The sequence below is a fragment of the Chlorobaculum sp. MV4-Y genome, assembly GCF_025244685.1.
Taxonomy (GTDB): domain Bacteria; phylum Bacteroidota; class Chlorobiia; order Chlorobiales; family Chlorobiaceae; genus Chlorobaculum.
On record NZ_CP104202.1, the window covers coordinates 1,218,520 to 1,443,526 of the forward strand.

General features: G+C 56.2%; 218 protein-coding genes, 12 tRNA genes, 1 other RNA gene and 11 pseudogenes (2 of these 242 running past the window's edge). 115 read left to right on the forward strand and 127 right to left on the reverse strand.

What is annotated here, in order from left to right; all coding sequences use genetic code 11:
- Together NY406_RS05885 and proB are read left to right on the forward strand one after the other, a co-directional pair.
- Positions 1-240, forward strand: partial view of a DMT family transporter gene (locus NY406_RS05885; RefSeq protein WP_260533202.1) — the 3' portion only. 87 nt of this gene lie to the left of the window's left edge; 240 of the gene's 327 nt are visible here — the last part of the coding sequence; the start codon falls outside the window, past its left edge; its stop codon occupies positions 238-240.
- An 11-nt stretch (positions 241-251) separates the two neighbouring features.
- Positions 252-1,337: a glutamate 5-kinase gene (proB, locus tag NY406_RS05890; RefSeq protein ID WP_260533203.1), complete on the forward strand. Its 1,086-nt coding sequence runs from the start codon at positions 252-254 to the stop codon at positions 1,335-1,337.
- 21 nt (positions 1,338-1,358) lie between these two features.
- Here the strand turns inward: proB and NY406_RS05895 are convergent, their stop codons facing one another.
- The gene (locus NY406_RS05895) at positions 1,359-1,922 is read right to left on the reverse strand and encodes an NADPH-dependent FMN reductase (protein WP_260533204.1); all 564 of its coding nucleotides are present in this window, start codon (positions 1,920-1,922) and stop codon (positions 1,359-1,361) included.
- Between the two features lie 194 nt (positions 1,923-2,116).
- On the opposite strand from NY406_RS05895, the gene NY406_RS05900 reads away from it, so the two are divergent.
- The 7 genes from NY406_RS05900 (at position 2,117) to NY406_RS05930 (ending at position 8,524) form a co-directional block, all read left to right on the forward strand.
- A complete protein-coding gene (locus NY406_RS05900; RefSeq protein ID WP_260533205.1) occupies positions 2,117-3,682 on the forward strand; it encodes a DUF4403 family protein in 1,566 nt (521 codons plus the stop codon).
- A gap of 114 nt (positions 3,683-3,796) precedes the next feature.
- On the forward strand, positions 3,797-3,922 hold the full coding sequence (locus tag NY406_RS05905; RefSeq protein WP_260533206.1) for a hypothetical protein: 126 nt from the start codon (positions 3,797-3,799) through the stop codon (positions 3,920-3,922).
- 55 nt (positions 3,923-3,977) lie between these two features.
- Positions 3,978-4,490, forward strand: coding sequence for a uridine kinase (locus NY406_RS05910; protein WP_260533207.1), 513 nt, complete (start codon positions 3,978-3,980; stop codon positions 4,488-4,490).
- Between the two features lie 53 nt (positions 4,491-4,543).
- Positions 4,544-5,110 carry a nitroreductase family protein gene (locus tag NY406_RS05915; protein WP_260533208.1) on the forward strand — a complete coding sequence of 189 codons (567 nt, stop codon included), beginning with the start codon at positions 4,544-4,546 and terminating at the stop codon, positions 5,108-5,110.
- A gap of 175 nt (positions 5,111-5,285) precedes the next feature.
- Positions 5,286-6,221 carry a hypothetical protein gene (locus NY406_RS05920; RefSeq protein WP_260533209.1) on the forward strand — a complete coding sequence of 312 codons (936 nt, stop codon included), beginning with the start codon at positions 5,286-5,288 and terminating at the stop codon, positions 6,219-6,221.
- 103 nt (positions 6,222-6,324) lie between these two features.
- Positions 6,325-8,301 (forward strand): bifunctional metallophosphatase/5'-nucleotidase, encoded by a 1,977-nt coding sequence (locus tag NY406_RS05925; RefSeq protein ID WP_260533210.1) that lies wholly within the window; start codon positions 6,325-6,327, stop codon positions 8,299-8,301.
- A gap of 67 nt (positions 8,302-8,368) precedes the next feature.
- The gene (locus tag NY406_RS05930; protein ID WP_260633755.1) at positions 8,369-8,524 is read left to right on the forward strand and encodes a helix-turn-helix domain-containing protein; all 156 of its coding nucleotides are present in this window, start codon (positions 8,369-8,371) and stop codon (positions 8,522-8,524) included.
- 904 nt (positions 8,525-9,428) lie between these two features.
- Here NY406_RS05930 and NY406_RS05935 read toward each other — a convergent pair.
- The 5 genes from NY406_RS05935 to NY406_RS05955 form a co-directional block, all read right to left on the reverse strand.
- Positions 9,429-9,716, reverse strand: a complete 288-nt coding sequence (locus NY406_RS05935) for a type II toxin-antitoxin system RelE/ParE family toxin (protein WP_260533211.1) — start codon at positions 9,714-9,716, stop codon at positions 9,429-9,431.
- A complete protein-coding gene (locus NY406_RS05940) occupies positions 9,704-9,979 on the reverse strand; it encodes a CopG family ribbon-helix-helix protein (RefSeq protein WP_260533212.1) in 276 nt (91 codons plus the stop codon). The genes NY406_RS05935 and NY406_RS05940 overlap by 13 nt, the downstream gene beginning before the upstream one ends.
- Before the next feature lie 59 nt (positions 9,980-10,038).
- The gene (locus NY406_RS05945; protein ID WP_411267073.1) at positions 10,039-10,362 is read right to left on the reverse strand and encodes a hypothetical protein; all 324 of its coding nucleotides are present in this window, start codon (positions 10,360-10,362) and stop codon (positions 10,039-10,041) included.
- Positions 10,363-10,410: 48 nt separating this feature from the next.
- A complete protein-coding gene (locus NY406_RS05950) occupies positions 10,411-10,686 on the reverse strand; it encodes a hypothetical protein (RefSeq protein ID WP_260533213.1) in 276 nt (91 codons plus the stop codon).
- A 311-nt stretch (positions 10,687-10,997) separates the two neighbouring features.
- Complete coding sequence (locus NY406_RS05955; protein WP_260533214.1) at positions 10,998-11,417, reverse strand: OsmC family protein; 420 nt, start codon at positions 11,415-11,417, stop codon at positions 10,998-11,000.
- Positions 11,418-11,768: 351 nt separating this feature from the next.
- Here NY406_RS05955 and NY406_RS05960 point away from each other — a divergent pair, with 351 nt between their 5' ends.
- Positions 11,769-12,824, forward strand: a complete 1,056-nt coding sequence (locus tag NY406_RS05960) for a rod shape-determining protein (protein ID WP_260533215.1) — start codon at positions 11,769-11,771, stop codon at positions 12,822-12,824.
- A 102-nt stretch (positions 12,825-12,926) separates the two neighbouring features.
- Here NY406_RS05960 and NY406_RS05965 read toward each other — a convergent pair whose 3' ends face one another.
- Both NY406_RS05965 and NY406_RS05970 read right to left on the reverse strand, forming a co-directional pair.
- Complete coding sequence (locus NY406_RS05965; RefSeq protein WP_260533216.1) at positions 12,927-14,660, reverse strand: caspase family protein; 1,734 nt, start codon at positions 14,658-14,660, stop codon at positions 12,927-12,929.
- A gap of 400 nt (positions 14,661-15,060) precedes the next feature.
- The gene (locus tag NY406_RS05970; protein WP_260533217.1) at positions 15,061-15,867 is read right to left on the reverse strand and encodes an MIP/aquaporin family protein; all 807 of its coding nucleotides are present in this window, start codon (positions 15,865-15,867) and stop codon (positions 15,061-15,063) included.
- A 232-nt stretch (positions 15,868-16,099) separates the two neighbouring features.
- Here NY406_RS05970 and NY406_RS05975 point away from each other — a divergent pair, with 232 nt between their 5' ends.
- The 3 genes from NY406_RS05975 to NY406_RS05985 all read left to right on the forward strand — a co-directional run bounded on the left by NY406_RS05975 (position 16,100) and on the right by NY406_RS05985 (position 19,491).
- The gene (locus NY406_RS05975; RefSeq protein WP_260533218.1) at positions 16,100-17,362 is read left to right on the forward strand and encodes a glutamate-5-semialdehyde dehydrogenase; all 1,263 of its coding nucleotides are present in this window, start codon (positions 16,100-16,102) and stop codon (positions 17,360-17,362) included.
- The gene (locus tag NY406_RS05980) at positions 17,362-18,057 is read left to right on the forward strand and encodes an ABC transporter ATP-binding protein (protein WP_260633757.1); all 696 of its coding nucleotides are present in this window, start codon (positions 17,362-17,364) and stop codon (positions 18,055-18,057) included. The genes NY406_RS05975 and NY406_RS05980 overlap by 1 nt, the downstream gene beginning before the upstream one ends.
- A 114-nt stretch (positions 18,058-18,171) precedes the next feature.
- The gene (locus NY406_RS05985) at positions 18,172-19,491 is read left to right on the forward strand and encodes an MFS transporter (protein ID WP_260533219.1); all 1,320 of its coding nucleotides are present in this window, start codon (positions 18,172-18,174) and stop codon (positions 19,489-19,491) included.
- Between the two features lie 99 nt (positions 19,492-19,590).
- Here NY406_RS05985 and NY406_RS05990 read toward each other — a convergent pair whose 3' ends face one another.
- Positions 19,591-20,706, reverse strand: a complete 1,116-nt coding sequence (locus tag NY406_RS05990) for a DegT/DnrJ/EryC1/StrS family aminotransferase (protein ID WP_260533220.1) — start codon at positions 20,704-20,706, stop codon at positions 19,591-19,593.
- 211 nt (positions 20,707-20,917) lie between these two features.
- On the opposite strand from NY406_RS05990, the gene mpl reads away from it, so the two are divergent.
- The 4 genes from mpl to NY406_RS06010 all read left to right on the forward strand — a co-directional run bounded on the left by mpl (position 20,918) and on the right by NY406_RS06010 (position 24,842).
- Positions 20,918-22,342 carry a UDP-N-acetylmuramate:L-alanyl-gamma-D-glutamyl-meso-diaminopimelate ligase gene (gene mpl / locus NY406_RS05995; RefSeq protein WP_260533221.1) on the forward strand — a complete coding sequence of 475 codons (1,425 nt, stop codon included), beginning with the start codon at positions 20,918-20,920 and terminating at the stop codon, positions 22,340-22,342.
- A gap of 141 nt (positions 22,343-22,483) precedes the next feature.
- The gene (gene gap, locus NY406_RS06000; RefSeq protein ID WP_260533222.1) at positions 22,484-23,488 is read left to right on the forward strand and encodes a type I glyceraldehyde-3-phosphate dehydrogenase; all 1,005 of its coding nucleotides are present in this window, start codon (positions 22,484-22,486) and stop codon (positions 23,486-23,488) included.
- A 199-nt stretch (positions 23,489-23,687) separates the two neighbouring features.
- On the forward strand, positions 23,688-24,161 hold the full coding sequence (locus NY406_RS06005; protein WP_260533223.1) for a flavodoxin domain-containing protein: 474 nt from the start codon (positions 23,688-23,690) through the stop codon (positions 24,159-24,161).
- An 18-nt stretch (positions 24,162-24,179) separates the two neighbouring features.
- On the forward strand, positions 24,180-24,842 hold the full coding sequence (locus NY406_RS06010) for a flavodoxin domain-containing protein (RefSeq protein ID WP_260533224.1): 663 nt from the start codon (positions 24,180-24,182) through the stop codon (positions 24,840-24,842).
- 87 nt (positions 24,843-24,929) lie between these two features.
- Here the strand turns inward: NY406_RS06010 and dnaJ are convergent, their stop codons facing one another.
- The 5 genes from dnaJ to NY406_RS06035 form a co-directional block, all read right to left on the reverse strand.
- Entirely contained in the window at positions 24,930-26,141 is a 1,212-nt protein-coding gene (gene dnaJ / locus NY406_RS06015) for a molecular chaperone DnaJ (RefSeq protein ID WP_260533225.1), read from the reverse strand.
- Positions 26,142-26,175: 34 nt separating this feature from the next.
- Positions 26,176-26,754, reverse strand: a complete 579-nt coding sequence (locus NY406_RS06020) for a nucleotide exchange factor GrpE (protein ID WP_260533226.1) — start codon at positions 26,752-26,754, stop codon at positions 26,176-26,178.
- A 23-nt stretch (positions 26,755-26,777) separates the two neighbouring features.
- Positions 26,778-27,848, reverse strand: a complete 1,071-nt coding sequence (gene hrcA / locus NY406_RS06025; RefSeq protein ID WP_260533227.1) for a heat-inducible transcriptional repressor HrcA — start codon at positions 27,846-27,848, stop codon at positions 26,778-26,780.
- A 168-nt stretch (positions 27,849-28,016) separates the two neighbouring features.
- Positions 28,017-28,901, reverse strand: a complete 885-nt coding sequence (gene prmC / locus NY406_RS06030; RefSeq protein WP_260533228.1) for a peptide chain release factor N(5)-glutamine methyltransferase — start codon at positions 28,899-28,901, stop codon at positions 28,017-28,019.
- A 99-nt stretch (positions 28,902-29,000) separates the two neighbouring features.
- Entirely contained in the window at positions 29,001-29,207 is a 207-nt protein-coding gene (locus tag NY406_RS06035; protein WP_260533229.1) for a hypothetical protein, read from the reverse strand.
- A gap of 215 nt (positions 29,208-29,422) precedes the next feature.
- Between NY406_RS06035 and NY406_RS06040 the strand changes: the two genes are divergently transcribed.
- The gene (locus NY406_RS06040; protein ID WP_260533230.1) at positions 29,423-30,163 is read left to right on the forward strand and encodes a DUF4412 domain-containing protein; all 741 of its coding nucleotides are present in this window, start codon (positions 29,423-29,425) and stop codon (positions 30,161-30,163) included.
- Between the two features lie 115 nt (positions 30,164-30,278).
- Positions 30,279-31,724: a proline--tRNA ligase gene (gene proS, locus NY406_RS06045; protein ID WP_260533231.1), complete on the forward strand. Its 1,446-nt coding sequence runs from the start codon at positions 30,279-30,281 to the stop codon at positions 31,722-31,724.
- Between the two features lie 155 nt (positions 31,725-31,879).
- Here proS and NY406_RS06050 read toward each other — a convergent pair whose 3' ends face one another.
- On the reverse strand, positions 31,880-32,467 hold the full coding sequence (locus tag NY406_RS06050; RefSeq protein ID WP_260533232.1) for a peroxiredoxin: 588 nt from the start codon (positions 32,465-32,467) through the stop codon (positions 31,880-31,882).
- Positions 32,468-32,676: 209 nt separating this feature from the next.
- Between NY406_RS06050 and NY406_RS06055 the strand changes: the two genes are divergently transcribed.
- Both NY406_RS06055 and NY406_RS06060 read left to right on the forward strand, forming a co-directional pair.
- Positions 32,677-33,978, forward strand: coding sequence for an NCS2 family permease (locus NY406_RS06055; RefSeq protein WP_260533233.1), 1,302 nt, complete (start codon positions 32,677-32,679; stop codon positions 33,976-33,978).
- Positions 33,979-33,986: 8 nt separating this feature from the next.
- Positions 33,987-34,847: a nitrilase-related carbon-nitrogen hydrolase gene (locus tag NY406_RS06060; protein ID WP_260533234.1), complete on the forward strand. Its 861-nt coding sequence runs from the start codon at positions 33,987-33,989 to the stop codon at positions 34,845-34,847.
- Between the two features lie 229 nt (positions 34,848-35,076).
- Here the strand turns inward: NY406_RS06060 and ispE are convergent, their stop codons facing one another.
- Positions 35,077-35,937: a 4-(cytidine 5'-diphospho)-2-C-methyl-D-erythritol kinase gene (gene ispE / locus NY406_RS06065; protein ID WP_260533235.1), complete on the reverse strand. Its 861-nt coding sequence runs from the start codon at positions 35,935-35,937 to the stop codon at positions 35,077-35,079.
- A 228-nt stretch (positions 35,938-36,165) separates the two neighbouring features.
- On the opposite strand from ispE, the gene NY406_RS06070 reads away from it, so the two are divergent.
- Together NY406_RS06070 and NY406_RS06075 are read left to right on the forward strand one after the other, a co-directional pair.
- The gene (locus NY406_RS06070) at positions 36,166-36,798 is read left to right on the forward strand and encodes an SPOR domain-containing protein (RefSeq protein WP_260533236.1); all 633 of its coding nucleotides are present in this window, start codon (positions 36,166-36,168) and stop codon (positions 36,796-36,798) included.
- Positions 36,799-36,820: 22 nt separating this feature from the next.
- Positions 36,821-37,951: a sigma-54 interaction domain-containing protein gene (locus tag NY406_RS06075; RefSeq protein WP_260533237.1), complete on the forward strand. Its 1,131-nt coding sequence runs from the start codon at positions 36,821-36,823 to the stop codon at positions 37,949-37,951.
- A 41-nt stretch (positions 37,952-37,992) separates the two neighbouring features.
- On the opposite strand, the gene lnt is transcribed toward NY406_RS06075, so the two are convergent.
- On the reverse strand, positions 37,993-39,597 hold the full coding sequence (lnt, locus tag NY406_RS06080) for an apolipoprotein N-acyltransferase (RefSeq protein ID WP_260533238.1): 1,605 nt from the start codon (positions 39,595-39,597) through the stop codon (positions 37,993-37,995).
- A 233-nt stretch (positions 39,598-39,830) separates the two neighbouring features.
- On the opposite strand from lnt, the gene NY406_RS06085 reads away from it, so the two are divergent.
- A complete protein-coding gene (locus tag NY406_RS06085) occupies positions 39,831-40,931 on the forward strand; it encodes a bacteriochlorophyll a protein (protein WP_260533239.1) in 1,101 nt (366 codons plus the stop codon).
- A 167-nt stretch (positions 40,932-41,098) separates the two neighbouring features.
- Here NY406_RS06085 and NY406_RS06090 read toward each other — a convergent pair whose 3' ends face one another.
- Positions 41,099-41,503, reverse strand: coding sequence for a MerR family transcriptional regulator (locus NY406_RS06090; RefSeq protein WP_260533240.1), 405 nt, complete (start codon positions 41,501-41,503; stop codon positions 41,099-41,101).
- A 67-nt stretch (positions 41,504-41,570) separates the two neighbouring features.
- Here NY406_RS06090 and NY406_RS06095 point away from each other — a divergent pair, with 67 nt between their 5' ends.
- The gene (locus NY406_RS06095) at positions 41,571-43,325 is read left to right on the forward strand and encodes an ABC transporter ATP-binding protein (RefSeq protein ID WP_260533241.1); all 1,755 of its coding nucleotides are present in this window, start codon (positions 41,571-41,573) and stop codon (positions 43,323-43,325) included.
- Here the strand turns inward: NY406_RS06095 and NY406_RS06100 are convergent.
- Both NY406_RS06100 and mutS read right to left on the reverse strand, forming a co-directional pair.
- A pseudogene (locus NY406_RS06100) lies at positions 43,309-44,738 on the reverse strand (B12-binding domain-containing radical SAM protein). The gene NY406_RS06095 and the pseudogene NY406_RS06100 sit on opposite strands and share 17 nt — an antisense overlap.
- Positions 44,739-44,743: 5 nt before the next feature.
- Positions 44,744-47,377: a DNA mismatch repair protein MutS gene (gene mutS / locus NY406_RS06105; protein ID WP_260533242.1), complete on the reverse strand. Its 2,634-nt coding sequence runs from the start codon at positions 47,375-47,377 to the stop codon at positions 44,744-44,746.
- A 155-nt stretch (positions 47,378-47,532) separates the two neighbouring features.
- On the opposite strand from mutS, the gene NY406_RS06110 reads away from it, so the two are divergent.
- The 4 genes from NY406_RS06110 (at position 47,533) to mdh (ending at position 50,035) form a co-directional block, all read left to right on the forward strand.
- Positions 47,533-47,970 carry a hypothetical protein gene (locus NY406_RS06110; protein WP_260533243.1) on the forward strand — a complete coding sequence of 146 codons (438 nt, stop codon included), beginning with the start codon at positions 47,533-47,535 and terminating at the stop codon, positions 47,968-47,970.
- A gap of 88 nt (positions 47,971-48,058) precedes the next feature.
- Positions 48,059-48,346, forward strand: coding sequence for a 50S ribosomal protein L21 (gene rplU, locus NY406_RS06115; RefSeq protein WP_260633758.1), 288 nt, complete (start codon positions 48,059-48,061; stop codon positions 48,344-48,346).
- A 36-nt stretch (positions 48,347-48,382) separates the two neighbouring features.
- Entirely contained in the window at positions 48,383-48,637 is a 255-nt protein-coding gene (gene rpmA / locus NY406_RS06120; protein ID WP_260533244.1) for a 50S ribosomal protein L27, read from the forward strand.
- 465 nt (positions 48,638-49,102) lie between these two features.
- A complete protein-coding gene (gene mdh, locus NY406_RS06125; RefSeq protein WP_260533245.1) occupies positions 49,103-50,035 on the forward strand; it encodes a malate dehydrogenase in 933 nt (310 codons plus the stop codon).
- A gap of 153 nt (positions 50,036-50,188) precedes the next feature.
- Here the strand turns inward: mdh and NY406_RS06130 are convergent, their stop codons facing one another.
- From NY406_RS06130 to NY406_RS06160, 7 genes are all read right to left on the reverse strand, one after another.
- Positions 50,189-50,386, reverse strand: a complete 198-nt coding sequence (locus NY406_RS06130) for a CCE_0567 family metalloprotein (RefSeq protein ID WP_260533246.1) — start codon at positions 50,384-50,386, stop codon at positions 50,189-50,191.
- A gap of 351 nt (positions 50,387-50,737) precedes the next feature.
- Positions 50,738-51,781 carry an agmatine/peptidylarginine deiminase gene (locus NY406_RS06135; RefSeq protein ID WP_260533247.1) on the reverse strand — a complete coding sequence of 348 codons (1,044 nt, stop codon included), beginning with the start codon at positions 51,779-51,781 and terminating at the stop codon, positions 50,738-50,740.
- A gap of 36 nt (positions 51,782-51,817) precedes the next feature.
- Complete coding sequence (locus NY406_RS06140; protein WP_260633759.1) at positions 51,818-53,059, reverse strand: M48 family metallopeptidase; 1,242 nt, start codon at positions 53,057-53,059, stop codon at positions 51,818-51,820.
- Between the two features lie 12 nt (positions 53,060-53,071).
- Complete coding sequence (locus NY406_RS06145; protein ID WP_260533248.1) at positions 53,072-53,947, reverse strand: carbon-nitrogen hydrolase; 876 nt, start codon at positions 53,945-53,947, stop codon at positions 53,072-53,074.
- On the reverse strand, positions 53,944-54,867 hold the full coding sequence (locus NY406_RS06150; RefSeq protein WP_260533249.1) for a 1,4-dihydroxy-2-naphthoate polyprenyltransferase: 924 nt from the start codon (positions 54,865-54,867) through the stop codon (positions 53,944-53,946). Before NY406_RS06150 ends, NY406_RS06145 begins: the two co-directional genes overlap by 4 nt.
- Before the next feature lie 6 nt (positions 54,868-54,873).
- Positions 54,874-55,977: an NAD(P)/FAD-dependent oxidoreductase gene (locus NY406_RS06155; protein ID WP_260533250.1), complete on the reverse strand. Its 1,104-nt coding sequence runs from the start codon at positions 55,975-55,977 to the stop codon at positions 54,874-54,876.
- Positions 55,978-56,010: 33 nt separating this feature from the next.
- Positions 56,011-56,331 carry a hypothetical protein gene (locus NY406_RS06160; RefSeq protein ID WP_260533251.1) on the reverse strand — a complete coding sequence of 107 codons (321 nt, stop codon included), beginning with the start codon at positions 56,329-56,331 and terminating at the stop codon, positions 56,011-56,013.
- A 129-nt stretch (positions 56,332-56,460) separates the two neighbouring features.
- On the opposite strand from NY406_RS06160, the gene hisF reads away from it, so the two are divergent.
- Positions 56,461-57,216: an imidazole glycerol phosphate synthase subunit HisF gene (gene hisF, locus NY406_RS06165; RefSeq protein ID WP_260533252.1), complete on the forward strand. Its 756-nt coding sequence runs from the start codon at positions 56,461-56,463 to the stop codon at positions 57,214-57,216.
- A gap of 172 nt (positions 57,217-57,388) precedes the next feature.
- Here the strand turns inward: hisF and tatA are convergent, their stop codons facing one another.
- Complete coding sequence (gene tatA, locus NY406_RS06170) at positions 57,389-57,580, reverse strand: twin-arginine translocase TatA/TatE family subunit (protein ID WP_260533253.1); 192 nt, start codon at positions 57,578-57,580, stop codon at positions 57,389-57,391.
- 288 nt (positions 57,581-57,868) lie between these two features.
- On the opposite strand from tatA, the gene NY406_RS06175 reads away from it, so the two are divergent.
- From NY406_RS06175 to NY406_RS06185, 3 genes are all read left to right on the forward strand, one after another.
- Positions 57,869-58,450 (forward strand): DUF4136 domain-containing protein, encoded by a 582-nt coding sequence (locus NY406_RS06175; protein WP_260533254.1) that lies wholly within the window; start codon positions 57,869-57,871, stop codon positions 58,448-58,450.
- Positions 58,451-58,649: 199 nt separating this feature from the next.
- Positions 58,650-58,808 carry an addiction module protein gene (locus NY406_RS06180; protein WP_260533255.1) on the forward strand — a complete coding sequence of 53 codons (159 nt, stop codon included), beginning with the start codon at positions 58,650-58,652 and terminating at the stop codon, positions 58,806-58,808.
- A complete protein-coding gene (locus NY406_RS06185) occupies positions 58,805-59,116 on the forward strand; it encodes a type II toxin-antitoxin system RelE/ParE family toxin (protein WP_260533256.1) in 312 nt (103 codons plus the stop codon). The genes NY406_RS06180 and NY406_RS06185 overlap by 4 nt, the downstream gene beginning before the upstream one ends.
- Before the next feature lie 60 nt (positions 59,117-59,176).
- On the opposite strand, the gene NY406_RS06190 is transcribed toward NY406_RS06185, so the two are convergent.
- Both NY406_RS06190 and NY406_RS06195 read right to left on the reverse strand, forming a co-directional pair.
- Positions 59,177-61,549 (reverse strand): phosphoketolase, encoded by a 2,373-nt coding sequence (locus NY406_RS06190; RefSeq protein WP_260533257.1) that lies wholly within the window; start codon positions 61,547-61,549, stop codon positions 59,177-59,179.
- A 178-nt stretch (positions 61,550-61,727) separates the two neighbouring features.
- Positions 61,728-62,921 carry an acetate/propionate family kinase gene (locus tag NY406_RS06195; protein WP_260533258.1) on the reverse strand — a complete coding sequence of 398 codons (1,194 nt, stop codon included), beginning with the start codon at positions 62,919-62,921 and terminating at the stop codon, positions 61,728-61,730.
- Positions 62,922-63,225: 304 nt separating this feature from the next.
- Between NY406_RS06195 and hpt the strand changes: the two genes are divergently transcribed.
- The 9 genes from hpt (at position 63,226) to NY406_RS06240 (ending at position 71,097) form a co-directional block, all read left to right on the forward strand.
- Complete coding sequence (hpt, locus tag NY406_RS06200; protein WP_260533259.1) at positions 63,226-63,753, forward strand: hypoxanthine phosphoribosyltransferase; 528 nt, start codon at positions 63,226-63,228, stop codon at positions 63,751-63,753.
- A 230-nt stretch (positions 63,754-63,983) separates the two neighbouring features.
- Positions 63,984-65,144 (forward strand): homocitrate synthase, encoded by a 1,161-nt coding sequence (nifV, locus tag NY406_RS06205; protein WP_260533260.1) that lies wholly within the window; start codon positions 63,984-63,986, stop codon positions 65,142-65,144.
- Between the two features lie 14 nt (positions 65,145-65,158).
- Complete coding sequence (locus NY406_RS06210) at positions 65,159-66,781, forward strand: sigma 54-interacting transcriptional regulator (RefSeq protein ID WP_260533261.1); 1,623 nt, start codon at positions 65,159-65,161, stop codon at positions 66,779-66,781.
- Between the two features lie 394 nt (positions 66,782-67,175).
- Positions 67,176-67,568 carry an AAA family ATPase gene (locus NY406_RS06215; RefSeq protein WP_260533262.1) on the forward strand — a complete coding sequence of 131 codons (393 nt, stop codon included), beginning with the start codon at positions 67,176-67,178 and terminating at the stop codon, positions 67,566-67,568.
- A 60-nt stretch (positions 67,569-67,628) separates the two neighbouring features.
- Positions 67,629-67,919: a transposase gene (locus NY406_RS06220; protein ID WP_260533189.1), complete on the forward strand. Its 291-nt coding sequence runs from the start codon at positions 67,629-67,631 to the stop codon at positions 67,917-67,919.
- 23 nt (positions 67,920-67,942) lie between these two features.
- Positions 67,943-68,782, forward strand: a complete 840-nt coding sequence (locus tag NY406_RS06225) for an IS3 family transposase (RefSeq protein ID WP_260533150.1) — start codon at positions 67,943-67,945, stop codon at positions 68,780-68,782.
- A gap of 64 nt (positions 68,783-68,846) precedes the next feature.
- Positions 68,847-69,914 (forward strand): AAA family ATPase, encoded by a 1,068-nt coding sequence (locus NY406_RS06230; protein WP_317618677.1) that lies wholly within the window; start codon positions 68,847-68,849, stop codon positions 69,912-69,914.
- A 29-nt stretch (positions 69,915-69,943) separates the two neighbouring features.
- The gene (locus tag NY406_RS06235) at positions 69,944-70,234 is read left to right on the forward strand and encodes a transposase (protein WP_260533189.1); all 291 of its coding nucleotides are present in this window, start codon (positions 69,944-69,946) and stop codon (positions 70,232-70,234) included.
- A gap of 23 nt (positions 70,235-70,257) precedes the next feature.
- Positions 70,258-71,097, forward strand: a complete 840-nt coding sequence (locus NY406_RS06240) for an IS3 family transposase (RefSeq protein WP_260533150.1) — start codon at positions 70,258-70,260, stop codon at positions 71,095-71,097.
- Positions 71,098-71,319: 222 nt separating this feature from the next.
- On the opposite strand, the gene NY406_RS06245 is transcribed toward NY406_RS06240, so the two are convergent.
- Entirely contained in the window at positions 71,320-71,673 is a 354-nt protein-coding gene (locus tag NY406_RS06245) for a hypothetical protein (RefSeq protein WP_260533264.1), read from the reverse strand.
- 586 nt (positions 71,674-72,259) lie between these two features.
- Here NY406_RS06245 and nifH point away from each other — a divergent pair.
- The 13 genes and pseudogenes from nifH (at position 72,260) to NY406_RS06310 (ending at position 85,506) form a co-directional block, all read left to right on the forward strand.
- Entirely contained in the window at positions 72,260-73,084 is an 825-nt protein-coding gene (nifH, locus tag NY406_RS06250) for a nitrogenase iron protein (RefSeq protein WP_260533265.1), read from the forward strand.
- 73 nt (positions 73,085-73,157) lie between these two features.
- A complete protein-coding gene (locus tag NY406_RS06255; RefSeq protein ID WP_260533266.1) occupies positions 73,158-73,508 on the forward strand; it encodes a P-II family nitrogen regulator in 351 nt (116 codons plus the stop codon).
- Positions 73,508-73,886: pseudogene (locus tag NY406_RS06260) on the forward strand (P-II family nitrogen regulator). The gene NY406_RS06255 and the pseudogene NY406_RS06260 overlap by 1 nt, the downstream one beginning before the upstream one ends.
- Positions 73,887-73,933: 47 nt before the next feature.
- Positions 73,934-75,565: a nitrogenase molybdenum-iron protein alpha chain gene (gene nifD, locus NY406_RS06265; RefSeq protein ID WP_260533268.1), complete on the forward strand. Its 1,632-nt coding sequence runs from the start codon at positions 73,934-73,936 to the stop codon at positions 75,563-75,565.
- Positions 75,566-75,595: 30 nt separating this feature from the next.
- The gene (gene nifK, locus NY406_RS06270; protein ID WP_260533269.1) at positions 75,596-76,975 is read left to right on the forward strand and encodes a nitrogenase molybdenum-iron protein subunit beta; all 1,380 of its coding nucleotides are present in this window, start codon (positions 75,596-75,598) and stop codon (positions 76,973-76,975) included.
- A gap of 177 nt (positions 76,976-77,152) precedes the next feature.
- A complete protein-coding gene (nifE, locus tag NY406_RS06275; RefSeq protein WP_260533270.1) occupies positions 77,153-78,520 on the forward strand; it encodes a nitrogenase iron-molybdenum cofactor biosynthesis protein NifE in 1,368 nt (455 codons plus the stop codon).
- Positions 78,517-79,887: a nitrogenase component 1 gene (locus NY406_RS06280; protein ID WP_260533271.1), complete on the forward strand. Its 1,371-nt coding sequence runs from the start codon at positions 78,517-78,519 to the stop codon at positions 79,885-79,887. The genes nifE and NY406_RS06280 overlap by 4 nt, the downstream gene beginning before the upstream one ends.
- Positions 79,888-79,920: 33 nt before the next feature.
- Positions 79,921-81,195: a nitrogenase cofactor biosynthesis protein NifB gene (gene nifB, locus NY406_RS06285; protein WP_260533272.1), complete on the forward strand. Its 1,275-nt coding sequence runs from the start codon at positions 79,921-79,923 to the stop codon at positions 81,193-81,195.
- Between the two features lie 122 nt (positions 81,196-81,317).
- On the forward strand, positions 81,318-81,626 hold the full coding sequence (locus NY406_RS06290; protein ID WP_260533273.1) for a (2Fe-2S) ferredoxin domain-containing protein: 309 nt from the start codon (positions 81,318-81,320) through the stop codon (positions 81,624-81,626).
- 205 nt (positions 81,627-81,831) lie between these two features.
- Positions 81,832-84,030, forward strand: a complete 2,199-nt coding sequence (locus NY406_RS06295) for a TonB-dependent receptor (RefSeq protein ID WP_260533274.1) — start codon at positions 81,832-81,834, stop codon at positions 84,028-84,030.
- Between the two features lie 133 nt (positions 84,031-84,163).
- The gene (locus NY406_RS06300; RefSeq protein ID WP_260533275.1) at positions 84,164-84,973 is read left to right on the forward strand and encodes a TOBE domain-containing protein; all 810 of its coding nucleotides are present in this window, start codon (positions 84,164-84,166) and stop codon (positions 84,971-84,973) included.
- 89 nt (positions 84,974-85,062) lie between these two features.
- Positions 85,063-85,221, forward strand: a complete 159-nt coding sequence (locus tag NY406_RS06305) for a hypothetical protein (protein ID WP_260533276.1) — start codon at positions 85,063-85,065, stop codon at positions 85,219-85,221.
- A 33-nt stretch (positions 85,222-85,254) separates the two neighbouring features.
- The gene (locus NY406_RS06310; protein ID WP_260533277.1) at positions 85,255-85,506 is read left to right on the forward strand and encodes a substrate-binding domain-containing protein; all 252 of its coding nucleotides are present in this window, start codon (positions 85,255-85,257) and stop codon (positions 85,504-85,506) included.
- A gap of 116 nt (positions 85,507-85,622) precedes the next feature.
- On the opposite strand, the gene NY406_RS06315 is transcribed toward NY406_RS06310, so the two are convergent.
- Positions 85,623-87,821: a RelA/SpoT family protein gene (locus NY406_RS06315; RefSeq protein WP_260533278.1), complete on the reverse strand. Its 2,199-nt coding sequence runs from the start codon at positions 87,819-87,821 to the stop codon at positions 85,623-85,625.
- Positions 87,822-87,910: 89 nt separating this feature from the next.
- A pseudogene (uvrB, locus tag NY406_RS06320) lies at positions 87,911-89,941 on the reverse strand (excinuclease ABC subunit UvrB); the annotation flags it as partial.
- A 261-nt stretch (positions 89,942-90,202) separates the two neighbouring features.
- Between uvrB and NY406_RS06325 the strand changes: the two are divergent.
- Genes NY406_RS06325 through NY406_RS06335 form a run of 3 tightly spaced genes read left to right on the forward strand, consistent with a single transcriptional unit; the run spans position 90,203 to position 95,129 of the window.
- Positions 90,203-93,157, forward strand: coding sequence for a M16 family metallopeptidase (locus NY406_RS06325; RefSeq protein WP_411267074.1), 2,955 nt, complete (start codon positions 90,203-90,205; stop codon positions 93,155-93,157).
- Positions 93,158-93,172: 15 nt separating this feature from the next.
- Positions 93,173-94,327, forward strand: coding sequence for an LptF/LptG family permease (locus NY406_RS06330; protein WP_260533280.1), 1,155 nt, complete (start codon positions 93,173-93,175; stop codon positions 94,325-94,327).
- Between the two features lie 4 nt (positions 94,328-94,331).
- Positions 94,332-95,129, forward strand: a complete 798-nt coding sequence (locus tag NY406_RS06335; protein WP_260533281.1) for an S-adenosyl-l-methionine hydroxide adenosyltransferase family protein — start codon at positions 94,332-94,334, stop codon at positions 95,127-95,129.
- 140 nt (positions 95,130-95,269) lie between these two features.
- Here NY406_RS06335 and NY406_RS06340 read toward each other — a convergent pair whose 3' ends face one another.
- The 3 genes from NY406_RS06340 to clpP form a co-directional block, all read right to left on the reverse strand.
- The gene (locus NY406_RS06340; protein WP_260533282.1) at positions 95,270-96,169 is read right to left on the reverse strand and encodes an RNA polymerase sigma factor RpoD/SigA; all 900 of its coding nucleotides are present in this window, start codon (positions 96,167-96,169) and stop codon (positions 95,270-95,272) included.
- Positions 96,170-96,344: 175 nt separating this feature from the next.
- Positions 96,345-99,050: a valine--tRNA ligase gene (locus tag NY406_RS06345; protein ID WP_260533283.1), complete on the reverse strand. Its 2,706-nt coding sequence runs from the start codon at positions 99,048-99,050 to the stop codon at positions 96,345-96,347.
- Between the two features lie 91 nt (positions 99,051-99,141).
- Positions 99,142-99,819, reverse strand: coding sequence for an ATP-dependent Clp endopeptidase proteolytic subunit ClpP (gene clpP, locus NY406_RS06350; protein WP_260533284.1), 678 nt, complete (start codon positions 99,817-99,819; stop codon positions 99,142-99,144).
- Between the two features lie 209 nt (positions 99,820-100,028).
- On the opposite strand from clpP, the gene thyX reads away from it, so the two are divergent.
- Entirely contained in the window at positions 100,029-100,685 is a 657-nt protein-coding gene (gene thyX, locus NY406_RS06355) for an FAD-dependent thymidylate synthase (protein WP_260533285.1), read from the forward strand.
- A 73-nt stretch (positions 100,686-100,758) separates the two neighbouring features.
- On the opposite strand, the gene accD is transcribed toward thyX, so the two are convergent.
- On the reverse strand, positions 100,759-101,595 hold the full coding sequence (gene accD / locus NY406_RS06360) for an acetyl-CoA carboxylase, carboxyltransferase subunit beta (RefSeq protein WP_260533286.1): 837 nt from the start codon (positions 101,593-101,595) through the stop codon (positions 100,759-100,761).
- Positions 101,596-101,686: 91 nt separating this feature from the next.
- On the opposite strand from accD, the gene NY406_RS11195 reads away from it, so the two are divergent.
- Genes NY406_RS11195 through bshC form a run of 4 tightly spaced genes read left to right on the forward strand, consistent with a single transcriptional unit; the run spans position 101,687 to position 107,005 of the window.
- The gene (locus NY406_RS11195; protein ID WP_317618638.1) at positions 101,687-103,627 is read left to right on the forward strand and encodes a patatin-like phospholipase family protein; all 1,941 of its coding nucleotides are present in this window, start codon (positions 101,687-101,689) and stop codon (positions 103,625-103,627) included.
- The gene (locus NY406_RS11200) at positions 103,600-104,481 is read left to right on the forward strand and encodes an outer membrane protein assembly factor (RefSeq protein WP_317618639.1); all 882 of its coding nucleotides are present in this window, start codon (positions 103,600-103,602) and stop codon (positions 104,479-104,481) included. The genes NY406_RS11195 and NY406_RS11200 overlap by 28 nt, the downstream gene beginning before the upstream one ends.
- 30 nt (positions 104,482-104,511) lie before the next feature.
- Positions 104,512-105,309, forward strand: a complete 798-nt coding sequence (gene surE / locus NY406_RS06370) for a 5'/3'-nucleotidase SurE (RefSeq protein WP_260533287.1) — start codon at positions 104,512-104,514, stop codon at positions 105,307-105,309.
- 4 nt (positions 105,310-105,313) lie between these two features.
- Positions 105,314-107,005 carry a bacillithiol biosynthesis cysteine-adding enzyme BshC gene (bshC, locus tag NY406_RS06375; RefSeq protein WP_260533288.1) on the forward strand — a complete coding sequence of 564 codons (1,692 nt, stop codon included), beginning with the start codon at positions 105,314-105,316 and terminating at the stop codon, positions 107,003-107,005.
- Between the two features lie 71 nt (positions 107,006-107,076).
- Here bshC and NY406_RS06380 read toward each other — a convergent pair whose 3' ends face one another.
- Genes NY406_RS06380 through NY406_RS06390 form a run of 3 tightly spaced genes read right to left on the reverse strand, consistent with a single transcriptional unit; the run spans position 107,077 to position 109,456 of the window.
- Complete coding sequence (locus NY406_RS06380; RefSeq protein WP_260533289.1) at positions 107,077-107,874, reverse strand: cytochrome c biogenesis protein; 798 nt, start codon at positions 107,872-107,874, stop codon at positions 107,077-107,079.
- Positions 107,871-109,115, reverse strand: a complete 1,245-nt coding sequence (locus tag NY406_RS06385; protein ID WP_260533290.1) for a cytochrome c biogenesis protein ResB — start codon at positions 109,113-109,115, stop codon at positions 107,871-107,873. The genes NY406_RS06380 and NY406_RS06385 overlap by 4 nt, the downstream gene beginning before the upstream one ends.
- Positions 109,116-109,120: 5 nt before the next feature.
- Positions 109,121-109,456 (reverse strand): transcriptional regulator, encoded by a 336-nt coding sequence (locus tag NY406_RS06390; RefSeq protein ID WP_260533291.1) that lies wholly within the window; start codon positions 109,454-109,456, stop codon positions 109,121-109,123.
- A gap of 165 nt (positions 109,457-109,621) precedes the next feature.
- Between NY406_RS06390 and NY406_RS06395 the strand changes: the two genes are divergently transcribed.
- Positions 109,622-110,056, forward strand: a complete 435-nt coding sequence (locus NY406_RS06395) for a heme-binding domain-containing protein (protein ID WP_260533292.1) — start codon at positions 109,622-109,624, stop codon at positions 110,054-110,056.
- A 128-nt stretch (positions 110,057-110,184) separates the two neighbouring features.
- Here NY406_RS06395 and NY406_RS06400 read toward each other — a convergent pair whose 3' ends face one another.
- The 5 genes from NY406_RS06400 to NY406_RS06420 form a co-directional block, all read right to left on the reverse strand.
- The gene (locus tag NY406_RS06400) at positions 110,185-110,925 is read right to left on the reverse strand and encodes a TIGR00730 family Rossman fold protein (protein WP_260533293.1); all 741 of its coding nucleotides are present in this window, start codon (positions 110,923-110,925) and stop codon (positions 110,185-110,187) included.
- A 7-nt stretch (positions 110,926-110,932) separates the two neighbouring features.
- Entirely contained in the window at positions 110,933-111,496 is a 564-nt protein-coding gene (locus tag NY406_RS06405) for an aminodeoxychorismate/anthranilate synthase component II (RefSeq protein ID WP_260533294.1), read from the reverse strand.
- Positions 111,497-111,785: 289 nt separating this feature from the next.
- Positions 111,786-112,073, reverse strand: a complete 288-nt coding sequence (locus tag NY406_RS06410) for a hypothetical protein (RefSeq protein ID WP_260533295.1) — start codon at positions 112,071-112,073, stop codon at positions 111,786-111,788.
- Between the two features lie 205 nt (positions 112,074-112,278).
- Positions 112,279-112,554: a helix-turn-helix domain-containing protein gene (locus tag NY406_RS06415; RefSeq protein WP_260533296.1), complete on the reverse strand. Its 276-nt coding sequence runs from the start codon at positions 112,552-112,554 to the stop codon at positions 112,279-112,281.
- A gap of 53 nt (positions 112,555-112,607) precedes the next feature.
- A complete protein-coding gene (locus NY406_RS06420) occupies positions 112,608-112,925 on the reverse strand; it encodes a type II toxin-antitoxin system RelE/ParE family toxin (RefSeq protein WP_260533297.1) in 318 nt (105 codons plus the stop codon).
- Here NY406_RS06420 and NY406_RS06425 point away from each other — a divergent pair.
- Positions 112,846-113,136 carry a transposase gene (locus NY406_RS06425; RefSeq protein ID WP_260533189.1) on the forward strand — a complete coding sequence of 97 codons (291 nt, stop codon included), beginning with the start codon at positions 112,846-112,848 and terminating at the stop codon, positions 113,134-113,136. The two genes, NY406_RS06420 and NY406_RS06425, sit on opposite strands and share 80 nt — an antisense overlap.
- A 23-nt stretch (positions 113,137-113,159) precedes the next feature.
- Positions 113,160-113,999: an IS3 family transposase gene (locus NY406_RS06430; RefSeq protein WP_260533150.1), complete on the forward strand. Its 840-nt coding sequence runs from the start codon at positions 113,160-113,162 to the stop codon at positions 113,997-113,999.
- 97 nt (positions 114,000-114,096) lie between these two features.
- Here NY406_RS06430 and NY406_RS06435 read toward each other — a convergent pair whose 3' ends face one another.
- Positions 114,097-114,387 carry a transposase gene (locus NY406_RS06435; protein WP_260533189.1) on the reverse strand — a complete coding sequence of 97 codons (291 nt, stop codon included), beginning with the start codon at positions 114,385-114,387 and terminating at the stop codon, positions 114,097-114,099.
- Here NY406_RS06435 and NY406_RS06440 point away from each other — a divergent pair.
- Entirely contained in the window at positions 114,308-115,237 is a 930-nt protein-coding gene (locus NY406_RS06440; RefSeq protein WP_260533298.1) for a type ISP restriction/modification enzyme, read from the forward strand. The two genes, NY406_RS06435 and NY406_RS06440, sit on opposite strands and share 80 nt — an antisense overlap.
- Before the next feature lie 105 nt (positions 115,238-115,342).
- Here the strand turns inward: NY406_RS06440 and NY406_RS06445 are convergent.
- From NY406_RS06445 to NY406_RS06470, 6 genes are all read right to left on the reverse strand, one after another.
- A tRNA-Pro gene (locus NY406_RS06445) sits at positions 115,343-115,415 on the reverse strand.
- Between the two features lie 21 nt (positions 115,416-115,436).
- Positions 115,437-115,509: transfer RNA gene (locus NY406_RS06450), tRNA-Arg, on the reverse strand.
- A gap of 107 nt (positions 115,510-115,616) precedes the next feature.
- Positions 115,617-117,005 (reverse strand): FAD-dependent oxidoreductase, encoded by a 1,389-nt coding sequence (locus NY406_RS06455; RefSeq protein ID WP_260533299.1) that lies wholly within the window; start codon positions 117,003-117,005, stop codon positions 115,617-115,619.
- 45 nt (positions 117,006-117,050) lie between these two features.
- Positions 117,051-117,665 carry a recombination mediator RecR gene (gene recR, locus NY406_RS06460; RefSeq protein WP_260533300.1) on the reverse strand — a complete coding sequence of 205 codons (615 nt, stop codon included), beginning with the start codon at positions 117,663-117,665 and terminating at the stop codon, positions 117,051-117,053.
- Positions 117,666-117,677: 12 nt separating this feature from the next.
- Positions 117,678-118,013, reverse strand: a complete 336-nt coding sequence (locus tag NY406_RS06465; RefSeq protein WP_260533301.1) for a YbaB/EbfC family nucleoid-associated protein — start codon at positions 118,011-118,013, stop codon at positions 117,678-117,680.
- An 82-nt stretch (positions 118,014-118,095) separates the two neighbouring features.
- Positions 118,096-119,079 carry a transketolase family protein gene (locus NY406_RS06470; RefSeq protein WP_260533302.1) on the reverse strand — a complete coding sequence of 328 codons (984 nt, stop codon included), beginning with the start codon at positions 119,077-119,079 and terminating at the stop codon, positions 118,096-118,098.
- 103 nt (positions 119,080-119,182) lie between these two features.
- Between NY406_RS06470 and rsmA the strand changes: the two are divergent.
- From rsmA to meaB, 7 genes and pseudogenes are all read left to right on the forward strand, one after another.
- Positions 119,183-119,994, forward strand: a pseudogene (gene rsmA / locus NY406_RS06475) (16S rRNA (adenine(1518)-N(6)/adenine(1519)-N(6))-dimethyltransferase RsmA).
- 194 nt (positions 119,995-120,188) lie between these two features.
- Positions 120,189-122,093, forward strand: a complete 1,905-nt coding sequence (locus tag NY406_RS06480; RefSeq protein ID WP_260533303.1) for a propionyl-CoA synthetase — start codon at positions 120,189-120,191, stop codon at positions 122,091-122,093.
- A 16-nt stretch (positions 122,094-122,109) separates the two neighbouring features.
- A complete protein-coding gene (gene mce, locus NY406_RS06485; protein ID WP_260533304.1) occupies positions 122,110-122,523 on the forward strand; it encodes a methylmalonyl-CoA epimerase in 414 nt (137 codons plus the stop codon).
- A 162-nt stretch (positions 122,524-122,685) separates the two neighbouring features.
- Positions 122,686-124,470 carry a carboxyl transferase domain-containing protein gene (locus tag NY406_RS06490; protein ID WP_260533305.1) on the forward strand — a complete coding sequence of 595 codons (1,785 nt, stop codon included), beginning with the start codon at positions 122,686-122,688 and terminating at the stop codon, positions 124,468-124,470.
- A gap of 12 nt (positions 124,471-124,482) precedes the next feature.
- Complete coding sequence (locus NY406_RS06495) at positions 124,483-126,231, forward strand: methylmalonyl-CoA mutase family protein (protein ID WP_260533306.1); 1,749 nt, start codon at positions 124,483-124,485, stop codon at positions 126,229-126,231.
- Positions 126,228-128,351, forward strand: coding sequence for a methylmalonyl-CoA mutase (gene scpA, locus NY406_RS06500; RefSeq protein ID WP_260533307.1), 2,124 nt, complete (start codon positions 126,228-126,230; stop codon positions 128,349-128,351). The genes NY406_RS06495 and scpA overlap by 4 nt, the downstream gene beginning before the upstream one ends.
- A gap of 17 nt (positions 128,352-128,368) precedes the next feature.
- Positions 128,369-129,388, forward strand: a complete 1,020-nt coding sequence (gene meaB, locus NY406_RS06505; protein WP_260533308.1) for a methylmalonyl Co-A mutase-associated GTPase MeaB — start codon at positions 128,369-128,371, stop codon at positions 129,386-129,388.
- A 21-nt stretch (positions 129,389-129,409) separates the two neighbouring features.
- On the opposite strand, the gene NY406_RS06510 is transcribed toward meaB, so the two are convergent.
- The 9 genes from NY406_RS06510 to NY406_RS06550 all read right to left on the reverse strand — a co-directional run bounded on the left by NY406_RS06510 (position 129,410) and on the right by NY406_RS06550 (position 136,700).
- Complete coding sequence (locus tag NY406_RS06510) at positions 129,410-129,868, reverse strand: universal stress protein (protein ID WP_260633761.1); 459 nt, start codon at positions 129,866-129,868, stop codon at positions 129,410-129,412.
- A 32-nt stretch (positions 129,869-129,900) separates the two neighbouring features.
- Positions 129,901-130,650 carry a slipin family protein gene (locus NY406_RS06515; protein ID WP_260533309.1) on the reverse strand — a complete coding sequence of 250 codons (750 nt, stop codon included), beginning with the start codon at positions 130,648-130,650 and terminating at the stop codon, positions 129,901-129,903.
- 1 nt (position 130,651) lies between these two features.
- On the reverse strand, positions 130,652-131,968 hold the full coding sequence (locus NY406_RS06520) for an NfeD family protein (RefSeq protein WP_260533310.1): 1,317 nt from the start codon (positions 131,966-131,968) through the stop codon (positions 130,652-130,654).
- 232 nt (positions 131,969-132,200) lie between these two features.
- Positions 132,201-132,770 (reverse strand): transposase, encoded by a 570-nt coding sequence (locus tag NY406_RS06525; protein WP_260533311.1) that lies wholly within the window; start codon positions 132,768-132,770, stop codon positions 132,201-132,203.
- 113 nt (positions 132,771-132,883) lie between these two features.
- Positions 132,884-133,699 (reverse strand): hypothetical protein, encoded by an 816-nt coding sequence (locus NY406_RS06530; RefSeq protein WP_260533312.1) that lies wholly within the window; start codon positions 133,697-133,699, stop codon positions 132,884-132,886.
- The gene (locus tag NY406_RS06535) at positions 133,692-134,876 is read right to left on the reverse strand and encodes a radical SAM/SPASM domain-containing protein (RefSeq protein ID WP_260533313.1); all 1,185 of its coding nucleotides are present in this window, start codon (positions 134,874-134,876) and stop codon (positions 133,692-133,694) included. Before NY406_RS06535 ends, NY406_RS06530 begins: the two co-directional genes overlap by 8 nt.
- A gap of 12 nt (positions 134,877-134,888) precedes the next feature.
- Positions 134,889-135,284, reverse strand: a complete 396-nt coding sequence (locus tag NY406_RS06540) for a hypothetical protein (protein WP_260533314.1) — start codon at positions 135,282-135,284, stop codon at positions 134,889-134,891.
- 36 nt (positions 135,285-135,320) lie between these two features.
- Entirely contained in the window at positions 135,321-135,698 is a 378-nt protein-coding gene (locus NY406_RS06545) for a hypothetical protein (RefSeq protein ID WP_260533315.1), read from the reverse strand.
- Positions 135,699-135,710: 12 nt separating this feature from the next.
- On the reverse strand, positions 135,711-136,700 hold the full coding sequence (locus tag NY406_RS06550) for a hypothetical protein (RefSeq protein WP_260533316.1): 990 nt from the start codon (positions 136,698-136,700) through the stop codon (positions 135,711-135,713).
- Positions 136,701-136,990: 290 nt separating this feature from the next.
- On the opposite strand from NY406_RS06550, the gene NY406_RS06555 reads away from it, so the two are divergent.
- The 3 genes from NY406_RS06555 to NY406_RS06565 all read left to right on the forward strand — a co-directional run bounded on the left by NY406_RS06555 (position 136,991) and on the right by NY406_RS06565 (position 138,486).
- Entirely contained in the window at positions 136,991-137,287 is a 297-nt protein-coding gene (locus NY406_RS06555) for a hypothetical protein (protein ID WP_260533317.1), read from the forward strand.
- A 208-nt stretch (positions 137,288-137,495) separates the two neighbouring features.
- Positions 137,496-137,568, forward strand: a tRNA-Met gene (locus tag NY406_RS06560).
- A 222-nt stretch (positions 137,569-137,790) separates the two neighbouring features.
- Complete coding sequence (locus NY406_RS06565; protein WP_260533318.1) at positions 137,791-138,486, forward strand: zinc metallopeptidase; 696 nt, start codon at positions 137,791-137,793, stop codon at positions 138,484-138,486.
- 101 nt (positions 138,487-138,587) lie between these two features.
- On the opposite strand, the gene trxA is transcribed toward NY406_RS06565, so the two are convergent.
- Positions 138,588-138,893, reverse strand: coding sequence for a thioredoxin (gene trxA / locus NY406_RS06570; RefSeq protein WP_260533319.1), 306 nt, complete (start codon positions 138,891-138,893; stop codon positions 138,588-138,590).
- 319 nt (positions 138,894-139,212) lie between these two features.
- Here trxA and NY406_RS06575 point away from each other — a divergent pair, with 319 nt between their 5' ends.
- Both NY406_RS06575 and folE read left to right on the forward strand, forming a co-directional pair.
- On the forward strand, positions 139,213-139,662 hold the full coding sequence (locus NY406_RS06575) for a 6-carboxytetrahydropterin synthase (RefSeq protein WP_260633762.1): 450 nt from the start codon (positions 139,213-139,215) through the stop codon (positions 139,660-139,662).
- On the forward strand, positions 139,622-140,299 hold the full coding sequence (gene folE / locus NY406_RS06580; protein ID WP_260533320.1) for a GTP cyclohydrolase I FolE: 678 nt from the start codon (positions 139,622-139,624) through the stop codon (positions 140,297-140,299). Before NY406_RS06575 ends, folE begins: the two co-directional genes overlap by 41 nt.
- 80 nt (positions 140,300-140,379) lie before the next feature.
- Here the strand turns inward: folE and NY406_RS06585 are convergent, their stop codons facing one another.
- The 19 genes and pseudogenes from NY406_RS06585 to NY406_RS06675 all read right to left on the reverse strand — a co-directional run bounded on the left by NY406_RS06585 (position 140,380) and on the right by NY406_RS06675 (position 158,640).
- Complete coding sequence (locus tag NY406_RS06585) at positions 140,380-140,787, reverse strand: hydrogenase maturation protease (RefSeq protein WP_317618640.1); 408 nt, start codon at positions 140,785-140,787, stop codon at positions 140,380-140,382.
- Between the two features lie 197 nt (positions 140,788-140,984).
- Complete coding sequence (gene cybH, locus NY406_RS06590) at positions 140,985-141,671, reverse strand: Ni/Fe-hydrogenase, b-type cytochrome subunit (protein WP_260533322.1); 687 nt, start codon at positions 141,669-141,671, stop codon at positions 140,985-140,987.
- A 12-nt stretch (positions 141,672-141,683) separates the two neighbouring features.
- Positions 141,684-143,401, reverse strand: a pseudogene (locus NY406_RS06595) (nickel-dependent hydrogenase large subunit).
- Positions 143,402-143,419: 18 nt separating this feature from the next.
- Positions 143,420-144,491 (reverse strand): annotated as a pseudogene (locus NY406_RS06600) (hydrogenase small subunit).
- Positions 144,492-144,744: 253 nt separating this feature from the next.
- Entirely contained in the window at positions 144,745-146,280 is a 1,536-nt protein-coding gene (locus NY406_RS06605; protein ID WP_260533323.1) for an NADH-quinone oxidoreductase subunit N, read from the reverse strand.
- 38 nt (positions 146,281-146,318) lie between these two features.
- Positions 146,319-147,956, reverse strand: coding sequence for a NuoM family protein (locus NY406_RS06610; RefSeq protein WP_260533324.1), 1,638 nt, complete (start codon positions 147,954-147,956; stop codon positions 146,319-146,321).
- A gap of 43 nt (positions 147,957-147,999) precedes the next feature.
- On the reverse strand, positions 148,000-150,273 hold the full coding sequence (gene nuoL / locus NY406_RS06615; protein WP_260633763.1) for an NADH-quinone oxidoreductase subunit L: 2,274 nt from the start codon (positions 150,271-150,273) through the stop codon (positions 148,000-148,002).
- A 52-nt stretch (positions 150,274-150,325) separates the two neighbouring features.
- Positions 150,326-150,649 (reverse strand): NADH-quinone oxidoreductase subunit NuoK, encoded by a 324-nt coding sequence (nuoK, locus tag NY406_RS06620; RefSeq protein ID WP_260533325.1) that lies wholly within the window; start codon positions 150,647-150,649, stop codon positions 150,326-150,328.
- Positions 150,650-150,658: 9 nt separating this feature from the next.
- Entirely contained in the window at positions 150,659-151,180 is a 522-nt protein-coding gene (locus NY406_RS06625; RefSeq protein WP_260533326.1) for an NADH-quinone oxidoreductase subunit J, read from the reverse strand.
- A 40-nt stretch (positions 151,181-151,220) separates the two neighbouring features.
- Positions 151,221-151,871 carry a 4Fe-4S binding protein gene (locus tag NY406_RS06630; protein WP_260533327.1) on the reverse strand — a complete coding sequence of 217 codons (651 nt, stop codon included), beginning with the start codon at positions 151,869-151,871 and terminating at the stop codon, positions 151,221-151,223.
- Positions 151,872-151,925: 54 nt separating this feature from the next.
- On the reverse strand, positions 151,926-153,005 hold the full coding sequence (nuoH, locus tag NY406_RS06635; protein WP_260533328.1) for an NADH-quinone oxidoreductase subunit NuoH: 1,080 nt from the start codon (positions 153,003-153,005) through the stop codon (positions 151,926-151,928).
- Positions 153,006-153,052: 47 nt separating this feature from the next.
- Entirely contained in the window at positions 153,053-154,255 is a 1,203-nt protein-coding gene (locus NY406_RS06640) for an NADH-quinone oxidoreductase subunit D (protein WP_260533329.1), read from the reverse strand.
- A 33-nt stretch (positions 154,256-154,288) separates the two neighbouring features.
- Positions 154,289-154,810, reverse strand: coding sequence for an NADH-quinone oxidoreductase subunit C (locus NY406_RS06645; RefSeq protein ID WP_260533330.1), 522 nt, complete (start codon positions 154,808-154,810; stop codon positions 154,289-154,291).
- Positions 154,811-154,838: 28 nt separating this feature from the next.
- The gene (locus tag NY406_RS06650; protein WP_260533331.1) at positions 154,839-155,408 is read right to left on the reverse strand and encodes an NADH-quinone oxidoreductase subunit B; all 570 of its coding nucleotides are present in this window, start codon (positions 155,406-155,408) and stop codon (positions 154,839-154,841) included.
- Between the two features lie 27 nt (positions 155,409-155,435).
- Positions 155,436-155,867: an NADH-quinone oxidoreductase subunit A gene (locus NY406_RS06655; RefSeq protein WP_260533332.1), complete on the reverse strand. Its 432-nt coding sequence runs from the start codon at positions 155,865-155,867 to the stop codon at positions 155,436-155,438.
- A gap of 218 nt (positions 155,868-156,085) precedes the next feature.
- Positions 156,086-156,298, reverse strand: a complete 213-nt coding sequence (locus tag NY406_RS06660) for a hypothetical protein (RefSeq protein ID WP_260533333.1) — start codon at positions 156,296-156,298, stop codon at positions 156,086-156,088.
- Between the two features lie 93 nt (positions 156,299-156,391).
- Complete coding sequence (locus tag NY406_RS06665) at positions 156,392-156,979, reverse strand: tetratricopeptide repeat protein (protein WP_260533334.1); 588 nt, start codon at positions 156,977-156,979, stop codon at positions 156,392-156,394.
- Between the two features lie 18 nt (positions 156,980-156,997).
- Complete coding sequence (locus tag NY406_RS06670; RefSeq protein WP_260533335.1) at positions 156,998-158,065, reverse strand: ferrochelatase; 1,068 nt, start codon at positions 158,063-158,065, stop codon at positions 156,998-157,000.
- On the reverse strand, positions 158,047-158,640 hold the full coding sequence (locus NY406_RS06675; protein ID WP_260533336.1) for a phosphatase PAP2 family protein: 594 nt from the start codon (positions 158,638-158,640) through the stop codon (positions 158,047-158,049). Before NY406_RS06675 ends, NY406_RS06670 begins: the two co-directional genes overlap by 19 nt.
- Before the next feature lie 319 nt (positions 158,641-158,959).
- On the opposite strand from NY406_RS06675, the gene NY406_RS06680 reads away from it, so the two are divergent.
- The 4 genes from NY406_RS06680 (at position 158,960) to NY406_RS06695 (ending at position 160,762) form a co-directional block, all read left to right on the forward strand.
- A tRNA-Leu gene (locus NY406_RS06680) sits at positions 158,960-159,041 on the forward strand.
- A 26-nt stretch (positions 159,042-159,067) separates the two neighbouring features.
- Positions 159,068-159,151 (forward strand) — tRNA-Leu (locus NY406_RS06685).
- A 141-nt stretch (positions 159,152-159,292) separates the two neighbouring features.
- A complete protein-coding gene (locus NY406_RS06690) occupies positions 159,293-159,817 on the forward strand; it encodes an HIT family protein (RefSeq protein ID WP_260533337.1) in 525 nt (174 codons plus the stop codon).
- 9 nt (positions 159,818-159,826) lie between these two features.
- Complete coding sequence (locus NY406_RS06695) at positions 159,827-160,762, forward strand: class I SAM-dependent methyltransferase (RefSeq protein WP_260533338.1); 936 nt, start codon at positions 159,827-159,829, stop codon at positions 160,760-160,762.
- Between the two features lie 91 nt (positions 160,763-160,853).
- Here NY406_RS06695 and NY406_RS06700 read toward each other — a convergent pair whose 3' ends face one another.
- The 6 genes from NY406_RS06700 to NY406_RS06725 form a co-directional block, all read right to left on the reverse strand.
- On the reverse strand, positions 160,854-162,236 hold the full coding sequence (locus NY406_RS06700) for a TolC family protein (protein WP_260533339.1): 1,383 nt from the start codon (positions 162,234-162,236) through the stop codon (positions 160,854-160,856).
- Between the two features lie 61 nt (positions 162,237-162,297).
- Positions 162,298-163,650 carry a replication-associated recombination protein A gene (locus NY406_RS06705; protein WP_260533340.1) on the reverse strand — a complete coding sequence of 451 codons (1,353 nt, stop codon included), beginning with the start codon at positions 163,648-163,650 and terminating at the stop codon, positions 162,298-162,300.
- On the reverse strand, positions 163,647-164,303 hold the full coding sequence (locus tag NY406_RS06710; RefSeq protein WP_260533341.1) for a riboflavin synthase: 657 nt from the start codon (positions 164,301-164,303) through the stop codon (positions 163,647-163,649). Before NY406_RS06710 ends, NY406_RS06705 begins: the two co-directional genes overlap by 4 nt.
- A 201-nt stretch (positions 164,304-164,504) precedes the next feature.
- Entirely contained in the window at positions 164,505-166,463 is a 1,959-nt protein-coding gene (locus NY406_RS06715) for an alpha-amylase family glycosyl hydrolase (protein WP_260533342.1), read from the reverse strand.
- A 199-nt stretch (positions 166,464-166,662) separates the two neighbouring features.
- A complete protein-coding gene (gene tpx, locus NY406_RS06720; RefSeq protein WP_260533343.1) occupies positions 166,663-167,163 on the reverse strand; it encodes a thiol peroxidase in 501 nt (166 codons plus the stop codon).
- A 144-nt stretch (positions 167,164-167,307) separates the two neighbouring features.
- Entirely contained in the window at positions 167,308-168,141 is an 834-nt protein-coding gene (locus tag NY406_RS06725) for an ABC transporter ATP-binding protein (RefSeq protein ID WP_411267075.1), read from the reverse strand.
- Positions 168,142-168,380: 239 nt separating this feature from the next.
- Between NY406_RS06725 and NY406_RS06730 the strand changes: the two genes are divergently transcribed.
- Together NY406_RS06730 and NY406_RS06735 are read left to right on the forward strand one after the other, a co-directional pair.
- Positions 168,381-169,313, forward strand: a complete 933-nt coding sequence (locus tag NY406_RS06730; protein ID WP_260533345.1) for an endonuclease NucS domain-containing protein — start codon at positions 168,381-168,383, stop codon at positions 169,311-169,313.
- A 470-nt stretch (positions 169,314-169,783) separates the two neighbouring features.
- On the forward strand, positions 169,784-169,972 hold the full coding sequence (locus NY406_RS06735) for a hypothetical protein (RefSeq protein ID WP_260533346.1): 189 nt from the start codon (positions 169,784-169,786) through the stop codon (positions 169,970-169,972).
- 171 nt (positions 169,973-170,143) lie between these two features.
- On the opposite strand, the gene NY406_RS06740 is transcribed toward NY406_RS06735, so the two are convergent.
- From NY406_RS06740 to NY406_RS06750, 3 genes are all read right to left on the reverse strand, one after another.
- Positions 170,144-170,545 (reverse strand): DoxX family protein, encoded by a 402-nt coding sequence (locus NY406_RS06740; protein WP_260533347.1) that lies wholly within the window; start codon positions 170,543-170,545, stop codon positions 170,144-170,146.
- Between the two features lie 92 nt (positions 170,546-170,637).
- Complete coding sequence (gene ribD / locus NY406_RS06745; protein WP_260633764.1) at positions 170,638-171,759, reverse strand: bifunctional diaminohydroxyphosphoribosylaminopyrimidine deaminase/5-amino-6-(5-phosphoribosylamino)uracil reductase RibD; 1,122 nt, start codon at positions 171,757-171,759, stop codon at positions 170,638-170,640.
- A gap of 14 nt (positions 171,760-171,773) precedes the next feature.
- Positions 171,774-172,298, reverse strand: coding sequence for a deoxycytidylate deaminase (locus NY406_RS06750; RefSeq protein WP_260533348.1), 525 nt, complete (start codon positions 172,296-172,298; stop codon positions 171,774-171,776).
- Between the two features lie 69 nt (positions 172,299-172,367).
- Here NY406_RS06750 and NY406_RS06755 point away from each other — a divergent pair, with 69 nt between their 5' ends.
- Complete coding sequence (locus NY406_RS06755; RefSeq protein WP_260533349.1) at positions 172,368-173,996, forward strand: NFACT RNA binding domain-containing protein; 1,629 nt, start codon at positions 172,368-172,370, stop codon at positions 173,994-173,996.
- Between the two features lie 88 nt (positions 173,997-174,084).
- On the forward strand, positions 174,085-174,441 hold the full coding sequence (locus tag NY406_RS06760; protein WP_260533350.1) for an acyl-CoA thioesterase: 357 nt from the start codon (positions 174,085-174,087) through the stop codon (positions 174,439-174,441).
- A gap of 53 nt (positions 174,442-174,494) precedes the next feature.
- Here NY406_RS06760 and NY406_RS06765 read toward each other — a convergent pair whose 3' ends face one another.
- The 3 genes and pseudogenes from NY406_RS06765 to NY406_RS06780 all read right to left on the reverse strand — a co-directional run bounded on the left by NY406_RS06765 (position 174,495) and on the right by NY406_RS06780 (position 177,401).
- Positions 174,495-174,887 carry a DUF1634 domain-containing protein gene (locus NY406_RS06765; RefSeq protein ID WP_260533351.1) on the reverse strand — a complete coding sequence of 131 codons (393 nt, stop codon included), beginning with the start codon at positions 174,885-174,887 and terminating at the stop codon, positions 174,495-174,497.
- A gap of 2 nt (positions 174,888-174,889) precedes the next feature.
- Positions 174,890-175,725 (reverse strand): annotated as a pseudogene (locus NY406_RS06770) (sulfite exporter TauE/SafE family protein).
- Positions 175,726-176,072: 347 nt separating this feature from the next.
- Entirely contained in the window at positions 176,073-177,401 is a 1,329-nt protein-coding gene (locus tag NY406_RS06780; protein ID WP_260533353.1) for an LptF/LptG family permease, read from the reverse strand.
- Positions 177,402-177,705: 304 nt separating this feature from the next.
- On the opposite strand from NY406_RS06780, the gene NY406_RS06785 reads away from it, so the two are divergent.
- Positions 177,706-178,362, forward strand: coding sequence for a hypothetical protein (locus NY406_RS06785; protein ID WP_260533354.1), 657 nt, complete (start codon positions 177,706-177,708; stop codon positions 178,360-178,362).
- A gap of 223 nt (positions 178,363-178,585) precedes the next feature.
- Here the strand turns inward: NY406_RS06785 and NY406_RS06790 are convergent.
- Both NY406_RS06790 and secG read right to left on the reverse strand, forming a co-directional pair.
- A tRNA-Lys gene (locus NY406_RS06790) sits at positions 178,586-178,661 on the reverse strand.
- A 5-nt stretch (positions 178,662-178,666) separates the two neighbouring features.
- Positions 178,667-179,047: a preprotein translocase subunit SecG gene (secG, locus tag NY406_RS06795; RefSeq protein WP_260533355.1), complete on the reverse strand. Its 381-nt coding sequence runs from the start codon at positions 179,045-179,047 to the stop codon at positions 178,667-178,669.
- Between the two features lie 79 nt (positions 179,048-179,126).
- Between secG and NY406_RS06800 the strand changes: the two genes are divergently transcribed.
- Positions 179,127-179,378 carry a DUF2905 domain-containing protein gene (locus tag NY406_RS06800; protein ID WP_260533356.1) on the forward strand — a complete coding sequence of 84 codons (252 nt, stop codon included), beginning with the start codon at positions 179,127-179,129 and terminating at the stop codon, positions 179,376-179,378.
- Positions 179,379-179,404: 26 nt separating this feature from the next.
- Complete coding sequence (gene hisB / locus NY406_RS06805; protein WP_260633765.1) at positions 179,405-179,989, forward strand: imidazoleglycerol-phosphate dehydratase HisB; 585 nt, start codon at positions 179,405-179,407, stop codon at positions 179,987-179,989.
- A gap of 101 nt (positions 179,990-180,090) precedes the next feature.
- On the opposite strand, the gene rny is transcribed toward hisB, so the two are convergent.
- On the reverse strand, positions 180,091-181,665 hold the full coding sequence (gene rny, locus NY406_RS06810) for a ribonuclease Y (protein WP_260533357.1): 1,575 nt from the start codon (positions 181,663-181,665) through the stop codon (positions 180,091-180,093).
- Here rny and NY406_RS06815 point away from each other — a divergent pair.
- On the forward strand, positions 181,652-181,969 hold the full coding sequence (locus NY406_RS06815; protein ID WP_260533358.1) for a hypothetical protein: 318 nt from the start codon (positions 181,652-181,654) through the stop codon (positions 181,967-181,969). The genes rny and NY406_RS06815 overlap by 14 nt on opposite strands.
- A gap of 4 nt (positions 181,970-181,973) precedes the next feature.
- Here NY406_RS06815 and NY406_RS06820 read toward each other — a convergent pair whose 3' ends face one another.
- From NY406_RS06820 to NY406_RS06855, 8 genes are all read right to left on the reverse strand, one after another.
- Positions 181,974-182,237 carry a cell division protein ZapA gene (locus tag NY406_RS06820; protein WP_165439255.1) on the reverse strand — a complete coding sequence of 88 codons (264 nt, stop codon included), beginning with the start codon at positions 182,235-182,237 and terminating at the stop codon, positions 181,974-181,976.
- 5 nt (positions 182,238-182,242) lie between these two features.
- A complete protein-coding gene (locus tag NY406_RS06825; RefSeq protein WP_260533359.1) occupies positions 182,243-182,548 on the reverse strand; it encodes a hypothetical protein in 306 nt (101 codons plus the stop codon).
- Positions 182,549-182,562: 14 nt separating this feature from the next.
- A complete protein-coding gene (gene pheT / locus NY406_RS06830; RefSeq protein ID WP_260533360.1) occupies positions 182,563-184,995 on the reverse strand; it encodes a phenylalanine--tRNA ligase subunit beta in 2,433 nt (810 codons plus the stop codon).
- Between the two features lie 218 nt (positions 184,996-185,213).
- A tRNA-Glu gene (locus NY406_RS06835) sits at positions 185,214-185,285 on the reverse strand.
- 52 nt (positions 185,286-185,337) lie between these two features.
- Positions 185,338-185,413: transfer RNA gene (locus tag NY406_RS06840), tRNA-His, on the reverse strand.
- A gap of 26 nt (positions 185,414-185,439) precedes the next feature.
- Positions 185,440-185,512: transfer RNA gene (locus NY406_RS06845), tRNA-Arg, on the reverse strand.
- Between the two features lie 22 nt (positions 185,513-185,534).
- A tRNA-Pro gene (locus tag NY406_RS06850) sits at positions 185,535-185,610 on the reverse strand.
- Positions 185,611-185,719: 109 nt separating this feature from the next.
- A complete protein-coding gene (locus NY406_RS06855) occupies positions 185,720-186,130 on the reverse strand; it encodes an NUDIX hydrolase (RefSeq protein WP_260533361.1) in 411 nt (136 codons plus the stop codon).
- A gap of 293 nt (positions 186,131-186,423) precedes the next feature.
- On the opposite strand from NY406_RS06855, the gene NY406_RS06860 reads away from it, so the two are divergent.
- The gene (locus NY406_RS06860) at positions 186,424-187,401 is read left to right on the forward strand and encodes a sugar phosphate nucleotidyltransferase (protein WP_260533362.1); all 978 of its coding nucleotides are present in this window, start codon (positions 186,424-186,426) and stop codon (positions 187,399-187,401) included.
- A 35-nt stretch (positions 187,402-187,436) separates the two neighbouring features.
- On the opposite strand, the gene NY406_RS06865 is transcribed toward NY406_RS06860, so the two are convergent.
- Together NY406_RS06865 and NY406_RS06870 are read right to left on the reverse strand one after the other, a co-directional pair.
- Positions 187,437-187,949: an HNH endonuclease gene (locus NY406_RS06865; RefSeq protein ID WP_260533363.1), complete on the reverse strand. Its 513-nt coding sequence runs from the start codon at positions 187,947-187,949 to the stop codon at positions 187,437-187,439.
- A gap of 87 nt (positions 187,950-188,036) precedes the next feature.
- Positions 188,037-189,746: a metallophosphoesterase family protein gene (locus tag NY406_RS06870; RefSeq protein WP_260533364.1), complete on the reverse strand. Its 1,710-nt coding sequence runs from the start codon at positions 189,744-189,746 to the stop codon at positions 188,037-188,039.
- A 415-nt stretch (positions 189,747-190,161) separates the two neighbouring features.
- Between NY406_RS06870 and metK the strand changes: the two genes are divergently transcribed.
- Both metK and ahcY read left to right on the forward strand, forming a co-directional pair.
- Positions 190,162-191,376, forward strand: a complete 1,215-nt coding sequence (metK, locus tag NY406_RS06875) for a methionine adenosyltransferase (RefSeq protein WP_260533365.1) — start codon at positions 190,162-190,164, stop codon at positions 191,374-191,376.
- Positions 191,377-191,459: 83 nt separating this feature from the next.
- Positions 191,460-192,875, forward strand: coding sequence for an adenosylhomocysteinase (gene ahcY, locus NY406_RS06880; protein ID WP_260533366.1), 1,416 nt, complete (start codon positions 191,460-191,462; stop codon positions 192,873-192,875).
- Between the two features lie 102 nt (positions 192,876-192,977).
- Here ahcY and NY406_RS06885 read toward each other — a convergent pair whose 3' ends face one another.
- From NY406_RS06885 to NY406_RS06895, 3 genes are all read right to left on the reverse strand, one after another.
- Positions 192,978-193,601: a cyclodeaminase/cyclohydrolase family protein gene (locus NY406_RS06885; RefSeq protein WP_260533367.1), complete on the reverse strand. Its 624-nt coding sequence runs from the start codon at positions 193,599-193,601 to the stop codon at positions 192,978-192,980.
- On the reverse strand, positions 193,591-194,481 hold the full coding sequence (locus NY406_RS06890; protein WP_260533368.1) for a bifunctional methylenetetrahydrofolate dehydrogenase/methenyltetrahydrofolate cyclohydrolase: 891 nt from the start codon (positions 194,479-194,481) through the stop codon (positions 193,591-193,593). The genes NY406_RS06885 and NY406_RS06890 overlap by 11 nt, the downstream gene beginning before the upstream one ends.
- A 126-nt stretch (positions 194,482-194,607) precedes the next feature.
- Positions 194,608-194,679: transfer RNA gene (locus NY406_RS06895), tRNA-Gln, on the reverse strand.
- Positions 194,680-194,835: 156 nt separating this feature from the next.
- Here NY406_RS06895 and NY406_RS06900 point away from each other — a divergent pair.
- Entirely contained in the window at positions 194,836-195,501 is a 666-nt protein-coding gene (locus tag NY406_RS06900) for a phosphoribosylanthranilate isomerase (RefSeq protein ID WP_260533369.1), read from the forward strand.
- Here NY406_RS06900 and NY406_RS06905 read toward each other — a convergent pair.
- Positions 195,485-196,441 (reverse strand): alpha/beta fold hydrolase, encoded by a 957-nt coding sequence (locus NY406_RS06905; protein ID WP_260533370.1) that lies wholly within the window; start codon positions 196,439-196,441, stop codon positions 195,485-195,487. The genes NY406_RS06900 and NY406_RS06905 overlap by 17 nt on opposite strands.
- 83 nt (positions 196,442-196,524) lie before the next feature.
- The gene (locus tag NY406_RS06910) at positions 196,525-198,336 is read right to left on the reverse strand and encodes a cation:proton antiporter (protein WP_260533371.1); all 1,812 of its coding nucleotides are present in this window, start codon (positions 198,334-198,336) and stop codon (positions 196,525-196,527) included.
- A 386-nt stretch (positions 198,337-198,722) separates the two neighbouring features.
- Here NY406_RS06910 and NY406_RS06915 point away from each other — a divergent pair, with 386 nt between their 5' ends.
- Positions 198,723-200,453 carry a SulP family inorganic anion transporter gene (locus tag NY406_RS06915; protein WP_260533372.1) on the forward strand — a complete coding sequence of 577 codons (1,731 nt, stop codon included), beginning with the start codon at positions 198,723-198,725 and terminating at the stop codon, positions 200,451-200,453.
- Positions 200,454-200,522: 69 nt separating this feature from the next.
- Here NY406_RS06915 and NY406_RS06920 read toward each other — a convergent pair whose 3' ends face one another.
- Positions 200,523-200,777 carry a hypothetical protein gene (locus NY406_RS06920; RefSeq protein ID WP_260533373.1) on the reverse strand — a complete coding sequence of 85 codons (255 nt, stop codon included), beginning with the start codon at positions 200,775-200,777 and terminating at the stop codon, positions 200,523-200,525.
- A 149-nt stretch (positions 200,778-200,926) separates the two neighbouring features.
- Here NY406_RS06920 and NY406_RS06925 point away from each other — a divergent pair, with 149 nt between their 5' ends.
- The 3 genes from NY406_RS06925 (at position 200,927) to NY406_RS06935 (ending at position 202,242) form a co-directional block, all read left to right on the forward strand.
- Positions 200,927-201,238 carry a hypothetical protein gene (locus tag NY406_RS06925; RefSeq protein WP_260533374.1) on the forward strand — a complete coding sequence of 104 codons (312 nt, stop codon included), beginning with the start codon at positions 200,927-200,929 and terminating at the stop codon, positions 201,236-201,238.
- 68 nt (positions 201,239-201,306) lie between these two features.
- Positions 201,307-201,693, forward strand: a complete 387-nt coding sequence (locus tag NY406_RS06930) for a TspO/MBR family protein (protein WP_260533375.1) — start codon at positions 201,307-201,309, stop codon at positions 201,691-201,693.
- A gap of 105 nt (positions 201,694-201,798) precedes the next feature.
- Entirely contained in the window at positions 201,799-202,242 is a 444-nt protein-coding gene (locus tag NY406_RS06935) for a PPC domain-containing DNA-binding protein (protein ID WP_260533376.1), read from the forward strand.
- 42 nt (positions 202,243-202,284) lie between these two features.
- On the opposite strand, the gene ald is transcribed toward NY406_RS06935, so the two are convergent.
- Entirely contained in the window at positions 202,285-203,388 is a 1,104-nt protein-coding gene (gene ald / locus NY406_RS06940; protein WP_260533377.1) for an alanine dehydrogenase, read from the reverse strand.
- 115 nt (positions 203,389-203,503) lie between these two features.
- Between ald and NY406_RS06945 the strand changes: the two genes are divergently transcribed.
- Positions 203,504-203,785: a hypothetical protein gene (locus NY406_RS06945; protein WP_260533379.1), complete on the forward strand. Its 282-nt coding sequence runs from the start codon at positions 203,504-203,506 to the stop codon at positions 203,783-203,785.
- Positions 203,786-203,800: 15 nt separating this feature from the next.
- Here NY406_RS06945 and NY406_RS06950 read toward each other — a convergent pair whose 3' ends face one another.
- Together NY406_RS06950 and NY406_RS06955 are read right to left on the reverse strand one after the other, a co-directional pair.
- Positions 203,801-204,547: a M48 family metallopeptidase gene (locus NY406_RS06950; protein WP_260533381.1), complete on the reverse strand. Its 747-nt coding sequence runs from the start codon at positions 204,545-204,547 to the stop codon at positions 203,801-203,803.
- Between the two features lie 177 nt (positions 204,548-204,724).
- Complete coding sequence (locus NY406_RS06955; protein WP_260533383.1) at positions 204,725-205,861, reverse strand: trans-sulfuration enzyme family protein; 1,137 nt, start codon at positions 205,859-205,861, stop codon at positions 204,725-204,727.
- Positions 205,862-206,032: 171 nt separating this feature from the next.
- Here NY406_RS06955 and NY406_RS06960 point away from each other — a divergent pair, with 171 nt between their 5' ends.
- From NY406_RS06960 to NY406_RS06985, 6 genes and pseudogenes are all read left to right on the forward strand, one after another.
- Positions 206,033-206,491: a DUF4395 domain-containing protein gene (locus NY406_RS06960; protein WP_260533385.1), complete on the forward strand. Its 459-nt coding sequence runs from the start codon at positions 206,033-206,035 to the stop codon at positions 206,489-206,491.
- A gap of 135 nt (positions 206,492-206,626) precedes the next feature.
- On the forward strand, positions 206,627-207,313 hold the full coding sequence (locus NY406_RS06965) for a response regulator transcription factor (protein WP_260533387.1): 687 nt from the start codon (positions 206,627-206,629) through the stop codon (positions 207,311-207,313).
- 108 nt (positions 207,314-207,421) lie between these two features.
- On the forward strand, positions 207,422-208,375 hold the full coding sequence (gene cysK, locus NY406_RS06970; RefSeq protein WP_260533389.1) for a cysteine synthase A: 954 nt from the start codon (positions 207,422-207,424) through the stop codon (positions 208,373-208,375).
- A 34-nt stretch (positions 208,376-208,409) separates the two neighbouring features.
- Positions 208,410-209,702: an O-acetylhomoserine aminocarboxypropyltransferase/cysteine synthase family protein gene (locus tag NY406_RS06975; protein WP_260533391.1), complete on the forward strand. Its 1,293-nt coding sequence runs from the start codon at positions 208,410-208,412 to the stop codon at positions 209,700-209,702.
- A 63-nt stretch (positions 209,703-209,765) separates the two neighbouring features.
- Positions 209,766-209,849, forward strand: a pseudogene (locus NY406_RS11315) (hypothetical protein); the annotation flags it as partial.
- A gap of 24 nt (positions 209,850-209,873) precedes the next feature.
- Positions 209,874-210,083, forward strand: a complete 210-nt coding sequence (locus NY406_RS06985; RefSeq protein ID WP_260633809.1) for a hypothetical protein — start codon at positions 209,874-209,876, stop codon at positions 210,081-210,083.
- A 13-nt stretch (positions 210,084-210,096) separates the two neighbouring features.
- Here NY406_RS06985 and NY406_RS06990 read toward each other — a convergent pair.
- Positions 210,097-211,221 (reverse strand): annotated as a pseudogene (locus NY406_RS06990) (IS630 family transposase).
- 76 nt (positions 211,222-211,297) lie between these two features.
- Between NY406_RS06990 and NY406_RS06995 the strand changes: the two are divergent.
- Positions 211,298-211,557, forward strand: a pseudogene (locus tag NY406_RS06995) (L-aspartate oxidase); the annotation flags it as partial.
- Between the two features lie 200 nt (positions 211,558-211,757).
- On the opposite strand, the gene NY406_RS07000 reads toward NY406_RS06995, so the two are convergent.
- Both NY406_RS07000 and NY406_RS07005 read right to left on the reverse strand, forming a co-directional pair.
- Positions 211,758-212,597, reverse strand: coding sequence for an IS3 family transposase (locus tag NY406_RS07000; protein ID WP_260533150.1), 840 nt, complete (start codon positions 212,595-212,597; stop codon positions 211,758-211,760).
- A gap of 23 nt (positions 212,598-212,620) precedes the next feature.
- Positions 212,621-212,911, reverse strand: a complete 291-nt coding sequence (locus tag NY406_RS07005; RefSeq protein WP_260533154.1) for a transposase — start codon at positions 212,909-212,911, stop codon at positions 212,621-212,623.
- Between the two features lie 163 nt (positions 212,912-213,074).
- Between NY406_RS07005 and NY406_RS07010 the strand changes: the two genes are divergently transcribed.
- Entirely contained in the window at positions 213,075-213,305 is a 231-nt protein-coding gene (locus NY406_RS07010; protein WP_260533393.1) for a hypothetical protein, read from the forward strand.
- Positions 213,306-213,489: 184 nt separating this feature from the next.
- The gene (locus tag NY406_RS07015) at positions 213,490-213,900 is read left to right on the forward strand and encodes a hypothetical protein (protein WP_260533395.1); all 411 of its coding nucleotides are present in this window, start codon (positions 213,490-213,492) and stop codon (positions 213,898-213,900) included.
- 136 nt (positions 213,901-214,036) lie between these two features.
- Here NY406_RS07015 and NY406_RS07020 read toward each other — a convergent pair.
- Positions 214,037-214,112: transfer RNA gene (locus NY406_RS07020), tRNA-Cys, on the reverse strand.
- 165 nt (positions 214,113-214,277) lie between these two features.
- On the opposite strand from NY406_RS07020, the gene NY406_RS07025 reads away from it, so the two are divergent.
- The 6 genes from NY406_RS07025 to NY406_RS07050 all read left to right on the forward strand — a co-directional run bounded on the left by NY406_RS07025 (position 214,278) and on the right by NY406_RS07050 (position 219,344).
- Complete coding sequence (locus tag NY406_RS07025) at positions 214,278-215,420, forward strand: trans-sulfuration enzyme family protein (protein ID WP_260533396.1); 1,143 nt, start codon at positions 214,278-214,280, stop codon at positions 215,418-215,420.
- Positions 215,421-215,432: 12 nt separating this feature from the next.
- Positions 215,433-216,365 (forward strand): cysteine synthase A, encoded by a 933-nt coding sequence (gene cysK / locus NY406_RS07030; protein ID WP_260533397.1) that lies wholly within the window; start codon positions 215,433-215,435, stop codon positions 216,363-216,365.
- Between the two features lie 159 nt (positions 216,366-216,524).
- A complete protein-coding gene (thiS, locus tag NY406_RS07035; RefSeq protein WP_260533398.1) occupies positions 216,525-216,734 on the forward strand; it encodes a sulfur carrier protein ThiS in 210 nt (69 codons plus the stop codon).
- A 32-nt stretch (positions 216,735-216,766) separates the two neighbouring features.
- Positions 216,767-217,546 carry a thiazole synthase gene (locus NY406_RS07040; protein WP_260533399.1) on the forward strand — a complete coding sequence of 260 codons (780 nt, stop codon included), beginning with the start codon at positions 216,767-216,769 and terminating at the stop codon, positions 217,544-217,546.
- Positions 217,543-218,610, forward strand: a complete 1,068-nt coding sequence (thiH, locus tag NY406_RS07045) for a 2-iminoacetate synthase ThiH (protein WP_260533400.1) — start codon at positions 217,543-217,545, stop codon at positions 218,608-218,610. The genes NY406_RS07040 and thiH overlap by 4 nt, the downstream gene beginning before the upstream one ends.
- Positions 218,607-219,344, forward strand: a complete 738-nt coding sequence (locus NY406_RS07050; RefSeq protein ID WP_260533401.1) for a HesA/MoeB/ThiF family protein — start codon at positions 218,607-218,609, stop codon at positions 219,342-219,344. Before thiH ends, NY406_RS07050 begins: the two co-directional genes overlap by 4 nt.
- Before the next feature lie 264 nt (positions 219,345-219,608).
- On the opposite strand, the gene NY406_RS11320 is transcribed toward NY406_RS07050, so the two are convergent.
- From NY406_RS11320 to ssrA, 8 genes and pseudogenes are all read right to left on the reverse strand, one after another.
- Positions 219,609-220,061, reverse strand: a complete 453-nt coding sequence (locus tag NY406_RS11320; protein ID WP_411267076.1) for a DUF4238 domain-containing protein — start codon at positions 220,059-220,061, stop codon at positions 219,609-219,611.
- On the reverse strand, positions 220,007-220,519 hold the full coding sequence (locus NY406_RS07055) for a DUF4238 domain-containing protein (protein WP_260533402.1): 513 nt from the start codon (positions 220,517-220,519) through the stop codon (positions 220,007-220,009). Before NY406_RS07055 ends, NY406_RS11320 begins: the two co-directional genes overlap by 55 nt.
- 110 nt (positions 220,520-220,629) lie before the next feature.
- Positions 220,630-220,913, reverse strand: a pseudogene (locus NY406_RS11325) (Fis family transcriptional regulator).
- 179 nt (positions 220,914-221,092) lie between these two features.
- Entirely contained in the window at positions 221,093-222,922 is a 1,830-nt protein-coding gene (gene recQ, locus NY406_RS07065; protein ID WP_260533404.1) for a DNA helicase RecQ, read from the reverse strand.
- Between the two features lie 300 nt (positions 222,923-223,222).
- Complete coding sequence (locus tag NY406_RS07070; RefSeq protein WP_260533405.1) at positions 223,223-223,639, reverse strand: (deoxy)nucleoside triphosphate pyrophosphohydrolase; 417 nt, start codon at positions 223,637-223,639, stop codon at positions 223,223-223,225.
- Between the two features lie 93 nt (positions 223,640-223,732).
- Positions 223,733-223,996, reverse strand: coding sequence for a hypothetical protein (locus tag NY406_RS07075; protein ID WP_260533406.1), 264 nt, complete (start codon positions 223,994-223,996; stop codon positions 223,733-223,735).
- Positions 223,997-224,009: 13 nt separating this feature from the next.
- Entirely contained in the window at positions 224,010-224,576 is a 567-nt protein-coding gene (locus NY406_RS07080) for a hypothetical protein (RefSeq protein WP_260533407.1), read from the reverse strand.
- A gap of 147 nt (positions 224,577-224,723) precedes the next feature.
- Positions 224,724-225,007: a transfer-messenger RNA gene (ssrA, locus tag NY406_RS07085) on the reverse strand; it runs 120 nt beyond the window's last position.

Consider the following 225,007-nt stretch of genomic DNA (forward strand, 5'->3'; position numbering starts at 1 on the left):
GTACCATCGGTTTTGATTTTCGTTTTTTACGGCCTGAGTCTTACTTTCCTCACACTGGCGCTCAGGACTTTGCCTGTCGGTATGTCCTACGCCGTCTGGTCGGCGCTCGGCACGGCGCTCATCACGGCAATCGGCGTGCTCTGGTTCGGAGAAGGAATAAACGCGCTCAAGGTGATCTCCCTGATCCTGATCATCGCGGGCATCGCCGGATTGCATTTCAGTCAGGAACACATGAAGTAAGGCGAACAGGCATGAGTCACCAACATCCGGTTTACAAACGAATCGTCGTCAAGGTTGGCACCAACGTCATCACGGGGCGCGATGGCAAGCTCGATCCGGCGATTCTCGACAGCCTGACCTCGCAGATCGCCTCGCTCATGCAGGGCGGCGTCGAAGTCATTCTCGTCACCTCCGGCGCGGTCGGCGCGGGGCGCGGCATCGTGTCGCTCAGCGGCAATCTGACGCCGGTCGAAACGCGGCAGGTGCTGGCCGCCACCGGGCAGATCCGGCTCATCAACGCCTACAACGACCGTTTCGAAAAACACGGCATGACCGGCGCACAGTTGCTCGTTACGAAGGGCGATTTCCGCGACCGCCAGCACTACCTCAACATGCGCACCTGCTTCGAAGCACTGCTTCAGCAGAAGATCGTGCCGATCGTCAACGAGAACGACGCCGTAGCGGTCACCGAGCTGATGTTCACCGACAACGACGAACTTTCCGGCCTCATCGCCTCGATGTTGCGGGTTGATGCGCACATCATCCTCTCCAACGTGGACGGCCTGTTCGATACGCAAACTGAGGGCAACCCGGTGATCGAAGAGATCGATCCCGACTCGAAGAACTTCAGCCAGTACATCCGCCCCGGAAAATCGGAGTTCGGGCGCGGCGGAATGCTCACCAAGTGCACCATTGCGCACAAACTCTCGCGCCTCGGCATCACCGTACACATCGCCAACGGCACCACCCCGGGCATCTTGCAGAAGATCGCGAAGGGCGAAAAAACCGGCACGAAGTTCATCGCCCAGAAGCCCAAGCAGAGCCGCAAGCGCTGGATCGCGCTCAGCGAAGGACTCGAAAAGGGAGCAGTCATCATCAACCAGGGCGCCATCGACGCCCTCACCTCCGGCGAAAGGGCCACGAGCCTCCTGCCCATCGGCATCACCGACGTCGAAGGAAGCTTTCTGCGCGGCGATGTCATCCGCATCTGCTCCGGAGATGGCAAGGTCATCGGCTACGGCATGGCCTCCTGCACCGCCGAAAAAGCCCGCTCAGCGATGGGACAGAAAGGCCACAAGCCGGTCATCCACTACGATCATCTGTATCTGGTGCCGTAACGCCCACTGTCTTTTCGCCAGTCATTCAGAAACTCGCCGGGCGTGCAGCCTTACCCACGCGGCAAAGCGGTTCATCCAGTTTTGCAGGAAGTCGCGGCTTTTCAGGCCGATGCATCCCGCTTCGTCGAACAATCCATCATAATAGCCGATGAAGGCTTCTGGCTGGGCCATTGTGGGAACATCGAGCACGGCGAGAATATTGCGCAGATGCTGCTGGGCCATCGCCGTGCCGCAAGCGCTTGGCGACACGCCGATCATGCCGGCCGGTTTGCCCTCCCAGGCGTTGTGGCCGCTGGGGCGCGAGCCGTGGTCAATGGCGTTCTTGAGGAGACCGGGAATCGAGCGGTTGTATTCGGGTGTGACGATCATAAGGCCGTCAGCCTCGGCGATCTCACGCCGCAGGCGCTGCATCGCTTCGGTCGGATGCTCCTCATCATCCTGATTGTAGAGTGGAAGGTCATCGATCTTCAGGTGGTAAAACGTAAAGTCGGCGGGCGCGAGCCGGATGAGCGCGTCGGCAAGCCTGCGGTTCAGTGATTCACGCCTGATGCTGCCGACAAACACGGCGATACGGTAAGTGTTCATGGCGGAAATGGAGTAGAGTTCATCGAAATCATCTGCCCGAACATCTTGCCACCATATTTGGTTTCCCGCGTCCTGTTGCACGCATACCGGCTCCCCGACCATTTTGAAGCTGCAGTGAGAATGCGTATTATATTTTCAATATTACTCAAAGAGTTCTCCAGCTTTTGCCGACCTCCATCCGGAAAACAGGCAAGATGAAAAAAGCCCTCCTCGTCACCGGCCTCGTGGCCAGCCTGCTGGCTGCACTCGGCTTCTGGCTGCACCAAAGCTATACGATCCTCAAAACCAAACCCCCCGTGCCTCTGAAGAGCGACGTCGAACTCGAACGCCCGTCATCGTTTTGCAACCTGCCCATCAGCATCGAACACGCCGTACTGGCCAACTACCTGAACGGCAAGATTCGCGGCAACTTTCTGAACGCCGACCTGTGGCTGCAAGAAAAGCACAAGGAGCGCATCAGCCTCGCCCTGACCCGGGAGGAGAACATCACCATTAGCTCGAATGGTCGCCAGCTCTTCTGCACCTTTCCGGTTTCGGCGGAAGCGCGGCTCACCGACAGCCGCCTCGGGAAGTCCCTGGCCAAGCTGCTGGTGAGGCCGGTTCGCGCCAAAGCGATCTTCACCTTTTCGACGCCGATCTCGCTCGACCGGAACTGGCGTCTCCGGACGCGATTCCGCATCGTGGATGTTCGGTGGGAAGAGGAGCCGGTGGTCAAGATCGGGCCGTTCTGCAAAAACATCCGGGCTGACGTCGACTCCCTGCTCACCGGTAACAGCCGCGGCCTGACCGCCCTTCTCGACTCCGAAATCCACAAAGCGGCAAGTCTCTCCCCCACCATTGGCGAGGTCTGGCATGATCTGCAAAAACCGATTGTGCTAACGCGAAAGCCGCTGCCCGTCTGGCTTCGTTTCCGCTGCAACAGCATCACCGGTAACATCGCCCTGAACAGGAGGGCCATAGTCTGCAACACCCGCATCAGAACCAGCATGAGGATGCTGACCGACACCACGGCGATGCTTCCGCCAACGCCGCTGCCCCGGTTCCGGCAAACGCCAAGAGACAGCATCTCGACCATCTCCGATGTCAACTTCTACTCCCTGGCCCCCTTCGCCAGCATCAACAGGCACCTCAATGATTTCTTCATGAACCGGAGCTTCAGCCGCTCGGGATACGACATCGTCGTACGCAGCGTCGAAGCATACGGTTCGTCAAGCGGGCTTTCGGTAGCCATCATGACAGACCGCGACCTGAAAGGCCACGTCATCATGAGCGGACGGCCACGCTACGACATACCGACCGACACCATCAGCATCGACAATTTCAACTACTCCCTCGATACCGGCCAGCCGGTTGTCCGCACCGGCGAACTCCTGCTGCACGACGCCATTCGCGACAGCATCGCCACGCGGCTCGACGTGCAGATCGGCTCATTCGTCAACCGCTTGCCGCAAATCATCACCAGCGCGGTCTCCAGAGCCAAAGCAAGCAGAACCATCGATCTGACCATCGACAGCCTCACCATCCGCAAATGCGATATCCGCGTCGGAAGAAACAACATCTATCTTCTGGTCAACGCCACCGCGAAAAACGCCCTGCGCATCAAGCGGATCAAATCCGGCAAGCGCATCAGAATCCGCAAACAAGCAGAAGCAAAGGATCAAAACCCCACCGGTCAGCTCCCCCGGCCTCCGGACACAGACAACAAATCCCGATTCTCACCAGTCACGGCACACCCGTTGCAGCTCACCAATCACTTCTGAACCGCCACGTCATACTTTCCATTGAAAAATTCTCGAAGAAAAGAATTAACTTTTCTCTCAGAAAGCGCCCTAAATATGCAGCCGCGCCACCAAGAAGTAACGGAGTAACGCTCTATGCTGGAAGATGTTCTGCTGATCAACGATCAGCACAAATCAGCGGCCAAAGCCATTTTTGACCACGTGCCCGATGACCTCGAACTGCTGGAAAGGCAGAGGGACAGGGCAGAAAGTTCGTCGTAGCCATATCGGGTGAATCGGGGCAGGAAAACCGGAAATCTCTCACTCGCTCGCCCTGTTGCTCAAAGCTCAAAGCATCCGTGTCAAGATTCTCCATACCGACAACTACCACCGCATCTATCCCCTCGACCGCCGGGAACACCGGATCAGCAACAACTACGAACTGGTCGGCGTGGAAGAGTATGACTGGGACTTGTTGCATCGCAACATCGACGATTTCCGCCAGAACCGCAAGGGTTCCGTGCCCTGCATCAACATCATCACCGAAGAGGTCGATGAACTGGTTACCGATTTCAACAATATCCGGGTGCTCGTCATCGACGGCCTCTACGCCATCCGCACCGAGAGAGTTGACCTGCGGGTTTTCATCGACCTCACCTACCACGAAACCAAGCTCAGCCAGCTCCTGCGCGGCAAGGAACCAGCGGACGGCTACCGCTGGAGTGCGCCCGAACGCGAGCACTGTCACGTCCGGTCGCTGATGCGCCTGGCCGATCTGCATGCGAACCGGAACTATCAAGTGCTCGATCCCGCTTCAAGACAGAGTATCCACGTCAAGCGATCGCCATGAAACGATTCACGTTGGCACATTTTTTCGTTGTAAATCAAGATTCAGAGAGCGCCATGAACGAAACCATTTCCACGATCCTCAAGCGCCGCAGCGTGCGTGCCTACCGTCCCGATCCAGTCGAAAAGGCCGATATCGACCTGATGCTCCAGGCTGCCCGTCACGCTCCCAGCGCCATGAACCAGCAGCCGTGGCACTTCACGGTCATCCGCAACCCCGAGCTGCTCCGAAAGCTCGAAGAGCACTGCAAGAGCGCGTTCCTCGAATCAACAAACGAAGCGCTGCGGGAAATCGCCAAACAGGAGGGGTTCAGCGTCTTCTACCATGCTCCGCTGATGGTTATCATCTCCGGCGATCCGGGAGCGCTTGCCGCGCAGTACGACTGCACGCTCGCCATGGAGAACATGCTGCTCGCCGCCACCTCGCTCGGCCTCGGAAGCTGCTGGACGAATGCCATCATGATGTACCATGCCACCGAAAAAGGCAAGGCGAAGTTCAGGGAACTCGGCATCACCTTCCCGGAAGGCTACCAGCCCTACGCCGCGGCAGCCGTCGGCTACCCGGCAACTCCCTGGCCCGACGCCCCGCCCAAAAAGCCGGATTGCGTCACGTTCATGGATTGAGCATCGAAAACGCTTCACACAATATGAGAGGCTGTCTCAACGGCATAACTGAAGCAGCCTCTCAACTCCACCCGAAATGCACCCCTGTTATTTTTTATTGAGCAGAAGAATCTCTAACTTTCTGGTGCATTACCGATTTTCTGATTCTCTCTATAAACCACTAACAGGAGAATACATGAAAAGAACCTTCCTGTCCGCCGCGCTGGCGATCATGTTCCTGCTCTCTTATTCGATCAGCTTTGCGGCCCTGAACCAGTTTACCGGTAACTGGAAAAACACCGATCCGAACACCGGGGGCATCACGACCCTGGTCATCACCGGGAACGCCAACGACCTGAGAATGCACGCTTGGGGCAAATGCCACCCGCAGGATTGCGACTGGGGCGAAGTCAACGCCTACCCTTACGCGCCGAACGTTTCCAGCCCGATCGAAACGCGTGCGCAGGCCGTCTCCGCCGTTTACACCACAGGATTCAGCCAGACGCTGGTCGTCGTGAAACCGGCGGGCAACAACATGATTCGCGCCGAAGTTTTTACCCGCTTCACCGACAACAGCAACCGCAGCAACTACACGGATGTCTACACGTTCAGACGTCAGTTCCGTCCTATGCCGATGCGGCCAATGCCCGGCCCGATCCCCATGCCGGCGCCAGCCGTCCAGGAGGATTGCGTGTCGTTCAACCCGGTAACCACGACCGTCAGAAACATCGATGGACGCTGGAAGATCGTCGATGGCAACCACTGGCTCTTCGATTTTGGCGATAAAAGAGCGGAAGCCCTGCAAGCGCTGAGAGTCATCAAATACTATCGCATGGACAGCTCCTGCTTTGTGGGCCGTCCCGATCCAAGCTTCCACTATCTGCTGGTGAGCGGTAACGCGCCCCAGGGAAGCATGCCCGGCGAGGATTGCGTGAGCTTCAATCCCAACACCATCGAGGTCAGAAACATCGGCGGAAACTGGAAAATCGTCGATGGCAGCCACTGGCTCTTCGATTTCGGCGGCAAAGAAAGCGAAGCGAGAACAGCCTTTGCAATCATCAAAAAGTACGGCTTCACCCGCTCCTGCTTCGTGGGCCGTCCCGACCCGAGCTTCCAGTACCTGAGAAAGTAACAGCCCAGAAATTGCCCGATCAAAACCCCCGGCTTCAGCAAATCGAGGCCGGGGGTTTGCTGTTCACCGCAAACGAGCCCGCCAGCAACATCAGTATCCACGCATGATCGACCACCACACCTTGCCCCGCTTCTTTCATCCGGATTCCGGAAACCGGCCAGTGAAACCGCGCCGGTTCGAGCTGCTGATGGTTATCGTTTCACTCGTCGCCGCGTTGCACCTGCTCCCGGCAACGATTGTTTTTGCAGAGCCGGAAAGGCTGACCGTGCTCTTCACCAACGACATGCACTCGCACCTCTCGCCACATCACGAAATTGCACGCAATGGAACCGTACGGGATGTCGGCGGCTACGCCCGGCTGGCCGGAGCGATCGAACAGGAGCGCAAACGGACGGACGGGAACACGCTTCTTGTCGATGCAGGCGACTTCACCCAGGGGACGCTCTACCATACCGTCCTGCCGGAGCAAGCACTTGAACTTCGCCTGATGGGCGCGATGGGTTACGACGTCGCCAACTTCGGCAACCACGATTTCGACTTCCGCCCATCCGGTGCTGCCGGAATGCTCCGCGCCGCGCGCGCCAAAGCGCAGGTGCTGCCTCAACTGGTCATCTCGAACCTCCGCTTCAGCGACAGCGACCCGGGCGACGACACGCTGAAACAGGTTTTTCGCGACTACCCGGTGCGCGATTATACGGTCATCGAGCGCAACGGGCTGCACATCGGCATTTTCGGTCTGCTCGGCAAGGATGCAGCCGAAGACGCGAGCTTCGCCAGACCAGTCACCTTCTCCGATCCAGTCGAAGCAGCAAGAAAAACCGTGAAGATTCTGAAGGAGCGCGAAAAGGTTGACCTCGTCATCTGCCTGTCGCACAGCGGCACCAGTCCGGACAAAGCACACTCCGAAGATGAAAAACTCGCCACTGCCGCACCCGGCATCGACGTCATCGTCAGCGGCCACACCCACACGATTCTGCAGTTGCCGATCAAGGCGGGAAAAACGCTCATCGTCTCCGCCGGATCGTACGGCACATGGCTCGGCGTGCTTGATCTGAAGGTCGGTAAGAACCGCAAGATTGAGGTGACGGGATACCACCTGCGGAAAATCGATGCGAGCGTGCCGGAAGACCGGAATATCGCCCGCACCATCGACGGCTTCCGGAGTCTCGTCGAAGAGCGCTACCTCTCGCACTTCGGCTACCGCTTCGACCAGGTGCTCGCCTTTCAGCCGTTCAACGGCCAGACCATCGAAGAGACCTATGCCAAACCCGGCGAAACCGGTCTCGGCAACCTCGTCACCGATGCCTACCGCTGCGCCGTCGAAGAGGCAGAGGGCCACCGCCGCCATATCGACACCGCTGTCGATGTGCTCGGCTGCATCCGTTCGTCGCTCTTCAAAGGCGACATCCGCGTGTCGGACGTTTTCCAGACCGCCTCGCTCGGCCCGGTGCAATACGGCTATTGCGGCAACACCATCGTGGTCATTTATCTCACTGGCAGTGACCTGAAAAACCTGCTCGAAGTCCACACCAGCATCGCCCCGTCGAAAAAGGATGCCCTCCTGAGCCTCTCCGGCATCAGGTTCAGCTACAACCCCAACCGCGTGCTGTTCGACCGCGTGACCTCAATCGAAATCGAAGGGGCCGACAACCGCTATCGACTGATTGAAAAAGAGCGCCTCTACAGCGTGGCCATCAACTCCTATCTGGCCAGCCTCATCGACCTGATCGACACAAAATCTTTCGGGCTCCTGACGATCACGCCGAGAGACAAAGCTGGCAATCCGGTGGGCAAAAAAGATGAAAACAAGCTTACGGTAACACGGAATGGAGAGCCGCTGCGCGAATGGGTCGCCCTCGCCGAATACCTCTCGTCGTTCCCGAAAAAGAACGGCATTGCAACGATACCCGAACGCTACGCCAAACCCGAAGGCCGCATCACCACCGAAGCCTCATGGAACCCCATCGCCCTCCTCGCAGGAGGCAACTGGATCACAGCAACAGCCGCCATGCTGATCGTTGCTGCGGTGATACTTGTGGTTTTACTGATGCGCCAGGTTGTACTGAAAAGCAGGCGGTAGTAGACATGAGCTGACTTTGCTGGAAACGAAAACACGGTACTTGACCCAAGCAGAAATTGCCTCTCGAATGGGTGTGTCGCAACCGATTGTAGGAAGAATCGAATCCAGCCTTGGCAGCCAGGCCCACTCCCCATCGCTGAACACCCTCCGCAGATACGCTCAGGCTTGTGGAATGAAACTGGTGATTCAGATGGTGAGAAAGAATGATGAAGGATGGAAATGAAGCTAAATAATCTGAAGGATTACCAAAAATAAATTCCCATTTGACTACATCAGTACAAAAAAAGCCGCTCAAAAGATTAACCTACGGAGAAACTGAAGCTTTATTAATAACCTCAAATACATATGAGCTGAGCACAGATCCAACAACACCTAAAACGATTGAAGTTATTCCAGAAATAGCAAGTGCCCCGGATGGATTTTTTTAATAAAGTCTGCAATTCTATAAAACATCGACTTCCTTATTCGCTTAATTTCATTTTGACATAGAGCAATCATTTCGTCAGAGACTCGTTCCCTCCTTAACCGCTCCACACAATCTGAGCAGATTATGGGATTGTGACACAAATATACAACATCACATTTAATCCCATTCATATCAAACAAACAACACCTCGCCTCATCATGAGTATAACTTGAAATTTCCACTGTTTCTAGAATACGATTCTCATTACGCTTATAAGCCAAGGTATATGCATAAAGAAGACGATATACGATATTTTCCAGAGGGATATTGAAAAATCTAAGGATTTCCTTTATCTCGTGAAAAGAAATGACGGCCCTATTAGCCGATAAACGCCTTGAATACCAATTATGCTCTATTGGGATATTTACAATGGCGATCAGAAACTCACCATTAAATCTATTCGGTAAAACTTTTTCAAGGGCGTTATCGGTAAATTCCCAGCCGTCACCATCTGAATTCCAGGATATTGTATAGCTTTCGATTTCATCAACTATTTCAAAAACAGAAGACCTTCAATCTTTAATCTTTTTTCTGTTAAAGTCTGGCGGCATATACCAAACTGTGGCTATGCTTATTCTGGTTTTAATCATTGCTATTTTCGAATAGTCATAATTACCCCCCTGTTCTAACTGACAAATCCCAATAAATAAAAACACTATTCTCACCTGTTTTCCCTGCTGTGCCATACGCGAATAATAACCACTGTATCGTTTTTGTCCCATATGTAGCGGAGAACGAACGCTCCAGCTCCGAACGATATGACAAGTTCACGTCTGCCCGTTTCGTCGTTCATCGGACGCCCGATTTCCGGTATCGATTGCAACAAACCAGCGCCATCAAGAATGACCCTTGCTGCTCGTGATGCTGCATCAGGGCTTTTTTCATGCAAGAATGCATGAAGTCGTTCAACATCTACCAATGCTTCCGGAAGCCATTTTATCTCGGGCACGCGGTCACCTTCCCTTCTGCCAGATTTTCAAGCCATTCAGCGGCTTTTTCATGAGTTACAGCAATCCCGGTCAATTGATAACGCTCCCAGCGATCCATATCCTCACGCTTTTCCTCCTCGTACTTTTCCTCGCGATCCAGATAGGTTTCGATAGCTCGGCACATAAGCCAGTGGGGGGACCTGTCACGGATTCGAGCCAATTCCTCAAGCCGTTTATGGGTGGTGTCGTCTAATTTGACGCCCTTAGTCTTTGTTTTTGACATATCTAAACCTCCTTTTGCAAAAAGGTAATACTTATAACAACCTTTAGCAACCCAATCCATCAATTCTCCGAATCCCTCAACGCCGCCTCGCCAAGCGTTCCAACCTCCTTGTACGAAGTCTTGTTCGTCGAAAGCGGCGAACGGAGGACGCGAATCGGACGGGCGTCGGCCTCTTTCGCAGCGGTAATGTCGGTGTCGGAGTCGCCGTAGTAAACCTTCACCTGTTTAGCCGTAATCGAAGGCGTTTTGGATTGGTTGCAGGTGAAAATCACCTCGGCCTTCTTCAAGTCGAAACATGGCTCGAGGATTTTCGGCACAATGTTGACCTTCGAGCTGTCACGGGCGGTGATGAAGAAAATCGTGTCTCCCCTCTGCTTGTGCATCTGGATCAGCGCATTGCCGGAAGCTTTCGGGATGCTTAATTTGTTGAACTAACGATTCATATCGTTCCAGAACACCGAGGAATGCCACAAGCTGCCGCCTGTGAGGTATTTGTTTCTGCCATTGGGGCCGTCGTGATTGTTCACGCCATAGTAAAAGCTGGAGCTGGAGAAGAGAACGGTGTCGTCGATATCGAATCCGGCGACAATCGGTGCAGGAGGAAGCGTTTCCCTGATCTTGTCAGCCGTGACGTAATGAACCTGCGAACACGCCGCCGCCGCAACCAGATACAGCAACGCAAAAACCGCTCTGAACTTCCGGCTCATGAGTTCCCTCCTCGTCGTTTTGATAGAACGACAGGCAATCTCAGGAACAAAGTATCAACAGGTATCGGATCGCGCAGAGCAACAAAGAGACGTACTGACTACAGGTCGAATCGAAGGCCGCTTAACATGGCAGGAAATCGGGAAATAACGGCCCGGCATGAACTCATTGATAGGCAAAGAAAATACATCAAATTCACAAGCGCCACCGGGAAAGAGACGCTTCTGTTGAAGCTATAACCTGCAAAAGGCTGAGGCCCAACAAACGATAATCCAGGGATCGGGAGAAAAGAGTGGGAAAATATTCCGGGCACTCACTCGGCAACGACTTTCGTGTCCCAGGTAAGCTTGCATCCCGACGCCTTGAGCATGGCAGCCACGCTGCAGTATTTTTCCATCGAAAGCCCGACGGCTTTGTCGATATCCGCCTTGGTGCAATCAGGACTGCACATCCTGAAGCTGACATGAATCGAGGTAAAAACTTTCGGATGGTTTTCAGCACGAGCAGCTTTGAGCGAGGCATCGAGGGTGACCAGCTCCTTTCTCATTTTTCCGATAATGGCGATGATGTCCATCATGGAACAGGCCGCAAGCGACTGGAGCATAATCTCCATGGGAGAGGCATAAATGGCAGGAATCGAAGGGTCAAGCTTTCCATCGAAAAACGTGTGCTGCCCTTTTTCGTTGACACCGATAAGTGGCAGATTCCTGTCGAAAGAGACTGTTGCGCGCATGGCTTTTCCGGATAATAACGTTGAAAAGAAATGAATCGGACGGGACAAGACTGGCTCATTCAAGATACTGGTTCGCGATCAAAAAAGTTCGCTCAGCGGCTTATCAGCCTCAACATTACCGACCGCCTCACATTTACGGCAAGTGAACAAATTCTGCCACTCTGGCATTTATTATAACTGTAGTCCGAAGAAGGTCTCACAGAGAAGCCCATTCCATACCGACTGACATATGAGATATTTGATAGTAATCAGACCACATATCGGCAATGTAAACACAGCCTTTCATCTTTACCAGAGTCAACAGGACAACATCGGAATCAGTAGCTCTTCAACTGCAAACAAACCTGAGGGATGATCTTAGGAAACGTCTTGAACATAGAAACCTTTGTTGACCTTGGTCTTGACCCCGGATCGGCAAACACCCTGATGTGCATAAAGGATCAGGGCATCGTGGTCAATGAGCCGACGATTGTCGCTGTTGAAAGCGAATCGGGCCAGTTGATTGCCTTTGGACACGAGGCCCTCAACATGCACCAGAAAATGCATCCGGGCATGCAGACCATCATGCCTGTAACCAACGGAATTATCGGTGATTACGAGAATGCCAAGAAACTGTTCAGGGAGCTGCTGCACCATGTAAAGCCCAGGATTCTCTTCGGCATTCACAGGCTTGTGGTTAGCATACCTCTTGGCATCACGGAAGTGGGAAAACGCGCTTTCTTCGATATGGCGGAACACCTGGGCGCCAAAGAGGCTTGGCTGGTACTGGAACCGATAGCTGCGGCAATAGGCGCCGGCTTGAACCCGTTCGAGCCTGTCGCCAACCTGATCGTCAATCTGGGAGCCGGCACCACGCAAATCGCGATCATCTCTCTTGGCGGTATTGTTTCAGGTGAATCGCTCGCCGTTTCAGGCAACCAGATCAACAATGCGATCATCGAAAGCTTGAGGGAACAGAACAATCTGGCCATCAGCGAATATGCCGCCGAACATATCAAGCTGAACATCGCTGCCAACGACAGGTCTGACCGGGAAAGCCGGATGACGGTCAAAGGGTTCAACCTGTTGACCGGCTTTCCAGATACGCAGGAGATCAGCACTGCGGCCCTCAGGGAAATCATCACGACGCCGCTGCAGGAGATCGTGACCGCAATCAAAAAGTGCATCGAGGTACTTGCCGACAAGCCCGATGTTGCGGTCGATATTCTCGAACGGGGCATTTATCTGGCGGGAGGCGGTGCGTTATTGGGCGGCATCGACAAGAAAATCCAGTCCGAGACCGGACTCGCTGTCACCATCTGCGAAGAGCCGCAAACAACGGTCAGCAAAGGTTTGTGTACGATTCTGAAAAATTTCGAGCACTACCGCCCGGTTCTTCTTGACAATAACAAGAAGCATAAACAGTAACATAGCGGCAGTGACCAGCCGGACAGCTGAATAGCAAGAAGCCCGAATAAACCTGGCAGAGGTTATTCGGGCTTTTTGCTTTACAAGGCTGTTTCCTGGCGCTCAGAAAGTTTTCTGTTCACAGGAGCATCCGTTGCTGCCCTGCACCTTGCTGATCGAGTCCTCGACGACCGACAGCAGAAAGCTGATGCGGCCTTCGGCATAGGACAATGTGGGCGAAATGGCCTTGAACTTGCCGATCAGCTCTTCGAGCTTCTGCTTTTTCATGGCATTGATGAGGTTGTACGAAATGCCGACCTTCTCGACCGGCACAACGGTTTTGAAGCCCGGCTCGTACTTCTGCATGCTCAGGTCGATTATCTGTTTGGCATCGGACTTGCCGCCAGCGGCAACGGCAGGCTGATTGAGCTGATTGAGGTTACGAAGAGGCATAAGCCGCATCACCGGCCGGCCCGCTGGCGCGGCTGACGGATTCATCATGAGGTTACGCCGGTCGATTTTCAGATTCCTGTCGATCAGCTCGAACCTGTTGAGCAGAAAGCGCTCGAAGTTGTTGAACTTCTTGAGCTGCTCTGCGGATTCCGGCGGCCAGGCTTTCTGAACCGGAGTCAGTTTGATGATTTTGGCTACGTTGACGGGGCCGTACAGATCCTTGGCCGCAGCATCGATCTGACGGAGCAGATCTTCCTGCTCGGCATAGCCGGTCTTGAGCACGGTCATCAGAAAGTCGATCTCACCGGCCATCTTCATGAAGCCCGCTGTACCGACATAGGCATCCGGTGTCACGCCTTTCATCTGCGAGGCGTACTTTCCGGGCTCGCCGCTGACATTCCAGGCCGGGTCGTTGGCCAGGGTTTTCCAGACGTTGGTGTAACTGGCGGCATAGATCGAAGCGGCGGAGTTGAGAAGCATAGAATTGTTCAGATAGCTGTCGAGCCTGCTGAAGAAGGTTTGCGCCGGATCGGAATAGCCATGCATCGAGGAAAGGTAGGTATCGACGCTGTTGGTGAATTTGGCCTTTTCCGCAGCATCAAGCGCGGCGTAATCATCAGGATAGATCAGGCGGTAGAGGTAGCAATACTGATAATGCAGGTTCCACCCGCCCAGGTCGAGACCGGTCAGAAGACCGATCGAAGGCCGCAGAAAGAGCGACAGATTGGTGATGTCGGTATTGTCGTTCCTGAACAGGCGCTGGTTGATGCGCTCCGGCAGGGCAAGCACGATCTGCCCATTCAGCCAGCTTGCGGTTTTATGAGTGTCCCACCACATGCCGAATGCCGCCGGTGCTGAATCTTTATCGATGGCATTGGAAGGAACGGGGAAGCCGGTCAGACTCGGAGAGTAAACACCGGTGGTAGCCATGATGCAATAATTCTTTCCCATGCCGTAGAGCACCGACTCACCGCCATTGCAACTGCCGTCGATCACTGTCAGGCTCGCCCCGTTGTTGGCGATTTTTTCAAACAGTGGCGCAAGCTGGCTGACGGAGAGTGTGCCAGAATTGAACTCAATGAAATGCGACGCAGCGGTGCCCTTTGAGGTGTCACTGCGGTTCCAGCGCGGATTCCATCCGTGGCCTGCCAGATAGACAACAAGCTGGTCTCCTGAGGCAAGAAGAGTGGAAAATGTGGTCAGCGCGTTCAGGCCCGAGGTACCGCTATCGGTCATGGTGACCATGTAACCGCGGCTCTGAAGTTCGGTTTTCAGCTCGGTCGGGGTGTTGCCCCAATCATTGTGATAGATGATGAGCGCCTTTTTAAGCCCTGCGGCATCGAGCTGGACAGCCAGCAGAGTAAAAAAGCCCGCAAGCATCACCGCAAGTATGCTCCGTTTCATGAGTAGCCCTCCTTTTAAAAAGATGATTGAGGAAAGTGCAACGAAAAAACACTTGAAACGTCATCCCGCAGGGCGCGGGTCATGTACATTTATTTCGATCGAAACGGATGGTTGCCGGTTGATTTAGCCCTATCGACAAGGTTTGGCACACTGAATACAACGGAATCAAAACAAGAAATGGAGCTAAGCCGGACAAAAAGCCGTTCACGGCATACCGTCGAAGATTTATAAATCTTCTACACAAAAGATAAGAAACCCAATGCCCCGTAACTCAATAAATCGTAACAACAGCAATCACGGGTTCGCTTCGTTCACTCCTGACTGTCGGTGTTTTTCTGCTGTGCACCATCAACGACAGAAACAACGGAAAATCGAGCTGTGGAACATGACCGGCAGGCGACTACTCTTCCTTGTCGTCGATGTCGAGCGTGCCCTGCGCAGCGATGGTTCCTGCGGTGGTGGGTGGCCCTTTCAGAATCCATTCAAAGACTACGCCGATCAACGCACCGGCGATCGGCCCGGCAACATAAACCCAGGCAAGCCCGGTATTACCGCAAACGAGTGCGGGAGCCAGCGAACGCACCGGGTTCATCGAGGCTCCGCTGACCGGCGCGGCCCACATGCCTGCCAGCGCGATGTAGCCGCCAACGGCAATCGCCCCGTTGGTGCCGATGTTCCGGGCACCCGACGAGGTACCGAGAATGGTGTTGACCAGCGCGGCAGTCAGCACAACCTCAATGATGAGTGCTTTCAGCGGCGTAACCTCTTGGCCGGGCAGGGTCAAGCCCGCTGCAACAGCTCCGTCGCCAAACATAAAGCCGAGAAAGAGCGCGGCCAGCCATCCCCCGGCGACCTGGGCAAGGATGTAGCCCGGCACGCGAACCCAGGGGAAATTGCGGCGAATGGCAAACGCCAGAGTAACGGCAGGATTGAGATGCGCGCCGCTCACCGTACCCATGAAGTAGATGATCGCCATCACCATGAGGCCGGGCGCAACCGGCAGGAGCGCATCACCGGTATGGTTGCCGGAACTCGTCGCCGCCACAGGGCCGCCCGCTGCCACGAGCACCAGCAGAAAAGTGCCCCACAGCTCGGCAAAAATCCGCTGCCATTCGTGTTTCGGATCAAGAAAATTGGGCGCGATCTGCGTCAGAAGCATCCGGGCGCGTTGCGCCGCATGGTGGTTATCCTCATTCATCGCAGCCATACAACCTCCCTCAAATAATCGTTTACCGATCAACGGACAAAAGCGCCACCAAAAAGCCAAATGCTCTTTGCGCTGGCGTTGTACAACTATAAATGTAAAAAATGGTAACCAGGTTGTGCTTCTTCAATTCAAAAATCATTCCGCGGCAGGCGCCATTGCGCCAGTTACCAGATATTGACTATCTTTTGCGTCAACGATCATTCAACAATCCTTTTTTCAAGGAGCAGCGTCCATGACCGAACACGAAGTCATCGTCAAACAACTCCAGGCCGTACAAAACGCAAGCCGCAAAATCGTCACACTCAATGAAGAGACCATCAACGGCCTGCTCGTCGAACTTGCCGACCGCATTCCCGCAGCCTCCGATGCGATCCTCGAAGCCAACCGCATGGACCTCGAACGCATGGACCCCGCCGATCCGCGCTACGACCGTCTGCTCCTGAACGAAGCTCGCCTGAACGCGATTGCTTCCGACCTGCGCAACGTAGCTGCCCTGCCTTCGCCGCTCAACCGCGTGCTTGAAGAGCGCACGCTGCCCAACGGTCTCGAACTGCAAAAGGTCTCGGTGCCCCTCGGCGTAGTCGGCATCATCTATGAATCGCGCCCGAACGTGACGTTTGACGTCTTCGCGCTCTGCCTGAAATCGGGCAACGCCACAGTGCTCAAAGGCGGCAGCGACGCGGCGTTTTCGAACATCGCCATCGTGAATCTGATCCAGACGGTCATCCGCGACCGGGAGCTCGATCCCGACATGATCTACCTCCTGCCCGCCGAACGCGAGGCAGCGCACGTCCTGCTCAACGCGGTGGGCTACATCGACGTCATCATTCCGCGCGGAAGCCAGGCGCTGATTGACTTCGCCCGCAAGCACTCCACGGTGCCGGTGATCGAAACCGGCGCGGGCATCGTGCACACCTACTTCGACCAGAGCGGCGATCTCACGATGGGTCGCGACATCATCTTCAACGCCAAAACCCGCCGCCCGAGCGTCTGCAACGCGCTCGACACGCTGATTGTGCACGAGAGCCGCATCGACGACCTGCCAGTGCTGGTGGAGTTGCTCGAAGAGAAACTGGTGCAGCTTTACGCCGACGAACCGGCCTATTACAAGCTGCTTGGCCGCTACCCCGACGAGCTGCTCGAAATGGCCAGTCCGGAGCACTTCGGCACGGAGTTCCTCTCGCTGAAAATGTCGATCAAAACCGTCGCCAATCTCGAAGAGGCGCTCGACCACATCGCCCGCCACAGCTCGAAGCACAGCGAAGCGATCATCGCGTCGGATCAGGCGGCCATCGACGCCTTCATGAAGCGCGTGGACGCGGCGGCGGTGTACGCCAACACCTCAACCGCATTCACCGACGGCGCACAGTTTGGCCTCGGCGCGGAGATCGGCATCAGCACACAGAAGCTGCACGCGCGTGGCCCGATGGCGCTCAAGGAGCTGTGCAGCTACAAATGGCTGATCACCGGCCAGGGACAGGTGAGGCCCGCCTGATGCTTGAAGCGCGCAAGCTCGTCAAATCGTACGCCCTGCCCGGCCAGCCGCCGATGCGCATTCTCGACGGCATCGATCTCTCGGTCGCGCCGGGCGAAATGGTGACTGTCATCGGCGCGTCGGGCAGCGGCAAAACCACGCTGCTCAACCTGCTCGGCACGCTCGACACGCCGGACGAAGGCGAACTGCGCTTCGACGGAGCGCCAATCTTTCAGGGAAGCCGCTGCCTGCTCTCAAAAAAGGAACTGGCCGCTTTCCGCAACCGCAAGATCGGCTTCGTTTTCCAGTTCCACCACCTGCTCTCGGACTTCACAGCGCTCGAAAATGTGGCGATGGCGGAGTTCATCGGCACCGGCAAGCTCAAGCCCGCCAAGGAGCGGGCCACCGTATTGCTCGAAAAGCTCGGCCTCAAAGCACGCCTCGACCACCTCCCCTCGGAGTTGTCGGGCGGCGAGCAGCAGCGCGTCGCTATCGCGCGGGCGCTCATGAACAACCCGAAGCTGGTGCTCGCCGACGAACCCAGCGGCAACCTCGACAGCCGCAACAGCCGAATGCTCTACGAACTGATGGCCACGCTCAGCAAAGAGCGCCAGACCGCGTTCGTCATCGTCACCCACAACGAAGAGTTCGCCGCCACCGCCGACCGCTGCCTCCACATGCAGGACGGCCAATTGCAGGCGTGCGGGGAAAAGTGATGATGGATTTGGTAAAGAACGAACACGCAAGTTTGCCCTGAAAACGACGAATCACCGAAAATCGATTTATCTGAAAACGGCATCGTCAACCACACCCACCGCACCTCCAGCCCAATGACCGACTCCACCTCTCACGCAAAAATAGGCCCTATCGAACTGGCAGCGTCCGTAATGCCCCGCCATGCATGGGCGTTCCTGTTCGCGTCGTTCTTTTCGATCGGCATGGTCACCTTCGTCTCCATCGGACAGGCCTACATTCTCAACGAGCATCTCGGCATTCCGGTCTCGGAGCAGGGCACCATCAGCGGCGATCTGGTCTTCTGGACGGAGATCGTGACGCTCTTGCTCTTCGGGCCGACCGGGGCAATCATGGATCGCATCGGCAGAAAGCCGGTCTATGCCGTGGGCTTCATCATTCTGGCCATCGCCTACCTCTACTACCCGTTCGTGACCAACGTGTTCCAGCTCACCGTCGCCCGCATGATCTATGCCGTCGGCGTGGTAGCCGTGACGAGCGGACTGGCCACCGTGCTGGTCGATTACCCGAAAGAGCGCTCGCGCGGCAAGCTCATCGCGATTGTCGGATTCCTGAACGGACTCGGCATCGTCATCCTGAACCAGTTCTTCGGTGGCCTGCCCAAGACGCTCGTGGCTGACGGCATGAGCGGCACCGAGGCTGGACTCTGGGCGCACGCGGCGGTTGCGGGCACGGCGGCACTGACGGCCATCGTGCTTTTTTGGGGCCTCAAGGGCGGCACCCCGGTGCGCCACGAGGAGCGCCTGCCGGTCAAAGAGCTGCTTACCAGCGGATTCCGCCACGCCCGCAATCCGAGGATTCTGCTCTCCTACGCGGCAGCGTTCGTGGCGCGCGGCGACCAGTCGATCATCGGCACCTTCGTGCCGCTTTGGGGCATGACCACCGGCATCGCCATGGGCATGGAACCCGCCGAAGCGGTCAAAAAAGGCACCTTCATCTTCATCGTTTCGCAGGCAGCCGCGCTGCTTTGGGCGCCGGTCATCGGCATCTTCATCGACCGCTGGAACCGCGTCACGGCGCTCACCCTCTGCATGGGCCTCGCCGCCGTGGGCTACCTTTCTCTGGCGCTGATCGGCAACCCGCTCGAAACGTACTCGCTCATCTTCTTCGTGCTGCTCGGCATCGGCCAGATCAGCGCCTTCCTCGGCTCGCAATCGCTCATCGGCCAGGAGGCCCCGAAGGAGGCTCGCGGCTCGGTCATCGGCGCCTTCAACATCAGCGGAGCCATCGGCATCCTCTTCATCACCACCACCGGAGGCCGCCTCTTCGACGGCATGAGTCCCAAAGCCCCCTTCATCATCGTCGGCGCGGTGAACCTGCTGGTGATGCTCGGCGGCATGTGGCTGCGGGCAAGGGAGGCGAAGGATGGGGGGAAAATGGCAACATCCCAATCATAGGGGAAAAAAAAGCGATGAAGCCAGAAAACAATCGATCCCAACTTCATCGCTTTTTTGCACGTTAGACCAAAGCTTTGATTCATCAGCTCAGGACTTCTCTCACGCCCCTGTAATCACCCTGCAAATCTGCTCGATCTCCTCTTCCTTCAGATACGGATGCATCGGCAGGGAGAAGACCCTTGCGCTGAACTCTTCCGAAACCGGGAAGTCGCCCGGTTTGTAGCCGAGATTTTCGTAGGCTTTTTGAAGGTGTAGTGGAATCGGGTAGTAGATCGCCGAGGGGATGCCCGCGTCCTTCAGCGCCGCCATGAGCTTTGTACGGTCGTCCGTCGAGTTGGCGAGTATGGAGTATTGCGCCCAGCAGGAGGTGTAGCCTTCGGGCACTTCGGGAACGACGACGCGGCCCTTGAGACGGGCGCTGTAGGCGGCGGCGACCTTGTTGCGCAGATCGAGTTCGTCGTCGAAGATGGTGAGCTTTTCGTTGATGACTGCGGCCTGAATCGCGTCGAAGCGGCCGTTGAGGCCGATGCGCTCGTTGTTGTATTTGTCCGAACCGCCCCCGTGCACGCGGACGGAGATCAGCAGCTCAAGCAGCTCGTCGTCGTCAGTGAATATCGCACCGCCGTCGCCGTAGCAGCCAAGCGGCTTGGCCGGGAAGAACGAGGTCGCGCCAACGAGGCCAAAGCTGCCCGCCTTTCTGCCGCCAACCGTGCCACCGAAGCCCTGCGCGGCGTCTTCCAAAATCCAAAGTCCCTGCTCGGCGGCCACCTTTTCGAGGCGGTCGTACTCGGCGGGCAGGCCGAACAGATCGACCGGAATCAGCGCCTTCGGATTCAGCCCTTTTTTGCGAGCCTCTTCGACCGCCGGAGCGACGCCGTCGGGGTCGATATTAAAGGTGCCGGGCAGCACATCGACGAACACTGGCGTCGCGCCCGCGAGGCTGATGACCTCGGCGGTGGCCACGAAGGTGAACGGCGTGGTGAGCACCGCATCGCCGGGGCCGATGCCTTTGGCCATGAGCGGAATGAGCAGCGCGTCGGTGCCGGATGCGCACGAAACGCAGTGCTTCGTGCCGACGTACTCGGCAAGCTTTTTCTCGGCTTCGAGCACTTCCGGCCCCATGACGAACTGGGCGCTGTCGATGATCCGCTCGATGCGCTTCATGAGGTTCTCGCGGATGCGGTTTTTCTGGGTGATGAGGTCGATGAACTGCATAATTTTATTGGGCTAAGATGATGTTCCTGAAAAAATTCGATTTGATATTATACGGATTCATCGACTCAATCCCGAAACTTCGGACAGACAGCGCTCTGTTTTGCTCAAGTGTCGATTTTACTTACTATTATTCATCGAAATCGATACCGGTTTTGAGCAAGAAAAAAGCCGGCGAGAGTTCACAGATTTCCAACTAATCGCAAAACCATCCATGAGTTCCATCTACTTCATCGGCATCGGCGGCTCGGCAATGGCTTCGGTCGCCGTGGCGCTTTCGCACATGGGCCATGCTGTCACCGGCTCGGACACGCAGCTCTATCCTCCGATGAGCACCTATCTCGAAAACCATAACATCCGCTATTTCAACAGCTTCTCGGCGGAGAACCTCAAGAGCGCCACACCCGACCTGGTGGTAGTCGGCAACGCGATCAGCCGAGGCAATCCTGACCTTGAATATGCACTCGATCAGCACATGGAGCTGATTTCAATGCCGCAGCTGGTACGGCGCGAACTGATCGGTCGCCACACCTCGATCGTGGTGGCGGGCACGCACGGCAAGACCACGACCACTTCGCTGGCCGCGTGGCTGCTCGAAACGGGTGGCCTTCTTCCAGGCTTCCTCATCGGCGGTATTCCCGAGAACTTCGGTGACGGCTGCCGTCCGTCGGGCCTCTCCGAGCCGGGCTTTTTCGTGACCGAAGGCGATGAGTACGACTCGGCCTTTTTCGACAAGCGCAGCAAGTTTCTGCACTACCGCCCCGATATTGCGATTATCAACAACGTCGAGTTCGACCACGCGGACATCTTCGACTCACTCGAAGACATCAAGAAGAGCTTCCGCCTGCTGGTGAACCTCGTGCCGTCCAGTGGCCTGCTCGTCGTCAATGCAGACGATCCCGTTGCAATGGAGGTTTCCGCAAAAGCGTTCTGCCGCGTCGAGACCTTCGGCCTGAACGGTAACGCGGAGTGGACGGCGACGGACATAGCGACAGATACTGATGGCACTTCGTTCACAGTCGTGCGCAATGGCGACGCGATCGGACGAGTCAGGGTGCCGCTCTTCGGCAACTACAACGTGATGAACGCGCTTGCGGCAACGGCGGCGGCAATCCGCGCCGGAGTGAGCTTCGAGTCGATCACACGGGGCCTCGGCAGCTTCAAGCGCCCGAAACGCCGCATGGAGCTGGTTGGCGAATATGCGGACGGCGTAACACTCATCGAGGATTTCGCGCACCATCCGACGGCTATCCGCCTGACGCTCGGCGCGATTGCGGAGCGCTACCCCGGTCGGCGTATCGTGGCCTGTTTTGAACCGCGCTCCAACACCACCAGCCGCAACATCTTCCAGCACGAACTGTCGGAATGCTTCGGAGATGCCGCAATCGTGGTGCTCGGCAAGGTGAACCGCCCGGAGCGCTACGCCCCCGAAGAAAGGCTTGATGCGGCGCTCTTGTGCCGAGAGCTGGAGGCGAACGGCAAACGCGTTTTTGCCGCAGGAGGCGAGGATTATCCGGAAGATATTGTCCGTTTCATCGAGGCCGAACAACAGCCGGACGACGTGGTCGTGCTCCTGAGCAACGGCAGTTTCAGCGGATTGAAGGAGATGCTGGCCGAAAGTTTTCAAAAAAATTCATAAAGATTTCACCGGCGAAGTTCTATCTTTTTATCTTGTGATTTTTGTTCAGTCCCGGAGAACGAGTGACGCCGTCGAGGCAACAATCCGGAACTGGGCCGCGATCATTATCGTTTTTGTTAAACCCATATATAAAGACCTGTTATGGCGAAAGTAAAAGTTGGTATCAATGGTTTTGGCCGCATTGGCCGTCTGGTTTTCAGACAGGCCATGGAGAATCCTGAAATCGAGATCGTCGGAATCAACGATCTGACCGATGTTAAAACCCTTGCCCACCTCCTCAAATACGACAGCTCCCACAAGAAATTCAACGGTGAAGTCAAGATCGAAGGCGACAATCTGGTCGTCAACGGCAGAACCATCGCCATCTGCGCGCAGAAAGATCCCGCTCAGCTTCCCTGGGCCTCGCTCGGCGCGAACCTTGTGGTTGAATCGACAGGCATCTTCACCAGCCGCGAAGCCGCCTCGAAGCACATCGCCGCGGGAGCGAAGAAGGTGATCATCTCCGCTCCCGCGAAGGACAAGGTTGACGCCACCATCGTCATGGGTGTCAACGACAAGAGCATCACCGGCGCTGAGGAGATCGTCTCCAACGCGAGCTGCACCACCAACTGCCTCGCTCCGATGGCCAAGGTTCTCCACGAGAATTTCGGTATCGTCAAGGGCTTCATGACCACCGTGCACGCCTACACCAACGACCAGAACATCCTCGATCTTCCGCACAAGGATCTGCGCCGTGCGCGTGCCGCTGCCTGCTCGATCATTCCGACCTCGACCGGCGCAGCCAAGGCGATCGGCGAAGTGCTGCCCGAACTGGCAGGCAAGCTCGACGGTTTCGCCATGAGGGTTCCGGTGCCGGACGGCTCGGTCACCGACCTGTCGGTCATCGTTGAAAAAGAGGCCACCAAGGAGGCGATCAACGCCGCCATGAAAGCTGCCGCCGAAGGCCCGATGAAGGGTATCCTCGACTACAACGTCGATCCGATCGTCTCCTGCGACATCGTCGGCAACGCCCACTCCTGCATTTTCGACTCGCCGCTGACCATGAGCTCCGGCAACATGGTGAAAATCGTCGGGTGGTACGACAACGAACTCGGCTACGCCACCCGCGTGGTTGACCTGCTCGGCATCTACTCGAAGTTCGTGTAAGCTCCGATACCTCGGAAGTTTTTAATCAGAAGGGCTGCCTGAAAAGGTGGCCCTTTTGCGTTGTAAACAGCATTTTTCTTATGGGACTTATGAGAGGAATGGTTGATCAGCTTGGCCCCTCCCGATTTTGCCGTGAAAGAGTAATGTCTTATTATTGAACTACATTTCGGAGTCAGGCTCAACCTAAACGCCAACGCCCATGACCAGCACCATCGACACGCCAAAAAAGGCCATTATCCTTTATGACAGCATGTCCGTCGGCGGTTCTGCAGACAGGCTGATTGATGCTATCGGCAGAAATCTTGCCCAGGCCGGAGCGTATGTGGAAAAAGCCCGCTGCAAGACCAACGCCGATTACAGCTTCGTTGAAGAGTTCGATCTTGTGATTCTCGGCGCGCCGATTTACTATCTGCTCGTCGCCTCGAAACTCAGTGGTTCGCTCTCGCAGAGCAACCTGAGAGCCGTCCTCAAAGGCAAGAAAGTGGCGCTCTTCGTCATCTGCGGCAGTCCAGAGCCGATGGCGCAGTTCCTCTACCTGCCACAACTCAAAATGCATCTCGACAACCCGGTGATCCTTGCCGAAAAAGCATTCGCTCCCGCAGAGACCAGCGATCAGAACGCGATCGCGGAGTTCACGAAGAACATTCTGGATGCTTACGACAAGGCACGCTGATTCAACAAAACTTACTCTATGACTCCCGACAACGAACGCCAGATGAGAGCCATTATCCTCTATGACAGCCGCTCCACTGGCGGTTCAACCGACAAACTGATCGACTCGATTGGCCAGCAGCTCGCTGAAACCGGAGCCTATGTCGAGAAAGCCCGCTGCAAGGCGACGGCCGACTACAGCTTCGTCAGTGAATTCGATGTCGTGATCCTCGGCGCTCCCGTATACTACCTGGTAGTCTCTTCGCAACTGCTTGGCGCACTGGTGCAAAGCAACCTGAAACGCTATCTGCGAAACAAGAGTGTCGCGCTCTTCGTAACCTGCGGAAGCCCCGAACCAATGGCCCAGACACTTTATCTGCCGCAGCTCAAGATTCATCTGATTCGTAACAGAATTCTCGCCGAAAAGGTGATCGCTCCGCATCAGGTAGCCGACGAAGAGATCATCGCCGACTTCGTGGACGAGATCGACGAGGAGTACCGCCGGTCGAGCAGACCCCGTTCTGGCTTCCGCGCCGAAAAGCTTCAGTGGAGCGATGAGGCCCGAGAGCTGGTCAACAACCTGCCACCATTTTTCGTCGACAAGATCAAGGCCGCCCTGTACACTTATGCCAAACAGAACGGGATAACCTACATTACGCCAGAGGTGCTCGATGCGGCCCGCTCCAGCTCCATGGGTATGTGAAGCAGAAAACTCGATACAAACAGAAAAGCCGTCACCTCGCGATGACGGCTTTTTATTTTTTCTGGCATCAGTAAAGCTGACAACGCCTCAGCTGAAAATATCCTTCGCCTTTTCGAAAATGCTCTTTTCATGGTTTTCATCGCCATGGTTCGGGCAGATGGCAGTCGATTTCTTCAGCTCCTTCAACAGGTCGCGATCCTTGCCGCTGACATCTTTCGGCACAAAAACATTCACCCTGACGTACAGGTCGCCGCTGCCGCCGCCTCGCAGGTGGCCGATGCCCTTGCCACCAATGCGGAGCATCGTGTTCGGCTGGGTGCCCGCCGGAATGGTCAGTTTAACGTGACCATCGAGCGTCGGCACGTCGATCTTTGTGCCCATAACCAGATCGGGGAAGCCGACCGAAAGATCGTAGATGATATCGTCGCCGTTGCGCTTGAACTGCTTGTGCGGCTTCTCCTCGATCACCACGATCAGGTCGCCAGGCGCTCCGCCCCTCGGTCCCGCATTGCCCTGCCCCTGAAGCGTCAGGTAGTTGCCGTCCTGCACCCCCGCAGGAACGGTGATCTTGACGGTCGTTTCGCCCTGCTTGATGCCTTCGCCATAGCAGGAGGTGCAGCGATCCTTGACCACCTGCCCCTCGCCGCCGCAGGTCGGGCAGGCCGAGATGTTCATGAACTGCCCGAACATCGTCTTGGTAGCCTGGCGAACCTCGCCACTTCCGTGGCAGGTCGGACAGATCTCGGTTTTGCCGCTCTTCGAACCGGTACCGTTGCACTCCTGGCAGATGACCTGCTTCTTGATTTTGAGCGTCTTCTCAACCCCCTTTGCGATCTCTTCGAGCGTCAGCTTAAGGCGAATCTTCAGGTCAGTACCGTGAATGCCAGCCGAGCGTTTGCGTCCGCCGCCACCGCCGGAAAAGCCGCCGCCAAAGACATCTTCGAAACCGCTGAATGGCGATCCGCCGCTTCGCGCCCGACCACTGCCGCCACCGAACATATCATTGAAAGCGCTGAAAATATCGTTGATATCACCATATCCCGCGCCACCAGGACCGCCTCCCGAGGCAGCTGACGAACCGACGCCCGCATGGCCGAACTGGTCGTAGCGGCGGCGCTTGTCATCGTTGCTCAGAACTTCGTACGCCTCGTTGACCTCTTTGAACTTCTCCTCGGCCTCTTTGTTGTCGGGATTCTTGTCCGGGTGATATTTCAGGGCCAGCTTGCGGTAAGCCTTCTTTATTTCATCCTTGTCCGCCGATCGGCTGACGCCAAGAACTTCATAGTAATCTCTCTTCATCGTTTATACTCTCACTATTTATATCTGAACCTGGTTATTTGGCGACGATTACCTTGGCGTGACGGATCACCCTGTCGCCAAGCGTGTAGCCGGTCTGGTACTCCTCGACGATGGTGTCGGGTTCGGCACCCGGCGCATCGATCTGCGTGATCGCTTCGTGGAAGTTCACGTCGAGCACCTTGCCTTTGGCCTCAATCTCCTTGACTCCCTTGCGCTCGAGCAGCGACATGAAGTTTTTGCGGATCAGCTCCACCCCCTCAATGAAGGGTTTTGCCGCGGCCATCTCCTGCATTTCGGTAGGAATGTGGCTCATGAGGCGCTTCAAATCATCGATCAGCGGCAACAGGTCGCGCACCGTGTTCTCCAGCATTCGCGTACCGGACAGCGCGGCTTCGCGCTCCTTCTGCTTCCGGAAGTTCTCGAACTCTGCGGCGCGGCGCATCACCTCTTCGCGAAGCTTCTGGATTTCGGCGTCCCTCGCCGCAATTTCGGCCTCCATGTCCGCCTCGGTCGCCGCAGGAATCGCCGCCGTCTCTTCGGCAGCCGTCTCAGCCGCCTCAGTGTTGATAGTCTCCTGTATCTCTTCCTGTTCCTTGTGGTGCTTTTTAGTCATAATTGCAGCTAAAGTATTGATAATTAATTATTTCCGGAGAGCGCCTCGGAGAGGCAGCCCGCCATGTAGTTCACCACGCGCACGGCGTGCTCGTAATCCATCCGCTTCGGCCCCATGACGCCAACCCTGCCGATCATCTTGCCCGCGAAGTAGGGCGACGAAACAATGGTCAGGTCGGCGGCGTTGCCTGTGCGGTTCTCGGTGCCGATGCTGATGGCCACCTCGCACTCGCGAATCTGGCGAAGTGCTGAGGGAACCGCGTTATCGACAAGCCTGGCCATGCCGAACTTGTCCTCGATCATGGTGATGATGTCGCGCACCTTCTCGGGATGCTTGAACTCGGGCTGATCGACGATGTTCTCGGTGCCCGAAACATAGAGCCGTTCGAGAATGGAGGATTCATCGAAAAGCGTATCAGCTGAGCTGACGATACTGTTCATCAGCCCCTCGCTGCCCTTGAAGTCCGAAAGGCGCTTGCCGATGGTGCTACGAATCTCTTCGAGCGTCAGCCCCGAGAGGCGTTCGTTGAGCACATCGACCACGGCATCAATCTTCTGCCGCGATATTTCCGCGTTCAACTCCATGACGATGGTCTTGACAAAGAGCGACTGGATGGCAATGACCACCATGATCCGCGACGAGGCGAGCTGCACGATGTCAAGGCGTTCGAAAACCGCGTTGGAGAGCCTCGGCGGCAGCACTACGGCGAGCTGCCGCGAGATGCTGCCCAGAACCCGTGCCGCCGCGCCCAGCACCTCGGCAGATGTGCCTTTCAGCTCCGAATTGCGACTGCTGAAACGATCATCGATCATCCGCTTTTCCTCTTCATCGATCCGGCTGACGTTCATGATCAGATCAACGTAATAGCGATACCCCTTGTCGGTCGGCACCCGACCGGCGGAGGTGTGCGGCTGGCTGATGAAACCGTCCGCTTCCAGGTCGGCCATGACGTTGCGAATGGTGGCGTCCGACAGGCCGAGGTTATAGTTTCGCGCGATGGTGCGCGAACCGACCGGCATCGCCGACACGACGTATGACTGTATGATAATACCGAGAACCTGACGTTCACGCAGGGTCAAATCACGATAATTCATCTGGTAACTGCCTGTACTTGAATACTGATTGCGCATGTAGCCGTGCGGCAAAACCGCTTGTGACCGGTATTCATCAACAACGTAAAAGCCCCGATAGTTGCTTAGAGACCCGTGTCACACAACGGCAAATAATATACAGAAAATTAACTTTGAATGAACCGCAAGGGCTTACTCCGCAATGCAGGAGAGCACTCGGTCGAGCTTGTTGTAATCCTGCATGACCTCGATGTCACCGAAGCCGGTGCCAAGCAGATTTTTGACGCCCTCCGCACCGTCGGCATGAAGCTCAAAGCAGAGCACGCCCCCCTTGCGAAGCAGCACGGGAGCGGCGGCGGCGATGCTCTCGTAATACTCGAAACCCTTCGGCGCAACCAGCGCAAGGCGCGGCTCGTACTGCTTCACCTCCGTTTGCAGTGTCGTCCACTCCGCTTCCGGAATGTAGGGTGGATTGGAGATGAGCAGATCGAACGGACCGCCAACAGCATCGGCAAACGAAGCGCTGAGCACGTCAGCCTCGACGAAGGTGATGCGCTCGCTTACTCCGTGCGCCTCGGCATTGCGGCGGGCCGCCTCCAGCGCATCGGCAGAAACGTCGGCTGCGGTGACGCGAGCGCCCGGCAGCCGCAGTGCGAGCGTGATGGCGATGCAACCACTGCCGGTGCCGACGTCGAGAATCGACGGAGTATCTGCTGACGCGAGGCCACTTGTGGCAAGCCGCTCCATCGCATGTTCAAGCACCAGCTCGGTCTCCGGACGAGGAATCAGTACACGCTCATCAACGAAAAACCGGTAGCCGTAAAAAAACGCTTCACCCGCAATGTACTGCACCGGCCTCCCCTGCATCCGCTCCCGACAAGCCGCCCGGAACGCCTCAAGCTCTTTGAGCGTCAACGGCCGCTCGTGATCGAGATAAAGCTGAAGCCGTTGCAACCCAAGCACATGCCCCAAAAGCAACTCCGCCGAAAGACGAGGCTCGTCGATCTTCTTCTCGGCAAAAAACGCGATGGTCGTCCTGAGCAGCTCGACAAGGCTCCACACTTTCTCTTCGGGCATGACTGGCGGTTTGGGTTATGGAATTGGGAGGTATTTACGAATTTTGGAGGGGCGAGGCAATGGGAGAAAACCGATAGAAATGACTACGGCTCAATACTTTTAAAAAGAGAAATAAAACCACCCGGCGGCAAGCGCTATTGCCGACAAAACCAGCACGACGATATTTCTGAGAAGCTTCTTCGAAGGCACAACCGGCAGGTTCACTATCCGTTGCGGGATTTTGATCTCGACCGGGGCGTCAGAACTTTTCTCGGGCTGCGCCGCAGGCCTGTTCGGGCTGGCATGGGTGATGGATTTGGTGCTCATGGAGCTCTTCTGACGGATTGGTTTTTATCGCACGATGCTCGTTGAAGATACGCTTTTTCAGATGAGCGAAGGGTAGAGCCCAACAGGGGGAATACGCAGGTCTGCCCCTACAAAAAGAAACGCCTCGAAATAACGTCGAAAAATAGACAAGCTGTTCTTTCCGCCTCCGTTTTTTTTGCGATATTTTGCCAAACACCAGCAACCGATTCTGACCGATGAAACGACTACCAGGCCTTTTCGCAACCCTGCTTCTCCTCATTCTCGCCCTCCCGGCGAGCGCCCACGCGGCGTTCACTGGCGAAATGAATATGAAGCTCACCATGCCGAACGGCACGGCCAGTATCACCTACCTGTTCGGCACGCGCGATCAGAAGATGGACATGACCATGCAGCTCGACCGGATTCCCGAGCCGCTCAAAACGACCATTATCACCCGCAGCGCCCGACCCGACGAGGCGACCATCGTGAATCACAAATCGAAAAGCTGGAGCGTCATGAACCTGCGGAGCGCCGCCGAGAGCGCTACCTTGCTCGATTTCGACAGCAACTACCGCTTCATGCGCGTCGGCCCGGAAACAGTCAAGGGCTACCCGTGCGAGCACGTGCGGCTCACGAGCAGCACCGACACGCTCGATCTCTGGATTTCAAAGGGGCTGGCCGACTTCTCGACCTTCCGGCTTCTGCAATCACAGAATCCACGCCTGTCGAACACCTCGCTTTCGCGCGTGCTCAAGCAAAACGGCGTCGATGGCTTTCCGGTCAAAATCGTCCAGAAGAACGAGAACGGCCTCTATATCATGGAGCTGAAAAAGGTTACCCCGAAACTGGTTGCCACATCAAGCTTTCGCGTTCCGGCGGGCTACCGGCAAACCGAACCCGGCCAGACCAACATCGACAAGCAGCAGAAAGAGCATCTGCGCCAGCTCATGGAGAAGATGAAAAAGTTCGAACAGTGAACGGTTCCGGCTGAACGATGTTATCTGCTTTCATTTCATTACTTTTATAAAACCGTATTCGCGCGGAGGCACCCAGCCTTTGCACTTCCTCATAATTCAAATCGCAAGCATTACCGTGGCTGATAAAATCACTTCGAGGCAGCAGGACTACTCTCAATGGTATATCGACCTTGTCCGGTCGGCAAAACTGGCCGACTATTCGGACGTTCGCGGCTGCATGGTCATCCGCCCGAACGGCTACGCCATCTGGGAAAAGATGCAGGCGGCGCTGGACGGCATGTTCAAGGCAACCGGCCATGTGAACGCCTACTTCCCGATGTTTATCCCCGAAAGCTTCATCGCCAAAGAGGCCGAACACATCGAGGGTTTCGCGCCGGAGTGCGCCGTGGTGACGCATGGCGGCGGCGAGGAGCTGGCTGAAAAACTTTACGTTCGCCCCACCTCGGAGACCATCATCTGGTCGTCGTACAAGAAATGGATCCAGTCGTACCGCGACCTGCCGATTCTCATCAACCAGTGGGCCAACGTCGTGCGCTGGGAGATGCGCACCCGCCTGTTCCTGCGCACCACCGAGTTCCTCTGGCAGGAGGGCCACACCGCCCACGCCACGCCGGGAGAGGCGCAGGAGGAGGTGATCCGCATGATTAACGTCTATCGCACCTTCGCCGAGGAGTACATGGCGATGCCGGTGATCGTCGGCAAGAAGAGCGAGAGCGAGAAGTTCGCGGGCGCGGACGCCACCTACTGCATCGAGGCGATGATGCAGGACGGCAAGGCGCTGCAGGCGGGCACCTCGCACAACCTCGGCCAGAACTTCGCCAAAGCGTTCGACTGCCAGTTCCAGACGAAAGAGGGCGTGCTCGACTATGTGTGGGCAACGAGCTGGGGCGTTTCAACACGGCTCATTGGCGCGCTCATCATGGCGCACTCCGACGACAAGGGCCTCGTACTGCCGCCAAAACTCGCTTCACGGCAGGTGGTGATTATCCCGATCCTCAAGGGCAACAAAGACGAAGTTCGTGCTCATGCGCGTTTCATCGCCAGGGCGCTGAACCATCACGGAATCCCGACCTTCGTCGATGACAGCGAGAACAACTCACCCGGCTGGAAGTTCGCTGAGTACGAATTGCAGGGCATTCCTGTGAGGATCGAGCTTGGCCCGCGCGACATCGAGCAGGGCAAGTGCATCGCCGCGCGCCGCGACACGCTCGAAAAGACCGAGTTGCTGCTCGATGAAGCGCTTCCGGCCAATATCGAGGAGATACTGAACAACATCCAGCAAAACCTCTATGACCGCGCTCTCCAGTTCAGGCAGAACAACACGGTCGAAGCCGCAACATGGGAAGAGTTCAAGGCAAACGTAGAAAAAGGATTTGTCATCGCCCACTGGGACGGCACGGCTGAAACCGAAGCGCTCATCAAGGAGGAGACCAAAGCCACAATTCGGGTGATACCCACTGACGCGGAATACCGCCAGCAGTACAACATGGACGAACCGGGAACCTGCATCCGCAGCAGCAACCCGGCATCGCAGAAGGTGGTGTTCGCCAAGGCGTACTGAGAAATTGCAGAACGGGGCGGGCACCATACCCATCCCTACAGTTTTCATCCTCCTCGCCGCCCACTTTTTGCCATAAAAAAAGCTTCCCCGCGATACTGCATTGCAGGGAAGCTTTTAAATCGAGGGCAGCCCATACCTGTCGAAGCTGCCCTAACTTATTCTGCGAAATACTCTTTAAGGCCCTCGTCGGTCGGCTTCATGGCCTTGTCGCCCTTGTTCCAGTTGGCCGGGCAGACCTCGCCGAACTCCTCGGTGAACTGAAGCGCATCGACGATACGGAGCACCTCGTCGATGTTCCTGCCGAGGCCGAGATCGTTGACCACCTGATGCTTCACCACACCTTCGCGATCGATCAGGAAAAGGCCCCTGAGCGCCACGCTGCCGTCAGGGGTGAGGACGTCGTAATCCTTGGCGATGGTCTTGTTGATATCGGAAATAAGCGGATAGGTGACGCCCTGAATACCGCCTTTGCTACGAGGAGTGTTAAGCCAGGCGAAGTGCGAGAATTTGGAGTCTACCGAGCAGCCGAGCACCTCGACATTGCGCTTTTTGAACTCATCGATCTTCTCCTGAAAAGCGTGCAACTCCGTCGGGCAAACGAAAGTGAAGTCGAGAGGATAGAAAAACAGCACGACATATTTGCCCCGATACGCTGAAAGCTGACAGGAATCGACGAAGGTCGAGCCGTTGACGACTGCAGCTGCATTGAAATCCGGGGCTGGACGGCCTACGAGTACACTCATGATTGTATCCTTTTTGATGATTGTTTTTTTGATCCTTAAATAAGACTTATTTAGTCCAAAATAAAAAACCGCAAGAAAGTGTCAAACAGAAAACTGAACTATTTTCAATCACTCCCCAGTCATGTCTATTGTGAATCGCTCCCGGATACGGATTCTGTCGCATTATTCGTATTTTTCACCATTATCGGAACTTATCAGTTATCACACCCATGCGGAACTTCTTTGAATTCGACAGGCACGGAACGAGTTACCGGCAGGAGTTTCTGGCGGGCCTGACCACCTTTTTTACGCTCTCCTACATCATCGTGGTCAACCCGGCTATCCTCGAAGCCGCCGGAATGCCGCGCGGCGCTTCGATGACCGCCACCATCCTGACAGCGGTGTTCGGCACGGTGCTGATGGGCCTGTATGCAAAGCGCCCCTTCGCCGTCGCGCCGTACATGGGCGAAAACGCCTTTATCGCCTATACGGTGGTCAAGACGCTCGGTTATTCGTGGCAAACAGCGCTCGGCGCGATTCTGGCCAGTGGTGTGCTCTTCACGCTCATCACGCTCACCGGCGCTCGCAAGTGGCTGGCCGAAGCGATTCCACCAACGCTCAAGCACAGCTTTGCGGTGGGCATAGGCCTTTTCCTCGCCTTCCTCGGCCTTTCCAACATGGGCGTGGTGGCACTCGGCGTCCCCGGCGCTCCGGTCAAGCTCGGCGATCTGACAACAATTCCGGTACTCTGCAGCCTTGGTGGTCTGGCTCTCACTGGCGCGCTGCTCGTGCGCAGAGTCACCGGAGCACTGGTGATCGGCATGGCTGCAACGACAACGCTGATGCTCTCGCTCGGCTTGCTGCAACTTCCACAAACCCCCTTCAGCCTGCCGCCTTCGGTCGCGCCACTATGGCTACAGGTCGATATTACCGGCACCCTCACCTGGGGCTTCGTCGGAGTAATCCTGAGCGTGCTGGTGATGGATTTCGTCGATACGATGGGCACGCTGATCGGCCTCTCCGCCCGCGCCCGGCTGCTCGACGAGAACGGCAACCTGCCGGAGATCGAAAAGCCAATGCTTGTCGATGCACTCTCGACCACCGCTGCCGCGCTCTTTGGCACCACCACCGCAGGGGTGTTCATCGAATCGGCCTCGGGCATCGAACAGGGCGGCAAGACAGGCTTCACGGCACTCGTGGTGGCGGGGTTGTTCCTGCTCGCCCTCTTCTTCGCGCCGATCCTGACCATTGTGCCGCCACAAGCGTACGGGCCAGTGCTCGTACTGGTGGGCATGTTCATGATCGAATCTGCGGGTTACTTCGATTTCAACGACTACACCGAGCTGCTCCCCGCCTTTCTGACCATCGTCATGATGCTCTTCACCTTCAACATCGGCGTCGGCATCACGATGGGCTTCATCAGTTGGGTGGTCATCAAGGCGCTGGCGGGAAGATTCCGCGAGATCAACGCCGGCATGACCGCGCTGGCGATCATCTCCGCAACTTTCTATATTTTCTATCCTTACCATTGAGAGAACCGATGCTCAAGTCAAAGCTCAGAATCGTCCAGTCGGACTGTACGCTCGCCAATTTCGAGGAAAATCTCGAACGGCACATCACAGCCATCGAAACTGCGATCCGGAACGGCGCGGACGCTATCGCCTTTCCGGAGCTGTCGCTGACCGGCTACAACGTGCAGGACGCCGCGCAAGACATGGCGATGCACATCGACGACCGGCGGCTCGATCCACTTCGCGAGCTGAGCCGCGACATCTGTATCTTCTGCGGGGGAATCGAACTGAGCGACGACTACGGCGTCTACAACTCGGCTTTCATGTTCGAGGATGGCGCGGGCCGGAGCGTGCACCGAAAGATCTATCTGCCGACCTACGGCATGTTCGAGGAGCTGCGCTATTTCTCGGCGGGACGGCAGATAGAGACCGTGACCTCGCGACGCATCGGCAAGGTCGGTGTCGCTATCTGCGAGGATTTCTGGCATATGTCGGTGCCCTACCTGCTGGCCCACCAGGGGGCGAAGCTTTTGCTTGTGCTCATGTCGAGCCCGCTGCGCCTCTCACCCGGTCAGGGCGTTCCGGCCATCGTGACGCAGTGGCAAACCATCGCTTCGACCAGCGCGTTTCTGCTCAGTTGTTACGTCGCCTGCGTCAACCGCGTGGGCAACGAGGACAGCTTCACCTACTGGGGCAATTCGGCAGTCACCGCACCCGACGGATCAATCGCGGCATCCGCGCCGATGTTCAGCGAGCACAGCTTCGACGCGACTATCGACTACTCAGTGGTCAAGCGGGCAAGGCTCCAGTCATCTCACTTCCTCGACGAGGACACCAAGCTCTTCGCCTCGCAGCTCGAAACCATGCTGAGCGCAAACCGCCGGGGATGATGGGATAGATTATTGTTCAGGCGATGAAAGCTCTTGAACAATTGCCCCGGACTTCAGTCCGGGGTTTATGGATAAAACAAAATAAATCTGGGCTTTAGCCCAATTTCTTTTTATGGAAAACCTCCACCCCGGCTTGAAAGCCGGGGCAATGCTCGTTGCAAGATTTTTAATGTCCAGCGCGGGCTGAAGCCCGCCTGAATGTAAAAAGGATTCCCCCGCCCCTCCCCTCTCACTTCATCCGGAAACCTGCCGGAGTCATGTTGACACGGAAGCGGGCGCTCATCGCTTCGGCGGCCTTGACCGCGTCGGAGCGCTCTTTGTAAAGGGCATAAACCGCAGAGCCGCTGCCGGAGAGCGAGACGAACTGGGCGCCAGAGGCCGCGAGCGCGTCGCGAACCTCGCGCGCCACCGGATAGTGCTCGAACACCACCGAGGCGAAATCGTTCTCAAAAACGCCGAGTACCGACGTGTCCCTCTCGTTGCAGAGACGGCGAACAAGGGTTTTCAGGTCGGGCACCGGGCGTTCGAACTGACGATGGAAGTTTTTGTAGGCCCATGCGGTCGGCACCTGCACCTCCGGGAAGACCGTCACCACGTGCCAGGGCAGGGCAAGATTGAGGTCTTCGAGCTCCTCGCCGATGCCCGTTGCGTAGGCAAGTCCTTTCATTTCGAGGAAATAGGGCACGTCTGCGCCGAGTTTGACGGCAAGTTTGTGCAGCTCTGCCGAGGGCACGTCGATCTGCCAGAGCTTGCACAGAGCGTTGAGCGTCGCCGCCGCATCGCTGCTCCCCCCGCCGAGACCCGCGCCAAACGGCACCCGTTTTACCAGCTTGATAGCCGCCCCGCGCTTCACCCCAGTATGCTCCTGCAGCGCTTTGGCAGCGCGGATGCAGAGGTTCGAGTCATCAACCGGCAGATCGAGATTGGTGCACTCCATTGAGATGGCGTCAGACTCGGTGAATTCAAGGGTATCGAACCAGTCGATTGGCGCGAAAATCGTTTCAAGAGTGTGATAGCCATCAGCCCGGCGGCTGGTGATGAGCAGACCGAGGTTGATTTTGGCGCAGGCTTTGACCGAAAAGTGCTTCATGGAGCGATTGATTTTATCGTAAAATATTTCCCATATTCACTCTAAGACCCTGCCGCAGGGATACTCCGGCGGGCTGAAACTGTGCAACGAATCTCTCACCGACCCATGTTCACGATGCGTAATCCTCTATTCATTTTTCTATGCGTCATGGCTGGTATGAGCTTGCCATGCCAGCAACCCGCGGCAATGGCGGCCAAAACCTCATATGCTTCCGAAATCGTGAAAGATGTGAGAGAAGATAAGGTTTATTTACTGGAAAAAATCCGCAAGCAACTCACAAAGCCCTCGGAAAAGATTCTCGTCGAGGCGCTCCTGACCGAAGATGGCCCGAAAGCGGCAAAACTGTACCGGAAACAGCTTGAGGAGCATCCCGATCCTCAACTCGATCCGATAAGCAGCTCGCGGCTGGCTGCTTATGAGTTTGCAGTATCGACTACCCCCGGCCTGCCGGTCATGCAGGCGAGGGCTTCGTCGGATTCGCGCCCTCCAGTGATGGCCATCGCCCAGCCGCTTCAGCCAAACCAGTCTGCCAGCAAGCCCGATTCGTCACTCAAACGCACGCCTCCGCCAGTTGCCCCTGCCCGTGCCACAAGCAAAGGTGACACCGTCAGCACCAAGATGGCACCACCCCCTGCGCAGACTACGGGGGGAAATTTCACGCTTCAGTTCGGCAGCTTTGACAGCATCACCAATGCCGAGCAGCTGGTCGCGCAGCTACAATACACAGCCCCGGCCCGGGTGCAGCAAATCAACGGAGTCTACAAAGTGCGCCTGAGACGCACATTCACGACCCAGCAGGAGGCCGTAGCTTTCGCGCGCACGCTTCCGATCGAATCAATCGTCGTGCCACCGCAACCATGACCATGATACAGATCAAGCGAGCATGAGCCGCAGCATCGAATTCATCGGGCGGTCGGCGGGCATCGTCCAGCTCAGGGAGCTGGCCATGCAGGTCGCCGATACTGACGTCACGGTGCTCATCACTGGAGAAACCGGTTCTGGCAAGGAGGTGCTGGCCCTCTTCATCCATGACCACAGCCGCCGGGCGGGCAGAAGCATGATCCCGGTCAACTGCGGTGCGATCCCGTCGGGCATTCTCGAATCTGAGTTGTTCGGCCATGAAAAGGGTGCCTTCACCGGTGCGGTACAGGCAAGAAAAGGGTACTTCGAGAGTGCTGACAAAGGCACGATCTTTCTGGATGAAATCGGTGAAATGCCGCTCGAAACGCAGGTCAAGCTTCTGCGCGTCATCGAAACCGGCCAGTTTCAGCGGGTCGGTGCATCGGAAACGATCTCTACGGACACGAGGATCATCGCGGCCACCAACCGCAACCTCAACCAGGCGGTTGCTGAAAAGCACTTCAGAGAGGATCTTTACTACCGCCTCAGAAGCGTGGAGTTGCTCATTCCACCGCTGCGGGAGCGCGGCAGTGACATTCTGATGCTGGCCGAACACTTTGTGCACGAGTTCGAGCGGAAGCACGCCATCGCCTTCGAGGGATTCAGTCAGGAGTCAGGCGAGCTGATGCTGCGCTACCCGTGGCCGGGCAACGTGCGGGAACTGCGCAATCTGATCGAATCGCTGCTCATCCTCGAACGGGGTAAGAAGATCACTCCCGATATTCTCGAAAAACATCTGGTGCAGCGCAGCCGCCACAAGGGGCTGGTGCATGAACCCGGCAAATCGGAGAAAAACGAATTGAACCTGATCTACAGCAGCCTCATCCAGCTCCGCCAGGAGATCGGCGAAATCCGGCAGATGCTTCAACAGGCGCTCCTCTACCGCCAGCCAACGTCGCCGCTGCTGCTGCCGGCTTTCCCTGCACAGCCACTCGCACAGACTTCACCAGCGCCTGCGGCCCAAGATGAGGCTCCGGTAAGGCTCGAAGAGCTGGAAAAACGCGCCATCGGGGAGGCCTTGGCAAAATTCGACGGAAACAAGCGCAAGACCGCACAGGCCCTTGGTATCAACGAGCGGACGCTCTACCGCAAAATCAAGGAGTACGGGCTGTAGAGAGAATTAAATATTCTTGCCCACAACCTCCACGTTTTCGCCTACCGTCGCTTCCTCACCACCGCCGCCAGCGCCAGCACACCAGCAATCCCCAAACATGCCTGGGGCACCAAATCCGGATGGATCGTGTAAAAAGTGATACCGCTTTCAAGTGGCACATCGGCAGTCAGCACCGACTGTTGCCACCAGGGCGTTTCAGCGTAACTGCGCCCACAGGTATCGTAGAAGAGCGTCACACCGGTATTGGCACAGCGGGCCATAGCCCGGCGGTTTTCGATGCAGCGGAGCCTGCCGATGGCCGCATGTTGCCATGGACCGTATGAAGTGCCATACCAGCCATCGTTAGTGACAAGAGTCAAGAACTGCGCACCTCGTCTGACAAACTTCGATACCTGACCGGGGAAAATCGATTCATAGCAGATAATGTTGGCCATCCTGACCAACTGCCCTTCACGACTTGTAAAGCGCATAACGGTAGTCTCCCGTCCTTTCGCCCAGCTCGATATCCCCGACATCGAAAAGCTGAGCTTCTCCAGCCACGGAAAATATTCCGAATAGGGAACCCGCTCTCCGAAAGGCACAAGGCGCATCTTCCGGTAAATCTGCACCGGGCCACCTGCCGGACGCAGAAGCATAGAGGCGTTGTAAGCGGCATACTCCACCCCGGAAGCAGCCACAGCCTCGCCCCTCGCAGAGTTCGGGAAGACCGGCACCTCATCAGGGAATCCGGTCAGCAGGGGTGCATCCCAGCGCATGACCATGCGCATGACCGAGTCCATGTACGGCTTGTTTTCCGGCAAGCGGATATAAAACGGTATGGCGGTTTCCGGCCAGATAATCAGCTCCGGACGCTCCCCGCGCACCGCTTGCCCGGTCAGGCTGTAGAGCCGTGACAGGGTCTCTTCCGGGCCGAGGCCATCCCATTTTTCATGAGGATCGATATCCGGCTGCACCAGCGCAACGCGTACTTTAGAATAAGTATTATCCAACGCCGTATTCCGGAAAACCTGCCGCGCGTAGAAGAGCGGAGTAGCAATCATCACAAGCATGACCATCACGATACCCGCCTTCACCTGAAACGTCTCCTTTCCCCTGAAAAGCAACAGCGCAAGCACATTGAAAGTCAACAGCCAGAAACTGATTCCCCAAACGCCTGTCAAATCGGCATACTGTACCATCCAGAGCAGATTGGCCTGCGAATTGCCGAAGGTCAGCCACCCGAGCGAAAAATCCTGCTGCATGTAAGCCCACTCCCACCCCGTCCATATAAAAGGCAAAGCAAGCAAGGCTGATCGAAAACCGGCTCTCTTCTTGAAATAGTAAAACACCACCAACGGCACGCTTGAAAAGAGTGACTGCACAAACACGGTGAGAATGCCGCCAACCATGGTGGCGAGGCATACCCACCAGAGCGTGATGAGACAAAACAAAAGCATCGCCATCCAGCTCTTTCTGAAAAAAGGGCCGAAACGTTCTTCGTGTTCAAGAGAAAGCAATAACGGAACCAGGGCTATCCATGCAAGAGGTTCGAGATGAACGGTGGGCCAGGTCGGAAAGGAGATACCGAGTAGCAGGCCGCTTAGGAGTGGCAGAAAAAAAGTTCTCGAGAGTAAACGAGGCCAGGCGCCTTTATCAGCATCACTCATGACGACGCCCCTTTACAGAACAGGATAATGGACAGAAACAGCTCGCCTGAGTCATTGCAAACACCATTGAAAGGAAACTGAGAGATGGGCGCCGGAAGCCGGGAAGAGACATATTTTACTTTACTTATTAATATTTATTCTTTAAATTTGTTTCAAGCTGTTATAACAGGAAGCAACCCAGTGTTTTTCCTGAAAATACCATTTTAAACGCCACCAGAAAAAGGAGAATCATTATGGCTCTTTTCGGCTCAAACGACGTGACGACCGCTCACTCCGATTATGAAATCGTACTTGAAGGCGGTTCCAGCTCCTGGGGAAAGGTGAAGGCCCGGGCTAAGGTCAACGTACCTCCGGCCAGCCCTCTGCTTCCTGCAGACTGCAATGTCAAGCTGAATGTAAAACCGCTCGATCCGGCAAAAGGTTTCGTTCGCATCTCCGCCGTTTTCGAGTCGATTGTCGACAGCACCAAGAACAAGCTCACCATCGAGGCCGACATCGCCAACGAAACCAAGGAGAGAAGGATCTCCGTCGGTGAAGGCATGGTCTCGGTTGGCGACTTCAGCCACACCTTCTCTTTTGAAGGCTCCGTAGTGAACATGTACTACTACCGCTCCGACGCGGTCCGCCGCAACGTGCCCAACCCGATCTACATGCAGGGCCGTCAGTTCCATGACATCCTCATGAAAGTTCCGCTCGACAACAACGACCTCATTGATACCTGGGAAGGTACCGTGAGAGCCATTGGCAGCACCGGCGCGTTCAACGACTGGATCCGTGACTTCTGGTTTATCGGCCCCGCCTTTACTGCTCTGAACGAAGGCGGCCAGAGAATTTCGAGGATCGAGGTCAACGGCCTGAACACTGAGAGTGGCCCTAAAGGTCCGGTCGGCGTTTCCCGCTGGCGCTTCTCGCACGGCGGTTCCGGTATGGTCGATTCTATCTCCCGCTGGGCGGAGCTCTTCCCGTCAGACAAGCTTAACAGGCCCGCACAGGTTGAAGCTGGTTTCCGCTCCGACTCGCAGGGTATCGAAGTCAAGGTTGACGGCGAATTCCCCGGCGTATCGGTCGATGCAGGCGGCGGCCTCCGCAGAATCCTTAACCACCCGCTCATTCCGCTGGTTCACCACGGCATGGTTGGCAAGTTCAACAACTTCAATGTTGATGCCCAGCTCAAGGTTGTCCTGCCAAAAGGCTACAAGATTCGTTATGCGGCGCCTCAGTACCGTTCGCAGAACCTCGAAGAGTACCGCTGGAGCGGTGGCGCTTATGCCCGCTGGGTCGAGCACGTCTGCAAAGGCGGCGTCGGACAGTTTGAAGTTTTGTACGCTCAGTAAGCAAGCGACAATAGTTTCGAATGCAAAAAAAGACCGGCCCTCGTGCCGGTCTTTTTTTTATTGAATCAAAACCGAGTCAGACCCCGATTTTGATAACAATTTGAGTTAAGACATCTACCGCAGAATCAATATGAGCAAGAGGGTCTCATCTTCGCCTCTTTTATCACTCACCCCAGAAGCTCCAGAATATCCTCGATCTCATCCTTGATTTCGAGAAGCAGCATCCTTCGGCGCTCGCCGGTGATCTCGAACTCTTTCTGCTCCTTTGAAAGCTGCTTCTGCAGTTTCAGTATCTCGTTGGTTTTGTGATCAGCACCAGCATTATCAACCTTGCCGCCCTTGACCATCTGGCTCGCCTTGTTCAGCTTGTACCCTTTTTCGTACACCAGATCCTTGATATTGAGCACCATGGCAATATCCCGGTTGGTGTAGCGCCGGTTCCCTCGAGTGTCCCTTGCAGGAGCGAGCTCGCTGAAATAGTCCTCCCAGTAGCGGAGCAGGTAAGCGGGAATGCCGGAAATCCGGCTTACCTCACCTATCGAATAGTAACTTTTGCTTGATTCAAAGGCCATCGTAGAAGTCCGTTTTGATTTCGCTTCACTTATTATACATTAAGTGCGTCACATCAAAAAAGAACGGATGAAAAATCTGCTGGCCCTGCGCCCATATCTTTTTCGCTACCGGAAATCGCTTGCCGCTGGCATCGTGTGCGTTGTCGCCACCAACTTTTTCGCCATCGCCGCACCACGTTATCTCGGCGAGGCAATTGACCTCATGGGCAAGCCGTTCGAGATGCACGAAATCCTGCACAAGACCGGCCTCTATATTCTCTTCGCCGCCCTTAGCGGCATTACGCTCTATCTCGTTCGCCAGCTCATCATCGTCACATCCCGGCATATCGAGTTCGACCTGAAGAACGACTACTACTCGCACCTGCAAACCCTCTCCGCCTCGTTTTACGACACCACCGGATCAGGTGAGCTGATTTCACGCGGCACCAACGACCTGAACGCCATCCGCGACTTTCTCGGGCCGGGCATCATGTACTCGATCAACACGCTCTTCCGGCTGTTCTTCGCCATCGGCGCGATGCTTGCCATCTCTCCGCTCCTCACGCTTTTCGCGCTGCTTCCTGCGCCATTTCTGAGCTGGTCGGTTTACAAAACCGGCGTCTCGCTTCAGTTTCAGTCAAAAAAAATCCAGGAGAACTACGCCTCCATCACCAACCTCGTGCAGGAGAATATCTCCGGCATCCGGGTGGTCAGAAACTACAATCGCGAGGAGTGGGAGACCAACCGGTTCGAGGCACTGAACCGTGACTATTACGACAAGAACCTGCGGCTCGGCAGAATCCAGGCGGGATTCATGGCTGTGCTGACCGCGATGACAGCGCTATCGCTAATACCGGTCATCTGGGCGGGCGGCCTCGGTGTGATAAACGGTACGATGAGCATCGGCGACATCGCCCAGTTCGTGGTTTACGTAACGATGCTGAGCTGGCCGATCATCTCGATCGGCTGGGTGACCAACATCATCCAGAAGGCGGCAGCAGCGCAGGGCAGGCTGGATGAGATATTTAACGCGAAGCCAGAGATCGTCGAACCGACCTCCAGACAGGCGAGCGAAACAAAGAAGCCGCTCAAGGGTGAGCTGGCGTTCGAGCATGTCGGCTTTGCCTATCCCTCGCAGCCCGACCGCCAGGTGCTGCACGACATTTCGTTCACCGTCGAGCCGGGCACGAAGGTGGCCATCGTCGGGGCAACCGGCTCCGGCAAATCGACGCTTGTCAACCTGATTCCGCGCCTGTACGACCCGACGAACGGGCGCATCACCATCGCCGGGCAGGATATAAAATCCCTGTCGCTCGGCGCGATCCGGCGCACCATCGGCTTCGTGCCGCAGTCGAACTTCCTCTTTTCGGACACGATCCGCAACAATATCGATTTCGGCAGCAACGGCGGCGGTATTGACGTGATCGAAGCGAGCCGGATCGCCATGCTGCACGATGATGTGACCGATTTTCCGGATGGCTTCGACACGATGCTCGGCGAAAAAGGCATCAACCTGTCGGGCGGCCAAAAGCAGCGTGCCTGCATCGCACGGGCGCTCCGGTGGCATCCATCGATTCTCGTGCTCGACGACGCGCTCTCGGCGGTCGATACCGCCACCGAGGCCAGCATCTTCGACGGCCTGCTCAAGAAGCTGCCCGAAACCACCATCGTGCTTATCAGCCACAGAATCTCGACTGTGAGGAACTGCGACCGCATTATCGTGCTGCACGACGGCGCCATCGCCGAAAGCGGCACCCACGAAGAGCTGCTCCAGAACGGCCGCTACTACGCCGACCTCTACATGCAGCAGATGCTCGAAGAAGAGATCAGCGCACTAAGCTGAGTTCCGCAAGCTGCCGCCGCAAATCCTTTCTCGACAACCCGTACATGTGCACGTAGAGCATGTTGAACATCAGCACTGCCGAGCGGAGCGTGGGAGCGCGCATCGCCCGTTCGATGGCTCGGCGGGGGTGAAAACTTTCGAAGTGAGCTCGGTGTAGCTCGGGATGAACTCTTCGAGGCTCATCTGCTTTGGATAGTAAAGCATCTCCTGCCCCCATGAAAAGCGGAAGGCGTCGTGGTTGTAGCTCGGGTGCAGCAACCGTCCCTCGGCGGCAAGGCGATCGAACACGCCGGTGCCCGGAATCGGGCGCAACAGGTTGATGCCGGGTACGTCAACACCCGCCTCGTCGATGAAGGCGTCGATCCGCTCCGGCATGGCGAGCGTGTCGCCATCGAGGCCGTAGATGAAGCTGCCATAGACGCAGATGCCCGCCTTGCGAATCTCCTGGATGCAACGCACCTGCCGCTCGGCGGGGTTGTGGAATTTGTGGTGCGCCCGGTTGCTTTCGTCGGCGAGGCTCTCGATGCCCACCAGGAGCGCCCCGCAGCCGGAGCGGGCGAAGATGTCGAGCAGCTTCGGATTTTCGCCGAGCAGCGTGGTGGCCTGGCCAACCCACTTGATGTTGAATGGAATGAGCTTCGAGAACAGCTCGGCGGCATAGGCCGCGTCGGCGTTAACCGTGTCGTCGAGGAAGAAGAAGATGCGGCGATCCTGCTTGAGAAATTGCTCCACCTCGCGCACCACCTCGCCGACCGGACGGTGGCGCAGCTTGTGGCCGTTCATGACGTGCACATTGCAGAAGTCGCAACTGTAGGGACATCCGCGCGTGGTCTGCACGACATTGGTCGTGAAGTAGCGGTTGATCTGGAGCGCGGATTTATCGACCGGGCGCGGTGCGGAGAGATCGGGAAAAGCCCCCTGCCGGTACTCGGCTTTGAGTGCGTCGCGCCGCAGATCTTCGAGCACCTCGCGCCACAGCTCGTCGGCCTCGCCGATCACCAGCGTATCGCCGTGCTCGCGGCAGCGCTCCGGAAAGATCGAGACGTACGGCCCACCAAGTACCACCGGCACGCCGCGCTCGCGGAAGAGCGAGGCGACCTCGATGGCCGGTTTGACCGCACCGGTCTGGACGCTGATGCCAACCAGATCCCACGACCTGTCGAGCGGCAGCTTGTCGAAACGAAGGTCGCAGATCTCCTGCCGGACACCGGGAACATCGACCGAGCTGAGAATCATGAGCGAGAGCGGCGGAATGGCGAACTGCGCCCGCTTGATGACGGCACTCATGGCGCGATCTTTCAGCAGGGCGAGTCCGGATTTGGGTGTGCCTTCAAGCGACGCCGCGCCATCGACGCCACTTGAGGCCTGCACGAAAATAAGGAGAACCGAACGGGTTCGAGTCGCGTCGCTCATGTGAATCACGCTCCTTTGCCGAGCGCGATCTCCTGCAAGCGCTTCAGCTCCATCAGCGCGTCGAGCGGCGTAAGGCGGTTGATGTCGATGCCGGACAGCGCCTTGCGCAGGCGGCTCTCCTCCTCCTCGAAGAGCGAAATCTGGCGGGCCATGAGTTGCGATGAAGCCTGCCGCTGCACCGGCACCTCGACCTCGCGCCTCTCCATTCCGGCCAGAATCTCCCGCGCCCGCTCGATCACCTCCGGCGGCATTCCGGCCATTTTGGCCACCTCGATGCCGTAGCTGTTGTCCGACGCGCCACGCACGATCTTGCGCAGAAAGATCACCGTATCGGCGGTCTCGACCACCGTGGCGTTGAAGTTGACGATCCGCTCGAAGCGCGATTCCAGCTCGGCCAACTCGTGGTAGTGCGTGGCAAAGAGTGTGCGTGCGCGGAGCTGGTCGTGGATGTACTCGCACATCGACCAGGCGATGGACATGCCGTCGAAAGTACTGGTTCCGCGCCCGATCTCGTCGAGCAGGAGCAGGCTGCGCTCGGTGGCGTTGTTGAGGATGCTCGCCGCCTCGTTCATCTCCACGAGGAAGGTGCTCTCGCCGGAGGTGAGGTTATCCGACGCGCCGACGCGGGTGAAAATCCTGTCAACCAGACCGATTTCGGCAGACTCGGCGGGCACGAAACTGCCCACCTGCGCGAGCAGCACGACGAGGCCCGCCTGTCGCAGATAGGAGCTTTTACCGGCCATGTTCGGACCGGTGATGATGAGCAGCTGCTGGCTCGCGCCGACATGGCAGTCGTTTGAGATGTACGGCTCGTCCGCGCCGAGAATGCGTTCGAGCACCGGATGGCGTCCCGCCGTGATCGACAACTCCATGCCCTCGTTCATCGCCGGACGGCAGTAGCCGAACTCGTCGGCGCAACTCGCGAAGCAGGCGAGGCAGTCCAGCTCGGCCAGCGCAGCAGCGGTCGTCTGGATCGAGGCCGCCTGTTCGGCAACCGCGGCGCACAGCTCCTGAAACAGCCGGTGTTCGAGCAACTGGCTCTTCTCCTCGGCGGTCAGAATCTTCTCCTCGTACTCCTTCAGCGCCGGAATCATGTAGCGCTCGGCGTTGACAAGCGTCTGCTTCTTTTCGTAATACTCCGGCACCTTGTCGCTGTTGGCGCGACTCACCTCGATGTAGTAGCCGAACACCTTGTTGTACTGCACCTTGAGCGTCGAAATCGAGGTGCGCTGCCGCTCCTGCTGCTGGATTTCAAGCAGCCGGTCACGCGCCCCCGACGAGATCGCACGCAGCTCGTCGAGCTCCGCGTGATACCCGGCGCGGATGTAGCCGCCGTCGCGCAAAGTTCCCGACGCTTCGGGATCGAGCGCACGCTCGATAGTGTCGGCCAGCTCCGGCAGCGGATCGAGCCGCAGAGCCAGTTCACGCAACCGGAGCGACTGGCAGCCCTCAAGCAGGGATTTGAGCTGCGGAACCAGCGCGAGCGACGAACCGAGCTGGCGCACCTCTCGGGGCATGGCCCGCGAGGTGGCGATGCGGGCCAGCGCCCGCTCCAGATCGATGATGCCGCCGAGCGCCTGCCGCGCCGCTTCGCGCAGCTCCGGCGCATCGAGCAGCTCCCCGACCGCGTCGTGCCGATGCACCACCGGCTCCAGCTTTTTGAGCGGATGCAACAGCCAGCGCCGGAGCAGCCGCGCGCCCATCGGGTTTTTCGTCCGGTCGAGCACTTCGAGCAGGCTGCCGTTCAGCGTGCCGTCCTGCATCGAGGAGATGATTTCGAGATTGCGCCGCGTCTGGATGTCGAGCGTCATGGTTTCGCCACTCTCGACGAGTCCGATCCGCACGAGGTACTTCAGGCTTCCCTGCTTCGCCTCTTCGAGATATTGCAGGATGGCTCCCGCCGCAATCCGCCCTGCCTCGTACCCTTCGATGCCAAAGCCCTTGAGCGAATGGGTCTTAAAGTGGTTTTCCAGCACTCGCGCCGCCTGCTCATCGGTGAACATCCACTCGTCGAGCGTTGTGAAGAGCGCACCGCTGAAGAGGCTTTTGGCGAGGGATTCGTGAAGCTCCCTGTCGCGCGACGAGATCAGAATTTCGGAGGGGCGGAGCGACTGAAGAAAATCCTTCAGCTCGCCGAGCGGCAGTTCGGTCATGCGAAACTCGGCGGTGGTCACGTCCACAAACGCCACGCCCGCCATGTGCTCGCGCCCGCGCTTCACCGGCACAACGGCACAGAGGTAGTTGTTGTGCCGGTCGTCAAGAATCTTGTTGCTGTAGGTGATGCCCGGCGTCACGATGTCGGTGATCTCGCGCTTGACGATCCCCTTGGCCAGCGCCGGCTCTTCCACCTGGTCGCACACCGCCACCTTGAACCCTTTCGTTACCAGCTTGGCGATGTACCCTTCGCTGGCGTGATGCGGAAACCCGGCCAGCGGTATCTCGCCGGCACTGCCATTCGAGCGCTTTGTCAGCACGATATTCAGCGCCGCCGAAACCGTGACCGCATCGTCAAGAAAAGTTTCGTAGAAATCGCCCACGCGGAAGAGCAACAGATAGCCCGGATAACGCTCCTTGACATCGAGATACTGGCGCATCATCGGTGTCGGTTCTTTTGTGCGGCCCTGAGCGCTTTTTGCCATGATGAGATCGCGGGATGAGATTGTCGTGTACCGAAAGGAGAGTTAAACTAAAGCAGCGGCCATAAATATACAAGTCTGCAAGACAGCTTGAAAAGCTCTGGGCAACTCCATATTTTGGATCACCATTTTATCCGGCAATCAACCATCGTTCTCTCATGGACTTTCACGCTCTTCTGCGCGTCATACACATCACGGGCTTCGCCGCCTGGTTCGGCACGATCTTCGCAACCCTCTTTCTGTTGAAAACGCTCGAACCCGGCCTGACCGGCGAAAAGAAGCAGGCCGAAGAGTACTCGCTGCTCCTGCGCCGCTTCATCAAACTCGAAACGAAGGTGGCTGACGTAGCTGTCATCTCGGTACTGCTTTCCGGCCTGCTCCTCGCGCACTTCTACGAAGGATGGCATCCGTGGGTCTTCGCCAAGATAGGCCTGATAATCCTCCAGATTGCACTCACGATGGGCTACATCGTCAAGGCGATCCAGCCCATCACCTACCCCTGCGACGCGGTGAAATATCGTGCCTGGTACCGGCTTTTCACCATCTCGTTCAGCATGTTCGGCATTGTGCTGCTCGTAACATTTTTTCTGCGCTGAACATCTCTGTGAAAGATCAGGGTAACGATTTGAAAAACAGTTTCTTTCTTGTATATTCTTGCTCTTTATCACCAAACTATTACTAATGATGCAGGCGCTGATCGAGATTTCCGACAAACAGTATCTGGTAAAAGCAGGCGACAAGATTTTTGTCCCCAAGCAGAAGGCCGCCGCTGGCGACGTTATCGAAGTGAAGACTCTCATGCAGGTCAATCAGGCGGATTCAGCCATGAAAGCAGGCACCGCAACGGTCAAGGTTCTTGACCACGTCCGGGACGAGACCATCGTCGTCTTCCGCAAAAAACGCCGCAAACGTTTCCAGAAACGCAATGGACACCGCCAGCACATGACCCAGGTCGAAGTGCTGTCACTCTGAACGAACAGGAATTGATAACACAAATTTTTTTGTCTCATGGCACATAAAAAAGGTGGCGGGTCGACCAAAAACGGCCGCGACAGCAATCCGAAATACCTCGGCGTAAAAGCCGCTGGGGGCTCTGTGGTCAACGCAGGCACCATCATTCTCCGCCAGCGTGGCACGGCTATCAAGCCGGGCGACAACGCTGGTCTCGGCAGGGATCACACCATTTTCGCCCTCGTCGATGGCACCGTTCACTTCAGAAACGGCCGCAACAACAAAAAACAGGTCGATATCATCCCCTCCTGATTTGGGTGGAGATGCATTACACTTATATTGAAAGCAAGCCGGACAAGCGTTAACGGCTTGCTTTTTTTACGCTCTATGAGCATCCCGATACATCGCCGATTGAAACGCTACTGACCCTTCGGGCGCAGGTGCCTGGCGCTTTTTCTGCCCAATCACTGACTTGTGCGTTTCACCTGCTGCTTCCGCTACTAACCGGAAGCACCGGGCTTCTTGGTATATATTCCCGGCAAGGCAGCTCTTGCCGAACGTATTGAATTCAAGTTTTTTGAGCACACAATGCGGATTCCCACGGAAATCCGTTTCAATGAGGTTTAACAAATCACTCCCGACGACGTTTTGTCCCGACTGACTGGCGAGTGGCTGCGACTCCCGGATTTTCAGCGGCGTCGCTGATTCTAAATATGTCCCCTGCGGCTACCAGGCAAGGGCATCATTCCAACAGAAACCAAAACCCGTAAGTGCATTATGAAAATCACCGTTATTGGCGCAGGCAACGTTGGGGCAACCACGGCTTTCCGTCTTGCAGAAAAACAGCTTGCAAGAGAGCTTGTGTTGCTCGATGTCGTCGAAGGCATACCTCAGGGAAAAGCACTTGACATGTATGAAAGCGGCCCGATCGGCCTGTTCGACACGAAGGTGAGCGGTTCGAACGACTACGCCGATTCGGCAAACTCCGACATCGTGGTCATAACCGCCGGCTTGCCGAGAAAGCCCGGAATGAGCCGCGAGGATCTGCTCACGATGAACGCTGGTATCGTCCGCGAAGTGACCGGAAAGATCATGGAGCACTCGAAAAATCCGATCATCGTGGTGGTCTCCAACCCGCTCGATATCATGACGCACGTGGCCTGGCAGAAAAGCGGACTGCCGAAGGAGCGGGTCATCGGCATGGCCGGTGTGCTCGACTCGGCGCGTTTCCGCTCCTTCATCGCCATGGAGCTTGGCGTTTCAATGCAGGATGTGACCGCCTGCGTGCTCGGCGGCCACGGCGACTCGATGGTGCCGGTGGTCAAATACACCACGGTGGCGGGAATTCCAGTGTCTGACCTCATTTCCGCTGAAAGGATCGCGGAGCTTGTCGAGCGCACCCGCAACGGTGGCGCGGAGATCGTCAACTTCCTCAAACAGGGTTCGGCCTTCTACGCTCCGGCAGCGTCGGTGGTCGAGATGGTCGAGGCAATCGTACTGGATCGCAAGCGCGTGCTGACCTGCGCCGTGAGCCTCGACGGACAGTACGGCATCGACGGCACATTCGTCGGTGTCCCTATCAAGCTCGGCAAGAACGGCGTCGAGCACATCTACGAAATCAAGCTCGACCAGAGTGACCTCGACCTGTTGCAGAAATCGGCAAAGATCGTGGATGAAAACTGCAAAATGCTCGATTCAGCCAACACCTGACAAACAGCAGAACTCGCACACTGCCGACAAATACACGAAATGAAAAGAGGCTGTTCCGGAAGCGAAACCGTGACAGCCTCTTGGCGTTTATAATGATTTTGAAAGGTCCCAAGGGCATCAGCGCCCCCTCGCCTCACTCACAGCATAGAGATTTCATGAGAGACCATTGTCGGCTTTGAACTTGTTGGCCTCCTGCACAGCGGCCACAAGTTTTTTGGAAAGGCCGGGCATCTTCTCGTAGTCTACCCAGAGCGAATCTTCGACGATATCATGGATTTGCGATGCTATGTCGATTGCCATCCGTTTACGCCTGGCAAGTTCTTTTTGCAGGTCTTTGGCCTCTTCTGACATGGTTTTACTCCCTGGATTTACTATGGATAAAAAATAAGCCGGCTTGTGGAATCCGATACTACCTACCTTATCGTCTCGCGACAAAATTAAGGAAAAACAAGCACTATTTCTTAATTAATTATAAGCACAATAAACTCTTCCGAATATCAAGCAAGAAAAACCCATTATCAACAAAAATAGTTTACCAAGCAAAAAGAAAAGAGCGGCACAGGCTCAGGATATCGGGAAATAAAAAAGCGACCAGAGATGGGTCGCTTTTTTATTCCTTCCTACTTATGGAAAAAACATCGTCAAAAACATCGTCGTCGTAATCACCCCTGCAGAATGACACAAACAGTAAACCTGTTAACCTTAAATCGCCGGCTCTTCATGCGTGACGCAGTGAATCGCACCGAGGCCCCAGATGAGATCACTGCAATCGATACCCACAACCTCCCTGCCGGGGAAGCATTGTTGCAGGATGTCGATGGCTTGCTGGTCTCGGGGGCAGCGGTAGGTTGGGACGAGAACTACTGTGTTGGCGATGTAGAAGTTGGCGTAGCTAGCGGGGAGGCGTTCGCCGTCATAATACACCGGCTCGGGCATGGGGAGCTTGACGACGTTCAGGGGCTTGCCATCGAGGCCGGTCATGGTTTTGAGAAGCTCGTAGTTCTCCTGGAGAATCTGGTAGTTTTCGTCCTCCGGATCGTCCTCGACCGTGATGACGATAGTGTTTTCGTTGACGAAGCGAGCCATATCATCGACGTGGCCGTCGGTATCGTCGCCTGCGATGCCATCGCCGAGCCAGAGCACCTTTTCGATGCCGAGATAGCGCCTGAGCTGCGCTTCGATCTCCTCCTTGCTCAGCGATGGGTTGCGGTTGGGGTTGAGCAGACAGGCGGTGGTAGTGAGCAGCAATCCCGCGCCATTCACGTCGATCGCGCCGCCTTCGAGCACCATGCCGGTCGAAATCATCGGCAAGCCCTGAATCTTCGCCACACGCTCCGGCACGGCGTTGTCGTCGTTGTATGGTTCGTACTTGCCGCCCCAGGCGTTGTACTCCCAGTTCATGATGACTTTATCACGCTTGCCGTCCTGCGTGCGGATGACATAGTTCGGGCCGTGGTCGCGGCACCAGGCGTCGTTGGTCGGAATGCGGTGGAAGACGATACGCCCGGCGTAGCGCCCTTCGGGATCGCGCTCCTTCAGCAGTTCGCGTGCCTGGGCCTCCATCGCGTCATCGAGCACGTTGATGTTGACCGTTTCGGAGCGGCTGAGCTGATAGGCCAGCTCGGCGAAGACTGCCGGAACCGGCTCGAACTTGCCGGGCCACGATTCGAGTTTGTGCGGCCACGAAAGCCAGGTTGAGGCGTGCGGCGCCCACTCGGGCGGCATGAAATAGGTCGGTTCGCTCATCGGTACGTTGGACTTGGAAAAGTAGGGTAAAAAGATTCAGTGCCGGGCAGCCGCTTCGATCCGCTGAACGCGCTGCAACACCGGCGGATGGGAGTAGTTCAGGAACACGTTGAACGGGTGCGGCGTCAGGTTCGAGAGGTTCTGCCGCGAAAGCTTCTTGAGCGCGTCAGCCAAAAGTGCGCCATTTCGATACGTCGTGACAGCATAGTGGTCGGCCTCGAATTCGTTGCGCCGGGAGAGCATCTGCATCAGAATCGAAATGATGAACTCGACCGGATTGTAGAGCAGCATGAAAAAGAGCAGACTCGCATACACCGAGGTCTCCTGCATGTCAAAAGCCTCGAAGAGCATCCGGTTGTTCATAAAGAGCGAAAGGAGATAGAAAACCACGCCGAGGTTGAGCATACTCAGCACCATCGACATGAGGATGTGTTTCTTCTTGAAGTGACCAATTTCGTGCGCCAGAACGGCTACCAGCTCGCCTGTCGAGTGGTTCTTGATGAGCGTGTCAAACAAGGCAATGCGCTTGTTCTTGCCAAATCCGGTGAAAAAGGCGTTGCCCTTCGCCGAGCGTTTGGAGCCGTCCATGACGTAAATTCCGGTGAGCGGAAAGCGCACCTCGGCAGCGTAATCCATGATCGACTTGCGCAGCTCGCCATCTTCGAGCGGCTCGAACTTGTTGAACATCGGCATGATCCAGGTCGGCGCAACATATTGCAGAAGCAGACTGAACGCTGTCACGCCGCCCCAAGCCCAAAGCCAGCCGAGCGGCCCAGCGCTCTGGAAAAACCAGAGGATCACAGCCAGCACCGGTGTGCCGATCAGCACGGCAAGCAGAAGCGTCTTGATGAGATCGGTCACGAACACCTTCGGCGTGGTCTTGTTGAAGCCAAACTTCTCTTCGAGCACAAAAGTATGGTAGATGCTGAACGGCAGGTCGGCAACGCTCTGAAACAGCAGCAGCGCGCCGATGTAGAGCACGCCGTTGATAACCGGATCGAAGCCCCAGGCGCGAATAAGCTGGTCGAGCGCGTTGAAGCCGCCCGCGAACCAGAAAACGAGCAGCAGGGCGAGATCGAAGGTCGAGCTGATGAGTGAGAATTTGGTGTTGGCCCGGAGGTACTCCTGCGAGCGGCGATAGTCCGCCGGATCATACACGTCGCGAAACGCCTCGGGAAGCGTCGGCGACGCAGCACGGAGGTTTAAAAGATCGGCGGCAAGTTTGATGAGCCAAGTGCCGATAAGTGTAAAAAGAATGATTTGGCCAAACAGGTTCATCATCATAACGGTTTATTCGTCGATCCAGCGCCGCGTGATGTCGCCGTAGGAGTCGATGCGGCGGTCGCGCATGAATGGCCAGTGCGAGCGGTAAAAGGAGATTTTCGACAGGTCGCAGTCGGCATAGAGAATCTCCTCGTTGTTGTGCGCGGCCTCCGAGATCACCTGGCCGAATGGATCGGAGACGAAGCTGTTGCCCCAGAACTCCAGATCGCCCTCGGTGCCCGCGCGATTGGCGGCGGCTACGAACACACCGTTTGCCACGGCGTGACCGAGATGCGAGGTCTTCCATGCCTGCCGCTGGCTTGCGCGAACCGTGTCCGAAGTCTCGGAGGTCGCCCAGCCGATGGCCGTGGGATAAAAGAGAATGTCAGCTCCGCGCAACGCCGTCAGTCGCGCGGCTTCGGGGTACCACTGATCCCAGCAGATCAGGACGCCAATCGCGCCAAATTTCGTATCGAACACCTTGTAGCCGAGGTCGCCGGGGACGAAGTAGAACTTCTCGTAGAAGCCGGGGTCGTCGGGAATGTGCATCTTGCGGTACTTGCCGAGGTAGCTGCCGTCGGCGTCGATCACCGCTGCCGTATTGTGGTGCACGCCACGCGCTCGAATTTCGAACAGCGACGCCACGATCACCACCCCGAGTTCGGCGGCCAGCTCCTGCAATGCTGCGGTCGAGGGGCCGGGAATCGGCTCGGCGTACCCGAACGGCTCGTACTCCTCGGTCTGGCAGAAGTAGAGCGTCGTAAACAATTCTTGCAGGCAGACGATGTTCGCCCCGCCCGCGGCAGCCTGGCGGATGCGCTCCTGCGCTTTCTGGAGGTTTTCCTGCGGATTCTCAACGCAGCTCATCTGGACGAGCGCTATGCGAACCTGATCGGTATTCATGGACGAAAAATCGAAATGATATTGGGAATAACAAGCCCGACGGAAAAGAGTACGCCGTGCACGGCGAGCACCTTACCGGTACCGGCAAGCACCGCATTCAGTGCCCGGCCCTCAGAAGCGTAGAGCATGCGCACCATGCCGATGGCGAGCGGAATGCTCAGAAGACTCAACAGGCACCAAGCCGAATAACCGGCGTTAAGCATATAAAACGGAACGAGATAGGCGAGCACGGTCAGCGCGACGTAGAGCGCTCGCGCGGCGGGCGCACCGATGCGGGCCGGAAGCGTCATCTTGCCGACTTTCCGGTCGGTATCGATGTCGCGGATGTTGTTGACTAAAAGGATGCAGACCGAAAACGCGCCAGGCGCGGCAGCGGCCACAAGCACCGGAAACGGCAGCGAAAGCGCCTGCACGAAGTAGGTGCCGCCGACCGCCACGAGACCGAAAAAGATGAAGACGAACACGTCGCCAAGCCCTGAGTAGGCGATAGGAAACGGCCCACCGGTGTAAGCCCAGGCAAATAAAAGTGACAGCACGCCGATGAGCAGGATCGGCCAACCGCCGATGGCGACAAGGTACATGCCGAGCGCGAAGACCGAAACGCCGAGCGTGATGGAGACGCGCGTCATCGTCTGTTCGGTGATGATTCCGGCCGCCACGGTGCGCGTCGGGCCAAGCCGCTCGGCGGTGTCAGCGCCCTTGCGGAAGTCGTAAATCTCGTTGATGAAGTTCGTGGCGATCTGGATGCCGAGCGCGCAAACCAGCGCCACGAGCGCCGGAAGCGGGCGAAACGCGCCGTTAGCGAAGGCGAGCGCCGAGCCGATCACCACCGGCATCGCGCCTGCCGGAAGGGTTTTCGGACGGATGGCGAGCATCCACGCCTGGAAGGCCGAAGGTCGGGACGAAGTGGAAACGGACATGACTCTTTACTTTGCCTTGTTCTCTGGCGCTTTGCTCGCCCCCTCCGCCGCCTTGTTCGCCTCGGCGGCCTTCTTCTCCTTGGCCATCTTGACGCTGCTGAAAACGTTACGAATCTTCTCGCCCGGCTTGATGTAGGAGAGGCTGTGGCGCACGGCCATCGTCGCCTCGCTCAGGCCGGTCTGGATGATCTTGAGCTTGCCGGGGTAGTACGCGATGTCGCCCGCTGCGTAGAGGCCATCGACCGAAGTCTTCATGTGGGTATCAACCACGAGAGCGTTCTCGTACAGCTCCAAATCCCATCCGGCCAGCGGACCGAGGTTCGATTTGAAGCCGATGAGAATGAGCAAGCGGTCAGCCTCGACCATCCACTCCGAGCCGTCGCTTGAGCGCAAGTGCATGTGCGTCAACGCGCCATTTGACTCCTCGATGCTCACCACTTCAGTTTCGAGATGCACGTCGATCGTGCCGTTCGCCCTGGCCTGCTCCACCTCGTGCGCGGTCTTGCCGTGACCCTGGAACTCGTGGCCGCGGTGCACCAGCGTCACCGAAGCGGCGTTCTTCATCAGTCCCACCGTCCAGTCGAGCGCCGAATCGCCGCCGCCGACAATCACCACGCGCTTGCCCTTGAAATCTTCGACCGACTTGACCGCGTAATAAACCGAGCTGCCGGTGAGGTGATCGATGTTGCCGAGCTGCGGCAATTTGCGCGGCTCGAACGCACCAAGCCCCGCCGCGATGAGGACGGCGCGCGAGCGATAAACGTTGCCCGTGTGGGTTCGGGTTTCGAAAGTGCCGTCGTCGAGTTTGGTGTATTTCGTAACCGCCTCGTTCAGCACAACGTCGGGATTGTACCGTTCGGCCTGCGCCCAGAGACTCTCGACCAGATCGATGGCCGGAACTTCCGGAAAGCCAGCCACATCGTAGATATGTTTTTCCGGATAGAGCGCCGCGAGCTGCCCTCCGAGCTGTGACATGCTCTCAATGATACGGCAGGAGATGTTGTTCATGCCGCACTGGAAAGCCGCGAATATGCCTGTCGGGCCACCGCCGATGATGGTCAGATCCCTCATGTCGTGGTGGTCGGTCGCTGGATTGTGAATATCTAACATTATAAATGCCTTGATGGGGTTTGCCCTGACGCTTTAGCTATCAGACTTTTTCAGGTAGATCATGCCTTCCGGATCGACCATGCCATAGAGAATGGCGACAAGCAGATTCTGGTCGTCGAATTCGTGGATTTCAACATGCACGGCCTCCTGCTTGGCAACCCTGTCGCCCGCATCGTTCTTGAAGTAGAAGACCGCCCTGACTCCGCCATGAGGAGTTTCGCCGCTGAACAGATAGGTGCCGTCACTCTGTTCGTCGAGAGCGCAGCCGGGCTGGCTGGACTCGATGGGACAGCTTGCGCACTGGGAATAGAATCCCTCTTCGGATTCTGCAAAATCGCAAACAGGAAATTTCATGACAGTTTCTCTTTTTCTGTTGGCTGCTTTGAATGCGGCTCAATATAAGAAGACTTTGATATATTGCGGCAGATTCAAAGTCATCCGATGTACCGGGCCGGTGTCCGGCCAACAAACAGTATCGCGCACATGTTAGCCAAACGCATCATACCCTGCCTTGACGTCCGCGACGGACGGGTGGTCAAAGGCATCAACTTCGAAGGTCTCAGAGATGCCGGTTCGATTCTCGAACAGGCCCGCTTTTATAACAATGAAATGGCCGACGAACTTGTCTTTCTCGACATCTCCGCATCGCTGGAGTCGAGAAGGACAACCCTCGAAGAGGTGCTGAAAGTTTCAGGCGAGGTGTTCATTCCGCTCACGGTCGGCGGGGGCATCAGTTCGGTCGAGCGGGCGCGCGACGCCTTCATGCACGGCGCAGACAAGGTGTCGGTCAACACCGCCGCCGTCAGCGAGCCGGAGCTGATCTCGCGCATTGCCGAAAAGTTCGGTTCGCAGGCGGTGGTGGTGGCCATTGACGTGAAAAAGGTGGATGGCCGCTACATCGTGCACACCCACTCCGGCAAAAAGCCGACCGAATACGAGGCAGTCGAGTGGGCGCACAAGGTGCAGGAGCTTGGCGCGGGGGAAATTCTTTTGACCAGCATGGATCGCGACGGCACGCAGGAGGGCTACGACAACGAAATCCTCAAAATGATCTCGACCACCGTGCACATTCCGGTGATCGCCTCCGGCGGCGCGGGCAACCTCGAACATCTCTACCGGGGATTCACCGATGGCTGCGCCGACGCAGCGCTTGCCGCATCGATCTTCCACTTCCGCACCTACTCGATCCGGCAGGCCAAGGAGTACCTGCGCGAACGGGGAATCCCGGTCAGGCTCTGATCGACCAGACACGCCGCGATCTTCCCGGATTGCGGCACTCGCGTCAACCCTCGAAATGGCGGACAGCTGCTCGTGTCAGATTCACTGGAATCATGGATAACGCAATACCCGCAGAGTTGGCAAGAACGTCTCTTTGCGCAACAAGAGTCTTCCGGATGGAAGTGTCCGAACTTCAGACCTGCTTGCCCGTATTTGAAACGTCATCGACCGCTTTGTGGAACTCCGACTCGATATCAGCCTGCGCTTTTTTGAACTCTTTGATGCCTTTGCCAAGCCCTCTGGCCAGTTCTGGAATCTTCTGTCCACCAAACAAAATCAGTATAACCACTAGAATAAGTAACAGCTCAGGTCCACCAACATCCATTGAACTCACTCCGTTTTGATGAAAAAAATACACATCACTCCCCTGCTCCTAATCACAACGTCTGACAGCTCGATCCCGTCATGATTGAGGACAGCCTTGAGGCAACAGGTTTGCCCATAAGAGAGTACGCTCCATGCAGGGTGATTCTTTCTTTTGAGACCGTACTTTTTTCCTCGTGCGGAGTTTTTCCGGTCAAACACGCGTTACAGGTTTTTTGAACCGTTGACGTCGAAAGTATTGTAACGAGACGACAAAACTCAGCTCAATCATGACAAGGAGAGGTGGACCATGCAAACACGTTTCTGGATTTTTCCGATTATTGCCCTGCTGACGCTGGCCGGGTGCTCTTCTTACCAGGTCGTCAGCGACTACGACCGCGCCATTCCCTTTGAGCACTACAAAACCTACCGATGGAGCGATAAAGGCAGTTCTGGCATCAGCGACGACATTCTTGCCAGCAATCCGCTGATCTACAAAAACATCAAATCAGTGGTTGACCGTGAACTGGCCACCAAAGGCTTTGTAATGAAAGCGTCCGGGCCGGTCGATTTCACCGTCTTTCCTCACGCACAGGTCCGCGAGCGAGTGGTTATCGAGCCGGTCGGATTCGGGTACGGCGGCTACTACCCCGGCTGGGGATGGCGCAACTACCCGCCCTACTGGTACGATCCCTACCCTTACCCGGCGTTCAGCCACTATGAAGAGGGCACGCTCATCATTGACATCATTGATTCCAGAAGCGGCGAAGTCGCATGGGCAGGCATCGCGCGAGGCATCCTGAAGGACTACGATTCCTCCATCCAGATGCACCGCGACCTCGATGAAATGCTCACAAAAATCATGGCCAAATTCCCGCCGGTGGTGAAGTAATCGGCGAGGGTTCTTCTCCCTTATGGAGGGGCAGGCCCCACTTGCCAGGACTGCCCTTCCGTTTTCCCCGATTTGTAGCTTGACAGTTCGTTGGATATTTTTCATAGCATTGAACGAAAAACAGGAACACGAAATGACAGCGACCGCCGAAAAAATAATGAACGATGCCCTCGGGCTAACGCCCGTTGAAAGGGCAGAAATGATCGAACGCCTCTTTCAAAGTTTCGACAATCCTCGCAAAGCCGAGATCAATGCTGCATGGGCAACTGAATTCGAGTCGAGACTCGATGCCTACAAGGAGGGCAAAATAACGGCGTCTTCGGTTGAAGAGGTCATGGCGAGGATCAACAGGAGATGATGCTTCTGGTATTGTCTTGCGCTGAAGCTGAGTTTGCTGAAGCTGTGGATTACTACAACTCTCAGTCTCCCGGACTCGGGTACGAGTTTGCCGCAGAGGTTCAGAGGACATTTGAGCGTATCAGGCGTTTCCCAGAGGCATGGCCAGTTTTTAGCATGCGTGGCCGACGCTGCTTTACTGACCAATTTCCTTTCGGGACTCTCTATGAAGTGGAAGAAAATACCATTCTGGTTGCTGCCGTCATGGATTTGAGATGCGATCCAAAACGTTGGCAACAACGTGTTGATGATGTTTTTGGAGAATTCTAAACATTCTCTCTAACAGAAAAGCGTCCCGACAAGTCGGGACGCTTTTCTGTTCATGTCAAATCAATCCTCCCATTTCCAATCCCTCACTTCCGGCATATCTTCGCCGTACTTCGTGATATACTCCTTGTGCTCGATCAGGCTGTCGCGGACGTATTGTTTGATGTACGCTGCCTGCGGCCTCAGGCTTTCTACGCGGTTGGCCACGTCGGCGACCAGATGGAAGCGGTCGAGGTCGTTCATCACCACCATGTCGAACGGCGTCGTTGTCGTGCCCTCCTCCTTGTAGCCGCGCACGTGCAGGTTCGGATGGTTGGTGCGGCGGTACGTCAGGCGGTGGATCAGCCACGGATAGCCGTGGTAGGCGAAGATGATCGGCTTGTCGGTGGTAAAGAGATCGTCGAAGTCGCGATCCGAAAGACCGTGCGGGTGCTCCTCCTTCGGTTGCAGGGTCATGAGATCGACCACGTTGATCAGCCTGATCTTCAGCTCCGGCGCGAGCTTGCGCAGAATTTTCACGGCGGCCAGCGTTTCGAGCGTCGGCACGTCGCCCGCGCAGGCCATCACCACGTCAGGCTCGCCGCCCGCATCGTTCGAGGCCCACTCCCAGATGCCGATGCCGCTGGTGCAGTGCCGCACGGCGGCCTCCATGTCGAGCCACTGCCACGCGGGCTGCTTGCCCGCCACGATGACGTTGATGTAGTTGCGCGAGCGCAGGCAGTGGTCGGTCACCGAAAGCAGCGTGTTGGCATCCGGCGGCAGATAGACGCGGATCACCTCGGCTTTCTTGTTCACCACATGGTCAATGAAGCCGGGATCCTGATGCGAAAAGCCGTTGTGATCCTGCCGCCACACGTGTGAAGTCAGGAAGTAGTTCAGCGAGGCGATTGGCCGGCGCCAGGGAATCTCGCTGTCGGTCACTTTGAGCCACTTGGCGTGCTGGTTGAACATCGAGTCGATGATGTGAATGAACGCCTCGTAGCAGGAGAAAAAGCCGTGGCGACCCGTGAGAAGATAGCCTTCGAGCCACCCTTGACAGGTGTGTTCTGAAAGTATTTCCATCACGCGACCATCGGGCGAGAGATGATCGTCACTCGGCAGCGTTTCGGCAACCCAGGTTCGGTCGGTCTCCTCGAAGAGGTCGCCGAGGCGGTTCGAGGCAGTCTCGTCCGGACCGAAGACGCGGAAGTTGGCCGCCTTTTCGTTCATCTTCATGATGTCGCGCAGGAATCGAGCCATCGGCTTCGGCGACTCGGCCTCCACTACACCGGGCCTCGGCACATCGAGCGCATAGTCGCGGAAATCGGGCATCAGCAGCTCCTTGAGCAACAGGCCGCCGTTGGCGTGCGGAATGTCGCCCATGCGCTTCTTGCCGCGCGGAGCCAGCTTCTGCAACTCCGGCAAGAGCACGCCGTCGGGCGTGAACAGCTCTTCGGCGCGGTAGCTTTTCAGCCACGATTCGAGTAGCGCCATGTGCTCCGGGTTGTCGCGCACCGTGCTAAACGGAACCTGGTGCGAGCGCCAGTTCCCCTCGGCGGGCTTGCCGTCCACCACCTTCGGCCCCGTCCACCCTTTCGGGGAGCGGAACACGATCATCGGCCACATCGGTCGCTCGGTCACGCCATCGACCCGCGCCCGGCGCTGGATTTCGGCGATCTCATCGAAGCAGCGATCCATCGTCGCAGCCATCATCTGGTGCATCGTCGCCGGGTCATCCCCCTCAACGAAGTATGGTTTGTAACCGTAGCCGATCATCAGTTTCTCCAGCTCCTCGTGCGAAATACGCGCCAGCACGGTCGGATTGGCGATCTTGTAGCCATTCAGGTGCAGAATCGGCAGCACCGCCCCGTCGCGCTTCGGATTCAGGAACTTGTTGCTGTGCCACGCTGTGGCGAGCGGGCCAGTCTCCGACTCGCCGTCGCCGATCACGCAGGCCGTAACGAGATCGGGGTTGTCAAATACGGCACCGTACGCGTGCGCGATCGAGTAACCAAGTTCGCCCCCCTCGTGGATCGATCCCGGCGTCTCCGGCGCCACATGGCTCGGAATGCCGCCCGGAAACGAGAACTGCCGAAACAGGCGCTTCATCCCCGCCTCGTCGAACGACACGTCGGGATAGTACTCGCTGTACGTCCCCTCCAGCCAGACATTCGCCACCAGCGCAGGCCCGCCATGCCCCGGCCCGGCGATATAGACAATGTCCAGATCGCGGTTGCAGATGATGCGGTTCAGGTGCACGTAGAGGAAATTGAGGCCGGGAGTGGTGCCCCAGTGGCCGAGCAGACGGGGCTTGATATGCTCTTTGGAAAGCGGCTCCTTCAGGAGCGGATTGTCCATCAGGTAGATCTGGCCAACGGAAAGATAGTTCGCCGCCCGCCAGTACGCGTTCATCAGATCGAGTTCGCGAGGGGAGAGCGGAGTCGTCGTTTCATTCATCAGTATTGTTGATTTGATAGTTGTTTTATGCTGAGTCCGGAGTTCATCCGGAGCTCTATTTTTCAGATTTACAATCAATTGCTTCACGTTAAACGAGCAGGGCGGCACCAGTGAACCGGTGCCGCCCCTCTTTCGTTATTCAATGCCAAACCGGTAACCACACCATATCGGCATCACATCAACCACCTTCGAGCACACGTCTTGTCTCTCTGACAATCGTCACCTCTTCGTTGGTCTCAATAACTTTGACGACAACCGGGCTGGCATCTGTCGAAATAATTTTGGAATGATTCAGATTCTTTTCATGATCGACCTGGACACCAAGAAATTCGAGTCCCGCCGAGACGCGCTCGCGAATCTCGGGCGAATGAAAACCGATGCCGCCGGTGAAGACAATCATGTCCAGCCCGCCGAGCGCCGCCGTAAGCGCACCGATGTGCTTGCGCGCCGAGTAGCAGAACAGCTCCACAGCCAGCCGCGCCTGTTCGTTCTTTGATTCGGCATCGAGCAGGTCGCGCATGTCGTCGCTCAGGCCGGAGAGGCCGAAGAGGCCCGACTTTTTGTTCACCATATCCCTGAGACCAGCGGAATCGAGATGCCCTTGCTGCAAGAGAAACAGCACCACGCCCGGATCGAGGTCACCCGTGCGGGTGCTCATCACGAGGCCACCCGCAGGCGAAAAGCCCATTGTCGTCTCGACGCTCCGCCCGTCGAGCACCGCCGCCATGCTCGCCCCGTGACCGAGATGCGCAAGGATGACGCGCCCCTTCCGGGCGAGCAGATCGCCCTCGGCTTGCAGTTGACTGAGAATGTACTGGTAGGAAAGGCCGTGAAATCCGTACCGCTGCACCCCCTGATTCCGGTACTCCTCCGGAATGGGGCAGAGCTTTGCCAGCGGCGGCATCGTGCTGTGGAATGCGGTATCGAAGCAGGCCACCTGGAACACACCCGGCAGCTCGGATGCAGCGTAGCGGATGGCGTTCAGCGCCTGTGGCAGATGTTCGGGAGCATAGGGGACAAGTTCAGCGATGGAGTCAAGCAGTTCGGGCGTCACCTTTTCGGGAGTGATGTGACGAGGCCCGCCATGCACCACCCGATGGCCCACAGCGTCCGGTATTCCGGGGCCGTGTTGCGTGATCCAGGAAAACACGTAGCGACAAGCCGCGGCATGATCGGGAACATCGACCCGCTCGCAATCGATGAATCGCCCATCGGGGTCGGTCACGGAGAAACGTCCGTCCGGCAAACCGATCCGGGTCAGTGATCCGGAAAAGAGCAGTTCCTCGTGCGTCCCGCTCTCATACAGCGAAAACTTGATGCTCGAAGAGCCGGTATTGAGAGCAAGAATGGTACACACAGGCCTCGGCATCATGGCAAAAAATCCTCCTAAAAATTACAGGCACAAACGGCAACCATCACCATCAGCTCCAAAAACTCAGACCAAGATACACGATAGACAACATTAACCAAGCCGGCAAGTCGTTACGTTCCTGAAAACTCGGAAACACATACACGGTATGGACGAGATGGACATGACTACAACGCCAGACCAGGCGAAAGGCACAAAAACAGAACGAGGCTAAAAAATCGATTTCGAAAGAAACGCACCCGAGTTGATCTGGCGTAGAAAAGTGTATATTCATCACAGCGAGTTTGAAAACAAGACCCATGAAACGATGAATACAGAAAGACTTACAGAGCTGATCGCGGCGGAAAAGATACAGGAACGGGTCGCCAAGCTGGGCGCGGAAATTTCACGCGAGCTGGCCGACATCGACGAACTGACTGTGGTTTGCGTGCTAAAAGGCGGATTCATTTTCACCGCCGATCTGGTGCGCCATCTCACCATTCCCTGCCGCATCGAGTTCATCCGCGCTTCAAGTTACGGCACGCACCGCGCTTCCAGCGGCAAGGTGATGCTCGATCATCACCACGATCCGCATGTCGAGGGCAAGAATGTGCTGCTCGTCGAAGACATCCTCGACACCGGGCTGACCGTCACCAGCATTCTCGAAGAGCTGCGCGGCCACAATCCTGCATCCCTGCATGTCTGCACCCTGCTCGACAAGCCTTCGGCGCGCACCACGCCCGTCAAGGCAGACTTCACCGGCTTCACCATTCCGGATGTTTATGTCGTGGGTTACGGACTCGATGCCGCCGGAAAGCATCGTGAACTGCCGTATGTCGCATCACTGAACGCCTGAAGCTTCCATCACTGCTCTCCCCCGGCACGGCGGCACATCTCCAGGCGGGCCGCCGTGTCCTTCGACACTCGCGCCGCGCCTTCTCTTCACCGGCACATACCGTCGCCACACTACTATAATGTCTGCTTTTTTCTCTTAAAATCGTTTTATACCCTAATATTTTTAGGATTAGTTTTATATTCACCTAAATCAAAAGGATTAAAAAAGTCAATACGCCAGAAAAAACACCAGTGTCAACCCGAACTGAAACCAGCCCCGGAGTGATCTGCAAACCGTGGATCATCGATACGACCCTCCGGGACGGAGAGCAGGCGCCTGGCGTGGTGTTCAACCCGCACGAGAAAAAGCGCATCGCCGCACTGCTGGCCGAGACCGGCGTCGATGAGATCGAGGTGGGCTACCCGGCGATCAGCGCGGCGGAACGGGAGGTGATTCGCGAGATCGTCGCCATGAAACTGCCGGTGCGCCTCACATCGTGGGCCCGGGCCAACATGGCGGATATCGAGCTGGCTGCGGCGTGCGGCACCGATGCGGTGCACATCAGTTTTCCGGCCTCCCGGCTTTACCTGGAACTGATGCACAAAGAGGATGACTGGATTCGGGAGCAGCTTCATTCGCTGGTTTCCAAAGCTCGCAAACTGTTCGATTTCGTCAGCGTTGGCGGGCAGGACGCCACGAGAAGCGACATCGACTTTCTGCAACGTTTTCTGACCGATGCAAAAGAGACCGGAGCCGAACGTTTCAGGATTGCCGATACGGTGGGCATCGCCACGCCGGTGTCGGTGATGGCTCTCGGCGACGCATTGCGCAAAAGCTCATCGCTGCCACTGGAGTTCCACGCGCACAACGATCTCGGCATGGCGACCGCCAACGCCTTTACGGCGCTCAACGCGGGATTCGAAGCGGTCAGCGTGTCGGTAACCGGCCTCGGCGAACGCGCAGGCAACGCAGCCCTCGAAGAGCTGGCAATGGCGCTCGCGTTGAATGGAGAGTTCGGCACGCATCTCGACACCTCGATGCTCTCCCGGCTTTGCGACGTCGTGGCGGCAGCTTCCGGACGAGCCATTCAGGAGCAGAAACCGGTGGTCGGACGTTCGGCCTTTCAGCACGAATCGGGCATTCATTGCGCAGCGCTGTTGCAGGATCCGCTCTCCTACCAGCCATTTCTGCCGTCACAGGTTGGCCGCAACGATTTTGAAATGGTCATCGGAAAACACTCCGGCACAGCGGCAGTCATCGCCCATTTCAAAAGGAGAGGCGTCGAGGTCTCGAAAGAGGAGGCTCGCGAACTGCTCGATCTGATCAGAAGTCAGTCTGACCGGCTCAAACGGGCGCTCCGGACGGACGAGATCGACGCGCTCCGTGAACAAAACTCTGTCAAACACGCTTAACTCGAACCGTTTTCATGCTCATAGCCCAGGAACAGGAACAGAGCAGCATCAGTCTTCTCGCCGAGGTCAGCAGGACTGTCAACAACGAGGAGGACATCAGCAAGGTACTCCGGCTGGTGCTTTTCATCTTGTCGGAACATATGAACATGCTCAGAGGCATGGTCACCATTCTGAACCGCACCACCGGCGAGATGGTCATCAACGAATCGTTCGGCCTGACCGACGAGCAGCGTCAGCTTGCCCGGTACAAGGTTGGCGAAGGCATCATCGGCCAGGTGGTCAAAACAGGGCGTCCCTCCGTTGTGCCCCGCATCAATGAAGAGCCGCTTTTTCTCGATCGCACCCAGTCCAGAGCTGAAGAGAACAAGGAGGAGTTGTGCTTCATTTGCGTGCCCATCAAGGTAGGATGCGAGGTTATCGGCACGCTGAGCGCTGACCGGCGAATTTCCGTTCCCGCTGAAAATGGCGACAAGAAGCTCCGGCGCAAAAGTGACCGGATCGATGTTCTGCAATACTATGTCGATCTGCTCTCCATCATCGCGGCCATGATCGCCCAGGCGGTTCGCATCAAGCAACTCGACGATGAAAAAAGCATCGATGGCGCGCACGAGCGAGCCGGAACACCTGCCCGGGGATTCCAGATCATCGATGGAGAAGTCGACGAAGAGCTGCCCGAAGCGGAACGGCCAGCCAACATCATCGGCAACGCCAAACCGATGATGTCACTCTTCAGGATGATCGACAAGATAGCCAAGACCAACGCTACCGCCCTGATTCTCGGAGAAAGCGGCGTCGGTAAAGAGCTGGTGGCCAACGCCATCCACTTCAAGAGCATGAGGAATGGCAAGCCGTTCATCAAGTTCAACTGCGCGGCCTTGCCGGAAAGCATTGTCGAAAGCGAGCTGTTCGGCCATGAAAAAGGAGCCTTCACCGGCGCCTCGGCACAGCGGCGCGGACGTTTCGAGCTGGCCGACGGCGGCACGCTCTTCCTCGACGAGGTTGGCGAACTTACCTTGCCCACACAGGCCAAGCTGCTCAGGATCATCCAGGAGAAGGAGTTCGAGCGAGTCGGCGGATCGAAAACCATCAAGACCGACGTGCGCATCATCGCCGCCACCAACCGGAACCTCGAAGAGCAGATCCTGCAGGGCAACTTTCGCGAGGATCTCTACTACCGGCTCAACATCTTCCCGATCACCGTGCCGCCGCTTCGCGAGCGCAAGACCGACATCCTGCTGCTGGCGGACTATTTCGTGGAGCAGTTCAACAAGGCCAACCACAAGGGTGTACGGCGGATTTCGACCACGGCCATCGACATGCTGATGCGCTACCACTGGCCCGGCAACGTGCGCGAGTTGCAGAACTGCATCGAGCGCGCGGTGATTCTGAGCGAGGACAATGTCATCCACGGCTACCACCTGCCGCCGTCGCTCCAGACCGCCGAGTCGAGCGGCACACCCTACACCGGCGACTTGCAGCAGAAGCTCGACGCGATCGAGAAAGAGATGATCATCGAGGCACTGAAACGCACCAAAGGCAACATGACCAAAGCCGCTTCGCAGCTCGGCCTGTCAGACCGGATCATGGGGTTGAGGATGAAAAAATTCAACATCGACTACCGCAAGTTCCGGGCGTGAAGGGGACGTGTCGATAAATCGTGACGCCATTCACTTGATTTACTCCGCACTCATTCGGGGAATCAGGTGAATGGCGTTTCCTGTTGAGATTTGGATTTTGAGCTTGTAAAAAAACTTGTATTCTTTGTAGATATAAATCGTAAGCTTCGCCGTCGAGCTTATGCAGTGCCCCTCCCGAGACGGCCTTCCGAATGAGCAGTACAGACCCGATGCAACACGACCGACGGAATTGGCGATAGGTGATTTGATTCTACATTTACTACTGAACTGGTGTTAAGCGTTCTTTGAGTTAAGCGGCGTGTATTGCCGGGCTATACAGAAAAAAGCTTTCTGCCTTTTTCTGAATTAGGTAGATCAGTCTAAACATTGGTGGACATCATAATCAGAGGCTGTCATGAGCGACGGGATAAAGAAAATTGATTTGATCAAAAACATGGCTGTCTTTCTGGACTTTCGATGGTCGTCATCTGTGAGGGATGGCGGCAATAACATCGCTGAGTTTAAAAAGATCAATATTCTTTATGGCCGAAACTATTCGGGAAAAACAACCTTATCACGGATTTTCAGGGCTCTCGAAACCGGTTCAATCTCAAACAAATATAGTTCACCTGAGTTTCAGCTGTCTTTTGAAGGTGGCAGCAATGCCACGCAAAACTCATTAAGCACACATGGTCAAGTCGTTCGGGTTTTCAATGAAGACTTTGTCCGGGACAACCTGCGCTTCATTGTTGATGACGAGCAGACCATCAATTCATTCGCAATCTTAGGGGAAGACAATACAAAATGAGATACTCCCCAAAAATAGGACGGCTGGTTAAATTGGATCAACGAAAACCCAGCAGTCACTATGAAACAAACACGCCGCAAGTTTACGCCTGAATTCAAAACAAAGGTCGTCCTGGAAGCCCTCAGTGAACGGCTTCCCATGGCAGAACTCGCCCAGAAGCATGAGCTTCATCCGAACCAGATCACTCAATGGAAACGGGAGTTCCTCGACAAGGCCTCCGATGTCTTTTCGAAAGGTGAAAAGGCTAGGAAAACCGAGCAGGATTATCAGCAGGAGAGCGAAGAACTCTACAAAACCATCGGCCAATTGAAGGTTGAGGTCGACTGGCTCAAAAAAAAATTGCAGTCGTAAAATCGCTCTCGGAACGACGCTCCATGGTTGAGAAAGAACATAGCGGTATCAGCATGCAACGCCAGTGCGACCTGCTTTCGATCCACCGATCAGGCCTGTATTATCAGCCGATAAAGACCTCGAAGCTGAATCGTGAGCTCATGCGGCTGATTGATGAGCAGTACCTGCTGAGGCCATACTACGGCGTTTACCGTATGTGGCAATGGCTGAGTATGGACAAAGGCTACAAGATCAACCTCAAACGGGTACGGCGGCTCTATCGCCTTATGGGTCTGGAAGCCATCGGCCCCAAGCCGAACACCTCGAAACCGGCGCCGGGCCATAAGGTCTATCCGTATCTGCTCCGGGGACTTGCGATCAAGCACAGCGACCATGTTTGGGCAACTGATATCACCTATGTGCCGATGGCCCATGGATTCATGTACCTGATGGCCATCATCGACCTGAAAAGCCGCTATGTGCTGAACTGGTCGGTGTCGAATACCATGGATGCCAAATGGTGTGCCGAGGTCTTGCTTGAAGCCGTGCGGTTGCACGGGGCACCCAAGATTCTCAACACCGATCAGGGCAGCCAGTTCACCAGCGAGGTCTTTGCCGAAGCCGTCATCACAGAGTCCAAGTCTGCACTCTCCATGGATGGCAAAGGCCGAGCAATTGACAACGTCTTCATCGAACGGTTATGGCGGAGCGTCAAGTATGAGTACATTTACCTGAACCCACCAGCCGATGGTCTCGAACTCTACAAAGGCCTGAAGCATTGGTTCAACGACTACAACACGGTTCGTCGCCACAAAGCGCTTGATGGTCAGGTTCCGGCAAAAGTCTATTCTGCCAATAAACGACTGATTCCGAAAGCCGCATGAACAAACTTATTTTCTCTCGATAGCTGTCCTATAACTGGGGAGTACCTCAAAACTTGAGGAAGAGATCGAAAAGTATGAAGCCGAACTTGGGAACGAAGAGGACAAGTCTGGATTGTTGGGAGAACTCCTCCGGGCTGAAGAAAAATTTAAAAAAGCTCGAAAAGCTCATGATGATAAATTGTTAGAATTGGAGGGAAAGTTACGTAACAAAGCCAATAAGGCCGACTCTGGAATTAAGCACAATAAATCGTTTGGAGATGCCAACTACAATGTTCAAAAAATAAAAACAGACATCTCTACTGTTATTCAAGATACTTATTCACCGATCACTGATGATCAGGTGGGTAAGTTTCATGACCTCCTCAGAGAAGAACCTAAATCGGAGATTTCTGAATCATCCTCATTCAACCTTCAATATTCTGCGATTGCTTCAAAGGCTAAAGAGCTAATCGAAAAAAAGATTCAGGCATCTGATCCAATTCAAGAATTGCTAAACGATGCAGCTCTGGCAACGTGGGTAAGGACTGGTCGTGGGCACCATCAAGAGAAAAGAGATAAGTGTGCATTTTGTGGCAGCGACCTACCTAAGGATTTGTGGGAGAAGCTGGACAAGCATTTTAATCAGGAGTCCGAAGTGCTTCGTCAAGCATTGGAAAATCTACTTGAATCGATTGAACATGAGCGATCCCGAGTTACCAATCTACTGAAAATCAAGAACTCGGATTTCTACTCCAAATTTGCTGCTGGATTAGATGCATTGGCAGAACAGTTATCAACCCTATCAACATCTTACTGTGATAGCCTAGACGCCATAAAAGAACAGGCTGAGAAACGAAAAGAAGACATTTTTACACCTCTCGAATTTGATGCACCTGAGTCGGGTGAAGAAGATTTGAATGCGGTTAGGGATTCGTTTGAACAACTCAGAAACGAGTCAAATCGGTTTACAGCTTCGCTTAGCGCCGACCAATCGAAAGCTTGTGCGGCTCTCCGGCTTCATGAAGTCTATACATTCATAAACGACATCAAATATGACGATGAGTGTAAAGCCATTGATGCGCTGAATGAAGCCATGAGAAAAGCGGAAAAATCTAAGAATGAGATACTCCCCAAAAATAGGACGGCTGGTTAAATTGGATCAACAAAAACCCAGCAGTCACTATGAAACAAACACGCCGCAAGTTTACGCCTGAATTCAAAACAAAGGTCGTCCTGGAAGCCCTCAGTGAACGGCTTCCCATGGCAGAACTCGCCCAGAAGCATGAGCTTCATCCGAACCAGATCACTCAATGGAAACGGGAGTTCCTCGACAAGGCCTCCGATGTCTTTTCGAAAGGTGAAAAGGCTAGGAAAACCGAGCAGGATTATCAGCAGGAGAGCGAAGAACTCTACAAAACCATCGGCCAATTGAAGGTTGAGGTCGACTGGCTCAAAAAAAAATTGCAGTCGTAAAATCGCTCTCGGAACGACGCTCCATGGTTGAGAAAGAACATAGCGGTATCAGCATGCAACGCCAGTGCGACCTGCTTTCGATCCACCGATCAGGCCTGTATTATCAGCCGATAAAGACCTCGAAGCTGAATCGTGAGCTCATGCGGCTGATTGATGAGCAGTACCTGCTGAGGCCATACTACGGCGTTTACCGTATGTGGCAATGGCTGAGTATGGACAAAGGCTACAAGATCAACCTCAAACGGGTACGGCGGCTCTATCGCCTTATGGGTCTGGAAGCCATCGGCCCCAAGCCGAACACCTCGAAACCGGCGCCGGGCCATAAGGTCTATCCGTATCTGCTCCGGGGACTTGCGATCAAGCACAGCGACCATGTTTGGGCAACTGATATCACCTATGTGCCGATGGCCCATGGATTCATGTACCTGATGGCCATCATCGACCTGAAAAGCCGCTATGTGCTGAACTGGTCGGTGTCGAATACCATGGATGCCAAATGGTGTGCCGAGGTCTTGCTTGAAGCCGTGCGGTTGCACGGGGCACCCAAGATTCTCAACACCGATCAGGGCAGCCAGTTCACCAGCGAGGTCTTTGCCGAAGCCGTCATCACAGAGTCCAAGTCTGCACTCTCCATGGATGGCAAAGGCCGAGCAATTGACAACGTCTTCATCGAACGGTTATGGCGGAGCGTCAAGTATGAGTACATTTACCTGAACCCACCAGCCGATGGTCTCGAACTCTACAAAGGCCTGAAGCATTGGTTCAACGACTACAACACGGTTCGTCGCCACAAAGCGCTTGATGGTCAGGTTCCGGCAAAAGTCTATTCTGCCAATAAACGACTGATTCCGAAAGCCGCATGAACAAACTTATTTTCTCTCGATAGCTGTCCTATAACTGGGGAGTACCTCAGTTCCAGAAATGAGAACAGTTGCAAAATTTATCCTACAAAAAATTCAGGAGAAAGATCAAGATCAATATGCTGCCTTGCTCCAAAGTATTGGCGAACAAGACGTCTAACCAAGCGTTTCACAGGACAACTTATAAGCTGCACTTTGCAAATTTCTGATACACGAAGAATTAGATTACTTGCTGTCCGTCTCTTTCGATTCCACCCCGCTTCCCGCTCTCTCCGTCACCTCCAGCTTGCCGACTCGCAACGTGCCGATGTCGAGCGTTTCGATCTTCGCTTTTTTTACGAAGAGGCGGCCAATGACGAGGCGGCCAATGACGAGGCGGGCGATAGCCAGCGCGCCAATCGCGAGTGCGCCAATGCTGAGCGCTCCGATGGCAAGTGCACCGATGGCCGTCGCGCCGGACGAGATTGCCGGAAACGCTCGCGGCTTGCCGATTGGAGACACAGCATTGTCGGCTTCGCTGTGTGATGACTGATAATGCTCGCGGCCGATCATAGGTCGGCGATGAAGAAAGGTTTTCATGGCTGGGGGGATTTCTGAAGTCGTTAGATGTTCATATCCGGTGCTATCGGCCACTCGCCAAGCAGACAACAGGCCAACCACCATCTTTTCAGCTCCAACACCGACACATCTGCAACGGTTCCTCATCGAAAAAGCACAAAACCGCAATTTCCTACGTTTTCGTTGCTTCCTTGAATAATTCTCGCCGAAACGCCCGGCTCTCCTGATAACCGGTTACAGAAATCCCTGAAATGTGACTCGAAGAGGCGTCCTGACCCAAATGATAGCGGGTACGACGCTAATCACAATTCCTACCATTTTGTAACCGACACCTCCTTTCTACACAATTGTAGGTAACTCGCCTATCTGTTTTCCACCTGGCACAAAAACAAGAGTCTGGCCACGGCATCGATCCCGCAAACCCTCGAATCGTTAACTCGATTTCCTGCAACAGGTTACCGCTTCAACTCAAAATATCTCAAATAAAATCAGCCGATTTCCTCACTTTGGCACAGCAATTGCTCATTAATCTTTAATTATTCAGGTGCAGAAAAACAGTGGCCTGAATATTTTAGACAAGAGGAACAAACCACAAAAAAGTACAACCATGAGAAAAGTCGCAATTTATGGTAAAGGCGGTATCGGCAAATCCACAACCACACAGAACACGGTTGCCGGTCTCGCGGAAGCAGGCAAAAAAGTGATGGTCGTCGGTTGCGACCCGAAGGCTGACTCCACCCGCCTCCTGCTCGGCGGTCTTCAGCAGAAAACCGTGCTCGACACGCTTCGCGAGGAGGGTGAAGAGGTTGAACTCGAAGACATCATCAAAGAGGGATACAAAAACACCCGCTGCACTGAGTCCGGCGGTCCTGAGCCTGGCGTCGGTTGCGCTGGCCGCGGCATCATCACCTCGGTCAACCTGCTCGAACAGCTCGGTGCTTACGATGATGAATGGGATCTCGACTACGTGTTCTACGATGTGCTTGGTGACGTTGTGTGCGGTGGCTTCGCCATGCCGATCCGCGACGGTAAAGCCGAAGAGATCTACATCGTCTGCTCTGGCGAAATGATGGCCATGTACGCAGCCAACAACATCTGCAAAGGTATCCTCAAATACGCCGATGCAGGCGGTGTGCGCCTCGGCGGCCTGATCTGCAACAGCCGCAAGGTTGACAACGAGCGCGAGATGATCGAGGAGCTGGCTCGCAGGATCGGCACCCAGATGATCCACTTCGTGCCTCGCGACAACATGGTTCAGCGCGCAGAGATCAACAGGAAAACTGTGATCGATTTCGATCCGACCCATCCACAGGCCGACGAGTACCGCACCCTGGCCCGGAAGATCGACGAAAACAAGATGTTCGTCATTCCGAAGCCACTCTCGATCGACGAGCTGGAATCGCTCTTGATCGAATATGGCATTGCCAACTAACCGGCCGACGATCAGTCGCAAAAAACCGTAATCTCTTAAAATTATAGCATTTAACAAAGAGGAGAACACACACATGTTAATGATCAGAACCATCGTCAGGCCGGAAAAAGTACAGGATGTCATGCAGGGCCTGCTTGACGCCGGTTACCCGGCAGTCACCAAAATCTCGGTCGTTGGCCGGGGCAAGCAACGCGGTCTGCGCGTCGGCGATGTGGTCTATGACGAACTGCCGAAAGAGATGCTGTTCCTCGTCGTGCCGGACGCCGACAAGGACTTCGTCATCCGCGCCATCATGGACAACGCCAAGACCGGCGACGGCAAGTTCGGTGACGGTAAAATCTTCGTGTCGGCTGTCGAAGAGGTCTATACGATCAGCTCTGGAATGAAGGAAAGCGAGACGCTGCTCGAAGCAAAGGAGGCCTGATGAAAGAGATCATTTCAGTCATACGCATCAACAAGGTGAACGAAACCAAGGAAAGCGCTCATCGACGCTGGCATCCCGGCCTTTACGGCCACCGGCAGGGTGATGGGACGCGGCAAGGGCCAGGTTCACTTCGATATTCTTCAGGGCGCCGAAGCCGGTCATCCGGAAGCGATTGCCCAGCTCGGTAACGCTCCGAGGCTTGTTGCCAAGAGAATCCTGACCGTGGTGGTTCCCGATGATCTCTGCCAGACGGCTATCGACACGATCATCAAAACCAACCAGACCGGCAAGCCGGGAGACGGCAAGATTTTCGTGACGCCGATTCTCGACACCGTCAGGGTCAGAACCGGAGAGGAAGGCGACTTAGCGCTTAACTGAGGCAGAACAAAGACAATACTTTAAAGGTGTAAACGGAGAACATTAGCATGGAGGCGAAAGTACTCATACCAGATCCTTCCAAAATCAAGGAGGAACTGATCAATAAATACCCGGCCAAGGTCGCCAAAAAGCGCAGCAAGTCGATCGTGATCAACGACCCGGAGACGGTTCCCGAGGTGCAGGCCAACGTTCGTACGGTGCCGGGTATCATCACGCAGCGCGGCTGCGCCTACGCAGGCTGCAAGGGCGTGGTGCTCGGCCCGACGCGCGATATCGTGAACATCGTTCACGGCCCGATCGGCTGCAGCTTTTACGCATGGCTGACCCGCCGTAACCAGACCAGACCGGAAACCCCGGAGCATGAAAACTACATCACCTACTGCTTCTCGACCGACATGCAGGAAGAGCACGTGGTGTTCGGTGGTGAAAAGAAGCTGAAGGTGGCGATCCAGGAGGCCTATGACCTCTTCCACCCGAAAGCCATCGCGATCTTCTCGACCTGCCCGGTCGGCCTCATCGGTGACGACGTACAAGCCGTGTCGCGAGAGATGAAGGAGAAGCTCGGCGACTGCAACGTCTTCGGCTTCAGCTGCGAAGGCTACCGCGGCGTCAGTCAGTCGGCTGGTCACCACATCGCCAACAACGGTGTGTTCAAGCACATGGTCGGCAACAACAACGAAGTCAAACCCGGCAAGTTCAAGCTGAACCTGCTCGGCGAGTACAACATCGGCGGCGACGCTTTCGAAATCGAGCGTCTGCTCGAGAAGTGCGGCATCACGCTCGTTGCCTCCTTCAGCGGCAACTCGACGGTTGGAGCCATCGAGAACGCGCACACGGCTGACCTCAACGTCATCATGTGCCACCGCTCGATCAACTACATGGGCGACATGATGGAGACCAAGTACGGCATTCCATGGATGAAGGTCAACTTCGTCGGCGCTGAATCGACCGCAAAGTCGCTGCACAAGATCGCCGAGTATTTCGGTGACGAGGAGCTGAAAGCCCGCGTCGAAGAGGTGATTGCCGAAGAGGTTCCCGCAGTCAAGGCGATCATCGACGAGATCCGCCCGCGCACCGAAGGCAAAACCGCCATGCTGTTCGTCGGCGGCTCGCGCGCGCACCACTACCAGGATCTGTTCTCGGAGCTTGGCATGACAACGCTCGCCGCTGGTTACGAGTTCGCTCACCGCGATGACTACGAAGGCCGCGAAGTGCTGCCCAAAATCAAGATCGATGCCGACAGCAAGAACATTGAGGAGCTGAAGGTCACCGCCGATCCCGAGCTGTACAACCCGAGAAAAACCGAAGCCGAACTCGAAGAGTTGAAAGCCAAGGGCCTTGAGATCAACGGCTACGAAGGCATGATGAAACAGATGATGAAAAAGACCCTCGTGGTCGATGACGTCAGCCACTACGAGTCCGAAAAGCTCATCGAGCTGTACAAGCCCGACATCTTCTGCGCCGGTATCAAGGAGAAGTATGTCGTCCAGAAGATGGGAGTGCCGCTCAAGCAGCTTCACAGCTACGATTACGGCGGTCCCTACACCGGCTTCAAGGGTGCGGTGAACTTCTACAAGGACATCGACCGCATGGTCAACAACCCGGTCTGGAAGATGATTAAAGCGCCCTGGGAGAAAGCTGAATCGGATTCGCTGGAAGCCAGCTACGTCGCATCATAAGATGTAAAATATTATAAAGGAGAATAATCGATGTTATTACGTCATACCACAAAAGAGGTCAAAGAGCGCGAGGGGCTGACGATCAATCCGGCGAAGACCTGCCAGCCGATCGGCGCCATGTATGCCGCCCTCGGCATTCACGGCTGTCTGCCCCACAGCCACGGCTCGCAGGGCTGCTGCTCCTACCACCGCAGCACCCTGACCCGCCACTACAAAGAGCCGGTGATGGCCGCCACCAGCTCGTTCACCGAAGGCGCTTCGGTGTTCGGCGGACAGGCCAACCTGCTTTCGGCAATCGAGACCATCTTTTCGGTTTATGAGCCGGATGTGATTGCGGTGCACTCCACCTGCCTGTCCGAAACCATCGGCGACGACTTGCAGCAGATCACCAAGAAGGCCAAAGACGACGGCAAGATTCCTGAAGGCAAGTACGTCATCTACGCCAGCACCCCGAGCTTCGTGGGTTCGCACATCACCGGTTACGCCAACATGGTGACCGGCATGGCCGAGCAGTTCGCGGTCTCGACCGGCGAAAAGAAAGATCAGGTCAACGTCATCGCGGGCTGGATGGAGCCGTCCGACATGCGCGAAATCAAGTCACTCGCCTCGCGGCTCGGCGTCAAAATCGTGCTCTTCCCCGACACCTCCGACGTGCTCGACGCGCCGCAGACCGGCAAGCACGAGTTCTATCCGAAAGGCGGCACCACCATCGCCGAGCTGATGAGCGCCGGTGACAGCAAGTGCTCGCTCGCCCTCGGCTGCGTCAGCGCCGAACCGGCAGCAATCGCGCTCGACAAGAAGTGCAAGGTGCCGTTCGAGACGGTTGACATGCCCATTGGCCTGTCGGCAACCGACCGCTTCATCATGGCCCTCAGCAAGGCTGGCAGCGTGAAGGTGCCGGACGAAATCACCGCCGAGCGCGGCCGGCTGGTGGACGTCATGGCCGACATGGAGCAGTACTTCTACGGCAAGAAGGTGGCGCTGTTCGGCGACCCCGACCAGCTCATCCCGCTCACCGAGTTCCTCCTCGACCTGGGCATGATTCCGGCGCACATCGTCAGCGGCACACCGGGCATGAGGTTCGAAAAGCGCATGAAGGAGATTCTCGAAAGGGCTCCGGGCGCGAACTTCCGCAACGGCCCGCAGGCTGACATGTTTCTGATGCACCAGTGGATCAAGAACGAGCCTGTTGATCTGCTTATCGGCAACACCTACGGCAAGTACATCGCACGTGACGAAGATATCCCGTTCGTGCGCTTCGGCTTCCCGATTCTCGACCGCATCGGCCACAGCTATTTCCCGAACGTAGGGTACAGCGGTTCGCTCAGGCTGGTCGAGAAAATCCTCGGCGTGCTCATGGATCGTCAGGATCGCACGTCGCCGGAGGAGAGGTTCGAGCTGATTATGTGACGCGCTGCCGGAGCCGGTTCGCGATCCAGAGGCTCGCCCGGACGGCGGATTCCAGAACCCCGTCCGGCTTGTCCGCGAACCCCTCACGACGACAACGTATCAGACATGTTGACTGAAAGATTGACAACCGTCCGCCTTCGATAACGGGAGGCGGACGACAATGAAGGGAAAGAAGTAATGGATACGCAGAACATCAGCCTGCTCGAGGGCAGGGAAAAACAGGTCTATGAAAAGAGTGCGGGTAGCGCGGAAGTTGACATCGCCTGTGAGAAGACCAGCCTCTCCGGCTCGGTCAGCCAACGGGCCTGCGTCTTCTGCGGTTCACGTGTCGTGCTCTATCCGGTAGCCGACGCCATTCACATCGTCCACGGCCCGATCGGTTGCGCCGCCTACACCTGGGACATCCGGGGAGCGGTGTCGTCGGGACCCGAACTGCACAGACTCAGCTTTTCGACCGACCTGCAGGAGATGGACGTCATCTACGGCGGCGAAAAGAAGCTCTACAAATCGCTGATCGAACTGATCGACCAGTACCAGCCCAACGCGGCATTTATCTATTCGACCTGCATCATCGGCCTCATCGGCGACGACATCGATGCGGTCTGCAAAAAAGTTGCAAAAGAGAAAGGAATCCCGGTCTTGCCGGTGCATTCCGAAGGATTCAAGGGCACCAAGAAGGATGGCTACAAAGCCGCCTGCCACGCTCTTATGAAGCTGATCGGCCAGGGTTCGACCGAAGGCATCAGCAAATACAGCATCAACATTCTCGGCGAATTCAACCTCGCCGGAGAAGCCTGGATCATCCGGGAATATTATGAAAAAATGGGCATCCAGGTGGTCGCCACCATGACCGGCGACGGCCGCATCGGCGACATCCGCCGCTCGCACGGCGCGTCGCTCAACGTGGTGCAGTGCTCCGGCTCGATGACCACCCTCGCCAAGGAGATGGAGGAGAAGTACGGCATTCCGTACATCCGCGTGTCGTACTTCGGCTTCGAGGATATGAGCAAATCGCTCTACGACGTGGCGCAGCACTTCCCCGACAGGCCGGAACTGATGGAGAAGGCCAAGGAGATCGTGCGCGACGAGATCAGGAAATACTACCCCGAGATGCAGAAGTTCAAGGCCGCGTTGACCGGCAAGAAGGCTGCGATCTACGTCGGCGGCGCGTTCAAGACCTTCTCGCTCATCAAGGCCCTGCGCACCATCGGCATGTCGGTCGTGCTCGCCGGATCGCAGACCGGCAACAAGCAGGACTACAAGAACCTGAAGGAGATGTGCGACGAAGGCACGGTGATCGTTGACGACTCCAACCCGGTCGAGCTCTCCAAGTTCGTGCTCGAAAAGGAGGCCGACCTGCTCATCGGCGGCGTCAAGGAGCGCCCCATCGCCTTCAAGCTCGGCGTCGGCTTCTGCGACCACAACCACGAGCGCAAGATTCCGCTCGCCGGATTCATCGGCATGTACTATTTCGCCAAGGAGGTTTACGAATCGGTGATGAGCCCCGTGTGGCAGTTCGCCCCGAGAAAAGGAGGTGTCAAATGACCACGAATGCATCGACCATGACGGCCAAAACGGCCACGCAGAACGCCTGCAAGCTCTGCACTCCGCTCGGCGCATGCCTGGCCTTCCGGGGCATCGAATCGTGCGTACCGTTCCTGCACGGCTCGCAGGGTTGCGCCACCTACATCCGGCGCTACCTCATCAGCCACTACAAGGAGCCGATTGACATCGCCTCCTCGAACTTCAACGAAGAGACGGCGGTCTTCGGCGGCAGCCACAACCTGCAGCTGGGCCTCAAAAACGTGACGCAGCAGTACAAGCCACAGGTGATCGGCATCGCCACCACCTGCCTGTCGGAGACCATCGGCGACGACGTACCGATGATTCTCAAGGAGTACGAAGCGATCATGGGCGGCGCGGGCAACATTCCGGCGATGATCTTCGCCTCCACGCCGAGCTACAGCGGCAGCCACATCGACGGCTTCCACGCCGCCGTGCGCTCCGCCGTCCAGACCTTCGCCACCGGCGGCACGAAAAAGAACATGCTCAACCTCTTTTCGGGAATGATTTCACCGGCAGACATCCGCTACATGAAGGAGATTCTGACCGACTTCGGGATGCCCTTCATGCTGCTGCCGGACTATTCGCAGACGCTCGACGGCGGCCCGTGGGGCGAGTACCACCGCATTCCGCCCGGCGGCACGCCGACCAGCGTCATTGCCGACAGCGGCAGCGCCTCGGCCAGCATCGAGTTCAGCTCGACGCTCGAAGCCAAAAAGTCGGCGGCGGGCTACCTCGAAGAGAGCTTCGGCGTGGCGCGCCACAGCCTGCCCCTGCCGATCGGCATCAAGGCGACCGACCGCTTCTTCGCACTGCTCGAAGAGCTGACCGAACAACCGATGCCTGAAAAATACGAAGACGAGCGCCACCGCCTCGTGGACGCCTACGCGGACGGCCACAAGTACATCTTCGGCAGAAAGGCGATTCTCTACGGCGAGGAAGATCTGGTCATCTCGATGGCCGCTTTCCTCTGCGAAATCGGCGTCGTGCCGGTGCTCTGCGCCTCGGGCGGCAAGAGCGGCCAAATGAAAAAACGCCTGCTGGAGCTTGTGCCAGATATGGAGGAACAGGGCATCGAAGCGCGCGAGGGCGTTGACTTCGTGGACATCGAACACGAAGCGGAGCGGCTCAAGCCCGATATGCTCATCGGCAACAGCAAGGGCTTCACGATGTCAAAAAAGCACGAGCTGCCACTCATCAGAATCGGCTTCCCGATTCACGACCGCTTTGGCGGCCAGCGCCTGCACCACCTCGGCTATCGCGGTACGCAGGAGCTGTTCGACCGCATCGTCAATACCGTCATCGAAGAGCGCCAGAAATCGTCACCGATCGGCTACACCTATATGTAATGAAGAATCAATCATGACCTGAAGGGAGGCATCATGACACTCAATATCAAGAACCATCCGTGCTTCAACGACTCGTCGAGGCACACCTTCGGAAGAATACACCTGCCGGTCGCGCCGAAATGCAACATCCAGTGCAACTACTGCAACCGGAAGTTCGACTGCATGAACGAAAACCGGCCCGGCATCACCAGCAAGGTGCTCTCGCCAAAACAGGCGCTCTACTACCTCGACAACGCCCTGAAGCTCTCGCCGAACATCTCGGTGGTGGGCATCGCAGGCCCCGGCGATCCGTTCGCCAACCCGAACGAAACGATGGAAACGTTGCGGCTCGTGCGCGAGAAATACCCGGAGATGCTGCTCTGCGTGGCCACCAACGGCCTCGACGTGCTGCCCTACATCGAGGAGCTGGCGGAGTTGCAGGTCAGCCACGTGACGCTCACGATCAACGCCATCGATCCGGAGATCGCTCAGGAAATCTACGCCTGGGTACGCTACCAGAAGAAGATGTACCGCGACCGCCAGGCCGCCGAGCTCTTGCTCGAAAACCAACTCGCCGCCCTGCAAAAGCTCAAAAGGTTCGGCGTCACGGCCAAGGTCAACTCGATCATCATACCCGGCGTCAACGACAAGCACGTGATCGAAGTGGCCCGTCAGGTCGCCTCGATGGGTGCGGACATTCTGAACGCGCTGCCTTACTACAACACGACTGAAACCGTGTTCGAGAACATTCCCGAACCCGATCCGATGATGGTCAGGGAAATTCAGGAGGAGGCCGGAAAGCTCCTGCCGCAGATGAAGCACTGTGCCCGCTGCCGAGCCGACGCGGTCGGCATCATCGGCGAAATCAACAACGACGAAATGATGGCGAAGCTCGCCGAAGCGGCGCTGATGCCAAAGAATCCGGACGAACATCGCCCGTACATCGCCGTGGCGAGCCTCGAAGGCGTGCTCATCAACCAGCACCTCGGCGAAGCCGACCGGTTCCTCGTTTACGCGCTCGACGAGAAGAAGAAGAGCTGCACGCTGGTCGATTCGCGCCCCGCCCCGCCCCCCGGCGGCGGCAAGAACCGCTGGGAAGCGCTCGCCGCGAAGCTCTCCGACTGCCGCGCCGTCTTGGTCAACAGCGCTGGCAACTCGCCGCAATCGGTGCTCAAAGCCAGTGGCATCGACGTCATGTCGATCGAAGGGGTGATCGAAGAGGCGGTTTACGGCGTCTTTACCGGCCAGAACCTGAAACATCTGATGAAAAGCAGCCAGATCCACGCCTGCAAAACAAGCTGCAGCGGCGACGGCAACGGCTGCGACTAAGATCCGATCCCCGGTTTAAAAACCGGGGCAACTGAAAAAAATGTAAGTGCAAATATCCGCAGGGTTAAAACCCTGCTGAATATGGGACTACCCAACCATAACAATCATAAAAAACAACCATCATGGACAAACCGAAACATCACATTTTTGTCTGCGCGAGCTTCAGGGCACAGGGTGCGCCACAGGGCATGTGCCACAAAAAAGAGTCGCTCAACCTGATTCCCTACCTCGAAAGCGAGCTTGCCGACCGCGGCATGAGCGACGTTGCCGTTTCGGCCACGGCCTGCCTGAACCTGTGTGAAAAAGGGCCGGTGCTGGTCGTCTATCCTGAGAACTTCTGGTACGGCGAAATCGACAGCGAAGACAAGGTCGATGAAATTCTCGATGCGCTCGAAGAGGGCGATGTCTGCGAGGATCACATAATTAATTAAGAACTTCCTTTCCCTTCAGGAAGCCGGGGGCTCTGCCATGTGTTAACTGGAAACACACAGCATCCCTCATTATTTTTGTCATTCGTTATTACTTTTATTACATATCGAATACAACGTAACCAAAAGAGAGAAAACGGCTTGTTTTTTTGCACTTCGTTATAACCCTATATACCAAACGATTTATTTGTAAACCGGAATACTGGTCATGAAAAAAACATCACTTATCGTCCTGTTAACCATGTTCTCCGCTACGGCGAAGGCAGAGGAAGACCCGGAATTGCTCGCACTCCACACCTGGACAGCACCTGAAATCACGGTCTCCGGCAAAAAGGGCGACCTCCTGCAAAACGTCACCGGCAAGGAGTCCGCCGTACTCAACCCGTCGCAAATGTCGGTTTATAAAGTCATCAACATGATGCCCTCGATCAGCCAGCAGAGCGTCGATCCCTACGGGCTGGCCGACATCGTCAACTACCACGAGTCGTTCCGGTTCCGGGGCGTCGAGGCGACCGCTGGCGGCGTCCCCGGCACAACGGCCAACGTCGAAGGGCTGCCGGTCACCGGACGTCCGGGGGGTGGGGTGACGATTTACGACCTTGAAAACTTCGAGAACATCGCGGTCTATAGCGGTGTCATGCCAGCAAACATCGGCCTCGGCATCGCCGACGTAGGCGGCAAGATCGACATGGAGATCAAGCGCCCCGAAGACAAATTTGGCGTCACCTTCAAGCAGAGCCGGGGAAGCGACAACTTCAGCCGCACCTACCTGCGCATCGACACCGGTGATCTCGGCGGCGGCCTGAAAGCGTTCGCCTCCGGCTCGACGAGTTATGCCGATAAGTGGAAGGGTTACGGTGCAAGCAACCGCAACAACCTGATGTTCGGCATGACCGAACAGTTCAGCGACAAGGTGAAACTCGAAGCGTTCGCCACGTACAGCAAAGGCAACATCCACCCGTACAAAGCGCTCAGCTACGCCGAAATCCAGAATCTCGACAGCGCTTACGAAACCGATTACAGCAACGATCCGGCGAGATACGACTATTACGGCTACAACAAGAACGAGTTCGAGGACTGGGTGGTGATGGCCAACCTCGAAGTGAAAACCGGCAACAACTCGAAGCTCAACATCAAGCCTTACTACTGGAGCGACAAGGGCTACTACATGGAATCGATAACCGGCAGCAAAGTCCGCCGCTGGGACATCGACCACGACCTCAAGGGTATCCTCGCCGAATACAATACGAAGCTCGGCAAGGTCGATCTCGACTTCGGCTACCTCTACCATACGCAGGAGCGCCCCGGCCCGCCGACCTCGTGGAAAAACTACACCGTCAGCGGAAATTCACTCCTGTTCGGCGGCTGGGCGATTCTCTCCAACAGTTCGAACCACGAGCTGCACGAGCCGTTTATCGAGGCAAAATACCGCACCGGCGGCTGGCTGCTCGAAGGCGGCGTAAAGTACGTCAACTACACCCTGCCATCGATTCTCACGTATGCCACAACTGGCATCGGCGACGTCAGTTATGACGATGCACTCGCCGCTGATCCAGCCATCGTCGCGGCCAAAAGCGCTGAATCGACGAAAACTTTCAGCCGTCTCTTTCCCGACGTGACGATCACCCGAAGCATTGGAGACAATTCGTCGGTGCACCTGGCCTACGGCGAAAACTACGTCACCCATGTGGATATTTATCCCTACTTCATCTCGCAGTATGTCACATTTTCAGCTCACAACATCACCTTCCAGCAGCTCTGGGACGAACGGAAGATGGAGATTTCCCGCAACCTTGAGCTAGGGCTGAAGATGAACGGCAGCGACTGGAGCATCGCGCCGACCATCTATTACGCCATGCACAACAACAAGCAGGCCATCTTTCTCGACCCCGATCTCGGTATCTCCTACCCGATGAACAACGCCGACGCCACCGGCTACGGCTTCGAACTGGAAGGCGAGTACAAACCATCGAGCGCGCTGAAATGCTACGGTTCGTTCTCGTGGAACCGCTTCTGCTTCGATGAAAATATCCGGTCCGAAACCGGCGCACTAATCGATGTCAAAGGCAACCAGGTGCCTGACGCCCCGGAGTTCATGGCCAAAGGGATCATCAGCTACACCGTCGGCGAGTTCACGATTTCGCCGGTCGTCCGCTACTCCTCGGCGCGTTACGGTGACGTGCAGCACACCCAGAAAGTCGATGGCGCAACGCTTTTCGACCTCGACCTCACCTGGAGCAAGGCAATGCTCGGGTTCCGGAACGTTGATTGCTCGCTTTCGTTCATCAATCTGTTCGACAAAAAATATGTGAGCCTGATCAGCACGTCAGACTACAAAACCCTGAACAGCTCCTACCAGCCCGGAGCGCCCTTCACGGTGATCGCCTCGGTCGCGGTGCACTACTGAGCCGCGTTTCCCTCCCGAATATGTTCTCCTGTTCTTTCTCCGTTACACCCTCCCGGCGGCTGGTTCCCGCCGGGATTTATTCATCCGGTGTTCTATATTACCGTATGACTAACAATGCAACAGGAAAATTCGCGTGAGCAAAACAAAAGACCCCATCGGCATCGAAGGTTCGATCTGGTTCCAGAAATCGCAGAGCCGCTTCCTCGGCGGAGACCGGATCGCCCTGCTTGAAAAGATCGACGAACTCGGTTCGATCAACAGCGCGGCAAAAGCGGTCGGCATCAGCTACAAAACCGCCTGGCATCTGGTGAACATGATGAACAACCTCTCCGAAAAACCGCTGGTTGACCGCATGACCGGCGGCAAGGGCGGCGGCGGCACCGTGCTCACCCGCGAGGGGCGGCAGGTGATCGAAAAGTACCGCATCGTGCAGGAGGAGCACCGCAAGTTCCTCGAAAACCTCGAAGAGCGGCTCGGCGACACCGGCAACCTCTACCAGTTTCTGCGCCGGATATCGATGCGCATCAGCGCCCGAAACAGCTTCTCCGGCGTCATCACCGAACTCACCCGGGGCGCGGTCAACGCCGAGATCGTCATCACACTCAACGGCGGTCAACAGATCGTCTCGACCATCACCAATGGCGCGGTCGATAACCTCAGTCTGAAAAAGGGAATGAGCGCTTACGCCATCGTCAAGTCGAGTTCGGTCATGGTGGGCTGCGACCTGCATGGCAAAAAGCTGAGCGCGCGGAACATCATCAGCGGCATCGTACAGCGCGTGATCGAGGATTCGGTCAACAGCGAAATCGACCTCGAAATCGGCGGCGGCAACAGCATTTCCGCCATCATCACCAAAACCAGCACCAGCAGGCTCGACCTCAAAGAGGGCCAGCAAGCCTGCGCAATTTTCAAAGCCTCGGACGTGATTATCGGCGTGAACTGATAAACAAAGAACAGACTGCACGCCCACTTCAATCAGAATCACGCCCAGCGCTATGACCAAAAAATAAATAACGCAATCCTCCTACAACCATGCTCAAACACCTCAGAACCCTGCTTTTCACCTTTCTGCTTGCCAATCCGGTGCTCAAGGTCTCGTCGATGAACGATCTGGCGCGACTCGGCAGAATCGCGATGGGCAATCCGAACAGCGCGACCGCAGGAGAAATGGCAATGGAGGCAACCAAATAACCGCTGGCCGGAAAGCTGGTCATGACGCGCGACATGCCACAGACCATGATGTACGCTGAATCCGGCACAGTCGATGCCGCCTTCGTTCACCTGACCGAAGCGCTGACGGCCAAAAAAGCAAAAATCCTCTTCACCGTACCGCACGCACTCTACACAAGAACCCCCTTCACCATGGCACTCACTTCAATCGGAGCTGCCAACAGCGAAGCGAAGTTGTTTTTCAACTATTTGAGAAGTACCGAAGCAAAGAGAATTCTGGAAAGGTACGGGTATCTGATGGAGTAATGCGAACAATGTGGGCTTTCGCGAAGTGAGGCGATGAGTTGATGTTCGTCAGAAAAAAATGCGATGGGCTGCCACAAAGAGCTGCCCATACCTGTCTCCCATTATTTCCCTCACTGTCAGTTCGACAACCGCTCTACGGTAAACACTCCCTGTACTTTCTTCAGCTTGTCCATCAGCGTCATCAGTTTGTCGGTGTTTTTGACAAAGATCATCAGGTTGCAGGTAAAAATGCCATCTTTGGCGTTCAGGACAATAGTTCGGATGTTCGTATCAAACTTGGAAATGACACCAGTGATCTGGTTGGTCATGCCGATCTTGTCTTCGCCGACGATACGGATGCCGGCGAGGAACTCCGTGTCAACCTTTCGGTTCCACGCAACCGAGACGATGCGCTCGCTCTTGATGGAATTCTCGTTGGTGACGTTGACGCAGTTCTTGCGGTGGATCTTGACCGTGCCTTCGGTAGTTACGAAGCCGATGATGTCATCGCCCGGCACCGGATTGCAGCATTTGGCGTAGGAGTAGGAAATATTGTTCAGTCCGGCGATGGTCACCTCGTCCTTCTGGTGGCCAAGACGCTCCTGCACCTCGCGGGCGATCTCGGCGAAATCCTTGTGCGGCCCCCTCTGCTGAACGTTGCTCTCCTGCATTTCGCCGCTCTTGTTGTGCGGGTGAGTAATGCGCTCCAGCACCTCTTCGCTGCTGATCTGCTGTTTGGCGAGCGCGTTGAACAGATCGGCGGGCGTCTTGATGCCATGCTGGCGGATGGCGCGAATAGCGTCGTTTTCGGTGAAAAGCTTCTTGCTGCCGGAGAGCATCTTCTCCCAGATGCTCCGCCCCTTTTCGATCTCCCGGCGGCGCTCTTCGTTGATGGCCGCCCTGATCTTAAGCTTGGCGCGGTGCGTCACCACAATCTTCAGCCAGTCCGCCTTCGGTTTCTGGCTCTTCGAGGTGATCACCTCGACACGGTCGCCCGATCTCAGTTCGGCGTTCAACCGCACGATTTTGCCGTTGACCTTCGCGCCGATGCAGCCATTGCCGATTTCGGAGTGGATGGCGTAGGCAAAGTCGATGGGCGTGGCCCCGGCGGGTAGAATCTTCATGTCGCCCTTCGGCGTGAAAACGTAAATCTCGTCGTGGTAGAGGTTGAGCTTGAACCCCTCCATGAAGGCCGAAGCTGAATCGGCATCCTTGATCAGCTCCCTCGCCCACTTGAGGAATGAATCGACCGCCGCGTCATCCTTGGAAATCTTCTCCTTGTAGCGCCAGTGCGCCGCGACGCCAAGTTCGGCGAATTCGTGCATCCGGCGCGTCCGGATCTGCAACTCGATGACGTATCCTTTCGGCCCGATGATCGCCGAGTGGAGCGACTGGTAGCCGTTATGCTTCGGAATGGAGATGTAATCCTTGAAGTGTTGCGGTATCGGCGGATACTGCTGGGTGATGTAGCCGTAAACAGCAAAGCAGTCCGAAATCTTCTCCGTATCGATGATGACGCGGATGCCGTAAAGATCGTGGATGTCGTCGAACTCCTTGTTCTTCATCCGCATCTTGTTGTAGATCGAATAGAGATGCTTGGCCCTGCCCTGCAATTCGACGGTAAATCCCTGTTTTTCAAGATCATCCTTGATCGGAGCGATCATCTTGTTGAGGTAGGCCACGCGTTCGTTCCTGCTCAGGCGGACTTTCTTGAGCAGAAAGTCATACATCTCGGGATCGATGTACTTCAGGGCAAGGTTCTCCAGATCGACCTTCATTTTACCGAGACCGAACCGGTGGGCGAGCGGCGCGTAGATGTCGCGCGTTTCGAGCGCCATGCGCAGGCGGCGGTGCTCCGGCAGCGAGTCGAGGGTGCGCATGTTGTGCAGGCGGTCGCAGAATTTGATCAGGATGACGCGAATATCCTTGACCATCGAGAGCAGCATCTTGCGGAACCCTTCGGCCTCGGTGGTTTCGCGATTGACCATGATTTCGGAAATCTTGGTCAGCCCCTCCACGATGTCGGCCACTTCAGCGCCAAGCTCGGCAGAGATATCATCGTAAGTGTAGCCACTGTCCTCGATAACATCGTGCAAGAGCGCAGCCGCAACGGAAACGCCATCGAGCGGCAGTTCGGTCACAAGAAGCTTGGCAACCTCGACCGGATGGTAAAAAAACGGCTCCCCGGATGCGCGTTTTTCACCCTCATGAGCCCGGTAGCACATGAAAAATGCACGCTGGATGAGCGACTCGTCGTAGTTCTTGAGGTTCGCCCGGCAAAGCCGCAGTATTTCGTGCAGTTTGGCGTAATGTTCCTGTTCTATCTGGGCCAGCATGGAGGTAAGCCTCTCCGTAATAAAGATTTGTTATCGCCTGATTTTCTAAACTATTATGATATAAAATCGACGCTTCAGGTCAATGGGTTTTACTCTGCCATTTGCTCGATGCGCTCCTGAAGCATCAGAATTTCGTCACGCAAATAGGCTGCTTTTTCGTAATCGGTCTGTTCGGCAGCCTTCTGCATCTCGGCGTTCATCTCGGCCACCATCAGCACCACATCGCTGCGGCTCATGCTGTCGAGCACACCGCGCAGTTCGAGCTCCGGACGCTTCTGCAATCCGAGACGCTTGCGGCGATAACGCTCCTCGGCATCGGCCACGCTGGTAGTGTTGAGCACCTGATCAACCGACTTGATGATGGAGCGCGGCTCGATGCCGTGCTTTTCGTTGTACTCCCGCTGGATGCGACGGCGGCGGTCGGTTTCGTCGAGCACCTCGCGCATCGAATCGGTGATCTTGTCAGCGTAGAAGAGCACCAGCCCCTCGACGTTGCGCGCCGCGCGTCCGGCAATCTGCATGAGCGATTTTGCGTCGCGCAGGAAACCTTCCTTGTCGGCGTCGAGAATCGCTACCAGCGCAACCTCCGGAAGGTCGAGCCCCTCACGCAGCAGGTTGACGCCAACCAGCACCTCGATGTCTCCCGCACGCAGTTCGCGCAGTATCTGCATCCGTTCGAGGCTCTTGACCTCGGAATGCAGATACTGCGAGCGCAAACCCAGCTTGCGGAAGTAGGCGTGCAGATCCTCGGACATGCGCTTGGTCAGCGTCAGCACCAGCGACTTCTGCCCTTTGGCGATGCGCCCCCGGACTCGCGCCAGCAGGTGATCGATCTGCCCGGCAACGGGGTGCACCTCTATCTGCGGATCAAGCAGGCCTGTGGGGCGGATAAGTTGCTCGACCACCACGCCGCCGGAGCGCATCAGCTCGTGTGCGGAGGGGGTTGCCGAAACGCAGATCACCTGCGGCACCATCTCCTCGAACTCCTCAAAGCGCAGCGGGCGGTTGTCGAGCGCCGACGGGAGCCTGAAGCCATGCTCCACAAGCACCGTCTTGCGCGACCGGTCACCGCCGTACATGCCCCGAATCTGCGGCAGGGTAACGTGCGACTCGTCAGCCACAACGAGGAAATCCTTCGGAAAGTAGTCGAGCAGGCACCATGGGCGCTCGCCCGGCTTGCGCCCGGCGATGTGGCGGGCGTAGTTCTCGATGCCGGAGCAGTAGCCAAGCTCTTTCATCATTTCGAGGTCGTAGCGCGTGCGCTCTTCAAGGCGCTGCGCCTCGACCAGCTTCTCCTCGGCACGAAGGGTGTTCAAACGCCCCGCCAGCTCGTCTTCGATGGCTCGCATCGCCACCTCCAGTTTTTCGCTGTCGGCAACAAACTGCCGGGCGGGATAGATGAAGGCGTACTTCTCGCTGCCGATGATCTCGCCGGTTTTCGGGTCGAAGGTCTGGATCGAGTCGATCTCGCTGCCGAAAAACTCGATGCGCAGCGCCAGCTCTTCGTGACCCGGCACCAGGTCGATCACGTCGCCGCGCACACGGAAGCGCCCTGGCGAGAGATCGACGTCGTCACGGAAATAGTGCAGCGACACCAGCTTTTGCAGGAACTCGTCGCGATCCATCTCCATGCCCTGCCGCAGCTCCACGACCTGCGCCATCCAGTCCTCCGGCGAACCGAGACCATAGATGCAGCTCACCGAGCTGACCACGATCACGTCGTTCCTTCCACTCAAGAGCGCGCTGGTCGCGCGCAAACGGAGCCGCTCGATTTCGTCGTTGATCTTAAGGTCCTTTGCGATGTATTTATCCATCGACGGGATATACGCCTCGGGCTGGTAAAAGTCGTAGTAACTGATGAAGTATTCGACCGCGTTGTGCGGAAAGAACTGTTTCAGCTCGCCGTAAAGCTGGGCGGCGAGGGTCTTGTTGTGACTCAGCACGAGCGTCGGACGGTTGATCTGAGCGATGACGTTCGAGATCGTGAAGGTCTTGCCCGAGCCGGTCACTCCAAGCAGCGTCTGCCACCTGTCTCCCCGCAACACCCCCTCGGTCAGCGCCTTGATGGCCGCAGGCTGATCGCCCGTCGGACTGTATGGGCTTACAAGCCTGAACTCTCCCCCCTGTTTCCTTGCCCCAAAATCATAGGCTCAAACTCTCCTGCAATGCTCGATACCGTTTATTAATAACCACTACAAGAACTCATTGCTCCTGCTGATAGTTCTTGCAGCCAACCCTCATAACATGAGGCACCTGCCGTGATTGCCTGTTTTTTGCAGTCACTTTGCCGGAATTTTCGTAATGTAGGTTTTTGTTTGAACCAGAACGAGCGGCTGAAACCATGATCGGGCTGATTCTTTCTATGACCACCATGAAGAACTATGTCCAACGGCTCATTACTGAAATCAACGGGCAGAATCCTCACCTTCGGGTTGGCGCTGCTCCATCTCATATCCTGTACATCCATGATACCTGAAACCAAGACGAACCAGAACGAAAGCTATCCATACACCACCGTCCCCGGCGACTCGCTACACACGCGGATTTACAAGTTGAAAAACGGCCTCACGGTCTATATGAGTCCCTACCACGACGAGCCGCGAATCTACACCTCCATTGCCGTGCGGGCGGGCAGCAAGAACGACCCCGCAGAGACGACGGGACTGGCGCACTACCTCGAACACATGCTCTTCAAAGGCACCGACTCCATCGGCTCGCTCGACTACGCCAAAGAGCACACCGAGCTGGAAAAAATCATCGAGCTGTACGAAAAGTACCGCGCCACCAGCGATCCGGAGCATCGCGCGGCGATCTACCGCGACATCGACAGCATCTCGAACGTCGCGGCGCAGTTCACCGTGCCGAACGAGTACGACAAGCTGCTCAACTCCATCGGCGCGAAGGGCACCAACGCCTACACCTGGGTGGAACAGACGGTTTACATCAACGACATTCCCTCCAACGAACTCGACCGCTGGCTCACCATCGAGGCCGAGCGCTTCCGCAATCCGGTGATGCGCCTCTTCCACACGGAGCTTGAAACGGTGTATGAAGAAAAGAACATGACGATGGACAGCGACAGCCGCAAGCTCTGGGAGGAGCTGTTCGAAGGTCTGTTCACGAAGCATACCTACGGAACGCAGACCACCATCGGCAAGGCGGAGCACCTGAAAAAACCATCGATCAAGAACGTCATCGACTACTACCGCTCCTGGTACGTGCCGAACAACATGGCGATCTGCATCGCGGGCGACTTCGATCCCGACGCAACGATCCGCCTGATCGACCAGAAGTTCTCGAAACTCGAACCGAAGCCAGTGCCGGAGTTCCATCCGCCGGTTGAACCGCCCATCACCAAACCGGTCGTCAAGACCGTCACCGGCCCGGAGGCCGAGGAGTTGGTGCTCGGATTCCGCTTCGGCGGCGCGGATTCAGATGACGCCGACATGCTGGCGCTGATCGACAAGATTCTCTTCAACCAGACTGCCGGCCTGATCGACCTGAACCTCAACCAGCAGCAGAAGGTACTCGAAGGCGGCTCGATGCTGGTGCTGATGAAGGACTATTCGGCGCACATCCTCAGCGCCAAGCCGCGCGATGGCCAGAGCCTCGACGAGGTGAAGGCACTCTTGCTCGAACAGCTCGACCTCGTCAAGAAAGGCGAGTTCCCCGACTGGCTGGTGACGGCGGTCATCAACGACCTCAAGCTCGAAGAGCTGAAAGCGTACGAGTCGAACCGTGGCCGCTCGGAGGCGTTCGTTGACACCTTCGTCTGGGACATGGACTGGGCACGGCAGGTCAACCGCTTCGAGCGACTCGAAAAGATCACGAAGGCCGAGATCGTCGAGTTCGCCAAGCAGCACTACGGCCAGAACTACGTCGCCGTCTACAAAAAACACGGCCAGTGCAAAAGCGAGGCCAAAATCCAGAAGCCGCCGATCACGCCGATCAAGGTCAATCGCGACCGCTCGTCGGTGTTCGCCGAAAACCTGCTCGCGAAAAAGAGCACCGAGGTGCAGCCCGTGTTCGTCGATTTCAAAAAAGATATCGGCTACTACAAGCTCACGCCTGAGATCAGCCTCAATTACGTACCGAACAAAGAGAACGAGCTGTACAGCCTCTACCTCATGTTCGACGCCGGCTCGAACCTGAACCGCAAGATCGACACGGCGCTCGACTACCTGTCGTACCTCGGCACCTCGCGCCTCTCGCCCGCCGAGTTCAGCCAGGAGCTGTACAAGCTTGGCGCGGAGTTCACGGTACTGACTTCGGATGATTACGTTTACCTGAAACTCTCAGGCCTTAAGGAGAACTTCCCGCAGGCCATCGCTCTGCTCGACGAGCTGCTCCGTGACGCGCAGCCCGACGCTCCGGCGCTCGAAAAGCTCAAGGAGGGGATCCGCAAGGAGCGGGCTGACGAGAAGCTCTCGAAACGTAAAATCCTCTTTGAGGCGATGGTCAATTACGGCAAGTACGGCCCGAAGTCGCCCTTCACCAACGTCCTGAGCGACGAGGAGATCGACAAGCTCACGCCTGAAGAGCTGCTCGGGGAGATCAAAAACTTCATGAACTATCGCCACCGCGTACTCTACTACGGCCCAGACTCACCGGAAACGCTGATGACCGAACTGCGCTCCATGCGCCACTTCGGCCAAACGTTCCAGCCAGTGCCGAAAAGCGATCCGTTCGTGGAGTTGGAGACGACGAAAAATCACGTCTATGTGGTCGATTACGACATGACGCAGGCCGAAATCATCATGCTGTCGAGAAGCGAGAGTTACGACGCCTCGAAGGTGCCGCTCGTCACGCTCTTCAACGAATACTACGGCGGTGGCATGTCGTCGGTGGTGTTCCAGGAGATGCGCGAGGCGAAAGCACTTGCTTACTCGGTCTTTTCGGTCTATCGCCTGCCGAAGGAGAAGGATCGCCACAGCTACGTGTTCAGCTACATCGGCACTCAGTCCGACAAGCTGCCCGAGGCGCTCGAAGGATTCGGCGAGCTGATGCAGAAGCTGCCCGAATCGCCAGAGCTGTTCGCTTCGGCCAAGGCGGGCATCGACCAGAAGATCCGTACCGAGCGTCTCACCAAGGCCGATGTGCTCTTCACCCTCGAAGAGGCGCGACGCCTCGGCCTCGACCGCGACATCCGGCAAGACGTGTTCCGCGAAGTGCCCGGCATGAGTTTCAGCGACATCGAGCAGTTCCACGAAACCCGCTTCCGCAACAAGCCGCAGATCATGCTGGTGCTCGGTAAAAAGGAGCAGCTCGACCTCGAAACGCTCCGCAAGTACGGCGAGATCAGCTTCCTGACACTCAGGGAGATTTTCGGCTACTGAGGGGAATTTCACCTGATGAAAGACGCCAAAGCGACACTGGACGAAGCGGGCAACCGGGAGAATCCACTCTTGAAGCTGCCCGGCTTCGGCAATTTCACGATCATCGATCGCTACATCGCCCGGCAGTTCCTGACGATCTTCCTCTTCGCGCTCGCGAGTTTCGCCGCACTGTTCATTCTGATCAATCTGGTCGAAAATCTCGACCGGTTTCTGGACCGGCATATCCCATTCGGCAGGATCATCATCTACTACCTTAGCGGCCTGCCGGACACCTTTCTGCTCACCTCGCCGCTCAGCGTACTGCTCGCCTCGCTTTTCGTGACCGGCAAGCTCTCAATGCAGAGCGAACTGCCCGCACTCAAATCGGCGGGCATGAGCCTGTCGCGCCTGATGAAGCCGTTTCTTGTCGTAACGCTCGTGATCACGGCGTTCAACACAGTCAACTCCTGCTTCATCGCCCCGGCGATGTACGACTGGTCGAAAGGATTCGAAAAACGCTACCTGAAAAAACAACAGGATAACGGCAAAGAGCCGCTACACATCCGTGAGTCGAAAAACCGCATCCTGACCGTCGCCGAGATCGGCCCCGACCGTAAAAGCGCGGCAACTGTCTCCCTCGAAACGTTCAACGGAAGCCAGATCGTTGAGCGCATCGATGCTGATTCGCTCCGGATCATCACCCGCAAGAAATACTGGATTTTGTATAACACGAAAAAGCGCACCTTCTCGAATGGCATCGAAACGCTCGCCACCAAGCCGGGCGCGGACACCCTGAAGCTCTCGCTGGCACCCAATACGTTCAAGATGATCGACACCGACCCGGACGAAATGAACATCGTGCAGCACGTCGATTTCATCTGGCAAAAAGCGCGTTCGGGGCTATCAGGACTTGAACGGGCGACGGTCAAGCTGCACACCAAGCTCGCCCTGCCGCTGGCCAGCATGATCATCGTGCTGATCGGCGTACCGCTCTCCTCGAAGAAAAAGCGCAGCGGTCTGGCGGTGGAGATTTCCATCAGCCTGCTCATCGGGCTTCTCTATCTCGGCATGCTCAAAACCATCGGCAGCCTCGGTTACGACGGTCTGCTCGATCCCGTGCTCGCCGCCTGGCTGCCCGATATGCTCTTCATCACAGCCGGTGCGTTCTTGTACCGGTCAGCCGACCACTGACGCCATGCTCCAGCCACCGCTCATCGTACTCATGACCGATTTCGGCCTCGAAGATGCCTTCGTCGGCGTGATGAAAGGGGTCATCGCCACCATCTGCCGCGAGGCCCGCGTGATCGACCTCACCCACTCCATCAGCGCCCAGAACGTCCGCCAGGCCGCCTTCCACCTCGATCGCTCCGTCGGCTATTTTCCGGACGGGACGATCTTCGTCAGCGTGGTCGATCCCGGCGTCGGCACCGCCCGTCGGGCCATCGGCGTCGAGGCCGGACCATACTTTTTCATTGCACCGGACAACGGTCTCCTCACGCCAGTCTTCGAGCGCTGGGCGAACGCAAAATGCCACGAGCTGACGAAACCGACCTACCAGCTCGCAAACCCGAGCGCCACCTTCCACGGCCGCGACCTCTTCAGCCCCGCCGCTGCCCACCTCGCCACTGGTGTGCCTTTGGACGCCTTCGGCGCAGCGATTGACGTCGCGAACTGCACAAGAATCGAGCTATGGAAAAACCGCCCATTGGAGGAAGGGAACGGCTGGCAAGGTGAAGTGATTGCGACCGACCACTTCGGTAACCTCATCACCTCGTTTGAAGCCTCGATGATCGCGGGCGGCGAAGACTGGAAAGTCACAGTCGGCAACTCCGCACCACTGCCCATAGTCCGAACCTACGGCGAAGTGAAGCCCGGCCAGCCGCTCGCCTACATCGGCAGCAGCGGAATGATCGAAATCGCAATCCACAACGGAAACGCGAGTGCTGAGCTGGAAGTTGGGGAGGGAGAGTTAGTGCATCTTTGTAAAAGCTGACCTCCTCGTTGCATTCGTCCTGTCTCTCCCATCCGTCCTATCAGACTTATCAGACCTATTCTTTCTTCGGCCCCCATAAAACATCAAAGCCGGCGATACTGCTGCCGGCTTTGATGAATTCTTTATGTCCTCGCTGAATCTCAGCTTCCGATGTACTCCTTGAGCACCTTGTTGTAGGCGGACTGGCGGAGGCGGCGGATCGCTTTTTCCTTGATCTGGCGGACGCGCTCACGGGTAAGCTTGAACTTTTCACCGATCTCCTCAAGGGTGAGCGGGTTGTCCATGCCGATACCGAAGTAGGAGCGGATAACGTCAGCCTCTCTCGGTGCAAGCACGGAGAGCGAACGTTCGACTTCGAGGGTGAGCGAATCGCGGTTCAGCGTGTGGTCGGGCATGTGGCCGTCGTTCTGCAACACGTCAAGCAGGCGGTTGTCGTCACCCTGCGCGAAGGGCGCATCGACCGAAACGTGACGTCCGGCAATCTTGAGGGTGTCGGCGACGTCCTGCGAATCCATGTCGAGCAGGTTGGCCAGCTCCTTGGTGTTCGGATCACGCTCGTACTCCTGTTCGAGCTGGCTGTACGCCTTGCTGATTTTGTTGAGCGTACCAACACGATTGAGCGGCAAGCGCACGATTCGGGACTGCTCAGCCAGCGCCTGGAGAATCGACTGGCGGATCCACCACACCGCGTAGGAGATGAACTTGAAGCCTCGGGTTTCGTCGAAGCGCTTAGCCGCCTTGATGAGGCCGAGGTTGCCTTCATTGATAAGGTCGCCAAGAGTCAGCCCCTGGTTCTGGTACTGCTTGGCCACCGAAACCACAAAGCGCAGGTTACCCTTGATCAGCTTGTCGAGCGCCCGCTTGGCACGTTTGTACTCGACGGTATCAACCGGCATATCGTAACCTTCCTTGATGGCCATGGTAAGCTTCACCTCGTCTTCGGCCGTCAACAGATCGTACTTGCCAATTTCCTGAAGGTAACGATCAAGGGAGAGACTCTCCCTGTTAGTAATCTGTTTACTGATTTTCAATTGCCTCATGAATTAATCCTTGTTCGAACTTCATGGCACTACCACGGATCATGTACTCCTGTTGCACACTGCAAACCGAAGCATGTCAGCAAAAGCACAGGATTCCGAACAGATGAAATCAAACATGGAATATCTGAAAAAATTCGGACTTTTCTGTTTTACGCTTAAAAATAATACTAAGCAATCACGAGAGAACTTCGAGGTTCTCTTGCAGCTTCAACACCATTGAGCGCGACTCTTCGAGTTTTTCTTTCTCCTTCGCCACCACATCGGCTGGAGCGTTTGAAACAAACTTTTCGTTTGAAAGTTTTTTCTCCAACGATCCAATGTAGGCAGTGACCTTCGTGATCTCTTTCTGCAGACGCTCTTTTTCCTTTTCGAACGATATTAACCCTTCCAGCCTGATAAAAAGTTCATTGCCATCAACCACCGAAGCTGCCGAGTGGGCGGGTCTTTCGACGCTTTCGCCGAGTTCGACTTCGCACCGTGTCAGGGCAGGAAAAATATTGCGGCCGGCTTCAAGAGCAGCGAGCGTTCCGGGTGAAGATACCCGGATGACCGCGCTGGCTCGCAAATCGTGCGGCACGTTGAAGGCCGAGCGGAGGCTGCGGATTTCCGACACCATGTTGCGCACCAGATCGAAAGCGGCGGCGTCTTCCGCCGTCCACGACGCATCAGGCTGCGGCATCACCTCTTTGGCGATGGTCTCTTCGTTGCCGCGTGGCGCGATGGCATGCCAGATCTCATCGGTAATAAATGGCATGACCGGATGCAGCGCCTTGAGCACTCCTTCGAGCACCGAGACCGCCAGACACACCGCGTGGTGTCCCCGCTCCTCAGAGGTCTCGCCCGCCAGCTCGCTCTTGAGCGCCTCGACGTACCAGTCGCAGTAGTCGCCCCAGAAAAACTCGTGCACGATCTTCACCATGTCGTTCACCTTGAAGCTGGCCATCGCCTGATGGTAGCGTTCGAGCATCGCGTTGTAGCGCGACATGAGCCAGAGTCCGGCGGTGGAGAGCAATGCGCGGTCGGGCGTGAAGCCCGCGAAAGCTTCGACGAACTCCTCGCGGGTGGAGAAGAGCTTTTCGCGCTGCATGAAGACAAAGCGAGAGGCGTTCCAGATTTTGGTGGCAAAGTTGCGGCCAAGCTCGCACTTCTCCTCGCCAAAGAGCACATCCTGCCCGAGCGGCGCGATGTAGACGATGGTAAAGCGCAGGGCGTCGGTGCCATAGGTGTCGATCACCTTGAGCGGGTCGGGCGAGTTGCCGAGCGACTTGGAGAGCTTTCGCCCCTTCATGTCGCGGATGATGCTGGTGAAGTAAACGTCGCGGAAAGGTACGTCGCCCTTGAAGTGCAGCCCGGCCATGATCATGCGGGCTACCCAGAAGAAAATGATGTCCGGGCCGGTCACCAGCGTGTCGGTCGGGTAGAAGGCACGCAGGTCGTCGTTGTCGCTGTGCAGGCCCGTCCAGCCGAGGGTGGTCAGCGGCCAGAGCCACGACGAGAACCAGGTGTCGAGCACATCCTCGTCCTGCGAAAGCTTGTCGGTGCCCGCCAGGTGGCACGCCTCTTCGTACGACGGCGCAACCCAGACATTGCCCTTGTCGTCGTACCAGGCCGGAATGCGGTGACCCCACCAGAGCTGGCGGGAGATGCACCAGTCCTGGATGTTCTCCATCCAGTGGCGATAGGTGTTGATCCAGTGCTCGGGGTGGAAGCGGATTTCGCCGTCGTTGACCGCCTTGAGCGCCGGTTCGGCGAGCGGCTGCATCTTGACAAACCACTGCTCGGAGAGGTACGGCTCGACCACCACGTCAGCGCGTTCGGAGTAGCCCACGTTGTGCTCGTACTCCTCGACCTTGACAAGATGACCCAGCTCTTCGAGATCGGCAACGATCTTGTCGCGGGCCTCGAAGCGATCCATCCCCGCATAGCCGCACTCGTCGGTCATGCGGGCATCCTTGCCAATCACCGAAAAGACCGGCAGGTTGTGGCGTTTGGCCACTTCGTAGTCGTTTGGGTCATGCGCCGGGGTGATCTTCAACGCGCCGGTGCCGAACTCGATATCGACGTAGTCGTCGGCGATGACCGGTACGTGACGTCCGGCAATCGGCACCACCACCAGCTCGCCGATCAGGTCTGCATAGCGCTCGTCATTCGGATTGACTGCGATGGCCACGTCGGCCAGAATCGTCTCGGGACGAACGGTCGCAATCGTAATTGAGCGCGACGGATCCTTGGCGAGCGGATAGCTCACATAGACCAGCTTGTCGCGCCGCGACTTCATGATGACCTCTTCGTCCGAAAGCGCCGTCTGTGACACCGGGCACCAGTTGATGATGCGGCGGCCACGGTAGATCAGCCCCTCGCGATAGAGCGCCACGAAGGTGTTGATGACCGCTTCGGAAGCGCGTTCGTCCATCGTAAAAAGGTTGCGCCGCCAGTCACACGAAATGCCGAGCTTACGGAGCTGGCGCAGAATCAGGCCACCGTACTCCTCGCGCCACTCCCACACCTTGTCGAGAAAATCGTGCCGTCCGAGATCGTGGCGCGTGACCCCCTCCTTGCGCAGCTTCTTCTCCACCACCGTCTGCGTGGCGATGCCCGCGTGGTCGGTGCCGGGCAGCCACAACGCCTCCTTGCCGCTCATGCGGGCGTAGCGGATGAAGATGTCCTGAAGCGTGTGGTTCAGCACGTGGCCGAGCGTCAGGCTGCCGGTCACGTTCGGCGGCGGCATCAGCACCGTGTAGGGCGTCGCGCCGCCTTCGAGCACGCGCGAGCTTTCGGCGTGAAACGCGCCGAGCGCCTCCCAGTGCGCGCTTCGCCAGCGCTCCTCTACTTCGTGGTGGTTATAGGTTTTATCGAGATTCTGCGCGGAATGGTCACTCATGAGTCTGGTTCAAAGCAAGGTTGAAAATTACAGACGCCACCCGGCAAGGAGGCGTCTGAAAATCGTTATGTCCCGATCTGTCCGGCTTATCTCAATCCTCTTTAGCCGGAGCCGGACGTTTCTCGAAAATCTGGTCGATCAGGCCGTACTCCTTGGCCTCGGTGGCGCTCATCCAGCGGTCGCGCTCGGAGTCCTCGCGGATTTTCACCACATCCTGACCGGTATGTTTGGCGAGCAGGTCTTCAAGCAGGTGGCGGATTTTTTCGATCTCGCGGGCCTGAATGAGAATGTCGGTCTCCTGGCCCTGCGCGCCGCCCGAAGGCTGGTGGATCATGATGCGCGAGTGCGGCAGCGAGGCCCGCTTGCCGGTCGTGCCACTGGCGAGCAGGAACGCACCCATGCTGGCCGCCATGCCGACGCACACCGTCGAGATGTCCGGGCGGATGTACTGCATCGTGTCGTAGATACCGAGCCCTGCCGAAACGCTGCCGCCAGGCGAGTTGATGTAGATGGAGATGTCGCGCTCCGGGTCTTCCGATTCGAGGAAGATGAGCTGCGCCATGATGAGACCGGCCACATGCTCGTCGATAGGAGAGCCAAGAAAAATGATGCGCTCCCTGAGCAGACGGGAGAAGATATCGAATGCGCGTTCGCCACGACCCGAGGTCTCGATGACCATCGGCACAAGCTGACTGTTGATGCTGTTTTCAATCGCTCCAGAGTAGAGCTTTTTGGCGTGATGGTCGAAACCGAAATTGATATTTGCCATGTGCGTGAACTTTTTTTGTTGTTGCCCGGCGAAATATACGTTCAAATTCCGCAGAGTGGTTCAATGAACACCTAAAATACAGAGACGGAACAAGATTTCAAGAAATCCGGTTCCGCTTTCCTTAAATTATTACGACAGCACCTCCATCGCCTCTTCGACTTTTGGTATATTGAACGCTTCATACCACCATTCAAGACCGTCAGATAACCATGCAGGTACGCCTCATCTCCGTCACCAACCCGCTCATCGAAATCGACCACCGCCAGCTCACGCCGGAAGGACTCATGGCCTACTGCGCTCGCGTATCGAGCCCGCACCAGGAGACACCGGATTACGAAAAGCTGCTCGCCTACTGCATCCAGAACAAGCACTGGAGCGTCTTCGAGATGGTTGACATGACCGTGGAAATCACCACCTCCCGTGCCATTTCTCCGCAGATTCTGCGCCATCGCAGCTTCTGTTTCCAGGAATTTTCACAGCGATACGCCAAAGCGCAGACCACTGAAAAGTACGAGCCGAGGCGTCAGGATGTGAAAAACAGGCAGAACTCGCTGGATGATCTCGACGAGGCGACCATAAAGTGGTTTGACGAAGCGCAGGACAAAATCGCGCAGCTCGCGTTCGAGAGTTATGAAGAGGCGCTGGAGAAAGGCATCGCCAAAGAGTGCGCCCGCGTACTGCTGCCGCTCGCCACGCAGACCCGGCTCTACATGAAAGGCTCCGTGCGAAGCTGGATCCACTACCTCGAAGTCCGCACCGACCCCGCCACTCAGAAAGAGCACCGCGATATCGCTGAAGCCGTACAGGCGATTTTCACCGAGCAGTTCCCGGTGACAAGCCGGGCGCTTGGGTGGAAAAACGGATGATGAATGAAAAAAGGGAAAAGAATTTCTTTTCCCTTTTCCCTCCCATTCGACCTATCAGTATCTCTTCTCCCCCTCACTTCATGTGCCCGAGCAGCTTGATGAGCTGCGCACGCAAATCCTTGCGGTGGACGATGGTGTCAACGAAGCCGTGCTCCTGCAGAAACTCGGCACGCTGGAAGCCTTCGGGAAGATCGCGTTTGATGGTGTCGCGAATGACGCGCGGCCCGGCAAAACCGATGAGCGCTTTCGGCTCGCTGATGTTCAGGTCGCCGAGCATGGCGAACGAAGCGCTGATGCCGCCCATCGTCGGGTCGGTCATGAGCGAGATGAACGGGATGCCGCGCTCGCCGAGACGCGTCAACCGCGCCGAGGTCTTGGCCATCTGCATGAGGCTGAACGCCCCCTCCATCATGCGCGCGCCGCCGGACTGCGAAATGACAATGAGCGGCGCGTTCAATTCCACACTCCTGTCGGCAGCGCGGGCGATCTTCTCGCCGACCACCGAACCCATCGAACCGCCGATGAAGCTGAAATCCATACCCGAAATGACCGTATCAGAGCCGCCAAGCTTGCCGGTTGCATTCCGGCACGCCTCGCTTTTGCCCGATTTCTGCATCGTGGAGCGAACGCGCTCAGGGTAGTCCTTGGTATCGACGAACTTGAGCGGATCGGCAGCCCTGAGCTGTGCGTCGAACTCATCCCACTTCCCGTCGTCAAACAGGAAGGAAAAATAGAGATCTGGCGAAATGCGGAAATGAAAACCGCAATGCGGACAGGTATAGAGGTGATCTTCAAGCTGTTTTTTGTGCAGAGCAGCGCCGCACGCATCGCATTTCGACCACAACCCTTCCGGGGTATCTCGCTTGTCCTTTGTTCGTATCGAAGGAATCGCCCGTTTGAACCAGACCATTTTTATTATTACCTCTAAAGAGTTTACATTGAAATTTAAGATATAAACTCGACACGATTTCCCAAAAAACAGGCTGTGCCCGGAGTCCCTTGTGAACCGCAAACGACAGCAGCTTTTGCATCTCTCATTTTTACGACCGTTTGTAAAGCTGGCTCTCCTGCTCCCGATTGCCGTTGTCGCCATGCTGCCGCTGCGCGAAGCACGAGCTGCCGCGATCATCGTCTGGCCCGACACGCTCGCGACACCAAATCACCGTTACGAAATTCTTCCGGCCATGCGCCCGCTGCGCAAAACCGTCGGGCTGGCCCTGTCGGGAGGCGGGGCGAACAGCATCGCCCAGATCGGCGTGCTCAAGGCGCTGGAGGAGGAGAACGTGCCCATCGACTTCATCGCCGGAACCAGCATGGGCGCTCTGGTCGGCGGGCTGTACAGTTCGGGCTACACCGCCGCGGAACTTGAATCGCTGGCACACGCTCTCCCCTGGCAGAAGCTTGTTTCGCTCGATAACGAAGCGCCCAGAACCAACACCTATCTTGAACAGAAAAGCATCCGGGACCGCGCCTCCATCGCCATCCGTTTCGAGAAATTCAAGCTGGTCGTGCCCAAATCGCTGAGCGCGGCACAAACGCTCACCCGAACCATCGACCTGCTTATACTGAACGCCCCCTATCACACCGGTCACTCGTTTTCCGACCTGCCTGTCGGGTTCCGGGCGATCTCTACCGACCTGCTGTCGGGTCGCCGTGTGACGCTCACCTCGGGGCCGCTCTCGGAGGCGATGCGCGCCAGCAGCACCATTCCGATTCTCAATCTGCCAACCGAACGGAACGGCCAGAAGCTGGCCGACGGAGGGCTGGTGGCCAACCTCCCCGTCGATGAGCTGGATCATTTTGATGCAGGCTACAAGGTGGCCGTGGACACGCATGGCAGGATGTACACCGACAGCGGTGAAATCGACGTACCGTGGAAAGCCGCCGACCAGGCGATGACCATCCTGACGCAGATTCAGTACCCGCAACAGCTCGAAAAGGCCGATATGGTCATCACCCCCGACATCAGCAACCACAAGGCGACCGACTTTTCAGACATTGGCGAAATGATTGCCGCCGGTTACGCCAAGGGCCGCCTGCTCGCCCCGGTCATCAAACGGAACATCCAGATCAGTCCGCAAAACGATATCGATATTGCCGGATTCAGTAAAAGCATCGAGGGCTTCCCGAATGCAGCGGAGTACATCGAACAGGCGAGAACGGCGAGGGCCATCGTACGCAGCGAAACCCGTGTCAAAAAAATCCTGAACGAACTGCTTCAAACCGGCCTTTTCACACGGGTTCACGCCCGGCTCGACCGCCGCGCGAAAAGCGTAGCGTTCGTGCTCGAACCGCTGCCGAGGATCGAAAAGATCGAGGTCACAGGCGGCCCGGCCAGTGCGGTTCCGGAAAAAGCGATCGATAACGCATTCCTGCCGCTAAACGGAAAACTCTACACCAGCGAGGTCGCAACCCGGTCACTTGAAAAGCTGATCCGGCTTTACCGCGACAAGGGGTACAGCCTCGTGGGCATCGAACACGCCGCTGTCGCAGGCAAGACGCTCACCGTTCAGCTCACTTCGGGCAAAATTGACAAGGTGGAGATCGAGCAGGACAGAAAGCTCACCAAGCCGTTGACCGTCCGGCGGGAAATGGCTGTCGATTCCACAAAGGCATTCCGTTATGCGGATGCTGAAAAAACGTTCGACAACCTCTACGGAACCGGCGTTTTCAACCGGGTCTCGCTGAGCACGGAAAGCCCCAGCCAGCAGGAACAGGGCAGCAACGGCACGCTCCACGTCCAGCTCGACGAGAAACTGCCCTCGGTTCTGCGCATCGGCGTGCGCTATGATGACACCTCGAATGCCCAACTCCTGCTCGACTTCAGGAATGAAAACCTCTATGGCACCGGAAACTCTGCCGGAGGATGGGCTAAAATTGGACAAAAAACAATCGCTTTAATCTTGAATTCAGCATGCCCCGGATCGGAAGCACACCGCTGACCATGTTCACAAGGGCGTTTTTCGATCAGCGTGACTTCGAAACACGCCAGCTGGCACTCATCGGGCAATCAGGCTTGCAGTACACCGGAGAGGCCCGCTCGCTCGGCATCCAGCGTTACGGCATTACGACTTCGTTCGGCACCCGAATCAGCAAGAATGGCCGTCTGGCGGCGGACTTCACTTTACAGAATGCCCAGTCGTATATCAGGGACAACATCGATGAGCCATTCGCCACCGGAAACGTCAACCTCGCATCTGTTGGCGGGCAGTTCACCTTCGACAATCGTGACAGTTCATTCCTGCCTTCGGGCGGACGATATACGAATATCCGGTACACATCGACCTCCGCTCTTCTCAACAATGCGGAGAGCTTCTGGCAATTCTCGGCGTTGCATGAGGAGAACTTCTCCATCACTTCAGCCACCACGCTCCAACTGACAGCCCTTGCCGGAACCAGCAGCAAGGCGGTTCCGCTTTCGGAGAAATTCTTCCTTGGCGGAACGGGCAATTCGTACAGCTACCGTTTTATCGGACTGAAAGACAGCGACCTGATCGGCAACAACATCGCCGTTGCCGGAGCCATGCTTCGCTACAAAGTCCCGATGCAACTCGTGTTCCCGATCTCGCTCACGCTGTCGTACAACATCGGCAATGTCTGGGAGCGGCGAGCGCAGATGTCGATCGGCAAGCTGATTCAGGGCGCAGGCGCTGGAATGGTTTGGGATACGCCGATCGGTCCGGCGCAGTTCACCGTCGCAAAGCCGTTCGCCTTTGAGAACGAGGAAGTCAAGGATAACGCCAAAATAGATTTCTCCGAAACAGTGTTCTATTTCAGCCTGGGCCATGACTTCTGACATCATCTGAAACCATAACATCGACACCTTTTGACGACAAGCACCAAACCGCAGAAACCGCATATTCTTGTCTGTAATGACGACGGCATCGAAGGCCCCGGTCTGCACGCGCTAGCTGCCTCGATGAAAAAGCTCGGCTCCGTGACGGTGGTCGCGCCCGCCGAACCTCAAAGCGGCAAAAGCCACGGCATGACTCTTGGCGAACCGCTACGCATCCGGAAGTACCAGAAAAACAACCGTTTTTTCGGCTATACTGTCTCCGGCACGCCCGTAGACTGCATCAAGGTGGCGCTGAGCCACATCCTTGACTCGAAACCCGACCTCATCGTTTCAGGCATCAACTATGGCAGCAACACCGCCATGAACAGCCTCTATTCCGGAACGGTAGCCGCCGCCCGCGAGGGAGCGATCCAGAATGTGCCGTCACTCGCCTTTTCGCTGACCACCTACGAAAACGCCGACTTCACCTACGCAGCCAAATTCGCCCGGCAGCTGGCGCGCGAGGCGCTTCAGCGGGGAATGCCGCCCGACACCATTCTGTCGGCCAATATCCCCAACGTACCCGAAAAAGAGATTCGCGGCATCCTGTTCACACGCCAAGGCCGCTCGCGATGGGAAGAGGCGACCATTGAGCGGCACGACATGTACGGCAATCCCTACTACTGGCTTGCCGGCTCTCTCCAGCTACACGACAATGATCTCGCGGAGGACGAATACGCTGTGCGGCACAACTATGTGGCCGTCACGCCCATCGCCTGTGACATGACCGATCATCGCTTCAGAAGCGAACTCGAAACCTGGAGACTCCAGAACACCATCAAGAAGTAAGCGCGTGAACACTTTTCTTATCAACTACCAGCGCATCCAGACGCCAAAAAAGGGTTTTTCGAAGCTTTTCTGCGACTATACCTCCGAAAGCGAGGCGCGAACAAAGCTGCTCGCGAACTGCTTCCATCTCGACTACCGCAAGGACGCCGACTACTACCGTCACCTCGGCCTTCTTGCATCCCGCAACTTCAGGCGTGAGGCTCTGGTGGAGTTGCTGACGAGACAGAACACCCTGTTCGGCGGCTCGGAACGCCAGCAGCGCGAAATCGAAAAGCTGCGCTCGCCGCGCTGCATGGCCATCGTCACCGGCCAGCAGACTGGCCTCTTTACCGGCCCGCTTTACACCATCTATAAAGCGCTGACTGCCGTAATTCTTGCCCGCAAGCAAAAGGAACTGTTCCCCGAGTATGACTTCGTGCCGCTCTTCTGGATCGAAAGCGAAGACCACGATTTCGACGAAGCCTCATCGACCGTGCTCTTCTCCGGCAGCGGCCTCGAACAGATCACGGCGGAAGGCGCGCACCGCCTCCCCGACCAGATGGCCGGCTCGACACTGCTCGGCGCGAGTATCGGCGAGACGGTTTGCCAGTTCCTCGACCTCTTGCCGGACACGGAATTCAAGCCGGAGATCGCTGAACTGCTCCGAGCCTGCTACGACCCCGGCATCACCTTCGAGATCGCCTTCGCACGCACGATGAACCGGCTCTTCAGCGACCACCCGCTGATCCTCATTTCGGCAAACGACCCGCGCTTCAAGCAGCTGGCCGGCGAAGTGTTTTGCAGGGAGATCGAAACCGCGCCCGCCTCTTCATACGATGTGGTGGCACAAAGCTCGATTCTCGAATCGATGGGCTACCCGGCGCAGACCAAGCCGCGCGCGGTCAACCTCTTCTACCTCAACCAGCTCGGCCAACGGCTGAAGATCGAACAGCCATCGCCCGACAACTTCCTCGTCCTGCCAGACCGCCAGCGCTACACGCGCCACCAGCTGATTGAAATCTGCCAGGATCAGCCCGAAAAATTCAGCCCGAACGTCATCCTCCGCCCGATCGTGCAGGACACCGTGCTGCCCACCTTCGCCTACATCGGCGGCCCCGGCGAAATCAGTTACCTGGCGCAGTTCCGCAAGGCCTACGAACACTTCGATCTTGTAATGCCTTTCGTGATTCCGCGCGGCAGCTTCACGCTGGTCGAGCCGAAAATTGCCCGCACGATGGACAAAGTCCTCAAATCCACCGGAAGGCCGAGCTTTTCGCGAAGACAGGTGTACGAAGCGGTATTCGAAGATGTGCAGGAGCTGCGGAAATCGATGGTTTCAGGCGGCGATAGTGTGGACATCGACGCGCTGTTCGAGCAGGTGGAATCGGAGGTCGCTCACTCACTCTCTACGCTGGAACCGATGCTCGTCAAGATGGATCCGACCTTGCAACCAACCCTGGCGGCTTCATCGGGCCAGATTGCCAAAATCATCGACAACATCAAGGAGAAAACATACCGTGCAGGCAGGCGAAAAAACGATGAGCTGCTGCAGCAGCTCGACAAGGCGGAGCTGAACCTGTTCCCGAATGGCAAGCCGCAGGAGCGAAGCATCAACATCTTCTACTACCTCAACAAATACGGCCCGTCGCTGATTGGCGAACTGGTCAGAGTGCTCGAAGGATACTCGACGGAGTCACATCTGATCGTGGAGCTGTAAAAAAAGAAAAAGGACGAAGAGAATCGCAAAACCCTCTTCGTCCACTACCGGTTACTTGCCGTTTCCCGGCCTCAGCCTGAATAGGTGTGCACGCTGTTCTGCGCCGAGGGGAGGTAGTTCACGCCGAACCAGCACACCAGCAGCACGAAAAACGCCATACCGAGATACCACTGGAGCTTGCGCGGATCGGTCTTTCGCGCCACGAGGTGCAGGTAGCCGAGGTAGGCCAGCCACGAGATGAAGGCCCAGGTCTCTTTCGGATCCCAGGTCCAGTAGTGCCCCCACGCCTCCTTGGCCCAGAGTGCGCCGAAAATCAGGCCAAAGGTGAGCCACACAAATCCAAGCAGGGCGAGATAGTGAGACATCGACTCCCCCTTTGTAGAACGCTTGCCACGGAAGTTGAGGAAAACGTTGTGCCAGCCGGAGACCGCCGAGGCCGCCAGCAGCACGTAGCCTACCAGATAAACCACCACGTGCGGCACGAACCACGGGCTCTGCAACGCAGGCATAAGGGCCTTCTCGAAGACGTCGGGGTGCATGTAGTTGACACCGAGAAACACCGTCGCCAGCCCCATGCAGTAGTACTTGAGCCAGCCGATCTTGTAGCGGTACTCAACCAGGAAACCGACGGCAGGAATGAGCGTCGCATACCAGAGCCTCGTTTCACCAAGTGTGCGAAGCGGCGGACGATCGAGAGCTATCCAGTAAGAGGCTAGAAACCATACAAGAACCAAGGTTCCTGAGAACATGAAAAGCCAGGAGAGGGTGCATAACACCTTGGAGTTTTTCGCCGGAATCTGCAAGAGGCTCCCTACCGCCCAGCACACGACCGCCGCGAGGGCTATTGCCGGAAATTCTACCAGGGTCATGCCTCCTCCATCTTTTTAAAGCCTTTCCAGAAGTACAAAACGTTGCCAGCCATAATCATGAAGAATCCAAGATAGACCGCGGGCAGCCACGGGTCCCGCACCGCCTCGACGAGGCTCAGCGTTGACCAGCGCCCGGCGCTCTCGTCATACCCCGACTGGTAAAGCTTCCATCCGTGAAAATCGACCGGCTTGTTCACTTCGAGCGTTTCCGTTATCCGCTCGCCACCAGCGCCGATCAGCGTGACCTCCGACCGGAACGCCTTGGGCGCGCCATCGGCCATAATGATGAAATAGCTGCCCATCGGCACGAACAGTGGCTTCACCGTTGGCCCGCCGGAGCTGATCCAGTGCTCAGAAACCTTGCCGTTTTCATCGATCCTCACCCGGGCAAAAGCCACTCCTTTCTTGCCGTCAACCACTACCGGTACGCCATCCGCACCAGGCATTGCGTTAGGCAGATAGTCGAGCACAGTCACCGAACCGAGGCCCGGCCACTCGCCCCTGACCCCTTTGGCGATTTCGGGAACGAGCTTCGATTTCGGCTCGACAAGCCGGTCATGCTCGGGATCGTACAGGGCGAATTTTGGCGCATACTGTTCGATCTGGAAATCTTTCAGGTAGATCGAAAAGGGCAGATGAATCGCCTCTTCGGATTCGCGATTGTACGCCACGTCGCTCGCCTTGCCTTCATACAGCGGCACGACAAGGCGTTCGAGCTGCGTCGTACCGAGCAGACCGCAGGAGAGCGCGATCCAGAAGCCGCCGTGAAAAAGCATGAACTGGAGGTTGGCGACTCTGAACGGAATGGTCTTCCAAACCAGCGAGAGGCCGAGATTGAAGAGAAAAAGCAGCGTGACCAGCGCGAACGGCCAGCTCGAAAACATACCGTTCAGCCGCAGCATGGCCACGATCGAGCCAGGCGGAAACTTGTCCTGGGGCAACACGCCGCCAACGAGGGAGAGCAGGGCGAGACCGATGATCAGGCTCAGCCCCAGCGGAATGCCGCCAAGCCACGCAACCAGCGGATGCTCCCGGTAAATCAACCCGACGGCGAAAATCAGCCCGCCGAAAAAGAGCAGAAACACAAGATTAAAGGGCCAGCCTGGTATGTCGATGCCGCCGCCCGACGAGAGCAGCTCTATACCGAATCCGGCCAGAATAACCACCAGAGTGAAAAACGCCGCCTCCATGAAACCGACCGGCGCCGAACCGGCTTTTACAGAATTCTTACTTCCAGACATATAATTCAACCTGCTGTTCCATCTCCACAACTGCCACCGATTTCCGTATCGTCTTTTTTCAGTATCTGACAACATTTGCAGACAATGGAGTACAACTCCGGTTCTGCCGCGCCGTCACGGAGCTTGTCCACGGCGTTACCAATCTCCTGCTTGTACACGCGGGACTTGATGTTCTGCCCGCCTCGCTTTTTGTGCAGATACTGAGAGACCGCCGCCGGCGTGACCCCCAGCATTTTGGCAGCACTGGACTGAGTCATGCCCGTTTTTACCAGCTCTTTGGCCAGATCCGCCCTGATTTGTGGCAGATAGTACCATACAGCTTTTTCACATGGAAAAATCATCGATAACTTGTTTTCTTGATGGTGTTGAGTAAAAGTGAGAACCGGTTACGGGGCAAATCCAAACCCTACCCGGCAAGAAACACCGGTACCTTGTAATGTATTACAAATTCTTTTAACCTTGTTACCACTCCATAACTCTCAGATTTTTCAATGGCTGCGAACAAAATGAATAACAAAAGCGGCATCGTCGCCGGCTGGATCATCATCGCATCGATTCTGATCCAGTTCATCCCGCTGAGCCGGATCGATCAGCCCTCGAAACTGCCGTCGCAAATTCCTGTCAGCGTACTTGCCGTTCTGAAATCGCATTGCTTCGACTGCCACTCCAGCGAAACAAGATGGCCGCAAACCGCTTACATCGCACCGCTCTCGTGGTATGTCACCGGCAAAGTCCGGCAGGCCCGCAATGCACTGAACTTTGCGCGCTTCGACGCACTTCCGGACGCGGATCGCCGCGAGATCGCAAGAGCGGCATCCAGACTCGCCGGTTCGGACGGCCTGTCCGCACACGGCGCGATTCCGGGATTTCCGCCGATCAGGATGACCGAACACGAAAGAAAAGTATTGGCCGAATGGGCAACAAATAACAATCGTGAATAATTTAACAGGATAAACAATTCATCGCATTGAGAAAAGGATGCAATGCCAAAAATTTTTACCCCGTTAAAAAAAATTCGCCTCAAAATCGAAACGCAATGCGGTAGCGTGAGGGCGAATGGAGTACCAGACTAAAAGTTGATGCTGTACCCTTCGGGATAGAAGCTGAGAATGATTTCGATGACCTTGGCAGGATCATCCTCGATAAAGATGAAGTCGAGGTCTGACTCGCTAATGAAGCCGTTTTCGTCGAGCATCCGTTTTTTGATCCAGCCGTAGAAGTCGCCCCAGTAGTCGGCGCCCATCATGATGACCGGAAATTTCTGGCTCTTGCCGGTCTGAATGAGGGTAATCGCCTCGGAAAGTTCATCGAGCGTGCCGAAGCCGCCCGGCAGCACGATGAAGGCCTGCGAGTATTTGAGGAACATCACCTTGCGAATGAAAAAGTACTCGAAGGTGACGAGTTTGTCGTAATCGATGTAGCGGTTCGGGCGCTGCTGGTTGGGCAGTTTGATGTTGAAGCCAACCGATGCCCCCCCTTTGCTCTGCGCTCCCCTGTTGGCCGCCTCCATCGCGCCGGGGCCGCCACCGGTGATGACGGCAAATCCGGTTTCGGCGAGCAGCTTTCCCATCGTTTCGCCAAGCTGGTACTCGGCGTCACCCTCTTTGACCCTTGTGGAGCCGAACACCGTGACCGCCGGGCCGATGTGCGACATGGTTTCGAATCCGTTGACGAACTCGGCCATGATCTTGAACACCCGCCAGCCGTCGGCCATGAACTCTCTGCCCGGCAGGAGCGATAACTCTTCCGAAGTAAAGGGTTTCGGTGGCGGTACGGTCCACCCCTGCTGTTTGCGTTCGTGGTCGTTCATGTGGCAATCAGAGTTCGAGGAAGTTCCTGATGAGGTCGTGCCCGACGGAGGTCATGATCGATTCGGGATGGAACTGCACGCCGTACAGGCCGAATTCGCTGGACTGGAGACCCATAATGACGCCGTCTTCAGTCCATGCCGTGATTTCAAGCTCTGCTGGCAGGCTTTCGCGCTCAACGACGAGCGAGTGGTAACGGGTTGCCGTAAAAGGATTGGAAAGACCGCGGAACACACCTTTGCCGTCGTGATAAATCTGCGAGGTCTTGCCGTGCATGATCTGCCCGGCGCGGACGACCTTGCCGCCGAGTGCTTCGCCGATAGCCTGGTGGCCAAGGCAAACGCCGAAGAGCGGAATTTTGCCTTTGACGGCGTTGATGAGCGGAATGGAGATGCCCGCATCGGCAGGCGTCCCTGGCCCCGGAGAGATGACGATCTTCTCCGGCTTCAGCGCCAGCGCCTGTTCGACGGTGAGTTCATCATTCCGGTACACCGCCACCTCGGCTCCGAGTTCGCCGATGTACTGGACAAGGTTGTAAGTAAACGAGTCGTAATTGTCTATAACAAGAATCATAAGAGCACGTAAAACACTATTTTATTGAGACTTAAAGAATTTCTTTCAGATGACCGCCGCATCGACACCTCGTCGGCTCCGCTGGCGGACTTCAAGACGCAATATAGTTCCGTTTCGGCTCGAAACTCAAATGTGTTGTTAAGTTGGAGGGGGGGGAGTGTATGGGCTGATGGAAAGAGAAATGTGAATCAGAACAGTCGATAATGTATGCGCGATTGCCAAAAGCGAAGTGCATTTGCAATAGCATACACATAAAAAAAGTTATCACTTTAGCCTTTTTTTATGGACATCATTCTTTTTCCCAATTTGCATTCAGCATTCTATTTATGTTAAACGAATTAACAGTCCAATTTCCACTCAAGTTTTTACTCCAAAAACAAATAGCCCCTTCGCTTTCAGACAGATATCCAGAATTAAAAGACTTTATGGAGTATGAGATACATTCGTTACCTTGACTCTCTAAAAGTTGGAAAATCATTTCATCTTCTCTTGTTATTTCTATAATATCTTCAGCTCGCTGTTTTTCTGTCAACAACGATAGCAGCTGCTTAAGCTTATCTATTATTTTTTGATCCATTTCAATAATTTTTTAATTGACGATTCTAAGCACAAAAAATATTCCTAAAACCCGTAGCAAACAAAAACGTGACGCATTATGACCTTCAGATCGGCCGTCGGTAACACAACGACATCGGCAACACATCGACACACTTGAGCGAACGCTATGCACCCATGCGGGAAATCATCGATGGCTGGCGGCTGAGCATTGACAAGCGGCACCCTCACTGAATTGTAACGTGAAGTTTTTTACCCAACGCTTCTGCATAGTTATACAGCGTCGAGAGCCGGATGTCATCGGCGTGATTCTCAATTCTCGAAATCGCCGACTTCCGGGTGTTCAATTTTTTGGCTAACGCTTCCTGGGTAAATCCAGTATTCTTTCTCGCCTCTTTTAAAAGCACTCCGATTTTAAACTCCTCATAACCTTTATCGAAGGTCTCGGCAAATTCAGGATCGGTGTGTTTGCGCTTCTCGATTGCACGTTGCAGGTCATCCATTGCTTTTTCTCCTTAGATATTCACTCTTTCGTTGTTCCGCCAACGCTATCTGTTCAGGCGAAGTTTTTTTGCGATTTCTTGGCGAACCCATTGATCAAAATCACCAGATTGCCGTCATCGAACAAGCCAAGCAGCCGGAACTCATTGTTACCTTGCGTCACCCGAACTTCCCAGATTCCATCGGTGTTTTTCAGCTTCTTGAAATACTCTGCCGGAACTAACGACAACTGAGATACTCCCCAAAAATAGGACGGCTGGTTAAATTGGATCAACAAAAACCCAGCAGTCACTATGAAACAAACACGCCGCAAGTTTACGCCTGAATTCAAAACAAAGGTCGTCCTGGAAGCCCTCAGTGAACGGCTTCCCATGGCAGAACTCGCCCAGAAGCATGAGCTTCATCCGAACCAGATCACTCAATGGAAACGGGAGTTCCTCGACAAGGCCTCCGATGTCTTTTCGAAAGGTGAAAAGGCTAGGAAAACCGAGCAGGATTATCAGCAGGAGAGCGAAGAACTCTACAAAACCATCGGCCAATTGAAGGTTGAGGTCGACTGGCTCAAAAAAAAATTGCAGTCGTAAAATCGCTCTCGGAACGACGCTCCATGGTTGAGAAAGAACATAGCGGTATCAGCATGCAACGCCAGTGCGACCTGCTTTCGATCCACCGATCAGGCCTGTATTATCAGCCGATAAAGACCTCGAAGCTGAATCGTGAGCTCATGCGGCTGATTGATGAGCAGTACCTGCTGAGGCCATACTACGGCGTTTACCGTATGTGGCAATGGCTGAGTATGGACAAAGGCTACAAGATCAACCTCAAACGGGTACGGCGGCTCTATCGCCTTATGGGTCTGGAAGCCATCGGCCCCAAGCCGAACACCTCGAAACCGGCGCCGGGCCATAAGGTCTATCCGTATCTGCTCCGGGGACTTGCGATCAAGCACAGCGACCATGTTTGGGCAACTGATATCACCTATGTGCCGATGGCCCATGGATTCATGTACCTGATGGCCATCATCGACCTGAAAAGCCGCTATGTGCTGAACTGGTCGGTGTCGAATACCATGGATGCCAAATGGTGTGCCGAGGTCTTGCTTGAAGCCGTGCGGTTGCACGGGGCACCCAAGATTCTCAACACCGATCAGGGCAGCCAGTTCACCAGCGAGGTCTTTGCCGAAGCCGTCATCACAGAGTCCAAGTCTGCACTCTCCATGGATGGCAAAGGCCGAGCAATTGACAACGTCTTCATCGAACGGTTATGGCGGAGCGTCAAGTATGAGTACATTTACCTGAACCCACCAGCCGATGGTCTCGAACTCTACAAAGGCCTGAAGCATTGGTTCAACGACTACAACACGGTTCGTCGCCACAAAGCGCTTGATGGTCAGGTTCCGGCAAAAGTCTATTCTGCCAATAAACGACTGATTCCGAAAGCCGCATGAACAAACTTATTTTCTCTCGATAGCTGTCCTATAACTGGGGAGTACCTCATACCGCTATGTTCTTTCTCAACCATGGAGCGTCGTTCCGAGAGCGATTTTACGACTGCAATTTTTTTTTGAGCCAGTCGACCTCAACCTTCAATTGGCCGATGGTTTTGTAGAGTTCTTCGCTCTCCTGCTGATAATCCTGCTCGGTTTTCCTAGCCTTTTCACCTTTCGAAAAGACATCGGAGGCCTTGTCGAGGAACTCCCGTTTCCATTGAGTGATCTGGTTCGGATGAAGCTCATGCTTCTGGGCGAGTTCTGCCATGGGAAGCCGTTCACTGAGGGCTTCCAGGACGACCTTTGTTTTGAATTCAGGCGTAAACTTGCGGCGTGTTTGTTTCATAGTGACTGCTGGGTTTTTGTTGATCCAATTTAACCAGCCGTCCTATTTTTGGGGAGTATCTCATCATTTTCGTGGATCGTATGGCGCGAAAGCGGCAATCCCCCTCTACCGAACTTCCAACGCTTCGGAGGCGAACATTCTGCCGGGCTTGCTCGACCTGCTGGGCTCAGCGTACGGGCGCACGGTAACACCGGAAGATTTTCTCGCATACGTCTATGGCGTGCTGGCGCAACCGGCATTCACGGCGCAGTTCCACAAAGAACTCGAAACCCGCGAGCTGCGCGTGCCGCTCACCAAAGACGGCGAGCTGTTCGAGCAGGCGCGCCGCATCGGCGCAAAGCTGCTCTGGCTGCACACCTACGGCGAGCGCTACGTGCCTGATGGCCGGAAAAGCGGGCAGGTGCCGAGCGGCGCGGCAAGATGCACCAAAGCCGTACCCGGCGACGCCGATGGCTATCCCGAAAAGTTCGAGTACAACGAAGCAACGCACACGCTGCACGTCGGCGGCGGCGAGTTCACGCCCGTTTCGCAGGATGTGTTGGCGTTTGAAGTGTCGGGACTGAAAGTGGTGCAGTCGTGGCTGAAGTACCGCATGAAGAAAGGGGCGGGCAAAAAATCCTCGCCGCTCGACGACATTCGCCCCGAACGCTGGACAAGCCAGTTCACCACCGAACTGCTCTGGGTGCTCGAAGCCACCATCGACGGCTACCCCGCCCAGGCCGCACTGCTCGATGGCATCCTCACCAGCGACTGCTTCCGCGCCGACGAACTCCCCGCCGTGCCGGAGGTTATGCGGAGTCCGAAAAAAGCGAAATCTTCGAGTGGAGGCCTGTTCGATTTCGAGGAGTGAGGGGTGAAAAGGCTGTCTCAAAAGCCAAAGCGGATGTACTAATCCATCCGGTCCGGACAGAAAAGAAAAAGGCAGCTACAGTACCTGCTGTAACCGCCTTTGGTGTCGGGGTGGCGGGACTCGAACCCACGACCTCTGCGTCCCGAACGCAGCACTCTACCAGCTGAGCCACACCCCGATAGTGCCCTGTTGAACCTTGTGCCCTTGGACAGATTCGAACTGCCGACCTTCAGTTCCGGAAACTGCTGCTCTATCCACTGAGCTACAAGGGCCTGATGACCCGAGGATCATTCAAACAGGAATGCAAAGATAACATTTAAATTGACAAAAAGAACAAATTTAAAACGTTATCGAAAAGTTTCAGGAAATTTTTCGAGACTCAATGGCCGTTCCCCGAAGCCGCCTTCACAAGCGCATCGACCGCCAGATTGGCGCTCATCACCGCCCCACCCATCGAATCGTAATAGAGCTGTTGCGAAAATCCGCCCGCGATGAAGAGGTTGCCGACCGGCGTCTTCTGCGTCGGGCGGTACTGCTCCATACCAGGCAGCGGCGCATAGACCGAACGGGGAATCTTGACCAGCGTGGACTTGAGGATTTTCGCCCCCTGCGACTCTTTCGGAAAGTTAGCCCGGACACTCCGGTCAACCCGCGCGATGATCTCCTCTTTGGTCAGCCCCATCAGCTCACGCGCAGGGGCGACGCAGAACTCGAAGCGCGTCTTGCCCTCGAAGCGCTCGCCGCGCAGCGTGCGGTAGTCGGGCGTGGTGCGGGAGAGGTTCGCGTAAACCGGAATGACGCCGTCCGGGCTGAAGAGCACGTTGTCGATCGGCGTGATCTCCCTGTCGTACCAGAGCTGCACCGAGATGACCGGCACCCCTTCGAGCCTGTCGAGATCGCCGAAAAAGCGGTCGTGCTGCTTGAGCGACGACGGCAGCACTTTGCAGAGATTGTGGATCGGCAGCGCCGCGACATAGTAGTCCGCGTCGAGAATCTCGCCATTGCGCAACTGCACGCCGCGAATCTGCTGGCCGTCGAAAAGCAGCTCATCCACCGTGATGTTGTTCTGGAACACCGCGCCCCGCTGCGTCGAATAATCGACGAGCGGCTGGTGCAGGTACTCCTGCGGCGAACCTTTCAGGAAGCCCATGCACGACGAATCGGGAATGCGGTAGAAGGTCTCGGTGACGTCGAGAATGATCTTGGCCGAAATCTCCTCCGGCGGAATAAACTTAAGCGCGAGCGCCATCGGGCGGAACATCTTTTCCATCAGCCGCTTGCCGAATTTTTTCTGCTCGGCCCACTCGGCGAAGGTCAGATGATCCTGCGTCGGCGGGTAGTTGGCTTTCTGGAGCGCCAGCGGAATGAGCGATTTCGAAAAAGAGGCCATCTCTCCGATGGTGAAGTAGCCGTTCTTGATGATCGCCGGAAGCAGGTGCAGCGGGCTGGGCAGGTCCCAGGTGTTGAAGGTGAAGCTGTTGCCCCCTTCGAGCGTGTAGGTGAGCTGGTGCTCCTTCCAGCTGACGGCATGGTAGGTCTTGATCTCCTTCATGAGATCATAGAGCACGCTGTACGCGCCGAAAAAGCAGTGGGTGCCGGACTCGATCCAGTCTCCCTCTTCGTCTTTCCAGGCCGAAACCTTGCCGCCATAGATAGGGCGTTTTTCGAGCACCTTGACCTGAAATCCGCGATCAACGAGCCGCTTGGTGGCGGTGAGACCCGCAAGTCCGCCACCGATGATCAAAACCTTTTTTTTCTCTCCGTTCATTACTAACGAGTATGACTGAATAACTGTTATTGCAACTGCGGCGGCTCAAATGGCCGAGCGCCCCTCCATCGCCCGCGAGAGTGTCGCTTCGTCGATGAATTCGAGTTCCGCGCCGACCGGAATGCCTCTGGCGATGCGGGTGACGTTGATGCCGAGCGGTTTGAGCAGTTTACTGATGTACAGTGATGTCGTTTCGCCCTCGACGGTGGGATTGAGCGCGAGCACCACTTCGCGCACGCCGCCGGTCGAATCCACGCCAATGCGGGCGATCAGCTCGCGCACCTTGATGTCGTCGGGGCCAACGCCGTCGAGCGGCGAAATCACCCCGTGCAGCACGTGGTACAATCCTTTGTAGTGTCCGGTTTTCTCGAAGGCGAGCACCTCGGTGGGCGATTCGACGACGCAGATGACCGTGCGATCGCGCCCGGTCGAAGTGCAGATGTGGCAGGGGTCAACGCCGAGATCGGTGATGTTCTGGCAAACCGAACAGCGGATCACCTTCTCCTTGACGTCGATCAGTGCGCTGGCAAGCTTTTCGACCTCGGAGCGCCGTTCGTGCAGCACATGCATGGTGAGGCGCTGGGCTGTCTTGCGGCCAATGCCGGGCAGCTTCGCGAACTCTTCGATAAGCGCCTCAACGGCTCCTGAGCTGTAACGCATGAACCGGAGAGATTATCCCTGACCGCCGAACTGCTTCATCAGGTCGGCAGGGTTGATCATGCCACTGGCTGCTTTCTGAATTTCGCTCTGCGCAAGCTGCGCCGATGCTTCGAGCGCCTTGTTCACGGCAGCCACGACAAGATCCTGCACCATATCGACATCATCCATGATCTCGGGATCAATGGTGAGTTCAAGCAGCTTCTGCCGTCCGTTGACCTTCGCCCTGACCATGCCGCCACCAGCCTCGCCCTCGGAGACAAGCTTTTCAAGCTGCTTCTGCACATCCTGCATCTTCGCGCCAGCCTCCTGAAGCTGCTTCATCATATCGCCAAAATTGGGCATCGCCATCGTGGTAGTTCTCCTTGGGGTTGCGGTCGTGTTTTTAGATTGATCGGATCAAACTGATCTGTCTGATCCGACCGATCAAAGCTTAGTCTTTCCTGCGCAGCGCGAGGTAAATTTTCTCCAGAATATCCTCGGTGGTGAGCTTGTACTTGCGGAGCAGGTCGTCCGGCTTGCCCGATTCGCCGAAGGTATCCTCCACGGCAACCATCTCGATCGGCACGGGAATGTTGCGGGCGCAAACGTTGGCTACCGCTTCGCCAAGACCGGTGTACATCTGATGCTCCTCGGCGGTGACGATTGCGCCGGTGTCGTTGGCTGCGCGCACGATGGCCAGTGTGTCGATCGGCTTGATGGTGTGCATGTTGATGACGCGCACCGACACGCCCTCTTTTTCAAGGATTCTGGCCGCTTCGAGCGCCTTCCAGACCATGATGCCGCAAGCGATGACCGTGACGTCCTTGCCGGGGTTCAGCTCAATGGACTTGCCGATCTCAAAGCCGTCCTCATCAACGGTGAAATCCGGCACATTCGGACGTCCGAAACGCAGATAGACCGGGCCTTTGTGCTCAATGATCGCTTTGGTGGCACGTTTTGTTTCGCTGTAGTCGCACGGCACCACGACGGTCATGCGCGGCAAGCTGCGCATCAGGCCGATATCTTCGAGAATCTGGTGAGTCGCGCCATCTTCGCCGAGGGTAAGGCCAGCGTGCGAAGCGCAGATTTTGACATTGAGATTGGAGTAACAGACCGACTGGCGGATCTGGTCGAAGACGCGGCCGGTCGCGAACACAGCGAAGCTCGACGCCACGGGAATCTTGCCGGTGGTGGCCAGGCCGGCGGCCATTGAGATCATGTTCGCCTCGGCAATGCCGGTCTGGATGAAGCGCTCCGGAAACTCGTTACGGAAGAGGTTCATATTCAGCGAGCCGGTCAGGTCAGCGCAGAGAGCGACAACCGACGGATTCTCGCGGCCGGCTTCAAGCAGCGCCTCGCCGAATCCCGTGCGGGTGGCCTTGTTGCCCCGTGAAGAATACTTCGCGGTCTGTTCGATGGTAATTTTCTCTCCCATTAATGACAGAATACCTTAAATTTGAAAAAGTTATGCAGTACCTGAGTGCCTGCCGGGTTAACCCCGCCATTGATATTGAGTTGCGATCACAAAGCCCATTCCGATGACGAAAGTTGAATATAAGCATACGCATATAGCGGCAAAAAAAAATTAGGCCAAAACTTCCTGCTCGACAGGAACATCCCGAAGAAGATTGTCCGTGAATCGGGCATCAGGAAGGGCGACCGGGTGCTGGAGATCGGCCCCGGCTTCGGCGCTCTGACGACGGCGATTCTCGAAGTGATCCCCTCCTTTACCGCCATCGAGAAGGACCCTGAACTGGCGCGTTTCATCCGTGAGGAGCACCCGCAGATCGAATTGATCGAGGGCGACTTCCTCAGAGTGCCGCTCGAGCCGCTGGCAGCTGGCGGCAAACTCTTGGTGCTCGGCAACATTCCCTACTCCATCACCAGCCCGATCCTCTTCCGCCTGCTCGACAACCGGCACCTCATCGCCTCGGCAACGCTGATGATGCAGCACGAAGTCGCCCAGCGCATCGCCGCCGCGCCCGGCACGAAGGAGTACGGCATCCTCGCCGTACAGATGCAGGCGTTCTGTGACGTGACATATCTGTTCAAGGTAGGCCGAGCCGTCTTCAAGCCACGACCGGAGGTGGACAGCGCCGTCATCCGCATGGTGCCGAAAGCGCACGATCCGGTCGAAGACAGCGAAGGCTTCCGGCTCTTTGTGCGAAGAGTTTTTCATCAACGAAGGAAAACGCTCCAGAACAACCTGAAGGAGTACTACGACACTTCAGGAGTACCGGAATCCACGCTCAAACTACGAGCGGAAGCGCTCTCCGTAGCCGATCTGATAAATCTGTTCAACCTGCTTCGTCCGGTAGATCGAGGTGAAGCGGCCGAACGACTCTATTGAAATCACAAGACAACACGACAATCTTTCCATTGATGTAATCTGTTATTTTCGTTACCATTAGTTTTCAGATCAACATCCAGCCATTCGAGGACATGCAGGATTTACAGCAGCTCTCCTTCTTGCGCAGCTCCGTCATCCGGCAGTCCGTCTCTCCCTTACCATCATTAACCTCATAGTTCAAGGGGGCTTGCAGTATGTCACCACGCTACAGCGACGTTCACCGTCAGTCGATTGAAAACTCGGAAGAGTTCTGGGGCACACTTGCAGAAAATCTCCACTGGTACAAGCCGTGGAACAAGGTGCTCGACGACTCGAATCCGCCGTTCTACCGCTGGTTCGCCGGCGGCGTCACCAACACCTGCTACAACGCGCTCGACCGGCACGTCGATGAAGGCCGCGGCAACCAGACCGCCGTGATCTACGACAGCCCCGTCACCGGCACCATCGAAAAGTTCACCTTCCGCGAGTTCCGCGACAAGGTGGCGCTGTTTGCCGGTGCGCTTCAGGCGCGCGGCGTGCGCAAGGGCGACCGGGTCATCATCTACATGCCGATGATTCCCGAAGCACTCGTGGCGATGCTCGCCTGCGCCAGGCTCGGCGCAATCCACTCGGTGGTCTTCGGCGGCTTCGCATCACACGAGCTGGCCGTGCGCATCGACGACTGCAAGCCGAAGGTGATCGTTTCGGCTTCCTGCGGCATCGAGCACGGCAAGATCATCGACTACAAACGCCTGCTCGATTTCGCCATCGAGCTGGCCCACTTCAAGCCGGAGATCTGCATCATCCATCAGCGCGAACAGCTCAGGGCGGAGCTGAACGAAGAGCGCGACATGACCTGGAAGCAGGCGCTGCTCGGCGTCGCACCAGCACAATGCGTGCCGGTGGAAGCAACCGATCCGCTCTATATTCTTTACACTTCCGGCACCACCGGCCAGCCGAAGGGCATCGTGCGCGACAATGGCGGCCACATGGTGGCGATGAAATGGACGATGGAAAGCGTCTACAACGTCAAACCTGGCGAGGTTTTCTGGGCGGCGAGCGACGTCGGCTGGGTGGTCGGCCACTCCTACATCGTTTACGCGCCGCTCCTGCACGGCTGCACGACCATCGTCTTCGAGGGCAAACCGGTCGGCACCCCCGATCCCGGTACCTTCTGGCGTATCATCAGCGAACATGACGTTTCGGTGCTTTTCACTGCACCGACCGCCTTCCGGGCGATCAAGAAGGAGGATCCCGAGGGCAACTACATCCGCCGCTACAACTTCTCGAAGTTCCGGACGCTCTTCCTCGCCGGTGAACGAGCCGATCCCGACACGGTGCGCTGGGCCGAAAAGCAGCTCCAGGTGCCGGTGATCGATCACTGGTGGCAAACCGAAACCGGCTGGGCCATCGCGGCCAACTGCCAAGGCATCGAACCCGGCCCGGTCAAGTACGGCTCGGCGTCGAAAGCAGTGCCCGGCTACGACGTGAAGGTGCTCAACGAGGCGCACGAAGAGCTGCCACCCGGCACGATGGGCGACATCGTGGTGAAACTGCCACTGCCGCCTGGCACGATGACTACCCTGTGGCGGGCCGATATCCGCTTCGTCGAGAGCTACATGAAGAGCTTCCCCGGCTACTACCAGACCAGCGACGCCGGCTACATCGACGAGGATGGATATATCTATATCATGTCGCGCACGGACGACATCATCAACGTCGCGGGCCATCGCCTCTCGACCGGCGCCATCGAGGCGGAGCTGTGCGAGCATCCCGACGTGGCCGAAAGCGCGGTGATCGGTGTGCACGACGACCTCAAGGGCGAAGTGCCGCTGGGATTCCTCGTGCTCAAATCGGGCGTCGACACGCCGCCGGAGATGATCGTCAAACACGTCATCGAGTACGTGCGCGAGAACATCGGCCCGGTCGCCTCGTTCAAGCAAGCGATCATCGTCAAGCGCCTGCCGAAGACCCGGTCAGGCAAAATCCTCCGCGCCACGATGCGCAAGATCGCCAACTCGGAGGCCTACACCATACCGCCGACCATCGACGATCCGGCAATCCTCGACGAAATCAGGGAGGCGCTCCAGACCATCGGCTACGCGAAAACATCAGCGTAACCACTGAACTGTCATCATGATCCACAGAATCGACCACATCGCCATAGCGGTTGAGCATCTCGACAGCGCCATCGACACCTGGGTGAACTTGCTCGGATGTGACCGCTCAACGGTCACGATCCACGAGGTGCCATCCGAAAAGGTGCGAGCAGCGTTCATCCCCATAGGAGAGACAAAAATCGAACTGCTCGAACCGCTTGGCGATGACGGCCCGATTGCTAAATTCCTTTCGAAGAACGGCGCTGGCATGCACCACATCGCCCTGGCGACCGATGGCGTGGACGCAGAGGCCAAACGGGTCTCTGCCCTTGACATCACCTCCCTCGGCGAACCGTCGGCAGGCGCGGGCGGCAAGAAGATTGTCTTCCTCCATCCCCGCGATACCAGCCGCGTGCTTGTCGAATTCGTTGAACCGAAGGGTACACTCTAAAAAGTGTCGTGAGAGTAACGAGTACAAGGCGGCTAAAGCGCAGAAACCGGAGCGTGCTGAGAGTACGTGAGGATTTCGAGCACCACCCAACGCAGCAATCGGGGCTCGGAACAAGTTTTTAGACGTGCCCCAAACCCGAGATCATTAATCCGTCCATTGCCTGTGAAACACTTCTTCCTGCCTTTCGAGAAAACAAAAGGGTTCAGCTACAGCGCCGACTCCATCGAACGGTTGTCGGAATATGAAAAATACCAGCTCTCGTTTCACCCCGAACGCCCGAAGTACCTCGACTACCTCGCGGTGTTCGACAACGTGGAGGAGTGCCTTGCGAACGATCTTCACGGCAGTTGCCTGATCCAGACACACCGCGCCGAACTCCTGCGCAACGGCAAGGTCTGGCCGGTGATGCTCATCGGCCAGCAGTCCGGGCTGACCTCCGATTTTGGCGAACTGACCCGGATCATGCAGGATCAATCTGAGGTCAGAAAATGGAACCATGGCATGCCGACCCCCGCTGCGTACGCAAAAGCGGTCGATGCCATCGCCATCGCAGAACGCGAAGGGCGCACCGTCATCACGGTGATCGACACCGCCGGAGCCGACCCGACCGAGGAGTCGGAAGCCGGAGGTATCGCCTGGAAAATCGGACGCTGCATGCAGGCGCTCGCAGAAGCGACCGTGCCGACCATCTCGGTCATCATCAATCGCGGATGTAGCGGTGGGGCCATCGCCCTGACCGGCTGCGACGCGGTGCTCGCGATGGAGTACTCGACCTACCTGGTCATTTCGCCAGAAGCGTGTTCTTCAATTCTATTCCGCACGCGAGACAAGGCAAACCTCGCGGCGGAAATTTCACAGATCACCTCGAAGAAGGGGCTGAAAAACGGAATCGTGGACGAGCTGATTCCCGAACCGGCAGGCCCGGCGCACCGCTTTCCAAGCGAAGCTCGCGAGTCGTTCAGGGAAACCGTCGGACGCTGGATTGAGGCGTTCGGCAAAGCGCCCGCCGAATCGCTTCAGCATCGCCGCATCGAGCGCTGGCAGAAGATCGGCCAGTGGGAGACGACCACCGAGGAGGAGATCGTGAGATACGAAAAACAGGTCTCGAACTTCATCCCGAAGCCGGAGCGGAACCTTTTCATCGCCCGCCACAAGCGCTGCCGGAACGGTGAAAAACAGCAAATCGTCGATCCGGTGCTTTACAGCAAGCTGCTCGCGAACAACTTCGTCTGCTGCATCTGCGGCTTCCGTTACACCCGGCTCACCGCACACGACTACATCGGCCTGTTGCTCGACGAGAATTCGTTTGCCGAGCACCCGGAGACGCGCTACATCGTTGACCGCGACATTCTCGATTTCCCGGAATATGCCGACAAGCTCCGCGAGGCGCGTGAAAAAAACGGTATGACAACGGCACTCATCACCGGCAACGGCACAGTCGATGGCCGCGAAGTGGTGCTCTGCGCCACCAGCTTCGGCTTCCTTGGCGGCTCGTTCTGCATGTCCACCGGCGAAAAGATCTGGCGAGCCTCGAAAATCGCCATCGAGAATCGCCGCCCGCTCATCATCCAGGCAGCGGGCGGCGGCGCACGAATGCACGAGGGGTGCTCCTCGATGGTGAGCATTCCGAAGATTCACCTCGCGCTTTCGCTCGTCGAGCAGGCCGGACTGCCGGTCATCACCATCGTCACCGATCCGACGCTCGGCGGCGTGGCCATCGGCTTCGGCTCGCGCGGCATCAGGATTTTCGAGCACAACGCGGGCAACATCGGTTTTTCGGGCAAGCGCGTCATCGAGCAGTACACCGGCAAAAAGACCTCGAAAGAGTTCCAGACCACCGGCTGGCTTCAGTCGAAAGGGTTCGTTGATATGGTAGCCCACCCACTCGAACTGAAGGACCGCATCGCCGGAATCATCGACAACCATGCGCTCCACCAGGAGAGCTGAACCATCTGACCGATGAACGAAACTGAATCGCTGTTTTCGGGATTTCCCGCCGTCGATTACGAACAGTGGAAATCGAAAGTGATCGAAGAGCTGAAAGGCGCGGACTATTCGAAGATCGTCTGGAAGACTCCCGATGGCTTCACGATGGAGCCGTGGCACAACCGCCAGACCGCCGCGCCCGCGCCCGAGGTGCCGTTCCGGCGCTCGACGAACCGCTGGCGAATCTGCCAGCAGATTTCGGCCAGCAAGATCCTGGACGATCCGGCACTGCTCGACGAAGCCGTAGCGGGAGGCGCAAACGCCATCGAGCTGCGCTTCGATGAGGTGCCGGAGAGCGGCGAAGTAGCGCGGCTGCTCGAAGCGCTCCGGACAATCGATCTGGCGCGGGTGGCGCTCTATTTTTCGGGAGCCATCGGCGATCCGGCGGAGCTGCTCGACTCGCTCTCGGCGCTGCCCGGCTTCGCCTCGAACTCCGGCACCTTACTCTTCGACGCGCTCGCGAATCCGGATGCCGACCTTCCGCTGACGACAGCGGAGCTGAAACGCTCCGGATTCCGCACGATTGCCATCGATACGGTGCGCTTCCACGAATCCGGCGCAACCATCACACAGGAGTTGGCCATCGCGCTGGCAGGCGTGAGCGATTGCCTGAGCCGTCTCACCGACGCAGGGGTCGATGCCGCCGAAGCTGCGGCAGCTATCGAGATCGTCTTCGCCAACGGAACCAGCCACTTCCCCGAACTCGCAAAACTACGGGCAATTCGCGCGATGTGGCCGCAACTCCTTTCTGCATATGGAGTTCCGGCGAATGCGATGTCTGAGCCGCGCCTGTTCGTGCGCTCCTCGATCCGCTCGATCTCGACGCTCGATCCCTACACCAACATCCTGCGCCTCTCGACTGAAGCGCTCGCGGCGATTCTCGGCGGATGCGACACGCTGCAACTCGCACCGTTCGACCCTGCCGGTTCGGTCAGCATGGAGTTTGCGGAGCGGATTACTCGCAACATCCAGTTCCTGCTCCGCGAGGAGTCGAACCTCGGCCACGTCATCGATCCCGCCGCCGGTTCGTACTACATCGAAACCCTGACCGCCACGCTCTGCCGCGAAAGCTGGAAGCTTTTCCAACAGATCGAAGCCGATGGCGGCCTCCGCGCTGCCGAGGCGAGCGGAAGCGTCACGGCGATGATCGCCCCGGCGGCAGACGTGCGGCGCAAGGCGATCAACACCCGCCGCCGGACGCTGGTTGGCATCAACCGCTACACCGTGCCGCCATCGCCCGAAGTGGTAGCGGCGCTGCAAAAAAGCGATGCGACCTCCGATTTGTTCGAGCAACTGCGGATGCGCATGATTGCGCACACCGCCGCCGGAGGTACGACGCCTCGCGCTGCGTTGTGGCTTCACGGCGAGCCGTCGAAAAGCCAGCGCGTGGCTGCGTTTGCCGAGGATTTCCTGCGTGCCGGAGGATTCGAGATGCTGCCAGCCGTGACGCTCAATCCCGAAACCTGCAACTGCCGCGCACTACTCCGGGATGAACCTGACATCGTCGTTCTCTGCTGGAGCGGCCAGAGCGATCTCGCGAGCGTCTCGAAAGTCTGCGAAACGATTCAGGAGCTGCGCAAGGAGACGGTTATCGTCATGGCGGCCAAGCCACCCGAAAACGCAGAAACGCTGCTCAAAGCGGGACTCGACCGGTTCATCTATACCGGATGCGACGCTTTCGCCAACCTGCTTTCGCTGCAACACAAAACCGGAGTGCTATGAGACCCGACTTTTCGCGCATCGATCCATTCGCGGTAGCTGATCCGGCAACGCGGCAAACTGGCGGCAAAACCTGGGCCACGCCGGAGGGCATTGCGGTTCACGCGAGCTATGGAGCTCCGGCAGAGCCAACGCCCGACTTCGCGCCGGGATTCCCGCCCTTCATCGCCGGGCCATACGCCAGCATGTTTACGTCGAGGCCGTGGACGATCCGGCAGTACGCGGGCTTTTCGACCGCCGAAGAGTCGAACCGCTTCTACCGCCAGAACCTCGCGGCTGGCCAGAAAGGGCTGTCGGTCGCGTTCGATCTGCCAACCCACCGAGGTTACGACTCCGACCACCCGCGTGTCGTCGGCGACGTCGGCAAGGCGGGCGTGGCCATCGACACGGTCGAGGATATGAAGATTCTCTTCGACGGCATTCCGCTCGGCGACATCTCGGTGTCGATGACCATGAACGGCGCGGTGCTGCCGGTGATGGCCTTCTACATTGTGGCCGCCGAGGAGCAGGGCGTCGCGCCGGAAAAGCTGACAGGCACCATCCAGAACGACATCCTCAAGGAGTTCATGGTGCGTAACACCTACATCTACCCGCCGGAGCCGTCGATGAAGAGTATCGCCGACATCTTCCGGTTCACGAGCGAGCGGATGCCGAAGTTCAACTCCATCAGCATTTCGGGCTACCACATGCAGGAGGCGGGGGCGACTGCCGACCTGGAACTCGCCTTCACGCTGGCCGACGGCCTGGAGTACATCCGCACGGGCCTGGACGCCGGCCTCGACATCGACGCCTTCGCGCCGCGCTTGTCGTTCTTCTGGGGCATCGGCATGAACTACTTCATGGAGATCTCGAAGCTCCGAGCTGCGCGACTGCTTTGGTCAAAAATCGTCGCAAAGTTCGAGCCGAAAAACCCGAAATCGCTCATGCTGCGCTCACACTGCCAGACCTCCGGCTGGAGCCTCACCGAGCAGGATCCGTTCAACAACGTCGCCCGCACGACCGTCGAGGCGATGGCCGCCGCACTCGGCCACACGCAGTCTTTGCACACCAACGCACTCGACGAAGCCATCGCCTTGCCCTCGGTCTTTTCGGCGCGAATCGCCCGCAACACGCAGCTCTACTTGCAGGATGAGACCGACATCACCCGCGCCATCGACCCGTGGAACGGCTCATACTACGTCGAGGAGCTGACGCGCCAGCTCGCCGAAAAAGCGTGGGCGATCATCGAACAGATCGAAGCCGCTGGCGGCATGGTGAAGGCGATCGAACAGGGGCTGCCGAAAATGCAGATTGAGCAGGCCGCCACACGCAAGCAGGCGCGAATCGACAGCGGCAAGGAGACCATCGTCGGCGTCAACGCCTTCCGCACGGAGCACCGGACGGAGATCGAGTTGCTCGAAGTCGATAACACCGCCGTGCTTCGCCAGCAGCTTGCCCGCCTCGATGAGGTGAAGCAAACGCGCGATGGCGAGGCGGTTCACACGGCGCTCGAAGCGCTCGAACGGTGCGCCGAAACCGGTGAAGGCAACCTGCTCGCCCTCTCGGTCGAGGCCACCCGCAAGCGCGCCACGCTCGGCGAAATCTCTTCAGCGCTCGAAAAAATCTACGGACGCTACCGCGCGACCACGAACCTCAACACCACCATCTACCAGTCGCAGATGCAGGACAACAGCCTCTTTTTGCAGGCCCGCGAGCTTGCCGATTCGTTCGCCGAATACGAAGGCCGCCGCCCACGCATCCTCGTGGCCAAGGTCGGCCAGGACGGGCATGATCGCGGCGCAAAGGTGATTGCCGCCGCATTTGCGGACATCGGTTTCGACGTCGATATTTCGCCGCTCTTCCAGACGCCGGAGGAAGTCGTCCGGCAGGCGCTCGACAACGACGTGCACATCGTCGGCATTTCAAGCCTCGCGGGCGGTCACAAAACGCTGGTGCCGCAGGTGGTGGAAGGATTGAAAGAGGCAAAGCGCAGCGACATTCTCGTGATCGCGGGCGGCGTCATCCCGGAACGCGACTACGACTACCTCTACGAATGCGGCGTCGCGGGCGTCTTCGGCCCCGGCACGGTGACCGCCGAAGCAGCCATCAAGCTGCTCGCATTGCTGCTCGAGCATCACCAATAGTCGAAAAGGACGAGGCGATGAGCGGCAGACAGCGACATGAACCGACAGTCGAGGAGTTCGTCGAGGGCATCAGGAACGGCGACCGCCACCTTCTGAGCCGCGCCATCACGCTGGTCGAGTCGAGCCGCCCGGAGCACGAGCGGCTGGCGCACGAGATTCTCGACCGCTGCCTCGGAGGTGGACGCAGCTCGATCCGCATCGGCATCACCGGAGCGCCGGGTGCGGGCAAGAGCACCTTCATCGAAGCGCTCGGCCTTGACCTCGTCCGACAGGGCAAGCGGGTCACGGTGCTCGCCATCGACCCCAGCAGCTCGCGCTCGAAGGGCAGCATCCTTGGCGACAAATCGCGCATGGAGCAGCTCGCCGCCCACCCGGAAGCCTTCATCCGCCCCTCGGCCTCCTCGGGCTTTCTCGGCGGCACCTCGCCCCGCACGCACGAAACGATTTTGCTCTGCGAAGCCGCCGGATACGACGTGGTTATCGTCGAAACGGTTGGCGTCGGTCAGTCGGAAATCGTGGTCAATTCGATGGTCGACTTCATCCTGCTGCTCATGCTCCCCGGCTCCGGCGACGAACTGCAAGGCATCAAGCGCGGCATCATGGAGATCGCCGACCTCGTGGCCGTCAACAAGGCGGACTCCGGACGGCAGACAATCGCCGAAAACTCTAAAGCCGATTTCGAGTCGGCGCTCCGGCTCCTGCCGGAGAAGCATTCGGGATGGAAACGGAAGGTGCTGCTGACCTCCGCCCTCGAAGGCTCAGGCGTCAGCGAAGTGTGGAAAACTGTCGAAGCGTTTGCCGCAGCCATGCAACAAAGCGGCGAGTGGAGCGAACAGCGCCGGGAGCAGCTGCGCCACCTGCTCCACGCCATCGCCGAAGAGCGCCTGAAACGCGAGTTCTACCGCGCCCCACAAGTCAAAACAGCAAAAGGAGAGGTCGAGCAGCAAGTGCTCGCCGGAAGCCTCAGCCCATTCACCGGAGCCACGGAGCTGCTGAGGGCTTTCCGCAGATCGGTCGGATCAGATGGATCATTCTGATCCAACCGATCAGCCCCCCCCCTACCTTTCGCTGATAAACTCCTTTTCATTCGCCTTGACAATAAGCACGGGAACGACAGCTTTTCGTATCACCGCTTCGGCAACGCTGCCCATCAAGAGGCGGCTAAGGCCCGTCTTGCCGTGCGAACCCATGATAACAAGACTCACATCGAAATCGACAATTTGCTGGAGTATCACCTCGGCTGGCATACCGACGATGACATCGGCGCTCACATCGATCCCCATCGATTTGGCCTCTTCGACCAGCGGAACGAAATCTTCCTTTGCGGCGGCAGCAAGATCCTCTTCCAGCGGGATATAGGTCAGGCTCATCTCCGCGGCTATCGGCCGGGGCTCGATCACGTTGAGCAGTATCACCTTTGATCCCATCGATTTGGCAAACTCACAAGCATACCGGTACGCACTCTTCGATGCGTCGGAAAAATCCATCGGGCAGAGAATCGACTTGATGGTAATCATGGCCATATCGTTTGATGGTTGAAAAAAACGGTTCAGGATTTCTTTTCGAAAAACATCTTGATGAGGTCCACCGGTACCGGGAAAATCGTGGTCGAGTTGTTTTCGGTTGCGATATCACGCAATGTCTGGAGGTAACGCAACTGCAAGGCTGCCGGATTTTGCGTGATGATTTCCGCCGCATCAGCCAGGCGTTGCGCCGCCTGGTACTCACCCTCGGCGTTGATGACCTTCGAGCGGCGCTCCCGTTCGGCCTCGGCCTGCTTGGCCATGGCCCGGCGCATCTCCTCGGGAAGATCGATCTCCTTCACCTCGACCTTGCCGACCTTCACACCCCAAGGCGCGGTATCCTTGTCGAGAATGGACTGGATGCGTTCATTGATCTCGTCACGCTCAGCAAGCAGATTATCCATCTCGCCCTGACCGCAAACGCTGCGCAGGGTCGTCTGGGCAAGCTGCGAGGTGGCGAAGTGGAAATCGGCCACATCGATGATCGCCTTGATCGGGTCGAGCACCCGGAAATAGACCACGGCGCTCACCTTGACCGAGACGTTGTCGCGGGTGATAATGTCCTGCGGAGGCACATCGAGCGTCACGGTGCGCAGATCGACCCGCACCATCCGGTCAATGTAAGGAATCAGAATGATGAGGCCCGGCCCCTTGGCCCCGATGATCCGGCCAAGCCGGAAAATGACCGCCCGCTCGTATTCAGGCATAATCTTGACTGCGGAGACGAAAAACGCCACCGCAAGCACCAGTAAAACCAGGATATTCATCGAAAGCATATCACCCCTCCCTGTTGATTTGTTTCACGTTGAGTTTCATCCCCTCGACCCGCGTCACCTCGACCCGCGCTCCGGCAGAAACCGGGCCGGATGCCGAAGCATCCCACAACTCGCCATGCACGAACACCTTGCCGTCCTTGCCCTCTCCGATAGCACGTTCAACAGTACCTGTTTCACCAACAAGCCCCTCCATGCCGGAGAGCACCTTCTTCCGCGTTGAGCGAAGCACCACAAAGACAAGTAACAGGACTGTCGCCGAAAATGAAAGAAAAAGAGGCAGAAAAACCCACCAGTTTATCACCAGCCCGATCTCCGGTTGATTGAACACCATGACCGAACCGATGAAAAGCGCGACCAGACCGGCGATAGCGAGCGCTCCGCTGCTGACGACGAAGATTTCAAGTCCGAAAAAAAGGATGGCAAGCAGAATAAGCAGGAGGCCGGTGACGTTGACCGACAGAAGCTGCATGGCCCACGCGCCGAGCACGAGAGCAATCGCTCCGGCCACGCCGGGGATGATCGCGCCGGGGGTCGAGAGTTCGAACCAGAGTCCGACAAGACCAAGCAGCAGAAGGAAATAAGCGATATTGGGATTGGCGATGGTCATCATCACCTCTTCGCCGAAGGTGGGCGCGGCCTCTTTGACCGGCACATTTTCGGTGTGAATCGTCACTTCGTCGGCCGTCGTCTGCACCCTGCGTCCGTCGAGAAAGGCGAGCAGCTCCTTACGGTTTGCCGCCACGGTATCGATCACGCCCGCCGCGAGCGCTTCCGATGCCGTCGATGCGATGCTCTCCCGCACGGCCCGCTCAGCCCATTCGGGACTGCGGCCACGCTTTTGCGCAAGACTGCGGGCAAAGGCTGCGAGGTCGTTCTCGATTTTCTTGCCCATCACACTTTCCTTCTCGCCGCCGCCGCTTATATCGACCGGATGCGCCGCACCGGTTTCGGTGCCCGGAGCCATCACCGCCACATGCGATGAAAGCAAAAGCAGCGCCCCCGCCGAAGCCGCCTGCGCCCCGGACGGCGCGACATAGACCACCACGGGCACCCGTGAAGCCATCACCCCCTGAACCATCTGGCGAAGCGAAGCGACAAGCCCACCTGGCGTATCGAGTTCAACCAGCAGCAAGGTGCCGTTCTCCCGGTTCACCTCGTCGAGCACACGAAGAAAGTATGCTGCGCTACCGGGATTGACACTCCCCTTCAGCGACATGCTCCGGATTTGCACCGATTCACCTCGGACAGGAGTGATCGCCACGAACATCATCACGGCCAGCAGCGGCATGACACTGAATTTCAGGAACCTGGTCATCATTGCGAGAATCATTGTGCAAAGAGTGAATTCACGAATTCATCAACAACGATAACAATAACAAAGAAAATGAGATAGTTCCCCTGGCACGCCGTTACCGTTTATGACCGGATCACCTGGTAATCGTGAATTTGAACCTATCAGAGTAAACCGGCAGAACGGCCGGTGAGCATCCATGGTCATGACCGCGTGATCAAAAGCCGGGCGCCTTTTCAAGGGTATGACATGCCCCCGTCTATAAGACCACTTCTTTTTGGTAAAAATCCGTTTGCTGAACCATCAATTCTTCCGGTGTCAGCCTTCCTGAAGAGCTGTGCAGGCGGATCGAATTGTCATCCTCCTGCCATTGCCCGATGATCTCTCGAATAGAGGTGTTGTTGACCGGTTTGCCCGGACGATTGAACACCAGTTTAACTCCATGACGATGCGCCCATGCATCAAGAGCTTTCCCGATGAATGCAGGGGCGTTATCGAATTTTCGACGCTTCCGCTCATCGGCCAACTCCCGTAATCGCTGGCGAAGCGGTTCATGGGTATCCGGTTTGGGTTTGTCATGCCAACTTGTACGGCTCAGCCCAATCAGCATACAGAGCTTTCTAAAACGCCGCCCGAAGTGTTCATGCAAGTGCCTGACAGCGTTGCGCTTGGCTTCACTGACCGTCATGCTGCCGTACTTCGATTTCCAGTTGTCAATCGTCGCATCGCTGAGGCCGTGTTGACGATAAAGATCCTTGACCGGTATGCCGGAATCGGCTTCCTTTAAGGTGCTGATGATCTGTTCTGTACTGTAATGCCTGGTTTTCATGCGTGGAACCTCCTTGGTTGATTTGAATCATTTTTTCCACAACCAAGTGCTCCCGCTTTTTCAGGCTTACGTCCCAAATAGCCAAAAATTCCTGAATGATCAAGAGCTTTAAGTCAATGTCTCTGAGCGGGAAATCGCCGTTTCATCCAGGATTTGGACTTCAAATCGTATATTTCAAAACCTTTTCCGTCGGCAAGAAATCTGACATACATGTTGACTTCCCACGAAAGATTTCGAGAGCTTTTTTCGCTCCACATCGCGTTACCCTGTTTGTCGAAAAGCACGAACTCCATGTTGCCCGTGCCGTACTTCGAGGTTGCCGCAAGGGTGTACTCTCCTCTGGCGCTCACCCTGAGATCGTCGATCTCAGGCAGCCCTGCTTGGGTTTCCCAGAGAATCTTGGCGCTGGTTGCATCGAACATCGTTACCAGCGCAGCCTCCCGCCTGTTCTCGCCGATGGCGATGCACGAGCCTTCGGGAGCAATCGCTATCCGGCGCACCCAGCGCAGACTCTCGCTGCCATCCACGTTTCGGAACATGATCTCTCGAACCGGTTCGCCTTGCCCGTTGAACACGGCGATGCCACTCGACCCCCCCTCGTCGCGCCAGCCCCAGAGCGGCAACGTAATCAGTTCGCCGTTGTCCGAAACCGCCGCGTTGCCCGGTTCGTTCATCAGCGCGCGATGCCAAAGTTCCTGCCCGTTCTTCTTCAGGCTCCACGAGTGGAAGAGGTTCCCGTAGGTGATCGCAATTTCCCAGACTCCGTTATCGGAAAAATAAGAGTCGGTCTTGCCGACCGGATCAGCCATGCGTTCAGCCAGGTGTTCAGCCATGCGTGCCGGGGCTTCGGCGGGCAGAAGAAGCAGAGCGAGCAACGCGGCGACGAAAAAATGGCGGACGGCCTCCGCGCGACGGATAATGTTACGCATGTTCGGGGGGGCGAGGTTCGGGAAGCTGGACGGGATCAATCAGTTCGACCACCGATTCGAGATATTCGAAAAGCAACTGCTTGCCTGCGCAAAGGGAATCCTTCGCGGCGATGTTCCGGCCTCCGCTGGCGATGAAGGAGTAGTAGGGGCACCCCGCGTTGCAGAGGTACTGGAAGCGGCACTCATCCGCTTCGCAGGTGTGCATCGCCTCAAGACGCTCGTCGATGAGGCGCGCCATGGCGGGATTTGCGTCGGAAAGGATGTCGGTGATAGCCATCTTGCCAACGTTGCCGAGGCGCATCTCGTCGAAACCCGCGAACTTGGGACAAAGCCACGCCTCACCATCGGGCGTGATGGCGAGAAAATTGGTCAGGCAGCGCCCACCGAAGGTGCAAACCGACTGCTTCAAGCCGGCTCCTGCAGCCAGCGAGCGCAGAATGTAGTTGAGCGTGCCGGGCATCGGGAGCTTGCGCCCGCCCTCGAACCAGGCGTTGAACTGGGCGATGAAATACGCAGCGTACCTGTTGGCATCGAGCGCGAGGCTTTCGTCGCCAACAAGATTTTTGGAAAAATAGTGATACGCATTGCTGTGAAAGGCCTCAATGCCGAGCGAACGGTAGAAATCAAGAATCGCCCCCTCCTTGCCGAGGCTGTTCCGCGTGACCGTGCAGATGCAGCCACAGTGCCCCTGATGCTCGATGATCGTTTCGCGCGTTGCGAGCACTGTAGCAAGCGACGGGCCACCGCCGTTCGCTGGGCGCTGGGAATCGTGCAGTTCCGGCGGGCCATCGATAGTCGAGGAGATGTGAAAACCGTGCCCAGCAAGCCAGGCGATCAACTCCCGGTCATGCACGTAGCCGCTCGTCTGGATGGTATTCGCGTAGGGCTTGGTGGCGTACCTCTTTTGGAGGCGATCGACCTTGCGATAAAAATCGATGCCTGCCAAAAACGGCTCTCCTCCCGTCCACTCAAAGGAGACCTCGCTGTGGCGCGTATCGAACGCGCTCCGGATGGCCGCTTCGAGCAGGTCGTCCGGAATGCAAAGGCTCCCGGCTGGATGGGAGCCTTTCGCAAAGCAATACCGGCACGAGAGCACGCACTGATCGGTCAGCTGAAAAATCAGGATCAGCGTACCCGCCTGAGCGAGTTTGCCGAGGAGCTCCTCTCTGGTCGTCATGCCGGGCATCGTTCAGTAGCGATTCGCGTTGCCATGTGTGTTGGTATGCACGTCACCATGTGTGTTGGTGTGCTTGCCGCTGTCGGAATAATCATTATGCACATTGGGACTGTGGGTATCGACATGGGTGTTTCCGTGCAGCGGGTTGTCTTCGTCGGCGAGCAGCACGCCACCCCGATTGTTCGTAATCTCCGTGAGATGCCGGGCCACCTCGTTCTCGCGCGCAGCGTCCGGCGAGAAGGATATTTTCGCAGCATCGCGAGTCATCGCCGAAGCGTTCACGCCGCAGAAAAGCAGCAGCCCCGCCGGAATCGCGATGCCAAGCTTCTGGCCGATGGCAAGTAAGCGCTCGCCTCTGGTCGATCCGGAACGAAGCTTCCCTTCAGGCCTGTCGATCTGATTGTTCATTTCCACTCCTTTGTTTGATTGATAAAATCAGCGAAATCACACGCTTTGAATGATCTTCTCCCGCTGCTTCCGGTACTCCTCGTCACTGATAAGCTTTTGACGCTTGAGTCCGTCAAGCGTTTTGAGCCGAGCCTCCACGCTTTGGGCATCAGAAGAGGATTGCGACTCCCCCGCGTCTTCGATGCTGACGATCCCGTCATGGATCACCTTCCGGTTGAACGCCATGAAAAGCGCAAACCCGATGATCCCGACGCAGGCCACGATCCAGATGATGACAAACTCGCCGCCCTCTTCAAGCAGACCGTTGCTTACAACACCCGCGATCATAACCGCGCCGACAAGCGCCACGATAACCGATGCAATTCGCATCATGGTCAACGTGAAGCGCGTCGGTTTTATCCTGATATCCGGCATGGCGAAGTCAGCTTAACGTTTCGGTGCAAATGAATCGAGCACTGTCTGGAATGTAGGGAAGTTCTGATTATAGAACTCTTTTGGACTCTTGAACGCCAGCACATAAAATCCCTGCCTTGCTTTGACAACCACGAAACGCGCCTTCAGCCAGTACTTCGTGGTAAACAACGGGCCACGCGGGAGCTCCTGCCAGACCTCGTAATCGGTAACGGTCGCCTCCCGTCCAGCGATGGTCATCTTTCTTGGCTTGTTGTAGCATGATTTATTGCTGCCCGCATTCTTTCTCAGCAACCGGTCGTAATCGGCCAGATAGTTTGCATACGTTTTTCCCTCACGGTTGCCGGGGGCATAGTAGCCGACATAGATGAGTGGGCGCGGAAAATAGTACTTTTCACCATCCTCCGGCCGGGCAAGCCCGTCTCTGGTGAGCTGAACCTGATAAATCCCGGCTTTTGCGTCACCTTCCGGATCAGCGGCACTCCGCGCCCAGTCCACAGGCAGGAGGCAGGAAAAAAAGTCCGGCCTGGCGGTGAACTGCTCGAATGGTTCGGGTCGAACCTCACGGGGAAGAGGAACATCCATCGCCGCATCTTTGACTATTTTCGGCAGATAGTAGCCACTGACATCCGCGAAGGGGTGAGCGGACGAAACGGGGTTGGTAATAGAGTAAGTGTAGTTCCCCGAGATGCCGAGATCATTTTTCAGATCGTAGGCAATAACCACACCATCCTCGACAATCGCTTTGCACTCGTCGGGAGTTTTGCGAACAATCGTCAGCTCGTAATGCGGTGCCAAACTGGTGATGCCCGCTTTTTTTTTCACCAGCACATCGAAAGAGTTTTTGGAGGTACACCCATTGCTTCCGACGCGAATGACAAATCCGCCCAGGCCGGTCACCGCCTCGTCAAGCAGGACTTCGCCAGTCTGGCGCGGCCCCGGAGACCAGGAAATTGCAGCAGCGCTGCCATGAAATGAGGTGAAAAGAACCAACAGAGAAATCACTCTGGAAACTTGTTGAACAGCATACTTCATGTTCAAACAGAACCGGTTGGATGCGACAGGCAGAACTGAATGGCGCGATTCGCACTTCTCTCTCACTCCGCTTAAAACAACCGTCCCGAAAACACAGGAGCCGCAGAAAAGACTGTAACGATGCCGGTACTGACTGATCACATCAGATTGTGAAATTGTTTTAAATAAACGCCGTACACTATTTAAATTAACAGATATTGCATATATTTCAAGAGATGTTCTTTTATATCCGAGACAAAAACAATTCAAAATCCACTGTGATGAAAAAAGCATTCAGCATGCTGCTCCTCCTTGCAGTTTCAGAAGCGTTCACACCAACAAATCTGCATGCGGGAGCGTTCGATCAATTGATTGATATATCGAGAGACAGTGAAGCCGCCACAAGAGAACCAAGCGACGAAGGCGCGAGGGAGGGCGCAAGCCAGGGATTCGACACCAATTCAGACACACCTGTCGACCTGAGAGGCAAGAAAGGTGTCATCGATCCGAATGACCTGAAGCAGTACGACCCACCAGCGCGAAGCCTTCACACCAATCCGCCGCCGCCACTGCCCTGACAGAGCGTTCGGGTGTGGGAAAATCTGCAACGCCCGGAAGCCTTGACAATCCTCCGGGCGTTTTGCATTCGTGCGAATGCGTGTTGGCCTCGCCATCTAAATAGCGTTGACCATCCCGTCAGAAATACAGCTCACCCATAATATTTTCGATTTTCCGGATATTTTGTTGGAAAAACCGATTATCGTGCTAAATTGTTGTCCGTAACATCGTGGGGTGGAGCAATTGGTAGCTCGTCGGGCTCATAACCCGAAGGTTGCAGGTTCAAGTCCTGTCCCCACCACTAAAAAAGCCGTCTAGTCAGTATAGGGCGGCTTTTTTTATTGTTCGCTTGCGCAATACAAAAGATTCGGAGATTTATCGTCCAACTTTGGCATAACCGGAAGATTCGTAACGCGATAAGCACCAGGTTCCGCCGCTGTTCATCGAAACGATTCTTCCCCCTCTGTTGTTTTTTAGAGGAGATTTACCGTTTAAACCCGTTCAATAATTTTTTGATAAAACCATGTTTTATTTCGATCCAGCATATTTTCTCTTCGCTCTTCCGCCCCTGCTACTCGGCATTTGGGCGCAGTTCAAGGTGAAATCAGCTTTCAAAAAATATTCGCAGGTGGCGACCCAGAATGGCGTTACCGGCGCGCAGGCTGCCTTGCGTATTCTCCAGCGCGGCGGCTTGGACAACGTGAACGTCGAGATGACCAGCGGCATGCTTTCAGACCACTACGACCCGCGTCACAAGGTGCTGCGACTCAGCGGGGAGGTTTACAGCCTGCCAAGCATCGCCTCGGTTGGTGTAGCTGCCCATGAGGCTGGCCATGCTTTACAGGATAAAATCGGCTACTCACCTCTCGCCATCCGTTCAGCAATGGTGCCCGTAGTCTCTATTGGCAGCAATCTCGGGCCGATCCTCTTCATGGTAGGCCTGTTCATGCACGGCGTGCTTGGAAGCTCGCTGGCGTGGGCGGGAATCATTCTCTTCGCAGGAACGGCACTGTTCGCTTTGGTGACGCTGCCGGTGGAATTCGATGCCAGCCGACGCGCCAAGGAGTTGCTGGTTTCGCAGGGCATCGTTTCGCAGCGTGAGATGGCGGGCGTGAACGCCGTGCTCGATGCTGCCGCCCTGACCTATGTAGCCGCTGCCGCACAAGCGATCATGCAGTTGCTCTACTATGTGACGGTCATGAACCGGCGAAATGATTGACACTAAAAATAAAGGCGGCCCACTGTAGCCGCCCTTATTTTTTATTCCCTGTTCACGATAGCCACGTCGTCCACAACATCTACGGCAAGCCACCGCACTACCTACCCTATCGCCTTCAGCACCTCCTGGCGCATCTGCTGGTAGGGAATCGCTCCTGCCGTGCGCCATTTAAGTTCGCCTCCGGCAAAAAGCATGAGCGCGGGAATGCCCTGAACCTGGAATCGGGCCGCGGCTTCAGGCTGCTGATCGACGTTAACCTTGACCACAGTCAACTTTCCCTTGAACTCGCTCGCGAGTTGTTTGACCGAGGGGGCCACCATTTTGCACGGACCGCACCAATCTGCCCAGAAATCGATGAATACGGGAAGTTCGCTTGTCCTGATAAGATCGTCAAGTGTTTGAGCCATAAGAGTTTGGATTGTTTGTTCGTGAAATTTTCGCATCACCACTGTCACGACGCATAAATCTAATTGCCTGAGCCGTTCAACACAACAACAGCTCCGGCGTTTTTGGTGTTGTTAACAACAGGCATTCCCCGTTTACCGTTTCATTTCCACCGCCAGATGTTGTATCGTTGTCACCAGACGCTCAAGAGTATGGTGTTTTCAACCGTCTGAACACTGAAACTTATAACTGGCAGGCCGGGTTAAACTGAAAAATCACATCCAATCCCCGTCATCCGGCAGATGCTGGAAGACAGTCAATGAAACACCAGCGATACCCTTGATGAACGACATCCTCGAAAAGCCAAGAAAAATTTACGTTACACGCCAAATCGAGTTCAATGCCGCCCACCGTCTGTTCAATCCGGAGCTATCGGACGAGGAGAACCGGCAACTCTACGGAAAATGCTCTGGTAAGTATGGACATGGGCACAACTATCTGCTTGAAATCACCCTATCGGGCATTATCGACCGAAAAACCGGCTATCTGTTCGATCTCAAGGAGCTGAAGAAAATTCTCGAAGAGGAGATTGTGGCGCGCTTCGACCACCGGCATCTGAACCATGAGGTGAGCGAACTCGAAGGCCATGTGCCGACAACGGAAATTCTTGCCGTCACCGTCTGGGAGATTCTCAAATCCCGACTGGAAACCATTATCAAACAGGAGGTTAGCCTCCATGAAGTTAAAATACATGAAACAGGAAAAAACAGTGTCACCTACCTTGGAGAATAACCATCACACCCACTCCGCGCTTTCGCAGTGCGACATCGATGAATGTTTTGAAGAGGCTCGCGGGCGGCAGGAAGAGGAGCGGCTCGGCTCGATGTCAAGTGCGGTTCAAACCCTACTGAAAGGCATCGGCGAGGATCCGGAACGTGAGGGATTGCTCCTGACTCCGGAGCGGGTCGCCAAATCGCTGCGGTTTCTGACGAAAGGATACCGGCAAAATCCGGAGCAGTTGCTCAAAAAAGCGGTGTTCACGGAGTCGTACGACGAGATGGTGCTAGTAAAGGACATCGACATTTACTCGATGTGCGAGCATCACATGCTTCCCTTCTTCGGCAAGGCGCACGTGGCCTACATTCCCGATGGCAAGATCGTGGGCTTATCGAAGATTCCGAGAGTCGTAGAGGTGTTCGCGCGGCGTTTGCAGGTCCAGGAGCGGCTAACCCAGCAGATCCGAGACGCTATCCAGAATGTGCTCAATCCGCGCGGCGTGGCCGTGGTGATTGAAGCGACGCACATGTGCATGGTGATGCGCGGCGTGGAGAAGCAAAATTCGGTGACGACAACCTCCGCCATGTCCGGAGATTTCATGACCAGCCAGTCCACGAGAAGCGAGTTCCTGCGCCTGATCGGCAACCGCTGACCGCCCACCCTACATTTCTCAAGACACAAATCGACAAAGGTTCGGGCTCTCAATGACAAGGCACGGAGAACCCGAACCTTTCACTCTGCTAGCCACTCCCGCAGGACTTCGCGCCCCAGCTCGACGGCCCGCGCCAGATGCTCGCGCATCAACTCGCTCAGGCCATTGCCCAGCCCGAGATCGTGCGGCGGCGCACCGATGAGCACGATCTCCGACGGTTCCCGGCCATGCAGCTTCACGATGGCGAGCAGTTCGCTGCGCCCCATCTGATGCGCCGACATCTTGCGATGGATGAACGCCGGAAGCTCTTCTTTACGATAGCAATAGACCTTCGGTTCGAACTCGACCGGGATGATCGAGTCGAAAACCATCAAGGCATCGCATGACTCGAAATAATCGAGCAAGTAGAGCCCCTGCGTGCCACCATCCACGAACTGAACGTTTTCCGGCCAATCGCCGGAAGCCTTAAGCGCCCGTACGACCTCCACGCCAAAACCTTCATCACCGAAGAGAAGATTGCCAAGACCAACAATGTTGATTTTATTCAAAAGGGGAAATGGTAAATGATTATTGGACGATTGGGACAATTGAGACTTGTGAGATTTTGGGAAGAATGCCGAGGGCGGTACCGACTTGTCAGTACCGCCCTGCTCTTCAATTCATAATTCAACATTCATCATTCTCATCACGCCGCCGCTTCATCTTCCACCTTGTGCTTGTAGCCAGTGATAATCGATGAGGTCACGCTGGTGCGATCCACAATGTCGTGACGGAAGACGGCGTACAGATGCACGATCACGTAGAACGGGAAAATCCAGGCGACGATATGGTGCGCGTAGTGCAGGTTGTAACTGCTGCCGAAGAGCGGCAGCACCCATCCAAACGCCGCGTCCATGAAGCTGCCAGGACGATTCTCGGCGTACATAGCCATGCCGGTCAGAATCATGAAAGTCGAACCGCAGAAAATGAAAATGAAATGTGACAGCGCCGCAACCGGGTTGTGTCCGACATAGTTCGGTTCATCCTTCCGCAAAAACAGATATGAGGCAACCTGCTCCTTGAAGGGCTTGCCCCACCATGCAGGAGACCACGGCCTGAATCCACCGAACTTTGCATATCGATCGTCCGAAAGCAACGCGTAGTACATCCTGTACAGAAAGTTGCCGGTAAACACAAAAGCAACGCAATAATGCACATAGCGCCACATCACGAAGTTGTGCTGCCAGACCGCTTCACCAAGCGGCGGATTGATCACCGGAGAGGCGATGTACAGGCCGGTAACCACCAACGCAACGATGCTGAACGCATTGACCCAGTGGTAAAGCCGAACCGGCAGACGCCAGACGTAGATTTCCTCGATTAATCTGCCCATGTCGTTCTCCGTTTAAACGATGGTTACCCTGGTGATTTCGTTGCCATTCATGTCATACAGATGGACGCACAGGCAAGACAGGGGTCAAACGAGTGTACCGTCCGCAGGATTTCGAGTGGTTTTGAAGGATCGGCCATCGGCGTACCTTTCAGGGCCGCTTCGTAGGCACCCGAGTTGCCTCGATTGTCCCTCGGCGAAGCGTTCCAGGTCGAAGGCACCACAATCTGGTACTCGTCGATCTTCTCGTCCTTTATCCTGATCCAGTGGCCAAGCGAGCCTCTCGGCGCTTCGGTATAGCCGAAGCCTTTGCACTCTTTTGGCCAGGTTGAGGGTTCCCAGCGTTCGCTGTTGAAGGTCTTGTAATCTCCCGCCTTGATGTTCGCCACGAGCTGGTCGTAGAAATGGCCCATAAATCCGGCGGTCTGCTTGCACTCGATGCCGCGCGCGGCGGTGCGCCCAAGCGTCGAGAAGAGCGCTTCGGGACCGACCTGAAGCTTGCCGAGCACCGCGCCGACCGTCTCCTTGATCATCGGGTCGCCTTTGGCGTAGGCCACCAGCACACGGGCGAGCGGGCCGACCTCCACCGGATGCTCCTTCCAGCGCGGCGTCTTGAGCCAACTGTACTGCTTGTCGGTATCGAGAAATTCGAATGGCGGCTTGGGGCCGGTGTAGTTCGGTTTGGTCTCCCCTTCCCACGGGTGGAGCCCCTTGTCGGAGCCTTTGGAGTAGGTGTACCAGCTGTGACCGACTTCCTCCTTGATCTGCGACATGTCGCGCGGATCAACGTCGATAACGGTGGACAAATCCTTGTTCAGGATGGCGCCTCGCGGCCAAAGCAGCGATTTAAAGTCGTTGAGATTCGTCTCCGGGAAGTCGCCATAGCTCATGAAGTTGCCGAGACCGCCGCCGTAGAGCCACTCCTTGTAGAACCCGGCGATGGCGATGAGGTCAGGAACATAGACCTGGTCGATGAAGGTCTGCGTATCGTCGATGATCTTCTTGATCATGTTGAGACGCTCGATGTTGATCGCCGTGTCGCTATTCGGGTCGATGGCGCAAGCCATGCCACCGACGACGTAGTTCGGATGGGGGTTCTTGCCGCCGAAAACAGTCTGGATCTTGACAATCTCCTTCTGGAAATCGAGCGCTTCGAGGTAGTGCGCCACAGCGATGAGGTTCACCTCCGGCGGCAGCTTGTAGGCCGGATGGCCCCAGTAGCCGTTCGAGAAGATGCCGAGCTGGCCGCTCTCGACGAAGGCCACGAGGCGCTGCTGCAAATCCTTGAAATAGCCGACCGACGATTTCGGCCAAGGCGAGATGCTCTGGGCGATAGCCGAGGCCTGGTTCGGATCTGCCTTGAGCGCACTGACCACATCGACCTAGTCGAGCGCGTGCAGGTGGTAGAAATGCACGAGGTGATCCTGCGTCTGCTGCGTGGCGTTCATCAGGTTCCGGATGATACGCGCGTTCGGCGGAATCTCGATGCCAAGAGCATCTTCGACGCAGCGCACCGATGCGAGGGCATGCACCGTCGTACAGACGCCACAGATACGCTCGGCAAAAGCCCATGCATCGCGTGGATCGCGCCCCTTGAGGATCACCTCGATGCCGCGCCACATGGTGCCGGTGCTATACGCCTCCTCGATGACATTGGCATCGTTCATTTTCGCCTCTATTCTCAGATGCCCCTCGATACGGGGAATCGGATCGACAACTATTTTCTTGGCCATGCCTTGAACTCCCTTGATTTACTGTTCTTGCTCTTTGTCGTGCTGCTTCTTCTTCACTGCGGTGAGCGCTGCATGAGCCGCTGCGCCGGCCGCTGCCGCGCCGACTGCCACAATGCCGATCTTGTCAGCGGTGGTATCCGTGCCGAGAAACGACACGTCAGCCAGCCTCGTGTAGAATGGACCCTTGTCCCAGAATCCCGGTTCGGAGCAGCCGATACAGGGGTGCCCTGAACCGATGGGAAAGCTCGTGCTTTCGTTCCACTGAATCTTCGAGCAGGAATTGTAAGTGGTCGGGCCTTTGCATCCCATTTTGTAGAGGCACCAGCCCTTCCGGGTGGACTCTTCGTCAAATCCGCGCACGAACATACCAGCATCGTAAAAGGCACGGCGATAGCACTTGTCGTGAATTCTGGTGGAGTAGAACGCTTTCGGCCGCCCCATTTTGTCAAGCTCCGGAAGCTTGCCAAAGGTATGCACATGAGTGATCACGCCGGTCATCACCTCGGCAATGGGCGGGCAACCCGGCACCTTGACGATCGGTTTGTCTTTGATGATCTTGTCAATCGGCTGCGCTCCGGTAGGATTGGGATCGGCATTCTGCACGCAGCCAAACGAGGCGCAGGCGCCCCAGGCGATCACCGCAGCAGCACCGGCTGCGGTCTCCTTGAGCACATTCAGGAACGAGTCCCCCCCCCAACCATGCAATACACACCATCATCCTTCGTGGGCACGTTTCCCTCGACGGCGAGAATGTACTGACCTTTGCAATCCTTCATGATCTTCTTCCTGACCTCTTCAAGCTGATGACCTGCTGCGGCGCTGAGCGTGTCGTCGTAGTCGAGTGAGATCATGTTCATGATGACATCGGCGGCGATGGGATGGGAGGAGCGGATGAAGGATTCGGTGCAGCAGGTACATTCGAGACCGTGAAGCCAGATGACAGGCATGCGGGGCTTGGTCTCCATGGCGTGAACGACCTTGGGAACTAACGATGGCGCAAGACCGAGGTAAGAGAACAAAACTTCAGAAAATCTCTCCGGGAAAGACCGCGAGACTGAAACACCTCCGCAAATGTTTGCTTGGTGGGCATGTACACCTCCGTGAATGTTAATGATAGTTCACGATATCCGGGAAAAAGAGGCTTTAGCCTGCGCCTTTCCTCGTGTACCGGCTGAGCATCACCTCAATATCAGCAAATATAATTAACGATCGTTATTCATAAAACCAGGAACCTGATAGAAATTTATTAATCATTCCATCATCATCAAATAAAAAAAACCCCGGTGATCAGTCAAATTCACCGGGCTTTCTAAGGCTTTAAAAGGCAACGTATGTCAAATAATTCAGTTCAGGAATGCTCCGAAAATAGCCGCTGAATATTTCGCATAGTTGGCGATCGGCTGGAAGAACAGGCCGAACCACAGTGTCAGAATCATCAGCGAGGCGGTAACAAGCTTCGCGCCCATACCAGTCTCGATCACGCTATCCTCAGCAGTATTCGACTCCCTCAGATACATGTTGAGCGGAATCAGCATGTAGTAATAGAGCGAAATGACGCTGGTCAGAATGCCGATGAGAGCAAGCCACATGAATAGGCTGCCTTTGGCGAGCAGCGCCGAGAAGATCATCAGCTTGCCGATGAAGCCGAAGGTCGGCGGCAGACCAACAAGCGAGATGAGGAACACCGTCAGGGCCGCGCCGAGCAACGGCATCCTTTTGCCGAGACCTTTGTAGTCATCAAGGTTCTCGCTGCCAGTACGGTTGGCGATAAGAATCACCACATAGAAAGCGCCATAGTTCATCAGGAGATAGGCAGCAAGATAGACAAGAACAGCCTGTGTGCCGAGCTGATCCATGGTGATAATACCGAGCAGCAGATAACCGGCATGAGCGATCGACGAGTAGGCGAGCAAACGCTTGACGTTCTTCTGCCAGATAGCCACGACGTTACCGTAGATCATCGAAGCCGCAGATACCAGCATCAGGATCGAAAGCCAGTCGATGTGCAGCGCACTGACGTACATATCGAAGCCGTGAGGCACAGCCACGAAAAAGAAACGCATAAGCATGGCGAAACCGGCAGCCTTTGAGGCAACCGAAAGATAGGCGGTCACCGGAGTAGGTGCGCCCTCGTAAACGTCGGGACTCCAGAAGTGGAACGGCACTGCACCCATCTTGTAGCCAAAACCCGCCATGATGAGCAGCACGGCAAGAATCATCACGAGCTGATCGTATCCGTGCGCAGCCAGCACCATGCTGATCCGGATAATGTTGGTTTCGGCGGTCATGCCGTAGATCAGGGAGAAGCCGTACAAGAGCATGCCCGACGACACCGCGCCGTACACCAGATACTTAAGGGCGGCTTCCGACGAGCGGGGTTCGCGCTTGAGGTAGCCGGTCATCGCATAGGCTGAAAGACTGACAAGCTCCATGGCAAGGAACATCATCAACAGGTCGGTCGAAGAAGCCATCATCATCATGCCGACAACCATGGCGACCAAGAGAGCGTAGTACTCTCCCATACCCGACTCGTGCTTTTTGAGCTGGCCGTCGATCACGGTGGTCAGCACGGCGAGAATGCCCGATGCCACGAAAAAGTACTTGAAAAAGATCCCGAACCGGTCAAGTGCGTACATGCCGAAAAAGAACTGCGTATCCGGCATCGCCTGCTGCTTGAAAATAAAATAGACACTGCCGAGCAAACCGGCGATGGTAGCCGTGGCAAGTAATCCGCGATTCTTTTTACCTGTAACGAGATCAAGTAATATCAGCACCATGAAGAGCACTGACAGATAAATTTCAGGTATAAAATATCCGGCACCGCCCTTGAGGGTCGAGATGATGCTCTGTATTTCAGCGCCTGATGGCATTTCGAACATATTTCTCCAACGTTTATGCTTTTAAACGGAACACCAAATCAATGCACGGCCGACATGGCAACCGGAGCGAGAACCTGAACAAGTTTGTTGATGCTGGTCGTAATGAGACCCATAACCGGCATCGGATAGATACCAAGCGCGATGACGATGACAGCGAGCGGCACGAGCATGGTCAGCTCCCGGGCGTCGAGATCGAGCTTGCCTTTCCAGTCGTGGAAGTGGATGTGCTCGTGGCCATGCGCATCGATTTCGAGATCGTACAGGGCATCAGGCTTGCGCTTGCCGAGGAACATGCGCTGCAGCGACCAGAGCAGGTAGGCCGCGCCGAAGACGATACCGAGCACTGAAACCATAGCGATCGGACGGGTAACCGGAGCGCTGAATGCGCCGACGAACACGAGCGCCTCCGAGATGAAGCCGCTGAGGCCAGGCAAGCCGAGAGAGGCGAACCATGCAACGATGACGATACCGGTATAGACCGGCATGTAGGAAGCCAGCCCGCCGAACTTCTCGATCTGACGGGAGTGCGCACGGTCGTAGATCACGCCGACCAGAAGGAAGAGCATGGCGGTGATGGTGCCGTGGTTGAACATCTGGTAGAGCGCGCCAATCATGCCTTCGCTGTTGGCTGCGGCCAAACCGAGCAGAACATAGCCCATGTGGCTGATGGACGAGTAGGCAACCATCTTCTTCAGATCCTGCTGGGCCAGAGCGCAGAACGCACCATAAATGATGTTGATCGCGCCGAACACGCCGATAACATAGAGGCCAGCCTGATATACTTCAGGGAAGAGCGGGAAGTTGATTCTCATCATGCCGTAGGTACCGAGCTTCAGCAGAACACCGGCCAGAATGACCGAAATAGGAGTCGGAGCCTCGACGTGAGCGTCAGGCAACCAGGTGTGGAAGGGGAACATCGGAACCTTGATAGCGAAACCGACGAAGAGCACAATAAAGGCGACATATCTCCAGGTGACGCTGTCAGGGCCAAGAATCGATCCCTTGATATAGTTGGCCTGATCGGCCATGGCGACAAGGCTGAAAGTGTGATGGCCGGTCAGCGGATCGGTGACACTGAAGTAGAGACCAATCATGACCAGCAGCATGAACACCGAACCGAACAGGGTGTAGAGGAAGAACTTGATGGCTGCATACTCACGGTTCGGGCCACCCCAGATACCGATGAGGAAGTACATCGGCAGAAGCATCAATTCCCAGAACACGTAGAAAAGGAAGAAATCAAGCGCCACGAAGCAACCCATCATGGCCGTGCTGAGCAGGTTGTAAAGGATGAAGTAGCCCTTGACCTGCTTCTGGATCGGCCAGCTCGAAAGCACGCCGATAATTGAAATCAGGGCGGTCAGAAGCACCATCGTGATCGAAAGGCCGTCAACACCGAGGAAGTACTCGATATTCAGGGGACCGAACGAGCCGAGGTCAAGCGAAATCCACGGAATCCGTTCGATCATCTGGAATGAACCGACAGGCGATCCGCCGGGTGCGGCTACGATACCCGCCATGGTCGGGTCGTATTGGCGCCAGATGAGGACGGCGAGCACACCCTGGCCGAGAGCGCCAAGAAGCGAGACGATCCTGATGATCTGCTTCTGCGACGAGGGCACAGCCAAAATTATGAGTCCGGCAATGATCGGCAGAAATACAATTAAGCTCAGCATGTTCAGTACCTGTTATGTTCGGAGAGTAAATTAAATCGTTCGATTATTTCACGAGGTGCGCAAAGTAGAAGGCGAACCAGCCCAAAACAGCCACAACCACCATGACCAGATAGGTCTGCACCTTTCCTGTCTGGATCTTTCTAAAAACGGCGCCAGTTGTCTGGACGGTGAAGGCTGTGAAATTGACCAGCCCATCAACCACATATTTGTCAACGCTGCCATTGAAGAAAGCGAACTTCCTGAAGAAAGTCGCCACGCCGTTGACGATACCATCAACGATATTGGCATCGAACCAGGCGAGAATCTTCGAGATCAGCATGGAACCCTTGATAATGGTCGCGTCGTAAATCTCGTCCCAGTACCACTTGTTGAACGAGTAGAGGTAGAGCGGACGAATGGCCTGCGCGGTCTTTTCAGGATCGATGACCCTGAAAACATAGACGATCAGGGCCATGCCGATACCGATAACCAGCATCAGCGATGAAAGCTTGATCGCGTTATAGTGATTGGCGTGTGTCATGTGCGCGATCTCGGCCTGACGGGGATCGTTATACACCGGCCCATGCCCCCCTGCCTCGTGCGAGGCAGCCTCCGCATGAGCGGCAGGCGCTGCTTCGACATGCTGGGTGTCGGTGTGAGCCTCTGCGAGCAGTTTACCAGCTTCCGGCACATGCAGAGTCGCGCCTTCGTGCGCGGACCCGGTCGATACGACGACCGTCGCAGGCGTCTGAACCAGATGCATGAACCATCCCTTGCCACCATCGAGCGGATCGGGCGAGAAAACGATAAAGACTGAAAGCGTGGCAAGAACAACCAGTGGAAGTCTCATGTTCCAGGAAACCTCGTGAACCTCATGATGACCATGATCATCGTGACCGTGAGCATCATGACCATGCGCAGCGTGAGCGTCGTGACCATGCTCCTCGGCAGGTTTGAGGTGCGTGCGGCTCTCGCCGAAAAAGACCAGCCAGACCTGGCGACCCATGTAGAAAGCGGTCATCACCGCAGCGGCAAAGCCAAACACAGGAACGAGATAGAAAATCCCGCCGCCTTCGACCTGAGCGAAACCAAGCGCACCGGCGAGAATGGCATCCTTCGAGAGAAAACCGCTGGTAAGCGGAAGACCGGCGAGAGCAAGCGTCGCGATGCTGAACGTGACGAACGTCCAGGGCATTTTTTTATAGAGACCACCCATCCAGCGCATATCCTGCTCATGATGCATGGCGTGAATGATCGCGCCAGAGCCAAGGAAGAGGCAAGCCTTGAAGAAAGCGTGCGTCAAAAGATGGAAAAGCGCGGCGGAGTATGAGCCGACACCAAGGCCAAGCACCATGTAGCCGAGCTGGGAAACTGTCGAGTAGGCCAGCACGCGCTTGATGTCGTGCTGCGTAATGGCGATGGTCGCCGCCATGAAAGCGGTGAAGGCGCCGATGAATGCGATCACGTGCAGCGCATCCGGAGTCAGCATCACAAAGATGCGGGCGACGAAATAGACGCCGGCGGCGACCATCGTCGCTGCGTGGATAAGCGCGGACACTGGCGTCGGGCCTTCCATAGCGTCAGGAAGCCAGACATGCAACGGAAACTGAGCCGATTTGCCGACGCAGCCCATAAAGAGCAGCACGCCAGCAGCGGTCAACCAGGCCTGCGACATGTGGAAATCGCCATTTTTGATATGGGCGAAAATCTCCTGGTAACCGAAGGTATGGAACTGCGAATAGAGAATCAGGATACCGAGCCACATGCCGATGTCACCGACGCGGTTGGTAAGAAAGGCTTTCTTCTGTGCGTCGGCGGCGCTGTCCTTGTGGAAGTAGAAACCGATCAGAAGATATGATGACAGACCGACAAGCTCCCAGAACATGTAGATCGAGAAGAGATTGTCAGAAAGCACAATACCGAACATCGAAAAGGTAAAGATGCCAAGGTAGGCAAAAAAGCGTCCGTAATAGGTCTCCCCCTTCATATACCCGGTCGAGTAGAGATGCACCAGGAAGCTGATGAGCGAAACCATCGCCAGCATGATCGCCGTCAGGTTATCAATCACAATACCCATTTTGACCTGCAGCGGTCCGACGCCGGGCACATTGCCAAAATCAAGCCAGGTGAAATCCCACGCGAGCCTGAACGCCGGATCGTAATGCTGAACGATCACAGTCCAGAAGATATACAGCGCTATAGCCAGAGTCGTGCCAAGCAGACCGACGCCAACAAAATCACCACCACGCGGGAGCCTGCGATTGAAAAATATCAGCACCACAAACGAGAGCAGCGGCAGTAGCAGAACGGCGATGGATAACTGGATTAAACTGTGCATCATGTTTCGTTTTACAAAGAATTTGCAGCTATAAGTGTTTTACCGTTGCGGATCACTCCTTCATGGTGTCCACGCTGGATACATCGACCGTCTTGAAGGTCTTGAAAATATTGATCACGATTGCCAGCGCGATGGCAGCTTCGGCGGCAGCCAGCACAATCACGAAAAGGCTGAACATCACGCCCTCCATGCCGCCGTTGTATTTGGAAAATGTCAGGAAATTGATGTTGGCCGCGTTCAGGATCAGCTCAACGCCCATCAGAATCACGATGGCGTTCTTGCGGGTCATGACGGCAAACATGCCCAGACCGAAAAGAATGACTGAAATCGTCAGAAAATGGTTGACGCCGATCGACAGTAACTGTTCCGTTAGCATGAAGACTCCTTAATGTTCTTTTTTGTTTGCCTTGTCGTAGCGGGCCAGGTACGCCGCACCAAGCAGGGCGACCAGCAGCACGATGGAGACCATTTCAAACGGCAGCATGTAGCGCGACATGGTTTCGAGTCCAATGCTCTCGACAACGCTACCATTGAGCTGCACCGGTCCCGGCATCCAGTTCCCGGTCGTATAAAAGGTGAAGAGCATGCCGACAATCAGGAGCAGCGTCAGAAGGATGCCTGGCACGACGTTCAGCACGTCAGCCTTCAGCTCTGTTGACATGATGGTATTGGTGAACATGACACCGAAAAGCAGCAGCACTAGAATGCCGCCGACATAGACAACAACCTGGGTCACGGCGATGAAGTCCGCGCTCAGAAAAACATAGAGGGCCGCCACACCGAAAAAGGTGAAGAGCAGTGAGAATGCCGAGTAGATGACATTTTTCGAAAAGACCACAAACGCCGCCGAGAGTACCGTAACGGCTGCGAAGATGTAGAAGATGATGGCGATGGTCAGTTGATTCATGGTTATCTGCACTTGTTGGTAATCGATTCCTGCCAGAAGCCTATTCGGCTCCACCCGGTTGCTGTTGTGGAGCTGCTTTCGGCGCAGGTTTTGCCGCCGGAGCGCCACCTGCTGCAGCTTTCTCCTTTGCCGCCTGAGCCTGCTGTTCGGCAAGCTTTTTCCTTTTGGCTTCGGCCTCGATCTTTGAAAGGTTGCCGAAGTGATACATCATGTTTTTCACGTCGAACTCAGAGAAATCGGCCACAGCAGTGTGATAGAGACAGTCGGTCGGGCAGACGCTCTGGCAGATACCGCAGGTCATGCACTTGGCGGTATCGATATCAAACACCGGCACCCACATTCTCTTCTGCTGGCCGCCGGAGGTCTTGCCACAAGCTTCCAGATCATCGTTGGTCGTCTTGATAGTCTCAATGGTGATGCACTCAACCGGGCAGGCGCGCTCGCACTGGCGGCAACCGATGCAGTCATTGATATTGCAATACAGCCGGTAGCGACCGCGCGGTGGAGTCGGAATCGCCTCCTTAGGATACTGCAAGGTGCACAGACCGTCAACCTGACCAAAATAGTCGGCATCATCAATACCCGCATCGCCCTTGCGCTTGACCGCATTGAAGAAGTGCTTGAGGGTGATGCCCATGCCGGTCGCGATGGTCGTCGCACTGGTCTTTATATTGCTGAAGTACTCATTCATAGTTTGTTGTTCGTCTTTCTTGCCTTTGTATTCTCTCTTGAGCCAGCCTCACGATTAATGGTTGATCACCCAGATAGCTGTCAGCACAAATGAAACCAGGGAGAACGGCGTCAACACCTTCCAGCAGAGATACATGAGCTGATCGACCCTGAGCCTGGGAAGCGTCCAGCGAAGCCACATCTGCACAAAGATGAAGAAGAATCCTTTCATGATGATCCAGAAGGCGCCCCAGACCGGGCCGCTGGTCATGGTGTTCAGTTCAAGGCTGCCGATGTTCGGTAGCGGCGAAGTCCAGCCGCCAAGGAACGCGATGGAGATGATCGCCGACACCATGAACATGCTGCCGTACTCGGCCAGGAAGATCACGGCGAACTTCATGCCGCTGTACTCGGTGAAGTAACCGGCGACAAGCTCGGATTCAGCTTCAGGAATATCAAACGGTGCGCGGTTGGTCTCGGCAAGCGAGGAGATAAAGTAGATCAGGAAAGGCAGCCAGGCGATCGGATTGGTGAAGAGGAACCAGTGCATGAAGCCGCCGGGGCCAGCCTGCATCATGGTGATCTGCTGCATACTCAGCGTACCGGCCAGCATGGCGGCGCAGAGCAGCGCGATGGAAGCCGGAATTTCATAGCTGACAATCTGGGCAACGCTTCGAACCGCGCCGTAGAGTGCCCATTTGTTGTTGGAACCCCAGCCGGCAGCGAGGATACCGACAACCTCAATAGCCACGATACCGACAGCGTAGAACAGACCAACATTCAGATCTGCGCCGATGAAGGCCGGGCCAAAAGGCAAAACGGCAAAGGCAAGGAACGAGCCAACAAACAGGATGCCGGGTCCAATCACGAAAAGGAATTTGTCGGCCACGGTCGGCACGATATCCTCTTTCTGGAGAAGCTTCAGAATATCGGCAAGCGTCTGCAGAATACCCCAGAAACCAACCTCCATAGGGCCAAGCCTGTCCTGCATGAAAGCTGAAATCTTGCGCTCGCCATACACACCGTAGGTCAGCGCGTAGAGTGCGATGAACACGAGCGGAATAGCCGCAACGATAACCAGCCCGAGCGGAAACCAGCCGATGGAGAAGCCTGAAAGGGCGTCGGACCAGGTATTGAGAGATGGTGATGAACTCATATCAACAGGCGAACCTTCTTGAAATAAAAGTGTTGTCTTAAAAACGGTCAGCGGTCAACTTCACCCAGCACGATATCGATGCTGCCAATGATGGCCACCAGATCGGGAATCAACTGTCCCTTCGAGAGATCCTTCATCGCTGACAGGTTGACGAAGCACGACGAACGGGCCTTGCAACGCAGCGGGCTGGTCGATTTTCCATCGCTGACGATGTAGTAGCCAAGCTCTCCGCGCGGATTCTCGGCACGGCCATAGACTTCACCTGCCTTGGGCCTGATCTTCTTGGGAATAAGCGCCCGCGAGTTGAAGTTCGGCTCTTCCGGCATTTTGTCGAGACATTGCTCGATGATATTGAGACTCTCCTCCATTTCAAGCGCGCGAACAAGGTGGCGCGAGAGGCAATCACCAACGACAGAGAATTTGCCGTCCGGAACCGGGACATCGAAATCGAGTTCTGGATAGACCGAATAGGGATCGTTGCGGCGCAAATCCCACTTGACGCCGGAACCACGCAGCATCGGGCCGCTCCAACCATAGTTGATGGCTACGTCAGCAGGCATGATGCCAATGTCATAGGTGCGCTTGACGAAAATCTCGTTCTCGGTCAGCAGCTGGTACAGCTCCTTCGCTTTGGGTTTGAAGTAGGCGACGAACTCGGCAACGCGCTTCTTGAAGTCGGCTGGCGCGTCGTAGGCCAGCCCGCCGATCCATATATAATTATAGAGCATACGCGCGCCGGATATCCATTCGAGCAAGCTCATGATGTGCTCGCGGTCACGGAAGCAGAAAAGGAACGGCGTGAAAGCGCCAAGGTCGATGGCGTAGGTGCCGATGGCCACCAGGTGCGAAGCAATCCTGTTCAGCTCGGCGACGATGACGCGGATGAATTCGACGCGGCGGGGAATTTCGATGTCGAGCAGCTTCTCGACGGTGATGCAGTAAGCCAACTCGTTGTTCATGGCAGCGAGATAGTCCATCCTGTCGGTGTAGGGCACAATGGCGGGATAGTCAATCTTTTCGCAATACTTCTCGAAGCAGCGGTGAAGATAGCCGAGATAGGGTTCGGCCTCGACGACCACTTCGCCGTCGGTGATGCATTCGAGACGAAGCACACCGTGCGTTGACGGGTGCTGCGGACCCATGCTGAGCACCATGTACTCGATATCGAGATCCTTTTCGATAATGACGCGCTTGTCATCCTGACGGATGATCCTGGTGGAGTTCGTTTCAGCTTTACCTAATTCCTGCATGACTCGGGAAATGCTTGTTTACGGGTTATGGCGTCAGTACGGGACCTTGATGCCGTGATAGGTCTCCTGAACCTGGTAATCCTTGCGAAGCGGAAAACCGGTCCAGTCTTCCGGACAAAGGATCCTTCGCAGGTCGGGGTGCCCCTCGAAGACCATGCCGTACATATCGTAGGCTTCGCGTTCGTGCCAGTTAGCGGAGTGCCACACGCACGATACCGACGGAATTGAGCCGCCATCGCGCGAACACTTGACCTTGACGGCGATTTTGTGGGTGTATTTGCCGATGCACTCGAAATTACAGACGATGCCAAGCTTCTCTTCTTCGGGATAGTCCACGCCCGACAGGCAGGCAAGGTAGTTGAACTGAAGGAGAGAGTTGTCGCGCATGTAAAGCGCGATGTCCACCCACCTGCTGACATCGAGCACCTCGAAGAACGGCATGGTCGGATTGGCGTCGAACTCCGATATCGCATCGCCAAATCGCTCCTTTATATTATCATATGCGGCTTTGCTCTGCTGCACCGCTGGCGACATTTGGTTTGCTGCTTCTTCCATTCCCTTGACTCTTGATAGATAATAGTGGTTATGCCGTAGCCGACTTACGAACCTGGTCGATCACCTGCTGCGGATCAACACTCTTTTCGGCAAGCTTCTTCAGGGCATCCTGGCGAGAAATACCAAGTCCCTCCATCCGGATCAGCTCCTGGATTTTCATCAGACCGCCGATCAGCGCCTCGGGACGCGGAGGACAGCCGGGAACGTACACATCGACCGGGATGATACGATCAACACCCTTGAGCACATGGTAACCATGATTCCAGTAGGGACCGCCGCAGTTCGAGCAGCTTCCCATCGACAGCACATAGCGCGGTTCGGGCATCTGTTCGTAAAGCGTCACCACCCTTTCGGCCATCTTCATGGTGACCGTTCCGGCCACAATCATGAGGTCGGACTGGCGGGGCGAGGAGCGCGGAAAAATACCGAAACGTTCGAGATCGTAGTTCGAAGCGTTGGTGGCCATCATCTCGATAGCGCAGCAGGCCAGACCGAAACCCATCGGCCAAAGGGAAGAGAGGCGAGCCCAGTTCATCACATTGTCAACCGAAGTCACCAGCACGTTGCGGTTCGATATTCTGGCGTCAAGCAAACCCATAGCGTAAAATCGATGATGATTGAAAGATTATCCGTTCGCTTTTCTGGAGTGACGAGCAGGCATCTCCGGCATTTTCGGGATATTCGGAGTCGGGCGAACCCAGTCAAGGTCCCCCTTGACCCAGGCATAGACCAGTCCGAGTACAAGAATACCAGCAAAAATCAGCACTTCGACCAGCGCGAAAGTACCAAGCTGTTTGAAAACAGTAGCCCAAGGATAGAGGAAGACGACTTCAACGTCGAAGATGATAAAGATGAGGGCAACGACATAAAAGCGGATATTGAACTTGACCCAGGCGCTACCGACAGCAGCCTCACCGCACTCATAGGTGGAGTTCTTTTCAGGGTTGGGTCTGCTCGGCCTGAGCATTCTCGCCGTCAGGTAACCACCCACGACGAACACAATACCGAGTACGAGAAACACGAATACGGTACCGAAACCGCTTAACGTCTGATCCATGTTCTGTTGTTTGACTTTATTGGTAAAGGGAGTAACAAGCTCCCTTTTCTCTGAAAGGCTTGAAGGGCCTCTAAATTAGGTGCCGCCAATATAAAAAAAGTTTTCTCAATCTTCAGATAAAAAGCTGATTTTTTTCAGGGCAGACCGAATATTGTAGAACCCTCCTGATCCGAAATTTTTAAAACAAAGAATATAAAGAAATGACTTTTATCAAAAAATCAACCAGTCTTGCCAAATATTTTTAACACAACCATTTTGAACAGCCGGATCAGCGCAACCATAGCCAACAGTGTAGCAACAACGAGAATGGCAACATTCACCTGCCATACGCCGATGACTCGCTCCATCGCAGGCCCAAAAAAGGCCGCCAGAACCATCCAGATTATGGGCGTCCAGACAACCCCCAGAACGACCGGAAGCCCCCCTTTCATGAAATTCTTTTTTTGTCTTCGTCCGGAAACAGTTTCATCGCAATCTGATTGTTTTGAGTGAGATTCAAGACTCTGCCAGATTATTACTATACATCACGGCAGCAGCTCGGCAATCTGGGCAGCCACGTCCGGCTCGATCTCCCTGAGCACCTCGTACTCGGCTCGAAGACCGCGCATGTCTCCCCGCGACATATAGTACATGGCCAGCTTGCAGTGCACCTCGACATTGCCGGGCTGAAGCTCGTGCGCCCTGTCGAGCGCTTCGAGCGCCTTTTCGTGCTCACCGAGATCCATGTGGACGTCGGCCAGCACGCACCACGCCTCCACGAAACGGGGGTCTCGGCGCAGCGCATCTTCGAGCACCTTGATGGCCGTTTCTTCCTTGCCCATGGTCAGCAGAACGAAACCGAGATGCCGGTACGCTTCAAGGTTCGACCGGTCGAGTGCAACCGTGAACGCAAGGTCAGTACCCGCGCGCCGGTACTCCCCGTTTGAGAGCAACGCCACCGCGCGCGCATAGCGCACCTTCGCGTCGCGCGACACCGGGCCGGCAAGCTCGTCGAGTATCGAAATCGCCTGGCCGTATTCCTGATTCTCGATACAATCAAGCGCCTGCCGGTACTTCAACTCGTGCTCTGGTGACGTTTTGCTCATCTCCTGACCGGATATATTAGTATTCATGCTCTGCTGTTGTTTTGTTCATTTCCTTGACGCGCCATCGCCGAAAACCTCGCGCTGGACGTCGAGCACCTCGATCTCGTCAACGATCCTCGACGCCAGCCATCCGGCGAACGCCGGTGAATCGTTGACGCAGGGGACATAGTGCTTCCGGGAGGCGGAAGAACGGTCGAGCAGCTTTTTGGCTTCGTAATCGGTCTCGCTGTTGTCGGCAAAATAGCCGAAAGGAAACATCGCCACCGAGCTGAATCCTTCTCGGGCAAACTCGTCGAGCGCCAGTTCGACGGTTTCGGTCGTCCACTCTCCCCCTCTGCTGTGGTTCAGGCATCCAATCTTCACATCCTGAAACACATTGCGGGGATCGGCCATGATTTTTTCTTTCATCAGCCGGAAAAACGCCATCGTCTCGTCGAGGCCGGTAAAAACGGAGGGCTTTTCGCCCTTGCGGTTTTTGACGATGGTGCCGTGAATGACCAGCACAAGTCCTTGCTTCTCCGTCCGTCCCGCCCCGCTCCACGCCGCCGGAATCGACGCGAAGAGGTGATCGAGATAAAGACGATGCAGTTCCTCGTCCTTCCAGAGACCGCGCACCACTCTCACCAGGCCAAGATGATTTTCACCAAAGTGATCGATCACCATCTGGCACGCCGGCCCACACGAAAAGGCAGACTCGACCGGAATCATCGGCACCACGACGATGCCATCTGAACGGCCCCGAAAACGGTCGAGCACCTCTTCGAGGTAAGGCGGCACGAAATAGTAGGCGTCAGCGACATCGATCTGGTCACCCTGTCCGCCAAATCGCGGATCGCGCCGAAGCGCCGCCTCAACGCCAAGCGCCTGGCTGCGATTGATCTCTACGAGGCGGGAGCGGTAGCGGTGCAATTTCCAGTCGAGGTAGTGCCTGGCCGAACGGTAATCGGCAATCATGTAGATCAGCAGCCTGGGAAGCTTGACGATCTTGCGGGTGATAACAAAGAGAATCTTCCGCGAACTTGGCCAGAGTTCGCGCACTGAAAGCTTTTCGACCTCCCCGTATGTCACTAGCACCACGCTGTAACGCCGTTTACTCACAGTGCAAGCCACCATTTGAATTCACCGTACGTCAAGAGAAAACCGATGAGGCTGCCAACAAGCGTCTGCATAAAGTTATGCGCCTTGAGATACATGCGCGACCACATCAGGAGCGGTACGAAACAGAGCAGCACAAGCGCGGGCAGCCCGAAAGAGAGTACGAGAAGCGCAATCGAGGAGGTAAGAGAAAAGAGATGGATGCTGATTTTCCACTGAAGCGTAACCAGCAGAATGAAGACCGTGTTGACTGCGTTGAAAAGCAGAATCGCGGAGAGAAAGCGCGGAGCGTCGAGCTGCTTCATCAGTTCGTACCCAATCAGGTTCACGGCCACCAGCACCAGCAGCGGCAGGAATCGCTGTTCCCGGAAACTGATATTGTAATCGGAGACCCGACCAATCTTCTTGAGTCCGTAAATCAGAAACATCGGCACAATGGTGGCCGAAAGGAACAGCACCAGAAACCAGTCGAGATGACTTGATTTAGCCGAATAACGATACAGAACGATAAGCAGATAGACTGCCGGGGCCACAACGACAGGACTGATGATCCATGAGACCAGAGAGGCGAACCGGCGAGTATCGAGCTGCATTGAAAACAAAACCAGGCAAAATGACGGTGAATAATCCAGATGGCGCACTTCAGGCAGTAATAAAGATAATCCTTTCCCTGAGAAACCGAAAACAAGAGAACGCTGAAGCGAACCCGCTCCTGCCTCGGCCAAGCATTGATTCGCAGATTCACTTTCTCGAAATCGCTATCTAAAACCAGGCAAATCCGTTTTGGTAGCGATCTCGATTTTGGTTGGAACCGCATCCAAAAGGATTTTTCCGCTCATCGGGACAAAATCGGGAAAATTCGATCAAAATCTTTATAATATCGGGAAACCACGTATATTAGCGCTTCATTGAGCGAGAGTGGTGAAATTGGTATACACGCTAGTCTTAGGAACTAGTGCCGTGAGGCGTAAGGGTTCGAGTCCCTTCTCTCGCACTGTTCATTTGTTCATTGGATCTCATGCCAAAGTGGCGGAACTGGTAGACGCGCTGGACTCAAAATCCAGTGGGCGCAAGCTCGTGTGGGTTCGAGTCCCACCTTTGGTACACGGCATTCGATTCTCTTGAATGCCTCCCTTTTTCCCTCCATCAGGGCACTCCTGAAAACTCTGATAGTCGTTAGTATCCCGGATTTCCGGGGCAAACGCAGCAACTGGATAGCGCACAACAGATCAGCAGAAATTTCCTATGCAAAGAATGTACTCTCCGTGGCGCGACGTTTACATGCAGTCGTTCAAGGAAGAAAAACCCTTCACTCCGGAGGAGGGTAAATCGGTGTTCGCCGACATTCCGCCCGAACAGGACGAGGAGCGCTACGTGCTCTACCGCGGCGAATACTGCTTCGCCATCCTGAACCTCTACCCGTACAATTGCGGCCATCTCATGGTCATCCCCTACCTTCAAACTCCCGAATTCGGTGATCTGGACGAGAAAACGATGGTCGAAATTTTCAACCTGTCCAACCTCTGCATGGAGGCGCTGAAGATGACCATAAAGCCACACGGCTTCAACTTCGGCGCAAACCTCGGCAGAGTTGCGGGCGGCAGCATCGACGAGCACATCCACTTCCACATTGTGCCCCGCTGGGAAGGCGACACCAACTTCATGCCGGTGCTCGGCGAAACCAAGGTGCTCAGCAACGACCTGCGCCAGACCTACATCCAGCTCCGCGAGGCGATCAAGAAGCTTCAGAGCAAACAAAAAAAGCCATAGTTCCGGAAGATGGAAACCGTCCCCTGCCCAATCACCGGAAGCAGGGAATTCAAACCCCTCCTGCAAGCACCCGACCGCTTCGACCTGTGCGGCAAGTCGTGGCAGCTTGCGCAATCGACGGAATCCGGCCTCGTGATGCTCAATCCCCGACCTGACCCGAACGAAGTAGCAGCACACTACCCAGCCGAAGCCTACGATCCTTTTCTGTATGATGGAAATGCCCGCACCCTGCGCGATCGCGCTTACCTTTTCGCTGCGTCGCTTCTGCTTGGTCGAAAAGCGCAAATCGTGATGAAAGGATTCGGCAAACCGGCGGAGTCGGCAAAGGTGCTCGAAGTCGGCTGCTCGACCGGACGCCTGCTCCTGCGGATTCACCGCGATTTCGGCGTGCCGCCGGAAAATCTCCGAGGCGTTGAACTCGACTCGCAGGCGGCGGCCAGCGCGAGAAGCGCCGGTCTCGAAGTGTCCGAATCTGACCTGAGCAATGCGAATTTCGACGACCGCCGCTTCGACCGCATCGTCTTCTGGCACGCCCTTGAACACCTGCACCACATCGGCGAAGCGCTCGACCGCGCCCGAAAATTGCTCGCGGAGGAGGGCCAGCTCGTCATAGCCCTGCCGAACATCGAGAGCCGCGACGCCCACCGCTACGGCCCGAACTGGATCGCTCTCGACGCCCCTCGCCACCTCTACCACTTCTCCCCCGACACGCTCGGCAAGCTGCTCGAAAAGCACGGTCTGTCGATTCTCGATATCAGCAGATGGCTCCCCGACACGCTCTACAACGTCTGGTACAGCGAAAAGCTGGATCGCGAGATTAACGGACGAAGGTTCGGCATCGGCGGGATTGTGCGATCATGCATACGCGCTGCCGAATCGCTCGCGGTGGGACGCGATCCGCGACAAGCATCAAGCATGGTGATTCGGGCGGTGATGATGAAATGAAATTTCTATGCTCTTCTGGATACATTCTGACGCAGAAAGGGCGAACACACAGGTCCGCCCCTACAATTCAATCATGCATCACTACCATCTCTCACATCTTCGAGTCCACAGGCTCGATCCTCCCCAGCGCCTTCTCTAGCTCCGCCGAAGCAACGAGGTAGTCGTACACCGCTTGCAGGTAGTTGGTTTTGGCGGTGTCGAGCTGCAACTCGGCATCGGTGAGTTCGAGTCTCGAACCGATGCCTTCGCGCAGGCGGAGCATGGTGATTTTGTAGCTGCGCTCGGCGACGGTGATGGTTTTCAACTGCACGTCGATGCGTTTGCGGGCTTCGACGACGTTGGAGAGGCGCACCTCGACGTCCGCCCTGACCTGCGATTTCAGATCCTCGAAGCGAGTGCGGGTCTGCAATCGCTCGATTTTTGCTTGCTGAATCCTCGCGCTCGTGGCAAAGCCGGAGAAGATCGGCACCGAAAGCTGCAAACCCGCCGTCGATGAAACCGGCCAGCGCGTCGCGTCGAGCGGGATATTGTCGTTGAACTGCGTCTGCGCTTCGAGCTGCCCAAAAGCGCTCAGCACCGGCAGCCCCTCGGAGCGGGCGGCCATCACCTTCGCGTTCTCGGCTTCGGCCTGAAGCGCGAGGCTCCGCACGTCCGGGCGCTTGTCGAGCGCCTCGCTGTACGCCGCCGCAATGCTTTTCGGCAGCTCCAACGGCCGGAACGTCAGCGTGCTCGTCAGCGTCAGCGGCCTCTCCTGATCGACGCCCATGATCCGCTTCAGATTGGTGGCCGCGATGGCCTCGTTATTCTGTGCTCGGATCAGCTCTGGCCTGAGATTCTCGACCGAGAGCCACGCCTTGAGGGTATCGATGTCGGCGGCGACGCCCTGCCGGAAGAGGGCATTCGTGTCCTTGCGAGCATCCTCCCAGCGGGCGATGCTCTGCTCGACCAACTTGCGCTTTTCGGTGGCGATCAGAACGTCGTAATAGGCGCGTCGGATCGAGGTGACTACTTCGGAATTGGTCTGGCGAAAAGACTGGTCACTGATCTGGCGCACCAGCCCGGAAGCCTTGATTCCCGCGAAAGCCGAGAGTTTGAAGATGTTCTGGCTGAGATTGAGCGCCGCGACCGAGGAGTTGTCCGAACTGATCTCAATTGCTTGCGTACCTCCCGTGCCACCGAAAATGCTCGACGGCAGAAACAGCACCGACGGCTTCAGCGATCGGGTGTAAGTCAGGCTTGCAGAAAGATGCGGCAGCACTTCAGCCCACGACTCCCGAACCTTCTCTCCTGCCATCCGCCTGTCCAGCCCCGCAATCTCCAGCTCCCGGTTATGCTGCTCCCCGATCCGCACAGCATCGTCAAGGCTGATAACCAGCGCCTGCTTCCCGGACGGCTCCGGCGCGTCCGCTGCGTGGACGGGGATAGAGCACACGAAAAAGAGAACGAGCAGTGCGATAATTCTGTGCAGGGTCATAGCTGAATCCTGTTTATTGAAAGGTGCTGCAAAATATAGCACCGCCTCCGGCGTGATACAATCAATCCCCGTACCGATCTTTCCACAACCCCTCCAGCCGTTCGCGGATGAACTTTTCGCGGCCTTCGCCGGTGGGGCGGTAGTAGGCTTTTGGCTCCATCTGTTCGGGAAAGTAGTGCTCTTCGACGAAGTGGCCGGGGTAGCTGTGCGGGTAGCGGTAGCCTTCGCCGTAGCCGATCTCTTTCATCAGGTCGGTCGGAGCGTTGCGCAGGTAGAGCGGCGGCACGGCGGAGGCAGCTCCCTTTTTGACGTCCGACAGCGCAGCACCGATCCCCTCGTAGCTCGCGTTCGACTTCGGGCACGAGGCCAGGTAGGTCGCCCCCTGCGCGAGGTTGATGCGCGCTTCGGGCAGGCCGATCAGCTCGACGGCGTGAAACACCGAGACGGCGAGCGTCAGCGCGTAGGGATCGGCGTTGCCGATGTCCTCGCTGGCGAAAATCACCATGCGGCGGGCGATAAACTTCGGGTCTTCGCCGCCGTCGATCATCTTCGCCATCCAGAAGAGCGCCGCGTCGGGGTCGGAGCCGCGCATCGACTTGATGAAGGCCGACACCGTGTCGTAGTGCGCCTCGCCGCCCTTATCATAGGCCGGAGCGCGGTGCTGGAGCGCCTGTTTGAGCAGTTTGCGGTCGATCACCACCGGCGCGGTTCCGCGCGGCACGAGCGGCAGGGCGGCTTCGAGCGCATTGAGCGCCTTGCGCGCGTCACCAGCGGCGTAGGCGAGCAAAAACTCCATGTCGCAAACCTCGATTCCGGCAGCGAAAAGCACCGGATCGTCAGCGATGGCGCGTTCGATCACCTGCCGTACCTCGGCCTCACTGAGCGGTTGAAGAATGTATACCTGCATCCTGCTGAGCAGCGCCCGGTTGACCTCGAACGACGGGTTTTCGGTGGTCGCGCCGATGAGCACGATCAGGCCCTGCTCGATGGCGTGGAGCAGCGTGTCCTGCTGCGCCTTGTTGAAGCGGTGAATTTCGTCGATGAAAAGCAGCGTCTGGCGCCCCTCGATACGGCGCGTCTTGTCGGCAGTGTCGAGCACCCGGCGCACATCCTTGACCCCCGCGTCGGTGGCGGAGAGCTGCTCGAAACGGTAGTTCAGCGACCCGGCACAGATTTCGGCGAGCGTGGTCTTGCCGGAGCCAGGAGGTCCCCAAAAGATCATGGAGGGAATCCGGCCCTCTTCGATATAGCGCCGGATCGGCCCCTCCGCGCCGACGAGGTGCTCCTGGCCGAACAGCTCGTCGATGTGGCGCGGGCGCACCCGTTCGGCAAGTGGCTGGTAAAGCTTCACTGAGTCCCGCTTGCCGGATGGAAGTCCGAACAGGTCGGGCTGATCTGGCGCTTCGATCTTCATGCGAACCCCTGGCCGCTCAGCCACGATTCGGTGATGCGGCTCGGCTCCTGCGACGGCGCGGCAGCCGTTTTCTGCCGGGCAACGTACTTGCCGAGAATGTCGAATTCGAGGTTCACCTGGCTGCCGTTGCCGAGGCCGGTAATGGTCGTGTGGCCGAAGGTGTAGGGAATGATCGCCACCGTGAACAGCCCCGGCTCGACCGAAGCTACCGTGAGGCTCACGCCGTCGATGGCGATGGAACCGGCAGAGATGATCCACTGGTCGAAGCGCGTATCGAACGCCACTGAAATCATTCGGCTGCCGCCCACCTCCTCGATACGCGTCACGCGCCCGACGCCATCGACGTGGCCCAGCACGAAGTGGCCGCCGAGGCGATCCATCGGGCGCACAGCCCGTTCGAGATTGACCGGCGTGCCCGGGCGGAACGAGCCAAGCGTGGTCTTTTTGAGGGTCTCGGCCACCGTATCGACCTCGAACCACCCCGGCCCCACCGCCACCGCCGTCTGGCAAGCACCATTGACGCTCACGCTCTCATCAATCCCGAGATCACCGAACTCCGCCTGCGAAGTGTAGCGCACCTTCAGCCGCATCCCACTCCCCTGCCACGCGGTACTCTCGACCGTTCCCACATCCTTGACGATTCCTGTGAACATATTTTTATTACGATCCTTGATAATAAAGTGATGATACTTCGACAATCCTTAATGAATCGCGGGTGTTCCAATCCGCTGCTCAATACTCTTGAATGGTAGACAAGAATGTCAGTTCTCCTTTGGAATAGTAATAAAAAAGGCGGGGCGGGAAAAACTCCAGACTCCGCCACGTTGCATGATCAGCCTGGCAAACACCGCATCTCAGCGATAGATGACAAAGCCGCCCGGTGGCACGGTGATCTTCACCGCCGAGCCACAGATCGGCGCGACCTCCGCTTCTTCACCCTCCTGCTCCGGCGATGACGAAAAAGCGCAACGCATTGTCTTGCCGGGCGGGTTGAGCTGGTGATCGACCACCACCCACACCGTCAACTCTTTTTCGAGGCTCGTGTTGATGGCACACAGGCACTCCGTCTCGGCGAAAATGCGCGACCAGGCGACCACCCAGCGCATCTGGCCATTCACCGGCTGGGGATAGAAGAAATCGCCCTCGCTGCCCGTCGCCGACACCTGCCGCAGATACTGCCGTCCCCGGCGCAGGGCTATTTCGCCTTTGCGGAACTCCGCCAGCCTGCCCACGAAGCGGTACACCTCGTGTTCTTCGTTGAAGAAGTGGCGGCCCGTGCTTTGCAGCGATCCGAACGGCCCGCCGAACATGCACTCGCGCAGGAACACGTCGCCCCACGAGCGGTCGCCCGTGCGCGGATCGGCGCCGTTGAACGCCTGTTCGGTGCCGTAGTAGATGCAACTGATGCCCTCTGTGGCGAGGTTCAGCCCCAGCGCGGCTTTCAGCAGTTTCCAGCTTTCGGGCGAGTCGCCGCAGAAGCGGTATTTGCGCTGCTCGCCCACCTGGTCGTGGTCATCAATCATGGTGACGATGTGCTTCGAGTACCACTGATGGCTGTTCTTGCCGTCGAGCAGACTGTTACAGAAGAGGTCGAAATACCCCTCCTGCTCGCCGGTTTCGGGGTTGCCCGGACTGCGCCACCCCTTGGCGAGGAATTCGAGCTTGTCGGGCAGGTCGCCGATGCCGAGCGCCGCGTCGAGGCCGGTCACATCGAGAATCTGCATCGCGTAGGAGCGCCCGCCGGTGATTTCGCCGATGATCGGGAAGTTCTCCTTGCCGAGCGTCTGCGCGAACTCGTGGATCCCCAAGGCAAAGTAGCGCACCGCGCCCGGCTCCATGTGCTTGACCGTGTCGAGCCGGAAACCGTCGATGTCAGCATACGCTATCCAGAAGCGATAAACCTTGATAAGGTGATCGAGCGTCGTCGAGGGGCAAAACAGACTGATCCGCCGTTCGAGGTCCCAGCTTTGCGCTGGATCGTCCAGCGCCCAGCCGTGATCGATGTCCTTGAGCGAGCAGAAGTCCCCTTCGAGAAACTCAGGAAAAGCGTCCCAGTTGCGGATTTCGCCCTTCATCGTCCAGGTCACCTCGCTCTGGAACTCGACCGGCCAGATCGCCGCATCCATCGTGATGCCCGAATGGGCTTCCTGGCCACCGCCGAATGGAATCGAACCAGAATCGCCCTGATTCAGCCGGTAGCCCTTGACCGGCCACTGCCGCCCTTCGTAATAAAAATACGGCTGATTGTCCTGATAGCTGAACACGTCACCGGCATGATTGAGAATGATGTCAAGGATCACCCGGATACCGCACTGGTGCGCTTCGGCCACGAACTCGCGAAGCTCTTCGCGCGTGCCGAAGTGCGGATCGACATCGAGAAAGTTCTGGATGCCGTAGCCGTGATAGGAGTCACCGCCCGTCACCTGCTTGAATACCGGGCTGACCCAGATGGCCGTCACGCCAAGTCGCTTCAGGTAGCCGAGTTTGTCGCGCATCCCGGCAATCGTGCCGCCGCACCAACCCCGGCCCGCCTCGAACCACTGCTGCCACTCGGCGTTGTTCGCGTCGGTCTCGATGCGAAACAGCGGGGTCGTACGCGTCTCGCCCGCAACGACCGGATTTCCGCTGACATCGTTGAAGCCGCCATGCTCCCTGCCATCCGAAAAACGGTCGAGTATGAGGAAGTACAGCACCTCATCCTCCCAGGTGGATGGAGATGAATAGTAAGTTTTGCCTGCGGTCAGTTCAGTGAGCTGAATCTCTGCAAGGCTGCGTTCAACCGGCGATAATGCTGGAGAATCGGGATGTGGCATGGATTTGGGGGTTGCGTTATGAGTGAGGAACGCGAAAAACCAAGAGGAAACAATGTGAGAAAAAGATACGAAGTACAGACGTAATACCAGTCAAATCACGGGCGAGATACTGTGGCTGAAATGAAAAATCGGGAAGAAAAACAGAAGCCATGCGGTCACGCGACGACATGGCTTCATAGAGGAAAATGTCAGCAGACAATCAGGCGAGCGCAGCCAGAGCCTTGTCGTAATCCGGCTCCTGCACGATCTCGGGCACCTGCTCAACGTAAAGCACCTTGCCGGAAGCATCGGCAACGATCACCGCGCGGGAGAGCAACCCTTTCAACGGACCATCGGTAATGGTCAGGCCATAATTCTGGCCGAACTCGGGCGAACGGAACACCGACAGGGAAACGACATTTTCGAGCCCCTCAGTCGTACAGAAGCGCCCCTGAGCAAACGGAAGATCGGCGGAAATGCAGAGCACGACAGCATCGCCCCGCTCACCGGCCTCTTTGTTGAAACGCCTCACCGAAGCCGCGCAGACAGCCGTGTCAAGACTCGGAAAGATATTCAGCACGAGCTTCTTGCCAGCAAAATCGGCAGGCGAAACCTCTGAAAGATCGCTTTTTACAAGGGTAAATGCTGGAAGCTGACTGCCGACAGCCGGAAGCTCACCTGCGGTGTGAATGAAATTTCCCTTGAGCGTAATGGTTGCCATAATAAGTCAATGGTTGAGGTTAGATGAAGATTTCAGAAGCAGTTGCACCATAAACCGGAAGCGATGGCGTTCCGTTCCTTGAGAAAAAACAAACAGGATGGAAGAGGAAGATTCGCTTCTCCGTCCCCCTTTCAATTCATCATGTCAACCGACCGGTACCGCCTGGTAATAGCCGTTGCGCCCGATAAGCTCAACGCCGCAACCGAAGAGGCCGGAAACGTTCGATGAGGTCAGCATGGCCTCTTTGTCACCATCGGCCACCACTCGCCCCTTGCGCATGAAGATGACTCGCGTGATCTCCGGTGGTATTTCGTGAATGTGGTGGGTAACGAGAATGAGCTGCGTGCCTTGCTGCATGAGCTTTCGCGCCGTATCGAGGTACTGGAACGAGGACGAAATATCGAGGCCGCTGGTCGGCTCGTCGAGCAGCAGCGCCTCAGGCCCATGCACCAGCGCACGTCCGAGCAGAAATCGCCGTTGCTGGCCGGTGGACATTTTGCCGAAAGACCGGTCAGCGAGTTCTTCGACGCCAAGCTGCCGCATCAGCTCCTCGGCACGGTCAATTTCGGTGGCGCTGAAAAGCTGATGTGGCCACGTATCGATACTCGAGTAGTAGCCTGAAAGCATCACATCCCGCCCCTTGGCATAAACCCCGTAATGCTGTTGCAGATCATGGGAAACAATGCCGAGCCGCGAGCGCAACTCCTCGACGTTCCAGCGGTCGCGACCATAGACCGTCATCCGGCAGTCATCGGCATGAACCGGATAGATTTCGCGAGAGATCAACTTCAGCAGGGTCGTCTTCCCTGAACCGTTCGGCCCAAGAATCGCTGTGTTCTCTCCCTTGCGAATACTCAGGTCAAGCCCGTCAAACACCTGCGTCCCTCCCCGGTAAGCGGTGACATTGCTGAATTCAAAAACGTGATTCACGATGGTGCTTAGTGTATTCTGTTTCACTGACCGCACTGCCGATAGCATTGCCTCGAGTATCAGCTTGCGAAACAAGGTAGCGCATCAGCAGCAGATTTTCAATCGGCATCGGATTGCACAGAGCAAGCTATGGATAGAATACAAATCAACATTGCGTCTCATTTTTTCCAACTGATGAATCACCACCTTAAATGCTATCTTTTAGTGTTATCTACTGCATAGGGTTCACGTCAACAAATCCCATTGCCTCACATGGGGGCAAAGAAAGATCAAATAGCCGCACAATCATGAAAAACTATTACCGAGTCATGCTGGGAAAAGGCTGCTCTCATGCTGCTAACTGCTTCCATGACGGCTGCATTGGAGCCGATTTTACCATCAACGAGGATTTGACCCGAAAATTGCCCGACCAATGGAAAGATTTCAACAAAACCTATATCCCAGTATTTCTCTCCAGTAATCCCGCAAAATCAAAAATCAGCGCAGGTCTTGCCTGTGGTGCGCTCTGGACAATTGCAAAAGGCATTAAGCAAGGGGATATTGTCCTGAGTCCAGACGGCTCAGGCACCTACAGGTTGGGCGAGGGCTTGGGTGATTATTACTACGCAAAAGGCAATTATCTGCCCCATCGCCGAAAGGTGCGCTGGCTCAATGCCACCATAGACCGTTCGGCAATGAGCGAAGCATTGCAGAACTCTACCGGCTCGATTGGCACTGTCAGTAACATATCCAGCTATCGTGATGAAATCGAAAAGCTTATGGCTGATGCAGAAGCTCCGGTTTCGATACTCACGGGTGACAATACCATTGAAGACCCCTACGCCTTCGCAATGGAAAAACATCTCGAAGCATTTCTTGTGGCGAACTGGAACCAAACTGAGCTCAGCAAAGAGTACTCGATATTTGAAGAAGAGGGTGAGCCTGTTGGACAGCAATATGACACTGATGCCGGAACAATCGATATTCTGGCAATCAGCAAAGACAAGAAAAAACTCTTGGTTGTCGAGCTCAAAAAAGGCAGGGTATCAGATGTCGTTGTCGGACAGGTGCTTCGATACATGGGATACGTAAAAGACCAGATTGCGGAACCGGATCAGACCGTCGAAGGAGCAATCATAGCGATCGATGACGACCAGAAACTCAAATGGGCACTAATGTCTGTTCCATCGATAACCTTTTACCGATACCAGATCAGTTTCAAACTTGTCAAAGGTTGTTGATTTATCAACCGAAGCTAATCATTCTATTGCAGAGGTGATTTTTACAGAAAAACATGACAAGGAAAAGCACATGAATGGCGTCTTAATTTGTGAAATCAAAGTGAAGACGCCTAGTTGCGGATCCATCTAAATGATTAATAGAAAAAAATTTATCGACAGAATCCCGGTTTCTCGATAAAAAAATTGTTGCTTGCAGCAGTTATTTCGAGGTCATAAAAAACGATTAGTAATTTTTATTTGTACCTGATATATTCGCTTCGTACAAATTCGTATATCGATCGAAAAGTGCCCGTATCGCAAGTACTCAAAAAGTTTACCTTTTCTTTTTTTTCAATCATCGTGTCACGGTATGAGAACTACATTCGTACCGCGACACAAAATGTAACCATAGTTCGTCTATGACAGTAAGTGTAGCGCAACTCATCCTCAAGCACATCGAAGAGGATAAATTTCTCGATGCAATCCAGTGTGTGCAGAATGAGATTTTGAAAATTGAAGTGAAACCTGAACTTGTCAGCGCTGACAGGCGGGAAATCAAAAACCTGACAGCAATCATGGAAAAGCTTAGTGAGGCGGCTATGTTCGGCAGCGAGTGGGATGAGGGACGCCGCGCAAAAAAAGCGGCGATCGTCAAACTGCGGAAAGTCAGCGCCACCTGACGATCTGCAATGCCGAACGCCAATGCCGCGAGTCCCGGTCACACACCTTGTTTAATACTATATCGAAGAGCATTCTCGGCGAGCATCTCAGCAGTACTGAATTCTGTAATTCGGACAAGAAATAACGACAGAATTACAGAATTCAGTCAGCAGTTCGTACTTGGCGAAACCTCAGTTCCATTTTCCCATACCTTTAGAGACGCTGTAGCGACCAGCGCCAAGAAAGAAAATGGCGATGGAGCCGAAAAAGTAGAATGCTTGCAGTTCAAGGGCGTAACCACCGTGCTGATCGAGTGCGGTAAGCTGGCCCATGTGGACGAGCCAGACGGCTACGCCCATGAGAAATGCCTCTATGAGCGCCGCAGGACGGGTGTAAATGCCCAACACGATGAGCAGCGGAGCAAACACTTCGCCAACCGGCACGCCCGCAACCAGCCAGACAGGCAGATGCGCAGCCTTGAGTTTGCCCGCAATGAAGCCGTAGCCGTGAATGAGCTTGTACACGCCGTGAAACAGCATAAGGCCCCCGACGCACAAGCGGATCAGGAGCTTGCCAAGATCGTTGTTATTCATGAACCCTCCGGATGAAGTATTGACTCTGCCGCTACTGTTATTGCTTCGGCGGGACTTCTTGCCATTGCTTTTGCTTTTAAAAAATCCGGCCATCAACGTACCGGATATACTTCGAGAAGGAGATCTTCGCCAAACCGCTGGATTGCGCTGAAGCTGAGTTTGACAGCGTAATCGGGACGGGCCACGTCGAGCGCCCCGAAGCTCGCCAGTCCGTCGCCGCCGAACAGCTTGGGAGCGATGAAAATATAGTATTTATCGACGAAACCTGATCTGACCATCGCCGCCGACAACCTGTTCCCCCCTTCGACCATCACTGAGAGCACCCGGCGTTTGTGCAACTCCGCGAATACCTCCCCGAGATCAAGACTGCCTTCGGCCTCACCGACGGTTGCCACCTCGACACCTCGCGCTTCAAGCTGGCTGACAAGAGCGGGATCGGCTTCGTCACGCAGCGCAAAGACGAGCGTTTTCGCCTCGCTGTTGAAAATCCGCGCTTCGACTGGCACCTGAAGCCGCCGGTCAAGCAGCACCCGAAGCGGCTGACGGCCATCGCACAGGCGGACAGTCAGTTCGGAGTCGTCCGCTATAACGGTCGAAGCGCCGCACAACACGGCGTCATACACGCTCCGCAGCCGGTGCACCTCGCGACGCGACGCTTCCCCGGTGATCCATTTCGACGCGCCAAGCGAAGTGGCGATGCGCCCGTCGAGCGTCTGGGCGGTTTTCAGCGCTACGAAGGGGCGGCCCTTGCGATGCGAGGTCATGAACGCCTCGTTGAGCCGCTCGGACTCCGCTTCGAGCACGCCAACCGTCACCTCGATACCCGCGTCACGCAACTTCGTGATGCCCTTGCCTGCCACCTTTTCGTGCGGATCAAGGCAACCGACAACCACGCGCGGTATGCGCTTTTCGATGATCAGGTCAGCACACGGCGGCGTCTTGCCGTAGTGGGAACACGGCTCCAGATTAACGTAAAGCGTCGATTCCCGGAGCAGCGCTTCGTCCTCGACCGATGCGATGGCGTTGACCTCGGCGTGCGGTCCGCCGTACTGCCGGTGCCACCCCTCGCCGATGACGCGCCCGTCATGCACGACCACCGAACCGACCATCGGATTCGGGCTCACGCTGCCCGCGCCGCGCTCGGCCAGTTCAAGGCATCGCCGCATGTAAGTTTCATCCTCCAGACGCGCCGCCACTATCGGATTCGTCACCATTCCCATCTTTCCAATTAACAGTTTACGGCGTTGACCTGCACCAGCTTGATGCCCGACAAACGCAGCAGTTCGGCGATGTGCTCGATCTTGTAGGGCTTGTCGTAGTAGATGGTTTTGATGCCCACGTTGATAAGCACCTTCAGGCAATGAATGCATGGACTGGCAGTGATGTAAATATCTGCATCCTTGATCGATACGCCGTGCTTGGCCGCCTGTGCGATGGCGTTGATCTCGGCGTGAATCGTGTTGACGCAGTTCTCCTCGACCGTGCCGTCGGGGTGGGTGCTGCGGTAGATTTTGCAGTTGGTCTCGTTGCAGTGTGGCAGGCCAGAGGGTGCACCGTTGTAACCGGTCGAGAGAATGTTGTTGTCACGCACGATCACGGCGCCGATATGCCCCCGGGTACAGGTCGCCCGGCGTGAAATGAGGTGCGCGACGCACATGAAATATTCGTGCCACCCGAGCCGCTTTTCTGCCCCATCGCTATCGTGCTGACCAGACGATCCGCAGCAGCAACCACTTTTGCTTTCTTCCTGCATTGCTATCTTGTGTTTAGATTGTTTCAGGAAAATAGAGGAAAGAAAGCGCCTTCGCAACCATTCCAGCCCATGCTCCGCAACTACTTCACGCTTTATCACGCAGCCGCTGAGCTGCACGAACAGCTTGCGGGCGGCTACCTCTTTGAAATCCATTCGCAGCAGAAAAACGAACTCACCCTCGCCTTCGTCACGCCGGAGGGCGAGCATCTGCAACTCATCGTCACGGTCCGATCCCCACATTTCTCGCTCTACACGCGCGAGGGGCTGAACCGCAAAAACCGCAACACGGCGGGTATCATGACCGTGATAAACGAACGGCAGGTGGCTGGCGTGGCGATCTCGCCCGCCGACCGGCAAATCAACTTTTTTCTCGACGACGGCCACACGCTCGTGCTGCGAATGTTCAGCGCCGAAACCAACATGCTGCTCGTGCGCAACGGCGTAATCGTGGATGCCTTCAAGGACAAGCGAAAGCTCGAAAACACACCGTTCGGGGAAACGACTGCCGAAACGCCGTATTTCCGGGCGCTGGAACAGCTCGCCTCCGCCCCGGCGCTTTTCCGGCAAAAGCTCGAAGAGAGCGACAGAACGAAACAGCTCGACCGGCGGCTGCTCGCGATGCTGCCCGGCTTCGACCGCAAGCTCGTCCGTCGGCTTCTGGCGACTGCCGAGGGCGAAGCGCCCGAACAACTCCACGAAGCGTTCGTCGCCCTCTTCTACGACCTCGCCTCGCCAACGCCGTGCGTCATCGAAAACCCTGGAGAGCCGCCCACCTTCTCGCTCTTCGCTCCGGCGGAGAAGGACGAGGCGAGGACCTTTGAGAGCGTTATCGACGCCTTGAATCACTACAGCCGCAAGATGTACCGTTACCTGCACTTGCGGGAACGCGCCGTCGCGATGCGGCGGGAACTGACGGCGAAAATCGGCAAGCTCGAAAAGGAGCTAAACGCCAGCGCCGGGCACGATCCGGAGGAAGTTTCGCAGCGCAACGAGCGTTACGGCCACCTGCTCACCGGCATGATCGGCACCGCCGAGCCTTCGAGCAATACGATCGCAGTGCCGAATTTTTTCGACCCCGGCTCGCCCGACGTGACGATTCCAGTCAAAAAGGGACTCAACCTCCAGGAGAACGCCACGTGGCACTTCACGCAAGCGACGAAAAATCGCAAAAAAGCCGAGATGCAAAAGCTCCGCCACGCGGAACTCCGCACGGAACTGGACACGCTTCGCAAAAAACTCGCAAGGCTCGACGAAGCCGACTCCCCCGACCAATTGCAGCAAGCACTCGAGGCGAGATCACCCTCTGGCAAGACCGCGTCCGGAAAAAACCGGAAAGAGAAGGAGAAGACGCCGCCGTTCAGGACGATACCGATCAGCGACAGAATCACCCTCTACATCGGAAAAAATTCCGCGAACAACGAGAAACTCACCTTCGACTTCGCCAAACCTGACGACATCTGGCTTCATGCCAGAGGCGCGTCAGGCTCGCACTGCGTGCTCAAGGGCGCAGCCATGCACAACACCTCGGAGATCCGCCGCGCCGCCGAAATCGCCGCCTGGCACTCGGCGGCCAAGCACTCCGAATTGGTGCCGGTCATCTGCACACAAAAAAAATACCTCAAAAAAGACCGCAAAACCCCCGGCAACGTCATCATCGAACGGGAGCAGGTGTTCATGGTCAAGCCGATAAAGGAATGATGAATGATGAATTGAAAAAAGCGAGGGAAATCCTTTTTCACTTTTTAATCCCAAAAGTCCCAATTTTCCTAACTCTTTCCCTATTCCCATGAAAACACACAAGCTCGTGATGCCGGAACACCTCAACCATTACGGTTTCCTGTTCGGCGGCAATCTGCTCAAATGGATCGACGAGGTCAGCTATATCGCCGTGACGCTCGACTACCCCGGCTGCAACTTCGTCACGGTTGGCATGGACAACATCAAGTTCAAGAAAAGCATCCGGCAGGGCACCATTCTCTGCTTCGAGTCGAAGAAGAACCATGTCGGCACCACCTCGGTGGAATATATCGTGGATGTGACCCGGGAGGAGATCACCACCGGTAGCAGAGAGCTGGTGTTCACCACTCGGATAACCTTTGTCAGCGTAGATGAAAACGGCAGGAAAAAGCCTATTCCGTCCTGATGAAAATGAAACGGGCCGCGTTGAAGCGGCCCTGAAACAAGCGTGCAGCGAATTTAAAACTTGCCGCCTAAAAGACTGAAGAGAAGAAAAAGAAAAACGAGCGAGGAGACGCCCACATAGAGCTTGTCCTTTTCCTCCCAGAAAGCGAAAACAGTAAACAGCACGTTGGCAACCGGCGTCAGAATAAGCAGGAGCAAGCCAAGCTGGATGATGGCCCGCTTCTGGAATGTCATCAGACCATGAATGACTCCCGGAATAGTGCGCAATGGCGATGAGGAGCCGTGAAAAATATGATATTCGGGCAGTTCGCCGCCGTGGTGAACCAGGAAAAGGATGCCGCCGACCAGCACGATCGATGCAGCAAGAAGCACGCCAACACGCAGAAGATTGCCGATAACGCCCTTCATGCGCAGATCGTTCATTTCGGGTTTGGGGTGTGCGTTCATCTTCAGATCCTCCCGGTTATGCCGTTGAAAATCATTTCGAGGCCGAGCGCGAAAATCACCACCCCGAAAATAATGCGCAGCCATTTCGTTTTGGCGACCATCAAGAGTTTTGCACCGATAAACGAACCGGCAAGAATACCGAGCATGACCGGAAAAGTCAGCCCCGCATTGATATAGCCGCGCTGAAAATAGACGCCGGCGCTGGCGGCGGCGGTCACACCGATCATGAAGTTGCTCGTCGTGCTGGAAACCTTGAAGGGCAGGCGCATAGCGTGATCCATCGCGAGCACCTTGACCGCGCCCGAGCCGATGCCAAGCAGGCCGGAAAGAATTCCCGCAAGCCACATCAGGCCGAAGCCTGCACCGACGTTGTGCACGCTGTAGTGCTTGACGCCTTCTTCGGTAGGATAGCTGCTGTTCAGTTTGAACTTTGTCGCCAGCGGATCGGGGTTGACATCATCGGAGTGATCCTCTTTGGCCTTGGTTGACAGGTATGCCGAATAGAGGAGCACGAGACCGAAAATAATGGCGATGATATTGGTCGCAAGCATACCGGCAAGAAATGCGCCGACCAGAGCGCCGATGGTGGTGGCCACTTCGAGGAACAAACCGATGCGAATATTCGAAAACCCCCCTTGACGTAGGCTGCAGCAGCGCCAGATGAGGTCGCGATGACGGCGACCAGCGAGGTCCCGACGGCATAGCGCAGATCGATGCCAAGTCCAATTGTGAGCAACGGCACGATGACCACTCCACCGCCGAGTCCTGTCAGCGAGCCGAGCATTCCTGCGAACAGGGCCCCGACGCCAACAATCAGTGACAATTCGAGATTATTCATAGAATTGATACTAATGATGGATGAAAAACAAGGGGTAACTGACAAACTATAAGAGATGCGGGAACAACAAAAGATGGAGAAACAAAGAGGACGGATGAAGATTTGACAGGGTCTGGGATGTCGGGCATTAATCTGAAACCTAATACTTAAATCACATGCTTCTTAATTTTAATCATATAACAATATATTTTTATTCTTTTTTTTCACAAGAATCAGAGTTAAAAAACAAAGAAAAAATTTTGGCAACTACCGGTCACGGAGTCCGGCAACGACCTGAATCTTTTCACCTCGCAATTATGGACTGAACTCCAAGTCAAGCAGGCGAACTGGCCGGTGCATGGGTCAATTCACCGCCCCGAATCGCTGGCCGAGCTACTCAGACGGTACATCATGAACAGACCGGTAACTGCCAGTACGACATTGGGCAGCCAGACCGAGATAGCCGGTAACAGCAGACCTCGTTCGGCGATCTTCTCCCCGCCGATCAACAGCACCCAGTAGAGCACGAAAAAGAAAAGCGACAGCGCCGCACCCGCACCGAATCCGCCGCGCCGCGCCATAACGCCAAGCGGTGCGCCAACTACGGCAAACACCAGGCAGGCAAAGGCCAGCGAATATTTCTTGTGATACTCGATCATGTAGTCGCTGAACGCTTTCCGGTTTTGCTGCATCTGCTCGATGCGTAACGACACATTTCCAATCATCGTATCGACAAATTCGATGGCACGGCCAGTCACAGCTGGCGGCAACGTTGATGGCGATAACAAGGCGTCCGCATCACTTCGGTTACGAATCGCCGCCACATCTTTTTTCAACTGCGCTATCTCCTTGTCGATAGAGCTCTCTGCAACCCGGCCTTTCAGACGAAACTCCCTGGCTATAGACAAGAGATCAGCCGCCGACAGCTCCTTGCCACCCCGACGCCGGTTCCCGTCATCGGTGCGTTCGAAGCCATATCCGGTCGCGTCGAAAACATAACGGTTTTTGGCGAAAACCATTTTCCTGTACCTATCCATCGCCGGCAGAGAAAGTTCGTGAATCTGACCATCTTCGAGAGTCAGCACGAGATGACTGTAATCGTGCGAAAACTGGATACGCCCCCTTGCCGCCATGATCACGGTGCGAACATCCGGCCTTCCGCGATCGTAGAGCACGATATCACGAAGCTCTCCAGTTTCGTTGTCAATATCCCGCACCATAATGGAGTAGCCCTGAATCACATCGGAAAAGGCGTTCTTGTCAATACCGAGACCAGGTTTCATGCGGGTTATATCGGCAAACAGGGCATTGGCCTTGTAATTAGCCTCAGGCATCAGAACGTTGTTGAAGCGCTCCATCATAAGCGACAAGGCAAGCGCGGCGAGCAGCACTGGCGCAACAAGCCTATAAATCGAAATGCCGCCTGAGCGCATCACCGTCAACTCCGAGCTGTTGGTCAGGGAACTGAAGGCCATGACTGTCGAAACCAGCACTGCCATCGGCACAGCCAGCCCAACCATCCAGGCCGACTGCAGCGCCACCACTTCGAGTATGATTCTGAAATCGAGCCCCTTGCCTATCAGGCGTTCAAGAAACTGAGTAAGAAAGGAGAGAATGAACACAAACATGATCGTTACAAACGCGAAAAAAAAGGTGCCAAGATGCTCCTTCAGAATGTATCGATCGAAAATTTTCATTAAATGTTTGTTAAACCGTTACTCGCCAAGACCTCTTTCCCGCAAGGCGAACCGCTCACAATATACAGCAGTACGATTTTTCTGCAATAGCGGCCACCGGGCGAACCAGAAGGCATCCGGCAACGCAAAGCTTTGCGCACTGAAGAACCTTGAGTAGATTACGTATAAAAGAGCACATATCTTCATGCCGTCAGCACGAGATGGTTTCCATGGCACCGGCTGGTATCATCAGAACTGAGGATATGTGTTTTCTTCCTGATTACGGTCATCGGCAGAATTAAACAAAAAAAACAGGAGAGGAACCATGGCACCATTTGATTTTGGAGAGAAGGTCGACCCCGCGCATTTTGACAAGCTCATCGCGGAAGGGTATGAAGTCAACACATCAGACTATGTGCAGAAAGGTTGGGAAATGTTCAAAGGGAACATCGGCGAGTTCATCGGTTTCACGCTTATCTGCTTTGCGGCCTCCCTCGTGAGTTCGAAAATGGGCGGTTTCGGCTCGCTGCTCTTTTCAGCCGTGGCCGCGCCGCTCTACGCCGGATACGCCATCGCGGCGTTCAGAATCATGACCGGCCAACAGCTTCAGTTCAGCGACTTTTTCAAGGGATTCAACTATTTCCTGCCGCTCTTTCTCGCCGGGCTGGCAAGCGGCATCCTCGTCGCCATCGGGCTGGTGCTGCTCATCCTGCCAGGCATTTATCTCGCCATCGGCTACATGCTGACAACCTTTCTGGTCATCGATCACGGTATGGAGTTCTGGCAGGCAATGGAGACGAGCCGCAAGATCGTCACGAAAAACTGGTTCGCCTTTTTCGTCTTCGCGCTTGTGCTGTTCCTCGTCAATGTGCTAGGCGCGCTCGCCCTCGGCGTCGGACTGCTGGTTTCGGCGCCGGTAACAGCCTGCGCCACCGCAATTGCGTACAAGGAGATCGTAGGGCTGCACTCGGCAGAGTGGTAAGCAAATTATCTGAACACCATCAACCATTGTCATTCGCAGCGGAACAACCGTAATACGAGTCAGCGCTTTTCTTACGACATATTTCAGAGCCAAAAGGATGTCGTTCACCCGCTGGTGCAAGAGAGCGTTCTAAACTCGTCCATCCGGGATCTGCCTATGCATTCATCGAAACATACATAAAACAAAAAGCCTTACAGTAACGTTCTGTAAGGCTTTCTATCTCTGGTGCACTCGCAAGGACTCGAACCTTGGACCCACTGATTAAGAGTCAGTTGCTCTACCAACTGAGCTACGAGTGCAAATCTTATTTTGCCGGTGCTGCCGGTTGTTCTGCTGGAGCCGCCACAGGCTGAATATTGCCAGTCGGAAGCGACTGCGGAAGATTGTTAGCCGGAAGCGACGCCGGGGCGCTCTTCTGCAGGATGCTGCTGCCTGCGTCCCCCTGATTGCGTGCCGGAAGCGTAAACTGGGCAATGAAGCAAAGCACCATCATGACGCCAGCCAGAATTGCCGAAGTCTTGCTCAGAAAATCACCGGTACGCCTGACGCCGAGAGTCTGCACGGTGCCAAGGCTTGAAATACCGCCAGTCAGACCACTGCCAGCTTTGGGGCTTTGCAACAGCACCGACACGATCAGCAGAAGTGCTGCAAGCAAGGCAAAAATGACGACGAAACCGTTGAGCATGTCCTGCTATCTGATGAAATTTCGGCTAACTATCGTATCTTTCAACAATGTGGGCTTAATTTAGCAACTTTTTCACAATATGCAAGACCCGTTTTCAGGAATTGGCAAAATGCTCATTTTGCTTGGTGCATCGATCGCTGCACTCGGCTTGCTTGTCTTGCTTGTTCAGAAATCGGGAGGAAACGGTTGGTTGGGATGGTTCGGCCACCTGCCGCTCGACCTCCATATCGAAAAAGAGAATTTCCGCCTCTATTTCCCGCTCGGCAGCTCCATCGTACTGTCGATCATCCTGAGCCTCGTCATTGGCCTTATTAACAAATTTTTCAGATAGCATCATTCATGCCAGAATCGACACCCATGAACCAGCGCATCGCCTCACACAGCCGCAAAACTGCTGAAACGGACATTTCTGCCACCGTCAATCTCGATGGTACGGGGAGGTCATCTGTTGAAACCGGCGTGCTCTTTCTCGATCACATGCTGACCAGCTTTAGCCGCCACTCCGGCATCGACGTACAGTTACGGTGCAGCGGCGATCTGGAGGTGGACGACCACCACACCGTCGAAGATGTAGCGCTCGTGCTCGGCAAAGCCATCATGGACGCGCTTGGCGATAAAAAAGGTATCGGACGCTACGGCTGGGCGATCATCCCGATGGACGAGGCACTGGCGCAGTGCTCGATCGACCTCGGTGGCCGTAGCTATTGCGTCTTCAGGGCGGAGTTTTCGCGCCCGGTGATTCAGGGACTTTCAACCGAGATGGTGGAGCACTTCTTTGTTTCGCTCTCGCGGACGATGAATGCGAACCTGCACCTCGCGGTGCTGGAGGGCCGGAATACGCACCATATGATCGAGGCACTCTTCAAGTCACTGGCCTACGCGATGAAGCAGGCCGTGAAAATCGAAGGCACGGAGATCAAATCGACCAAAGGGGTGATGTAAGGCGCAACGGCCACAAACAAAAGAGGCTGCCCGGATTTCCCGAGGCAGCCTCTTTTTTTGCTTTTCAAATCAGCCGGACCTGACCGATCTGCTTGATCCTGTTACTTCGCGAAGGCGACCGAGCGTTTTTCGCGCAGGATGGTCACCTTGATCTGGCCGGGGTATTGCGCCTCCGACTCAATCTTGCTGGCAATGTCGTGGGCAAGCACGTCAGCCTGGGAGTCGCTGACATTGTCACCTTCGACGATCACCCTGATCTCGCGGCCCGCCTGCAAGGCGTAGGTCTTGATGACACCGGGGAAGGTCTTGGCGATCTCTTCGAGGCTTTCGAGCCGCTTGACGTTGCCCTCGGCGGTCACAGCGCCGCGTGCGCCCGGCCTTGAGAGCGAAATAACGTTAGCCGCATCAACCAGGTCGGCGATGGGCGACGCCTTCTCAACCTCACCGTGATGGGCGGCGATTGCATTGAGCACCACCGGCGACATGTTGAATTTCTTGAGAAACTCCATACCAGCCAGCGCATGTGGCATTTCGGTCTCAGGCAGCACCAGACCGATGTCGTGCAAGAGGCCAGCGCGTTTGGCCTGCTTGGCATCGAGCTTCAGTTCGGCGGCCATCAAACCCGCCAGCATGGCCACTTCGCGGCTGTGCTGCAAAAGATTCTGGCCATAGACGGTGTGGAAGCGCATCTTGCCGATGAGGTTGACGATCTCGGCTGGCATGTCGGGAATCTGAAGCGACGAAATCGCCTCTTCGCCGGAGGACATGATAACATCCTCGATCTCTTTCTTCGCGTCCTGGTAGGCCTTTTCGATGGCCACCGGATGGATAATGCCGTCAACAAGCAGCTTCTGCAAAGTGAGCTTGGCCCTTTCACGGCGCAGAGGATCGAAGCAGGAGAGGATGACCACCTCGGGAGTGTCATCGACGATGATATCCACGCCGGTTGCGTTCTCGAACGCCTTGATGTTGCGCCCCTCGCGTCCGATGATACGCCCCTTCAGTTCGTCGCTCTGGATATGCACCACCGACAGGGCGCTCTCGGTAGCCTGCTCGAAGGAGATACGCTGGATAGCGGTGAGCATGATCTTTTCGGCGATCCGGTCAGCCTTCTGCGTGGCCTCTTCGTGAATCTGGTGAACGGTTTCGGCAGCCTCTTCCCTGGCCTTGGCGATCATGTTGTCAATGAGCATCTGACGAGCCTCTTCGGCGGTAAGGTTCGAGATGCTCTCAAGCCGCTGGTTCTGCTCGAAGATGATTTTTTCGAGCTCAGCAGAGCGGTTCTGCACATTCTCGGTCAGATGCTTCAGCTCCTCTCTCTGCTCCTGGAGCTTCTTTTCAGCCTCCTTGACATCCCGCATCTGATTACCCAGGGTCACCTCTTTCTGGCGAATCTGCTTCTGCAGCTGGGCGAACTTGTTGTTTTTGATGGTTACTTCGCTGTCAAACTCACGCTTGCGCTTCTTCCACTCCTGGTTCACCTCGTTGACCTTGAGTTCCTTGTAGTCATTGGCCTCTTTCTGGGCCTCCTGAACGACCTGCACAGCACGTTCTTCGGCTTCGAGCACCTTGGTGGTGCCGATACGTTCCAGAAAGAATCGGCCGATGTAAAAACCGACCGCAAAAAAGACCACGGATGCCGCTATAATGAGAAACAGATTTATGACGATTCCCATTAACTATCCTCCTTTTTCAACCGGCCAAAACAAGACCGGCCTTTCAAAATTGAACAAAAAAAACCGCACCCTCAAGAGATGTGTAAGATTCAAGAACCCGTTTAAACACGGTGGGCGCCTCCTTCAGGTTTTTTGCTTCCAATGCGACGCTTTGGAAAGCGCCGATGCCAGCAGCTCATCACCGCCAGGCAGCAAGGCCTGCAATCAAAATGAAGAGTTTGGCTCCCTGTTCTATCCTGTTAGTTCTTTTACTTACAAAACACCTCTTGCTGTGGTGCGGATATTTCGCTTGCTTTCAATGTAACGCTTTAGTGCAAATTCTGCTCGATAAATTCATTGATATGAGCCATTTTCTGCCTGAGCTGCGACAGCTCCTCCTCCAGTTCGTTCTTTTTTTCAGCAAACTGGATCGCGGCCAAAACGGCCAGCTTTTTCGCTTCCAGATCCGGAGCTTTGGCAGCGAAGCGCCTCATGACGCCATCGACATCTTTTGCCGCTTTTCCGGTCAGTTCGCTGTTCTCTACCCGCAAAGGGTAGCTGTCGCCATACACATTGACGCTGATCTTTTCCATGGACATTAAAATCCGGCTTTCTCTCCCCTCAGTTCCCTCTCGATCTTTTGCAGAATCATCACGAGCTTTTGTTTGATCTGAAGCTTGTCGGCGTAGGAAAATCCTTCGCCGGAAGTCCCCGGCACCTGCACCTCTGCTCCTTCGGTGCCTGGCAGCTTGAATGACCGCAATATGTTCTGAAGGCTCAAAACCTCAGATTTCAACAACTCATTTTCTTTCCGGCACTCGGACAACTGCTCCACAAGCCGCCCCACATTCTTTTCGAGGCCCGCAAGCAACTGATGATCATTATGCTCGTTTGCTGCATCCATAAAACCGGACTGGATCAAACTTGCCGAATTACCGCACCAAGTTCACTTCTGGCATTGTCACTCACCTTGGAGACGACGGCGCTGATCGCCTCTTCGTTCATGGTTCCCGACCGGTCGGCAAGCTCAAGAGAAAGTGCCACGCTTCGCGTTGAGGGTTCTCCCTGAGCTTTTCCTCGGTCGAACACATCGAAAATCCGAACCGACCTGACCAGCGGATCGCTCGCCTTTGCAAGATCGATCAGGCGCTGCGCCGGAATATGACGGGGAAGCACGAATGAAAGATCTCTTTCAACCACGGGGAACTTCGACGGGGGCTCATAGATCACGCCTGACTCAAAACATCGCTCCAGCACCGTAACATCCAGCTCGGCCAGATACACATTCTGATCAAGGCCAAAAGCATCGAGCACTTCCTTGCTGACCTCTTGAACCGTACCCGCCTTCAAAACGGACGTTTTCCCGTTTTCCGTCGAGGTGATTTCAATGCCAATAGTTTGGCTATTATAAATATTGAAAGCTGATTTTTCAAGTAAATTCAGCTTTTCAAGCAACATCTCCACTGCGCCCCTGAGATCGTAAAAATCGACGTTCTCGTCCTGACGGTTCCAGCTTCTGGGTTCACGTCGGCCGGTTATCACCATCGAGAGCAGCTCCTTTTCAAAAAATGCCGAAAGTGGCCCCTCATTGCCGCGCTCGGCCTCCGGCTGCTTCTCAAATCCGTGCGCAACCTCGAAGAGGCGAAGATCGCGATTGCCGTGCCGCATATTGTACCCGACGACTTTGAGCAGAGAGGGGGCAAGGTTCGGACGAAGCACTTCGAGCTCTTCACTGATCGGATTGAGTGCACTAACCGGCATAGAGCTGAAGCACTCCGCCTCGGCTTTCCGGATCAGTGGATTGGTAAGCGCTTCCCTGAAGTTCAGGCCGATCATGATGTTTCGTAGATAATCAGGGAAATATTCTGGCACCTTGCGGCTGACCGGATAGCTGGAAACCATCGCGGATGCAGGCTCCAGATTATTGTACCCGTACAGGCGGGCAACCTCTTCGATCAGGTCGATCTCCTGTTCGATATCGACCCTGAACGAGGGAACAGAAAATGCAATAGAATCAACATCGTCCGACACAGCCCCTTGCGAGACCGCCTTGATGCAGATTTTTTCGAGCAGTCGAACCATCCGGGAAGCGGTGATCGAACTGCCGAGGACAGCATTGACGCGTTTGGGCCGGAGTGACACGATCTTCTGCGCGGTAGGCATACTACCCCACGCCTCGGCAGAATCGACTTTGCCGCCAGCGATTTCAAGAATCATGGCGATGGCGTACTCGGCGGCACGCTTCACGCCGCATGGATCGACACCACGTTCAAAACGATAGGAGGAATCAGAGGAGAGCTGAAGCTGCTTGGCGGTTTTCCTGATCGAGGCCGGGTTGAAGTACGCGGCTTCGAGCAGAATGTCGGTCGTTTTATCGGTGACCGCCGAATAGAAGCCGCCCATCACACCACCGATAGCCACAGGCTCACGCGCGTCACAAATAACCGTCATGCCTGGCTGGAGCTGGTACTCCACATTGTTGAGCGCCATGAACCGGCTATCGGCATCGCTGCGCACGACGATGCGGCTTCCGGCAAGCCGGTGATAGTCGAAAGCGTGCAGCGGCTGGCCGAACGAGTGCAGAATGTAATTGGTAATATCGACGATGTTGTTCTTCGGGCGCAGACCGATCTGCTCGAGGCGCCGGGCCAGCCAGCGCGGTGAAGGCGCGACCGTCACTCCCTTGATGACTGTGGCCGTGTAGTAGGGACAAGCCTCCTCGTCTTGCACCTCCACGAGTCCGCCGCCACGCGTAAACTCGATTACCGGCGCCTGCGGATAAACGATCTCGTGGCAGTCGGCAAGCTCCCGGGCCACGCCGAGATGCGAGAGCGCGTCGGGGCGGTTCGGCGTCACGGCAATGTCGAGCACCGTGTCGGCCTCGAGATAGTTCGCCAGCGGCTTGCCGATCTTGCACGCTTCGTCGAGCACCATCACCCCGGTGTGATCGTCGGACAAGCCAAGCTCGTCGGCAGCGCAGATCATCCCGGATGAGTGCTCGCCACGAATTTTTGCGGGCTTGATCGTGAAGGTTTCACCGGAAACAGTGATCAAGGTCGCGCCGATGGTGGCGACCGGCACCGTCATGCCAGCCTCGACGTTCGGCGCGCCGCAGACGATCTGCCGCAACTCGCCTTCGCCGGTATCGACCATGCAGATGCGCAAGCGATCAGCGTTGGGATGCGGCTTCACCTCGACCACCTTGCCGACAACCACCTTCTCGTCGGGCAGCTTCTGCTCGAAAACCTCTTCAACTTCGAGGCCGACAAAGGTCAGATAATCGACAAGTTCTGCTGTTTCGGATGAAAAAGAAGGGATGAACTCCTTGAGCCAGTTGACGGAGATTTTCATGGGTGGGTATTAGTGCAATGCATTCATGAAAAGCATCTCGGGAAATCGTCAGGAACGATACAGAGACGACGCGAGGCACAGCAGCCAAGCCGCCAGCGATGTCCAGAGATGCCGCAACCTCATAAAAAAAGCTCTGAACCTGCAACAGCACAGAGCTTGATAACCAGCGTATATACTGAACTCACGTCAAAACCGCGAAGTTTATCGGAGCTATGGTGTGACCCCAACGGGATTCGAACCCGTGCTACCACCTTGAAAGGGTGATGACCTAACCACTAGTCGATGGGGCCGTTCAATCCAAAAACGCTTTCCGTTAAATTGCGGAAGCCCATTACAGAACCGGGGTGAATGAGGGGACTCGAACCCCCGACCTCCAGGGCCACAACCTGGCGCTCTAACCACCTGAGCTACAATCACCATGAAAAGCGAAAAATCCTCTTCCTGTATGCCCGACAGGACTCGAACCTGTAACCCTCAGCTTAGAAGGCTGATGCTCTATCCATTGAGCTACGGGCACATAATCCTGTCGCAGCTCTCCATGGTCGGGGCACCGAGACTCGAACTCGGGACCTCCTGCTCCCAAAGCAGGCACGCTACCAGCTGCGCCATGCCCCGTCTTAACGGAAGGCTCATAATATACGACTTGAGCCGAAATCACCAAACAAAATTTTCAGAAACTCTTCACAAAAAAAAACCGAGAGCAAACGGCGCGAAGGTCAGCGGATCAAAAATCGAAACGGTTTATCAGATAATCAGTTACGAGAATCCTCAGCTCTTCGTGATAAATCATCTCTATAGCCTCTCCGGGCGTGACAAGCCGTCGCTGGCGCACATGCATCTCGTCCCACTGCTCAAGCAGGGACTCAACTTCGAGAGGATAAATCTTGACCGAGAAGATGCCCGACGGACGGCGGTATGAGTAGGTACCGATCTCTTCATGCCGAACGGTTCCGATAATACCAGCCTCCTCCCATGCCTCCTTCGCCGCAGATTCGACGGGTGACATACCCTTCTCGATATACCCTTTGGGGATGATCCAGCGCCCGGAACCGCGGGCGGTAATCAGCACAATCTTATCACCGGCAATTGGCAGCACGCCTGACTGTTCCGATATTTTAACCGTTCCGTTGGCCATGATCGCCTGAAAGAAGTAAAACGTTACATAAACAACTCTTCCTATAACGATTGTTATAGAACAAAACCGTGCAAAAGATAAAAGATTTCAGCTTTTTTCCATGACTGTTTCACCATGATGTCACAATGATCTTTTACCATACAAAAGCCTGCAAAAACAGCTCCACCTGCAAGAACGCAATTTCTCCGATTACCTGAACGATGTGTTTTTCACCGACTTCCGAATGATGATAATCTCCTGCAATTGAAGTAAATTGATGCACATATTTCAGTCAATCAAAAGCGACCCTTGACATGAAAGCCATCATTCCCGTTGCCGGCGTCGGAAGCCGTCTTCGTCCGCATACCTTTTCCCAACCGAAAGTGTTGCTCAATGTAGCCGGCAAGCCGATCATCGGTCATATCATGGACAAACTCATCGAATCGGGCATTGATGAGGCCGTGATCATCGTTGGTTATCTGGGGGGAAAAATCGAGGAGTACCTCACTTCACACTATTCAATCAAACTGACCTTTGTCACCCAGGCCGACCAGCTCGGGCTCGCCCATGCAGTCCATATGTGCAGACCGCATGTGATCGATGAAGAGCCACTCTTCATCATCCTCGGAGACACCATTTTCGATGTCGATCTGAAGCCGGTACTCGGAAGCTGCATTTCGACGCTCGGAGTCAAAGAGGTTGAAGATCCGAGGCGCTTCGGGGTGGTGGTCACCGAGGGCGACAAGATCGTAAGGCTCGTGGAAAAGCCGGAGCAACCGGTGAGCAATCTGGCAATCGTCGGCCTCTATTTTGTGCACAGGGCAGGCACGCTTTTCAACAGCATTGATTACATCATAGCCAACGACATCCGCACCAAAGGCGAATTCCAGCTTACCGACGCCCTGCAGCACATGATCGATCTCGGCGAACCCTTTTCAACCTTCCCGGTGCAGGGATGGTACGATTGCGGCAAACCTGAAACGCTGCTCTCAACGAACGAAGTTCTCTTACAGAGGGATACCCGGCAAAAATCACTCCCCGGCTGCATCATCAATCCGCCGGTCTTCATTGCCGACAGCGCCAGCGTCACAAACTCCATCATCGGCCCAAACGCCACAATCGCCGAACATGTCGTCGTCAGGGACTCCATCATCATGAACTCCATCATCGGACGCAAGTCGCAGGTTAGCGACATCATGCTTGACCGTTCGATCGTCGGCAACAATGCCATTGTATCGGCGATGGGACACGAGCTGAACATCGGCGATTATTCGGAAATCAGAATGGGATGAGCGCATGGATAGCGGCCGGAAGGTACTCGCGCCGCTCAGCTCATGAAAAGGTAAGGCTTCCACTCATCGGAGATCGACAGATAGTGCTGACGCATCAGCGTGATATGGCTCGGCCTGACCGGCTTGTTCAGCATGGCCATACCCGCTTCTGATGGAGTGCGGTTTCCCTTTTTCGTATTGCAGGGCTTGCAGGCGGTGATGAGGTTCTCCCAGGTGTCTTCGCCGCCGCGTGATTTCGGAATGACGTGATCGACCGTCAGCGAGTCACTCTTGCAGCCGCAATACTGGCACCTGAACCCGTCCCGCCTGAAAAGGTTTTTACGGTTCAGCACAGCGCCCCGGTAATCGATTCGCACGTAAACCATCAGCCTGACGATGCTCGGCAGCGGAAAGTTCTCCGTCACCGTGCGGATACGGTGCTCCGGATGGCTGGCGACCATCATCGCCTTGCCGCAAAAGAGCAGCAGCACGGCATTGCGAGCATCGCAGATGCTCAGCGGTTCGTAACTCGCGTTGAGTACCAGAACTTTGGATTTTTGCAGAAGCATGGTTGTCTCCGGTTGCAGGACATTTCCGGTTATCAGACCTCCATTTCAGTTATTCATTCTTGAATTGACGGCGCGAGGGCTTGAGCCTCAATGTGCAGAAAAATTCGCAACGGCAAAAGCACCCTCGTGGTTCAGTACCGCCCAGGCACGGTGATGCTTGCGGTCGACACCGTACGAACCGAGTGCGTAACCCCGCTTCCACGGTCCGTCGATGAAGGTTGCGGAACCGCCGATATTGGCATCGACCGCGTTGAGCCACCGCCCGGCAGTGTCTTGCGTCACAAGACCGAACCCGCCGCCGGCAATGGTTTTTTGACGAACCTTTGCCGGGTCATAGCTCATCGACAGTACATACTTATCGGCGTGATCGCTGCCCAACTCGCCAAGTCCGCTAAGTTGAAAAACAGCGCTTGCCGGATTGTTGCCACTATGCCTGGACGGTTTGGCAGCAATCCAGCCGGTGTTGACCACCTTGGTCAGCGCTCGCCCCTTGCCGCCGGTGTCTAGGCTGGCATCTCTCGACGCGCTTGTGTTGACACCATCGAGAATCCACGCTTCGCAACCGTTGAACCGATTCCGCACCACCGAGTAGCCCGCCCCCTGCGGGATAAGGAATCGCCTGCCGTTAAGACTGTAGCTCCAGCTCTCCTTTTTGACAAAACGGAACTGCGGCGTCACGCCGGTGTCCGGACGGCCAACGCCTTGCGGATAGTTGGCGTCGGATTGCCAGTGACCTTGGTCGTCGGCCCAGTAATCGACCGTCACGCTCGGACCATTGATGGTAAATATGTAGTAGCCGACCGTCTGGTGCTCCTGCGAAATCGAAATCTCGCGGTTTTTCTGACCGAACCAGTTGGGGTCGTCAAGGGATTTCGGCGTGTAGAACTTGCTGCTGTTCGATTGCGCGATGAGTTGTTCGACCTTCGATTTGCCGTCGGGACTTGTAATGAGCGAGCGCTGGTGGATGTGGTCATGGCCGCAGATGAAAAGCTGGACACCGTTGCGTTGCAAACTCTCGAAAAACCGGTTCTGCCATTCCGGATGCTCATTGGCGAAGCCGCTAAAAACCGTATCCTGGTGGCTCTCGCCAATCAGCGGCTGGTGCGACAGCACGAAAGCGTGCGGCGCTTTCCGCTTACGCCTGTCGAGCCGGGCGCTGATCCACGGCTGCTGGTCAGCGATGGTGTAGCCGGAGGGGGAGTGCGTCGAATTGGCGACCAGTCGATTCGGTAACGGCCAGTTGTCGATGATGACGAAACGCGCCCTCTCCTCGCCCTCGCCGCAATCGAACGAGTAGCTCAGCCCGTCGAGATCGCGGCTGACTATAACAGGGCTGCTGAAATTGGAGCCGACGGTAAAGAAGTCGCCATTCCCTTTTCTGAAACCGCCGCCGCGAGTCTGAGGATAGCGCTTCCGGAAACCAGGCGCTCCGTATCCGCTCTCTGAGCTTTTTGCCTCATGATTGCCCCGGAAAGCAAAAAACCCGATGCCTGCATCGATCAGCGGTTGAGCAGCCGCGACCCGCTGCTCCTCGGAAATATCCCTGCCGTCGTCGCTCAGATCGCCGACCTCGATGACAAACTTCACGCCAGCATCGATGAACTGCCGGTTCACCTGCTGGATGATCGAAACCGGCACGGTGTGCGGATTCTGCCCCGAAGGATCGGCCGCTGTCCACTGCGTATCCCCCATCACCCCGAACTTCCACGCTTTGGCCCATGCCGCTGTCGGGAGCTGGAGCAGCACGAACAGCGCAAAAACGGTGCTGGTTTTCCTGAACAAGCTACCAATGCTCATCACAGATTATTTGGTAAGGTTTTTCTGCAAAACACCTTGATCACCCGAGAAAATAAACCATTGCCGCCATCCATTGCCACTCAGTATTGTGAACTTCATGCTAACTATTTACCCCTCTTTATCCACATCGTCCACCGGTTCCTGACACAGAAGAATTCACCTAGCCCGCCACATTGAACTTGCATGGCAAATTTCGAATTCGTACATTTATCGTTGATTTTCAGGCATCCCCATTACCTATGGACACGGTGCCAAAAGCTCTCTCGCGGGATTTCGTCCCCGGAGCTTGCCGGAAGGCTTCCCGTGTCCCGTCTGTCCCCAAAGACATTCACCTTCACGAGAATTCCCTCTTGGCAAACCCGCCGGACCCCTGCCGTTCTTGTCGTTCGATTAACAAAAAACCGAAAAGGAAACTATGTCACATTCAAGGTATTACTTTACCTCGGAATCAGTTTCAGAAGGCCATCCGGACAAGGTAGCCGATCAGATCTCCGACGCCGTGCTGGATGAGTTCATCAAGCAAGACCCCAACTCCCGCGTTGCCTGCGAAACCTTCGTCACCACCGGCCAGGTGATCGTCGGCGGCGAAGTGACCACCAAAGGCATCGTCGATGTCCAGACCATCGCCCGCAAGGTTATCACCGACATCGGTTACACCAAGGGTGAATACATGTTTGAAGCCAACTCTTGCGGCATCCTCTCGGCCCTGCACTCGCAGTCGCCCGACATCAACCGCGGCGTTGACCGCAAGGAAGAGATCCAGGACGAGTTCGACCGCGTTGGCGCTGGCGACCAGGGTATGATGTTCGGCTATGCCTGCACCGAAACCCCCGAGCTGATGCCTGCCGCCATCCAGTACGCGCAGGAGCTGGTCAGAAAGCTTGCCGAAATCCGCAAGGAGGGCAAAATCATGACCTACCTCCGCCCCGACGCCAAGAGCCAGGTGACGCTCGAATACGACGGAAACGACAACGTGCTCCGCGTTGACGCCGTGGTCGTCTCGACGCAGCACGATCCCGAACCGGCAGGCATGAGCGAAGCCGAGTTCCAGGCCGTCATCAAGAACGACATCATCGAAAACGTCATCAAGAAGGTGATCCCTGCCGAGCTGATCGACGAGAACACCAAGTTCCACATCAACCCGACCGGCCGCTTTGAAATCGGCGGTCCTCACGGCGACACCGGTCTGACCGGCCGCAAGATCATCGTTGACACCTATGGCGGCGCGGCTCCGCACGGCGGTGGCGCATTCAGCGGCAAAGACCCGTCGAAGGTTGACCGCAGCGCGGCTTACGCAGCCCGCCACGTGGCCAAGAACATCGTTGCCGCAGGTCTGGCCGACAAGTGCACCGTGCAGGTCTCCTACGCCATCGGCGTGGCCCGTCCGGTCTCGATCTACATCAACACCCACGGCACCAGCAAGCACGGCCTCTCCGACGCAGAGATCCAGGAGAAAGCTGAGGCAATCTTCGATCTCCGCCCGCTGGCCATCATCCGCCGCTTCAACCTCGACCGTCCGCACGGCTGGTGCTACCGCGATACGGCAGCCTACGGCCACTTCGGTCGCGAACAGTTTCCGTGGGAAAAGACCGAAAAGGTCGCTGAGCTGAAAGCCGCTCTGGGCCTCTGATCCAAAACCCTCTGAAAGCCTCTGCGGACATGTGTCCCGGAGGCTTCCCCTTATTCTGAAAAAACTGAAAACACGCTGACATCATGACAACAGAAGCAGCAGTGCTCGACTACAAGGTGGCCGATATTTCGCTTGCCGAATGGGGCCGCAAAGAGATCGAAATCGCTGAAAAAGAGATGCCGGGCCTGATGGCTACGCGCAAGAAATACCAAGGCCAGAAACCGCTCGCGGGTGCCCGCATTGCCGGGTCCCTGCACATGACCATCCAGACCGCCGTCCTGATCGAGACGCTCGTCGAACTCGGCGCGGACGTGCGCTGGGCGAGCTGCAACATCTTCTCGACGCAGGATCACGCCGCAGCAGCCATCGCAGCAGCCGGTGTTCCGGTGTTCGCCTGGAAGGGTGAGACCCTCGACGAGTACTGGTGGTGCACCCGCCAGATTCTCGAGTTCGAAGGCGGCCTCGGCCCGAACCTCATCGTCGATGACGGCGGCGACGCAACCCTGATGATCCACCTCGGCTACAAGATCGAGAACGATCCGTCGATGCTCGACAAAACCCCGGGCAACGCCGAAGAGAAAGCGCTCTTCACCCAGCTTAAAGAGGTCTTCGCTGAAGACAACCAGCGCTGGCACAAGGTTGCCGCCGGCATGAAGGGCGTCTCCGAGGAGACCACCACCGGCGTGCATCGCCTGTACCAGATGATGGAGAAGGGCGAGCTGCTCTTCCCAGCCATCAACGTCAACGACTCGGTCACCAAGTCGAAGTTCGACAACCTCTACGGCTGCCGCGAATCGCTCGCCGACGGCATCAAGCGCGCCACGGACGTCATGATCGCTGGTAAAGTGGTCGTCGTGCTCGGCTACGGCGACGTGGGCAAAGGCTGCGCCCACTCGATGCGCACCTATGGCGCTCGCGTGATCGTCACCGAGATTGACCCGATCTGCGCACTGCAGGCTGCCATGGAGGGCTTTGAAGTCACCACGATGGAAGAGGCTGTCAAAGAGGGCAACATCTTCGTCACCACCACCGGCAACAAGGATGTCATCACCCTCGACCACATCAAGCAGATGAGAGACGAGGCAATTGTCTGCAACATCGGCCACTTCGACAACGAGATTCAGGTCGATGCGCTCAACAACTTCAAGGGCGCAACCAGGATCAACATCAAGCCGCAGGTTGACAAGTACGTTTTTGAAAACGGTAACTGCATCTACCTGCTCGCCGAAGGCCGCCTGGTGAACCTCGGCTGCGCCACCGGCCATCCGTCGTTCGTGATGAGCAACTCCTTCACCAACCAGACGCTCGCCCAGATCGAACTCTGGCAGAACGACTACAAGGTTGACGTCTATCGCCTGCCCAAAAAGCTCGACGAAGAGGTGGCTCGCCTGCACCTGGAGCAGATTGGCGTCAAGCTGACCACGCTCACCAAAGAGCAGGCCGACTACATCAGCGTCCCGGTCGAAGGTCCCTACAAGCCGGAACACTACCGTTACTGATCCCCGGTTTTCCGGAAGATCATTGCACAAAAAAAGCAGCCCCGCAAAGGCTGCTTTTTTGTTTAAAAATCGGACAAGATCAGACAAATCAATCAGATCCAATTAAACGCCAGCCAGCCCCCGCCAGCTCATTCCGAGGTTTCCGATGGCCGGGAGCATCACTTCGCGCTTCGCTTTGCAGAATTCGGCATCGTCGATGCTGGCGAGGTTGACCTCGACGTTCGCCATTGCGCTCATCAACCCGGCGACCAGCAGGTAGCGGCCAACAATAACATCGCTCAGAACGGAGGGATTACCGATCTGTTCAAGGCGGTCAGCAAGGGGCAGCATGGCGAGGCAGCGCTTGAAGAGTTCGAACGGTGCCTCCGAGCTTGCCTTGAGCGCAAGCTGGATCGCCGCACGGCGGGCTTCAGCCTCCTCCGGCGTCGATTTCGGCATCTTATAAACCTCCATGATGGTGCCGAACACCTCCATGTCGCGGTCGCCGAGGTTAAGCATCTGGCGGCGAGCGGTTTCGCACTTTTCGAGAATCGAGTGGACTTCATCCGCCACGTCGGCAAACTTCTTCTTGCCAATGGTCAGGTTGCAGACCATCGAAAGCAAGGCGACGCCCTGCGCTGCCGTGACTGCCGCCGCAGCGCCGCCACCGGGAGTGGGGTCAGCACTGGCGAGACTGTCGAGATAGGTGGAGATTGCGCTCCAGCCGAGCGTGCCGTCAGACTTCATGGTGGTAGTTTCGATAAAGTTGCAGGGCGTTGCGCATACACATGGCCACCGTCATGGGGCCGACCCTCGGAATGTAGAGCGAGGCGGCCTCTTTGGCCTCCTGCTCGAAGTTCTGAATGTAGGAGAAGTTCAGGCAGATCACGCCCGGCTTCAGCTCCTCTGCACGAACCTTCTCGAAGTGCTGCGACGGCACGCCGGTGATAACGATGTCCGACTGGCTGAGCGCCTCTTCGCGCGTGACGGGGCGCGATTCGTGATCGGAGCTGTTGACATCGACGACAAAGCCGCCGTTGATATCGAAGGAGTAAACGCGCGCGCCATCATTCGAAAGCATATAGGCGAGCGGCCTTCCGACCACCTCCGAGCGGTTGAAAATGGTGATCTGCTGACCAGCGAAAGGCAAACCGTAGGGTTGATACGCATCGGTCGCTTCAAGCAGCTTGATGATTGCCAGCGGCGTGCAGGGCAGAATCGCCTTGAACTTGCCACCCACATCGTCGAAACGCTCGTTGGCGTAAAGCTTTTCGATCCAGTGCGGCGACAGCCCCTCGACATCCTTGTGTGGCGAAATCAGATCCCTCAGCTCCGCATCGCGCTCGTCGCCCCAGATCGGGTAGTAAACGAAAATGCCGTGGACAGCGCTATTCCGGTTAGCCTCTTCAAGAACGGCTCTCACCGATTCCGGCTCGCACTTCCTGAGGTCGAAATGAATACCTACATCTTCGCATCCGACGCGGGTATAGTCAGCGTAAGTGATCGAGGCGGGATCGTCGGAGGCGAGAATACCAACAATGTTGATCGTGAGCTGCTCCTCGCTGATCTGCCGGCGAACGGCGTCACGAAACGAGGCGGCGACAGGGTTCGGTTCAAGCACTTTCATGGTTCAATAGTAATGCCGGTTCTGTTCACCGATGTTCTGACAGGGCACGAGTACCGGGAATGGAATTTCAAGGAAATGGCGGGCTATGCTCTTGCCGGATGGAATGTTACGGAGTCCGGCTCTTTGCTGGGGCGGCAGGATTCGAACCTGCGGATGTCGGCTCCAAAGGCCGATGCCTTACCACTTGGCGACGCCCCATCGTTCGGGGAAGATCGTTCTGAAAACGGCTTCAATTATACGGATAAATAGCTTAAAACACAAAATGAAGCCGGGATGAAGCGTGAAAAAGAGAGCAGGCTTTTTTACCTTCGTAGTGAAACTTTCACTTTCATGAACGAACCATCAGCCTCGCCCATGACGAAAATCAAGATCTGCGGCATCACCCGCCCCGAAGACGCCCTCGAAGCCTCGCTCTGGGGCGCGGACGCGCTCGGCTTCAACTTCAGCCGGAGCAGCCCGCGCCGCATCGATGCCGACGCCGCCCGCGCCATCGTCGCCCGGCTGCCGCCGCTCGTCAGCGCCGTGGGGGTCTTCGTCGAGCAGTCGCCCGAAGAGGTCGCCGATCTCTGCCGCTTCTGCAACCTTCAGGCGGCGCAGCTCCATTCGGACGAGTACGACGCTGATAAGACGTTGCGGATCGAAGGCGTGCGGGTGATCCGGGTCTTCCGGCCAAGTCCGGGGTTCGAGGTTTCGCAGGTGCGGGAGTTCGCCGATGCAACAGGATGCCGGAGCTTTCTGTTCGACGCCTACAGCCCGGTAATGGCCGGAGGAACCGGTGAGAGCATCAAGGCACAGACTGCCGTGTCACTGTTTGAAGAAACTCGTGATTTCAGCTGGGCGCTGCTTGCGGGCGGATTGAAGCCGGGGAACGTCGGCGACGCCGTGATGCTGGTAAGGCCTTGGGGCGTCGATACGGCCAGCGGCGTCGAGTCGGCGCCCGGCATCAAGGATGCACTGAAGATCAAGCAGTTCGTCGAAGCGGTGCGCAAGGCCGACCGCTCGCTCACGAATTGCTGCTGATGTGCTGAAGCACAATCTCCGCAGCAGTTTGTGGAAGCTCCAGCGTGATGAGATGGCCGCAATCAGGCACACATTCAAAAGTCCCTGAAACGGCCATTTCCTGAAGTTTCCGGGTATTTTCGGGTGTCATGATGACATCGCCGTCACCCGCCACAAAATGGATCGGCAAGCTGACTGAACGAACCATATCGGGAAGCATTGTCGTCGTGTGCATATCGGTAATCTGCCTGGTAGTCTGCTCGATGGCCTCTGATGCACAGAATCCGAGGCTCTCGAAGCCGACCTTGATGTCGTGCATCATGACCGAATTCCGCGAAAGCACGAGGCGGGCGAAGATGTAGGCGGGAAGCCACCAGGTGAGCTTCCGCATCATGATGTTGAAGATGAAAGTGATCGTGGCAGGCGCGGCTTTCGAAATGAATTCGCTGTTCGGAAGATAACCGAAGTTGAAAAACACCATTGACCGGACGCTGTTCGGGTACTTGTTGACATAGTCGAGCGCCACGAACGGTCCGAACGAAAATGCCGCGATATGCAAATCTTTCAACCCGATCGCCCGGATCAGCCCGTCGAGGTCACGCACAAAATCAGCGATCTGATAACGGTTCTCCGGATCGTTTTCCGACCACCCGTGCCCCTTCATGTCGTAGGCGACCGTCCTGTATCCCGCCGCGTTCAGCTCCCGAATGATGCGATGCCACCACATCCACCAGCAATCCCAGCCGTGGATGAGCAGCACGGTACCGCGCGGATTTTCCGGCCCCGAATCGTGATAGTGATGCAGCAGGCCGCCCGCTTTGACGAAATGGCTGTTGCGCATCAGCTCCAGCTCGTATTGAGCCCGGTGCCGTTCGCCCTGGCTCGAAGTTTCGAGCTGATCGAGAAGCTTCTGGCGATAAGCTCTGAATTTTTCAGACGATGGTTCCGGTACGTTATCCATGACTTTTCAAAATGAAGTTCAGAGGAAGAGTACCGTCAACTGTATGTAAAAATCACGATTGCACGCTATTTTGCCATCATGTTTCAGACGTGACGAAGCCCGCGCCATTTTGAGATTTTTTTAGCCGGATCGTTGCCGGAGCCATCCGTTTCAGTGAACAGTTCACGGAAAATGTTGCCGCCCTCGCGCCTGATGATCTCCTGTTGGGCGAGAATCGTTTCAGGCTCGACCCTGAAATGCTTGAGCAGTTCGGAGAACATCTGGATCGAGGTCTCGAACAGCTCGGTCACGGCAGCGTCTGCACCGGCGCGGTAAAAGCGGTTCGTCGATTCGAGTGAACGGGAACGCACAATAATGAAGGCTCCGGGATTGATCTCCCGCACCAGACGGATACACTGCACGGCAGCATCAATTTCCGGAATGCAGATCACCACGGCGCGGGAGTGATCGACGCCAATACGCAACAGTGACTTGCGCTCCGTGCAGTCACCGTAGAAAAGCGGCTCGCCCTGGCGGCGCATCGTCTTGACGGTCTTGCGGTCGGTATCGAGCACCGTATAGGCCAGGTTCGTGGCATTCATCACGGCGGCGATATTCCTGCCGATCAGGCCGAATCCGATAATGGCGGCGTGAATTTCACCCTTGCACGCGATAGGCCCGGCAGCGGCGCGCACAGGCTGTTTCGGCTCTGGTTTGGATGCGAGTGGCATAAAGCCGAGCGCTGGCGCGACCTGGGCAGCAAATTTCGGCGCGGCGGAAATCAGCGCCGGAGTGACAATCATGGTCACAACGATGATGGCAAGCATCGACTGAAACATGTGCTGGTCGAGCAGGCCTGCGCTTTTGGCCGTACCGGCAAGCACGAAGGAGAACTCGCCAATCTGGGCCAGCACCATGCCCGACATGAGGCTGACCCGCAACGAAAAGCCAAGTGCCATCGAAATGCCGGTCATGATCAACCCTTTAACCAGCAGCACCACGAGGGCGATAGCGATGAGCCAAGGCAACTCGATCATGTTCACGTCGAGCAACAGACCGACCGAGACGAAAAAGATGCTGGTCATCGCCTCACGGAAGGGATCGATGGTGCGGCTGATGCGGTGGCTTCCGTCGGTGCTGGCAATCACCATCCCGGCCATAAACGCACCAAGCGCGAGCGAAAGGCCGATCAGCGAGGCGAGCCACGCCGCACCGAAGCAGAGCACCAGGGCGCCAAGCACCAGCACCTCACCCGCGTGCAGCTCGGTGATCACCCTGACGGCTTGGGGCATCAAAAGCCGAAATCCGCCGAACATGCCGATGGCAAAGAGCAGCACGAGCGCGATCTCCTCGAACGACGATTCGAGTGACATAACGGTCCCTCTGGTCAGGAAACTGAATCCGAACATCAACGGCACGATGGCCATGTCCTGAAAGATCAGAATGCCAAGGGCGATCCTGCCATGATCGAAACCAAGTTCACCCCGGTCAGAAAGAATTTTCAGGCACAGAGCTGTACTGCTCACCGAAAACGAAAAGCCGAGCACAAGCGCCTCCTTGCTGCCGATCACCTTGCCGATCGCATCCATCAGCCAGTATGACAGAAGGGCAACGACCAGACCGGTCAGAACAATCTGCGCCGTTCCCCCAAACACGACGATCTTCCGGAGTTTCTTCAGATCATCGACCGAAAACTCCAGCCCGATGGTAAACAGGAGCAGCACAACGCCCATCTCGGCAAGCGTCGAAATCAGACCGCTGTCCCTGATGACATGAAACCCGGTCGGTCCGAGCATGACGCCGGTAAAAATCAGACCGATCACCGGAGGAATCCGGATCTTCTGGAGCACGAGAATGTTGACGATGGCGAGAGTCCCGATCAGGACCAGTTGCCCGAGAAATTCATACTGATGCATGAAACACCTTGTTCAGAACCGATAAAACAGAGAAGAGAATCATGGCAAATCGTTACGCGCACCCCGCAGCCCGGCAGGGTGTTTTTTTGAGAACCCACTATAGTGTAAGAGTAAAATAGCCAGAGAAAAAGCGCAAATGCCTCTGAAATTTTTGGCGTGGCCATTGATAATCCATTGAAAACCATACATTGTACATGAGTTGACAGTTCCTGCGCCGCCCCGGTGAAACCTTGCCGGAGAGAGTGAGACAGGCGACCGACAGCATACCAGAACGCACCCGGAGAGTCGAGACCTTCCGGGCATTACCCGTTCATGCGGATGCATCGATTTGCCGACCGCCGGTTGCAGAGCACTGCCGTTCCTTCACATCAGACCATTTCCTGCAAATGTTCAAACCAAAGCTCTTCACCGTTCTTCCCGAGCTGACCAGAGAGCAGCTCGGCCGTGACATCGTGTCCGGAATTCTCGTCGGCATCGTGGCCCTGCCGCTTGCCATCGCCTTCGCTATCGCCTCTGGCGTCTCGCCCGAAAAGGGCCTCATCAGCGCCGTAGTCGGCGGGTTTTTGATCTCCTTGCTCGGCGGCAGCCGCGTCCAGATCGGCGGTCCGACCGGAGCCTTCATCGTCATTCTCTACGGCATCGTCCAGCAATACGGCGTCAACGGCCTCATGATCGCCACCATCATGGCGGGCGTGATCCTCCTCATCATGGGCTTTTCGCAGCTCGGCTCGCTCATCAAGTTCATCCCCTACCCGGTCATTGTCGGCTTCACCAGCGGCATTGCCATCATCATCTTTTCGAGCGAGGTCAAGGATTTCCTCGGCCTGCAAATGGCCAGCGTACCCGCCGACTTCATCGAAAAGTGGGCCGCCTACTTCAAAGCCCTGCCGACGGCCAGCCCGGAAACGATCATGGTCGGCGCGGCGGCGCTGATGATCATCATCTTCTGGCCGAGAATCTCGCGGAAAATTCCCGGCCCGCTGATCGCCCTCATCGTCACCACGCTGGCCGTGCGGATGCTGCATCTCCCGGTCGATACCATCGAAACGCGCTTCGGCGACATTTCGGCCTCGATTCCCGCGCCGAGCTTTCCGTCGCTCGACATAGCGACCATCCGCCACCTCATCATGCCCGCCACCACCATCGCGATGCTCGGCGCGATCGAGGCGTTGCTCTCGGCGGTGGTAGCCGACGGCATGATCGGTGCACGGCACAAGTCGAACATGGAGCTGGTCGCCGAGGGCGTGGCCAATATCGTTTCGCCGCTCTTTGGCGGCATTCCCGTCACCGGCGCGATTGCCCGCACGGCGACCAACGTCAAGAACGGCGGCCGTACGCCAATCGCAGGCATCGTTCACGCCCTCACGCTCTTGGCGATCATGCTCCTCTTCGGCTCGTGGGCCAAGCTTATTCCGATGCCCACGCTGGCGGCGATTCTGATTGTCGTCGCCTGGAACATGAGTGAGCACCACGTCTTCCGGCAGTTGCTGAAAAGCCCGAAAAGCGACGTGGCCGTGCTGCTCACCACCTTCGGCCTGACGGTGATTTTCGACCTCACCATCGCCATCGAGGTGGGAATGCTGCTCTCGGTCATCCTCTTTATGAAGCGCATGGCCAGCATGAGCAACGTCGGTGTCATCACCAGCGAGCTGAAAGATGCCGAGGACGAGGATGACCCGAACGCCATCGTCACCCGGAGCATCCCTGATGGGGTAGATGTTTTCGAAATCAGCGGCCCATTCTTCTTCGGCGCAGCCTCGAAGTTCAAGGATGCCATGCACGTAGTCGGCAAGGCCCCGTCGATCCGGATTCTCAGGATGCGCAAAGTGATGAGCATCGATGCCACCGGCCTGAACATGCTGCGGGAGCTGGTAAAGGATTGCCGCAAATCCGGCACAAAGCTCATTCTCTCCGGCGTTCACGCCCAGCCGCTCTTTGCAATGCAGCAATACGGTCTCGCGGATGAAATCGGCGAGGAGAACATCTTCGGGAACATCGATGACGCCCTCGACCACGCCCGGAAAATGCTCGGTTTGCCCGCGCAGGGAAGACCTGAAGGCTTTGTCGCAAGTGTTGAAAGGGAAAAGAAAAATAAGGCGGGCAGCATCATTTTATAAATGACTTATAGGCATCAAAGCACCTATAAGTCATTTATAAATAGCAACTTAGAAAAATCGCTCAAATCTTTACTCCTTGGTGCTGTAGGTTCGGATGCTCGCGATCGAATCGATGCTGTAATAGGTGTTAACCGAAGTGTCCGCAGACTCCTCGGTCACCCGCAGAAACAGGTCGCTGATGAACAGTACGGCATTTTCATAGACCGCTCCCTCGTTGATCTGCAGCTTGACCCCTTTCCTAATTTTCCGCGACATGGTTCCGTGCAAAGGCACCGATGCGTATTCAAGCACCTTCTCCCATGTCTGCAATGCACTTCCGGCCATAAAGCCCCCTTTTTTTCATACATTATTGCAAATAATCGACTTATTTTTTTAGACTACATTTAAGCTATATCTTATTTATTAAATAAAACAAACTTTTTCGCGTTAGAAGAAGAGACAGGAAGCAACCGTAATCCAACCGTCCGATAAACATGGAACAAACTCCGTTACGCCCGCTGGGCGAGGTCATGGCAATGATCGAAGCACTCGGCCACGAAGTCACCTACGCCTATGAAGACCTGGTCTTCATCAATCACAACGACTTCCTGCTACAGTTCGACGCCACCGATCCCAACGCGCTCGACCTGTTCTTCAACACCGAGTGCGATACTGCCGAGGCTGACGCCGTCACCGGACGCATGATTCCCGAAGGGATTCAAAAGGGGCTGGTCATCCGCAGAAAAGGGACTTACTCCATGACGGAAGCCGAAGGCGACAGCCTGCAAATCACCTTCAATCCCTGACGGCAACTTCACGCATCGGAACCATTTGTGACTGCATGAAATTATTCCAGAAAAAGGAGGAATGAAACATGCAGAGCTGGTATGACGGGCTGGTCAAACCGAAACTGACACCACCGAAAGGGCTGTTCTGGCCGGTATGGTCGATCCTGTACTTACTCATCGCCATCGCGCTTATCATCTATTTCCGCACACCGGTTAAGCCATTTTTCAGCGTAGCGCTTCCGCTGCTGGCAGTACACTTCGCCGCAGGATTTTCGTGGACGTCGATCTTTTTCGGCAAAAAGAAAATCCTTGCCGCCCTCATCGACCTGCTGTTCATGGATGTGACACTGGTCATCATCATCGGGCTCTTTTTCCTGACAAGCCCTCTGGCAGCAGCTTTGCTCATCCCTTACTGCTGCTGGTGCCTGCTCGCGACCTACCTGAACTGGAGCATCTGGCGTCTCAATCCGTAACAGGAGCCGAGTTAAAACCATTGCGGCATCATTGCCGGATACAGCCGAATCGCTACCTTACAAAAAACCGACAGGAACAGGCTCAATTTCCGGAACTTACAGACCATGAAATACTCCGAAGCAACACAGGGACGAGTGTTCATCATCAGGCTTGAAGATGGCGACATCTTTCACGAAGAGATCGAGCGATTTGCAAAGGAAAAGGGAATCGAGCGGGCTTACCTGAACGTGGTTGGCGGAGCGGACAAGGAGAGCCGGCTGGTCGTCGGCCCGGAGGAGAGCAGGGCGTTACCGGTCAATCCGATGGTGCACGAACTGTACGACGCGCATGAAGTTGTCGGCACAGGAACCCTTTTCCCCGACGACACCGGCGCACCGGTCGTTCACCTGCACATGGCGTGCGGCCGTGAGGAAAACACCGTCACCGGCTGCGTGCGTAACGGCGTCAAGGTGTGGCATGTCATGGAGGTCATCCTCGTCGAGCTGCTCGGTTCGAAAGCCCGCCGCCTGCCCGACAAAGCCACCGGCTTCAAACTGCTGGTGCCGTGAGTGAAAAAATCTGAAAGAACTTGCAGAGTCACCACTACACCCTCAAGCGAACGGATTCTCTTGACAGGGCAATCCAACTGAATCGGCCACGGCTTTCTGCGTAATGGCGCCGTTGTAGACATTCAGCCCCCCCGCGAGACCGGGCATCACCACCATTGCGCTCTCCAACCCGAGATCGGCGAGCCGCCGGACGTAGGGCAGTGTCACGCCGGTCAGCGCTTCGGTGGAGGTTGCGGGATAGGCAGCCGGCATATTGGTTACGCAATAGTGCACGACTCCATGGTCGATGAAGACCGGATCGAGGTGCGAGGTCGGGCGCGAGGTCTCGACGCAACCACCCTGATCGATAGCGATATCAACGATCACCGCCCCCTGCTTCATTGACTGAACCATGCCGCGCGTAACGAGCTTCGGCGCAGTCGCGCCGGGGAGCAGCACCGCGCCGATCAACAGGTCGGTTCCCGGTAACAGCTCTTCGAGATGCTGTTCGTTCGAGTAGATCGTATGCACTTCGGCGGGAAGCTGGGTTTCCAGCTCACGCATCCGGTCGTGGTTGGTCTCCATGACCGTCACCTCCGCGCCGAGTCCCGCAGCAATCCGCGCGGCGCTCATCCCGGCGACGCCGCCGCCAAGCACCAGCACCCTGCCGGGCAGCACGCCTGGCACACCGCAGAGCAGTTTCCCCTCGCCACCGTTGTGTTTTGAGAGGTAGTAGCCGCCCATGAGCACACTCATCTTTCCAGCGACCTCGCTCATCGGCGCCAGCAGCGGCAAACGCCCGCCGACCTCGACGGTCTCATAACCGATCGCGGTAACGCCTGAATCCACAAGCGCTTTGGCAAGACCCGGCACACCGGCGAGGTGCAAATAGGTGAAGATGATCAGATCTTTCCGGAAAAAGCGGTACTCCTCCGCCAGCGGCTCTTTCACCTTGACGACCAGCTCACTCTTCCAGACCTCCTCAGTCGAGGAAGCGAGCACCGCCCCGGCCAGCCGGTACTTCTCGTCGCTGAAGCCGCTCAACTCGCCCGCACCGCACTCGACAACCACGCGATGCCCCGCACCGACGAGCTGCCGCACGCCCGCGGGAGTGCAGGCCACCCTGGTCTCGCGGGTCTTGATTTCCCTTGGAATTCCTATATTCATGGCAGAAAAATGATTAGGGTTATCCGCCTCTCTTTTCAATGTACTGTTTCAGCCTGTTTTCAGGAACAGTGGCAAGTGAAGATGCGGCATGAAAGAATCCTGCACGAAATCCCGAATGATGACTATTCTGCACGAACCTGCATACTGGCTCCTGACGGCGGGATGCCTGTGCATCGCATCGATCCCGGCCCTGATGCGTTCGATTGCCAAAGGAAAAGCCATCGCCATCGTGGCGTTCTGGCTCGCGCTCTGCATCGCGACCATCTGGCAATTCGGCCTGCTGCCGGGTTTGGTTACAACCCTGATTTCGGGCGTCTGGGGGGTGATTCTGCTGGCCGCATCGCTCATCTTTTCGGGCATCAAATCGATGCCGAACCAGCGCTTCGAAGAGCGCTGAAGCCACGTCCGGCCGTCAGCGAGCGACGGAAAACCACGCGGGCACGAAGTGCCATGCGTGCTTCATCTCGCCGTCATGCTCCTTCCAGTCCGGATCGAACCGCGCAACCGTCTCCCAATAGCGGGCGGAGTGATTCATGTGAAGCGTATGGCACAGCTCGTGGATCATGATGTAGCGCACCAGCAGCGGCGGCAGGAAAATCAGTTTCAGATTGAGATTGATGTTGCCCCGTGACGAGCAACTCCCCCACCGGCTCTTCTGCTTTCTCACTGAAACCCCCGAAACCTTGAAGCCGTTGATCGACGCAAGCCTCATGAGCTGCGATCCGAGCTTCAGCTTCGCGCGATGTTTCAGCCACTGTTCAAGCGCCGCAAAGCACATGGCTTGCTCACTGACCGGACCGGAAACCTCCAGCTCGCCTTCGCCCTTTTCTGTGATCGTGATGCGCTGACGTGGCTCGCTGCGATATCTGACCCGCCACGACTCACCGATCCCGGCAAGCTCGATCACTTCGGGCAGCGCCACATCAGCCTTCCCGGATTCGGCTGACCGATGCTTGTCGAAGGTTCGTCGCACCTTCAGGATCCACGCCATCTTGCTCTCAACCAGCGAAGGCACCTTTTTTTTGTCGAACCCGACCGGCACGACTACCGTCAACCCCTCTTCAGGCGACATTTTCAGGCGGGCATACCGCGCCCTTCGACTGACCCTGACGGTATAATTAATGCCGGACGAATTGCCTCGGAATAAGAGAGTGGACATGCTGGCCGGGATGCGATGAATGTTCCGGAGATAGTCATGAAGTATAGCCAGCGAGTGCGAATAAAAAAAGCGGATATCCCCCTCCGACCGGCCCTCCTCCTGAACCTGTCAGGAAGAAAAAACCGGAAATTTCTGCGTTGCACAGGAGTGGGATGGAACGGGATATCCGGGAATGATTCAGGCGAGCGCCTGGCGAAGGTCGGCGACGAGATCCTCCGGATCTTCGATGCCGACCGAGAGGCGAATCACCGAGTCGGTGATTCCCGCCACCAGCCGGTGTTCGCTGCCCATCGAAGCGTGGCTCATGGTCGCCGGATGCTCGATGAGCGACTCGACACCGCCGAGACTTTCGGCCAGCGCGAAAATCCGCGTGCCGCGCAGCACCTGCTCGACCTCTGCCTGCCCGCCTTCCAGCTCAAACGACACCATACCGCCAAAGCCCCGCTGCTGGCGCTTTGCAAGATCGTGCTGTGGATGGCTTTCAAGGCCTGGATAGAAGACGCGCTTCACCTTCGGATGGCTGTCGAGAAACTCCGCGATGATCCGCGCATTGCGCTCGTGCTCCTTCATGCGCGGCACGAGCGTCTTGATGCCGCGCAGCACCAACCAGCAATCAAACGGCTGCGCGCAGGTGCCGAGCGCATTGACGAGGAACTTCAGCTTCTGATCGAGATCAGGATCGTTGGAGAGAATCGCGCCACCGACCACGTCGGAATGGCCGTTGAGATACTTCGTTGTCGAATGAACGACGACATCCGCCCCGAGTTTGAACGGCTGCTGGAGATAGGGCGACAAAAACGTGTTGTCAACGATCGACAGCAATCCCCGCTCTTTCGCGAAGGCTGTCACGGCGGCAATATCGACAAGGTTCAGAAGCGGATTTGAGGGCGTTTCGATCCAGATTGCTCGTGTCTTTTCATTGACATAACCGCCGATGTCCTCAATGTTCCGGAGATTGATGAAATGAACACAAACATTGAAATGCTCGGCGAAAGTACTGAGCAGTCTCGCCGTGCCGCCGTAGCAGTCATCGGTGCAAATAATCTCGTCCCCGGCAGCAAACAGGTGCATCACGGTTGCAATCGCCGCCATGCCGGTCGTCACGGCAACCGCGCCGGAGCACCCTTCGAGGGCAGCGAGGCTGTCTTCGAGTGCTTTTCGGGTCGGGTTGCCGCTTCGCGTGTAATCGAAGCCACGATGCTTGCCGATGTCTTCGAAAACAAAGGTCGAACTCTGGTAGATCGGCGTCATGATAGCGCCATAGGCCTTGTCCGGAGCCACTCCAGCATGGATGGTGTCGGTCTGAAAACTCATAAAGAGGATTTTTCCTGATGATTATCGATTGACGTCTCGCTGCAACTCGGCGTCCATGAAAACAGCAAGCATTTGGAAATTTAATTAACGATTGTTAATTTCAAAATAAAAATACGGCATTTGACACTTATGGTTAAAACGCTACTCCAGAAACAAAAACACTTGATACCCATGTCAGCGCACCCAGCCAGCAATGGAATTCCGATGCCCATCGTCACCCTGAACCGAAGCGTCCTCCTTTCCGGCATCGTGCTCGGTTACATCCTCCAGCAGCCGCTCTTCACGACAGCACTCTTCCTGATCGTACTTCCGGCAGTGCTTTGGGGCCAGAAAGCGAGCCTCATCTACTTTACCGGTTCACGACTTCTCAGAAAGCTGAACCAGAACGCGGAGACCGAAAGCCCCCTCCTGATGCGCTTCAACAACTCCATCGCCGTCATCATGCTCGGCGCGGCGCAGCTCGCGTTCCTCTTCGGCGCAACGCAGGCCGGCTGGCTCATCTCCGGCATGGTCGCCCTCGCCGCGCTCGTAGCCCTCTGCGGCTTCTGCTTCGGCTGCTACCTCTACTTCCAGTTCAACATGCAGCGCTACAAACTGTTCGGCAAAAAAGCCGCCGGCGCGGAGGCATAACAGGGCGAGCATTGAGATTACGAACGCATGACCCGGCAAAGCCCTAAGCTGCCGGGTCATCGCCAAAGACTTCAGATTCAACATATTTTTTGCATCTACCCAGCTGTTCCGAAAATCCCATTCTGAAATCACTCTATGCCTCGCCCCTCCGCAGTTCAGTCAGCAGAACCGTCGTCGAACAGGGATCATGGCACGATTCTCATCGCGGACAGCCAGTACCTGACAACCGCTGCTCTGACCGCGTTGCTTCTGGAGAAAGGATACACGGTAGAGATGGCGGAATCGAGGCACGAGCTGATTGGAAAACTCAAGAGCTGTGAAGTATCGCTGATCATCACAGACTACATCCTGTTCGACTACCGATCAATCAACGACCTGAAGGAAATCATTGCCGGAAAACCGGAAATCCCGGTGCTCGTACTGAGCAATTCGATGAACCAGATGCAGATTCGAGAGTTGAACCAGGCGGGAATCAAAAACATCGCGCTCAAGACCGATGACCGGTCGGAGCTGCTCCAGGGGGTTTCATCGGCGCTGAAAAAGAAAAAAGCCTACACCAGCAGCGTACTCGACATCCTGCTCCATCAGGATCGACCCGCGCAGGATGCCTGCCTGCTCACCACCTCCGAAATCGATATCGTGCGGCTGATCTCGTCTGGCCTCTCCACCAAAGAGATCGCGGCCAAAAAGCATGTCAGCTTCCACACGGTGATGACGCACCGCAAGAACATCTTCCGCAAGCTCGGCGTGTCGAGCAGTCAGGAGATGATGCTGCTCGCCATCAAGGCCGGGCTGATCGACAACATCGAATACCACATCTGACCTCCCCTTTTTACGGTATGAAAAATACCGCTTCAACGGGATTTCATGTCCAGGTCATCTTAACGATTTTGAAGACGATCAAATATCGGTCATCAAACCACTTGCGCCATGGCACGCATCGCGAAAAAACTCACCGACCTGATCGGCAATACGCCGCTTCTGGAACTGGAAAACTTCGGAACTGAAAACCACGCCGTCGGCAGCGTCATCGCCAAGCTCGAATACTTCAATCCCGGCGGCAGCGTCAAGGATCGCATCGGTTTCGCGATGATCGAAGCTGCCGAAAAGGCCGGACTGATCAATGCCGATACGGTCATCATCGAGCCGACCAGCGGCAACACCGGCATCGCGCTCGCCTATATCGCCGCTGCGCGGGGCTACCGGCTGATCCTGACCATGCCGGAGACGATGAGCGTCGAGCGCCGAAACCTGCTCAGGGCGCTGGGCGCGGAGCTGGTGCTGACTCCCGGCCCGGAAGGGATGGGCGGCGCGATCCGCAAGGCTGCCGAACTGAAGGAGAGCACCCCGAACTCCTTCGTGCCGCAGCAGTTCACAAATCCGGCCAACCCGGAGATTCACCGCAGAACAACCGCCGAGGAGATCTGGAGAGACACCGATGGCCAAGTGGACATCTTCGTAGCAGGCATCGGCACCGGCGGCACGATCACCGGCGTGGGCGAGGTGCTCAAGGAGCGCAGTCCGGCGATCAGGATCGTGGCGGTTGAACCGGCGGACTCGCCAGTCATCTCCGGCGGCAAGCCCGGCCCGCACAAGATTCAGGGCATCGGCGCGGGCTTCATCCCCGACATCCTGAACACGGGCGTAATCGACGAGGTCGTGACGGTGAGCAACGAAGATGCATTCCGCACCGGCCAGACGCTCGCCAGAACCGAGGGGCTCGTCGTCGGCATCTCCTCCGGCGCGGCGGCATGGGTGGCGCTGCAACTGGCCAAAAGGCCGGAAAACGCGGGCAAGCGCATCGTCGTCATCCTGCCCGACACCGGCGAGCGCTACCTCTCGACGCTGCTCTACCAGTTCGAGAACGAACCAGTCACCATCTGAGAAACTTTTTTTGACATCAACATCACTGAACACAATGGCAAATCCGAAACAGTACCGTCCCGAAACCCTCGCCCTGCACGCCGGGCAAACCATCGACCCGACCCTGTCGCGCGCCGTGCCGGTCTATCGCACCAGCTCGTACCTCTTCAAAAACACCGAACACGCAGCGAACCTCTTCGCGCTGAAGGAGTTGGGCAACATCTACACGCGCCTGATGAACCCCACCACCGACGTGCTCGAACAGCGCATCACGCAACTCGAAGGGGGCGCGGCGTCGGTCGCCGTCGCCTCCGGCACCTCGGCGATCTTCTATGCCATCATCACGCTGGCCGAAGCGGGCGACAACATCGTGTCGGCCAACAACCTCTACGGCGGCACCTACACACAGTTCGACGCCATTCTGCCAAAGCTCGGCATCACGGTGAAGTTCGTCGATCCGTCCGATCCGGCGAACTTCGAAAAGGCGATTGACGACAGAACGCGGGCGGTCTTCATCGAAACCATCGGCAATCCGGTGCTCGACTACACCGACGTCCGCGCCGTGGCCGACGTGGCGCACCGCAACGGCCTGCCGCTCATCGTGGACGCCACCTTCACCACGCCGTACCTGCTGCGCACTATCGACCTCGGCGCGGACATCGTCGTCAACTCACTGACCAAGTGGATCGGCGGCCACGGCACGGGGCTTGGCGGCATCATCACCGACGCCGGGCGCTTCGACTGGAAAGCCGGACGCCACCCGCTCTTCACCGAGCCGGATGCCAACTACCACGGCCTGCGCTGGGCGCTCGACCTGCCGGAGCCGCTCGCGCCAATCACCTTCGCGCTCCGCGTGCGCACCGTGCCGCTCAGGAACCTCGGCGCGGCGATCTCGCCCGACAACTCGTGGATCTTCATCCAGGGCATCGAGACGCTGCCGGTGCGAATGATCCGCCACTGCGAAAACGCGCTGAAGGTGGCCGAGCATCTGAAGAATCACCCAAAGGTTGCCTGGGTGCGCTACCCCGGCTTGGCGGACGACCCGTCGCACGCCCTCGCCTCGCGCGACCTGAAGCACGGCTTCGGCGGCATGGTGGTGTTCGGCGTGAAGGGCGGCTACGACGCGGCAGTGAAGATCATCGACACCATCGACCTCTTCTCGCACCTCGCCAACGTCGGCGACGCCAAGAGCCTGATCCTGCACCCGGCAAGCACCTCGCACAGCCAGATGACCGAGGAGCAACGCATCGCCAGCGGCTTGTCCTCCGACCTCATCCGCCTCTCGATAGGCCTGGAGCATTCCGACGACCTCATCACAGCGCTCGATGACGCACTGGCGGGGGTGTGAATTGGTAGCGGATGATAGACGGAAAACCGGCTGGAAATGCCGGTTTTCTTGTTTTTTGGTGGAATGAGGAAAACGAACTTGCATTCGGATTGTGGCGGCATCAGGACGGACAGCCAAAAACTTAGCACAATCGACCGTCTATACGCCTGCGGCGAGACTAGCTGTACCTGTGTGCACGACGCGAACCGCCTGGGGAGCAACTTGCTGCTCGAAGCGCTGGTCTTCGTCTGGCGCTCCAGCGAGAAGATCAAGAAGGAGCTGAACGCGATTCACCACGAGCGCGACGTCCCCGATTGGGACGACTCCAGCACGTCGAACCCCGAGGAGTGGATTCTTGTGGCGCACAACAAAAAGGAGACGCAGGCGATCATGAACGACTAGTATCACGTCACCGCTATAATGACGGATAAAGATGTTTGAGCTTGATTCGTGAATCTGCCGTGGTGAACCGCCAGTTGATAGTCGCCTCTTTGTTGTTTCGCTCTCGTTGCCATGCGGAGACTTCGCGCTTCACTTCGGCAATTTTCTCGATTCGCCGATTCAGGCACTGACCTGACAGCACTCGAAGCTCAATCTCAGCCATGTTCAGCCAGCTCCCGTGTTTCGGCGTGTAAACGAAGTCGAATCGATCCAGCCAAGCTTTTGCTTTCTCCGGAGCATAGGTCTCGTACAGCGAACCAGGCACGTGGGTGTTGAGATTATCCATGACCAGCGTGATCTTTTCAGCGTGCGTGTACTTGCCCGCGATGTCAGCCAGAAACCTTGAGCAGTCCTGTTTTTCCGGGTTTCGGTGACCTTGACCAGCCGCTTGCCCATCAACGGTTCGGTGGCGATGAAAATATTGCACGTACCATTCCTGACGTACTCGTAATCATATCGGGCGGCTCGCCCTGGTTTGGCAGGAACGGGAATTCTACTTTCGCCAATCAGTTGCTTGGGCGACTCGTCCATGCAGACCACCGGATAGAGCGGATCATAGGGGCGCTTGTACACATCCAGCACCGTTTCCATTTGAGCGACAAATTCGCTGCTTTGCTTTGGCGGGATTACCCAACCAACTTGCTTCCACGGCTTGAGTTCGTTTTTTTAACGTCCGACGGACCGTTTCATAGGAAATCTCTTCGACATAGTTCAGCTCGACGGCTTTATCAGCCAGCAGCCTCAGCGTCCAGCGAGCATGACCTTCCGGGGCCGGTGAGCAGCTCAGGGCAATGAGCCTGGCCTCAAGATCGCCATCGACTTTTTTGGCAAAGACGCGACTCGTTGGTTTGCGAGTCATAACGGCTTCAAGCCCCTCTTCAACGAATCGCTTTTTGACCCGATCGATGGTTTTCATGCTCACGTTCAAAACCCGAGCAATGGTCTCATTGATTGAGCGCACGTGTTGATGCTGTCCTTCGTCGCAAGCCAGCAAAATCAGGGCTGACAAGACGTTTTGAGCTTTCTGCTTGCCTTTGCTGCTGATCGCATCAAGCTCTTCACGCTCTTCTTTGGTCAGGGTAACTTTGTACTTCTTCATCTTCACGATGGTTGGGTTGATCAATGAAGATGAAGGTAATCATTCTATACGACTGTTTCTGCGTGATGCGACACTAGTCGGCATCGTGCGAAGTGACCTGCGCCTCGACCGCGCACAACGCCGCATCGACTTTTTGAAGGAGGAGACCGAAGCCTACTACAAAAAAACGAGAATCACCCAGCAGGTCATCGAACTGCGCAACATCATCAAAGTAGCCAGTCTCATCATCCATAGCGCAATAAAGCGCCGGAAATCACGCGGGAGCACTACACCATCGACTTCCCGAAGAAAGATGACAAGCAATATTTTGCGGACACAATGCTGCGGTCGTTTTAGAAGGTAAAGTGTTAGGTTTATAGCTCCGTAAATAATCTCTTGCATTGAGATGACTGAGAAAGAACATGTCATTCTGAATGAACCAACACAAAATAAAGCCATCTTTTTATGAATGATAAATAAGCTTCCGAATTCATCCTCCGACAAGTCTTGAGGTACTCCCCAGTTATAGGACAGCTATCGAGAGAAAATAAGTTTGTTCATGCGGCTTTCGGAATCAGTCGTTTATTGGCAGAATAGACTTTTGCCGGAACCTGACCATCAAGCGCTTTGTGGCGACGAACCGTGTTGTAGTCGTTGAACCAATGCTTCAGGCCTTTGTAGAGTTCGAGACCATCGGCTGGTGGGTTCAGGTAAATGTACTCATACTTGACGCTCCGCCATAACCGTTCGATGAAGACGTTGTCAATTGCTCGGCCTTTGCCATCCATGGAGAGTGCAGACTTGGACTCTGTGATGACGGCTTCGGCAAAGACCTCGCTGGTGAACTGGCTGCCCTGATCGGTGTTGAGAATCTTGGGTGCCCCGTGCAACCGCACGGCTTCAAGCAAGACCTCGGCACACCATTTGGCATCCATGGTATTCGACACCGACCAGTTCAGCACATAGCGGCTTTTCAGGTCGATGATGGCCATCAGGTACATGAATCCATGGGCCATCGGCACATAGGTGATATCAGTTGCCCAAACATGGTCGCTGTGCTTGATCGCAAGTCCCCGGAGCAGATACGGATAGACCTTATGGCCCGGCGCCGGTTTCGAGGTGTTCGGCTTGGGGCCGATGGCTTCCAGACCCATAAGGCGATAGAGCCGCCGTACCCGTTTGAGGTTGATCTTGTAGCCTTTGTCCATACTCAGCCATTGCCACATACGGTAAACGCCGTAGTATGGCCTCAGCAGGTACTGCTCATCAATCAGCCGCATGAGCTCACGATTCAGCTTCGAGGTCTTTATCGGCTGATAATACAGGCCTGATCGGTGGATCGAAAGCAGGTCGCACTGGCGTTGCATGCTGATACCGCTATGTTCTTTCTCAACCATGGAGCGTCGTTCCGAGAGCGATTTTACGACTGCAATTTTTTTTTGAGCCAGTCGACCTCAACCTTCAATTGGCCGATGGTTTTGTAGAGTTCTTCGCTCTCCTGCTGATAATCCTGCTCGGTTTTCCTAGCCTTTTCACCTTTCGAAAAGACATCGGAGGTCTTGTCGAGGAACTCCCGTTTCCATTGAGTGATCTGGTTCGGATGAAGCTCATGCTTCTGGGCGAGTTCTGCCATGGGAAGCCGTTCACTGAGGGCTTCCAGGACGACCTTTGTTTTGAATTCAGGCGTAAACTTGCGGCGTGTTTGTTTCATAGTGACTGCTGGGTTTTTGTTGATCCAATTTAACCAGCCGTCCTATTTTTGGGGAGTATCTCATCTTGATCATCATGACAAGAAGCATGAGTTTGCTTTCATAGTAAGGCGATACCTTCAAATCGCTGGTGAAATATCATCAAATCAAAGCAAGGAGAGTACTGTGGCAAACTGGAAAAAAGTAAAAGCTTACGCGATAGTTTGGGGATTTCAGGAAAACAAGGGTAAGATAAGGTTCTCTCTTGAAGACGGAGAAGAAGAGGATATTGCTGTAGATTCGACCTCCGAGCTTGCTGCAGTATCGGAACTCCTGCGCAATGAAGATGAAGCTTTCTTCGACACAGAAGGCAAATTTCTGCGAACGGGCTGGGAAATTCCCGGAAGCAAACTCTGAGAGCCATAATTTCAACAAAGCAACGGAGGATGCGAAAATGAAAAAACTTTACGTTCTGACAGTACTTGCTGGTTTGTTTGTTATTTCGGGATGCCGCTCTTTTACTTCTCCTGCCCGTATTCACCAGGTACAACCGAGCACAGGATACTGGATAGACTACGATGCCACGAGACGATGAGCGTTTATGACTGTCAATGACAGCGGAAAAGTGATTATGTTGTCCAAGCCATCGCCAGACGTTGCGCTTGATATAGCACACAAATATCTCGGCAAAATCAACTACAAAGAGATAGGCACAAAAGGAAGTCTCGAACTCGCCGAGAATGTCGTGCAGCTCGGCAAGCGGACATCGACGATAATGTTCTTGCGTGAAAGTCTTTATCGTTTGTCGGAACTTGCAAATGCGGACAAGCTTAATTCGGGAACCATAGAACTTTTCAAACAAGCGATGCAGACCGCTCTTGATGTTGCTAAAGCTGAGGTCATCCAGGCGCAAGCTAACGCTGACAATGCAAAAGCAAGAAAGATCGAAAAATTTACCGAACTCAGTAAAATGGGATTGAGCAACGATCAACTTCGTGATTTGATTCCATGAGGAATGAATTGCATTCTGATGATTTCAAAAGCTTTCTATGCAGACGGCGAGGATATGATTGTATAATTCTTTAGCCATGCGTTTCCGACACAAAAAAAGCCTCCGAATTAGGAGGCTTTTTTTGTATTGAACGAAGCGGCGACGGCAAGATTCGAACTTGCGATAGTTAAAGGTTTTGCAGACCCTGGTTTCAACCGCTCACCCACGTCGCCATTGTTTCGAGCCGCTCGGGCACGAACATCGGGCACAATAAAAGCAATGGATGCGCTGAACGATCACCTCATACCATAGAAATACCGTAAACACGGTAGTCAGGAACCGGTGAATTCTGCTTACTTTGTCCGTAAAACCGCAAACACGACAGAGCATTACAGCCCATGCACTTTGAAACCATCGCCATCCATGACGGCAATACGCCGGAAAGCTGCACCGGATCGGTGACGCCGCCGGTTTACCAAACCTCGACCTTCGCGCGGCCAAGCCTCGACGAGCGGGGCGAATTCTTCTATTCGCGCATCGGCAACCCGACGCGCTCGGCGCTCGAAACGACCCTTGCACTGCTCGAAAACGGCAAACACGCCACGACCTTTGCCTCCGGAGTGGCGGCGATGATGGCCGCGATGCAGGTGCTCAAGCCGGGCGACCATGTCGTCTCCAGCCTCGACGTGTACGGCGGCAGCTACCGCATCTTCGAGCAGCTCATGCGCCCGTGGGGCGTCAAAACCTCCTACGCGGCAAGCGAAGCGACGGAGAGGTATCTCGACTGCATTCGCCCGGAAACCCGCATGATCTGGGTCGAAACGCCATCCAATCCGCTTCTGCAAATCTGCGACATCCGCGCCCTCGCCGCAATCGCCAACGAACGCGGCATCGTGCTCGCGGTCGATAACACCTTCGCCAGCCCGTACTTCCAGCGCCCGCTCGACCTCGGAGCGCACCTCGTCGTGCACAGCACCACCAAGTACCTCGGAGGCCACAGCGACGTCATCGGGGGCGCGGTCATTGCGTCGGACGACAAGCTGCATCTCGCCGTCCGGGACTACCAGGGCGCGGCGGGGGCGATTCCCGGCCCGTGGGACTGCTGGCTGATTTCGCGCGGCATCAAGACGCTGAAAATCCGCATGGAGGAGCACCAGAAGAACGCCCTGCATCTGGCGCGGGTGCTCGAAAAGCATCCGGCGGTAAGCCGCGTGATCTACCCCGGACTGGAGTCTCACCCGCAGCATGAGCTTGCCAAGAGCCAGATGAGCGGCTTCGGCGGGATGCTCACCCTCGCGCTGCACGGCGGGCTTCCGGCGGTGCGGAAGATGATCGGCGCATTGAAACTCTTCGCCATCGCTGACAGCCTCGGTGGCGTAGAGTCACTCGTCGCCTCTCCGGCGCTGATGACCCTCGGCCCGCTGAGTCAGGCGGAGCGCGACCGCCGCGCCTGCACCGACGACCTGATACGCCTCTCGATCGGCCTCGAAAACGCAGAAGATCTCGAAGCGGACCTCCTGCAAGCCCTTGCAACTATCTAAAACCGAACTCAAATGGCCATCATCCCGAATATCACCAGCACCATCGGACACACACCGCTCGTGCGGCTCAACAAGCTCGCAGAGGGCATTGAAGCCGACATTCTCCTCAAGCTCGAATTTTTCAACCCGCTCGGTAGCGTGAAAGACAGGATCGGACGCGCCATGATCGAGGCCGCCGAAGCCGAGGGAAAAATCAACGAAAAGACGCTCATCGTCGAGCCGACCAGCGGCAACACCGGCATCGCACTCGCCTTCGTCTGCGCCCAGCGCGGCTACCGCCTGCTGCTCACGATGCCCGAAACGATGAGCATCGAGCGGCGCAAACTGCTACGCTACCTCGGCGCCGAGCTGGTGCTCACCCCCGGCGCGCAGGGGATGAAGGGAGCAATTGAGGAGGCGGCGCGGATCGTCGAGGCGGAAAAAAACAGCTTCAACCCCGGCCAGTTCAGCAACCCAGCCAACCCCCTGATTCACCAGGCGACCACCGGCCCCGAAATCTGGAGCGACACCGAAGGGCGCGTTGACATGCTCGTGGCGGGCGTCGGCACAGGCGGCACCATCACCGGCACGTCGCGCTTCATCAAGGCGCTGAAGCCCGGCTTCAAGAGCATCGCCGTCGAGCCGAAAGATTCGCCGGTGCTCTCGGGCGGCCAGCCGGGGCCGCACAAAATCCAGGGCATCGGCGCAGGCTTCGTGCCCGAAGCGCTCGACGTGTCGCTGCTCGACGAGGTGGTGACGGTGAGCAACGAGGACGCCATTTCGACCGCCCGGATGCTCGCCGCGCAGGAGGGCATCCTCTGCGGCATCTCCTCCGGCGCGGCAGTTCACGCGGCAATCGAAGTGGCGAAGCGCTCGTCGTCCGCAGGCAAAACCATCGTCGCCATCATCCCGAGCACCGGAGAACGCTACCTCAGCACCGCGCTCTTCGAAGGCATCGAGGCATGAATGGATAATTGATAATTGTAGGGACGGCTCTCATGGCCGTCCTCTTCAAATCCCGCAACGACAAATCACCTCTTTCCCTTTTTGACGCCAGCGCAGAACGTGTATATTTGTTCGTCCGGGTCAGCCCGGAAAATTTTGTCATTTTAGAGGAAACGCACCATGCCAACCATCGCCATAATCCTGAACGGCGAACGCAGAGAGATTCCGGCGGGCGCGACGGTCTCGGAGCTGCTGGTCATCGCGGAAGCGGATCGCCAGCCGGTGGCTGTGGTGGTCAACGAAAATATCGTGCGCCCTGACCAGCGAGACTCGTGTATCTTGCAGGATCAGGATCAGGTCGAAATTCTTGTTTTCGCTGGCGGAGGTTGATCGCCGCCAGATCAAAGTCTGTTATTTCATCCATGGATTCACTTCGCTTAGGCTCATATACCTTCTCATCCCGCCTGATTCTCGGCACCGGCAAATTCAGCAGCACTTCGGCGATGATCGAGGCCGTCCGCGCGTCGGGCACGCAGCTCGTGACGGTCGCCCTGCGGCGCTTCAATCGCGAACAGGCCGAGGATGATCTGTTCGGCCCGCTCTCGGAAATCGAGGGGCTCACGCTGATGCCCAACACCTCCGGCGCGGCCACCGCGCGCGAGGCGGTCAAGGCGGCGCACATTTCGCGCGAACTCTCCGGCAGCCCGTTCATCAAGGTCGAGATTCACCCGAACCCGCACCACCTGATGCCCGACCCGATCGAAACCTACGAGGCGTGCAAGATTCTTGCCACCGAAGGATTCATTGTCATGCCCTACATTCCGGCTGACCCGGTGCTGGCCAAGCGGCTCGAAGAAGTGGGGTGCAGCTCGGTGATGCCGCTCGGCTCGGCCATCGGCAGCGGGCAGGGACTTTCGACCGCCGAGATGGTGCAGCTCATCATCCGCGAGAGCAACATTCCGGTTATCGTGGATGCGGGCCTGCGCTCGCCATCCGAAGCGTGCGCGGCGATGGAGATGGGGTGCGAGGCAGTGCTGGTCAACAGCGCGATTGCCGTCGCCCGCAATCCGGCGGCGATGGCAAGCGCTTTCGCCAAAGCGGTCGAGGCAGGATACGACGCTCGCAATGCCGGACTCATGCCGCGTTCGGGATCGGCGGTCGCCACCAGCCCGCTCACCTCGTTCCTCGGAGGGGCTTCATGACCTGGCTTCCCGCATGGCTGACCGACGAGCGGCTGTCGGCGGACATCGAACCGCTGCTGCGGCAGGAGGAGAGCGAGTCGCTCGAACGGCTGGCCGCCGAAGCGCAGGCGGTGACGCTGCGCCGTTTTGGGCGCATCATTTCGCTCTACGCGCCGCTCTACCTCTCCAACTTCTGTTCGAGCGGCTGCGTCTACTGCGGCTTCGCGTCGGACAGAAGGTCGCCGCGCCGCAAGCTCGATGTCGGCGAAATCGAAAAGGAGCTGCTCGCAATGAAGGCGCTCGGCATCGGCGACGTGCTGCTGCTGACCGGCGAGCGCACCAACTCGGTGGGATTCGACTATCTGCGACGCGCCGTGGAGGTTGCCGCCCGGCACATGCCGCGCGTGGCCGTCGAGGCGTTTCCGATGAGCGTCGCCGAGTATCGCAGCCTGGCCGAGTGCGGCTGCACCGGCATGACGATCTACCAGGAAACTTACGATCCGGACAATTACCGCGAGCTGCACCGCTGGGGCCCGAAGCAGGATTTCCTCGAACGGCTCGAAACGCCGGAACGCGCCATCACCGGCGGCATCCGGAGCGTCGGTATCGGCGCCCTGCTCGGCCTCTCCGAGCCGGTCGGCGAAGCGCTCGCCGTGCTTCGCCACGCGCGGCATCTGTGCAAGACGTACTGGAAGGCGGGCGTCTCGGTCTCGTTCCCCCGCATCCGCCCGCAGGAGGGGGGCTTTCAGCCCAGTTTCACGGTGTCAGATCGCTTTCTTGCACGGATGATCTTCGCGTTCCGCATTGGAATGCCCGATGTCGATCTGGTGCTCTCGACCCGCGAAAGCCCGGCGTTTCGTGACGGCATGGCGGGCCTCGGCATCACCCGCATGAGCGTCGCCAGCCGCACGACCGTGGGCGGCTACGTCAAGGCGGAGACGGCTGGAGCGAGCCAGTTCGAGGTGTGCGACGACCGGAGCGCCGAAGCGTTCTGCGCCGCGTTGCGAGCCAAAAATCTCGATCCGGTGTTCAAAAACTGGGATGCTGCCTACAACAACCCGCTCGCCGCAGAGGAGCGGGCATGAGCCTGACCGACGAGCAACGCCAGCGCTACGCCCGCCACCTCGCGCTACCGGAAGTCGGCGAAGCAGGACAGGAGAAGCTGCTCCGCTCGAAGGTGCTGGTGATCGGCGCGGGCGGCCTCGGCTCCCCCACCGCCTTCTACCTCGCAGCGGCAGGCATCGGTACGATTGGAATTATGGACGGCGACACGGTCGATCTCTCCAACCTGCAACGCCAGATTCTGCACACCACCGCCTCGGTCGGCGCGAACAAAACCACATCGGCACAGGAGCGTCTCGAAGCGCTCGATCCGTCGATCCGCATCGAGCCATACCCGTTCCGCCTGAGCGTTGACAACGCGCCGGAGATTCTCGCCGGATACGACTTCGTCATCGACGCCACGGACAACTTCGACTCGAAATTCCTCATCGCCCGTGCCTGCCACAAAGCCGCAAAACCCTACTCCCACGCCGGAATCCGCAACTTCCACGGCCAGACCATGACCGTCCTCCCCGGCCAGACCGCCTGCTACCGCTGCATCTTCCACGAAGAAGACGCACCGAAAGAGGCCATTCCACAAGGCCCCATCGGCGCACTTCCCGGCGTCATCGGCTCGATTCAGGCCATCGAAGCGATCAAATATTTGCTTGGTATCGGCACACTGCTGACGGACGCGCTGCTGACGTTTGATGCGCTGACGATGAGTTTTCGGAAAGTGACGGTGAGGCGCGATTCGGCGTGTGGGGTTTGTGGGTGAAGGAGGGGAATCGGGAACCTACGATGAGAGGTTTGTTGACTTTTTTGTGAATTTGTTCGAGATATGGATGTATTGGTATATCTATATCAGCGTAGTCTACAATTTCCTTAACACTACCAAAAGGAAAATTTGCTACCGATAAAGGCCTTATTACCCCCAAAGGCTCATTGCTTCGCATGCTTTCTTGAGAAAGCACGCAAAGCTAATCCGAATTTGAACTCTAGAGATACGAATGTGTTCAATCTCTTGTTCGTTTTGCTTTTATTATAAATGCACATACATCTCCAACGATTCTTTGGTAGCCGCATACAGCTGCTCATGACTATTCCTTACTATGTGTTCGTTATAAGCCATCACCTGAGCATGACCTATCGTCCGTCTCTTTTCTTCTACATTATTTTTCCGATCAACCAATAGCAAAGCAATAAATGAAGAAATAGGGTAATAAAATTCCAATCGCTGCGGAGGTTTCTTGGGATCACTCGTACCGTAAGTGTTAATCACAGGCTGATCACCCGTAACAAATTGCTTCGATGATTGGTTTTCGAGCAATACAAACTGGAGGCTGCGTCTATCGGCGTAAAGACTCCAGCCTATATTAGTTGAATAAATATGGCTTAGGATGTTCCATATCTTTTCGAGATTAATATGTTTTGGAGGACTTACGTTAGCGAGAACACTTTTTTTATTTTCTTTGCCCTCATGTATTGAACGCAAAGAAAATATATGAAATCCATAAAGCCTTCGTCTGTTTCAAGAAATTTTATATCGCCGGAGCGGATAGAGTTCAGATGTCTGATAACACTGTCCTCAATTCTACCATGAAATTCCTCTTCAAGGTTGTTTACGGCTTCTTCAATTCTTTCACTTATGTCTGGATTAGTGATCCCTTGGCCTTGAACGAAGTTCCTTAACTCAAATATAAAGTTGAATTGCTTGATCAGGTCCTTGTGTAGCTTTTGAAGGAATGCTGGCGAAGGATCAATCGCGATTTTTTCTATGAAATCGATATCTGCTTGGTTTAGTTCTTTCAGTCTATAGAAGTCTCTCTCATTAGCAATCCCCATTAAGTTCGACTCGAATACATTATTTTCTCTTAGGCAAAATACTTTGTTATCCGTAGCCCAAGGCTTCAAATAATGGCGCCAAACATAATGCTGCTTTCTTTTCTTCATAGCTGATGATTCCTTGCGATAAAAAGTATTTTTGTGGTATAATTGCTTAGCTGATCTAAGTATCTCAGAAAAAGCAAAAAGACTCTTTTGGCATAAAACATGCGCATAGATCAACTCTCCAGCTCAATGCGAAACTTTTTCCCAAGCACCGTAGCAGCGCGAGAAAGCGTTGTCAGGGTCAGGCTGGTGTCAGTTTCGTCGAGCAAACGGTTCAGCGCGGCGCGACTGGTGCGCATTTTTTTGCCATCGCTGATTTTGTAAGCTTTTGCGCCTTCATCTCCTGATCGATCTGCCAAGCGATCACCCGCTTGATTGCTACCGCATTCGCTTCATCAAGGTGCCCTTCCGCTTGAAGAAAATCATCGAAACTGCTGCCGATATGTTCAGCTTTCATCATGTACTCCTGAGTCTTTTCAATGCTATTTGATGGCTAGGCTTTAGATTTAAGTAATTAATTCAAATAAACTTACAAATTATTCTAGATTCTTCGCTTCGCTCAGAATGACAAGAGTGGTGGCCTGTTGTCAAAAATAGCTTATCTTTTTAATCACTGGAATAACAACCCGACAGCAATCACCCACCCACAAACTCCCCGATCACCCGCAAAAACGGCTCCGCGTAACGCTCAAGCTTTACCTCGCCAATCCCTGAAACAGTAAGCATTTCATCGCGCGTCGAAGGCTTGAGGATACTGAGTTCAACGAGAGTCTTATCCGAGAACACTACATACGGCGGCACGCCCTGCTCGTCGGCGAGGCGTTTGCGTAGCGTCCGGAGTTGCTCGAAGAGTTGCTTTTCAGCGTCTGAAAGCGCGTCGAGGCCGCCGCGTTTGGTGGTTGCGGATTTGCCCTTTTTCTCCCTGATCCGCACCAACTCGACACGCTCTTCGCCCCGGAGAATTCTCGCGCCGCTTTCGATCAGGTAGAGCATCGGATACAGCCCCTCGGAGCGGCCAATCGCTTTGCGGGCGAGCAGGTCGTCGATGAGGCGTCGCCAGAACTTCTTGTCGTGCTCCTTGCCAATGCCATAAACCTTGAGGCGGTCGTGGCCGAAATCCTTGATCTTCTGGTTCTTGCTGCCGACGAGGATGTCGATCAGATGTGCCGCGCCGAAGCGTGAGTCGGTGCGGACGATGGCCGAGAGCAGCATCTGCGCCTCGCGGGTGCAGTCGGTCAGCTCGTGCAGACCGAGGCACACGTCGCACGAGGCACAGTTGTCACGCGGATAGGTCTCGCCGAAATAGTCGAGCAGCGTCCGGCGGCGGCAGGCGGTTGACGACGCGAACGACACCACCTTCGAGAGCGAGTCGAGCGCCCGCTGGCGCTCCGCTTCGTCGGTCATCGCGTCAATGAAAAAGCGCACCTTCGGAATGTCGGCTTGCGAAAAGAGCAGGATGCATCGTGCCGCCTCGCCGTCGCGTCCGGCGCGACCCGTCTCCTGATAGTAGCTCTCGATGCTTTTCGGCAAATCGGCGTGGATGACGAAGCGTACGTTCGATTTGTCGATGCCCATACCGAAGGCCACCGTCGCCACGATGAGATCAACCTCGTCACGGATAAACGCATCCTGGTTGTCGTGCCGCTCCCGGTCGTCGAGACCGGCGTGGTACGGCAAAGCGCGAAATCCGCGCTTTTGCAGCATCGCCGCCGTGTCGTTGACGCTCTTGCGGCTCGTGCGGTAGATGATGCCCGGCTGACCAGCAAACTCCTTCAGGATCGAGACAAGCTGCACTTCGCCCGGCTCCTTGAAGCGCACTTCGTAGGTGAGGTTCGGACGGTCGAAGGAGGCTCGGAGCACGAACGGATCGCGCAGGCGGAGCTTCCAGGCGATGTCGTGCTGCACTCGCTCCGTTGCAGTGGCGGTGAAGGCGGCGACCGGAATACCGGGCAAAATTTCGGGAATCGAGGAGAGGGCGAGGTAGTCGGGGCGGAAGTCGTGGCCCCATTCCGAGATGCAGTGCGCCTCGTCGATCACCGCCATGCTGATGCGGCAGCCGCGCAGAATATCGCGGAAATGGTCGAGAGCGAAGCGTTCGGGAGCGACGTAGAGCAGGTCGAGTTCGCCGGATTGCAGCGAGCGGAGCACCGCGGACTGTTCGGCGAACTCAAGCGAGCTGTTCAAGACAGCCGCGCGGATGCCGTTCGATCGCGCCCCGTCAACCTGATCTTTCATGAGCGAAATGAGCGGGCTAACCACTAGCGCCACGCCCGGCATGAGCACCGCCGGAAGCTGGTAGCAGAGCGACTTGCCGCCGCCGGTTGGCATGACGGCGAACACATCCCGACCATCCATCAGCGCCCGGACGATCTGTTCCTGGTTGGGGCGGAACGAACGGAATCCGAAAATCCGGTGCAGCACACCGTCAGGAGATTCGGCACCGGGATGGAAAAATGGGGTACTCATGATTATCAGGGTCAGGAATGAATAGGGCGTCTGAGAATCGAATCTACCTCATGGCTACCCATTTTACAGGCCTCACCCGAATGGTCTGGGGATGACTTTTCAATCGGAGCAAGAAGTGCAGTCGAAATTGTGATCGTCTTGCCAATACTGATGAACGTCACTAAGCCGTCGGGTTCGAACCGGTGAATATGCTCTTTTTGATAGCTGATATTCACAAAAAAGCAAACGCAGTCATTAATCGCGGTTCAAAAGGTCTCAACCACTTATGTGAAGCGACCGTAACCATTGCAAGAGCCACACTCAATCCGTTTTACGCGGCTCACCGGGAGCAATTTTCTGCCGGTACTCGCCAAGAATGGGAAGATCGGCCTCGGGAAAGTCATATGAGCTGGCCTCATCGATTTCGATCCATCGCAGCTCCTCATGCTCACCGGCATCCAGCTCTCCATCGACAATCCTGCAACGAAAAGCGATCAGCCGAAGCGACCGGTCCGGGTAGCTGTGCTCGACCGGAGTAAGGCGCTCGATAATTGCCACCCTTACGCCAAGCTCTTCCAGAAGTTCCCGGTCAAGCGCCGCTGCCTCCGATTCGCCAGCCTCGACCTTGCCACCCGGGAACTCCCATTTCCTTGCAAGATGCTTCCCCTCCGGCCTCCGGGCTATGAGAAACCGGCCATCACGCTCAATGATGGCGCAAACGACGTCGCCGATAAACATTATTTCAGTGACAAGTTATGGAAGGCGCGGTTCGCAAACTGCACTCAAGGCAGGGAAAAAGTAAGGAAAAGTTCTGCCAACAAAGCTTTACCACTACATCAATGGCTCAGTATACCCTGTCAGTTGCTCCCAGATTTCGACTACATCATTCCCTTCGTGCCTGAGGGTATTGGCAAACATTGGTTCATAGCTGTTATGAAGCTGTCTCAGGCGCATAAAGCGACCAGCCAGATCGGATTCCGAAAATTTGTACCTGAGACCAATTCCAGGGCTACCTTCAACCTGGATATCGATCAAGCCAACCTGATGGCCATATTGCGACCATGCCATCTTGACCAAAGTCTCAAAGTCGTTCATTGCACCAACTCCATTAGTGTGTCAAATCCCGATAGAACACAACGTCGTCTGCGACATTATTCTCGATGTTGCTGTCTTCATCTGGTTTATAGGATGAAGCATCCTGTTTGATGACGCGCAGGGTGAAAAGGCGTTTGGCATTGCCCGGCAGATTGACGGATGCCCAGCCACCAAAGTCAGGAATCTGGTAAACGGCATTGAGCTCTATGGAGTCGCCCGCCTTGAGGTTGTTGAAAGACCTGGAAACAAGAATGTCCGAAACTCCCGTTTTCGCGTAGGAATACTGTGGAGCATAACTCAGATTCATAATCAGCTCAGCCACCGATGCTGTCTTGCAACTGCTTTTGCCCACGTTTGTTACCGTGCCGGTAATATTGAGCCTTCCGTTATCAGCTTTGACCAGGGTGAGATTTGCTTCCAGATCAGCAGCCAGCGTGACTCTCGGATACTTGTAGATGCTCAGAGGTGCCTTGTTCTGAAGCGGCTCATACATTACCTGAGCCTGAGCCATCCAATTGAAGGTCAACAGAACGATACCGCACGCGATGGTCAGGGCGAAAATTTTTGATGGATTCATCATGAATCTCCGATACTGAGTTAGGTAACTACTTTTTTCAAGGTATCGATTTTCAATGAAATTCACCCGGTACGCCAAGACAGTGAGGCACTGTTAAGCAACAAAAAAAGCAAGCCCTCGTACTGACGGACCTGCCTGAATAGTTGTAACTTGTGGAGATGGCGGGACTTGAACCCGCGTCCAGAACACTGCTCGATGCAGTCACCACACTCATCTCTGGTGGTTGGGTTTTCGTGGTCCGGTTACACCGCCAGCAGCGTTCGTCCCCTTATCCCGATTGGTTACCCGCACACCCCCTCGGGCTTGAATGTACGGAGCTTACTTGCGCGAACCCATAGGCTCAAGCGCGGGTTATGCCATCCGGCGGCTTCAGAGTAAGCACATTCACCGCAGGACGATGGCGTCTAAATTAACTTGTGCTAATCAGGCAGCCA

What these genes read in the sequence shown, in the direction of transcription:
- NY406_RS06290 (WP_260533273.1), top strand. Translation starts at nt 81,318, where the DNA reads ATGGACAAACCGAAACATCACATTTTTGTCTGCGCGAGCTTCAGGGCA.
- NY406_RS06675 (WP_260533336.1), bottom strand. Translation starts at nt 158,640, where the DNA reads ATGCAGCTCGATACTCGCCGGTTCGCCTCTCTGGTCTCATGGATCATC.
- NY406_RS06235 (WP_260533189.1), top strand. Translation starts at nt 69,944, where the DNA reads ATGAAACAAACACGCCGCAAGTTTACGCCTGAATTCAAAACAAAGGTC.
- NY406_RS06390 (WP_260533291.1), bottom strand. Translation starts at nt 109,456, where the DNA reads ATGATTTTTCCATGTGAAAAAGCTGTATGGTACTATCTGCCACAAATC.
- hisF (WP_260533252.1), top strand. Translation starts at nt 56,461, where the DNA reads ATGTTAGCCAAACGCATCATACCCTGCCTTGACGTCCGCGACGGACGG.
- NY406_RS06040 (WP_260533230.1), top strand. Translation starts at nt 29,423, where the DNA reads ATGAAACGACTACCAGGCCTTTTCGCAACCCTGCTTCTCCTCATTCTC.
- NY406_RS06330 (WP_260533280.1), top strand. Translation starts at nt 93,173, where the DNA reads ATGAAAGACGCCAAAGCGACACTGGACGAAGCGGGCAACCGGGAGAAT.
- NY406_RS06480 (WP_260533303.1), top strand. Translation starts at nt 120,189, where the DNA reads ATGTCACCACGCTACAGCGACGTTCACCGTCAGTCGATTGAAAACTCG.
- hisB (WP_260633765.1), top strand. Translation starts at nt 179,405, where the DNA reads ATGAACCAGCGCATCGCCTCACACAGCCGCAAAACTGCTGAAACGGAC.
- NY406_RS06625 (WP_260533326.1), bottom strand. Translation starts at nt 151,180, where the DNA reads ATGAATCAACTGACCATCGCCATCATCTTCTACATCTTCGCAGCCGTT.
- thiS (WP_260533398.1), top strand. Translation starts at nt 216,525, where the DNA reads ATGCCAACCATCGCCATAATCCTGAACGGCGAACGCAGAGAGATTCCG.
- NY406_RS06400 (WP_260533293.1), bottom strand. Translation starts at nt 110,925, where the DNA reads ATGAACGACCACGAACGCAAACAGCAGGGGTGGACCGTACCGCCACCG.
- NY406_RS05905 (WP_260533206.1), top strand. Translation starts at nt 3,797, where the DNA reads ATGCTGGAAGATGTTCTGCTGATCAACGATCAGCACAAATCAGCGGCC.
- NY406_RS06340 (WP_260533282.1), bottom strand. Translation starts at nt 96,169, where the DNA reads ATGAGGCAATTGAAAATCAGTAAACAGATTACTAACAGGGAGAGTCTC.
- NY406_RS06035 (WP_260533229.1), bottom strand. Translation starts at nt 29,207, where the DNA reads ATGAGCACCAAATCCATCACCCATGCCAGCCCGAACAGGCCTGCGGCG.
- NY406_RS07015 (WP_260533395.1), top strand. Translation starts at nt 213,490, where the DNA reads ATGACTGTCAATGACAGCGGAAAAGTGATTATGTTGTCCAAGCCATCG.
- NY406_RS06395 (WP_260533292.1), top strand. Translation starts at nt 109,622, where the DNA reads ATGAATAACAAAAGCGGCATCGTCGCCGGCTGGATCATCATCGCATCG.
- NY406_RS06325 (WP_411267074.1), top strand. Translation starts at nt 90,203, where the DNA reads ATGTCCAACGGCTCATTACTGAAATCAACGGGCAGAATCCTCACCTTC.
- NY406_RS06960 (WP_260533385.1), top strand. Translation starts at nt 206,033, where the DNA reads ATGTCAGCGCACCCAGCCAGCAATGGAATTCCGATGCCCATCGTCACC.
- NY406_RS06430 (WP_260533150.1), top strand. Translation starts at nt 113,160, where the DNA reads ATGGTTGAGAAAGAACATAGCGGTATCAGCATGCAACGCCAGTGCGAC.
- NY406_RS06225 (WP_260533150.1), top strand. Translation starts at nt 67,943, where the DNA reads ATGGTTGAGAAAGAACATAGCGGTATCAGCATGCAACGCCAGTGCGAC.
- thiH (WP_260533400.1), top strand. Translation starts at nt 217,543, where the DNA reads ATGACCTGGCTTCCCGCATGGCTGACCGACGAGCGGCTGTCGGCGGAC.
- NY406_RS06885 (WP_260533367.1), bottom strand. Translation starts at nt 193,601, where the DNA reads ATGAAGTCTGACGGCACGCTCGGCTGGAGCGCAATCTCCACCTATCTC.
- NY406_RS05900 (WP_260533205.1), top strand. Translation starts at nt 2,117, where the DNA reads ATGAAAAAAGCCCTCCTCGTCACCGGCCTCGTGGCCAGCCTGCTGGCT.
- NY406_RS06525 (WP_260533311.1), bottom strand. Translation starts at nt 132,770, where the DNA reads ATGAAAACCAGGCATTACAGTACAGAACAGATCATCAGCACCTTAAAG.
- NY406_RS05925 (WP_260533210.1), top strand. Translation starts at nt 6,325, where the DNA reads ATGATCGACCACCACACCTTGCCCCGCTTCTTTCATCCGGATTCCGGA.
- NY406_RS06725 (WP_411267075.1), bottom strand. Translation starts at nt 168,141, where the DNA reads ATGCTATCGGCAGTGCGGTCAGTGAAACAGAATACACTAAGCACCATC.
- NY406_RS06730 (WP_260533345.1), top strand. Translation starts at nt 168,381, where the DNA reads ATGAAAAACTATTACCGAGTCATGCTGGGAAAAGGCTGCTCTCATGCT.
- NY406_RS06945 (WP_260533379.1), top strand. Translation starts at nt 203,504, where the DNA reads ATGATGACTATTCTGCACGAACCTGCATACTGGCTCCTGACGGCGGGA.
- accD (WP_260533286.1), bottom strand. Translation starts at nt 101,595, where the DNA reads ATGGTCTGGTTCAAACGGGCGATTCCTTCGATACGAACAAAGGACAAG.
- NY406_RS07055 (WP_260533402.1), bottom strand. Translation starts at nt 220,519, where the DNA reads ATGAAGAAAAGAAAGCAGCATTATGTTTGGCGCCATTATTTGAAGCCT.
- NY406_RS06715 (WP_260533342.1), bottom strand. Translation starts at nt 166,463, where the DNA reads ATGCCACATCCCGATTCTCCAGCATTATCGCCGGTTGAACGCAGCCTT.
- NY406_RS05915 (WP_260533208.1), top strand. Translation starts at nt 4,544, where the DNA reads ATGAACGAAACCATTTCCACGATCCTCAAGCGCCGCAGCGTGCGTGCC.
- NY406_RS06420 (WP_260533297.1), bottom strand. Translation starts at nt 112,925, where the DNA reads ATGGGAAGCCGTTCACTGAGGGCTTCCAGGACGACCTTTGTTTTGAAT.
- NY406_RS06705 (WP_260533340.1), bottom strand. Translation starts at nt 163,650, where the DNA reads ATGAAGATCGAAGCGCCAGATCAGCCCGACCTGTTCGGACTTCCATCC.
- NY406_RS11200 (WP_317618639.1), top strand. Translation starts at nt 103,600, where the DNA reads ATGCCCCGGATCGGAAGCACACCGCTGACCATGTTCACAAGGGCGTTT.
- lnt (WP_260533238.1), bottom strand. Translation starts at nt 39,597, where the DNA reads ATGAGTGATGCTGATAAAGGCGCCTGGCCTCGTTTACTCTCGAGAACT.
- NY406_RS06950 (WP_260533381.1), bottom strand. Translation starts at nt 204,547, where the DNA reads ATGTCCACTCTCTTATTCCGAGGCAATTCGTCCGGCATTAATTATACC.
- NY406_RS06670 (WP_260533335.1), bottom strand. Translation starts at nt 158,065, where the DNA reads ATGGTGGCTTGCACTGTGAGTAAACGGCGTTACAGCGTGGTGCTAGTG.
- NY406_RS06655 (WP_260533332.1), bottom strand. Translation starts at nt 155,867, where the DNA reads ATGGATCAGACGTTAAGCGGTTTCGGTACCGTATTCGTGTTTCTCGTA.
- NY406_RS06005 (WP_260533223.1), top strand. Translation starts at nt 23,688, where the DNA reads ATGACCAGCACCATCGACACGCCAAAAAAGGCCATTATCCTTTATGAC.
- NY406_RS06925 (WP_260533374.1), top strand. Translation starts at nt 200,927, where the DNA reads ATGGAACAAACTCCGTTACGCCCGCTGGGCGAGGTCATGGCAATGATC.
- NY406_RS06605 (WP_260533323.1), bottom strand. Translation starts at nt 146,280, where the DNA reads ATGTTCGAAATGCCATCAGGCGCTGAAATACAGAGCATCATCTCGACC.
- NY406_RS06855 (WP_260533361.1), bottom strand. Translation starts at nt 186,130, where the DNA reads ATGGCCAACGGAACGGTTAAAATATCGGAACAGTCAGGCGTGCTGCCA.
- gap (WP_260533222.1), top strand. Translation starts at nt 22,484, where the DNA reads ATGGCGAAAGTAAAAGTTGGTATCAATGGTTTTGGCCGCATTGGCCGT.
- nifH (WP_260533265.1), top strand. Translation starts at nt 72,260, where the DNA reads ATGAGAAAAGTCGCAATTTATGGTAAAGGCGGTATCGGCAAATCCACA.
- NY406_RS06545 (WP_260533315.1), bottom strand. Translation starts at nt 135,698, where the DNA reads ATGCCGGATATCAGGATAAAACCGACGCGCTTCACGTTGACCATGATG.
- NY406_RS06515 (WP_260533309.1), bottom strand. Translation starts at nt 130,650, where the DNA reads ATGCTTTCGATGAATATCCTGGTTTTACTGGTGCTTGCGGTGGCGTTT.
- NY406_RS06665 (WP_260533334.1), bottom strand. Translation starts at nt 156,979, where the DNA reads ATGAATACTAATATATCCGGTCAGGAGATGAGCAAAACGTCACCAGAG.
- ribD (WP_260633764.1), bottom strand. Translation starts at nt 171,759, where the DNA reads ATGGTGACGAATCCGATAGTGGCGGCGCGTCTGGAGGATGAAACTTAC.
- cybH (WP_260533322.1), bottom strand. Translation starts at nt 141,671, where the DNA reads ATGGGCAGATTAATCGAGGAAATCTACGTCTGGCGTCTGCCGGTTCGG.
- NY406_RS06010 (WP_260533224.1), top strand. Translation starts at nt 24,180, where the DNA reads ATGACTCCCGACAACGAACGCCAGATGAGAGCCATTATCCTCTATGAC.
- secG (WP_260533355.1), bottom strand. Translation starts at nt 179,047, where the DNA reads ATGCTCAACGGTTTCGTCGTCATTTTTGCCTTGCTTGCAGCACTTCTG.
- NY406_RS06455 (WP_260533299.1), bottom strand. Translation starts at nt 117,005, where the DNA reads ATGAACGGAGAGAAAAAAAAGGTTTTGATCATCGGTGGCGGACTTGCG.
- NY406_RS07070 (WP_260533405.1), bottom strand. Translation starts at nt 223,639, where the DNA reads ATGTTTATCGGCGACGTCGTTTGCGCCATCATTGAGCGTGATGGCCGG.
- NY406_RS06210 (WP_260533261.1), top strand. Translation starts at nt 65,159, where the DNA reads ATGCTCATAGCCCAGGAACAGGAACAGAGCAGCATCAGTCTTCTCGCC.
- NY406_RS06280 (WP_260533271.1), top strand. Translation starts at nt 78,517, where the DNA reads ATGACCACGAATGCATCGACCATGACGGCCAAAACGGCCACGCAGAAC.
- NY406_RS06575 (WP_260633762.1), top strand. Translation starts at nt 139,213, where the DNA reads ATGAACGACATCCTCGAAAAGCCAAGAAAAATTTACGTTACACGCCAA.
- NY406_RS07075 (WP_260533406.1), bottom strand. Translation starts at nt 223,996, where the DNA reads ATGAACGACTTTGAGACTTTGGTCAAGATGGCATGGTCGCAATATGGC.
- nuoK (WP_260533325.1), bottom strand. Translation starts at nt 150,649, where the DNA reads ATGCTAACGGAACAGTTACTGTCGATCGGCGTCAACCATTTTCTGACG.
- cysK (WP_260533389.1), top strand. Translation starts at nt 207,422, where the DNA reads ATGGCACGCATCGCGAAAAAACTCACCGACCTGATCGGCAATACGCCG.
- NY406_RS06825 (WP_260533359.1), bottom strand. Translation starts at nt 182,548, where the DNA reads ATGGATGCAGCAAACGAGCATAATGATCATCAGTTGCTTGCGGGCCTC.
- hrcA (WP_260533227.1), bottom strand. Translation starts at nt 27,848, where the DNA reads ATGAATTATCGTGATTTGACCCTGCGTGAACGTCAGGTTCTCGGTATT.
- mutS (WP_260533242.1), bottom strand. Translation starts at nt 47,377, where the DNA reads ATGGCAAAAAGCGCTCAGGGCCGCACAAAAGAACCGACACCGATGATG.
- NY406_RS06185 (WP_260533256.1), top strand. Translation starts at nt 58,805, where the DNA reads ATGATGCTTCTGGTATTGTCTTGCGCTGAAGCTGAGTTTGCTGAAGCT.
- NY406_RS06130 (WP_260533246.1), bottom strand. Translation starts at nt 50,386, where the DNA reads ATGTCAGAAGAGGCCAAAGACCTGCAAAAAGAACTTGCCAGGCGTAAA.
- NY406_RS06055 (WP_260533233.1), top strand. Translation starts at nt 32,677, where the DNA reads ATGCGGAACTTCTTTGAATTCGACAGGCACGGAACGAGTTACCGGCAG.
- NY406_RS06780 (WP_260533353.1), bottom strand. Translation starts at nt 177,401, where the DNA reads ATGAAAATTTTCGATCGATACATTCTGAAGGAGCATCTTGGCACCTTT.
- NY406_RS06755 (WP_260533349.1), top strand. Translation starts at nt 172,368, where the DNA reads ATGCTCCGCAACTACTTCACGCTTTATCACGCAGCCGCTGAGCTGCAC.
- NY406_RS05985 (WP_260533219.1), top strand. Translation starts at nt 18,172, where the DNA reads ATGACCGACTCCACCTCTCACGCAAAAATAGGCCCTATCGAACTGGCA.
- NY406_RS06800 (WP_260533356.1), top strand. Translation starts at nt 179,127, where the DNA reads ATGCAAGACCCGTTTTCAGGAATTGGCAAAATGCTCATTTTGCTTGGT.
- NY406_RS06075 (WP_260533237.1), top strand. Translation starts at nt 36,821, where the DNA reads ATGAGCCGCAGCATCGAATTCATCGGGCGGTCGGCGGGCATCGTCCAG.
- NY406_RS06535 (WP_260533313.1), bottom strand. Translation starts at nt 134,876, where the DNA reads ATGACGACCAGAGAGGAGCTCCTCGGCAAACTCGCTCAGGCGGGTACG.
- NY406_RS06915 (WP_260533372.1), top strand. Translation starts at nt 198,723, where the DNA reads ATGTTCAAACCAAAGCTCTTCACCGTTCTTCCCGAGCTGACCAGAGAG.
- NY406_RS06415 (WP_260533296.1), bottom strand. Translation starts at nt 112,554, where the DNA reads ATGGATGACCTGCAACGTGCAATCGAGAAGCGCAAACACACCGATCCT.
- nifE (WP_260533270.1), top strand. Translation starts at nt 77,153, where the DNA reads ATGGATACGCAGAACATCAGCCTGCTCGAGGGCAGGGAAAAACAGGTC.
- NY406_RS06440 (WP_260533298.1), top strand. Translation starts at nt 114,308, where the DNA reads ATGGGAAGCCGTTCACTGAGGGCTTCCAGGACGACCTTTGTTTTGAAT.
- NY406_RS06920 (WP_260533373.1), bottom strand. Translation starts at nt 200,777, where the DNA reads ATGGCCGGAAGTGCATTGCAGACATGGGAGAAGGTGCTTGAATACGCA.
- NY406_RS06820 (WP_165439255.1), bottom strand. Translation starts at nt 182,237, where the DNA reads ATGGAAAAGATCAGCGTCAATGTGTATGGCGACAGCTACCCTTTGCGG.
- NY406_RS06540 (WP_260533314.1), bottom strand. Translation starts at nt 135,284, where the DNA reads ATGAACAATCAGATCGACAGGCCTGAAGGGAAGCTTCGTTCCGGATCG.
- NY406_RS06145 (WP_260533248.1), bottom strand. Translation starts at nt 53,947, where the DNA reads ATGAATACCGATCAGGTTCGCATAGCGCTCGTCCAGATGAGCTGCGTT.
- rny (WP_260533357.1), bottom strand. Translation starts at nt 181,665, where the DNA reads ATGGGAATCGTCATAAATCTGTTTCTCATTATAGCGGCATCCGTGGTC.
- NY406_RS06870 (WP_260533364.1), bottom strand. Translation starts at nt 189,746, where the DNA reads ATGAGCATTGGTAGCTTGTTCAGGAAAACCAGCACCGTTTTTGCGCTG.
- NY406_RS05990 (WP_260533220.1), bottom strand. Translation starts at nt 20,706, where the DNA reads ATGCAGTTCATCGACCTCATCACCCAGAAAAACCGCATCCGCGAGAAC.
- NY406_RS06765 (WP_260533351.1), bottom strand. Translation starts at nt 174,887, where the DNA reads ATGAACGCACACCCCAAACCCGAAATGAACGATCTGCGCATGAAGGGC.
- NY406_RS06295 (WP_260533274.1), top strand. Translation starts at nt 81,832, where the DNA reads ATGAAAAAAACATCACTTATCGTCCTGTTAACCATGTTCTCCGCTACG.
- NY406_RS07005 (WP_260533154.1), bottom strand. Translation starts at nt 212,911, where the DNA reads ATGAAACAAACACGCCGCAAGTTTACGCCTGAATTCAAAACAAAGGTC.
- NY406_RS07000 (WP_260533150.1), bottom strand. Translation starts at nt 212,597, where the DNA reads ATGGTTGAGAAAGAACATAGCGGTATCAGCATGCAACGCCAGTGCGAC.
- scpA (WP_260533307.1), top strand. Translation starts at nt 126,228, where the DNA reads ATGAGACCCGACTTTTCGCGCATCGATCCATTCGCGGTAGCTGATCCG.
- NY406_RS06190 (WP_260533257.1), bottom strand. Translation starts at nt 61,549, where the DNA reads ATGAATGAAACGACGACTCCGCTCTCCCCTCGCGAACTCGATCTGATG.
- NY406_RS06910 (WP_260533371.1), bottom strand. Translation starts at nt 198,336, where the DNA reads ATGCATCAGTATGAATTTCTCGGGCAACTGGTCCTGATCGGGACTCTC.
- clpP (WP_260533284.1), bottom strand. Translation starts at nt 99,819, where the DNA reads ATGGCAAATATCAATTTCGGTTTCGACCATCACGCCAAAAAGCTCTAC.
- NY406_RS06955 (WP_260533383.1), bottom strand. Translation starts at nt 205,861, where the DNA reads ATGAGTTTTCAGACCGACACCATCCATGCTGGAGTGGCTCCGGACAAG.
- NY406_RS06305 (WP_260533276.1), top strand. Translation starts at nt 85,063, where the DNA reads ATGCTCAAACACCTCAGAACCCTGCTTTTCACCTTTCTGCTTGCCAAT.
- NY406_RS06220 (WP_260533189.1), top strand. Translation starts at nt 67,629, where the DNA reads ATGAAACAAACACGCCGCAAGTTTACGCCTGAATTCAAAACAAAGGTC.
- NY406_RS06180 (WP_260533255.1), top strand. Translation starts at nt 58,650, where the DNA reads ATGATCGAACGCCTCTTTCAAAGTTTCGACAATCCTCGCAAAGCCGAG.
- mdh (WP_260533245.1), top strand. Translation starts at nt 49,103, where the DNA reads ATGAAAATCACCGTTATTGGCGCAGGCAACGTTGGGGCAACCACGGCT.
- NY406_RS05960 (WP_260533215.1), top strand. Translation starts at nt 11,769, where the DNA reads ATGATCTTAGGAAACGTCTTGAACATAGAAACCTTTGTTGACCTTGGT.
- nifK (WP_260533269.1), top strand. Translation starts at nt 75,596, where the DNA reads ATGTTATTACGTCATACCACAAAAGAGGTCAAAGAGCGCGAGGGGCTG.
- NY406_RS06650 (WP_260533331.1), bottom strand. Translation starts at nt 155,408, where the DNA reads ATGGGTTTGCTTGACGCCAGAATATCGAACCGCAACGTGCTGGTGACT.
- tpx (WP_260533343.1), bottom strand. Translation starts at nt 167,163, where the DNA reads ATGGCAACCATTACGCTCAAGGGAAATTTCATTCACACCGCAGGTGAG.
- ahcY (WP_260533366.1), top strand. Translation starts at nt 191,460, where the DNA reads ATGACAACAGAAGCAGCAGTGCTCGACTACAAGGTGGCCGATATTTCG.
- NY406_RS06215 (WP_260533262.1), top strand. Translation starts at nt 67,176, where the DNA reads ATGAGCGACGGGATAAAGAAAATTGATTTGATCAAAAACATGGCTGTC.
- NY406_RS06195 (WP_260533258.1), bottom strand. Translation starts at nt 62,921, where the DNA reads ATGATGCCGAGGCCTGTGTGTACCATTCTTGCTCTCAATACCGGCTCT.
- NY406_RS07025 (WP_260533396.1), top strand. Translation starts at nt 214,278, where the DNA reads ATGCACTTTGAAACCATCGCCATCCATGACGGCAATACGCCGGAAAGC.
- NY406_RS06090 (WP_260533240.1), bottom strand. Translation starts at nt 41,503, where the DNA reads ATGGCCTTTGAATCAAGCAAAAGTTACTATTCGATAGGTGAGGTAAGC.
- NY406_RS06860 (WP_260533362.1), top strand. Translation starts at nt 186,424, where the DNA reads ATGAAAGCCATCATTCCCGTTGCCGGCGTCGGAAGCCGTCTTCGTCCG.
- NY406_RS06785 (WP_260533354.1), top strand. Translation starts at nt 177,706, where the DNA reads ATGGCACCATTTGATTTTGGAGAGAAGGTCGACCCCGCGCATTTTGAC.
- thyX (WP_260533285.1), top strand. Translation starts at nt 100,029, where the DNA reads ATGCAGGTACGCCTCATCTCCGTCACCAACCCGCTCATCGAAATCGAC.
- NY406_RS06135 (WP_260533247.1), bottom strand. Translation starts at nt 51,781, where the DNA reads ATGAGCGAACCGACCTATTTCATGCCGCCCGAGTGGGCGCCGCACGCC.
- NY406_RS06425 (WP_260533189.1), top strand. Translation starts at nt 112,846, where the DNA reads ATGAAACAAACACGCCGCAAGTTTACGCCTGAATTCAAAACAAAGGTC.
- NY406_RS06255 (WP_260533266.1), top strand. Translation starts at nt 73,158, where the DNA reads ATGTTAATGATCAGAACCATCGTCAGGCCGGAAAAAGTACAGGATGTC.
- NY406_RS06085 (WP_260533239.1), top strand. Translation starts at nt 39,831, where the DNA reads ATGGCTCTTTTCGGCTCAAACGACGTGACGACCGCTCACTCCGATTAT.
- NY406_RS06555 (WP_260533317.1), top strand. Translation starts at nt 136,991, where the DNA reads ATGAAAAAAGCATTCAGCATGCTGCTCCTCCTTGCAGTTTCAGAAGCG.
- NY406_RS06815 (WP_260533358.1), top strand. Translation starts at nt 181,652, where the DNA reads ATGACGATTCCCATTAACTATCCTCCTTTTTCAACCGGCCAAAACAAG.
- NY406_RS05980 (WP_260633757.1), top strand. Translation starts at nt 17,362, where the DNA reads ATGCTTGAAGCGCGCAAGCTCGTCAAATCGTACGCCCTGCCCGGCCAG.
- NY406_RS05930 (WP_260633755.1), top strand. Translation starts at nt 8,369, where the DNA reads ATGGGTGTGTCGCAACCGATTGTAGGAAGAATCGAATCCAGCCTTGGC.
- NY406_RS05945 (WP_411267073.1), bottom strand. Translation starts at nt 10,362, where the DNA reads ATGCACAAGCAGAGGGGAGACACGATTTTCTTCATCACCGCCCGTGAC.
- NY406_RS06565 (WP_260533318.1), top strand. Translation starts at nt 137,791, where the DNA reads ATGTTTTATTTCGATCCAGCATATTTTCTCTTCGCTCTTCCGCCCCTG.
- trxA (WP_260533319.1), bottom strand. Translation starts at nt 138,893, where the DNA reads ATGGCTCAAACACTTGACGATCTTATCAGGACAAGCGAACTTCCCGTA.
- recR (WP_260533300.1), bottom strand. Translation starts at nt 117,665, where the DNA reads ATGCGTTACAGCTCAGGAGCCGTTGAGGCGCTTATCGAAGAGTTCGCG.
- NY406_RS06640 (WP_260533329.1), bottom strand. Translation starts at nt 154,255, where the DNA reads ATGCAGGAATTAGGTAAAGCTGAAACGAACTCCACCAGGATCATCCGT.
- NY406_RS06630 (WP_260533327.1), bottom strand. Translation starts at nt 151,871, where the DNA reads ATGAATGAGTACTTCAGCAATATAAAGACCAGTGCGACGACCATCGCG.
- NY406_RS06965 (WP_260533387.1), top strand. Translation starts at nt 206,627, where the DNA reads ATGCCTCGCCCCTCCGCAGTTCAGTCAGCAGAACCGTCGTCGAACAGG.
- NY406_RS06695 (WP_260533338.1), top strand. Translation starts at nt 159,827, where the DNA reads ATGGAAACCGTCCCCTGCCCAATCACCGGAAGCAGGGAATTCAAACCC.
- NY406_RS06245 (WP_260533264.1), bottom strand. Translation starts at nt 71,673, where the DNA reads ATGAAAACCTTTCTTCATCGCCGACCTATGATCGGCCGCGAGCATTAT.
- recQ (WP_260533404.1), bottom strand. Translation starts at nt 222,922, where the DNA reads ATGAGTACCCCATTTTTCCATCCCGGTGCCGAATCTCCTGACGGTGTG.
- NY406_RS06465 (WP_260533301.1), bottom strand. Translation starts at nt 118,013, where the DNA reads ATGGCGATGCCCAATTTTGGCGATATGATGAAGCAGCTTCAGGAGGCT.
- folE (WP_260533320.1), top strand. Translation starts at nt 139,622, where the DNA reads ATGAAACAGGAAAAAACAGTGTCACCTACCTTGGAGAATAACCATCAC.
- NY406_RS06900 (WP_260533369.1), top strand. Translation starts at nt 194,836, where the DNA reads ATGACGAAAATCAAGATCTGCGGCATCACCCGCCCCGAAGACGCCCTC.
- tatA (WP_260533253.1), bottom strand. Translation starts at nt 57,580, where the DNA reads ATGGATGTTGGTGGACCTGAGCTGTTACTTATTCTAGTGGTTATACTG.
- rpmA (WP_260533244.1), top strand. Translation starts at nt 48,383, where the DNA reads ATGGCACATAAAAAAGGTGGCGGGTCGACCAAAAACGGCCGCGACAGC.
- NY406_RS06175 (WP_260533254.1), top strand. Translation starts at nt 57,869, where the DNA reads ATGCAAACACGTTTCTGGATTTTTCCGATTATTGCCCTGCTGACGCTG.
- NY406_RS06530 (WP_260533312.1), bottom strand. Translation starts at nt 133,699, where the DNA reads ATGCGTAACATTATCCGTCGCGCGGAGGCCGTCCGCCATTTTTTCGTC.
- cysK (WP_260533397.1), top strand. Translation starts at nt 215,433, where the DNA reads ATGGCCATCATCCCGAATATCACCAGCACCATCGGACACACACCGCTC.
- prmC (WP_260533228.1), bottom strand. Translation starts at nt 28,901, where the DNA reads ATGCCCGAAGAGAAAGTGTGGAGCCTTGTCGAGCTGCTCAGGACGACC.
- ald (WP_260533377.1), bottom strand. Translation starts at nt 203,388, where the DNA reads ATGAATATAGGAATTCCAAGGGAAATCAAGACCCGCGAGACCAGGGTG.
- NY406_RS06315 (WP_260533278.1), bottom strand. Translation starts at nt 87,821, where the DNA reads ATGCTGGCCCAGATAGAACAGGAACATTACGCCAAACTGCACGAAATA.
- NY406_RS06160 (WP_260533251.1), bottom strand. Translation starts at nt 56,331, where the DNA reads ATGAAATTTCCTGTTTGCGATTTTGCAGAATCCGAAGAGGGATTCTAT.
- NY406_RS06520 (WP_260533310.1), bottom strand. Translation starts at nt 131,968, where the DNA reads ATGATGACCAGGTTCCTGAAATTCAGTGTCATGCCGCTGCTGGCCGTG.
- proB (WP_260533203.1), top strand. Translation starts at nt 252, where the DNA reads ATGAGTCACCAACATCCGGTTTACAAACGAATCGTCGTCAAGGTTGGC.
- NY406_RS06660 (WP_260533333.1), bottom strand. Translation starts at nt 156,298, where the DNA reads ATGAAAGGGGGGCTTCCGGTCGTTCTGGGGGTTGTCTGGACGCCCATA.
- NY406_RS06140 (WP_260633759.1), bottom strand. Translation starts at nt 53,059, where the DNA reads ATGAACCTGTTTGGCCAAATCATTCTTTTTACACTTATCGGCACTTGG.
- NY406_RS06020 (WP_260533226.1), bottom strand. Translation starts at nt 26,754, where the DNA reads ATGACTAAAAAGCACCACAAGGAACAGGAAGAGATACAGGAGACTATC.
- NY406_RS05920 (WP_260533209.1), top strand. Translation starts at nt 5,286, where the DNA reads ATGAAAAGAACCTTCCTGTCCGCCGCGCTGGCGATCATGTTCCTGCTC.
- NY406_RS05895 (WP_260533204.1), bottom strand. Translation starts at nt 1,922, where the DNA reads ATGAACACTTACCGTATCGCCGTGTTTGTCGGCAGCATCAGGCGTGAA.
- NY406_RS06495 (WP_260533306.1), top strand. Translation starts at nt 124,483, where the DNA reads ATGAACGAAACTGAATCGCTGTTTTCGGGATTTCCCGCCGTCGATTAC.
- NY406_RS07050 (WP_260533401.1), top strand. Translation starts at nt 218,607, where the DNA reads ATGAGCCTGACCGACGAGCAACGCCAGCGCTACGCCCGCCACCTCGCG.
- NY406_RS06890 (WP_260533368.1), bottom strand. Translation starts at nt 194,481, where the DNA reads ATGAAAGTGCTTGAACCGAACCCTGTCGCCGCCTCGTTTCGTGACGCC.
- NY406_RS06700 (WP_260533339.1), bottom strand. Translation starts at nt 162,236, where the DNA reads ATGACCCTGCACAGAATTATCGCACTGCTCGTTCTCTTTTTCGTGTGC.
- NY406_RS06345 (WP_260533283.1), bottom strand. Translation starts at nt 99,050, where the DNA reads ATGAGTGACCATTCCGCGCAGAATCTCGATAAAACCTATAACCACCAC.
- meaB (WP_260533308.1), top strand. Translation starts at nt 128,369, where the DNA reads ATGAGCGGCAGACAGCGACATGAACCGACAGTCGAGGAGTTCGTCGAG.
- NY406_RS06335 (WP_260533281.1), top strand. Translation starts at nt 94,332, where the DNA reads ATGCTCCAGCCACCGCTCATCGTACTCATGACCGATTTCGGCCTCGAA.
- mce (WP_260533304.1), top strand. Translation starts at nt 122,110, where the DNA reads ATGATCCACAGAATCGACCACATCGCCATAGCGGTTGAGCATCTCGAC.
- NY406_RS06760 (WP_260533350.1), top strand. Translation starts at nt 174,085, where the DNA reads ATGAAAACACACAAGCTCGTGATGCCGGAACACCTCAACCATTACGGT.
- hpt (WP_260533259.1), top strand. Translation starts at nt 63,226, where the DNA reads ATGAATACAGAAAGACTTACAGAGCTGATCGCGGCGGAAAAGATACAG.
- NY406_RS06470 (WP_260533302.1), bottom strand. Translation starts at nt 119,079, where the DNA reads ATGGGAGAGAAAATTACCATCGAACAGACCGCGAAGTATTCTTCACGG.
- NY406_RS06740 (WP_260533347.1), bottom strand. Translation starts at nt 170,545, where the DNA reads ATGAATAACAACGATCTTGGCAAGCTCCTGATCCGCTTGTGCGTCGGG.
- NY406_RS06060 (WP_260533234.1), top strand. Translation starts at nt 33,987, where the DNA reads ATGCTCAAGTCAAAGCTCAGAATCGTCCAGTCGGACTGTACGCTCGCC.
- nuoL (WP_260633763.1), bottom strand. Translation starts at nt 150,273, where the DNA reads ATGCACAGTTTAATCCAGTTATCCATCGCCGTTCTGCTACTGCCGCTG.
- rplU (WP_260633758.1), top strand. Translation starts at nt 48,059, where the DNA reads ATGCAGGCGCTGATCGAGATTTCCGACAAACAGTATCTGGTAAAAGCA.
- NY406_RS06865 (WP_260533363.1), bottom strand. Translation starts at nt 187,949, where the DNA reads ATGCTTCTGCAAAAATCCAAAGTTCTGGTACTCAACGCGAGTTACGAA.
- NY406_RS06610 (WP_260533324.1), bottom strand. Translation starts at nt 147,956, where the DNA reads ATGCTGAGCTTAATTGTATTTCTGCCGATCATTGCCGGACTCATAATT.
- nifB (WP_260533272.1), top strand. Translation starts at nt 79,921, where the DNA reads ATGACACTCAATATCAAGAACCATCCGTGCTTCAACGACTCGTCGAGG.
- NY406_RS06975 (WP_260533391.1), top strand. Translation starts at nt 208,410, where the DNA reads ATGGCAAATCCGAAACAGTACCGTCCCGAAACCCTCGCCCTGCACGCC.
- mpl (WP_260533221.1), top strand. Translation starts at nt 20,918, where the DNA reads ATGAGTTCCATCTACTTCATCGGCATCGGCGGCTCGGCAATGGCTTCG.
- NY406_RS06155 (WP_260533250.1), bottom strand. Translation starts at nt 55,977, where the DNA reads ATGTTAGATATTCACAATCCAGCGACCGACCACCACGACATGAGGGAT.
- NY406_RS06050 (WP_260533232.1), bottom strand. Translation starts at nt 32,467, where the DNA reads ATGAGTGTACTCGTAGGCCGTCCAGCCCCGGATTTCAATGCAGCTGCA.
- NY406_RS06095 (WP_260533241.1), top strand. Translation starts at nt 41,571, where the DNA reads ATGAAAAATCTGCTGGCCCTGCGCCCATATCTTTTTCGCTACCGGAAA.
- NY406_RS05975 (WP_260533218.1), top strand. Translation starts at nt 16,100, where the DNA reads ATGACCGAACACGAAGTCATCGTCAAACAACTCCAGGCCGTACAAAAC.
- NY406_RS05950 (WP_260533213.1), bottom strand. Translation starts at nt 10,686, where the DNA reads ATGAGCCGGAAGTTCAGAGCGGTTTTTGCGTTGCTGTATCTGGTTGCG.
- NY406_RS06750 (WP_260533348.1), bottom strand. Translation starts at nt 172,298, where the DNA reads ATGCAGGAAGAAAGCAAAAGTGGTTGCTGCTGCGGATCGTCTGGTCAG.
- nifD (WP_260533268.1), top strand. Translation starts at nt 73,934, where the DNA reads ATGGAGGCGAAAGTACTCATACCAGATCCTTCCAAAATCAAGGAGGAA.
- NY406_RS06510 (WP_260633761.1), bottom strand. Translation starts at nt 129,868, where the DNA reads ATGATTACCATCAAGTCGATTCTCTGCCCGATGGATTTTTCCGACGCA.
- NY406_RS06380 (WP_260533289.1), bottom strand. Translation starts at nt 107,874, where the DNA reads ATGACCCTGGTAGAATTTCCGGCAATAGCCCTCGCGGCGGTCGTGTGC.
- ispE (WP_260533235.1), bottom strand. Translation starts at nt 35,937, where the DNA reads ATGAAGCACTTTTCGGTCAAAGCCTGCGCCAAAATCAACCTCGGTCTG.
- NY406_RS06405 (WP_260533294.1), bottom strand. Translation starts at nt 111,496, where the DNA reads ATGATTCTTGTTATAGACAATTACGACTCGTTTACTTACAACCTTGTC.
- pheT (WP_260533360.1), bottom strand. Translation starts at nt 184,995, where the DNA reads ATGAAAATCTCCGTCAACTGGCTCAAGGAGTTCATCCCTTCTTTTTCA.
- NY406_RS06710 (WP_260533341.1), bottom strand. Translation starts at nt 164,303, where the DNA reads ATGTTCACAGGAATCGTCAAGGATGTGGGAACGGTCGAGAGTACCGCG.
- NY406_RS06385 (WP_260533290.1), bottom strand. Translation starts at nt 109,115, where the DNA reads ATGTCTGGAAGTAAGAATTCTGTAAAAGCCGGTTCGGCGCCGGTCGGT.
- NY406_RS06310 (WP_260533277.1), top strand. Translation starts at nt 85,255, where the DNA reads ATGCCACAGACCATGATGTACGCTGAATCCGGCACAGTCGATGCCGCC.
- metK (WP_260533365.1), top strand. Translation starts at nt 190,162, where the DNA reads ATGTCACATTCAAGGTATTACTTTACCTCGGAATCAGTTTCAGAAGGC.
- NY406_RS05965 (WP_260533216.1), bottom strand. Translation starts at nt 14,660, where the DNA reads ATGAAACGGAGCATACTTGCGGTGATGCTTGCGGGCTTTTTTACTCTG.
- NY406_RS06435 (WP_260533189.1), bottom strand. Translation starts at nt 114,387, where the DNA reads ATGAAACAAACACGCCGCAAGTTTACGCCTGAATTCAAAACAAAGGTC.
- nuoH (WP_260533328.1), bottom strand. Translation starts at nt 153,005, where the DNA reads ATGAGTTCATCACCATCTCTCAATACCTGGTCCGACGCCCTTTCAGGC.
- NY406_RS06410 (WP_260533295.1), bottom strand. Translation starts at nt 112,073, where the DNA reads ATGGATCAAAAAATAATAGATAAGCTTAAGCAGCTGCTATCGTTGTTG.
- NY406_RS06930 (WP_260533375.1), top strand. Translation starts at nt 201,307, where the DNA reads ATGCAGAGCTGGTATGACGGGCTGGTCAAACCGAAACTGACACCACCG.
- NY406_RS05955 (WP_260533214.1), bottom strand. Translation starts at nt 11,417, where the DNA reads ATGCGCGCAACAGTCTCTTTCGACAGGAATCTGCCACTTATCGGTGTC.
- NY406_RS07080 (WP_260533407.1), bottom strand. Translation starts at nt 224,576, where the DNA reads ATGATGAATCCATCAAAAATTTTCGCCCTGACCATCGCGTGCGGTATC.
- NY406_RS06110 (WP_260533243.1), top strand. Translation starts at nt 47,533, where the DNA reads ATGGACTTTCACGCTCTTCTGCGCGTCATACACATCACGGGCTTCGCC.
- NY406_RS05940 (WP_260533212.1), bottom strand. Translation starts at nt 9,979, where the DNA reads ATGTCAAAAACAAAGACTAAGGGCGTCAAATTAGACGACACCACCCAT.
- NY406_RS06150 (WP_260533249.1), bottom strand. Translation starts at nt 54,867, where the DNA reads ATGTCCGTTTCCACTTCGTCCCGACCTTCGGCCTTCCAGGCGTGGATG.
- dnaJ (WP_260533225.1), bottom strand. Translation starts at nt 26,141, where the DNA reads ATGAAGAGAGATTACTATGAAGTTCTTGGCGTCAGCCGATCGGCGGAC.
- NY406_RS06905 (WP_260533370.1), bottom strand. Translation starts at nt 196,441, where the DNA reads ATGGATAACGTACCGGAACCATCGTCTGAAAAATTCAGAGCTTATCGC.
- NY406_RS05970 (WP_260533217.1), bottom strand. Translation starts at nt 15,867, where the DNA reads ATGGCTGCGATGAATGAGGATAACCACCATGCGGCGCAACGCGCCCGG.
- NY406_RS06240 (WP_260533150.1), top strand. Translation starts at nt 70,258, where the DNA reads ATGGTTGAGAAAGAACATAGCGGTATCAGCATGCAACGCCAGTGCGAC.
- NY406_RS06935 (WP_260533376.1), top strand. Translation starts at nt 201,799, where the DNA reads ATGAAATACTCCGAAGCAACACAGGGACGAGTGTTCATCATCAGGCTT.
- NY406_RS06645 (WP_260533330.1), bottom strand. Translation starts at nt 154,810, where the DNA reads ATGGAAGAAGCAGCAAACCAAATGTCGCCAGCGGTGCAGCAGAGCAAA.
- NY406_RS07040 (WP_260533399.1), top strand. Translation starts at nt 216,767, where the DNA reads ATGGATTCACTTCGCTTAGGCTCATATACCTTCTCATCCCGCCTGATT.
- NY406_RS06690 (WP_260533337.1), top strand. Translation starts at nt 159,293, where the DNA reads ATGCAAAGAATGTACTCTCCGTGGCGCGACGTTTACATGCAGTCGTTC.